The sequence below is a fragment of the Snodgrassella sp. B3800 genome (assembly GCF_026535865.1).
Taxonomy (GTDB): domain Bacteria; phylum Pseudomonadota; class Gammaproteobacteria; order Burkholderiales; family Neisseriaceae; genus Snodgrassella; species Snodgrassella alvi_E.
The window spans coordinates 113121-279238 of record NZ_JAFNPH010000003.1 but is presented as its reverse complement, the minus strand read 5'-3'; the positions used below and the strand labels follow the sequence as shown (position 1 = coordinate 279238).

The 166118-nt window shown below is 44.6% G+C and carries 124 protein-coding genes, 2 tRNA genes, 1 other RNA gene and 1 riboswitch (1 of these 128 only partly in view); of the genes, 53 read left to right on the top strand and 74 right to left on the bottom strand.

The features are described 5' to 3' along the window. Positions 1-329: 329 nt before the first annotated feature. Positions 330-1061 (bottom strand): DUF3472 domain-containing protein, encoded by a 732-nt coding sequence (locus J3U64_RS06815; protein WP_267408713.1) that lies wholly within the window; start codon positions 1059-1061, stop codon positions 330-332. A gap of 329 nt (positions 1062-1390) precedes the next feature. Between J3U64_RS06815 and J3U64_RS06810 the strand changes: the two genes are divergently transcribed. From J3U64_RS06810 to J3U64_RS06800, 3 genes are all read left to right on the top strand, one after another. Continuing rightward, the gene (locus J3U64_RS06810; protein WP_267408712.1) at positions 1391-2158 is read left to right on the top strand and encodes an energy transducer TonB; all 768 of its coding nucleotides are present in this window, start codon (positions 1391-1393) and stop codon (positions 2156-2158) included. 82 nt (positions 2159-2240) lie between these two features. Further along, on the top strand, positions 2241-2906 hold the full coding sequence (locus J3U64_RS06805) for a MotA/TolQ/ExbB proton channel family protein (RefSeq protein WP_267408711.1): 666 nt from the start codon (positions 2241-2243) through the stop codon (positions 2904-2906). A gap of 3 nt (positions 2907-2909) precedes the next feature. Continuing rightward, positions 2910-3323 carry an ExbD/TolR family protein gene (locus J3U64_RS06800; RefSeq protein WP_267408710.1) on the top strand — a complete coding sequence of 138 codons (414 nt, stop codon included), beginning with the start codon at positions 2910-2912 and terminating at the stop codon, positions 3321-3323. 473 nt (positions 3324-3796) lie between these two features. Here J3U64_RS06800 and lpxA read toward each other — a convergent pair whose 3' ends face one another. The 13 genes from lpxA to rpsB form a co-directional block, all read right to left on the bottom strand. Beyond that, positions 3797-4573 (bottom strand): acyl-ACP--UDP-N-acetylglucosamine O-acyltransferase, encoded by a 777-nt coding sequence (gene lpxA, locus J3U64_RS06795; RefSeq protein WP_100151456.1) that lies wholly within the window; start codon positions 4571-4573, stop codon positions 3797-3799. A gap of 107 nt (positions 4574-4680) precedes the next feature. Next, positions 4681-5139, bottom strand: coding sequence for a 3-hydroxyacyl-ACP dehydratase FabZ (gene fabZ / locus J3U64_RS06790; protein ID WP_267391021.1), 459 nt, complete (start codon positions 5137-5139; stop codon positions 4681-4683). A gap of 4 nt (positions 5140-5143) precedes the next feature. Beyond that, positions 5144-6205 carry a UDP-3-O-(3-hydroxymyristoyl)glucosamine N-acyltransferase gene (gene lpxD / locus J3U64_RS06785; RefSeq protein ID WP_267408709.1) on the bottom strand — a complete coding sequence of 354 codons (1062 nt, stop codon included), beginning with the start codon at positions 6203-6205 and terminating at the stop codon, positions 5144-5146. An 8-nt stretch (positions 6206-6213) separates the two neighbouring features. Further along, positions 6214-6714 (bottom strand): OmpH family outer membrane protein, encoded by a 501-nt coding sequence (locus J3U64_RS06780; protein WP_267408708.1) that lies wholly within the window; start codon positions 6712-6714, stop codon positions 6214-6216. Positions 6715-6738: 24 nt separating this feature from the next. Next, positions 6739-9114: an outer membrane protein assembly factor BamA gene (gene bamA, locus J3U64_RS06775; RefSeq protein ID WP_267408721.1), complete on the bottom strand. Its 2376-nt coding sequence runs from the start codon at positions 9112-9114 to the stop codon at positions 6739-6741. Between the two features lie 3 nt (positions 9115-9117). Next, positions 9118-10458, bottom strand: a complete 1341-nt coding sequence (gene rseP, locus J3U64_RS06770; RefSeq protein ID WP_267408707.1) for an RIP metalloprotease RseP — start codon at positions 10456-10458, stop codon at positions 9118-9120. 14 nt (positions 10459-10472) lie between these two features. Continuing rightward, a complete protein-coding gene (ispC, locus tag J3U64_RS06765; protein WP_267408706.1) occupies positions 10473-11675 on the bottom strand; it encodes a 1-deoxy-D-xylulose-5-phosphate reductoisomerase in 1203 nt (400 codons plus the stop codon). Positions 11676-11682: 7 nt separating this feature from the next. Beyond that, positions 11683-12492, bottom strand: coding sequence for a phosphatidate cytidylyltransferase (locus J3U64_RS06760; RefSeq protein ID WP_267408705.1), 810 nt, complete (start codon positions 12490-12492; stop codon positions 11683-11685). Positions 12493-12495: 3 nt separating this feature from the next. Beyond that, complete coding sequence (locus tag J3U64_RS06755) at positions 12496-13245, bottom strand: isoprenyl transferase (protein ID WP_267408704.1); 750 nt, start codon at positions 13243-13245, stop codon at positions 12496-12498. 28 nt (positions 13246-13273) lie between these two features. Then, on the bottom strand, positions 13274-13831 hold the full coding sequence (gene frr, locus J3U64_RS06750; protein ID WP_100141001.1) for a ribosome recycling factor: 558 nt from the start codon (positions 13829-13831) through the stop codon (positions 13274-13276). A 130-nt stretch (positions 13832-13961) separates the two neighbouring features. Then, the gene (gene pyrH, locus J3U64_RS06745; protein WP_100141002.1) at positions 13962-14681 is read right to left on the bottom strand and encodes a UMP kinase; all 720 of its coding nucleotides are present in this window, start codon (positions 14679-14681) and stop codon (positions 13962-13964) included. 171 nt (positions 14682-14852) lie between these two features. After that, a complete protein-coding gene (gene tsf, locus J3U64_RS06740; RefSeq protein ID WP_100141003.1) occupies positions 14853-15725 on the bottom strand; it encodes a translation elongation factor Ts in 873 nt (290 codons plus the stop codon). Positions 15726-15840: 115 nt separating this feature from the next. Then, positions 15841-16590, bottom strand: a complete 750-nt coding sequence (gene rpsB, locus J3U64_RS06735) for a 30S ribosomal protein S2 (RefSeq protein ID WP_100141004.1) — start codon at positions 16588-16590, stop codon at positions 15841-15843. A 200-nt stretch (positions 16591-16790) separates the two neighbouring features. Here rpsB and J3U64_RS06730 point away from each other — a divergent pair, with 200 nt between their 5' ends. Then, a complete protein-coding gene (locus tag J3U64_RS06730) occupies positions 16791-17393 on the top strand; it encodes a 5-formyltetrahydrofolate cyclo-ligase (protein WP_267408703.1) in 603 nt (200 codons plus the stop codon). A gap of 189 nt (positions 17394-17582) precedes the next feature. Here J3U64_RS06730 and nfsB read toward each other — a convergent pair whose 3' ends face one another. The 3 genes from nfsB to J3U64_RS06715 all read right to left on the bottom strand — a co-directional run bounded on the left by nfsB (position 17583) and on the right by J3U64_RS06715 (position 19796). Next, the gene (gene nfsB / locus J3U64_RS06725) at positions 17583-18227 is read right to left on the bottom strand and encodes an oxygen-insensitive NAD(P)H nitroreductase (RefSeq protein WP_100151464.1); all 645 of its coding nucleotides are present in this window, start codon (positions 18225-18227) and stop codon (positions 17583-17585) included. A 270-nt stretch (positions 18228-18497) separates the two neighbouring features. Further along, a complete protein-coding gene (locus tag J3U64_RS06720; RefSeq protein ID WP_267408702.1) occupies positions 18498-19436 on the bottom strand; it encodes a nuclease-related domain-containing protein in 939 nt (312 codons plus the stop codon). A gap of 275 nt (positions 19437-19711) precedes the next feature. Then, positions 19712-19796 (bottom strand) — tRNA-Leu (locus tag J3U64_RS06715). Between the two features lie 205 nt (positions 19797-20001). Here J3U64_RS06715 and J3U64_RS06710 point away from each other — a divergent pair. From J3U64_RS06710 to J3U64_RS06685, 5 genes are all read left to right on the top strand, one after another. Continuing rightward, positions 20002-20652 (top strand): SCO family protein, encoded by a 651-nt coding sequence (locus J3U64_RS06710; protein WP_100151466.1) that lies wholly within the window; start codon positions 20002-20004, stop codon positions 20650-20652. Positions 20653-20751: 99 nt separating this feature from the next. Further along, positions 20752-21405, top strand: a complete 654-nt coding sequence (hisG, locus tag J3U64_RS06705; RefSeq protein ID WP_100141009.1) for an ATP phosphoribosyltransferase — start codon at positions 20752-20754, stop codon at positions 21403-21405. A gap of 30 nt (positions 21406-21435) precedes the next feature. Continuing rightward, positions 21436-22923 (top strand): NYN domain-containing protein, encoded by a 1488-nt coding sequence (locus J3U64_RS09985; RefSeq protein WP_370387669.1) that lies wholly within the window; start codon positions 21436-21438, stop codon positions 22921-22923. Between the two features lie 48 nt (positions 22924-22971). Next, complete coding sequence (hisD, locus tag J3U64_RS06690; RefSeq protein ID WP_267408701.1) at positions 22972-24261, top strand: histidinol dehydrogenase; 1290 nt, start codon at positions 22972-22974, stop codon at positions 24259-24261. A gap of 340 nt (positions 24262-24601) precedes the next feature. Beyond that, a complete protein-coding gene (locus J3U64_RS06685) occupies positions 24602-24991 on the top strand; it encodes a VOC family protein (protein WP_267391000.1) in 390 nt (129 codons plus the stop codon). 148 nt (positions 24992-25139) lie between these two features. Here J3U64_RS06685 and purB read toward each other — a convergent pair whose 3' ends face one another. The 5 genes from purB to queF form a co-directional block, all read right to left on the bottom strand. After that, positions 25140-26510, bottom strand: a complete 1371-nt coding sequence (gene purB, locus J3U64_RS06680; RefSeq protein WP_267408700.1) for an adenylosuccinate lyase — start codon at positions 26508-26510, stop codon at positions 25140-25142. A 69-nt stretch (positions 26511-26579) separates the two neighbouring features. Beyond that, positions 26580-27392: a glycosyltransferase family 2 protein gene (locus J3U64_RS06675; protein ID WP_267408699.1), complete on the bottom strand. Its 813-nt coding sequence runs from the start codon at positions 27390-27392 to the stop codon at positions 26580-26582. A gap of 61 nt (positions 27393-27453) precedes the next feature. Beyond that, positions 27454-28558 (bottom strand): peptide chain release factor 2 gene (prfB, locus tag J3U64_RS06670; protein WP_267408698.1). Its coding sequence is split into 2 segments (ribosomal slippage): positions 27454-28476 and positions 28478-28558, totalling 1104 coding nucleotides; the frame shifts between segments, so codons are not numbered across the junction. A 129-nt stretch (positions 28559-28687) separates the two neighbouring features. Then, positions 28688-29347, bottom strand: coding sequence for a 7-cyano-7-deazaguanine/7-aminomethyl-7-deazaguanine transporter (locus tag J3U64_RS06665; protein WP_267408697.1), 660 nt, complete (start codon positions 29345-29347; stop codon positions 28688-28690). A 93-nt stretch (positions 29348-29440) separates the two neighbouring features. Beyond that, positions 29441-29911, bottom strand: a complete 471-nt coding sequence (gene queF / locus J3U64_RS06660) for a preQ(1) synthase (RefSeq protein ID WP_267390993.1) — start codon at positions 29909-29911, stop codon at positions 29441-29443. 6 nt (positions 29912-29917) lie between these two features. Further along, positions 29918-29962: riboswitch (PreQ1 riboswitch) on the bottom strand. A 269-nt stretch (positions 29963-30231) separates the two neighbouring features. Between queF and aroG the strand changes: the two genes are divergently transcribed. Both aroG and J3U64_RS06650 read left to right on the top strand, forming a co-directional pair. Beyond that, positions 30232-31287, top strand: a complete 1056-nt coding sequence (aroG, locus tag J3U64_RS06655) for a 3-deoxy-7-phosphoheptulonate synthase AroG (RefSeq protein ID WP_267408696.1) — start codon at positions 30232-30234, stop codon at positions 31285-31287. A gap of 148 nt (positions 31288-31435) precedes the next feature. Beyond that, complete coding sequence (locus J3U64_RS06650) at positions 31436-32236, top strand: hypothetical protein (protein ID WP_267408695.1); 801 nt, start codon at positions 31436-31438, stop codon at positions 32234-32236. A gap of 42 nt (positions 32237-32278) precedes the next feature. On the opposite strand, the gene ftsX is transcribed toward J3U64_RS06650, so the two are convergent. Next, complete coding sequence (gene ftsX, locus J3U64_RS06645; RefSeq protein ID WP_267408694.1) at positions 32279-33190, bottom strand: permease-like cell division protein FtsX; 912 nt, start codon at positions 33188-33190, stop codon at positions 32279-32281. Then, complete coding sequence (ftsE, locus tag J3U64_RS06640) at positions 33187-33840, bottom strand: cell division ATP-binding protein FtsE (protein WP_100141019.1); 654 nt, start codon at positions 33838-33840, stop codon at positions 33187-33189. The genes ftsX and ftsE overlap by 4 nt, the downstream gene beginning before the upstream one ends. Positions 33841-33984: 144 nt before the next feature. Between ftsE and grxC the strand changes: the two genes are divergently transcribed. Both grxC and secB read left to right on the top strand, forming a co-directional pair. Beyond that, the gene (grxC, locus tag J3U64_RS06635; RefSeq protein WP_267408693.1) at positions 33985-34242 is read left to right on the top strand and encodes a glutaredoxin 3; all 258 of its coding nucleotides are present in this window, start codon (positions 33985-33987) and stop codon (positions 34240-34242) included. Between the two features lie 85 nt (positions 34243-34327). Further along, positions 34328-34792 (top strand): protein-export chaperone SecB, encoded by a 465-nt coding sequence (gene secB / locus J3U64_RS06630; protein ID WP_267390990.1) that lies wholly within the window; start codon positions 34328-34330, stop codon positions 34790-34792. 90 nt (positions 34793-34882) lie between these two features. Here the strand turns inward: secB and J3U64_RS06625 are convergent, their stop codons facing one another. Beyond that, on the bottom strand, positions 34883-36178 hold the full coding sequence (locus tag J3U64_RS06625; RefSeq protein WP_267390989.1) for an MFS transporter: 1296 nt from the start codon (positions 36176-36178) through the stop codon (positions 34883-34885). 202 nt (positions 36179-36380) lie between these two features. Here J3U64_RS06625 and J3U64_RS06620 point away from each other — a divergent pair, with 202 nt between their 5' ends. Continuing rightward, positions 36381-37400: a sulfate ABC transporter substrate-binding protein gene (locus tag J3U64_RS06620; protein ID WP_267408692.1), complete on the top strand. Its 1020-nt coding sequence runs from the start codon at positions 36381-36383 to the stop codon at positions 37398-37400. Between the two features lie 100 nt (positions 37401-37500). On the opposite strand, the gene cysI is transcribed toward J3U64_RS06620, so the two are convergent. Continuing rightward, complete coding sequence (gene cysI / locus J3U64_RS06615; protein ID WP_267408691.1) at positions 37501-39270, bottom strand: assimilatory sulfite reductase (NADPH) hemoprotein subunit; 1770 nt, start codon at positions 39268-39270, stop codon at positions 37501-37503. A 132-nt stretch (positions 39271-39402) separates the two neighbouring features. On the opposite strand from cysI, the gene J3U64_RS06610 reads away from it, so the two are divergent. Continuing rightward, positions 39403-39612 (top strand): DUF1653 domain-containing protein, encoded by a 210-nt coding sequence (locus J3U64_RS06610; protein ID WP_267390984.1) that lies wholly within the window; start codon positions 39403-39405, stop codon positions 39610-39612. Positions 39613-39684: 72 nt separating this feature from the next. On the opposite strand, the gene mnmE is transcribed toward J3U64_RS06610, so the two are convergent. Continuing rightward, entirely contained in the window at positions 39685-41058 is a 1374-nt protein-coding gene (gene mnmE / locus J3U64_RS06605) for a tRNA uridine-5-carboxymethylaminomethyl(34) synthesis GTPase MnmE (RefSeq protein WP_416384984.1), read from the bottom strand. 78 nt (positions 41059-41136) lie between these two features. Beyond that, positions 41137-41463, bottom strand: coding sequence for an FKBP-type peptidyl-prolyl cis-trans isomerase (locus tag J3U64_RS06600; RefSeq protein ID WP_100151477.1), 327 nt, complete (start codon positions 41461-41463; stop codon positions 41137-41139). A 100-nt stretch (positions 41464-41563) separates the two neighbouring features. Between J3U64_RS06600 and J3U64_RS06595 the strand changes: the two genes are divergently transcribed. Continuing rightward, positions 41564-42496 (top strand): D-2-hydroxyacid dehydrogenase, encoded by a 933-nt coding sequence (locus J3U64_RS06595; RefSeq protein WP_267408689.1) that lies wholly within the window; start codon positions 41564-41566, stop codon positions 42494-42496. 6 nt (positions 42497-42502) lie between these two features. Here J3U64_RS06595 and J3U64_RS06590 read toward each other — a convergent pair whose 3' ends face one another. From J3U64_RS06590 to J3U64_RS06545, 10 genes are all read right to left on the bottom strand, one after another. After that, positions 42503-43690: a DUF2827 domain-containing protein gene (locus J3U64_RS06590; RefSeq protein WP_267390982.1), complete on the bottom strand. Its 1188-nt coding sequence runs from the start codon at positions 43688-43690 to the stop codon at positions 42503-42505. 77 nt (positions 43691-43767) lie between these two features. Continuing rightward, positions 43768-44898, bottom strand: coding sequence for a DUF2827 domain-containing protein (locus tag J3U64_RS06585; protein WP_100141028.1), 1131 nt, complete (start codon positions 44896-44898; stop codon positions 43768-43770). Positions 44899-44901: 3 nt separating this feature from the next. Then, positions 44902-46047 carry a DUF2827 domain-containing protein gene (locus J3U64_RS06580; protein WP_267408688.1) on the bottom strand — a complete coding sequence of 382 codons (1146 nt, stop codon included), beginning with the start codon at positions 46045-46047 and terminating at the stop codon, positions 44902-44904. A 97-nt stretch (positions 46048-46144) separates the two neighbouring features. Next, on the bottom strand, positions 46145-57178 hold the full coding sequence (locus tag J3U64_RS06575; RefSeq protein ID WP_267408687.1) for an ESPR-type extended signal peptide-containing protein: 11034 nt from the start codon (positions 57176-57178) through the stop codon (positions 46145-46147). Between the two features lie 764 nt (positions 57179-57942). Then, positions 57943-58016, bottom strand: a tRNA-Gly gene (locus J3U64_RS06570). A gap of 477 nt (positions 58017-58493) precedes the next feature. Next, a complete protein-coding gene (purD, locus tag J3U64_RS06565; protein ID WP_267408686.1) occupies positions 58494-59771 on the bottom strand; it encodes a phosphoribosylamine--glycine ligase in 1278 nt (425 codons plus the stop codon). 70 nt (positions 59772-59841) lie between these two features. After that, positions 59842-60450 carry an IMPACT family protein gene (locus tag J3U64_RS06560; protein WP_267408685.1) on the bottom strand — a complete coding sequence of 203 codons (609 nt, stop codon included), beginning with the start codon at positions 60448-60450 and terminating at the stop codon, positions 59842-59844. Continuing rightward, positions 60447-61499, bottom strand: coding sequence for a threonine aldolase family protein (locus J3U64_RS06555; protein ID WP_267408684.1), 1053 nt, complete (start codon positions 61497-61499; stop codon positions 60447-60449). The genes J3U64_RS06560 and J3U64_RS06555 overlap by 4 nt, the downstream gene beginning before the upstream one ends. A gap of 193 nt (positions 61500-61692) precedes the next feature. Continuing rightward, entirely contained in the window at positions 61693-62637 is a 945-nt protein-coding gene (locus J3U64_RS06550) for an electron transfer flavoprotein subunit alpha/FixB family protein (RefSeq protein WP_267408683.1), read from the bottom strand. An 11-nt stretch (positions 62638-62648) separates the two neighbouring features. Continuing rightward, a complete protein-coding gene (locus J3U64_RS06545) occupies positions 62649-63398 on the bottom strand; it encodes an electron transfer flavoprotein subunit beta/FixA family protein (protein ID WP_267408682.1) in 750 nt (249 codons plus the stop codon). Positions 63399-64211: 813 nt separating this feature from the next. Between J3U64_RS06545 and tsaA the strand changes: the two genes are divergently transcribed. The 4 genes from tsaA (at position 64212) to J3U64_RS06525 (ending at position 78502) form a co-directional block, all read left to right on the top strand. Further along, the gene (gene tsaA / locus J3U64_RS06540; RefSeq protein WP_267408681.1) at positions 64212-64934 is read left to right on the top strand and encodes a tRNA (N6-threonylcarbamoyladenosine(37)-N6)-methyltransferase TrmO; all 723 of its coding nucleotides are present in this window, start codon (positions 64212-64214) and stop codon (positions 64932-64934) included. A gap of 299 nt (positions 64935-65233) precedes the next feature. Next, positions 65234-66151, top strand: a complete 918-nt coding sequence (gene lpxC, locus J3U64_RS06535) for a UDP-3-O-acyl-N-acetylglucosamine deacetylase (RefSeq protein ID WP_267408680.1) — start codon at positions 65234-65236, stop codon at positions 66149-66151. A gap of 109 nt (positions 66152-66260) precedes the next feature. Further along, positions 66261-66620 carry a hypothetical protein gene (locus J3U64_RS06530; RefSeq protein ID WP_100141037.1) on the top strand — a complete coding sequence of 120 codons (360 nt, stop codon included), beginning with the start codon at positions 66261-66263 and terminating at the stop codon, positions 66618-66620. 818 nt (positions 66621-67438) lie between these two features. Continuing rightward, the gene (locus J3U64_RS06525; protein ID WP_267408679.1) at positions 67439-78502 is read left to right on the top strand and encodes an ESPR-type extended signal peptide-containing protein; all 11064 of its coding nucleotides are present in this window, start codon (positions 67439-67441) and stop codon (positions 78500-78502) included. 1001 nt (positions 78503-79503) lie between these two features. Here J3U64_RS06525 and J3U64_RS06520 read toward each other — a convergent pair. From J3U64_RS06520 to J3U64_RS06510, 3 genes are read right to left on the bottom strand one after another with little or no spacing between them, the layout of a single operon-like run. After that, positions 79504-82749 carry a type I restriction endonuclease subunit R gene (locus tag J3U64_RS06520; protein ID WP_267408678.1) on the bottom strand — a complete coding sequence of 1082 codons (3246 nt, stop codon included), beginning with the start codon at positions 82747-82749 and terminating at the stop codon, positions 79504-79506. Continuing rightward, complete coding sequence (locus J3U64_RS06515) at positions 82746-84116, bottom strand: restriction endonuclease subunit S (protein ID WP_267408677.1); 1371 nt, start codon at positions 84114-84116, stop codon at positions 82746-82748. Before J3U64_RS06515 ends, J3U64_RS06520 begins: the two co-directional genes overlap by 4 nt. Next, positions 84116-86476 (bottom strand): type I restriction-modification system subunit M, encoded by a 2361-nt coding sequence (locus J3U64_RS06510; protein ID WP_267408676.1) that lies wholly within the window; start codon positions 86474-86476, stop codon positions 84116-84118. Before J3U64_RS06510 ends, J3U64_RS06515 begins: the two co-directional genes overlap by 1 nt. A gap of 1137 nt (positions 86477-87613) precedes the next feature. On the opposite strand from J3U64_RS06510, the gene J3U64_RS06505 reads away from it, so the two are divergent. Both J3U64_RS06505 and J3U64_RS06500 read left to right on the top strand, forming a co-directional pair. Then, positions 87614-88513 carry a patatin-like phospholipase family protein gene (locus J3U64_RS06505; protein WP_267408675.1) on the top strand — a complete coding sequence of 300 codons (900 nt, stop codon included), beginning with the start codon at positions 87614-87616 and terminating at the stop codon, positions 88511-88513. Positions 88514-88538: 25 nt separating this feature from the next. Beyond that, the gene (locus J3U64_RS06500) at positions 88539-89741 is read left to right on the top strand and encodes a CynX/NimT family MFS transporter (RefSeq protein WP_267408674.1); all 1203 of its coding nucleotides are present in this window, start codon (positions 88539-88541) and stop codon (positions 89739-89741) included. 49 nt (positions 89742-89790) lie between these two features. Here J3U64_RS06500 and J3U64_RS06495 read toward each other — a convergent pair whose 3' ends face one another. Further along, on the bottom strand, positions 89791-90534 hold the full coding sequence (locus J3U64_RS06495) for a HesA/MoeB/ThiF family protein (RefSeq protein WP_267408673.1): 744 nt from the start codon (positions 90532-90534) through the stop codon (positions 89791-89793). A gap of 103 nt (positions 90535-90637) precedes the next feature. Between J3U64_RS06495 and J3U64_RS06490 the strand changes: the two genes are divergently transcribed. Next, entirely contained in the window at positions 90638-91207 is a 570-nt protein-coding gene (locus J3U64_RS06490; RefSeq protein WP_267408672.1) for an L-threonylcarbamoyladenylate synthase, read from the top strand. A gap of 98 nt (positions 91208-91305) precedes the next feature. Here the strand turns inward: J3U64_RS06490 and J3U64_RS06485 are convergent, their stop codons facing one another. Both J3U64_RS06485 and J3U64_RS06480 read right to left on the bottom strand, forming a co-directional pair. Further along, on the bottom strand, positions 91306-92202 hold the full coding sequence (locus J3U64_RS06485) for a polyprenyl synthetase family protein (protein WP_267408671.1): 897 nt from the start codon (positions 92200-92202) through the stop codon (positions 91306-91308). Then, on the bottom strand, positions 92186-92413 hold the full coding sequence (locus tag J3U64_RS06480) for an exodeoxyribonuclease VII small subunit (protein WP_100141044.1): 228 nt from the start codon (positions 92411-92413) through the stop codon (positions 92186-92188). Before J3U64_RS06480 ends, J3U64_RS06485 begins: the two co-directional genes overlap by 17 nt. Positions 92414-93306: 893 nt before the next feature. Here J3U64_RS06480 and J3U64_RS06475 point away from each other — a divergent pair. Further along, positions 93307-95181, top strand: coding sequence for a ribonuclease catalytic domain-containing protein (locus tag J3U64_RS06475; protein ID WP_267408670.1), 1875 nt, complete (start codon positions 93307-93309; stop codon positions 95179-95181). Positions 95182-95457: 276 nt separating this feature from the next. Further along, positions 95458-96567: a molecular chaperone DnaJ gene (gene dnaJ / locus J3U64_RS06470; RefSeq protein ID WP_100141046.1), complete on the top strand. Its 1110-nt coding sequence runs from the start codon at positions 95458-95460 to the stop codon at positions 96565-96567. Positions 96568-97102: 535 nt separating this feature from the next. Here dnaJ and J3U64_RS06465 read toward each other — a convergent pair. The 3 genes from J3U64_RS06465 to J3U64_RS06455 form a co-directional block, all read right to left on the bottom strand. Then, positions 97103-97522, bottom strand: a complete 420-nt coding sequence (locus tag J3U64_RS06465; protein WP_267408669.1) for an HIT family protein — start codon at positions 97520-97522, stop codon at positions 97103-97105. A gap of 53 nt (positions 97523-97575) precedes the next feature. Next, complete coding sequence (locus J3U64_RS06460) at positions 97576-99795, bottom strand: UvrD-helicase domain-containing protein (protein WP_267408668.1); 2220 nt, start codon at positions 99793-99795, stop codon at positions 97576-97578. 484 nt (positions 99796-100279) lie between these two features. After that, positions 100280-101212: a LysR family transcriptional regulator gene (locus J3U64_RS06455; protein ID WP_267408667.1), complete on the bottom strand. Its 933-nt coding sequence runs from the start codon at positions 101210-101212 to the stop codon at positions 100280-100282. 301 nt (positions 101213-101513) lie between these two features. Here J3U64_RS06455 and metE point away from each other — a divergent pair, with 301 nt between their 5' ends. Further along, positions 101514-103787 carry a 5-methyltetrahydropteroyltriglutamate--homocysteine S-methyltransferase gene (metE, locus tag J3U64_RS06450; protein WP_267408666.1) on the top strand — a complete coding sequence of 758 codons (2274 nt, stop codon included), beginning with the start codon at positions 101514-101516 and terminating at the stop codon, positions 103785-103787. A gap of 679 nt (positions 103788-104466) precedes the next feature. On the opposite strand, the gene J3U64_RS06445 is transcribed toward metE, so the two are convergent. From J3U64_RS06445 to bioH, 3 genes are read right to left on the bottom strand one after another with little or no spacing between them, the layout of a single operon-like run. Beyond that, the gene (locus J3U64_RS06445; protein WP_267408665.1) at positions 104467-105357 is read right to left on the bottom strand and encodes a patatin-like phospholipase family protein; all 891 of its coding nucleotides are present in this window, start codon (positions 105355-105357) and stop codon (positions 104467-104469) included. Between the two features lie 15 nt (positions 105358-105372). After that, positions 105373-106188, bottom strand: coding sequence for a methyltransferase (locus J3U64_RS06440; RefSeq protein ID WP_267408664.1), 816 nt, complete (start codon positions 106186-106188; stop codon positions 105373-105375). Continuing rightward, on the bottom strand, positions 106185-106937 hold the full coding sequence (gene bioH / locus J3U64_RS06435) for a pimeloyl-ACP methyl ester esterase BioH (protein ID WP_267408663.1): 753 nt from the start codon (positions 106935-106937) through the stop codon (positions 106185-106187). The genes J3U64_RS06440 and bioH overlap by 4 nt, the downstream gene beginning before the upstream one ends. Here bioH and J3U64_RS06430 point away from each other — a divergent pair. From J3U64_RS06430 to ftsY, 5 genes are all read left to right on the top strand, one after another. Continuing rightward, complete coding sequence (locus J3U64_RS06430; RefSeq protein ID WP_267408662.1) at positions 106936-107646, top strand: ComF family protein; 711 nt, start codon at positions 106936-106938, stop codon at positions 107644-107646. The two genes, bioH and J3U64_RS06430, sit on opposite strands and share 2 nt — an antisense overlap. Before the next feature lie 360 nt (positions 107647-108006). Continuing rightward, positions 108007-108720, top strand: a complete 714-nt coding sequence (locus J3U64_RS06425; protein WP_100141055.1) for a septal ring lytic transglycosylase RlpA family protein — start codon at positions 108007-108009, stop codon at positions 108718-108720. Between the two features lie 78 nt (positions 108721-108798). Beyond that, entirely contained in the window at positions 108799-109377 is a 579-nt protein-coding gene (ruvA, locus tag J3U64_RS06420; protein WP_267408661.1) for a Holliday junction branch migration protein RuvA, read from the top strand. Between the two features lie 41 nt (positions 109378-109418). After that, positions 109419-109967 carry a 5' nucleotidase, NT5C type gene (locus J3U64_RS06415; RefSeq protein WP_267408660.1) on the top strand — a complete coding sequence of 183 codons (549 nt, stop codon included), beginning with the start codon at positions 109419-109421 and terminating at the stop codon, positions 109965-109967. A gap of 414 nt (positions 109968-110381) precedes the next feature. Further along, complete coding sequence (gene ftsY / locus J3U64_RS06410) at positions 110382-111656, top strand: signal recognition particle-docking protein FtsY (protein WP_267408659.1); 1275 nt, start codon at positions 110382-110384, stop codon at positions 111654-111656. A 520-nt stretch (positions 111657-112176) separates the two neighbouring features. Here ftsY and J3U64_RS06405 read toward each other — a convergent pair. The 3 genes from J3U64_RS06405 to J3U64_RS06395 form a co-directional block, all read right to left on the bottom strand. Next, positions 112177-113307 (bottom strand): 5-methylcytosine restriction system specificity protein McrC, encoded by a 1131-nt coding sequence (locus J3U64_RS06405; protein WP_267408658.1) that lies wholly within the window; start codon positions 113305-113307, stop codon positions 112177-112179. 5 nt (positions 113308-113312) lie between these two features. Then, positions 113313-114992 (bottom strand): McrB family protein, encoded by a 1680-nt coding sequence (locus J3U64_RS06400; protein ID WP_267408657.1) that lies wholly within the window; start codon positions 114990-114992, stop codon positions 113313-113315. 267 nt (positions 114993-115259) lie between these two features. Continuing rightward, the gene (locus tag J3U64_RS06395; protein ID WP_267408656.1) at positions 115260-117359 is read right to left on the bottom strand and encodes a M3 family metallopeptidase; all 2100 of its coding nucleotides are present in this window, start codon (positions 117357-117359) and stop codon (positions 115260-115262) included. A 129-nt stretch (positions 117360-117488) separates the two neighbouring features. Here J3U64_RS06395 and J3U64_RS06390 point away from each other — a divergent pair, with 129 nt between their 5' ends. From J3U64_RS06390 to J3U64_RS06380, 3 genes are all read left to right on the top strand, one after another. Beyond that, a complete protein-coding gene (locus J3U64_RS06390; RefSeq protein WP_267408655.1) occupies positions 117489-118046 on the top strand; it encodes a gamma carbonic anhydrase family protein in 558 nt (185 codons plus the stop codon). Between the two features lie 10 nt (positions 118047-118056). Beyond that, complete coding sequence (locus J3U64_RS06385; protein ID WP_180297426.1) at positions 118057-118197, top strand: hypothetical protein; 141 nt, start codon at positions 118057-118059, stop codon at positions 118195-118197. Between the two features lie 184 nt (positions 118198-118381). Further along, positions 118382-118507 (top strand): hypothetical protein, encoded by a 126-nt coding sequence (locus tag J3U64_RS06380; protein ID WP_257377984.1) that lies wholly within the window; start codon positions 118382-118384, stop codon positions 118505-118507. A 463-nt stretch (positions 118508-118970) separates the two neighbouring features. Here the strand turns inward: J3U64_RS06380 and J3U64_RS06375 are convergent, their stop codons facing one another. Next, positions 118971-119579, bottom strand: coding sequence for a hypothetical protein (locus J3U64_RS06375; protein WP_267408654.1), 609 nt, complete (start codon positions 119577-119579; stop codon positions 118971-118973). Between the two features lie 54 nt (positions 119580-119633). Here J3U64_RS06375 and J3U64_RS06370 point away from each other — a divergent pair, with 54 nt between their 5' ends. Continuing rightward, the gene (locus J3U64_RS06370; protein WP_100156625.1) at positions 119634-120302 is read left to right on the top strand and encodes an IS1595 family transposase; all 669 of its coding nucleotides are present in this window, start codon (positions 119634-119636) and stop codon (positions 120300-120302) included. Between the two features lie 75 nt (positions 120303-120377). On the opposite strand, the gene tldD is transcribed toward J3U64_RS06370, so the two are convergent. The 14 genes from tldD to J3U64_RS06300 form a co-directional block, all read right to left on the bottom strand. Beyond that, complete coding sequence (tldD, locus tag J3U64_RS06365) at positions 120378-121829, bottom strand: metalloprotease TldD (RefSeq protein ID WP_267408653.1); 1452 nt, start codon at positions 121827-121829, stop codon at positions 120378-120380. Between the two features lie 387 nt (positions 121830-122216). Next, the gene (gene galE / locus J3U64_RS06360; RefSeq protein ID WP_267408652.1) at positions 122217-123245 is read right to left on the bottom strand and encodes a UDP-glucose 4-epimerase GalE; all 1029 of its coding nucleotides are present in this window, start codon (positions 123243-123245) and stop codon (positions 122217-122219) included. A gap of 247 nt (positions 123246-123492) precedes the next feature. Beyond that, the gene (locus J3U64_RS06355) at positions 123493-124362 is read right to left on the bottom strand and encodes a permease (RefSeq protein ID WP_267408651.1); all 870 of its coding nucleotides are present in this window, start codon (positions 124360-124362) and stop codon (positions 123493-123495) included. Further along, a complete protein-coding gene (locus J3U64_RS06350; RefSeq protein WP_267408650.1) occupies positions 124359-125948 on the bottom strand; it encodes an FAD/NAD(P)-binding protein in 1590 nt (529 codons plus the stop codon). The genes J3U64_RS06355 and J3U64_RS06350 overlap by 4 nt, the downstream gene beginning before the upstream one ends. Before the next feature lie 486 nt (positions 125949-126434). After that, positions 126435-126815, bottom strand: a complete 381-nt coding sequence (locus tag J3U64_RS06345) for a VOC family protein (protein ID WP_267408649.1) — start codon at positions 126813-126815, stop codon at positions 126435-126437. A gap of 93 nt (positions 126816-126908) precedes the next feature. Next, positions 126909-128147 (bottom strand): exopolysaccharide biosynthesis polyprenyl glycosylphosphotransferase, encoded by a 1239-nt coding sequence (locus J3U64_RS06340; protein WP_100141067.1) that lies wholly within the window; start codon positions 128145-128147, stop codon positions 126909-126911. Between the two features lie 10 nt (positions 128148-128157). Continuing rightward, entirely contained in the window at positions 128158-128979 is an 822-nt protein-coding gene (locus tag J3U64_RS06335; protein WP_267408648.1) for a glycosyltransferase, read from the bottom strand. 152 nt (positions 128980-129131) lie between these two features. Continuing rightward, on the bottom strand, positions 129132-130208 hold the full coding sequence (locus J3U64_RS06330) for a stealth family protein (RefSeq protein ID WP_267408647.1): 1077 nt from the start codon (positions 130206-130208) through the stop codon (positions 129132-129134). Further along, a complete protein-coding gene (locus tag J3U64_RS06325) occupies positions 130205-130960 on the bottom strand; it encodes a glycosyltransferase family 32 protein (RefSeq protein WP_267408646.1) in 756 nt (251 codons plus the stop codon). The genes J3U64_RS06330 and J3U64_RS06325 overlap by 4 nt, the downstream gene beginning before the upstream one ends. Further along, a complete protein-coding gene (locus J3U64_RS06320; protein WP_267408645.1) occupies positions 130957-132432 on the bottom strand; it encodes a lipopolysaccharide biosynthesis protein in 1476 nt (491 codons plus the stop codon). Before J3U64_RS06320 ends, J3U64_RS06325 begins: the two co-directional genes overlap by 4 nt. A gap of 25 nt (positions 132433-132457) precedes the next feature. Next, on the bottom strand, positions 132458-133246 hold the full coding sequence (locus tag J3U64_RS06315) for a hypothetical protein (RefSeq protein ID WP_267408644.1): 789 nt from the start codon (positions 133244-133246) through the stop codon (positions 132458-132460). Beyond that, complete coding sequence (locus J3U64_RS06310) at positions 133243-134970, bottom strand: biotin--[acetyl-CoA-carboxylase] ligase (RefSeq protein ID WP_267408643.1); 1728 nt, start codon at positions 134968-134970, stop codon at positions 133243-133245. Before J3U64_RS06310 ends, J3U64_RS06315 begins: the two co-directional genes overlap by 4 nt. Before the next feature lie 157 nt (positions 134971-135127). Continuing rightward, positions 135128-136207 (bottom strand): iron-sulfur cluster carrier protein ApbC, encoded by a 1080-nt coding sequence (apbC, locus tag J3U64_RS06305; RefSeq protein WP_267390924.1) that lies wholly within the window; start codon positions 136205-136207, stop codon positions 135128-135130. 89 nt (positions 136208-136296) lie between these two features. Beyond that, positions 136297-136821 carry a hypothetical protein gene (locus tag J3U64_RS06300; RefSeq protein ID WP_267390923.1) on the bottom strand — a complete coding sequence of 175 codons (525 nt, stop codon included), beginning with the start codon at positions 136819-136821 and terminating at the stop codon, positions 136297-136299. A 741-nt stretch (positions 136822-137562) separates the two neighbouring features. Here J3U64_RS06300 and J3U64_RS06295 point away from each other — a divergent pair. The 4 genes from J3U64_RS06295 to bfr (J3U64_RS06280) all read left to right on the top strand — a co-directional run bounded on the left by J3U64_RS06295 (position 137563) and on the right by bfr (J3U64_RS06280) (position 142196). After that, complete coding sequence (locus J3U64_RS06295; protein WP_267403977.1) at positions 137563-138963, top strand: OmpP1/FadL family transporter; 1401 nt, start codon at positions 137563-137565, stop codon at positions 138961-138963. A 230-nt stretch (positions 138964-139193) separates the two neighbouring features. Then, complete coding sequence (locus J3U64_RS06290) at positions 139194-140087, top strand: SDR family oxidoreductase (RefSeq protein ID WP_267390921.1); 894 nt, start codon at positions 139194-139196, stop codon at positions 140085-140087. A gap of 1160 nt (positions 140088-141247) precedes the next feature. After that, positions 141248-141712: a bacterioferritin gene (gene bfr, locus J3U64_RS06285; protein WP_100141077.1), complete on the top strand. Its 465-nt coding sequence runs from the start codon at positions 141248-141250 to the stop codon at positions 141710-141712. Positions 141713-141722: 10 nt separating this feature from the next. Next, a complete protein-coding gene (bfr, locus tag J3U64_RS06280; protein ID WP_267408642.1) occupies positions 141723-142196 on the top strand; it encodes a bacterioferritin in 474 nt (157 codons plus the stop codon). Between the two features lie 73 nt (positions 142197-142269). Here the strand turns inward: bfr (J3U64_RS06280) and cysG are convergent, their stop codons facing one another. Then, positions 142270-143676 carry a siroheme synthase CysG gene (gene cysG / locus J3U64_RS06275; RefSeq protein ID WP_267408641.1) on the bottom strand — a complete coding sequence of 469 codons (1407 nt, stop codon included), beginning with the start codon at positions 143674-143676 and terminating at the stop codon, positions 142270-142272. A gap of 259 nt (positions 143677-143935) precedes the next feature. Between cysG and J3U64_RS06270 the strand changes: the two genes are divergently transcribed. The 8 genes from J3U64_RS06270 to J3U64_RS06235 all read left to right on the top strand — a co-directional run bounded on the left by J3U64_RS06270 (position 143936) and on the right by J3U64_RS06235 (position 153511). Further along, complete coding sequence (locus J3U64_RS06270) at positions 143936-144658, top strand: phosphoadenylyl-sulfate reductase (protein WP_267408640.1); 723 nt, start codon at positions 143936-143938, stop codon at positions 144656-144658. Between the two features lie 63 nt (positions 144659-144721). Then, positions 144722-145636: a sulfate adenylyltransferase subunit CysD gene (gene cysD, locus J3U64_RS06265; protein ID WP_100151521.1), complete on the top strand. Its 915-nt coding sequence runs from the start codon at positions 144722-144724 to the stop codon at positions 145634-145636. Beyond that, positions 145636-146238 carry an RBBP9/YdeN family alpha/beta hydrolase gene (locus J3U64_RS06260; protein WP_267403983.1) on the top strand — a complete coding sequence of 201 codons (603 nt, stop codon included), beginning with the start codon at positions 145636-145638 and terminating at the stop codon, positions 146236-146238. The genes cysD and J3U64_RS06260 overlap by 1 nt, the downstream gene beginning before the upstream one ends. An 8-nt stretch (positions 146239-146246) precedes the next feature. Continuing rightward, positions 146247-147542 (top strand): sulfate adenylyltransferase subunit 1, encoded by a 1296-nt coding sequence (locus J3U64_RS06255; RefSeq protein ID WP_267403985.1) that lies wholly within the window; start codon positions 146247-146249, stop codon positions 147540-147542. 487 nt (positions 147543-148029) lie between these two features. Next, positions 148030-148692 (top strand): S24 family peptidase, encoded by a 663-nt coding sequence (locus J3U64_RS06250; protein ID WP_267390913.1) that lies wholly within the window; start codon positions 148030-148032, stop codon positions 148690-148692. 637 nt (positions 148693-149329) lie between these two features. Continuing rightward, on the top strand, positions 149330-150307 hold the full coding sequence (locus tag J3U64_RS06245; RefSeq protein WP_267390912.1) for an L-lactate dehydrogenase: 978 nt from the start codon (positions 149330-149332) through the stop codon (positions 150305-150307). A gap of 192 nt (positions 150308-150499) precedes the next feature. Next, entirely contained in the window at positions 150500-152284 is a 1785-nt protein-coding gene (locus tag J3U64_RS06240; RefSeq protein ID WP_267408639.1) for an assimilatory sulfite reductase (NADPH) flavoprotein subunit, read from the top strand. 90 nt (positions 152285-152374) lie between these two features. Further along, complete coding sequence (locus tag J3U64_RS06235; protein ID WP_267408638.1) at positions 152375-153511, top strand: acyltransferase family protein; 1137 nt, start codon at positions 152375-152377, stop codon at positions 153509-153511. Positions 153512-153600: 89 nt separating this feature from the next. Here J3U64_RS06235 and J3U64_RS06230 read toward each other — a convergent pair whose 3' ends face one another. Then, positions 153601-154908, bottom strand: a complete 1308-nt coding sequence (locus tag J3U64_RS06230) for an MFS transporter (protein ID WP_267408637.1) — start codon at positions 154906-154908, stop codon at positions 153601-153603. Positions 154909-155514: 606 nt separating this feature from the next. Then, positions 155515-155871, bottom strand: an RNA gene (gene rnpB, locus J3U64_RS06225) — RNase P RNA component class A. Between the two features lie 142 nt (positions 155872-156013). On the opposite strand from rnpB, the gene J3U64_RS06220 reads away from it, so the two are divergent. From J3U64_RS06220 to J3U64_RS06210, 3 genes are all read left to right on the top strand, one after another. Beyond that, positions 156014-157855: an ABC transporter ATP-binding protein gene (locus J3U64_RS06220; RefSeq protein ID WP_267408636.1), complete on the top strand. Its 1842-nt coding sequence runs from the start codon at positions 156014-156016 to the stop codon at positions 157853-157855. Positions 157856-157955: 100 nt separating this feature from the next. Next, positions 157956-159653 (top strand): D-lactate dehydrogenase, encoded by a 1698-nt coding sequence (gene dld / locus J3U64_RS06215; RefSeq protein ID WP_100141091.1) that lies wholly within the window; start codon positions 157956-157958, stop codon positions 159651-159653. Between the two features lie 199 nt (positions 159654-159852). Beyond that, a complete protein-coding gene (locus J3U64_RS06210; RefSeq protein WP_267408635.1) occupies positions 159853-160842 on the top strand; it encodes an aldo/keto reductase in 990 nt (329 codons plus the stop codon). 32 nt (positions 160843-160874) lie between these two features. Here J3U64_RS06210 and J3U64_RS06205 read toward each other — a convergent pair whose 3' ends face one another. Next, positions 160875-161774, bottom strand: coding sequence for a LysR family transcriptional regulator (locus J3U64_RS06205; protein ID WP_267408634.1), 900 nt, complete (start codon positions 161772-161774; stop codon positions 160875-160877). A 340-nt stretch (positions 161775-162114) separates the two neighbouring features. Between J3U64_RS06205 and mgtE the strand changes: the two genes are divergently transcribed. Together mgtE and prmC are read left to right on the top strand one after the other, a co-directional pair. Continuing rightward, positions 162115-163548 (top strand): magnesium transporter, encoded by a 1434-nt coding sequence (gene mgtE, locus J3U64_RS06200; protein ID WP_267408633.1) that lies wholly within the window; start codon positions 162115-162117, stop codon positions 163546-163548. A 17-nt stretch (positions 163549-163565) separates the two neighbouring features. Then, positions 163566-164411 (top strand): peptide chain release factor N(5)-glutamine methyltransferase, encoded by an 846-nt coding sequence (prmC, locus tag J3U64_RS06195; protein WP_267408632.1) that lies wholly within the window; start codon positions 163566-163568, stop codon positions 164409-164411. Positions 164412-164499: 88 nt separating this feature from the next. On the opposite strand, the gene J3U64_RS06190 is transcribed toward prmC, so the two are convergent. Both J3U64_RS06190 and J3U64_RS06185 read right to left on the bottom strand, forming a co-directional pair. Beyond that, a complete protein-coding gene (locus J3U64_RS06190; protein ID WP_267408631.1) occupies positions 164500-165150 on the bottom strand; it encodes a site-2 protease family protein in 651 nt (216 codons plus the stop codon). Between the two features lie 65 nt (positions 165151-165215). Beyond that, complete coding sequence (locus J3U64_RS06185; RefSeq protein ID WP_267408630.1) at positions 165216-165836, bottom strand: L-threonylcarbamoyladenylate synthase; 621 nt, start codon at positions 165834-165836, stop codon at positions 165216-165218. A gap of 207 nt (positions 165837-166043) precedes the next feature. On the opposite strand from J3U64_RS06185, the gene J3U64_RS06180 reads away from it, so the two are divergent. Continuing rightward, positions 166044-166118: the 5' end (the start) of a hypothetical protein gene (locus tag J3U64_RS06180; RefSeq protein ID WP_267408629.1), read on the top strand. The gene runs 78 nt beyond the window's last position; the window shows 75 of its 153 coding nt (coding positions 1-75); the start codon lies at positions 166044-166046; the stop codon falls past the right edge of the window.

Sequence of the window (166118 nt, the reverse complement as noted above, 5' to 3'; positions counted from 1 at the left end):
TACTTTAAACTGTTTCGTTCGTTTCGGCTCGCGTCTCAGCGAAGAAGGCGAACTATACGCCCCTACATCCACCCTGTCAACTACTTCCTCCTCTTATTTTTATACAATCCACCAAACCTCTGTTCTAATAAGATTTATTTTTTGTCTTTATGACTGCATTGAAGTTTGTTTTAGCTTGCCAAGAATATGGCCATAAGTTGATTTTTGTTTGAGTGACACGATTCCTTTCACATAACACGGGAATCTTTTGGTTAAATGTTTTATATAAGTAGTATTTTATTAAAGATAAAAGCACGCCGACAGCGTGCTTTTATCTTATGGTTTATAAATTATTTATATCCGCCTTTAACTAAGGTTCCACTTTCGTCATGCTGCCAAGTAATCGCCCCAGGACATGCAGCTGAACCTCTGGACAATGTAGAAATAGAACCTTTAATGGTGTTATTGTTGGCGGTTGGTGGCAAAAATTTAATTTCATAGTAAGGCCAACCTTTTTTATCACACGTCAAATGAAAGGAGGGATTATTCATTTTATAGTTTTCGATCCATGAGATTTGTTTACTGGCCAAATTACCCGCAGATGGACTTACTTCCCACTGTCCTATGATATCTCGGCGTCCTGTAGTTAGATTTGTTACAGTTCCCATCAGCAAATTTCCATTTTTCTGTACTCGGAACGCAAATGTATCTCCTAACTCTCCTGGGATATACATACGACAAGTGGCACCACTTCTAGCGCCATCAGCCCCACCCTTACAATTTGCATGCCTGGCAATGGTGTCTTTACGAAAACTACTAAACAACACCATAAACTGACGAGAACCATCTTTTGCGTTTTTAGTAGGCTGAATACCGGTATACCCAATCCCGCCACCACCTGTGAAACCGAACTGATTTGAAAAATAAAACTCATCAACGGGAGCAGCCTGATTAATGGTAATACCAAAGGTTATATTCTCTATTACTTTATTAGTAGGAATATTCCAGTTTAGTGTAGGCGTAGCGGCTAAAGCATAACCAGTAGTAAATGCCATTGCCATTGCTATAATTCGTTTTTTCATAACTTTCTCCTTAAAATATTTATTAATTATCTGAGTCTGAACAATCTTATGCTTCTATGCTCGCGCATATTGTCTCTTTAATATTTTATCAAAAAATATTAATTATTCAAATGCTTAAAATCTTCATTAGATATATGTAGGTGTTGAGATTAAAATCTTAAAATATTTGTCTTATTAAGAAGATTTTTTGCTTGGTAATGGGGCTTAAAATTTAGCTAGCTTGGCTCTAATCAGCGTAAATTTCTTAGTTTGCACTATCGGAATAGGCATATGTTTTAGTGTTAAGTCATGTTGCAAATAGGAATGGTTTCTATTATCATAATCAAGATATGGAAAACCAACGTAAAGCCAATTTTTTGATTGTTGTTTTTGTTCTCAGCATGCACGTGCTTTTATTCTGGGCAATTGCTATTCATTCTCAAAAAATTGATATTGATACAAAAATACAATCCCTTAGTTTTGTCGATTTAGGTATGAGTGGACATCAGACTACTCCAGATGTTGCACCTAGTTCACCAACTAAACAACCTGTCGTACAGAAACAAATTATGAAGGTTTCGGCAACTAAGAAAGTGGTGTCTGATAAATCGATAATTAAACCTGTGGCTTCGATTAAAAGACAAAGTGAATTTAGCGTTAATCCTTCTAAAGAAGATAAGCCTAAACTAATACCCACAACGGCGAAACCAAGTCTTATAAAATCGACTTCTGAAAGTAATTCATCGGCCTCTATTTCTTCTAGTAATGAAAATAAATCTGACTCAACATCTACAAGTAATAAAAATAACGCTGACCAAGCTGGCGGTAGTTTAGTGGTACCCAAAGACTATCAGGGTGGCTATCTAGCTGCCTTACGGCCTGTTTATCCACCTGAATCGATGAATAATGGTGAAGAAGGAGTTGTTGGAATCACTGTATCAGTATCTGCAGATGGTAAACCCCTAGATGTAGCAATCAGCAAAAGTAGTGGATTTAGCCGCTTGGATCGTTCAGCCAAACAGGCTGTACTGAAATATCGATTTAAACCGGCTACTCGTGGCGGTATACCTATTCCGTATAAATATCATTTTAATGTTGCTTTTAGAATGCCTAATTAAGAGTGGCTAGCGGTAATTTAGTTTTTATATCTATTTAGATGATTTAATTAAATCATTATTAACTTTTAAGGTAATTATTCTTATGGACGGTAATATTGCTTCAATTTATGCTCAGAGTGGCTGGATTTTGCTGACAGTTTTAGCCATTCTTGTCCTGATGAGCATTATGACCTGGATTATTGCATTGATGCGTTGCTGGAGCTTATGGTGTGCCAGGCGGGATAATCGCACTGCTTTAAATTGTTTTGCTTCAGCAGAAAATCTGACACAGTTACAGCATGAGTTGGCTGATAATCACTCTCCGGTAGCAAGTCTTACCCGTGATGCTCTGCGTGCGAGCAAGCTATATCATGATCAGGCTAATCATTCTTTAGCTGCGGCAATGCCTTTTAATCGCTATCTTACCAGCCAGATTCGCAATAGTATGGAGCAGATTTTACGGCGCTATGAAAGCGGATTAACCGTTTTGGCTTCTATTAGTTCGAGTGCGCCCTTTATCGGGCTCTTTGGTACAGTATGGGGTATTTATCATGCTTTAATTAATATCGGACATAGTGGGCAGATGAGTATTGCTGCTGTTGCCGGCCCCATAGGGGAGGCGCTGATTTCTACCGCCATTGGCTTGTTTGCTGCTATTCCGGCTTTGTTGTTTTATAACGGTTTGGTTCGCAGCAAGAAAAATTTAAGTCGTGATCTGGATGGTTTTGCTCATGACCTGCATGCGCAACTATTAAATAATGGGGAATAAGTGATGGCATTTGGTCATTTTAGCGATGATGAGGTACATGAGTCAGCAGATATCAATGTAACACCGCTGGTTGATGTGATGCTGGTACTGTTAATTGTGTTTATGATTACTATGCCGGTACTGACTCACTCTATACCATTAACCTTGCCTACTACAGCAAATTCGCAGCAAAAGGCTGAGCCCAAAGCGCCATTGCGATTATCGATTGGGGCTGATGGAGAATATAAGTTAGGTGACAAGTCTCTTACATTGACACAGCTACAAAATAATTTACATTCAGAAGTGCAGGCTAATCCTGATATGGTATTGGCAATAGCTGCTGATAAGCATGTTGCTTATGATCATGTTGCTCAGGTCTTGGCTGCAGCACGGGATGCAGGTTTGGTGAAGGTTGGCTTTGTTACAGAAGACAAGTAGAGGTTTAATTTGGATTTGTAATACAGACTAATTTTACTGGAAGATTGATGGACTTTCTTATAAAAGAAAGTCCTTTTTTTGTTCAGCTTCATATTTTTAATAAAATTGGTTATCAATTTAAGCCATTTATTTGCTCATGAATATAAAAAATTCCTTAGTGATTTTAAGTATTCTGCACACTTTTGTTGGCAAAGCTAAATATGTATTTACTATAAACAGGATTAAATTTTTTTATTAAAATTTTGTGTAATTGCTATGAAATTATAGAAGCAGGTATCCAATCAGAACTTTTATATAAAAAATAAAATTATTTATTATGCTGGATAATAAAATTGTCGGCTGGACTGGATAAAATTTATATTAAACAATAATAAATCTGAGTTGAGATGTGATAATAACTTTATACAGGCAAAGCTGGATTTAATAAATAAAACTGGTAGATTTTATAATCTACCAGTTTTATTTATGCTGTTTTAGCGAATGACGCCACGGGTTGAATGAGTAAAGAATTCTTTAAAGATATGTAATTCCGCTGCTGTATCTGCTTCTGTAATAATTCTGGACTTAGCCTCGGTATAACTTAATCCTTGCCGGTAAAGAATTTTGTAGATGCGTTTGATGTTGGCAATTTGGTCTGCTGTGAATTTATGTCGCCTCAAGCCTTCGGTATTGAGTCCTGCTGGCTCAGCACGATATCCGGCTGCCATGACATATGGTGGCACATCTTTATGTACACCAGCTGCGAAAGCTGTCATGGCATAATCGCCGATATGACAAAATTGATGTACAAGTGAAAACCCGCCCAGTATTACATAGTCACCTATCACTACGTGACCAGCTAGTGACGCATTGTTGGCAAAGACTGTGTGACTGCCAACGACGCAATCATGCGCAAGATGGACATAGGCCATTATCCAGTTGTCGTCACCAATGCGGGTTTCTCCAATACCGGTAACAGTACCGGTATTGAATGTAGTGAATTCACGAATAGTGTTATGGTTACCGATAATCAGTCGTGTGGGCTCCCCACGGTATTTTTTATCCTGTGGTATTGCTCCGAGCGAAGCAAACTGAAAAATACGGTTCCCTTCTCCAATAGTGGTATGCCCGTCTATGACAACATGCGGTCCAATATCGGTATCAGCACCAATCTGCACATTGGCACCAATTACGGTATAAGCACCCACAGATACGCTACTATCGAGTTCGGCTTTGGGATCAATAATGGCTGTGGGGTGAATCTGCGTCATGTATATTTCCTACATTCGTGATTTACGACCAGTTTAATCATAAGTGATTAATGAAACTATTATAAATTTTATAAAAGTCATGAATATTTGTGGCTGTTGGATAACTTCTATTTATCAACTTTTCGTTTAGCACACATGATATCTGCCTCTGCGGCTATCTGATTATCCACCCAAGCTACTGCCTTGAATTTTCCTATATCCCGTTTGTTAGCCACAAGATTAACTTCAAACCTAAGCTGATCTCCCGGTATGACTTGGCGTTTGAAACGGGCATTATCTATGCCAACAAAAAAATAAATTTCATCATCTTCCCGTCCACCGTGATTCAGGATAGCCAGTGTACCGCAGGCCTGAGCCATAGCTTCGATGATGAGTACACCAGGCATAACTGGGAAATCAGGGAAATGACCTAGAAAAAAGGGTTCGTTAGCGGTAACATTTTTGATTGCACTTAAGGTCATGGCTTCACTGTCGTAAGCTGTGACACGATCAATCAGTAGAAATGGATAGCGGTGAGGCAATAATTTCTGAAGTGTTCGAACGTCTAAAGGTAGAGACCAATCCATTGCGTTAATCCTGTTGGTTTGATGAAGTGCCGTTTAGCTCGGCTAACTGGTGTTCCAAAGCTTTTATTTTCTGGTTCATTTCGTGTAAATGCCGAATGTGTGCGGCATTTTTCACCCAGTCATTGTGTTTTTGTAATGGAAAAATTGAGGCGTAGTAACCGCTTTCTTTAATGCTGTGGCTGACAGCAGTGGCTGCGCCTATAGTCGTTTTGGGCGGTATATTCAAATGACCACCTATCATCGCTGCACCACCGATTACGGAAAAATCACCGACTTCTGTGCTGCCAGCTATGCCGGTACAGGCAACAATAGCAACATGAGCACCAATTTTACCGTTATGGCCTATCATTACCTGATTGTCGATTTTGGCATCTTTTTCAACAATGGTGTTTTCGATGGCACCGCGATCAATGGTGGTATTAGCACCGATATCGACATCATCACCCAAAATCACGCAACCGGTCTGAACGATTTTAAACCATTCATTTTTTTGTTTATCCCAGGCAAAACCAAATCCATCGGCACCGATGACACAACCGGAATGCAGTTCAACACGGTTGCCTAGCTGACAACCATGATAAATGGTAACGTTGGCGTGAATGACGCAATCATTACCTACGATGCAGTCTTCTTCGATGACCGTACCTGCCAGTACGCGTGTGTGTTCACCGATAACGCAACGTTCTCCTATAACAACGTTAGCTCCGATTTCACAACTGTCGGCAATTTGTGCTGATGGTGCGATGATGGCGCTCGGATGAATTCCCGACCTAGCTTGTTGGAATGGATGAAACAGACGCGCTACACGAGCAAAATAGAGATAAGGATCATCAGTAATGATCAGTGTACGTCCCACTAGTGCTGCCGCTGATTTTTCGGTAACAATTAAGACGCCTGCACGGCTGGCTACTGCATCTTCCCGCAAACGGGGGTTGCTCAGGAAGCTGATATCATGCTCCTGTGCCTGTTGCAATGAAGTAATGCGGGTGAGAATGACATCATCGCCACGCAGTTCTCCACCCAGTTGTTTAACCAAAGCTGAGGCAGTTAGGTGATTTTCAGCCATTTTTTACCTTACTGTTTCTGCGCATTAAGTGCTTTGATGACGGCATCAGTGATGTCAAATTTGCTATTAACAAATATGGCATCTTGTATGATTAGATCATAACCTTCTTTTCTTGCCATATCGATGATAACTTTGTTGGCATTTTGCTGAAGTGAAGCAAACTCTTCGTTGCGGCGCAGATTGTAATCTTCTGCTAGTTCTGCTGCTGCTGTTTTATATTGCTCATCCATTTGCAGCATTTGCTTAATTTTGTTTTCTCGTTCAGCGACAGGAATTTTTCCAGATTCAATCGCTTCTTTTAATTTCAGACCTTCAGTCTGCATGGCTTGCAATTTTTTCTGCCTCGGAGCAAATTCTTTATCCAAGTCTTTCTGAATAGATTGAGCCTGAATTGATTGCTGATAGACTCGACCAGTATCAATAAAGCCAAGTTTCTGTATGCTTTCTGCCCACACCAAATTGTATGAAAACAGAGTAACTACTAGTGTTAAAAAAAATTTTTTAAGCATGTGTTAGTCCTTATCTGACTGCGATTAGAACGTGGTTCCTAACTGAAACTGGAAGCGCTGTAACTGGTCTTCCGGTTTTTTGTGTATCGGATAAGCATAACTGAATTTTAATGGCCCCATGGGTGATAACCATGTTACAGCCAGACCAGCTGAATAACGTACTTCGTTGCCAAAGCTGGATTTATGGGTCTTGGAACCACCATAAGGGTTTTTTTCGTCAAAATAGTTATAAGTTTTGTTGTCCCATACGCTACCGGCATCAGCAAACATACTCAAGCGGACTGTATGCTGATCTTTAATACCAGGAAACGGGAATAACAGTTCAGCAGTAGCTGTGGCGATATAATTACCACCATAACTGCTGGAATCACTGCTATAGGAACCATCACTGTAACGATTAAAATATTTCGGACCTAATGTGCCGGACTCATAACCGCGCACAGAACCCAAACCACCGCCATTGAAGGCATACATAAATGGCAGATCTTTGGTTTTACCATAGCCATCGGCATAACCAAGCTGTCCGTACAGCATGACGGTAAAGTTTTTGCTAACTGGGAAATACCAGCGCTGATCATGGCTTAGGCTGTAATATTGTAAATCACCACCTGGTAAACCGCTGTCAATATTAGCATTCATTATGTAGCCACGCGTGGGCCATAATGCGCTGTCTGTGGTATTACGTCCCCAGCCTACGGTACCTTTAAATATCCAGTTATCTTTTCCGTATTTCTGAACAAATTCAGCATAACGTTGAGGGGCATAGTCGCCATACAGGTTAACAGCGAGATGTTCTGCACCCAAGCTGAAGTTTACGCGGTCATATTCAGTAATGGGTACACCCATGGTCATAGCTGCACCAATTGTGGTGGTTTTATAATCCATGGAATTACTGTCAGATTTGCTAGGGTTGTAACCACGATAATAGACGTTGTAACCCAGACTGACGCCGTCGGGGGTGAAGTACGGATCGGTAAAGGACAAGGCAGCAACCTGATTTACCTTGGAACGGGATAATTGCAGACTGGCGGATTTACCGGTACCAAACAGATTGTCCTGAGAAATACCGGCCGACAGGAGCAGGCCGTCATCTTGAGCCCAGCCAGCGCCAACATTGATGGAGCCGGTAGAGCGTTCTTTCACACTCATATCCAGGTCAACTTGGTCGGGTGTGCCGGCCACTGGTTTGACATCTACTTGCGCATTATCAAAATAACCCAGTTGCTGTATACGTTCTTTGGAACGATTGATTTTGGATACGTCATAGGGCGCGCGTTCCATCTGTCTTAACTCACGCCGCAAGACTTCATCACGGGTTTTGTTGTTACCGGTAATGTTGATTTGATTGACGTATACTTTACGGTCTGGCACGACGTTGAGTACGAAATCTACAACGTGTGTTTGTTCATTCGGGATGGGTCGAACATCTACCTGACAGAAAGCATAGCCGGAACTACCCATTTTTTCCTGAATGGCTTTGATGATATCAATCATTTTGGAACGGTTGTACCATTTGCCTTGTTTGATTTTAACCAGCTTCTGCAATGAATCTATGGGTACTTCGCGTGTGTCTCCGCTTATGGTTACCTTGCCCCAACGATAACGAGAACCTTCGTTTACGCTGATATTAATCATTTGCGCCGTTTTATCTTCACTGCTATTAACTTTGACATCGGCAATACGGAAATTCAGATAGCCATGATCTTGATAGAAGTTATTGATTTTATCCAGATCCTGCTGTAGCTGACTGTCAGAGTAGCGGTCATCACGGGTCAACCAGCTGGTCCAGCTTTTCTGGCTTAAAGACATCTGATTGCGCAAGGTATGAGCGGAAAACTGTTGGTTGCCGCTGAAGTTGATAGACTTAATGGTGGTAGTCGGACCTTCATCAATTTTTAGTTCGAGTGCTACACGGTTACGTTCAAGCCGAGTCACTTTGGGAGTGATTTTGACCGCATTTTTACCTCGTTGATGATATGCATCCTGCAGGCCGTGTAGGGCTTGCTCTAGTATGGCTGGATTAAACACACGTGACTGACCCAGACCAAAATTACTAAGATTTTTCTTGATATCGTTATTGTTGATTGATTTACCGCCGGTAACATCAAAGCTACTGATAATCGGGCGTTCAACAACTGTCAGGAGAACCTGATTCCCCATTGTTTCCACTCGAACATCATCAAAAAAACCGGTAGCGTATAATTTTTTAATGATTTCTGCACCTTCGGCATCATTGAATGTATCACCGATTTTAACTGGCAGGTAACTGAAAACGGTTGTCGGTGCGGTACGCTGTAAACCTTCTACCCGAATGTCTTTTATGGTAAACGGTTCTACTGCCAAAGCCAGTGAAGACAGGCCTAAGGCCATTAAACTGACAGTTATCTGTTTTAATTTCATCATTCATCCAAACAAGCGGGTAATATCATTGAAGAAAGCCACCAGCATCAACATCAACATGGCAGCAATACCAAAACGCAGCCCCATTTCCTGAATGCGTAAACTGAGGGGCTTGCCGCGAATCCATTCGATCGCATAATACAATAAATGCCCGCCATCTAACACGGGAACGGGTAATAAATTCAGTACACCCAGACTGACACTGACCAAAGCCAGAAATTCAGTATAGCTTTGCCAGCCCATGGCTGCAGTTTTTCCAGCCACATCAGCTATGGTCAGGGGACCGGATAGATAATGTAAGGATGCCTGACCAGTGAGTAATTTGGCAAACATGGAAAGAGTGAGTGTAATGTAATCCCAGGTGCGCTGCATAGCCAGCTGCACTGATTGAAAAAAACTGGGCTGATAATGTTGGCGTATCTGGCGATCCCATGCTTTATCACGCATGGCTCCAACACCAACCTGGCCGATGATGGTGCCGTTTTCGAGTACAGACTCAGGGCGCAGGCTGGTATGTTGAATTTGGCCATTGCGTTGATAACTAATATCTAGTCGCGCTCCGGCACTGGCGCGGATATTATCCACCCATTCCTGCCAGTTACTAATTTTGCGGCCATTTATTGTTAACAATGTGTCTCCAGCTTGCAGACCTGCTTTGGCAGCTACGCTGTCTGGTACGACCATGCCTATCTGGTTGATTACTTTAAACGGCACGATACCGAGATATCCTGTTTTAGCTACATTAGCCGCTGCATCGGTACCAGCAATGTTGAGCAGACGCTTTCCAGATTGTCCTGCGGCGCTGATGACATCTACCAAAACTTTGCCACCATCCAGATTAAGCATGATTTTGGCTTGAGCATCTGACCAATCAGTAACTGGCTGTCCGTTCACACTTAAGATACGGTCACCAGACCGAAAACCGGCATCTGCTGCTACACTTGCTGGCTCTACCATCCCAACCCACGGCCGCATCTGAGTAATACCGCCGATGCTGAAACTGGCCGCATACAAAATTATCGCTAGAATCAAGTTAGTTAATGGACCGGCAATGACGATAGCGATTCGTTTCAGAGGATGCTGCCGGTCAAAGGCAAAAGGTAAATCAGACTCACTGACCTCCCCTTCCCGAGTGTCTACCATTTTGACATAACCGCCTAGCGGAATGGGAGCCAGACACCATTCAATATTGGCACGTTTGATAGAATAGAAGGGTTTACCAAAACCGATGCTAAATCGCAGCACTTTTACACCACACCAGCGCGCTACCAGCAGATGGCCTAATTCATGCAAACTGACCAGAAGTAAAATGGCTACGATAAAAGCAACTATGGTTAGTAACATGGTTTATCCTGTATTCAGCTGGCAGCCCTACCGGCCACCCATGTTTTAGCAGCACTGCGCACCTGCTCATCCAGAAACAGAAATTCTTCAATGGATGCTGCTGTAGAACCGCTGAATTGCTGCAGGCAGTTTTCAACGACCTGTGCCAATTCAGTAAACCGAATCTGCTCATCCAGAAAAGCGGCCACGGCAATTTCATTAGCTGCATTCAGGACACAAGAGCTGGCGTCATTGCTGCTGTTCAGTACATCATATGCCAATTTCAGGCAGGGAAAGCGTACAAAATCCGGTGCCAAAAAGTTTAAGCCACTTAAACGCGTAAAATCCAGTTGTTTGACGCCTGAAACAATTCTATCTGGCAAACCCAGACAGTGCGCAATCGGTATGCGCATGTCTGGCTTGCCCATTTGTGCCAGTACAGAACCATCAATATAGCGTACCATACTGTGTATCACACTTTGTGGATGGATAACTACTTCCAGCTGTTTAGCTGTTACATTGAATAGCCAGCGAGCTTCTATCAATTCAAGCCCTTTATTCATCATGCTGGCAGAATCCACAGAAATTTTACGCCCCATTTTCCAGTTAGGATGGTTTATAGCAGCTTCTGGAGTAATTGTGGCAAATTCATCTAACGGTGTATGCAGAAAGGGACCACCTGAAGCCGTTAAAATCAGCGATTCTACGCCAGCCAGTTGAGGATTACCCTGATAATCAGCAGGCAAAGACTGAAAGATGGCATTATGTTCGCTATCAACCGGTAATAGACGCGCACCGTACTGCTGTACAGTTTGCATGAATAAGGCACCAGCCACTACTAAAGTCTCTTTATTGGCCAGATATATGATTTTACCGGCTTTTGCTGCAGCAAGAGTCGGTTTAAGTCCGGCCGCGCCAACAATAGCAGCCATTACAGCATCTGTTTCACTGGCCTGTGCCACTTCACACAGCGCCTGCTCACCATACAATACTTCGGTTTTCAGTGCCGCTGTCAGTAATTGTGCCTGCAATACGCAGGCCTGCTGGGCGGTGGCTACCACTGCGTACATCGGTTGGAAACGAAAACACAATTCGGCCAAAAGATCAATTTGCTGGTGCGCTGTCAAAGCAAAGACAACAAAGCGTTCGGGATGGCGGCCTATAACATCTAGCGTGTTCAGGCCTATGCTGCCGGTAGCACCCAGAATGGTAATTGATATCGGTTTACAACCATTCATCAGTAAATCACTTTATATTAAAACAAACCACTAAAGCGGCATAAACGCTGAGTACGGCTATCAGGGAATCTACCCGATCGAATACACCGCCATGTCCAGGCAGAAGCTTGCTACTGTCTTTTACACCACCTGCACGTTTGAGCCAGCTTTCAAGCAAATCGCCACAGATACTCACAGCGGTCAAAATAGCCGCCAGAATCATGGTTTGCCACGACGGCAGGTTAACAGGCAGCCATCCACGCTGCTGCAATATAACTGTATATATTGCAACGCAGAATACGGCACCTATTGCCCCTTCCCAACTTTTATTCGGGCTGATGGTCGGTGCTAGTTTACGTTTACCGAACGTCCGGCCAACAAAATAGGCGGCAATATCAGCAATCCATACTAAAGCCATGATCGAAAGTAGTGCTGTGGCTGATCTGGCATCTGGACGCAGAGAAATTAAAGCTTGCCAGAAAGGCAACATTAATATCCAACCGGTCAATACACCAAGCAAGTTTGCTTTAACTTTCCATTTAAATTTTAACCAGAAGGGTACGAGTATCAGCCAAAACAGCAATACAACTATCTGTAACCATACAGGTGTGTAAGTCTGTTGATGATAAAGATACAGGCAGAAACCACCTGCTGCACTCAGCAGTAAATAGAGTAGGTTTTGTACATGGGTGAAATGGACAATACGGGCATATTCCCATAAAGCCAGCAATGCAATAAGGCCACTGAAAGCAGCCCATAAGCTGTTATTGGCCCCAAACAACATACCTATCATTAAGGGCAACAGGATTAGTGCAGTGAGAATACGTTGTTTGAGCATATGTCAGGGACGCTGTTGAGTAAGAGGCAGCTGCTCCGAAGTTCTACCAAAGCGCCGCTCCCGCACCTGATAGGAGCGGATGGCAGTAGCCAGATGGTCTTCGCCAAAATCCGGCCACAGCACCGGTGTAAAATATAATTCGGTGTAGGCTAGTTGCCACAAGAGAAAATTACTGATACGTGTTTCACCACCGGTGCGGATGAACAGGTCTGGTTCTGGTGCATCGCCAAGTGAAAGATAGGGCAAAATGCTGCTTTCAGTTAGCTCGGTAGCTCCTGCCTGAATGGCCTGATTGGCTGCATGCAGAATATCCCAGCGACCACCGTAATCTGCAGCGATGGTCAGAGTAAGGCCGGTATTGGCTGCAGTTAATGCTTCAGCTTCTTTAATACCTTGTACAATTTCTGCAGCAAACCGGCTACGATCACCGATAACTCGCAGGCGCAGGTTGTTTTTATGCAATTTCTGTACACGTTTCTGTAAGGATTGCAGAAACAGATTCATCAGGAAGTTAACTTCATCTACCGGCCGCCGCCAGTTTTCGGTTGAAAAAGCAAAAACAGTCAGATACTCGACACCCATACGGGCACAGTTTGCTGTCATGTCTTCCAGCATTTCCAGACCTTTTTTATGCCCCATGATACGGGGCATCAACCGTTTTTTGGCCCAGCGCCCGTTTCCATCCATGATAACGGCAATGTGACGAGGTATGTCTGTGTGTTCTGGTACGGTTTGGGTACTACTGGTAGTCAAAATACATCCTTTACGGGGATTTACAAGCTTAGATGGCCATCAGGTCGGCTTCTTTGGTTGCCAGCATTTTATCAATTTCAGCTATGTATTTATCAGTCAGCTTCTGAATGCCTTCTTCACCGCGGCGGGCTTCATCTTCGCTGATTTCTTTGTCTTTGAGTAGACGTTTGAGATCATTATTGGCATCACGACGAACATTACGTACCACAACACGGCCATCTTCTACTTCGCCACGTACTACTTTTATTAGATCCTTTCGGCGCTCTTCAGTAAGCATTGGCATCGGCACGCGTATCAAATCACCCATGGCAGCTGGATTCAGTCCGAGATTGGAATTGCGGATGGCTTTTTCGATAACGGCGGCCATTTTACTTTCAAAGGGTTTAACACCGATGGTACGGGCATCCAGCAGAGTTATACTGGCTACCTGACTTACAGAAACCATGCTGCCGTAGTATTCTACTTCTACCTGATCCAGCAGACCGGTATGTGCACGGCCGGTACGAACTTTTGCCAGATTATCGCGCAATACATCCAAGGATTTCTGCATTTTTGTTTCAGCGGTGTGTTGAATTTCGTTAATCATGAACATTCCTGTCTGAACTGATTGCATTTATTTCAATTTGTTGAAATTTCGGCAACCAGAAAATGGCAAACGCGCATACTAACGCAGTTATACGCATCAACTCAAGTTAAGTTAATCTGTCTGGCGATTTTTAAACATGCACCAGTGTACCTTCATCTTCACCCATGATGACTTTTTTCAATGCACCCGGTTTGAAGATGCCGAACACCACAATATTTAATTTCTGCTCACGACATAAGGCAAAGGCTGTAGCATCCATTACTTTTAAATTCTGGCTGATTGCTTCATCAAAGGTGATTTGCTGATAACGTCTAGCCTCTGGATTGGTTTTGGGGTCGGCCGTATATACACCGTCTACATTGGTTGCTTTTAACATAATATCACAATTCATTTCCACACCACGTAGGCTGGCTGCAGTATCGGTGGTAAAAAATGGATTGCCGGTGCCGGCAGCAAAAATGACTACTTTACCTTCTTCTAAATATTGGATGGCTTTGGGGCGCGCATAAGTTTCGGCAACCTGCTGCATACTCAGGGCAGACTGGACACGCGCCTTTATCTGCTGGGTTTCGAAGGCTTCTTTTAAGGCAAGGGCGTTCATTACTGTGGCCATCATGCCCATGTAATCGGCGGTGGCGCGCTCCATGCCTTTAGCAGACTGAGCCATACCACGAAAGATGTTACCACCACCTATGACGATAGCCACTTCTACCCCCATTTCGACCACTTCTTTAACCTGTGCGGTGATTTGCATGATGGTATCGCGGTTGATACCGAAAGCATCTGGCCCCATCAGGGATTCACCGGATAGCTTCAATAATACACGCTTGTATTTTGCTGGTTTGGTCATGATCATTCTTTCTATCTGTTTGCCATTAGATTTTTAACAGCTATTACCATAATTTTCAAAATATATTGGGAACTTTTATTTCAGCTATCTCAATGCGATGAAAGAGATAACTCAAAAAAAAGCACCCTGATTCAGAAATCTGAATCCAGAGTGCCCTTGGCATTTACTGCCTTATACTTTAGAAGCAGCGGCTACTTCAGCAGCGTAATCTACTTCTTTTTTCTCAATACCTTCACCTACGTGGAAAGCTACAAAACGGCTGATTTCGGCATTCTGTTCTTTAAGAAATTTTTCCACGGTTTGGTCAGGGTTGATGACAAACTGCTGACCTAGAAGAGTTACTTCTGCCAGAAACTTCTGTACACGACCTTCCACCATTTTTTCAATGATGTTTGCCGGTTTGCCGGAAGCAGCAGCTTGTTCTTCATAAATGTGGCGTTCTTTAGCCACAATTTCCGGATTTACTTCAGCAGCAGAGACACACTGTGGCTTGGAAGCTGCGATGTGCATGGCCACCTGGCGAATAGCCTGAGTATCACCACCTTTGTGCTCAACCAATACGCCGATTTTGGTACCGTGCATATAGGTAACCAGACTATTGTCGGTTTCAATGCGTTCAAAGCGGCGCACGGTGATGTTTTCACCCAGTTTGGCAATCACAGCTTTGCGGGCTTCTTCAATAGTTACACCGTCGTCGGTTTTAGCTTCAGCCAAGGCTTCCAGACTAGCTGGATTATGTACGGCAACGGCTTTGGCCACAGCCTGAGCAAACGCCATGAAGCTGGTATCTTTGGCAACAAAGTCCGTTTCACAGTTGATTTCGGCTACGGCACCTACTTTACCATCTACATATTCGGCAATCACGCCTTCTGCAGCTGTACGTCCAGCCAATTTACCAGCTTTGGCACCGGATTTAATGCGCAAAATTTCTTCGGCTTTTTCCATGTTACCTTCGGCTTCCACCAGTGCTTTTTTGCATTCCATCATGCCCAGACCAGTAGCAGCACGCAAATCACCAACCATTTTTGCAGTAATTGCAGCCATGTTTTACTCCTTAAACTTGATTATACTCAGCCTGATGGATATCAGACTGAAAAAATACTTTAAAAAAAGGGGCACTAATGTCCCCCTTCTTTTACGAAAAATACGAAAGAGCTAATTATTCGGCAGTTGCTGCAGCCTGTTTTTCCTCAGCAGCCTGAGCAGCCTGAACCACTTCCTGCAATGATTGGGCTTTGCCTTCCAGAATAGCATCAGCAATACCGCGACAATACAGACGGATGGCTTTAGCTGAGTCATCATTACCGGGAATTACATATTTAACGTCGTCAGGGCTATTGTTGGTGTCGACCACAGCGATAACTGGAATACCCAGTTTAGCGGCTTCTACCAGTGTACCTTTTTGATAGCCGGTATCGATAACGAAAATAGCATCCGGAAGACCTTTCATGTCTTTGATACCGCCCAAAGAACGTTCCAGTTTGGCTACTTCACGCTGCATTTCCAGCACTTCTTTTTTGCCATAGCCAGCTTCTGTAGCATTTTCCAGCGCAGCGGTTTTTTCTTCCAGACGTTTGATAGACTGTTTAACGGTTTTGTAGTTGGTGAGCATACCACCCAACCAGCGATGATCTACGTAAGGTGCACCAGCACGGGTTGCTTCTTCCTTAACAATATCACGAGCCTGACGTTTAGTACCAACAAATAATACGGTGCCTTTGTTGGCAGCCAGACGGCGCACAACATCCTGTGCTTCAATAAACAGCGGCAGGGTTTTTTCCAGATTGATGATATGAATTTTGTTACGCGCACCGAAAATGTATTCAGCCATTTTCGGGTTCCAGTAGCGGGTTTGGTGGCCAAAATGTACGCCTGCTTCCAGCATCTGGCGCATAGTAATTTGTGACATAATATCTATCCTTAAAGGGTTAAAGCCTGACACCGCCACGCATAGAACTCTATAAATTAAAGAGCACCCTTTCGCGTACGGTGCGAGCGTTATTTATTTTTACCGAGGTAAAACGTTCGGATGATACAGAAAAAAAGCTGTTTCGGCAAGTGCACGATACTACCTCTGTTAATCAATTTATTAAGCCGTCTATTTTATTTATGCACCAGCATTACGATAAAACATTACTACGCCGCTATTTGCGACAGCAACGGCAACAAATAAAGCCGGAGCTCCGTAAAGAGGCTACATCGCAAATTAACCGCCTGCTTTATCCCTTGATAAGACGTGGAAAACGGATTGCAGCGTACTGGGCCATTGGTAGCGAATTATCATTGTGGTCTTTTATTGCCACGGCACAGCACCGCGGAGCTGAAGTCTATTTACCCAGTATTGCACCCAAGCAGCGCCAATTATGGTTTACACGTTGCCCGCACCTACCACGACAGCCTGCTACAGCTCGCTATTTGATTTTGCATGGGCTTAAGCGCAGACGGAAGACAATTCCGCAGTTTGGCGGACCACGCCTACGCGCCCGCAGCTTAAACACAGTTATTGTCCCTTTACTTGGCATTGACCAGCAGGGTAACCGGCTTGGTCAGGGTGGAGGTTATTATGATGCTACGCTTGCAGCTTTACCACCATGGCATTTGAGATTGACCGGCGTGGGTTTTAAATGCCAGTTAATTGGTAAAATAGAATCGGAAAAACACGATATCAGAATACCGTTTTTTATCTGTGAACAGGGAATTCGAAATTTTTAATATGATTTTCTGGTCAGAATGAAGATATTTATTTGTGCTTATTATTCTCACTGGCTATTTATCGATTAAATAAATCCACTTTTAAGTAGTCATCGGCAATCCAGCTATAAAAAAATAATTGGGCAGTTACGCAATATAGGCTACATGTAACTGCCCTTGAAGCTGTCTGAAGACAGTCAGATCTGATTATTATAAATGCGTAAAAATCTCTTGTTCCGGTAAGCGGGATTTTGGGCGGCTGGCATTACTGTCATGGGCTGCACGATAGCCTAGACATACCACCAAAACGCTTTTCAGACCTTGCTGCGGTAGACCAAGTATTTCATCCATTTTCTGGTCATCAAATCCTTCAATAGCTGTAGAATCGATGCCGACAGCCGTGGCCGCAAATAATAGTTGCCCTAGCACGATATAAAGTTGTTTACTTTCCCATTCAAGCTGGCTTTGCGGAGTAGAACTGTTTTTATTTACAAAGAAATGGCGACCTTTGTCCATCATTTCTTTTACTTCTCCTTCACCGAAACGGCCATCTTTTTCTTCTTGTGCCAACACCTGCTGTAAATGCTTTTCGTCCAACGGTTTTTTGGCACAAAATATTAATGTATGGGATGCATCAGCGACACGCGGATGATTCAGTTCTAGGATGGCTGGCATGATTTTTTCCCGCGCAGTATCGTTATCTACTACAAAAAAATGCCAAGGTTGTGAATTAACCGATGAGGGACTGTTTCTAATTACTTCAAATAACTGAGCTAATTGTTCAGGTGGTATTGTGCGGGTTTTGTCATAATGTTTCGTGGTATAACGCTGTTTAGAAATATCAGCAATATTCATGGTTGGCTCCTGTTACTTAACTACTATATTTGTATAATAATTCAGATATTTAATTTTATACAGTTTATTATCCTTGGTAGTGTGCTGCTATGACAGCCATGCTGTAAATCATTACCATTTCCTAACCACAGTCTAATTTCTGTATGTAGTTAATGTTATCTGATAATTTAGAAAAAAGTATTGTTGAATATTTTTTTGCAGTTACTAAATTTTTTTAAACAAAATGCTACTGTTTTATGACTGTATACGGAAATTGCAGTGGACAGGATATTATTGATGCTTTTGTCTAATTATTTGCTGGCATTGATAACAATAGGCTTTACCGCCGAATATGTTTTTATGATTCCAGCAATAATTGGCAGCATCTGGGCTAATATTTTTACGACAAGCTACGCAAAAATAGCTGACAGGCTTTTTCACTGGGGTTAGGGTTTCTGTTTGCGGCTGTGAAGACGTAGCAATTTTGGCTGAATGGTTATTTATTTTATTTAATCCAAAACATGCCAACCAGTCATGCTTTTGTGGATGATGTAGTTTGACCAACTGATGAGCAAATTCTTCTAGCCGGCTACGGGAAACAGTGCGAATAATGCTGAATATGCCTAAAGGTTTACTAAACTGCTTTACTTTTTCTTGCAACTGCTCATTCTTTATAATGTTATCCAGTCCGGCTATTGTTTTTTTCGGGCGCCGGATAGAGCTATCGTTTGATATTAAAATTAGACTGTATATCAAAGGCTTAAAATACAATCCGCAAAGACTGGGGCATTGAATCCGCTTTTTCTGTAACAATTGTTTCAGGATACTGATATGGCGTTTGTTTTGTTCCAGTGGTGAAGGCATGCCTTGTCCTTGCCCATTATATCGGCGCGAAAATTCACCAAATTCATTGATTATCAATTCACCTGCTATTCTTTTGCTTTCACAAACAAATATCTGCAAATGGCGATTAATCAGTAAATGGTCTATCTGAGCTACTTTGTTTTGAAATTGCAGCCTTAAATCGTTGATAATTACCCAATCTGGGTGATTTCCAAAATGAAATTGCATTAGATAGGCTGACTCTTCTTCACCTTTGATGCCAGCACACAATAAACGGATGCGTTGCTCAATTTTCCGCTGCGTTTGCGGTGATAAATCAGGCCGCTGCTGCAGCTGTTGCAATATTTCTAAATCCTCTTGTTTACTATCAATTTGCTTAATAATCATTTTGTAGTCAATTTTAATAATTTAGATTGGCATATATTTTAGCTATATCTGCCCTGCTGATTGATGTTTGGGGTTCTTTTAAGATATTTTTCTTTCCACTCAGTTTATTGCTTATATCTGCCAATATTTATTTTAATCACTTTTGTGTAAATGTTTTGTTGAAGTTTATACATGGTAATGATTTGAACGGCAAATAGTTTGTGCTGCTTTTATTTTGTTGTCTTTACAGGCGGCAGACGTAAAAAAAACCGCTGATTTCAGCGGTTTTTTAAATCTGGTGCCCAGAGACGGACTCGAACCGTCACACCTTGCGGCGGGGGATTTTGAGTCCCCTGCGTCTACCAATTTCGCCATCTGGGCTAGCGAAGAATCGGCATTATAACGGATTTTCTATAGTTGTAAAGGTTTTTTTCTTGGTAGGGAATTTTTTTAATTATTTATGAATAAAATATTGATTTTATATTTGGATTTTTTTATATTTTACTTATTAATTTAAAATTAAAAATCTGTATTGTATTTTTTAGCTGAACATTATAAAGTACAATTTTGTAATACAAATCAATTTATGTTTAAAATCCATTTATCTGCGGCGTTAATTGTTTCGGCAATCATGCTATCAGCATGTCAGCCGCAAGTACCGGCTTCTACAGCCAAGCCGGCTGCCAGTGCAGATATGCCGCAGCATCAGCAATATTCTTTTGAAGGAAGCGATGTGCGCGATGCCGGTCTGGGCGGAGATGATTTTTCTTTGCTGGATGGCAAAGGTAAATCAGTACATTTGCGTGATTTTCGCGGTAAAGTGGTTGCACTGGTATTCGGCTACACGCATTGTCCAGATGTATGCCCCACTAATCTGCTAGCTTATGCGGATGCGATAAATCAGCTAGGAGAAAAGGGTAAGCAAGTACAAGTGCTATTTATTACACTTGACCCTCTGCGCGATACACCGCAAGTTATGGCTGAGTATGCACCAGCATTTAATCCGAATTTTATCGGTTTAACGGTAGACAAACCGCGTTTGCAGGCGCTTAATAGTGTGATTACCCAATATAAAATTGCGGTACATAAAGTAGCAGGCAGTAGTGCAAAAGACTATCAGCTGGATCATAGTACTGGGACATATTTGCTGGACAAACAGGGACATACCGTGGTGTATGAACCACACAGCCAGACAGCAACACAATTGGCTCATGACATGAAACAATTGTTAGATTAAAATTATGTAATTAATATTTTTATAATATGCAAATTAATTTTTACGCAATAATAAATTTATAGCTAAAGATTTTTGCAGTGTCTAGATACTGATAAAAAAATGACTGCACAATTAACCATTGCGTTATCTAAAGGTCGTATTTATGAAGAAACGCTGCCTTTGCTGGCAGCAGCGGGGATTAAGGCTATTGAAGACCCGGAGTCATCCCGCAAACTGATTATTAATACGAATCATAACAATATCCGCTTGATTATTGTGCGGGCGACAGATGTGCCTACTTATGTGCAATATGGTGCAGCTGATTTTGGAATTGCGGGAAAAGATGTTTTAATTGAACATGATGGAGATGGGCTATATCAGCCTCTGGATTTGAATATTGCCCGCTGCCGGATGATGGTAGCCGTAAGAAAAGGTTTTGATTATGCGGCAGCTTCGCAGCCCGGCTGCCGTTTGCGGGTAGCTACTAAATATCCGAATATAGCGGCAGAACATTTTGCCGGTAAAGGTGTGCATACTGATTTGATTAAGCTGTATGGATCGATGGAACTGGCACCGCTGGTGGGCTTGGCTGATGCAATTGTTGATCTGGTTTCTACCGGTAATACATTACAGGCAAATAATCTGCAGGCTGTAGAGCATGTGGTAGATATATCCAGCCGGCTGGTGGTGAATAAGGCAGCTTTAAAATTGAAATATTCATGTATACAACCAATTATTGATGTTTTTGCACAGGCAAAAAATCAAAAAATTTAGTTTTATTTATATTGAACAGGAATTATTTAAATGACAACGGAAAATTCGGCCAAACTGGCAGTACTTATAGATGCAGACAACACTTCAGCCAGTACGGTTGAATCTCTACTGGAAGAAATCGCCAAATATGGTATTGCCAGTGTCAAACGTATCTATGGTGACTGGAGCAGTGGCCTATCCAAATGGAAAGATGCATTGCTTCCGCATGCTATTACACCGGTGCAGCAGTTTGCCTACACAAAGGGAAAAAATGCTACCGACATGGCCATGGTTATTGATGCGATGGATTTACTTTACAGCAATACTTTTGATGGTTTTTGTATTGTGTCCAGCGACAGTGATTTTACCCGTTTAGCATCACGCATTCGTGAAAATGGCCTGACTGTTTATGGTTTCGGGCAAAAGAAAACGCCTGAATCTTTTCGTAAAGCCTGTGATAAATTTATTTATACTGAAAATCTGCTTAGCCATACAACAGTAGAACTTGGTGAAGACAAATCCCAGACACCTATATTCCGCAACAAGCGTAAATCTCCGACTGAACTGAAGCAGGACACAGCATTGATGAATCTGTTTCGCAATGCAGTGAAGGAACACGCTGATGATGATGGCTGGACGTCGCTGGGGGTAGTGGGACAATATATCAATAAGGTTAATTCTGATTTTGATGCTCGTAATTACGGCTATACTAAATTGTCCTATCTGATTAATGCTATCGATATTTTTGAAACGCAGATGCATGGAAATCATTTATGGCTGCGTTTGAAAAAACGCAGTAATAATCTGCTGCCGAAAACAGAAAATAAATCTTTTGCTCCAGTTGCTGAACCGGCTGCTTTTCAGCAGAACAATGACGCACCTTTGGTGATTACGATTCCGGCTGTCAGCAAATCATCACCGGCGGAAAAAGTGAGTGTCAAGATTGAGCCGGAAGAAAAAACGAAGAATACTCAACCGGTATTGGTACAAATTGAAACTCAGGCGCCTGAATTCACCAGCTTCGATAAAAGCCGTGATGATCAGACTAAGCGCGGACGTGGCCGTCCTCGCAAAGCTGTATTTGAAACGGCGGTGACGACATCAGAAAATAGTCGCGGCCGCGGCCGGCCAGCTAAAACTGGTTTCAACAGCCGTACTGCTAAATCCAATCGTTCTTCTGGCGAAACTTCCAGCCAGCATTATTGGAACCGTCTGGTACCGATGGTACAGAAAGCGATTGAACGAACCTGTGATATTGAAGGCTGGGCAACAGTAAGCTCGGTCGCACGAGAGCTGGTAACCAGTGATGGTGGGTTCAACGCTAAAGACTATGGCTTTGATAATGCCAATAATGCTATTTCCGCCATCAGCAATGAATGGATCGACAGCCGCAAGGCCGGCCGTGGTCTGAGAGTACGGGTAGTCAAACCGTATGATGTTGAAGTAGATGGCAATACCATTCCAGCACATGAGCTAGCTGCTAAAACAAAGTCTCCGGTTATCGATGTGGATGATGATAATTTCGGTAATAATATTTAATTAAATCTATCAGGATCGGGCAGCATAGGCTGCCCGTTATACAAAGGTATGAAATATATTTCTTCGCAGGATACTGACTTTAAGGCTCAGTTGACTGCCCTTCAGGCATTTGAAACCGCACAGGATCCTCAAGTGGATGCTGCAGTGGCTGCTATCTGTACAGATGTACAGCAACGTGGTGATGCAGCAGTAGTCGAATATACCAACCGCTTTGACCACACACAGGCACAATCCATGGCTGAACTGACTTTAAGTCAGGCCGATTTGGCTGCGGCATTTGCACGGCTGCCTGCAGATGTTCAGTCTGCTTTGCAAACGGCAGCAAAACGGATTGAGAGCTATCACCAGCACCAGAAACAACAATCGTGGCAATATGAAGATGAAAACGGTACTTTACTGGGACAGCAGATTAGTGCGCTGGATCGAGTGGGTATTTATGTTCCTGGCGGCAAGGCAGCTTATCCAAGCTCGGTGATAATGAATGCGATGCCGGCACATGTGGCAGGAGTAAAAGAAATCATTATGGTCGTGCCCATGCCAAACGGGGAACGCAATGATATTGTACTGGGTGCTGCTTATGTAGCTGGAGTCACACAAGTTTTTACCATCGGCGGGGCACAAGCTGTGGCAGCGCTGGCATATGGTACGGAAAGTATTGTGCAAGTCGATAAAATTACCGGCCCAGGCAACGCTTATGTGGCTGCTGCCAAACGGCGGGTGTTTGGTGTGGTGGGTATCGATATGGTTGCAGGCCCGAGCGAGATTTTGGTTATTGCCGATGGCACCACGCCGGCTAAATGGGTGGCGATGGATTTGTTTAGTCAATCAGAACATGATGAAATCGCTCAGGCAATTCTGATTACTACGGATGCAAACTATGCATCTGAAGTAGAAGCACAAATGCAGACGCTCATGAAAGAGATGCCACGTAAAGCCATTATTAAAGCATCGCTGGCTAATCGCGGAGCCATTATTCAAGTGCAGAATCTGGAAGAAGCCTGTGAAATTGCCAATTATTTGGCTCCGGAACATCTGGAGCTTTCAGTAGCCAATCCGCAGGAATGGGCACCGAAAATACGCCATGCCGGTGCTATATTTATGGGTCAGTATACCAGTGAAAGTCTTGGCGATTATTGTGCTGGGCCCAATCATGTTTTACCGACCAGCCGTACTGCTCGTTTTGCATCTCCTCTGGGTGTCTACGATTTTCAGAAACGTAGCAGCCTAATTAAGGTATCTGCGCAGGGAGCGAAGCAATTGGGACAGATTGCCAGTATTCTAGCGCATGGTGAGGGACTGACGGCTCATGCTCGTGCAGCAGAATTACGTATGGAATAAAACACCTGACTTATTTAAGCCAATGCTACAAATGGCATTGGCTTTTTTATTAATTTCTGGTAAATCATTTATTCTTTAAGCATAAAAATATTATTGTTTGTTTTTTTGTTTCTGGATAAAGTCATTTGAATTTTTTAATGCTTGCAGCACTGCCTATAATCATAAAAAAATAGCATTCTAGTTGATAAAAATATTTGCTTACAAATAAGGTATTTTGACCTTATACAATAATTTTTGCTTTATCTGCTGTTTGAGAAAATTTTATTTTTTATAATATAATCAATAATTAAAAGTTATTTTTCGGCAGAAATTTTGTGGAATGCTATTTAAGGAGCCGGTAATGCAGATTAAAACGCTGGATCATCTGGTTTTGACAGTTAAAGATATTCAGGCTTCAACTGCTTTTTATACAAAGATACTGGGCATGCGCGAAAGTAGGTTTGCCGACAATCGTACTGCTCTGCATTTTGGCGAAATGAAAATTAATTTACACCAGCAAGGACATGAGTTTAATCCGAAAGCACTTTATCCTACGCCAGGCTCAGCAGATTTGTGTTTTATTGTGGAACAATCGCTGGATGAAGTGATAGCTATTTTGCAGGAGCATCATATCCCGCTGGAGAAGCAACCCAGTAGCCGACATGGTGCCTGTGGAAAAATGACTTCAATTTATATTCGTGATCCGGATAATAATTTGATTGAACTGGCTAATTATCCACAAAATTCTTAATTCTGAGCTAGTTTTTAATTTATCCGCAATAAGCTGAACAACCGTTGAGCTATGAGATTTGTGCGGAAAGGGTATAGCTGTGGATAAAAATATTTTACGGCCATAAATAAAAAAAGGCGGGCTATGCCCACCTTCTACTTGTATTGTTTTAAATGCGCTCTGCCAGTTCTTGCGCTTTACCAACATATAATGACGGAGTCAGCGCCAGCAATTGTGCTTTGGCGTTGTCCGGAATAGCAAGCTGGCTGATAAATGCCTGTAAACTTTGTGGCGTGATGCCGTGTTTGCCACGGGTAAGCTCTTTGAGCTGCTCGTAGGGATTGGCTACGCCATAGCGACGCATAACCGTCTGAATTGGTTCAGCCAGTAATTCCCATGTTGCCTCTAAATCAGCAGCAAATGCAGCTTCATTGATTTCCAGTTTATGCAATCCACGTAAATGCGAGATTAACCCGAGAATGGTGTAGCCGAAACCAACGCCCATATTTCTCAATACAGTACTGTCGGTTAGATCACGCTGCCAGCGCGATACTGGAAGCTTTTCGGCCAGGAAACCCAGTATGGCATTAGCCATACCCAGATTACCTTCTGAATTTTCAAAATCAATCGGATTGACTTTATGTGGCATGGTAGAGGAACCAACTTCTCCGGCTTTCACTTTCTGCTTAAAGTAGCCAATCGAGATATAACCCCAAATATCGCGGTTAAAATCAATCAGAATGGTATTGATACGACTAATGTTCTGGAAAAATTCGGCCATATAATCATGCGGTTCTATTTGGATGGTATATGGATTAAATGTCAGTCCCAGATTATATTCAACAAAACGGCGGCAATGGCCTTCCCAATCTATATCTGGATAAGCGATCAGATGCGCATTGTAATTACCGACCGCTCCATTAATTTTGCCCAGAAACTGTTGTTGCTGAACAGATTGAATCTGGCGCTGAAGACGCGCCACCACATTGGCAATTTCTTTACCTAGCGTACTAGGTGTAGCAGGCTGCCCATGTGTTCGGCACATCATCGGTAAGGCAGCATGAGTATGTGCCAGCTGACGCAATTCCTCAATCAGCTCGCAAAGTTTCGGCAGCAATACTTCGTCACGAGCCTGTTTCAGCATTAGTGCATGCGATAAATTATTGATGTCTTCACTGGTACAGGAAAAATGAATGAATTCACTCACGGCCAGCACTTCGGGGACATTAGCAAAACGCTGTTTCAGCCAGTATTCGATGGCTTTTACATCATGGTTGGTTGTAGCCTCGATAGCTTTGACTGCCTGCGCATCTTCAACTGAAAAATCCGCAATTACGCCGTCGATTTCAGCAATAGTAGCGGCAGTAAAGGGTGGAACTTCACTAATTGCGGCTTCGGCAGCCAGTGCTTTGAGCCATTCCAGCTCAACTTTTATGCGAGCATGTATCAGACCGTATTCAGAAAAAATTGGCCGTAATTCAGAGACAGCCGAGGCATATCGCCCATCCAGCGGTGACAAGGCAGTTAATGGATTGATCATGTTTCTTCTACTTCCAGAGTAATGATAAGACTAAATTCAGTTAATGCACTGGCATTTTGAGTGCCATGCTTAATCGGTAAACAATTTCAGGGGTTGTTTACCAGGGTGTGGGTAAGCAAGTATCTCATGCAAATCGTGTAACCGCTGCACAATACTTTGTGTTACCGCATCGGCCTGTTGCATCGCTGTATCATCGCATTCCTCCCGCTTTTGCCCATATAGCATAGCATCAAGCAGTTTGCGTACATACATCCCATCGTGGCCATAAAAATCGACACCGATATCAGGCATTCCAGCTTCATCAAACAGCGTGGCCACCATGCAGCTTTCTATTGTGGCCAGCCCCAGCGCCCCATCTTCGCCACCAAGTTGCCGAAACAGAGCATCAACTGGGAAACCGCCACAGGCGAGGAAATAGGCACGGTTGAAAACTGTATTGGTGGCAGTAATCATTTCAAACGTACGCCATGCCACAGCAAATTTTTCATGCTCTCGGTATCGTTCAGGGATATTATGTCCCTTGACCGGTAAACGCAATAAACCGGTTTGCGGCCGGAAACTGAACACGGCGCTGGCTGCCTGTAGTGCATGCGGCTGGTAGGCATCATCTGCATCCAGAAATGCTATGTGGTTACGACTAGACATCAAGGCCGCCCAGTTACGCGCCACAGCCGGACCACGGTTTGTGGGCAGAAACTCACTTCGTATAAGTTGTGGATGGCGCTGCTGCCACTGCCGAATCAAACTGGCTGTTCCATCTGCAGACGCATCATCCACCAGCCACAGACAGCCCAGTTCCGGCTGTACCAATACACTGTCTATTGCTCGTGCCAATGTATTTTCGGCGTTATAGCAGGGAATAATGACATCAATAGATTTCATACAGGCTACCTTAACAATTAAGGCCGCCTAACTGATAGCTGGCAGCCTTATGACATATTTTTTATACACCTTGTTTCAAGCTGGCTTCGATAAAGCCATCAAGGTCGCCATCCATTACGGCCTTGATATTGCCTACTTCATAACCAGTGCGTAAATCCTTGATACGCGATGAATCGAATACATAGGAACGAATCTGATGTCCCCAGCCTACATCATCCTTGCTGGCTTCAAGATTCTGTTTTTCCTCATTGCGGCGACGCATTTCCAGCTCAAACAACTTGGCTTTGAGCATATTCATCGCCTCTTCGCGATTACGGTGCTGGGAACGGTCGTTCTGACACTGTACGACAATACCAGTTGGTTCATGCGTGATGCGAACAGCCGAATCGGTTTTGTTGATGTGTTGGCCGCCGGCACCGGAAGCGCGATAGGTATCGACACGCAAATCTGCGGGATTAATTTCAATTTCAAAGCTGTCATCCACTTCCGGATAAACGAATACGGAAGCAAACGATGTATGTCTTTTGTTATTAGAATCAAACGGTGAGTAACGCACCAGTCGGTGAATACCGGTTTCGGTACGCAGCAATCCGTAGGCGTATTCACCATCTAGCTTGATGGTAGCACGGTTAACCCCTGCAATTTCACCCTCGTCTTCTTCAAGGATTTCTACTTTGAAACCTTTGCGTTCGCCATAGCGTACGTACATGCGCAATAACATACCGGCCCAATCTTCGGCCTCGGTGCCACCTGCGCCAGCCACGATATCTATGAAGCAATTATTCACATCGGCTGGCTGATTGAACATGCGCTTAAATTCTAGCTGCGCCAGCTCTTCTTGCAATGCGGTAATATCAGCCTGCACTGCTGCTAAACCGTCGCTGTCGTTTTCCTCAACAGCCATTTGCAACAGTATGCGGTTGTCTTCAATCCCGCTGTGCAGATGATCCAGCGTCAGCACAATGCCTTCCAGTACTTTACGCTCTTTGCCAACTTCTTGTGCTTTTTTCGGGTCGTTCCAGAGTTCAGGGTCTTCTGACAGACCGATTACTTCTTCCAGACGATCTTTTTTGCCAGCGTAGTCAAAGATACCTCCGTAAATCGTGACTACGGGATGCCATATCATCCAGAATATTGTTTAACTGATTAATCTGCTCCGCTTCCATGATGTTCTCTCAGCCAGGTATTTGAAAATAGGCGCGTATTATAACAGATGCCTTCACGGCAATCAGGCCACTTATCAAGCGGCCTGTTGAAGTTAAGATATTACGCTGTAACAACGTTTTTGATGCGTTTTAACCGTTTACGGTACGCGGCGCTAAGGCGGTCAGCCGATAGAGTAAATAACGCAGTATCACGCCGTACGTGGGCAGGAAAAACAGTGCGGCCACAGTGATTTTAAATGCATAATCTGTAAAGGATATCTGTAACCAGTTGGCCGCCATAAAGGCATCTGGTGAATGATAGAATGCTACTGCGAAAAACAGTAATGTATCGACGGCACTACCCAGCACAGCGGAGGCACTTGGAGCCGGCCACCAGCGCTTGCATTGGCGTAGCCGGTTAAACACCAGAATATCCATCAGCTGTCCGACTACGTAAGCGGTAAAACTAGCAAGAGCAATACGCGCTACAAATAAATCAAAATGGCTTAATGCCACCCAGCCCATCCAGTGTCCGTTTTGAAACAATACGGAGATGGCATAGGAAAACAACAATGAAGGCAACATCACCCAGAAAATAATTTTTCGCGCCAGACCTGAGCCGAATATGCGTACGGTTAAGTCAGTAGTTAGAAAAATAAACGGAAAAGTAAATGCGCCCCAAGTATTGTGTAGCCCCCACAGAGTAAAGGGAAACTGCACCAGATAATTACTGGCCACGATAACCAGCATGTGCCAGAAAGTCAGCCAGCACAACGCCTTAAAACGCTGCGCATCGGAAAATTCATACATAGGTAATCCTGTTTATTTATGCGGCTGCGCAACAGGTAATCATCAGAAAACCCGAGCTAGCCATACAGAAAGTATCTTGCAGCAGTGACAGGTTTATTTCACTTGAAACTGCAGCAGACGCTGAGCAGCCATGTCACTGTAGCGTGTATTGGGTTCGCCGTAATTGGCATACGGATGGATGGCAATGCCGCCCCGCGGCGTAAATTCTCCATATACTTCTATATATTTAGGCTGCATTAATGCAATCAAATCTTTCATGATGATGTTGACACAATCTTCATGAAAATCACCATGATTGCGAAAACTGAAGAGATACAGTTTCAATGATTTACTTTCTACCATGCGCAAGCGGGGTAGGTAATTGATGTAAATGGTGGCAAAGTCTGGCTGACCGGTTTTCGGGCACAGACTGGTGAATTCAGGACAGATGAATTTAACGAAATAATCGTTATCGGGATGTTGATTATCAAAGGCTTCCAGTAGCTCCGGTGCGTAATCGCTGCAATACTGCGTGTGCTGATTACCCAGCAGACTAACTGTGCCCAGATTATTTTGTGCACGCATATAGTTGATTTCCTAGTTTTTTAATGTGGGAGGTTTACGAACCACAGGGGAGGCGATTGTACCCGAAACCCATACGTGCTTAAAACAGCACTTGCAAATTTTTAATCAAGGTGCCAGAACAATATAATGGTTTTTATTAAAATATTCTGCCAATAACCGATATATATTAGATTTGAAATATAATTATATGCTAGATAATTTGATATTTAAGCAATATTGTAGCGATACAAAAGTTTGAATCTTGCTTTTTAAACTTATTCATTATAGCCTGATAGGTAAATCATTAAAATTTAAAATAATAGCATTCGACAGGAAAAATTATGAATCAGGCAGTAACCAGACCAATAGATGATGTCCGGATTAAAGAAATTAAAGAATTGTTGCCACCGATTGCCCATTTATATGAATTGCCGATTACCGATAAAGCTGCTGAAGTAGTCCACGATACTCGTGAGGAAATTGCTGCATTGGTGCATGGACATGATAAACGTTTACTGGTCATTATCGGCCCCTGCTCCATCCATGATCCAGTCGCTGCACTGGAATATGGCCGGCGGCTGAATGTATTACGCGAAAAATATGCAAATCAATTGCTGATTGTGATGCGTGTATACTTTGAAAAACCACGTACCACTGTAGGCTGGAAAGGCTTGATTAACGACCCGCGAATAGATGGTTCCTACGATATTAACTATGGTCTACGTCTGGCTCGCAAACTGCTTTTAGAATTAAACAATATGGGTATGCCTGCTGCAACTGAATTTCTGGACATGATTACTCCACAATATTTTGCCGATCTAATTTCATGGGGTGCCATCGGTGCCCGTACGACGGAAAGTCAGGTACACCGCGAGCTGGCTTCTGGTTTAAGCTGTCCGGTAGGTTTTAAAAACGGCACCGACGGCAATTTGAAAATTGCCATTGATGCCATTGGCGCATCTAGCCATCCACATCATTTCCTTTCGGTAACCAAAGCCGGCCATTCGGCTATTGTGCGTACTAGCGGTAATCCAGATTGCCACATTATTCTGCGCGGTGGTAAAGAACCTAATTACAGCCATGAGCATGTTGAGGCCGCAGTAGATGAGCTAAACAAACATCAGGTTACACCATATTTGATGATTGATTGCAGTCATGCTAACAGCCGCAAAGATTATCGTCGGCAGATGGAAGTGGCTCAGGATATCGCCGCACAGATTCAGGCCGGTGAGCAGCATATAATGGGCGTTATGGTGGAAAGCAATCTGATGGCAGGCAGGCAGGATAATCCAGAAAATTATGGTCAGAGTATTACAGACGCCTGCATTGGCTGGGAAGAAACCGAAACGATGCTCCAACTACTGGCACAGGCAGCTCAGGCTCGTCAGAATCAATAATTTTTCCATAATTTAAAATAGCCCTAAGCGGATGCTGACTCACTGTAGGGATGAATCAGCACCGTAGGCGGATGTGCTTTTTTCAGCAAAAATGCTCAAAGGAATTTTTAAAAATCGCTTGTAATTAAACTTAATTCAATGATTAAAAATGAATGATTACAAAAAAGTTTCAAAAAAAAGGGAAAATTTAAAGCGGTTAAGTCTTAAAAGCCTGATTGGCATAGCTTTACAGGATTACTATGAAGCAGACTGGCTATCCGCTCTTGAAATTCGTTATCGAGGCAATGCTGACACGGTAGCGTGTATGCAAAAACTATTTAAATCGCGTAACTGGAAAAAACGCTATTTAGCCGTGTTTGTTATGGGACAACTGTTTTATTTAAATAAGCATCATTTCAGTAAATTAACTCGTTTTGGTATTGCAGACAGCGAAAAAATGCTTGTTGCGGCACTGGCCGATTCAAATCCTTACGTTAATGCGGTGGCTTTAAGCCAATTATCATTCACTCCTGTCGCCGCAGCATTACCTACCATGTTGAATTTTGTTGATCATCCTAATTCATTTTGCCGCGAAAGTTTAGCTTTTGCCTTAATTCCATTTAATAATGAGGGCACACAAGTCACTGAAGCGTTGTTGCAACTTGCTGATGATGAAGTGTGTTCGGTTAAAGATTGGGCTACTTTTGCTTTGCAGGAAAGTGAGATAGATAATGCGGTTGTTCGGGCATGTTTGTGGAAAAATGCCCATGATCAAGATAAATTGGTGGTAAACGAGGCGATGCAAGGTTTAGCAAAGCGTCAGGATAAACGTGTGGTGGCGCTTATTCTTGAATACCTAAATAATGGTCAGTATTGTAATGAAAGCGCATTACTAGAAGTGGCTGAACTTTATGCAGACCCTGTTTTGATAGAGAAGGTAAAAAATCATATTGAAAAAAATCCTCAGTAAATTTTGGTTTACTGAGGATTTGTTATTGGAAGCACAAGTAGATTAGCGTACGGATTTAAAGCTAAGCAGATGCTGACGCGTAGCCAGCCATGCACCCACAACACCCAGTCCGCAAACCAGCAATAAAATTACCACTATTTCACAGGGGCTGAAAAACCGCCAGGCAATATGCACGCCGTAAGGTTGGAGAATGGCACTGACTATAGGCTGAGTCATATAGCAGAGCCAGTAACACAAGCCGGTACTAATGGCGGCAGCAAGTAGGCTTTGCCAGATGGCCAGATACAGAAAAGGCCTGCGAATAAAAGAAGCTGGTGCACCGAGCAGCTTCGTAATTTCTATTTCTTCACGGTGGCTAAGAATCTGTAAGCGAATGGTGTTATACGCCACCAGCGCAAACGCCAGTCCCAGCGTTATAGCAAGAAACCACAACAATTGATGCACAAAGTGATTAATCTGATACAGGGTTTGCATCCATTCCGCATCCATTTTCACACTTTCCACCATCGGCAGCTGCGCCAGCTGCGTCTGTAATGCCGCCAATTCTTCTGGAGTGTCCACTTGAGGCGTGACGGTAAACGCATCCGGCAGCGGGTTACTATCAAGCATAGAAACCAGATCCTGACTCCCCATACTCTGCTGCAATTCTTCCAGTCCCTGCTGCTTACTCACAAACACTACTTTTTCAAGCTGTTTATTCGCCTGCAAGGCTTTTTCTACAGCCTGATTATCACTGGCTTTCGCTTCCATCTGCATATACAGGGTCATGGTGGGTGCATCGTTAATCTGTCCCAGCACCTGCTGTCCGCTTTGTACACCGAGATACAATGCCAGTGGTAACGTCATGGCGATTGCCAGCATAACTAGAATCAACAGCGTTGCCACCGGCTGGCGCAGTAACTGCCGTAATGCTTTACACGCCGCTTCTGTATGCAGGGAAACAAACTGAATCATGCGTATAACCTGCCTTCCTGCAATCGAATAATGCGATGGCCGTAATCAGCCATCAGAGTTTCATCGTGAGCGGCTACCATTACTGTGGTACCAGCCTCATGAAAGGTCTTGAACAATTCCATAATATCCAGTGCGTACGCCCGATCCAGATTGGCTGAGGGCTCATCAGCTATCAGCAAACCAGGCTGATGCACCACTGCACGAGCAATACACAGGCGCTGCTGCTCTCCGCCAGATAAGGTCACCGGGTCGGCCATTTCTCGCCCCTTCAGGCCAACTTTTTCAATTGCTATACGGGCACGGTGCTCTGCCTGCTTACGTTCATAACCGGTAATTCGCAAAGGTAACATCACATTTTGCAACACATTGCGGTCAAACAGCAGTTTATGGTCCTGAAACACAATACCGATATGCTGACGCAGATAACCAAGTTGATTGTCGTTCAGACGTCCCAAATCCTGATTGTTTAGCCACACTTTTCCCTTGGTAGGCTTCACAATGCCGCTTATCAGTTTCAGAATGGTTGATTTACCAGCTCCGGAATGGCCGGCAATAAAAATCATCTCCCCTTTACTGATAGAAAAGCTAAGGTTTTTCACTGCGGTGAAACCGCCCGGATACGTTTTCGATACCTGCTCAAAACGAATCATCTGTAGGTGTCCGTTTGTGATGTAAATATTCACTAATTATACCGCAGCATACTCGCAAAGAAAGCCTGCACCTGTTCAGTAGCTTCAGTTCGCGGTATGCTAGGCTATTCTAATCAGTATCTGTACGCAGACAAGGAAAATACGATGCAAGCGATTACCATGTATACCACGGGTGTATGCCCGTATTGCCAGATGGCAAAAGCCTTACTGAAACAGAAAGGCGTCACAGCCATCAATGAAATCCGCATTGATATCGATCCTCAGGCGCGCGAGCAGATGATGCAGCGTACCGGTCGCCGTACCGTACCACAGATCTATATCGGAGAAGTACACGTTGGCGGCTTTGATGATTTGAATGCTTTGAACCAAGCAGGTAAACTAGATCCTTTACTGGCAGGCTAAGCGCAGACTATTTCTCTTCTCCGTTATCCGGCTGTGCCGGATAGTTCTGCCACCCTATCCCTTATCCCTTTGTTGAAAGAAAAGCATGAGCAAAAAAGAACAAGCACCAGAAAAAAACGAACAACAGCCGGTATTCAGCATTGAAAAAATCTACCTGAAAGATTTGTCACTGGAAGTGCCCCATGCACCACAAATTTTTCTTGAAGGCGGAGAACCTCAAATCGAAATGCGCGTGACTTCTGCTGCTGAGAAACTAGAGGATGAATTCTATAATGTTACCGTAACAGTGACAGTTACTGCCAAGATGACCGAAGAAAAAGTACTATTTCTGAACGAAGTTGCTCAAAGCGGTATTTTCCGCATTGCTAATATTCCAGAAGATGATGTGGAATTACTGCTGGCGGTAGCAGCACCGAATATTTTGTTCCCGTATGCCCGTGAAACCGTATCCAATACCATCACCCGTTCAGGCTTCCCGCCAGTGATGCTGGCTCCGATTAACTTCGAAGCCATGTATCAGGCCGAACAAGCTAATGCCGGTAACGCCTGATTGTTAATAAAAAAGCTGCTTTATCCTGACATGATGAACACTTATGGATAAAGCAGTTTTTTTGTGTCTAACATTTTTGGCGCGATAGTTTTAGCGCTGATAACGAAATTGGAATGCAAAAGCCGCCAGCAAACCCACCACACACAATGGCAGAATGTAATACATGGCACCAATAGGGCTATAGCTGCTTAACCACTGCACGACAGGCAGAGTCAGGCCACCGACAATCGCATAAGCCACATTGTAGGAAAAAGAAATACCAGTAAAGCGAATAGCAGGTGGAAACATTTTAATCATCGCAGCAGATACAATACCGGCTACCCCGGCAGCCAGTCCCAACAGCATATAGAGAGCAAAAACCATACCTTCACTGCTATTTCCCAGTGCCGGATAGAATAACACTGCCATCACACCAGTCAATACAATCCCACAAATCAGCATGCGTCCACTGCCTACACGGTCGGCTAAAACACCATACAGCACACAGCCGATCATCTGCATCACTATCGCCATACTCTGCATTTCAAAAGCAAGCGCACTGGAAAAACCAAAGCCCGCAGTCAGCAATTGTGGCATGGCCAGCAAAATTACAACGATACATCCGGTCAAAAACCAAGTAAGCAGCATACCAATAATCACGGCAGTCTTATGCTGAGTCACCAGTAATTTTAATGGCATATCCGTAGCCAGCTCCTTACGCTGCTGCATCGCCTTGAAAACCGGTGTTTCTCGCAGATAACTACGCAGATACAAGGTCAGTAGACCAAATAAACCTCCCAGAATAAAAGGAATACGCCATGCACCATCCAGAATAGCTGCGCTGGTAAACTGTCTGGACATCATCAGTGCAATCAACGAGCCCAATAAAATACCCAGCGACAGCCCGCCGGTAAGAAAACCATTGGCCATACCCACATGTTTTTCAGGCACATGCTCAGATACAAACGTCCAAGCCGCCGGAATTTCACCGCCAATAGCCACACCCTGTATCATGCGTAATACCAGCAGCAACACAGGCGCAACATAGCCAATTGTGTCAAATGTAGGCATCAATCCCAGCAGCAGCGTTGGCAAAGCCATCATCATGATAGACAGGGCAAACAAACGTTTACGCCCAAACAAATCGCCAAAATGCGCCATTACAATACCACCCAGTGGTCGGAACAAATAGCCGGCAGCAAAGATACCGTAAGTATTCAGCATCGCCCAAAACGGATTCATACCAGCTGGAAAAAACAGCTCAGACAACACTTTGGCATAAAATACGTAAATTACAAAATCATAAAATTCCAGCGCGCCACCAAAGGATGACAGCATCAACGTACGCACATCTTCCCGTGTCAGCAGCTTTCTGTGTGCTGCAACCTCTGTATTCCCGCTCTTCATCTAACTTTCTCAATCAAACAGATTAAAAATCAAATGCGGTTTATAACAGCCCCAGCCAACTTTTTCAAATTTAGGCCGATTACCGCAGCAACAAACCGTCCAACAACTTGCTTTTAGTTATAAACAAACAAAAAAACAGTATTTCCGTCCCCACAGTTGCATTGCTACATTAAAACTTTGACGGCACAATAAATTTTCAAGTATGAACACATTTTGGCGTTATGGTCTGCTAGCGGCAGTAGCAATGGGTCTGAACGCATGCAACAGCCAGAACAACAGCAACACTACTTTGCTCAATGCTTCATATGATGCCACGCGCGAACTGTATCAGCATTACAATACTGATTTTCAGCATTACTGGTACAGGCAAACTGGGCAAAAAATTCATATTCGTCAGTCAAATGGTGGCTCCGGCAAACAGGCAATAGCTGTACAGAACGGCCTAAAAGCCGATGTCGTGACCTTAGCTCTGGCCGGCGATGTCAACGCTATCAACCGTGGTAAAAAAACGTTACTGCCATCTGATTGGCAACAGCGCTTGCCCCACCACAGCACCCCTTATACTTCAACCATCGTATTTCTAGTACGCAAAGGCAACCCCAAACACATCCGCGATTGGGGTGACTTGATTCAAAACAATGTACAGATTATCACCCCTAATCCGAAAACCTCCGGCGGCGCACGCTGGAATATTCTAGCAGCTTGGGCATGGGCCAAACACCAGCCTGGTGGAAGCGATGCCAGCGCAGAAGCTTATTTACGTGCCCTGCTTCAGCATGTGCCGATGATGGACACCGGAGCACGTGCTGCCACCATTACCTTTACCCATCGACAACTAGGAGACGTCTTGCTTGCGTGGGAAAACGAAGCCCAACTTGCCATGAAACAGGCACCGGATGAATTTGAAATCGTCACACCGTCACTATCTATTCTGTGCGAACCTCCCGTAGCCGTAGTTGACGGCAATATCACCAGTGCCGACAAGCACAGATTGGCTACCGCCTATCTGCAACATCTGTACAGTGACAGCGCCCAGCGCCTAATAGCACAAAGCTATTTCCGGCCGGTTAACCCAAAAATCATGGCCGAATATCGCCACCAGTTCCCCAACCTGCAACTGGTCAGTATCGATCAAGAATTTGGTGGCTGGCGTGCAGCACAACAACGCTTTTTCAGTGATGGCGGCCTGTTTGACCAGCTCTATGCCAAACCAGAGCCCTAAACAAAAGCCCGAATACCTCTAACTAACAAAAATGGTCTGAATCTTTTAGCAGTTCAGACCATAATCAACAACACCACATTGTCCCTATCAGATAGAGTGCCTATACCGCCACCTTATCTGGATCCCAAAAATCTACTGCCGCATCCACCACCGGTTTGACAATACCGGCACGAATTGCAAAATCACCAAAATCCTCAGCATCCAGTCGTTCTTGTGCCCAGCGTGCAATCCATTCTTGCAGAATCAGCATAATTTCGTCTACGTCGATATTCTCACGGAATAAACGCGGAATCCGTGTGCCGGCACGATTACCACCGACATACAGATTATAGCGGCCGATGGCCTTACCAATCAGCCCGATTTCAGCCAGCAATGCACGGCCACAATTATTTGGACAGCCAGTCACACGCAGAATAATATGCTCCTTAGCCAGTCCATTTTTTACCATTAATTCATCAACCTGATCAATAAAGCCCGACAAAAAACGTTCCGACTCAGCCATGGCTAGCGGACAGGTCGGTAAAGCCACACACGCCATACTATTCTTGCGCTGCTCTGTCACCTCATCATCAATCAAACGGTATTCACGTGCGATGTGCTCAATTTTTTCTTTATTCTCAGGCAACACACCGGCTACTATCACATTCTGATTGGCAGTAAGGCGGAAATCACCCTGATGAATTCTGGCCAGCTCACGCATACCTGTTTTCAATGGCCGTCCCGGAAAATCTAGCAAGCGGCCGTTCTCAATAAACAAAGTCAGATGCCAGCGCCCATCTTCCCCTTCTACCCAGCCAATCCTGTCTCCGCGCTCCGTGAGTGTATACGGGCGACTAGGTGCAAAGGCAAACCCTTGCCGCCTTTCAACTTCTTGTTTAAACACATCCACACCCACCCGATGCAAAGTATAACGAGTGCGCGCATTCTTGCGGTCGCTTCGATTACCCCAGTCGCGCTGTGTAGTCACCACCGCTTCTGCACAACGCAATACCTGCTCTACCGGAATAAAACCGAAATCCTTAGCAGTATTTGGAAAAGTACGCTGATTACCATGATCAATAGACAAGCCACCGCCCACCAGCACATTAAATCCCACCAGATGACCGTTTTCACCGATAGCAACAAAATTTAAATCATTGGCATGTAAATCCACATCATTCAATGGCGGAATCACCAGTGCAGTTTTGAATTTACGCGGCAGATAAGTCTTGCCATTAATCGGTTCTACCGCATCCCCGCTCACACCCGCAGACAGCGGCGCATCCAGTTCGCTGCTGAGTACCTTTTCTCCGTCAAGCCAAATATCAGCATACGCATGGGTGCGGGGCAATAAATGCTCAGAAATCCGGCACGCCCATTCATAAGCTTCACGATGCAAACTACTTTCAACCGGATTACTAGTACACAACACATTGCGGTTGATATCGCCGGCAGTTGCAATCGAATCCAGCCCCAGCTGATGCAGCCACTGATGCATCGGCTTGATATCCTGTTTTAACACCCCGTGAAACTGAAATGTTTGCCGTGTCGTCAGCCGGATACTGCCATACAAAGTATGCGCCGTAGCAAACTCATCAATACCCAGCCACTGTTGCGGCGTAATAATGCCACCCGGCAACCGGCAACGCATCATTACATTTTTCAATGGTTCCAGTTTAGCTGCCTGCCGCTGAGCACGCACATCACGGTCGTCCTGCTCATACATACCATGAAAACGAATCAACTGAAAATCATCACCATTAAATCCACCGGTAATACCATCATTCAAATCAGCGGCAATTTCACCATACAAATAATTACTTTCTCCTTTTAGACGCTCATTATCCGACAATGGTGCATCCGGTATTTGGGCACGCTGATCATTATTCATATTCTGTATTCCTTAATATGCATATTGTTATAATTCATTCAAAACATTGTATAATCAATCAGCAAACAGCCAAAAGAATACCGAGTTGTAATCAAAGAGATTTTAGTTATATCAACCATGCAGGACACACACATGCAACGTGGCATCTACCAACATTACAAAGGCAACCTGTATCAGGTAACTGGCACCGCACGCCATAGTGAAACCGAAGAAGAATTGGTTATTTATCAGTGTCTATATGGTGATTATTCGTTCTGGGCACGTCCCAAAAGCATGTTCAACGAAATCATTACCCACAATGGACAGACACAGCCTCGCTTTGCCCTGATCCGACCACTGTAAAAGAAGCAGAAAAAAACACTGACTATTTACGAGCAATAATCAGTGCGATAAAAAACGGATTCAGTCAAATCTTTATTTACCTATACAAAAGCGGCTAAAAATCACCCCTAGCAAATCATCAGCGCTGAATTCACCGGTAATTTCGTTTAAAGCGTTCTGTGCCAACCGCAAATGTTCCGCAAATAATTCAATCTGATTATTCTGACATAAACTTGCATTTGCCAGCTCTTCCCGAGCCATCTCTAGTGCCTGAATATGACGAGTGCGTGCTAAAAATAGCCCTTCGCTTTCACCCTGCCAACCAACCTGTTGCAACAGCGCTTGCCGCAGCAAATTCAGACCAGCACCGGTTTTAGCAGACAAAGCAATTACCTGACTGGCGTCAGTAAAAGCAACTAAATCGCCAGTTTCACGTGAAACACTGAATGCAGCTTCACCAGTTAAATCAATCTTGTTATGTACTTCAATTTTGTGCAAACCGACTGGCAACTGCGCCAGAATCGCCGCCGTAGTGGTATTAATCCCTTCGCGTTGGTCAACCAGCACCAGCGCCACATCAGCCTGCTGTACCGCCTGTTGGCTTCGTTCAATACCAATCCGTTCGACTACATCTTCGGTTTCACGCAATCCGGCCGTATCAATAATATGTACCGGCACCCCCTCAAGCGTAATCTGTTCTCTGACGGTATCGCGCGTGGTACCAGCAATATCAGTCACAATGGCCACCTCATCACCTGCCAGAGCGTTAAGTAAACTGGATTTACCCACATTAGGTGCTCCCACCAGCACCACATTCATACCTTCACGCAAAAGCGCACCCTGTTGCGCCTGCCGCAATACCTTATCCAACTGAATACACAAATGATCTAACTTACCACCAGCGTCCGCAGCCTGAAGAAAATCGATATCCTCTTCCGGAAAATCTAAAGTTGCTTCGACCAACATACGCAACGTAATCAGATCATCCACTAATCGGTGTATTTCCTGTGAAAATACACCCTTTAAGCTCCTTACCGCCATACGTGCTGCCGACTGACTAGAAGCATCAATCAAATCAGCCACACTTTCTGCCTGAGCCAAATCTAGTTTATTATTTAAAAATGCTCGTTTAGTAAATTCCCCCGGTTCGGCCAATCGGGCACCCAGTTGCAGGCAGCATTGCAATAACATCTGCAATACCACAGGGCCTCCATGGCCCTGTAGTTCAATTACATCTTCACCCGTAAAACTGGCCGGAGCTGCAAAATACAGCAGCAAACCATTATCAATAACCGTGCCTTCTACATCAACAAAATCGGTATATAACGCTTTACGTGGTTGCGGCGTTTTGCCTCCACTTAATTTTTGAGCCATAGGAAGCAGATTTTTGCCGGATAACCTCACCACCCCTACACCACCGCGTCCCGGTGCAGTTGCAATAGCAGCAATAGTCGGATTATTGTCCATTATCAAAACTCCAGCTAAATAAAACAGTTCAGGCAGCCGAAAAAAGCTGCCTGAACAAAACCTGCATATCACTGCAAATCAATCATCAACCTTTAACAATTCCACATCAAATATCAGTGTAGCATTAGGTGGAATCACCCCACCAGCTCCACGGCTGCCATACCCCATATGAGGAGGAATAGTCAATTTACGTTTGCCGCCTACTTTCATTCCATTAAAACCCTCATCCCAGCCAGCAATTACCATACCGGCACCCAACGTAAACGACAGCGGCTGTTGGCGGGTAATACTAGAATCAAAAACTGTGCCATCTTCTAACATGCCTGTGTAATGCACCGTAATTTCTTTACCCTTCACAGCCTCAGGACCTGTTCCCTGCTCTAAATCTTCAATTACCAAATCCATACACATTTATCCTTACAAACAAATTAGCGTACACTGTAACACAGACCTTAGACCCATGCATGTGATTGTATATAGCATTTTTTATATATTAGGAGACAACATGAGTACCAGCGAAATTGTTTTTCTTGACCGCGCCACCCTGCCAGACTTTCCATTCAAATTCGATTTTCCTCATCACATCACAACCTACAGCCACAGCAATCCAGATGAGGTAGCAGGCCGTATTGCTCAAGCGAATATTGTCATATCCAATAAAGTTCGTATTAATGCAGAAGCCATCAAAAATAGCCCGCAATTGAAATTGATTGCCGTACCCGCCACCGGACTGGACCACATTGATCAACAGGCTGCTCAACAGCATAACGTTGGTATCCGAAATGTGCGCGGCTACGGTAATGACACCGTAGCCGAACATGCAATGATGCTGATTCTGGCACTAATGCGCCAATTACCGGCTTATCAGCGAGATGTAGCCGCCGGCTTATGGCAAAGCAGTCCCTTTTTTTGCCATTTCGGCGCCCCAATCCGCGACCTGAATGGTAAAACACTGGGTATTTTCGGCAAAGGCGGTATCGGGCAGGCGCTGGCAGCACGAGCTCAAGCTTTCGGCATGCATGTGCTCTGGGGTGAACATAAAAATGCAAAAGATTGTCGTAATGGCTACACACCGTTTACTCAGCTGATACAGCAAGCAGATGTTATTTCTTTACATTGTCCGCTGAATGAGCAAACTCGCAACATGATAGATGAAACAGAATTGAAATCAATGAAACCACAGGCTGTACTGATTAATGTCGGGCGTGGTGGTCTAGTGGCAGAGCAGGCATTGGTAGCAGCGTTGAAATACGGGCAGTTGGGCGGAGCTGGCGTGGATGTACTAAGTGAAGAACCGCCGGTACATGGCAAACCCTTATTGAATGCCCGCCTGCCCAATCTGATTATTACCCCGCATATGGCATGGGGCAGTGAAGAAGCTATACAGCGTATCTGCACCATGCTTGAAAATAATATCAATACATTTATGCGTGAATAAAAACTATTAACGCAATGGTCTGGCCATTACTTCTGTCAGCAATGCAGAATAACTGGCCACCAGATCAGTATTATTTGGTAAAAAGCGAGCAATCTGTTGACGCTGGTCATATACATAATGAGCAGCGTTATAAGCATGATCGCTCATTGCTGCAAATAATTGTTTTGCACCAGCTTCCACATCATTACCAGCATAATAATAACCCAAATCTGAAATCAGCTCAGCATTGTGAATTAACGGATAACCTTGCCAACATACTTCCAAATAGAAATAGTTAAGCGGATTTTCCCATTGATGAGAAATTACTGCATCAGTATTGGTTGCCAGAAAAGTTGGTGTATCATAACGACCCAGAAAAACAGATTTTCGATTTTTCACAATATCCAGCTGATTCATCAAAGCAATGAATTCCATGGATTTTTGAGCCATCGGCAATGTGTTGCATACCTGCAGAATATTAATAGCTTCCGGTTCGGAACGATAAGCCATTTCCGCAATCAAAATCGGATATAAACAGAACTTCACAACATCGATATTCGGTTCCATTACAGACAGGCGCCAGCCCTTACGAGATACCGGCACCTGCCATAAGCCCTGAAATGGCATTGCAGCGGTTTTCTGAATCAGAAATACCGGGCTCCAGACAAATGGCACCACACGCGCATCATGACGTCGGAATACTTCAAAATATGCCTTGCTGCAATTGGCTACCTGCGGAATCATCCAAATATCATCATAACGCTGGTTGATAAATAGATTACCGCCACCCATATTACGAGAGAATAAAACCGACTCCATCATATGGATATATTCAAAGCCACAGCAGTAAGATATTAAACGTACTCCTCTGTCTTTGATATAGGCCGTCTGCTCAGCACCAATTTGCCCACCCAGCTCAATCAAAACATCTATCTGATCTTTGGCCTCTAAGAAGCTCTTAGTTGGCCATATCTCCAAATCCCATGGCAAACTTGATGTAATTGGTACATCAGTTGTGTTTACCAACACCACAGAATCAACATTAGGACAATTTTTCAGTGCGTCAGCAAGAAAAACTGCGTTCTGCTTGATACCATTATTCCACAATGTTTCTTTTGGGTGACTCAGACCAATGGTAATGCCAATACGCAAACGTGCTGGTGCAGCGTCCTGGCCATGGCTGGAAATTAAATTCGGAGTATTAGATAAGTTCATAATTTCATTAGAAATGTTTGATTGCTGGCAGGTTTTATGTATACATTATACTAAAGTGTAAGCAAAATTAGTAAAATCTAGGCTTTAAACAATGACTCAAGAGCATCAGTATAACAGCGGACATTACTTTCTGCCTCAGGATCTAGTGTAGCCAGAAAAACTTTTGCACGCTCGCGGTAAGTACTCAAATTTTCATCATGCATTTTATAGGCTTCTGCCAATACTTTGCCACCCTCTTCACAATCAAAATCGTGATAACGATAGCCACAGTCACCAATCAAATGCGAATTATGAATTAGCGGGTAGCCACCATATAAGGCCTCATAGTAAATATAATTCTGAGCATTTTCCCATTGATGGCAAACAATTGCATCACAATAGATAGATACCACCTGCCAGATCGGGTAGCGACCTTCAAACGAAGTCAAGCCATGGCGGACAATATCCAGACTTTGAGCAAACAGATTAAAAGCTGTCTGATCCTTCAAATTCATAGTATTGCACGCATAGATATGTTCGATGAAATTGGGGTTCAGCCGATGTGCATTTTCACATACCAGCATAGGAATATAACTGGTTTTCACCATACACATATTCGGTTCAAACATACCAATACGCCAGCGATTGCGGCCTGGCTGGTATTCAAACTGCTCGCCTTCCGGCAATTTTTCACAAGCACGATTAAGAATAACCGGACTCCATAAATGCGGCATGATCTTTACCGGCGTGCGAAATGTACTGGCAAAATATGGCTTACAGGTTTTTTCATACTCTGGCAATGTCCATACTTCATCGTAAGGCGCACCGGTAATCAGCAAGGCAGGCGGCTTATCAAACAGCATACGCTCAATATCAATTACATAATCATTACCTACGCGCATACTGACTACTTTTCCACCTTTGGCTTTGAACTCTATCATCCATTCTTTGGAAAGCTGGGCACTCATCTCTATCATGACATCCAACTCATTCAAACCAGTGGCCATATCAATTACCGGTACTGGTGAATCCTGCAGAAAATTCATAGCATCCTGCATATCCCCATCACCTGATCCAGCTACCAGAACCACGTTACTGACAATTGGAGATTTTTTTAACAACATTGCCAGAAACAGACAATTCTGGAAAATTCCATTTTCCCAAAGCGACTGAGCTCCTTTACGTACATAAATCGAAACACCTACACGAAGTGAAGACACGGACGACATGGGTTAACCTCTTAATAATTCTGGACGATCAGCACACAAATTAGATAATAGTTGTACATGGGCTTTAATATTGGCATCTGATAAAGGATCCGTTGCTTTAAAAAGTGCCTGTGAAGCTTGACGCTGACTACTCAAATTTTCTTCATGATGTAGCCAAGCCTGGATTATTTGTCTACCACCTTCAAGTGCATCAAAATCTGGATAATAATATCCAGCACCGAACTCTTTTAACCATGGAGTATTATGAATCAATGGATAATCTCCATACAGTACGTCCATATAAAGATTATTGTGATCATTACACCATTGATGTGAAATCACAGCATTGGCGTGCTGCGCCATAAAACCGACTATATCGTGACGGCCATAAAAACATGCCTTATGATCTTTAACAAGATTCAGAGAATTGGCCAGATGTAGCATGGTTAAATGATCTTTCATGTGCAAAGTGTTAAGCACATGCATCATTTCAATTGATTGCGGTTCGTGACGATAAGCTTCATCACAAGCTAACATGGGAATAGAAGAAGTTTTAACAACTGAAATATTGGGCTCAAATATAGCTACACTCAGAGGTGTTTTTACCTCATCATGCCCATTGCTATGCCAGCCGTAATTAAGACCTTGTTCACTGATTTCCTGTTTGCGTCTGGAAACAAACATTGGATCCCATAAATGAGGCGTAATGTATATCGGGCAACGATACATTGTCCGCAGCATGGGAATATAAGCTTTGTCTTTTGGCAAAAGCCATACTTCATCACAACGATCTACTGGCGGAAAACTAGTTGGTTTTTCAAACACATTATATTCTGATAATCCCACATAAGGCTGGCCAACACAATAAAATACCACCTTTTTACCACGAGCACGCTGCAAGGCTAACCATTGTGGAGATAGCGCACCAGCCAGTTCAATAATGACATCAAAAGCATCTATAGCTTCCTGTTCTGACATCAATCGCAGATCAAACAGATTCAAATCAATTTGTTCAGCCATACGGGGCTGACCACCAACATTAATTAAATCCACTGATTTAACAAAAGGTATAGCCTTCAGGCTTTGAACCAAAAATATAACATTCTGACCCATACCATTTTCCCAGATGTTCTGGTTGGCATGAGTAATAACAGAAATACCGATGCGCATATTATCCCGTATTCTTATTAAAAATACTGTCAATGATGAATAAATAAGACTTCCGGACTTCACACGGAAGTCCAGAAGTCTGTTTAGTCAGGATTAATTACCACTTAAAGCCAAGTACTGAATTGAAAGCAACTTCTTTACCAGTAGTGGAAACACCTGCACCCCACGTAACTTTGCCGTTTTTGCTGGCTGCCTTATAGTTTACACCAACGGCACCATAGCTACGATATGCACCTACCCCAATACCGACAGTCTGCTCACCAGAACTCAGTGAAGGCAAATAAGCCCCAGAGAGCGCCATGGCCATGGCTGTACCTGAATAAGCTCTGCGCTCAACATGATGAATATTATCATTCAACTGATTAACATATTCATTAACTCTGGTAACCTGATTATCTACACCTTTAAGCTGAGCTACATTCACAGCATCAGTGTCAGCAGTACCAGCTGCCACACCGGTCATCTGACGGTATACACCTTTAGATGCATCACCTACAGATACCGCTCCTTCCGTACTTCTTGTGGCACGGATTGCCGCTGCCTGCTGCGACGTTGCGGTTACTGGAATATATCCTTCTTGTCCGGCAGCAACACTTGCAACTGATCCAGCTCCTAGTGCTATACCTCCGGTCTGTTTCACCTGAGCATTGCTACCCAGAGCCACACCATTAGCTGCGGGAGCACTGGCTGAATCACCAATCGCAATCGCTGATGTACCACTGGCCATTGCTGCTCCGCCCACTGCAATTGAATTAGCACCTTGAGCAATTGATCCAGCTTTAGCAGAGTTGATCTTCACATATTTCGTACCATAATTCTCCAGATTTTGCAGTGCATCAGCGACATTATCTGCTGATACATTACCACCTGTAGGTGTGGAAATATCATACTTGGGCGGATTGATACTTCCTGCTGAATTTCGTGAAGTACCAAGAGCCGAAGCTATCGATGCAATCTGGCTAGCAACAATTGTGCTAACTGATGTAGACAGACTATTCAGCGAATCATCAGAAACATTACTGGTTGGCAGGCTATTAACCATTGTAGACAAATTATTATAATCTTGTCTTACAGCCCACAGCTGACCAGCATTAATAGCATCTAAAGACCCTTTGGCCATATTACCGTCAGCCACATTGGTAATATGTTGTGCCGTAGCACTGCCATGACTAGCATCATATGCACTACCATTCCACAGTAAGGCATTTTGAGTCAGGTTGGTAATGTTAGTAATAATATTACCTGTGGATAACTCACTTAAAGCACTGTTTAATGAAGACAAGCTAGTGCTGGTACCTGTAGAAAGGCTGGTCACATCATTTTTCAGTAAGTATAGCTGTCCACCATTAATTGCATCATGTGAGCCCTGATCAACCGAGCCATCAGCTAAATTGATAACCTTGCCATAAGTAGCAGCTCGGGTCAGACTATTTGTCTTTCCAGCATCAAATCCACCTTTATCCTCATCCCATTGCAGGCTCTTATCCTTCAGCTGTTTCACATCTTTCTGAGTCAGATCATAGCTGGTAGACAGACTGCTTAAAGCTGTACTCGTGCTAGAAGTTAGTTTGTTCAGGCTATCGCTTGTTGTACTCATACTGCGTGACAGACTCTCATATCCGGTAGACATAGAGCTACTGATACTATTGATACCTGAAATCACAGTTGATGAAACTACAGTCGACAGACTGCTCAGACCAGTGGAAGTAGAACCAGACAATGCATACAGCTGGCTACCGTTTACCGCATCGGTAGAATCTACTGTCACGCTACCAGCTGCTACATTGGTAATACGCTGAGCTGTACCGCTACCATGACCAGCATCATAAGCACCCAGTGTGCTATTCCACTGCAAGGCATTTTGCTGCAGGGTGGTCAGGTTCTGATTTGTGCTACTCAGACTGGATGCCAGACTAGTCAGACCGGTTGAAGTACTGCTGCTCAGGCTGGTTAAGCCTGTGCTGGCGCTAGCCAGTCCTAATTGAGTGGTGCTGGTCAACGTATCCACGCGATCATTGACCGTAGTCAAAGCTGCTGATGAGGCACTGCTCAAGCTGCTTAGTCCGGTACTAGTACTACTCAGTCCTGCCTGCGTCAGAGTAGACAGGCTGTACATCTGAGTACCGTTGATAGCATCACTTGAAGTAATATTGATGTCTCCAGCTGCAATACCGGTCAGTCTTTGATCCTTACCCTCACGGCTGGCATCGAAATTACCACTTATCCTGTTTCTCAGCAAAGCATTCTGCTGTAATGCAGTCACATTACTATTGGTTTCAATTAAACCAGTTGACAGACTGCTTACATTTTTCGTTACCGTACTGAGACTGTCATTAACAATAGTAGATAGGCTACCCAGCTGATTTTTTGTCACCTCATTCAGATTAGTAGACAGGCTGCTTAGTCCGGTTGAAGTGGAGCTAGACAGACTGAACAACTGACCACCATTAACTACATCAGTAGAATCCACTGAAACACGGCCAGCCGCTACATTTGTAATAAGCTGAGGCGCACCATTTCTACCGGCATCATAAGCACTACCATTCCATTGCAGAGCATTTTGCTGCAGGGTAGTCAGGTTCTGATTTGTGCTACTCAGACTGGATGTCAGACTGGTCAGACCGGATGAAGTACTGCTGCTCAGGCTGGTTAAGCCTGTGCTGGCACTAGCCAGTCCTAATTGAGTGGTGCTGGTCAGCGTATCCACGCGATCGTTGACAGTAGTCAAAGCTGCTGATGAAGCATTACTTAAGCTGCTCAGCCCCGTACTGCTACTGCTCAGTCCTGCCTGTGTCAGAGTAGACAAGCTGTACATCTGGGCGCCATTGATGGCATCAGTTGAAGTGAGGCTTATATCGCCACCAATAATTCCCGTCAGTCTTTGAGCACGATTACTGCGTATTGCATCATATGCGTTACTAGTACTATTCCACTGTAATGCATTTTGCTGCAAGGCTGCTACATTTGTATTGGTTTCTCTCAGACCTGTAGACAGGCTGCTTACATTTTCTGTTACCGTACTGAGACTGTTTGTCACTATAGTAGACAGACTACCCAGCTGATTTTTTGTTACCTCATTCAGATTAGTAGACAAGCTGCTTAGTCCGGTTGAGGTGGAATTAGATAAGGTATACAGCTGGCTGCCATTTACTGCATCGGTAGAGTCTGCAGCAAGACGTCCGGCACTAATATTAGTAATGCGCTGTGCAGAACTGTCACGACCAGCATCATAAAAACTACCATTCCATTGTAAAGCAGTTGTCTGCAGGTTATTCATGCTCTGATTGATACTGCTTAGGCTGCCCGTCAAACCAGCAAGAGCTGATGATGTACTGCTACTCAGCGTGCTCAGATTGCTATTGGTACTGTTCAAGCCTGCCGCAGTTACCGTAGACAGACTATAGAATTGTCCGCCGTTAATAGCTTCGGTAGAGCCAACACTTACTGCACCAGCACCGATGCCACTCAGTACTTTGGCTTCTCCATTTCGACTGGCATCGTACACACCCTTGCCTGTATTCCACAGCAGCGCATTGGCCTGCAGTGAAGATACACTAGCATTAGCTGCCTGTAATCCTTTATCCAAAATCTGTAGATTGGAAGAAGTCGTACTGGTTAGGCTGCTTAGACTGTTGTTGATGCCAGTAATGCTGTTTGTTGTTGTATCAGACAACTGATTCAGCGCATCTTTAGTGCTACTCAGGCCTGTTGTAAGTGTACTCAGGCTAGTGCCATAGGCAGTAGACAGTGTATTTAACGCTACATTAGTAGAGCTCAGACTTTGATTCAAAGTATTGACACTGGCTGTTGTACTGGTGGACAAGTTATACATCTGAGCACCGTTTACAGCATCAGTAGAATCTGCAGCTATGGAACCTGCAGCTACACTGGTAATCAGCTGAGCTGTATTGGTACCGTGATCCGCACTATAAGCTCCTTTAGCGCTGTTCCATTGCAGCGCATCTCTTTGTAATGCAGCAACATTGTTGGTAGTAGAACTCAAGCCAGTAGAAAGACTATCTATATTGTTGGTGATACTACTGAGGCTGTTAGTAACGACGGTAGACAGACTGCCTAGCTGATTCTTGCTCATCTCACTCAGGTTACTTGCAAGACTACTTAAACCAGTTGAAGTAGAACTAGAAAGACTAAACAATTGACCACCATTAATCACATCAGTGGAATTTGCAGCCACACTAGCAGCACCGCTAACATTGGTAATACGCTGTGGAGTGCCATTTTTGCCGGCATCATAAACACTACCATTCCACTGCAAGGTATTAGCCTGCAAGGTAGTTACACGAGCTGTGGCTGTACGCAGATTGGTATCCAATCTGCTCAAATTGCTAGTTGTAGTGTCAGAAAAGCTCTGCAAATTACTATCAACAGTGGAAATACTGCTAACCAGTGCATCTGATAAACCAGTGAACGCTGTATTAGCTGTGTTTTCCATACTGGTAGACAAGCTGTACAACTGGGCACCATTCACAGCATCGTTTGAACCTGATGCTATCAAACCAGTAGACACATTTGTAATTTTTTGAGCAGTACCCGTTCCATGATCAGCATTATACGCAGCTGCATAATCATTCCATTGAAGTGCATTTTGTTTCAATGAGCCTGCATCATGATTAACTGTAGACAGAGAAGTTATCAGAGTGCCTGCTGAAGTTGAAATACTTTGCGACAGGCTACTTATACCAGATTCAGCCACCGTGGATAGACTACTCAGGCTGTTTGCGGCATCAGCAGTCAGGCTATTCAGGCCAGTATTCGTGCTGTTGGATAAACTGGTAATACTATTGGACAGAGTATCAGAAAGAGTTGATAAGCTATTTGCAGATGCTCCTGACAGATTAATAGTACTGCTTAGAATACTGTCTGACAAAGAACTGAGTTGGGTAAAGTATTTATCAGAAATACCCGTTAATGAAGATTGTATTGTACTTAAGCTGGAAGACATTAAATTGGAGGAACTGGTCAGATTTGCATCAGACACCGTGGACAGGCTGTACAGCTGTGCACCAATAACAGCATCTGACGAGCTTTCTCCTACCTGACCGGCGGCAACCTGAGTAATTTTAGCTCTGGCACCAGTTGCAGAACCGGCATCATAAGCACTAATACTCGCATCCCATTGTAACGCATTCTGCTGCAATGTGCTTACTCCGGTATTAATACCCGTTATACCTGCTGACAGACTGCTTATACCAATATCAACAAGGCTGCTTAAAGTCGTTGAAAAACTTTCAAAACGCTTATTAATATCACTGTTCAAAGTGTCAAAACTATTTTCGGTACTATACAGCTGTCCTGCAGTGATGGCATCTGTTGACCCATCATAAATATCAGCTTTAGCAACATTGGTTATACGGCTATTTTTATCATTACGACTTGCATCGTAGGCTCCGTCTTTCCACTGCAAGGCATTCGTTTTGAGAGTACCCAAACTTCCGTCGGCCGTACTTAAAGCTGAAGAAATACTTGAAGACAGGCTAGTTATATTGTTTTCAATAGTACTTCTGCTTTGAGTCAGTTTGGCCAAATTAGAACCGGTTACCTGATCCAAAGAAGTTGATAAACTACTGATACCGGCTTGCATACTGCCCGATACATCGGCTAATTTATTGTTTAAAACAGAAATACTGTTGTTTGTACTATATAGCTGTGCACCGATTATCGCATCAGACGATCCCTCTTTCACATTACCTGAAAATACATGTGTCAGTGTATTTTTAGCATTTGCAATGCCATGGCTGGCATCATATGCTCCTGCACCTGAATCATCTAAACGCTTCCATTGTAAAGCGTCTTTCTGCAAATCAGATACACCATTATTAATCACACCTAATTGTGTTCCTGCTGCTGTGGAAAGACTACTAACTTTGGTATTTGTCTGAGCAAGCAACCCAGTTAAAGTAGAGATATTTTTATCAGATATGGTACTCAGAGCACTGGATAAATTTCCAATGCCACTTTTGACCTCATTAGCCAGATCATTGATGGCAGAATTGGTGTTATACAGCTGATTACCTGTAATCGCATCTTTTGAGCCCTTAACTAAAGATCCATCTGCAGCATTGGTGATCCGGTTTTTACCATTTACTACACCATGACTGGCATCATATGCTCCATTTTTCCATTGCAATGCATTCTGCAGAAGGGCAGGGAGTTTGCCGTTAATTCCTTGAAGGCGTTGCTCTGTTGTAGTAGAAAGGCTTTCTAGTCCAGAAAAAGAAGAATTCTCTAATGCTGTAGATAGACTATTTAGACTACTAGAAGTTGCACTTGTAAAATCCGATACTTTGTTATCAAACGAAGAAGATAATGCACTAATCTGACTGTTAGTGCTAAACAACTGAGCACCAATTACCGCATCACTGGACTTAGCCTGTAAATCAGCTTTATCCACATTTATAATCTTTCGTTTTATACCTTGAGTACCACCGGCATCATAAGCGCTGCCATTCCATTGCAATGCATTCTGTTTAATAGTACTTAGACTAGCATTTACAGGAACCAAACTGGTATCAATGGTTGAGGCAAAAGTATTCAAACCACTAGAAAGTGACCTATCCATGGTGGTTGAAACACTAGCCAGACTTCCAGATAAAGAACCAGACAAACTCTGAAGCTGCGACGTTAAATCTGAAGTCAGCCCAGAGATTTTGGTATTTGTCATTGACAACTGGTCACCAATTACCGCATCGGATGATTTATCATTCACATTGCCTTGTGCAGCGTTAATAATTTTATTTTTACCGCCAACTTGGCCATGGCTGGCATCATAAGAACTACCATTCCATTGCAATACAGTCTGTTTTAGTGCATTAATATTGGAATTGGCTGTGCCAATATCGGTATTAATTTTATCTGACAGGCTGCTGATACTACCTGAAATAGTATTATTCAGACTGGTATTAGTAGCAGCCATAGCAACATCTAATTTTGAGGATAACTCAGCTGGTTTTGTCACCACATCAGTATTCAATGTACTGATACTAGTGCTGGTGGTGTATAACTGCCCCATGGTTACAGCATCAGTTGAATTAGATTGCAAATTGCCATCAGCTACATGTGTAATTTTACCTCTACTGCTGCCATGGCTAGCATCATATGCATCAGCATTCCAGAGCAGAACATTCTGCTTTAACGTTGCAATTTTATTATTAGTTCCAGTGACACCGGCCTGAATAGAACTAGATAATTCTTTGATTTTTTGTACTGATAACCCATTCAATCCAGTGCTTAAAGATTGTATTCCTGTGGAAGCAGATGTAGAAAACGAAAAAATCTGGCCGGCATTGATTGCATCTGTAGAACCAGCTGCTACATAACCATTGGCCACATTAGTAATTTTAGTATTACCGTCAATATCATGAGTAGCACTAAATGCCTTATCAGTTTCATTCCACAGCAGAGCATTATTCTTCAAAGTACTGATACTTGAATTCAGTCCATTAACCAGAACCATGCCACTTTGCAGAGTATTTACTGCTGTCTGATTTATATTACCAGCCAAGGTGGATAAACCGCTGGAAATAGTGGTTGAAACTGTATCCAAGGTTGAATTGGTAGTATATAACTGCTTAGCATTAATAGCATCGGTTGAAGCACTATTTAAAGCAGCATCAGCAACACCTGTAATTTTCTGCTCTTTTTCTACTCTTTTAGCATTATATTTACCATCTGTATACTGGAGCATTTGTTGTTGCAAAGAGGAAATACTGCTATTAATTTCTCCCACAGTACTTAAAGCTGATGTGGTCAGCGTACTTACTCGTGCATCTATTGAAGTATTCAAATCATAATACTGGCTGCCGACAACTGCATCAGTTGAAGTTGCACTGGTAATGTCACCTGCACTGACATGTGTAATTTTTGTATCTGCATCACCATGACTGGCACTATATGCTGCGTCATCATCGTTCCATTGCAAAGCATCTTCTTGCAATGCAGCAACTTTACTGCCAGTTGTAGCCAGGCTCGTAGACAACTTATCAAGACTCTGGCCGACTGACAGAGAAGCCGAAACAGACAAACTACCAAATTGCGTATTTACAGTACTAGATAAATTAGTGATTGCAGTATTGGTACTGAATAACTGGCCACCATTAACCATATCTGTTGAATTAGGACTGCTTATATCACCAGGTGCAACACCGGTGATTTTTTGCGCTGTACCATCATGAGTGGCATGAAAATAGCCGTCTTCACCACGCAATATGGTACTTTCCTGCAAACCGCTGATAGCAGTAGATGCAGAATCTGACAATATTTGTAAATAATTACTTAATGTGCTCAGACTAGAATTAGCCGAAGTTGTTAAACTGTTTAAGTTATTTGTTATTGCAGTTGAAAGATTAGTAAGACTATTGGCAGTGTCTGTTGTCAAGCTGCTGCGTTTACCACTTATATTGAGCCAGCCAGTGGAAGCAGATACAGAAAGACTCGCTAGATTGGAGTTTACAGTGTATAACTGGCCACCTGTAATTGCATCATCAGAATCCGCAATAACATCACCTTCTGCAGCATTTGAGATTTTTTGCGGCGTCTTGTTTTTATCTTCAACAAATGCCCCTGTAGTGGCATCATATAAAAGAGCATTCCGTGTAATCTGGCTTAATCCAGTCGAAATTGAAGTAGACAGACCATCTAATGACTTATTCGAACTTGATAACGCTATATTTGTATCGGTTACAAATTTATCAATTTTAAGATTGTTGTCTGTAAGGCTATCCTGAATATCACTATCCAGCTTATTAAGCTTCATATTGGTGGCACGCAGCTGTGCACCCGTTACAGCATCAGTAGAATCTGCGCTGTCAATACTACCTGCTTCTACATTCGTTATTTTCTTTTCATTACCCGCATCAAATGCATCCGAACCATTCCATTTGAGTATGGCTGCACGTAAATCTTTTATACCTTTATCAGTAGTTGTAGTAAAGCTATTAATATTGCTATCAATTGTTGATACCGATGTATTAACGACAGATACTAAATTAGAAGTACCTTCGTTAAGGTTACTGATATTAGTATAAATAGCAGTAGAGATAGAACTCAGCGAAGAATTGGTACTGAATAACTGGCCACCATTAACCATATCAGTGGAGTCGTCAGTAAGACGAGCATCTGTCAGATTTGTTATTTTTTTAGTTTCTCTGCCATCGTCCGAACCGACATTATAAACACCATTTTTAAATACCAAAGCACTGGTTTGTAATGCACCAATAGAGCTAGATGTAGAGGTACTTAAAGAAGAAATATCGGTATTTATTTGTGCTAATTTATCATCAGCATCGCCAGAAGCCTTTGTAATATTTTGATTAAGATTAGTTATAACATCAGATGTTGAAATAGAAGCACTATTAATCTTAGTTTTTACCACAGATACATTGGCATCTATCGCTGTCGAAAGACTGGATGCACTGCCAGAGATAGATGAATACAAACTCTTTAGCTGCGCCACATTGACAGCATCAGTATCCAGCGTACCAGCAGCCAAATCCGTAATTTGACGGGTAATATTCTTAGCAGAGTTACCTACTGCTACCGCCCCGGTAGTGCTTTTCCATGTGGGCGTACTAAGGGAAGGATCAGTAGCAGCCACATTGGTATCTGGATTATAGCCAGAAACATTACCAGCTGTATTAGCTATTGAATCCGATCCCAAAGCTACGGAACCATCTGCCATAGCTTTGGCATTTGTACCTACAGCAATGGCACCAGTACCATTCACAATAGTATTGTTACCGAGTGCCAAGCCGTTATCTGTGGTAACAGAAGCATTGTTACCGATTATGGTTGCTCCAATACCGCTGCTATCAGTGCTACCAACTGTATTGCCACTACCAATTACATGAACATCATAAATAGCATTGATAATGGTGTTTTGGTTACCAAATATAGCCGTATTGGCTGCAGTAATATCGTTATTTGGGCTTGTACTTTTATTACTATTACCCAAAGATAAAGTATTGTTTGCATTAATAAAGGTATAGCCATCCGGACCAGATGCTTCCGTTCCATCATCTTTTTTGTATGCAGTAGGTGTGGTAGAGCCACCTATGGCAATGGATTGTTCTCCATAAACCACATTACCATTACCAATGCTAATACCTTGTTTACCAGTAGCAATAGTGTCATTACCGATGGCCACTGAAGAGTCGCCACTTGCCTGAGATTTCACCCCAACAGCAACTGCTCCATCTATAGAAGCCTGTGACATCAAACCAAGTGCCACACTTCCTACGCCATCTGAATTAGCAACGGAACCTAAAGCTACGCTAGAAACTCCAGTAGCTTGCGATGAGATACCAATCGCATTGGAAGCTCGTCCACCAGCCAAAGCAAAATTACCTACAGCCTGTGCTCCGCCGCCAGTATTAAACGCACCAGTCCCGAATGATAATGAATGATTACCAGAAGCATAGGAACCACATCCCATAACAAATGAATTTACACCAAAGGCACTCCCTAAACCATTTTGATATCCCCCTGTAGCATATTGATCCATATAACCTGATATAGGAGGTTTGGGAGGATTGTAAGGCAACCCATTTGAACCATTAGTGGGGTCAGTTGTCCATCCTTGGCCACCCCAATTTTCAACATGGTTAGTTGTACCATATGGATTGAGGGTTCTACCATTAACAGCTCCTCTGGTACCGGTTACTGTATAATTTTGAGCAAACCGCAAATATTCTTCCATTGCTGAAATAGCAGGAAGCCCTGAGGGGCCTTGATTACGCTGAGCACCGTTTATATCTCGTCCTGCAACCCTATCATAACCACAAAAATCACTATTATCTCCCATTATCTGAACTGCATTGATGCTTGATGTGTTAAGGTAACTACCTGTTCTATTATCAGAACCTCGACCCGGATCTCCACCTATTATTGCTGCACGACCAGCAGCATATGCAATAGGCATCCCTAAAGTCATATTCACGATTGAAGCAATTAATCCGATTTTAAATACTTTAGAACCAAACTTACTTAGTACTGTAGATACAACAGGCATCTGACAGGAAACTGTATTCGCTTTGGTTTTGCTTTTAGCTAGCTCAGAAGCAGCCACCCAAGTTTGAGTGGATTCGTTCCATATCGCACGATATATTTTATTCAATTGGTTTACTCCTAATTTTTTAAAATCATGCGTTTATCAAAAATATCTTGATAACTTAAAGAAAGGTTAAAATTAAGTTAAATTATTAAGTAATATAACATAAATGTTTGTATAAATGTAGTTAATCAGAGATAGTTCGGAATAGAACCCATATGAAAAAAACGCGTACTTGTTTTATATTAAATTAATAAAATACAATAAGTTATATGATTTTATTGGTTCTGCAATGGTTTTACATAGCTAATACATTGTTTGTTTATCTGTTATTGAATGTCTTATAAAAGCGACAATCTTTAATAAAATTCTTTTTTAGCATTGTTAATTTTTATTGAGTCTTGCCTTAGAATACATATTCTTAACAATTAATTGGTTTATATATATTTATAAGGGTTTTAAAATTTTTTATTTGGTAAGTTATTAATCAGGTAAAAAAGCAATATTCAAAGCAAGTAATCTTTTATGTTTTAGTTAATAAAATTTTACTTTATCCTGCATCCAACTTTTACGCTGCTGTATTTTACTTTTTGTATGCTTTGATTAGCTTATAAAAAATTTCACCTTATCAGACTTCATCCAAACATAACCAATAGTTTATTAAGAATTCAATAAAGGCGACTTTCAGAACAATCAATATCTGCTGAGGTATTTTATTAAGAACAAGCACGTGACCTAGTTTATTTTTTTATCAACTGATGCAAATACTTTAGTTTTTAGATTAGGCAGATACATTTTTAATATTACAAATAAATACTGAATATATTCTTTGGAGCGGATAACGGGACTCGAACCCGTCCGAACTGCTTGGGAAGCAGTTATGCTACCACTACATCATATCCGCAAAAATTTTTTACAGCTTTATTAACTCACATACTTCAGATCAGTGTAATACAATTTATACTCTTTTATCATCAGGAAATCATCAACATTTATATCAGGCTTTATGACTAGTATTTTCTATATATACAAATAAGTCCAGATAAATTCCATTTGTAAATAATTAATCAATTAGGTAAGCATAGTATTTATACTTTTAGTACATATTTATTCGCTGATAGCCAAATACCAAAATTTTATACATTTATGTATCTACTAAAAATTAAAGTTTATTGTAGACCAATTTTATATGTGTAATACATAATAAATTATATACATTCGCTAATTTATAAAAAGCAATAAGCTTAAAATTTAAGCATACTAACTACCTATTATATTTTGTTCATATGAATTTTTTTGTATTCTGAATATAAAATTCAATCGTTTGTAATCCATCCTAACAAGCCTGAAGCAAGGATTAGCTTACTTTTCAACAACTATATTAAATGTCATACTTTATTGCTTTAGATCCAATATCATGTCGATATTGCATTCCATCAAAATGGATAGAGTTTACAGCTGTATAGGCTTGTTTTTGTGCGGTATGAATATCTGATCCCATTCCCACTACACACAATACGCGGCCACCATTAGTAATCGTTTCACCTTGTGCATTCAATTTTGTACCAGCATGAAAAACTTTGCCAAACTGATTAGCTACTTCTATACCTGAAATTACAGCACCTTTAAGTGGCGCTTGTGGATAACCATCAGCAGCCAGCACCACACCCACAGCTGCCTGTTCGCTCCATGATGCAGCAATGTTATTTAGTTTTCCTGCTAAAGCTGCTTGTATTAGTTCTACCAAATCACTCTGCAAACGACACATAATAGGCTGAGTTTCCGGGTCACCAAATCTACAATTGAATTCAATCGTATAGGGCGCACCAGATTGATCAATCATCAGACCAGCATATAAAAAACCACGATACGGATGACCGGCTCTTTGCATAGACCGAACTACCGGCAGAATAATTTCATCCATTACTCGTTGATGCACAGCAGCAGAGACCACAGGAGCCGGAGAATAGGCACCCATCCCGCCAGTGTTGGGCCCGTTATCATGGTCAAGTAAACGTTTGTGATCCTGGCTAGTTGCCATAGGTAAGACATGTTCACCATCTACCATCACAATGAAACTGGCTTCTTCTCCCTGAAGATACTCTTCGATAACAACTCTGGCACCAGCTGTACCCAAAGCATTGTCCAATAGCATATCATCTATTGCCTGATGGGCTTCAGCCAGAGTCATGGCAACTATTACACCTTTACCTGATGCCAGACCATCAGCTTTAATCACAATCGGTGCACCTTTCTGGCTAACATACTGGTGTGCTTGCTTAGCATCAGTGAATGTTTGATATGCTGCGGTGGGAATACCTTCCCTGATCATAAATTCCTTAGCAAAATCCTTGGAACTTTCTAGCTGAGCGCAATAACGGCTTGGACCAAAAACCGCCAGACCAGCAGCAATAAAATCATCCACAATGCCTGCAGCCAAAGGCGCTTCTGGACCAATTACGGTAAACTCAATATGCTGCTGCCGACAAAAATCAATTAGCTGTTGATGATTAGTGAAGTCAATATTTTGCAGTTTTGGTTCGGTAGCTGTACCGGCATTTCCCGGTGCTACATAAACAGTACTGACTTTAGGCGACTGAGCCAGACGCCATGCTAAAGCATGCTCACGTCCTCCACTACCAATAACCAATAATTTCATACTTATTTCTCGCTTAATATCATTACAATTAGTCAGAAAATACTAACTATTATAAGCATCAATATATCATTTAATTCTCCAGTTTAACATCAATTATGCGCATCTTACGCAAAACAGCCAGAGCATTTTCCAGCCGTCTAAGCGGTATACACACCTGTAGCGAGCAATTCTGCTGTAAGTCCTGTTTCAAAACCTGTGCCTGATGCTGCTTACACCAGCGCAGGGCTTCACTTAAATGAGCATATTCACAATGAAGCTGTAATTGCCGGCAGATATCTTGTTGTATTTTTTCTGCAGCCTCAATAGCAGCTGCTGTAACGGTTTTATATGCATGAATTAAACCAGGCACCCCAAGTAAGGTACCACCAAAATAGCGTACAACAGCGACTAAAACATCAGTCACTGCCGCAGAATCAATTTGTCCGAGAATGGGCCTACCAGCACTGCCAGCAGGTTCTCCATCATCATTGGCACGGTATCGGTTGCCATCCACACCTAGACGCCATGCATAACAGCAATGTCGTGCTTTATGGTGCTGCTCTCTTAATATCTGTACATGCTGACGAATTTCTGCTTCATCTTGCACGGGCCAAGCAAACCCCAGAAAGCGACTGCCTTTATCTTTAAATTCTGCCTGAGCCGGTGTGGCCAGCGTTGTATACTGATAAACTTCTTTCATGTCTGTACCAAAGCCTGTTTAATAGCAGCGATAAAGGTATCCACTTGTTTTTCTGTTGTATCAAAACTGGTCATCCACCGTACTTCACCTTTACTTTCATCCCAATCATAAAAATGAAATTGTTGATGTAGCTTGGCACGTGCATGTGCAGGTAACACAGCAAACACAGCATTGGCCTGCGTCTGCTGAGTAACAGTAATTTCCTCAATTTCATCTAGTGCATTCGCTAGACGGGTAGCCATCTGATTACTATTAGCAGCCAGATTCAGCCACAGATCATACTCAAACCATGCCAAAAACTGAGCAGAAATAAACCGCATTTTAGCACCCAGCTGAGCATTAATTTTACGCAGATATGGCATAGATGCATGTGTATCTGGATGCATACTGATAATACACTCTCCCTGTAACAGGCCATTTTTAGTCCCGCCCAGATTAAGCATATCTACACCAGTAGCCGTAATCATGGTTTTAACATCTGTATTTTCTGCAACCAGTGCATTCGCCAGACGCGCACCATCAACATATAATTTCATATTATGCTGATGACAGTAATCAGATAAAGCCCGAATCTCAGCCACACTATAACAAGTCCCCAATTCAGTGGACTGGCTGATGTATACCACTGCTGGTTGCGCTCGATGCTCTACACCAAAACCCCATGCCTGTTTGGATACCAATTGCGGGGTTAATTTACCATCTGCAGTAGGAATTGTTAGCAACTTTACACCGGCCAAATGTTCTGGTGCCACGCCTTCGTCACACTGAATATGTGCACTTTCGGCACATATCACCGCACCCCAGCGAGGCAATAGCGACTGCAATGCAGTTACGTTGGCCCCCGTTCCATTAAAAACGGGGAATGCTTCAGCCGTTTCCCCAAATAACTGTTTTATTTTTTGTTGAAGAGCTAGGGTATAAACATCAGCTCCATATGCTGGCTGATGTCCATCATTAGCCACTAGCAAAGCCTGCATAATTTCTGGGTGTACGCCTGCATAATTATCTGAAGCAAAGGCAAAACTTTGTTTATCATGTAAACAATTCATCGTATATAGCCTATTAATTTCTTTGATATCTCATTAAAATTGCCTGAATAGTTTCTATTCAGGCAATTTTTAGAATCAGACAATCTTATCTATCCTAAAATAGCATTAATTCAAGATAGTTTCCATTAATTCTGCTTTATTCACACAATACAGTAATGTTTCACGTGAAACATTAGCAAATTTTTTTAATGCTTTAATGCAAAATTGATTTTAACTGTGCAATTAATTCTGGAACAGCTGTATTCAAATCAGCAACCAAACCATAATCTGCTACATTAAAAATAGGAGCTTCTGTATCTTTATTAATGGCAACAATAATTTTACTGTCCTTCATACCAGCCAGATGTTGAATAGCACCCGATACGCCGATAGCTATATACAAATCAGGAGCAACTACTTTACCCGTTTGCCCTACCTGATAATCATTTGGCGCATAGCCAGCATCCACAGCAGCACGTGAAGCACCAATAGCTGCATTCAAAATATCTGCTAACGGATTCAAAAGACGAGCAAAATTTTCTTCACTACCTAAGCCTCTCCCGCCACTAACAACTATTTTAGCAGTGGTGAGATCTGGATGTTCAGATTTTGTTAACTTTCGGCCAATAAAACGGCTTAGGTTTGGTACTTCCACCGGTGAGATCTGTTCTTTGAGCGCTTGTCCTCCAGTTGCTTCAGCCAATGGAAAAGCAGTGGTTCGAATGGTGAGGATCTGTTTGAGCTGTTCACTTCGTATGGTCTGATAAGCATTACCGGCGTAAACTGGGTGGACGAAAGTGGAAGAGTCAATGATTTCTGTCACATCAGATATGGGCTCACAATCTAATAATGCAGCCACGCGAGGCAGTAAATTTTTACCAAAACTAGTGGCAGAAGCTATTATATGACTATAAGACTCAGAAAGTTGTACTATTAAAGGAGCTAAAGTTTCTGCCAGTGGATGAGCATAAATACAGGCATCTGCAAATATCACTTTTCGTACACCACAGATTTTCTGTGCCTGAGCCACAACATCTGCTACTTCATATCCCGCAACTAAAATATCCACATCGCCCAATTGCTTTCCTGCTGTTACGGCATGCAACGTAGCTTCATCTATACATGACTGCTGATGTTCAGCAATAATTAATACAGACATTTATATCTCCTTTAAATAACCTTAGCTTCATGATGCAGTTTATCAACTAATTCACTTACATCAGCTACTTTAATACCCGCCTTACGCTCTGGCGGTTCGGTTACTTTCAGCTGAATCAGCCGCGAAGAAATATCCACACCTAGTTCGACTACCGTTTTTTTCTCCAGCGGTTTCTTTTTAGCCTGCATAATGTTAGGTAATTTAATATAGCGAGGTTCATTCAGGCGCAAATCAACGCTAATTACGGCTGGCAATGTAAGTGCCACTTCTTCCTGCCCACCATCAATTTCACGCGTTACCAATACTTCATCAGAATTTAATTCAATTTTACTGGCAAACGTACCCTGAGAAACCTGCATTAAAGCTGATAGCATTTGTGCCGTCTGGTTGGCATCATCATCTATTGCCTGTTTTCCCAGCAAAAACAATTGCGGCTGTTCTTTGTCTGCTACAGCTTTTAACAACTTGGCCACTGCAAGTGGCTGAAGTTTTTCATCGGTTTCAATATGTATGGCACGATCAACGCCCATTGCTAAAGCTGTTCGCAAGGTTTCTTCACATTGCTTTACCCCAATTGATACCGCCACTACTTCAGAGGCTTTTCCTGCTTCTTTTAAACGCACTGCTTCTTCAACAGCAATTTCATCAAAAGGATTCATTGACATTTTAACATTGCCAATATCCACATCTGATTCATCAGCTTTAACGCGTACCTTTACGTTATAGTCAACAACACGCTTTATTGCTACCAATATTTTCATCAGAACTATCCCTAGATTAATCAAAACCAGCAACAATCTTAGGTGTTACCAGCATTCTGATTACAGAATAACCATCTTAAAATGGATAAATCAGTCAAATTAAATAATTATACTGCTATCTTCTTTCCTAATAACTCGACATGGTATCAGAAATATAAACACACTGCCGATAAACCACTATTAACTACCTGTTTGTCTGGCAATGAACAGAATCTAATAGAATTTAATAGAATTTTATTTCTGAGATTTTATTAAATTTTGAGTGTTTATTACTTTAAAAAATTTCCCTTTTAATCACAAATAAAGTGGCATCGTTTAACATTAAATAATAGAAAATTTTTATGTCCAAGTTTGTTACCTACATCCACAAACAAAATCATAATTTGGGAAATAATTTTCTAATATAAATTTAGTATTCAACCTCTACCCTACTCTTTTTATTTATCAACATATAGTATTCAATCATTATCCTTATTTCCCAAAATCAAAGCTTTGATTTTAGAAGGCTGATACTTTTTATTTTATTAATCAGAACTGAATTTAGCTAAGAATCCATCAGTCAGCATAGATAATAAATTATCTATATTACATTGAATTTGTTTAAGTTATATTGGAAAACTTCAGACTTATAGCATAACATTTTATTCAAATAATTTGAATTGGCTATGTACATCGGAAACAGGCTAGCTATTTTCTATTTATTACAAAAATATATAAATAAAACAATTTATTATATCAATATCCACAACTTATATACAGATATATACACTGATTCCCGTACAATATGCTCAAGTGAATAAATATGTATTTAGTATGATTTCTCATTCTTCTGAAGTATCCAAAGGATATTGGTCAATCCAGCCAATTGGATATATTACTTCTCCCTATAAACAGAAATTTGGTGTAGCCAGGCAGCCTGGTCTTGTTCCAGCTGCTTTGGCATATATAGACTTATCCAAAGAATTCACAACTGATTGTGTACGCGGATTAGAAGATTATGAATATATCTGGGTACAGTTTATTTTTCATGCCACCGTAAAAGAAGGTTGGCAGCCATTAATTCGTCCACCTAAATTGGGAGGCAAAGAAAAAAAAGGGATTTTTGCGACTCGTAGCCCACATCGACCAAATCATCTAGGTTTATCATTGGTGAAACTGGAACGAATCGAATGTAATAAACATGTTCGTATACACATCAGTGGTGTGGATTTTTTAGATCAGACACCAGTTATTGATATCAAACCTTATATTCCTTTTGTTGAGGCGAAGCCTCATGCACGTTGTGGTTTTGCTCGTGAACATGAACAGCTGAGAGTGTACTGGTCACCAGAAGCTTTACAACAAGTAAGATTATTTTCTTTAGATACAAAACATTATGATTTAATTAATCAGAGTTTGGCTCATGATCCAAGACCAGCTCATCAATATAAATCTAATAAGATTTTTGTAGTGAATCTTTTTGATTGGGATGTGCTTTTCAGAGTAATCGATAATATTGTAGAAATAACAGGAATACGTGAGCACGTAGAAACTTAATTTATTATTCTAATAAAAATATAAATAATAAAATGATGAAGACAAAGACGAAGCCATACATTCTGTGGATAACTTAAAATATCTATATTTATCATATGTTTAATTGTTGATAAGTTAAAATCTTGATTTGGGAATATTTTGTGGATTATGTGGATAATCTTTGCGAAATTTTTGTTTGCTGTGGAAAACTAATTGGAATGAACCTTGATAGCAATAATTTATCCACTGTTTGGCAGAATTCATTACTGCCATAAGAAAATTTCGTTACCATAAGGTATGCAGATTAGTCAGGAAAAAATATGTTGCAACGGACATTAGCGAAAAGCATTAGTGTAACTGGTGTGGGTTTGCATTCGGGAGAGCGCGTCAGACTCGGATTACATCCGGCTGCTTTTAATACAGGGATACGTTTTCGGCGGATAGATTTGACCGGTGAACAAGGCCGTATTGTGCAACTGACACCAGAACTGATTAACGATACCCGCCTTTCTTCGACTGTTGTGACAGAAGATGGCATTCGTATTGGTACCATTGAGCATATCATGTCCGCATTTGCTGCCTATGGAATTGATAATATTCTGGTAGAGTTGAACGCACCGGAAATTCCCATTATGGATGGGTCTAGTTTACCTTTTATTTATTTATTACAGGATGCAGGCGTAGTTGATCAGCCTGTAGAAAAGCGCTTTTTACGTATTAAAGAGACGGTAACACTTGTAGAAAAGGATAAATGGGTGAAATTTACTCCATATGAAGGATTTCAGGTAACTTTGACCATAGATTTTGATCATCCAGTGTTTAACCGCAGTAATCAGACTTTTAAGATTGATTTTTCGGGGCAATCTTATATCGATGAAATTTCGCGGGCACGAACTTTCGGATTTATGCAGGAAGTAGAACTGATTCGTAGTCACAATCTGGGATTGGGAGGAAATTTAAACAATGCGATAGTGATTGACGATATGGATATTCTTAATCCTGAAGGCTTGCGTTATCCAGATGAATTTGTACGCCATAAGATTCTGGATGCAATTGGTGACTTGTATGTACTGGGCCATCCAATTATCGGAGCTTTTGAGGGCTATAAATCTGGGCATGCTATTAATAATGCACTTTTACGGCAACTACTTAATCAGCCAGAAGCATATGAATGGGTAACTTTTCCACATAATCGGCTACTGCCTTCGGCATTTCATCACTTACCTCAGGTAGCATGAAACTACTGAATTTAAAATCAGCTAAAGAATATGTTGCAATGGGTAAGAAAATTTGAATACAATAACTGATATAATTTGGCCTAATTTCTAATTTTTGCAGGATAAGAGAATGAACTATCAGGCTGTGGTAGCACAATTGTTAAACGTAGAAGGTGCACTAGCAGCTGCAGTGGTTGATTATGATAATGGTATGCTGATGGCTGGCAGTGCCATCAATAAAATAGATTTGGAAATTGCCGCAGCCAGCAGTACAGAAGTTATCCGCTCTAAAATCAAAACCATGCAGATGCTGGAATTGAACGATGAAATTGAGGATATTCTTATTACTGTCGGACATCAATATCATCTTATCCGACCGCTAAAAAAATTAGGTAGCCTGTTTTTATATTCTGTACTGGATAGTAATCGTGCTACTTTGGCTTTGTCACGTCGCGCTTTAATAGATGTTGAAAAAGAAATGGAACATTGATTTTATTTGGTAAATTCATATTAATCCCAATTCGGGTTTTTTTGGAAATTTACATATTTAAATATGATAATTAAATAAATTTATGATGAAACTTTTAAAAATTTCATCAACAGATATTTTTGGTAATAGAGTTCATATTTAGTAAGCTTGAAATGAAATTCACTTTATTTAATATCATAACTATCAAATTATATTATTGAAATTATCATTGTTATTTATATAAAATCAAGATTCTCTGATGTATGTGAAATTACAGATTCATCGCTTAGTTCTTCTCAATCAAAATGACTTTATAATATGAGTAAATCATTTCATCTACAAATAACATTTATGTAATCTAAAAAGATAGCTTATCAAATACATACATGTTTTTAATTGGTTAAATAAAGAAGAATAAATATAAATTACAAAATTAAAAATACAATATCAATATATCATTCTTATTTCATTTGCTTACCCTCATTTAAACATTCATTTCCTAGAATAAATGTTTTTCTAAATTTATGTAATTATTAAGTGTTAACAACAAGGGTACTGTGGTTAGAATAAGACAATAATAACATTTAAACAAAGTATTTCAACAGTCCTTAGTTTGATGAGACTTAGTGATATATATAAAAATATCTTTATTTTCATTATGTTGCATAAAGCGATAAAAATAATTTAATTTATACTGTTAAATACTATTCGGTCTCGTTTACTACATCCAAACAAATATTTATGTTATATTACTTAAAGATTTAACTTGAGTTTTAACTTTATTTTAAGTTATCCAGAATTTTGTTTGACGGCATGATTTCTAATCAGGAGTAAACCAATTGAATAAAATATATCGTGCTATATGGAATGAAACGACCCAGACTTGGGTAGCTGCTTCCGAACTAGCTAAAAGCAAAACCAAGTCTGATACAGTTTCCTTATTACCTGCTGCCAACAAAGGCGGCAGTAAATCTAAACTGAATATCCTTTCCAAACTGGGTGTTATTACTGCGGTTTTAAATTTATCAATATTTGTTCCAAGTGCGTATGCTTCTAATGCAGCAATTGTTGGTGGAACTAATAGAGGTACTGACGGTGCACCCCAAAGCTATCCATACGGCAGTCATGGTTCTATGGTAATTAATGGAGCTAATGACCTTAACGCTACAGGTAGTGCTGCCTATCCTTATACATGTGGTGCAGATGAAGTTGTAGGAAGAGGAGATCCAAACCGCACTATTTCAGGCACAAGTATCAGTGCTCTAGATGAATACCTGCGGTTTGCCCAGAATCAGACTTTTCAAAATAATGGGGTAGGTACCAAGTATACTCCTTATGGTACAACTACCACTTCTGTAGATGCTAGCACAGACGGTATTACAACTACAGGCACCTCCGGTATGCAGGGATTATTAACAGGCGGTGCTAAAAGTAAAATGCCTGTAGCATATGGTGTATATTCTTTTGTTTCTGGTTGTGGTGCCTATGCATCAGGTAATTATTCTGTAGCTTTTGGTACCAATGCTACGGCAACAGCTGGTGGTGCAATGGCTATCGGTACAGCGGCTCTTGCCTCTGGACGCGCGGCAGTTGCCTTCGGTATTGGCGCTCAGGCTACTGGTGTATCTAGTGTGGCTTTAGGCTCTGTGGCTTCGTCTGATGGCGTGGGTAGTGTGGCTGCTGGTTTGATGTCTCAAGCCAGCGCAGATGGTACGGTGGCTTTAGGTGTACAGTCTCAGGCCAAAAAAGATTCTGCTCTTGCCATCGGTAATTCAGCTCAGGCAAATGCGGAGCAGAGTATCAGTATTGGTTCAGCTAATCAGGTGAATGGTAAAGGTTCCGGAGCTATTGGTGGTTCCGGTACTACTACAGGCTTTAACAGTACAGATGGTACCCAGACTACTGCTGCAACCGGTGTAACTATAGTCAACGGTGAAGGAACTTATTCTTTTGGTAATCAGAACGGTACGATTGCCGCTGATAATACTGGTATTTTTGGTAATAAAAATACTATCCAGACTGATCCAGAAGAAATTAGTAAAGCTGATAACATAAGAATTCTGGGTAGCAGTAATACTGTTTCTGCACAAGCCACTGGAGCAATGATTGTTGGTAATACGGCTAATGTAAGTGCAGCCAATGCTTTGGCATTGGGTAATAATACTCAGGTAAGTGGTACCAATGGCGTAGCAATTGGTCAGGGTGCTTCTGCCAAATCTGATGATAGTATTGCTTTAGGTAGTGGTTCTGTCGCTTCTACTTCAAAAGGTGTGGCTGGGTATAATCCATCAACAAGTGTCTCCCGTGATGCTGCAACAGCTTCACCTGTATGGAACAGTACAGCAAATGCTGTAGCAATTGGGGACGTTGCTTCGGGCTTGACTCGACAGATTACTGGACTTGCTGCTGGTACACAAGATACAGATGCAGTGAATGTAGCTCAGCTTAAAAGTCTGGGCACGTCCACATCAACCAGTCTGAGTTCACTTTCTTCGTCTACATCAACCGGATTGTCAACTACAAACAGTAATTTAACTGATTTTCTGGCATCTGCTTCTACATCAATAAGTACAACTACAAGTAATCTAACTGATCTGACAAACAGTATTACCACTCGTTTTAATCAAGCAAATTCTGATATCACTTCCTTGAATACTTCAGCATCTACGGGAATTAAGCACCTTCAGGAAGATGCGTTGCAATGGAATACAAAAGAATTGGCTTATGATGCATCTCATGCAGCCAGTGGAGCAAAAACAGCAAGAATCATTAATGTTAGTGCTGGTGATATTACTGCACCGGGTTCGACAGATGCTGTGAACGGTGGACAATTATACGCTACTAATACAGAGTTAGCTTCATTAAGCACATCTTCATTGGGCAGCATCAGTAGTGCAGTAGCCAATTTTAATTCAACTTCAGTTTCTGTTAGCACAACGCTGTCGTCTTCTGTAAATCAGTTGAATACTCTTGTAACCAGTACGTCCACTAGTCTGAGCCAGCTGAATATTGATGCACTGCAATTGAAAAACGGTATGTATGATGCCAGCCGTAATGGTGAAGCACAAAAAATTACCAATATTGCAGCCGGCGATATTTCTAAAGCTACATCTACAGATGTAGTTAACGGTGGGCAGTTGTTTACAACTAATTCTAGTCTCAGCCGGTTGTCTACTTCAACCAGCCAAAGTATTCAGGACGCAAATACTAAAAGAGACTCATTATCTACATCTGTGGGTACAGTACTGGATACCACTAATAAGACTATTTCTTCATTGTCTGTGGCTACTGGAAACAGTATTGGCCATCTTAGTGATGTGGCTTTGCAGCTTAATGGTGATGTTTATGATGCCAGCTATGGAGGTTCAAATCGTAAGGTAACTAACGTTGCTGCTGGTGACATCAGCAAGGCTACATCATCAGATTTGGTTACTGGCGGACAATTATTTACCACTAATAAAAGTATCAGTACTTTAGCATCAACAACAAGTTCAGACCTACAGTCTGCAAACGCTGATTTGTCTTCTTTATCAACCAGTATTGATACTAATATTACTACCTTATCTACTGCACTATCCAGCCGTGTGGATAATGTAGTATCTAACATCAACACTAATCTGGGTAATGTTAGCACTAGCTTATCAAGCGTGCAGAGTTCTACTTCTACAGGTATTAAAAATCTGAAATCTGATGCTTTACAATGGGATGATAACTTAAAAGCATTTAGTGCCCTGCGTGGCAGCAGCCCTCAAAAAATTACTCAGGTTGCCGCGGGTGATATTACATCTGTCGCTTCTACTGATGCTGTCAATGGTGCTCAGCTATATACGACTAATTCAAATCTGACAGTTTTATCCGGTAGTGTTTCAACTGGATTGTCTCAGCTTTCAGATCAGATAATTTCTTCAACCACTGCAGATATTAATAAAGTTTCTCTGGTAGCTGGTACTATTAGTAATAGTGTTACTGGGCTGCAGAGTAATGCATTGCTGTGGAAAGAAGGTGCGTATGATGCTAGACATGGTGATGTGGATCAGAAGATCACTCATGTTAAAGCAGGTAGTACTGATCAGGCTTCCACTGATGCGATTAATGGTGGTCAGCTGTACAGTCTTTCCACTGTTACGGCTGGTAAATTAGCGAGTACTACTTCAACAGTTAATTCCAGTCTGGCAGATACCAGCACTAAATTAACTGCTGTGAAAGATCAGGCGCTTTTGTGGAATTCAACTAAAACTGCTTATGATGCCAGCCGCAGTGGTAATGCTCAGAAGATTACAGGGGTAGCAGGCGGCGATCTGACAGCAGATTCCAGTGAAGTGGTTATTGGCGCTCAGTTATACACAACTAATACCACTCTAGATACATTGTCTTTATCAACAACGAATAGTTTAAGTAGCCTGAATACTGCATTACAGAATTCTTCTAAGTCTGTAATCAGCAGCTTATCGTCTGCAGTAGGTGATAGCCAGGCAGATATTGCTAATCTGCAGAAAAATGCCTTGCAATGGAGTGTTGCTGATAAAGCATACAGCGCCAGAAATGGAGGCGAAAATCAGCGTATTACCAATGTAATGGATGGCACACTTGCAGCTAATTCAACAGATGTAGCAACAGGTAGACAGTTGTATACGCTTTCTAGCTCTACGGTAGAAAGTCTAAACAGCTTATCTACTTCATTAGAAGGCTTGTCTGCAAAAGGAATACAAAGTCTGTCTACTATTCTCAGTACTGGTCTGCAATCTGCCAATACAAATATTTCAGCTTTGCAAAAAGATGCTTTGCAATGGAATAATGATATTGGTGCTTATGATGCTAGCCATGGTTTGGCCAATACCACACAGAAAATTACTAATGTAGCAGATGGCATACTTAGCGCTGATTCAAGTGATGTGGTTACAGGTAAGCAGCTATTTGCAACCAATACTAGTGTTAGTAGTTTGACTGACAAACTGAATAATGGACTACAAAGCTTATCTGGTTCTGCTTCTACCGGTCTAGATAATATTTCAGCTAATCTGAATAAATCCCTGTCTACAGGTTTGAGTTCTCTCTCTACTGCTGCTGAAAACAGTCTGACTACAACCAATACTAATTTAAATTCATTAAAGCAGAATGCATTGCAGTGGAATAATACTGTAAATGCTTATGATGCCAGTCATGGTGCTACAAATGAAAAACAGAGAATTACCAATGTAGCTGATGGTAGTGCCACAGCAGGCTCCAGCGATGTTGTTACCGGTGGCCAGTTGTATACTACCAATACCGCAGTCAGTGGCTTGTCTACTAGTATGTCTACTGGATTAAATACATTATCTACTGCCACTAGTAATGATTTGATCGGTCTGACTAATACTCTGGATAACTCACTGAAATCTGGACTAAGATCATTATCTACAACTTTGGATAATAATCTGGCTTCTACCAGTGCTAATGTGGCAGCATTACAGAAGAATGCTTTACAATGGAATAGTACTGCCAGTGCTTATGATGCTAGCCACGGTGCGATAGGTGGATCAGAAAAAATCACTAATGTGGCCGATGCCTCTTTAGGAGCTAATTCAAGTGACGTAGTCACTGGTGGCCAGTTGTATACTACTAATAGTACTTTGAGCGATATATCTAGCAGTACTTTTAATACTCTTGGTTCGATTTCATCATCAGCCTCAACCGGTATCAGTAGTATATCCACAGCTTTGAACAATTTTGCTGATAGTAAAATCAGTAGTTTGTCTAGTAGTTTTGACGCTAAGCTGACTGCAACCAATACCAGCCTTTCAACTCTGCAGCAAAATGCATTGCTGTGGAATGGTGATTTGAAAGCCTATGATGCTACTCATAATGGACAGGCTCAGCGGATTACTAATGTTTTGGATGGAAATGCCGTAGCCGGTTCCAGCGATGTGGTTACTGGTGGTCAGCTGTTTACCACTAATAGTAATCTTACATCTTTGTCTGGAAGTGTTAGTACTACATTTGGTGAATTATCTAGTTCGCTTCAGGATATCAGCAACAATAGTCTTGCTGGTTTGAAAGACGAATTAAATAAAACCAATATCAAACTGAATGATCTGACTACCTCAACCTCAACTTCTCTTCAGACTACCAATTCCAATATTGGTGTGCTGCAGCAAAATACCTTATTGTGGAATAAGGATCTGAATGGTGGTCAAGGTGCTTATGATGCAAGTCATAATGGTATCTATCAGCGTATTACTAATGTTAAGGATGGCATTTTAAGTGCAGATTCAAGTGATGTAGTTACTGGTGGCCAGTTGTTTACAACCAATACTAATGTTAGCAAACTGTCTGGTAGCATAAGCTCGATCTCAGACAGTGTGGTAAATGGTTTAAGCAGCTTGTCTTCTTCTCTAACTGAGATGAATACTAATAATCTGGCCAGCCTTTCAACTGGTTTGAACGATACCAATAACAGGCTAACTGAATTATCTACTACTGCTTCCAGCAGCTTGAAATTAACTAACGCTAATGTGAATACATTGCAGCAGAACGCATTGCTGTGGAATGATAGTTTAGGTAATGGTGGTGCCTACGATGCCCGTCATGGTACGGCAGGTGCTTTAGGTAAGATTACCAATGTTGCTGCAGGTACACTTGCGCAGGATTCCAGTGATGTAGCGACTGCTGGCCAGTTGTTTACAACCAATACCAAAATATCTAGCCTTTCAAACAGTGTTAGCACAGGATTTGACAATTTTTCATCTTCTTTAAGCACGATTGTCAAAGCCGGTGGTGTATCTAGTCTTTCAACTGTTACCGAGGTGATTAGTGGCAAAGTAAGCCAGCTGCAGCAGAACGCGTTGCAGTATAATTCTGCTCTGACAGGTTATGATGCTAGCCATGCTACTGGCAAGCCAGCTAAAATTACCCGTGTTGCAGAAGGTGCTGAAACAGTAGATTCAAGTGATGTGATTACTGGCGCACAACTGTATCGTGCTTCCTCAGGATATTCTACCAGCTTGGCAAATGTATCTCGCTCACTATCATCTGGTTTGAATTCAGCCCAACAGACATTAGATAGCCTGTCTACGTCTTGGCCGGAAAAACTAAACAATCTGTCTACTAGTACTTCCACTACTTTCAGTAGCTTGTCTACTACGGTATCGAATGCTTTCAACAGCTTGTCCTCTACGACATCAAACAGTGTAGCTATTCTGTCTTCTAGCTTTTCTACTGGGCTGAGCGGCTTATCTACAAGTGTTTCAAACAATATTGCTAATCTTTCTACTGTTACTCAAAATAGTCTGAGTAGTTTGTACAATAGTTCATCCACTACACTAGGACGCCTGAGCAGCACTGTGAGCTCAACTACTAGTACCGTAGCTGGATTACAGCAGGATGCTCTTCAGTGGAAAAATGGTAGCTATAGTGCAGATCATGGTACAGATAAGCCACAGAAAATCACTAATGTAGCTGCCGGCAACGTAGCTCCTGATTCAACTGATGCAGTTAATGGTACTCAGTTGTACAACCTTTCTACCGGCATCAGAACAACGGTAGATAATCGCTATACAAGTCTTTCTACTATATTAGGTAATAGTGTTAGCACTGTTAGCAGTAAACTGGATACTTTCACTGCTAATACAACGAACAGCCTGAATAAACTAGATACCGATCTTAGCTCCACGACAGCCAAAGTTTCTGCTCTGCAAGATAATGCCCTACTTTGGAACAATTCGCTGTCAGCTTATGATGCCGGACATGGTGGCACAGCGCAGCGTATTACTAATGTAGCTGCGGGCTTGGTAGCTCTGAATTCTACCGATGCAGTAAACGGTGGCCAGTTGTATACATTGTCTAGCTCCACTTCAGCCGGACTAAGCAGTTTGTCTACTAATCTGAATGAAGTGACTAAAAATCAGCTGGGTAGTTTGTCTACCATTGTGATTAACAGCCTCAGTACGGTAACCGATAATATCGGCAGCCTTTCTACCGGCTTAAGTAAGATTAATGGTAATGTCACTTCATTGCAGGCAGATGCGTTGCAGTGGAATAAAACTAAAGGTGCTTACGTAGCTGATCATGGTACAGGTCAGGCACAGAATATTACTCAGGTAGCTGCAGGTTCCATAGCTGCAAATTCTACTGATGCTGTAAACGGTGCTCAGATGTATAACTTGTCCACCAGTACAACAGCCAGTGTCAATACTTTGAATCAAAGTCTGAGCTCTACTAATGTAGCGTTAAATACACTGTCTACTGCCTATGGCACTAGCCTGAGTACACTTACAACAGGCCTGAGTAGCACTAAAGATGCGCTGAATCAGTTGTCTGATACAACGACAAACAGCATTACTGGCATCAACAACAGTCTAAGCAGCCTAACCAGTACGACTTCTTCCAATCTACAGATTTTGGATAAAGGATTACAGGCAGCTAATGCTAGTGTATCTTCATTGCAGGCCAATGCGCTGCTGTGGAATGCAGGCAAGGGTGTGTACGATGCCAGTCGAAATGGAGAAGCCAAAGTACTGAGTGGCATCGGTGCTGGTGCAGTCAATGCAGCTTCAACTGAAGCTATTAACGGCGGTCAATTCTATAGTCTGTCTACGGTAACTGCGGCAGGCTTGAACAGTACCAATAGCAATCTGAGCACGCTGAGTAGCAGTACAGCAACAGGCTTGGCTGGTTTAACTGCTAGCTTAAGCAGCACCAATCAAAATCTGACGACGCTGAAGGCTAATACCTTGCAATGGAATGGTTCACTTTCAGCTTATGATGCTGGTCGTGATGGTACTGCACAGCGCATTACCAATATTAGCGCCGGACGTCTTGCTGCAGACTCTACCGATGCAGTAAATGGAAGCCAGCTGTATACATTATCTAACTCCACCTCAACAGGGCTAAGCAGCTTGTCTACTAATCTGAATGAGGTGACAAAAAATCAGCTGGGTAGTCTGTCTACTATAGTGACAAACAGTCTCAGTACGGTAACGGAAAATGTAAGCAGCCTGTCTACAGGTCTGAGAGAAACCAATACTAATGTAGCAGCCTTGCAGCAAAATGCATTACAGTGGAATAGTGTGAGCGGTGCTTTTGATGCAACCCGTAATGGCCATGCTCAGAAATTGACCGGTATTGCTGGTGGAGATATTAGCGCTGTTTCAAGTGATGCCATCAATGGCGCCCAGATGTACAGCCTGTCTACTCTGACACAGGCAGGACTGAGCAGTAGCAGTACGGGGCTGAGCAGCTTAAGTAGTGTTACATCGGCAGGTTTGTCTACTGTCAATGAACGAGTAGATACGCTGACCAGCACCACTCAATTAGGACTGGCTAGTGCCAGCACAGGCTTAACCAGCCTGAGCAGCAGTACTTCAACCGGTCTGACCAGTCTGACATCCAGTCTGAGTAGCACAAATCAGAACCTGACCACCCTGCAGCAAAATGCCTTACAGTGGAATAGTTCGCTAACAGCTTACGATGCCAGTCATGGCGGTGGTACAGCTCAACGTATTACTAATGTAGCGGCCGGCCGGGTAGCCTTGGATTCTACTGATGCAATTAACGGTAGCCAGTTGTTTAGTTTGTCTGGTTCTACTTCAACCGGACTAAGCAGCCTGTCTACTAATCTGAATGAGGTAACCAAAAATCAGCTGGGTAGTCTGTCTACCATCGTTACTGATAGCCTCAGTACAGTAATTAAGAGTGTAAGCAGTCTGTCAACTGGTTTGAGTGATACCAATACCAATGTAGGTAATCTGCAAAAGGATGCACTGCAATGGAACAATGCAGTGAACGCTTATGATGCAACTCGTGGCGGTCGTGCGCAGAATCTGACCGGTATTGCTGACGGAAATATCAGTGCCGGCTCTAGTGATGCCATTAACGGTGCTCAGATGTACAGCCTGTCTACTTTGACGCAGGCAGGATTGAACAGCAGCAGTACTGGACTAAGCAGCTTGAGCAGTGCCACATCAGCAGGTTTGACTAATGTTAATAACAAAGTGGATACGCTGACCAGCACCACTCAATTAGGACTGGCTAGTGCCAGCACAGGCTTAACCAGCCTGAGCAGCAGTACTTCAACCGGTCTGACTAGCCTGACATCCAGTCTGAGTAGCACAAATCAGAACCTGACCACCCTGCAGCAAAATGCCTTGCAGTGGAATAGCACACTGGGCGCTTATGATGCCAGTCATGGTAGTGGTACAGCTCAGCGTATTACCAATGTAGCTGCAGGCCGCGTGGCAGCGGATTCTACTGATGCGGTAAACGGTAGCCAGCTGTATGCATTGTCTGGTTCTACTTCCACTGGTCTGAATAGTCTGTCAACAGTAGTTTCATCAACTGTGATTTCAGGTATCAACAGCATCAGCAACTCTATGTCTACCGGATATGAGAGTTTGTCACGTAGTTTGAGTACTGCCAGTGACAGTCTGGATAAGCTGGCTACAAACACGAGCACCAGTCTGAGCAGCCTGTCTACCAGCTTTGGCAATACTCAAAAAGATGTGAAAGAGCTGAAGGATAAGAGCCTGCAATGGAGTGATGATAAAAACGGGTTTGATGCTGGAAGACCAAATAAACTTACTCGAGATTTTGATGGAAAATATGGCAAGATCATCAATGTGGCTGATGGTTTAGTCGACCAAGATTCACATGATGCTGTAAATGGCGGCCAGCTGTATACCGAAAGATCAAGACTGACAAGTTTATCAACATCTACTTCGACCGGATTATCTACAATCACCAGTATTTTGCAAGATACTCCGACAGGCGAAATGATCACTAATATTACTAACCTGACGAAGAATGCCTTGCAGTGGAATGGTACGTTGGGAGCTTATGATGCCAGTCATGGCAGCGGTACAGCTCAGCGTATTACCAATGTGGCAGCCGGTAATCTTGCACGTGGTTCTTTAGATGCAGTTAATGCTGGTCAGTTGTGGGATGTGAAAACAGACTTGGATAATCTGAGTACATTGGTACATAGTTTGCCAACAGGTACGGTTTCAGACGCACAATTGAATAGTCTGTCTACCGCGATCAGTCAAGTTGTCGGCAGCCAGATTGCTTCCATAGCATCAGGTCTGGGTACATCTTACACACCGGGTTCGAATGCTATCAATCCGCCTAAATACGATACGTCTACGCCTACTGGTGGCAATGTAACAGCAAATAATGTCGCTGATGCTTTGCAAAATATTCAGAATTATGGCACCAAGTATGCGAAGATCAACTCTGCTAAAGCTGCATCAATTGCTCAAGGTGCAGATTCAATAGCAGTGGGTGGCGCAGCAATGGCTAGTGGTTCTTCAGCGATAGCGATTGGTGATTCAGCCAGTGCTCCTGCTGCCAATGGTGTGGCTTTGGGCAGCAATGCTCAGGTGAAACAGTCCGGTGGTGTGGCTCTGGGCTCCGGATCAGTAGCAAGCACAGCTGCCGGTAAAGTGGGATATATTCCAGTGACTGCAACGTCGCAGCAGGCAGCAGCAATCCGTGCCACAAGAAGTACGGAGGGAGCGGTATCTGTGGGTGATGCATCTAAGGGTGTATACCGTCAGATAACCGGTGTTGCAGCTGGTACTGCTGACACAGATGCTGTGAATGTGGCTCAACTTAAAGGTGTTAATAATCAGATTACGAACATCAATAAGTATGTGAACCAAGTAAATGAGCGTGTTCAGCGTACTGAGCGTCGTGCTTATTCTGGTACTGCTCTGGCCATGGCCTTATCCGGTGCTTATCTGCCTTCTCTGAATGCCGGTGAGCAGGCAGTTGGTGTGGGTGTAGGTACTTATCGTGGCTATACCGCTGTAGGCGCCAACTACAAGGCAATGAGTAATAGCGGTAATATCGGCTGGGGTGCAGGTGTTTCCACTACTGGCAAAGAGGTTGGCTTTAATGCCGGTGTTGGTTTCAAGTGGAGCAACAACTAAACCTTTTAGCTGAATCGTGAATAAAACTTCCGGATTTATTTCGAATCCGGAAGTTTTTTTATTGAGACTTTCATTGATAGATTTATCAGGCAATGCATTTGTTTGACTGCATTTAATGTGAAGTTGATTTGCTCCAGACTGGGTGGATATTTATCCAAACAATAAGTATAGATTTGAGGCTGAAATATTTTCCGCTAGGGATTGTTTGCTGTTTTGTTTTAGCTTGCTAAAACAATAAATTTTGGCTGATTTCATGTTTTTCAGATTTTCATCCGCTCGCTATCTAATTGTTTCCATTTGGCATTAAAACCACGGGCTACCTGTTGGTGAACAGAAAGCCTGATTTAAACATTAATGATTAGTAAGGTAATTTTCGCCGATAGGAGCATGCTCTACGAGGTACTGGCTTTTAGTTTGTTTTATGAGCTGGTAATGGTGATGCAATGTTTCACTAGGCCGTACCCTACTCAGCCTTTATATGGTTTCTATATAGGAAACGATAAAAGATGCCATGATGCGAATCATGTTGAAAATCTAGATTTATCTGTTTAAGAATGGCCAGCACCATGGCGCTTTAGCGCGATAAGGAAATATTTGTTATCGCTTATAGCATCATGAGTTGGATTGTCTGGCCACAGATACGCAATATGGCACGAAACTTATGATTTAAACCGGAGACGATGAATATCACTATTCTTATATCTTTCTTGTAAAGGCGGTAGCTGGTGCTGTTTACTTTTCCCAAAGGCAATGGTGGATGCCTGCAATAAGTTTAATTTCTTTTTTTAAGGCAAGGTTTTTTGCTGCATGAGCGAACGAGATATTATAAACAACACCATTCTGACAACACTTGCTATATAAATACTTTTTATACCGGAGTACATGTGCTGAGGCTTAGTTTGGCTCAAATATTCTCGCCTTAAGCTGAAAACTAAATTCGTTTAACGCGTGGTGTATCACAAGTGGATTTGGGATTTACCCTACTCTTTGATAAAAAAGCGTTAAATCCCTTTCAACATATCAAACACTACGCGAGCGAAGTTCTTTGCCAGTTCAGGATTAGAAAGGTATTGCATCATCATTTCCTTCTGGGCGTCATTGCTCTCCAACACGGCATTATCAATGGCTTTCGGGAAATCACCTAGCATCACCTGTTCTGGTGAGTTGTTCATAATCTGTGCCATTACAGTTTGGTTTTCTGACAGTTTATCGCGCACTGTGAAAGCATAATTAATCAAGTCTTTATCTGTTAGATTATCGGTGATAAAAAGCTCATTCAAACGTTTTAGAATATTTGACAGAAACTCTTCTTTTTTGTGTTTTGGTTTTGCCGTACCAATATCATTACTTGGATTGATTTTGCCATCTTCAGCATTTTTTTGTAGCTGTAAACTTTGCTGATAGAGCTTCGAAATACGATAATGGCTCATTTCAACGTTGCTTAAATCAATTTTATCATCTTCAATGCGCTGTTCACGCAGCAACGGACGCAGATGGCGGGCAAACAGACTCAGCTTTTCTAAGTCTTTATCATCGTAATCGACGATTTGGGACATAAACTCGTAAAAACGGACAAAACTGCCGAGATCTTTCTTTAAAATAAGCAGCTTACTTTTTTCTTGTTCGCATGCTTTGAAGGTGTTTTCTGCATTGGTAATCAGTACAACATCGCCGGTTTGCTTGGTGCGTTCAACATTTTTTTTGGCATCCTCATACGCCTCAACCGCCGAATTGAAGCGTTGCTGCCAGCGTTGCACAGCTGGTTTGCAGATATTGCTTAAGGCCGCAATGGGTAAATGATTGTTGAAAAATACTTTGCAGAATTGCTCTACTTCGCTCCATAGGAAAATGCCGCTGGTACGCAGCTTTGCAAACAAATCAAAGATGAGTTGTGGATTGCTAACATCCGTGAGTGTTGCTGTTTGGTAGTACGGCTGGAAAGCACCCAAAATATCTTCGGGCTGGTTGTAGAAATCAAGTACAAATATGTCTGATTCCGCTTTGCCTGGATAGGTGCGGTTTAACCGCGATAGCGTTTGTACGCATTCGACGCCACCCAGCTTTTTATCCACATACATGGCGCATAGCTTAGGCTGGTCAAAACCAGTTTGAAATTTGTTGGCTACCAGCATGACCTGGTAGTCTTCGGTATCAAACGCTTTGCGCATATCCCGGCCTTTTAAGCCTGGATTCATGCTGATTTCAGTAAACTTTTGATTTAGCGGTGCGAAGCTAATGTGGTCATCTTCGTGGAATTCTACTTCACCGGAAAACGCCACCATGGCTCTGATTTTATCGTATTTTTGCTCGGCAATGTATTTATCGAATGCCAGCTTGTAGCGCACTGCCGCTTTACGCGAACTGGTTACCACCATCGCTTTTGCCTGCCCACCCAGTAATTGCATCACATGTTTGCGGAAATGCTCTACTATCACTTTTACTTTCTGTGATACGTTATGCTCGTGAAGCAAGACCCATTGATTTAGTTTGATTTTGGCTTTTTTGCTGTCGACTTCTTGGTCTTCATCATCCAGCTTTTGCAGCAGCTTGTAGGCCACTTTGTAATTGATGTAGTTTTGCAGTACATCCAGAATAAAGCCTTCTTCGATGGCCTGACGCATGGAGTAAACGTGGAATGCTTGTGGCTTATTGGTTTTTGAAGCTGGTTCTTGCGGATTTGGTCGACGGCCAAACAACTCCAGCGTTTTGGCTTTAGGTGTGGCGGTAAAAGCGTAAAAGTTAAGGTTGTTGCTGCCTTTACGTGCGGCAATGGTGGCATCTAGAATATCTTCTGAAGATATCTCTACATCGTCATCCATTGCGTCGGTTATCAATACTTCTTTTAGCTGACGCGCTGTAGAGCCACTCTGTGATGAGTGTGCTTCATCGGCAATCACAGCATATTTGCGCTGCTTCAGGCTGACGCTGTTTTCAATCGCTTTTAAAACAAATGGAAAGGTTTGAATGGTGACAATAATGATTGGTTGCGAGTTTTCCAGTGCTCTTGCCAGCTTTTCCGATTTTGAACCGTCCCCTTCTTTGTTGTTGATGCGGCCGACCACACCATCCTGATGCTCAAACTGATAGATGGTATCCTGTAGCTGATCGTCAAGCACGGTACGATCCGTTACCACAATTACCGAATTAAACAGCTTTTCGCCATCTTCATCGTACAGGCGCGAAAGCTGATGGGCTGTCCAGGCGATAGAGTTTGATTTGCCCGACCCCGCACTGTGCTGAATCAGGTATTTATTGCCGGTACCTTCCACTGTGGCGGCGGTGATGAGTTTGTTTACGACGTCCCATTGATGATAGCGTGGGAAAATCAGGCTTTCGCTTTTGTATTTCCGGCCAATGGCGTCTTCTTTTTCAACGATTTGCAAATGCATAAAGCTGGCCAGAATTTTCAGCAGGTTGTCTGGCAACAGCACCTCATTCCACAGGTAGCTGGTGGCGTAGTCGTTGGTATTTTGCGGGCTATCGTTCCCCGCCCCGCCATCATGAGTGCCTTTGTTAAATGGCAGAAAGAAAGTTTCATCACCCGCGAGTTTGGTAGTCATAAATACTTCGTACTGGCTAACTGCAAAATGCACCAGTGCGCCGCGTTTGAAGGTGAGCAGTGGTTCAGACTTATTGGTACCAGAGTTGGGCAAACGCGTTTGTTTATACTGTGTAATGGCGTTTTGTACTGCCTGCTTAAATTCAGATTTCAGTTCCAGTGTTGCGATTGGCAAGCCATTAACAAACAATACCAAGTCAATACGCCATTTCTTGGCTTTGCCCTCCGTTTCTGCCAATGCCGCTTTTGACGCATGCGGGCTGTAAATCAGCTCCGGCACGATACGAAAGATATTTTGCTTGTAGCGCGTTAGTGTATCTGGGTTGAGGTTATGTTCTGGTTTAAACTGGCACAGAGAAAAACGCGCACTATGGTTTTTGATACCATGACGCAGCACGCCAAGTGTGCCGTAGGTGCGCGACTGCCTATCGGTAGCGTTGATATCCGCTTTTTTCAGCTGCGCCACCAGCGCATCGAGGAAATGACGTTCGGTATCGGTGGGATAAATGTTGGCAAACTTCTCCCATTCCTGTGGCTGCGTGGTCTGCACAAAGGACAGCGCATCTTGGGTATACAGTGCGCGTTCGCGATCGTAGCCATCCGTTTTGCCGCAAACCCAGCCATTTGCCTTCATTTGTGTAATGATATCTTTTTGAAAAATATGTTCTTTGGTGCAGTCCATGCTCATACAGCAGTCTCCTCTGGTTTCTCTGCTTTCTGTGTGTCTGGCGCAACCCAGTCGCGAACGTCGATTTTTCCGGTGACGGCGGAGGAGATTAGGGCGGTGCGGCGTTCCTGTAGTAACGCAACTTGGTTAACACTCAGTTCTTCAGACTTCTTTAATCTTCCTAGTTGCAGCTTTATAAATTTTAAAATTTCCACCCGTTCTTCAACTGGGGGAATTAGCAATGGAGTTTCTTTGATATTTGTTGATGAAATGGATGCAAGGTTCGTACTTTGCTTCGCTACTCGATAGAAGTGGAATTTTGCATAAGCAGCTCGAGTAAGTATATCTAGCCAATCTGATTCAATGTTTTGAGGGCGAATTGCAAAAACATGATTTTGATAAATACAATTATCAATTGACGCCGTCCAGACCGCACCACGGCCTAATTGGTCATTATCCCCACCCTCATTCATCAATACGTCACCATCGCGAAGCAAATATCGTTCAAGCTGGCTCGGTTCAATATCTATGGTATGTACATCTTCAAGATCGAGATAACCATCTTGGACGTTAGCTACACGAAGCATAGGAACTGAGATACTATTTTTACCTGTTAGATCTTTCCCTTTAGGTATTCCTGACTGCAGGTTTGCCGTATGTTTTAATCTGCGAACAATCCAATGTTCCGGAACTTCCCCCAACCATTCAATACCAGAATCTTTCATCGGCACATCAGGGTTTAGCCCTTTGGTGACAGCATGGCTAATCACTGCCTGACGTTTTTCTTTCAAAAGTTCAATCAGTTGCTGTTGCTTCTCAATGAGGTTATCGATTTTTGCGGTTTCGTGATCGAGGAAACGGTATATTTTTTCCTGTTCAGTCTTGTCCGGAAGCAGCAGCTCAATATTTCTAAACTCATAAGGATCCAGATCCCATTGATTGACTCGTATTCCCTTGGAACATCTCAGGTATTGAGTAACGTAAATCGGGTTGCGAAGTAAATAATGCACATACCTTGGATGTGTCACTTCAAAAAAAACATTGTTGGGTTCGTATACAAAATATGCCGGACTAACGATTCCTTCATACGTTGAAATTGCGATTGATCCTTGCCAAGCTTTCATCTTATTCATAACCATATCATTTGGCTTAACCAATTGATAGGGTGATAAATCCTCCGAAGGCTTATTATTATTATCATCTCTGCTTGATTTTGGTATTACACCATAATCGCGATATACGGAAAGCAATTCTTTCTCAGTATATCCGGTCCGTTTAACTCTAGAAAACAATTTGTGTATGGATATGGTTTTCCAGTGAGATGGTACCATTCCCAGCCACTCAACCCCAGAATCCTTATACTCGGGATACGCCTTATACTTAGCCATCAGGAATGTACCTCCTGCAGCAGCTTCATAATCTCGGCGCTGACCGCATCCAGATCGGCATCAATTTCCTCCAGTGGGCGCGGTGGCTGATAAACATAGAAATGGCGGTTAAACGGAATCTCGTAACCGACAATTCCCACTTCACCATCTTTCGCATCACGTTTATCGGCGTTGATCCACGCGTCATTCACATGCGGCAGCACTTCTGTTTTGAAGTAATTTTCAATCAGGTCGCTAGTGGATAAGGCTGGGTTCAGCGGCACGTTTTCGTTATCGCGCAGCTCGCCATCCTGCTCAAACTCAACAACCTTGTCTTTATATTCAAACGCACCGTACAGCGGCTGAGGGGCTTTTTTCAGCACTTTCTTGACCACTGGTTCGGCATCTGGGTTTTTGGTAGTGAAGGCATCGATAAATTGTTTGTTTTCTTTCGTATCCAGCTTCACGCCAGCGGTTTTGATGGCCTCTTTTAGGCTTAGCTGGAACTGGTTGAAGTCATTGCTCACCAGCGTTTTGCCACCCGATTGCGACCCTAAAGCTTCTTGAATTTTCTGTGCTTTTTTCATCAATGTGCGCTGCACCAGCCACAGTTTGCTGTCGAGCAGGTCTTTAATCTGCTTCTCTTTCAGCTCGGCAAATTCAGCTTTGATGATGGCGCGCGCATCGGCTTCCAGCTCCGAGAAATCGCCGTAGGTGTTGTCCTGCCACTGGGACGCGAACTCTTCATACAGGCGTTCCATCGGCGCGTTAAATGGTTTCGGTGCAAAGCGTAGGGTTGCAATTGCTTCATCCGTCACCTGAGCAGATATCCGCAGCGGGCGCTCAATGGTCAGGCGGCGGTAGCCAAAGTCGGTATTGTTAAAGATTTTACTGGCGAAGGTTTTCGGCGCTTCGGTTTTGGCGGTGGCAGGCTGGCGGCCACGGTTGGATTTTTGCTCCTTAGCTTTTTCCAAACCCAGTTCTTTTAGGGGGGTAGCAGTCACTACTTCAAAATTACCAAAGATTTGCGTAATTAGTTTGATATCATCTTCACGTATTAGGTTACGCTTTGAACCCAATGATTTACGCATTTTGCCGCACAGGTTGCTGCCATCAATTAGCTGTACTTTGCCTTTACGCTCAGGCGCTTTTTTGTTGGAGAGTATCCAGATGTAGGTGGCAATGCCAGTGTTGTAGAACATGTCTGTTGGCAATGCGATGATGCCTTCCAGCAAATCGGCTTCCAAAATGTAGCGACGGATTTCGCTTTCACCACTGCCCGCTCCACCGGTAAACAGTGGAGAGCCGTTAAGAATAATTCCGATACGGCTGCCGTGGCTGACGCTATCATCTACATTTTGGCTGTTGCGCATTTTGCTAATCAGGTGCAGTAGAAACAATAGCGAACCGTCGGAAACCCGCGGCAGGCCAGGGCCAAAGCGGCCGCTAAATCCTTTTTGTATATGCTCATCAATAATCTCGCCCTCTATTTTTTTCCAGTCTACGCCAAATGGCGGGTTAGAAAGCATATAGTCAAATTTATCCAGCAATAGCTGGTCGTTAGAGAGGGTGTTGCCCAGTTTAATTCGGCTGACATCCTGACCTTTAATGAGCATATCGCCTTTACAGATGGCGTAGGATTCTGGGTTTAGCTCTTGGCCAAAAGGACATAGGACAGCTTTAGGATTTAGCTCGTGCACATATTCCATACCGGCAGAGAGAAAACCACCTGTGCCGGCGGTTGGGTCGTAAATGGTGCGGATGATACCGTCCTTGACCAGCACTTCATCATCTTTCATTAATACCAGAGAGGTGGTTAAACGGACGATATCACGTGGGGTGAAGTGCTCACCGGCGGTTTCGTTTGAGCTTTCTGCAAAACGGCGGATCAACTCTTCGAATACTAGCCCCATTTCATAGTTGGATATCGCTTTTGGACTAAGGTCGGTAGTGGCAAATTTTTTCACTACTTTATACAGCAAGTTGGCATCTTCCAGCAGGCCGATAAACTCACTGAATTTAAAGTGATCGAAGATTTCACGCGCATCCGGTGAAAACGCCTGTACGTAGCTTTCTAGGTTGGCTTTGATGTCGTTCTGCCCCAATTTACCTAGATCCATCTTAGACGTATTGTAAAAAGTAAGTCCGCTGGCGTGCTGCAGAAGCATTTTTAAGCTTTCTTCCGGCAGTGTGTTGGTTTGAAATTCATCATATTTTGCCACCACTGCATCTTTCGTTTCTGCCAATACACACTCTAGGCGGCGCAGCAGGGTAAAGGGCAGGATCACGCGCCCGTACTGAGACTGCTTGAAATCTCCACGCAGTAAATCTGCCACCGACCAGATAAACGCAGCCGTTTGGGAAAAATTAGTGTTTGTCATGAATTCCTCGGAAAAGATTGCAGCCAGAGTACAAATGCGCACAGGCAAAAAATTTAATTCAGAATGCTGTAGGCGAGATGATACCTGCTCTGTGTGCCATCGCAAGCGATGCAAAACAAAGAAAGATACAGTAGGGATGGCATATGACAAAGATGTATGTACAAACCCCTTAGGCTGGACAGCAATATATAGTTGAGAAACCATAGCGCTGGTGATGGTTGCTCTGAGCCCAAAGATTAGATATAGATTGAATTTTACACTCGAACCAGAGTATTAAATGAATAAAAATGGTGATATTGTTTTAATGTCATTAATATGTTGGTGAGATGAGTTGGGCTGATTTTAATGAAGATGCATTTGATAAGCGGCTTCTAAGTTTTATTTTAAAATTGGGTGCTCAAATGAAAATAATTGCTTCTGTTTGTGTTGATGTTTGAGCAATAACAAAACGTGGCGTGATTCAAGGATAAACGGGGCAACATATCATTTTAGTAGTAAGTGTAAGGCGCAGTTTTTACAAATAGGATGTTAATCCTTTCGGTATCTGAATATTTTTATCTTTTTGTCATAATTAAGTGCTAGGTGACGCTGTGTAACCCTGTGTCGCATATTTGAACGTGTTTTTTCTTTTGAAAAGCTTCGTGTCCAAGTCACGAACTAATATTTGCTGTTACCACTGTATTCGTTCTGCTACCCAAGGTGATGAGTTGTATCGTATTGGTTCGCCTTTTGATTTCGGTTAACACAAGGCAATATTTTAGAACCGATGCATGATTAAACTAAGCTTCTTTTTCTGAAATTTCATTAAGCAGTTTCAAAGGACGATGACATTTGGTGTAGAACCGCTAATCGTTATTTGTGATTTCAACATTACTGACTCTAATTCAGCAGCCGTTGTCCCTGCAAAGCGGTAATTCGCTGTTTGATACGCCGGTTTGATTTTGTTTTATCTGGTGATAAAACGGAAGTTACTGACGGCGGTACAAATAGTGTGTTGTATAGTTGTTTTCAAAAAGAGCTGGTTAAATGCGGTTGAATAATATGTAGTTGGAATCAGCTTTTATTGTTTTGCGCCTATGTGTATTATGTATTTATTAATATTTATCTATTATTACATAAACATGGACATTATAAACCATGTGTAATGCGCAGCGGGAACCGTCTGGGATGCAGGTTGCTTTGGTTGTGGAGGGCGGCGGTATGCGTGCCGCTTTCAGCAGTGGGGTGACAGATGCTTTTTTGCAGGCAGACTTTAATCCGTTTACTTTGCTGGTTGGTGTATCTTCTGGTGCCAGTACGATTGCCAGCTATCTGTCTGGGCAAACCGGTCGTAATCTGGATGTGCTGATGAATCAGTCGTGCCAGAGGCCGTTTATCAGCTGGTCTCGTTTTATCCGTGGTGGTGATTTATTGGATATAGACTGGTTATGGCGAGTGGTACAGCAGGAAAATCCGCTCGACTGCGAACGTATGTTTGCACAGAAGCGTGATTTCAGAATTGTGCTTAGTAATGCTGTTACAGGGGAGGCACATTATGCTGAGGCTGAACCCAAAAATTTTTTAGATGTGCTGCGTGCTTCTAGCTCTATCCCTTTTATTATTCGTAAACCGGTACCCATCGGTAGTGAAATTTATTTTGACGGTGGTGTGGCTGATGCCTTGCCGGTGCGATGGGCGCTGTCGCAGCCGAATATCGGCGGTGTTGTTGTTATCCGTACACGTGCGCATGCTTATGTTAAGAAAGGTGGATTTGGTGATGCTTTGCTGGCACGGCGCTTGCCTGACAATGGGTTTGCTCGGGCTTTGCGTCAGCGGGTAAAGCATTATAATGCTACGCTGGCATGGATGCGCCGGCCTGAACACTCGCGGTATATTTTTGAAATCAATCCGCCGGAAAATAGCAAAATGGCTGGACGCCTGTGTCAGGATGCTAGCCGTTTGCGTTATAGTTATGCGGCTGGGCTGGAGTGTGGACAAAAATTTCTGCAGCAATGGCCGGTGTTTAAAGATTTCTTCAGCCTTAATGTACAGGATTAAGGGGAATGGGTAATTTGGTGAAGTAATGACAACAGATTCGACTGTATCGAAAACACAGCGTCGTCTTAGTCTTTTTGTGGCTATTCTGGCACTGGCTTTTGTTCTGCGTGGTCCGCTGACGGGTGTCGGACCTTTATTGCAGAATATTCAGGCACAGCTGCACATCAGTAGTACGCTGGCTGGTTTACTAACGACGGTGCCGCTGCTGACCTTTGGTTTGTTTTCTATTTTTATTCCTAGACTGGCAGCTCGGTTTGGTTCGGAGCAGATGGTATTTTTTGCTTTGTGGGTGCTGACGCTGGGGCTGGTGTTGCGTTGTGGCAGCGGGCTATTTTTGCTGCTGGCGGGTACAACTTTGCTTAGCTGTGCTATTGCTGTGGGTAATGTGCTGATTCCCAGTATGGTGAAACAGTATTTCCCGTTTAAGATGGGCTTGGTAACTGCATTATATGCCCTGATTATGAATGTGGGTGGTGCTGCCGGTTCGGCATTGAGTGCACCTTTAGCGCATAGTAACTTGTGGGGCTGGCGTGGCGCTTTGGTGGCGTGGGTATTGCCAGCTCTGGTAGCGATGGTGATCTGGTGGCTGCCTTTTAAAACAGCGAATGCCATTCCCAGAGCGGCTGTGCGTTCGCGGCCGGTAACGGTACATTTGTGGCGTAATCCGCTGGCGTGGCAGGTGACGCTGTTTATGGGATTTCAATCATTTCTGTTTTATTCCACGGTAAGCTGGCTGCCGCAGATTGTAGCTAAAGCCGGTGTGTCTGCTACTGAGGCCGGAGGCTGGCTTGGGCTGATGCAGTTGGTAATGGTGCCAACTAATCTGCTGATACCAATTTATGCGGCTAGATTAAAGCAGCAGAAGTGGATTGGCGCATTATGTGGGGTATCGCTGATACTGTCTGTGTTATTGCTGATGTCGCCATGGCGTAGCTGTTATTTTCCAGCCGTGCTGCTGCTGGGTCTCGGTATCAGTGGTGCTTTCTGTCTGAGTATGATGTTTTTCAGTCTGCGCAGTAGCAGTGTAACTGAGGGCGTATTGTTGTCTGGTATGGCACAGACCTGTGGATATTTGTTTGCTGCTGTAGGGCCGGTTTTGATGGGGGCGTTACACGACATCATGCATTCATGGTTTCCTGCGTTGGTGCTGATGTTTTTTGCTGCGCTGGTGATTACGGTATCCGGCTGGAAAGCTGGTCAGGATCGGAAGCTGGCTGATTTTCAATAATAGATAATTATCCACAAGTTTATCCACAGGAATTTGTGTATAAAGTTGGCTATCCGCATACCGGACAGTCTGGGTTTGGTGCCAGTTGTAAGCGTTGCCATTGAAAGCGTTGTGCATCAAAGCAGTGCAGCCAGCAGCCGGTAGGTTGGATACCGGTGATGAGCTTTAATGCTTCGCCAGCCTGCGCGGCGCCCATGACACCGAGTAAGGGAGCAAATACGCCGTTTTTGGCACAACTGGCACCTTCATCATTCATTTCACCTTCAAACAGGCACTGATAACAGGGGCCATGGCCGTCGCGAAAATCATATACTGCCAGCTGACCGGAAAATATCAGTGCTGAGGCCGAAACCAGTGGTTTATGGGCTGTAAAACAAGCCTGATTAATTAGACGGCGGCTGGCAAAGTTGTCGGTGCAATCAAGCACTATGTCTGTATCCTGTACCAGCCTGTGCAGCAGAGTAGCATCTGCTCTGGCAACAACGGGATGCAGTTGTGTGTGTGAATGATGAGCCTGTAAGCGTTGGCATAAGACGCTGGCTTTATCTGCGCCTATATCGGAATCGTTAAACCAATACTGCCGTTGCAGATTGCTGATATCAATGCTGTCGTTGTCCACTACGGTGATATGCCCTACGCCGCTGGACACCAGATAGGTAAGCGCCGGATGTGCTAAGCCACCTGCTCCGATTATCAGTACGCGTGCACTGAGAATGGCCTTCTGTCCGGCTATGTCCAGTTTATCCAGTAAGATATGGCGGCTGTAACGCAGTAGTTGTTCATCGGTAATCATGGGAGCCTCGTTTGATTGAATGATGGTGGCCGAAGATGCAGTAGTAGTGTGGATGGTTGTGCCCTGCTATTATAAGGGCTTAGCTATATTTCTCTGAATACTTATGCACCATCGTGTCCGGCCGGCCGGTCGATTTTTACATCATCTGCAAGCGTTTCTGCACAAGGGCGGCTTGATTGCCTATCCGGCGGAAGGCAGTTACGGGCTTGGCTGTTTGCCTGATTATGCTCCGGCGTTACGCCGGCTGATTGCGCTAAAAAAAAGGGCTCAGCATAAGGGGCTGATTGTGATTGGTGCTGATTTTGCACAATTGCGGCCTTTGTTGGCACCTGTGTCTGCAGCTGAATCTAAAGCTATTATGCGCGAATGGCCAGCACCTAAAACTTTGTTGTTACCAGCACGGCAGCGAGTTCTGCCTTTGCTGCGGGGGCGTGGTCGACACAATCTGGCGGTACGTATTCCTGATCTGGCTACGGCACGGTTTCTGTGCAAAGCAGCCGGTACGGCACTGGTCTCCACTTCATGCAATCGGGCTGGTAAAAAAGCCTGTAAAACGGAGCGTGAGGTTAGACGTCAGTTTGGGCGTCAGGTGTTGATTCTTGGCGGACGAACCGGTGGTCGCCGGCAACCCAGCCAGATTATTGACTGGGCGTCAGGTAAACGGCTGCGTTGATTGCCGGTCTTTTTGTGAATCGTTGATAGCGTTTACTGGGGCAGAAATTTTAGTATCTGTTATCAAAATTCACGCGGGTTTGTGCGGTGATGATGTTGCTAATGATTGCGGGCAATGACAAATTGAGCCAGCTCGCGCAGATGCTCAGCGCGATGGTCAAAACCAGCCAGTGCTTCCAAAGCCTTTTGTACTAAATTTTCAGCATATCGGCGCGCTGAAGCCAGACCCAGCAGGCTGACATAGGTGGGTTTATTGGCCTGCGCATCCTTTCCGGCTGTTTTTCCCAGAACGCCGCTATCCTGTTCACAATCGAGTACATCATCTATTACTTGAAAAGCCAAACCCAAATGACCAGCATAGGCATCAAGAGCGATAAGTTGGTGCTGTTCTATATCGTTACAGCAGAGTCCGCCAAGGGCTACGGCTGACCGGATTAGTGCACCGGTTTTGAGCTGATGCATATGCTCAAGTTCATTTTGATTCAGGCTTTTACCAACGCAGGCCAGATCAATGGCTTGTCCTCCAGCCATGCCACTACAGCCGGCGGCCTGAGCCAGTGTCTGTACCATTTGCAGCTGACGCTCGGGTGAGAGTGTGGTGGGCCGGCTGAGTAGGCAGAATGCCATGCTTTGCAGCGCGTCGCCAACCAGTAAAGCGGTGGCTGGTGTGTAGCGAATGTGGCAGGCAGCTTTGCCGTGACGCAAGCTGTCGTTGTCCATTTCGGGCATATCGTCGTGTACCAGTGAATAAATGTGGATACATTCGATTGCGGCAATGGCGTTATCCACAGCCTCTGCTATGTTGTTTCCCAGCTCGGCAGCAGCGAAAACCAGCATCGGACGCAAGCGCTTGCCGCCATCCAGCGCAGCATAGCGCATGGCATCAATCAGGGGTGCCGGTAGCTCATCAGATAAGGGCAATAGGCGATTTAGGGTTTGTTCGGTATGGTTTTGTACCTGTTGTTGCCAGTGGGCAAAGTTACTCCCCTGCTTCAAGTTTCAGCTCCTTCAATTCGCCGTTGTCCAATACCTGTAGTTTTTGTTCGACTTCGGCCAGTTTTTGCTGGCAGTATTGCACCAATTCCTGACCATACTCGTAAGCGGTTAACGCTTCTTCTAATGGCAGATCATTGTTTTGCATTGATTCGGTAATTTTTTCCAGTTGCTGGATGGCTTCTTCATAGCTCTTGGGTGTGATTTTCTTCATCATATGGGGTCTTTAGACATTATCGGGAATATTGTAACACTGGCTGTGGTGCTCTTGCTGTGGATATGCTTAGTGGTCGGCTGAATAGCAGTAGGGTTGAAGTTTTGTCGTGTAATGCGACTGCGGGTAGATTATGTTTCTGAGCTGTGAATTGCTGTTAATAATACTGATAATTTTTTGTTAACTTTTTTCTGATTAATAAGTGGTAAGGTGTGGTTGTCTGGCTGTGATTCATGGATGCTTTAAATCATGGATTGAATATACTGAAGAATGTGTTTTGTATGAATTCGAATATTCTGCTCATAAATTTTATTTATATATTCATAAATTCTATCAGCCATAAGCTTTAAAGGTGGTTGAAAATAGGGAAACGAGCTGAATGAAGGAATGGGTGTAAAGTATGGCACGTAGTATTTATTTTAATAGCATAAATATGTCTGGCACACTAAGACTGGGCAGCTCGGATAGAGTATTTCAGCGTTTTTAAAGATGAATATTGTGTAGATTATTTATATGGAATTATATAATTTTTATTTGTTTTGATGAAATTTGTTTGCTGGAATGTGTTTTTTTGCTGTTTATTTTACTGGTTTTAAAGCATAATATTGTTTAAGGCATAATTATGTTGTGCTAACTTGGGGTGATTGTTTTATTTAAAAATTAAAACATGGAACTATTTAATTTGTATGTTTTGATAATTAAATTTATGTATAACAGAAATGCCTGAGGGGGAGTATTGGCGGGCTATTCATGCTGATATGTCTATAGGTTAATACTATGGTGGTTTCTGTGTAAGCTGGATGTCAGTCTATTTGTTTATAATCGAATAAATGCTGTGTTCTGAATCGTTTTTACAGGTTGCTTGGGTAGTTTCTTAGGTTTAAGTAGGCGTTATGGGTAAACATATTTTTTATGAGGAGTCCGGTCAGTTTAAAGTAGCCGAAGTGGTTCAGGAAAATGAGGCTACTTTTCTGGTGAATACACAGCATGGCAAACGGGCAAAAATTAAATCCAGCCATGTTTTTTTGGTGTTTGAGGGTGATGCTGCGCAGTTTTTACAGCAGGCCAGTGCTGCCGCCGCCGGTATTGATATCGGCCTGTTGTGGGAAGCTGTGGGGGTGGAAGCTGAATTTACGGCAGCCGAGGCTGCTTCTGAATATTTCGGTAGTAATAGTGGTCAGGTTGAACTTGCTGCGGTTTTAATGGCGCTCTATGCGGCACCTATGTACTTTTATAAGAAGAATAAAGGGGTGTTTAAGGCTGCACCGGCAGAAACTTTGCAGCAGGCTTTGGTGGCGATTGAACGGCGCAAACAGCAGGAAGAACAAATTAATAGCTGGATTGAAGAGTTGCTTGCTGGACGCCTACCTGCTGCTATTGCTGCTGATGCAAAGATGATTTTGCACGCGCCTGATAAGCAAAGTTTGAGTTATAAGGCGGTGATAAAAGCCGCTGAGCAGAAAAAAATATCTTTGTTTGCGCTGATGCAGAGTGTAGGTGCTGTGCCTGCGCTGCCGGACTACTTTCTGGATGGTTTTCTACTTGCCGAGTTTCCTCATGGGGTGGCATGCGGAGATTATCCGTTGCCGGATATTGGCAATTTACCTGTTGCTGATGAGGCGGTGCGGGCATTTTCGATTGATGATGCGGATACTAGTGAGGTAGATGATGCGTTTAGTGTACGTGATCTACCCAATGGTAATAAGCTGGTGGGTATTCACATTGCTGCACCTTCCTTGGCCATTGATGCTGATTCGGCGCTGGAAAAGCTGATATTTGAACGCCTAAGTACGGTTTATTATCCGGGCGGAAAAATCACGATGCTGCCGGATAACTGGGTAGCTGCTTTTAGTTTGGATGAGGGTGATAGCCGGCCGGCTATCAGTCTATATGCTGAAGTGAATCCTCAGTTTGAGATTGTGCATTGTAAATCGTGTATTGAGTCGGTTTATGTAGATCGTAATTTACGTATTGAACATATTGAGCAGGCCTTTCAGCCGCAACAGATGCGCACAGATGATGAGATTTTTCCGCATCAGCAAGAAATGAACTGGCTGTATGATTTTGCCGTGGCCAGAATGCAGGCACGCGGAAAATATGATCCGGCTCGCCCGTCTCAGTATGATTACGGTATTAAGTTGGAAGCGGGTAATCAGGTGCGTATCTGTGTGCGCGAGCGAGGTGCGCCAATTGATATGCTGGTAAGTGAGCTGATGATTTTTGCCAACAGTACTTGGGCTCAGATGCTGGATGCTGCGGATATGGCGGGTTTGTTTCGTGTTCAGCCTACGGGACGGGTAAGGATGAGTACGCATTCTGAGCCGCATATTGGTCTGGGACTGAAACATTATGCATGGTTTACATCACCGCTGCGTCGCGCTACTGATTATATTAATCAAAAACAGCTGATTAGTTTGCTTGACCCGCATGCTTCTCCCCGCTTTGAGCCGCAGGATGCGATGTTGTTTGCGGTATTGCGGGATTTTGAATCTACTTATGCTACCTATAATGATTTTCAGCGCCATATGGAGGCATACTGGAGTCTGATTTATATTCAGCAGGAGCGTTTGCAGGAATTGAATGCACAGTTAATCCGCGATGATTTGGTGCGGATAGAGGGTTTGCCGCTGGTTAGCAGAGTCAGCGGGATACCTGTTGATGCTTTGCCTAAAAGCAGGATGAAAGTAGCGATAACTGGTGTAGACCTTGTGCAAGTGAGTGTGGGACTAAATTATATCAATGCTTTGTTGCCCCAGAATGGTGTCTGAGGGGGTAAATGAGTTTTGTATCGAGCCGATTCAGCTATTGGATGCGGATACAGATGCCGATTGGTTTAGATTATTCGCAATCGTTGTTATGGTGTTTGTCTGTGCTTGTTGGTGCCGGCGTTAACCGGCCTTTTTGCTTCAGCCGGAATTAACTTTGTTTTAATATCTTGTTTTTATAGATGCAGCCCATATATGGGCTGCATTTCTATTATCCGGTTTTTTTCAGGCAACCTGTTGTACTGGTACAGTCTGCCGGAAAACCTTTGGAATAAAATTATGACTGAAGTAGATTTTTATGAAGTGCTGGGTGTAACCCGTACTGCAGGGGATGAGGAAATCAAAAAGGCTTATCGCAAGCTGGCTATGAAATACCATCCCGACCGTAATCAGGGCGATAAGGGTGCGGAAGAAAAATTCAAGGAAGTACAGCGCGCTTATGAAGTTTTGTCTGATTCACAAAAACGTGCGGCATATGATCAGTTTGGACATGCCGGCGTAGATGGTAATATGGGTGGCGGCGGAGGATTTTCCGGCGGTTTTGATTTTGGTGATATTTTCAGCCAGATGTTTGGTGGCAGTGCCGGTGGTAGGCAGCAGCAGAATCATCAGGGTGCTGATCTGCAATATCATGTGGAAATCACGCTGGAAGAAGCTGCGCGCGGTATTAAGAAAAAAATTACCATACCTACGCATGAGGAATGTGATGTCTGCCATGGCAGTGGAGCTAAGGCGGGTACTTCTGCTACTACTTGCAGTATGTGTGGCGGCAGTGGTGTGGTGCATGTACGGCAGGCAATTTTTCAGCTACAGCAAACCTGTCCAACTTGTCATGGCAGTGGTAAGCAGATTAAAGACCCGTGTGTTAAATGCCATGGTGAAGGTCTGGTTAAAACACGTAAGACGGTGGAGGTATCTATTCCGGCCGGTATTGATGATGGCCAGCGTATTCGTCTGAGTGGTGAGGGTGAGCCGGGTAAGCATGGTGCTGCGGCTGGTGATTTGTATGTGCTGGTGAATGTGCGTCCCCATCCGGTATTTGAACGTGATGGTATGGACTTGCATTGTGAGCTGCCGATTAGCTTTACGATTGCGGCGCTTGGCGGAGAGGTGGAAGTGCCAACGCTGGATGGTAAGGTTAAGCTGAATATTCCAAAAGAAACGCAAACAGGCCGCCGTATGCGTGTACGTGGTAAAGGCATTAAATCTGTACGTTCGGCCGCTGTGGGTGATTTGTATTGTCACATTGTGGTAGAAACGCCGGTAAATCTGACAGATAGGCAGCGTGAATTGCTGGAAGAGTTTGAGAAGATTTCTACTGGTATGGACCGCGCACAGACCCCACGGCAGAAGTCGTTTATGGACAAGCTGCGTGACCTGTTTGAATAAGCTGTGATGAAAGAATGGTTTAGAAAAGTATAGTCCAGAAAGATAAATAATCAACATTGGTTATGCAACGTTAAAGCCCGCTGATGGTATGAAATCAGCGGGCTTTTGTTGTATTTGGTCAAGAATTAGGCTGTTTAAGGCTGAACCGGTAGGCAGTATGCTTTAATTTGAGTGATGTCGTTTTCTTGTTCGGGAAAAAGGTTAGTCGATGTTTGGCCGGTTTAAAGTTTGCTAAATACTCGGATTATGGCTGGTATGAAGAGCCAAAGCTGATTAAGCTGAATCTCAACAGGCAATCTGTTTGATATAGCTCCAAGTAAAAAATCGCTTCTGTATGATTTGCTACAGAAGCGATGTGGAAAGGTGGCAGTCTGGGTAAATATATTGTGGACAAATTCAATGTATTTGTCTGAATAAAATTTAGCTTTTGTTCTGAAATCCTTGTAAATAAAGGATTAATTTCTTTTTTACTTATATTATTAAATTGATTATCTGTGGATAAATCTGTGGATAATTATTGTATCAAACTGAAGTTTCATTCCAGTTCACCGCGTAGCTGCGCGGCCAACTGTGCCAGCTCTGCCTGATCGGCCGGTGTGCTTTCATGCTTGGCAAGTTCATGGATGTGGCCCGGAATTAAATGAATATGATAGTGAAACACAGATTGGCCAGCCTGCTCACCGGACAACTGCAACTGAACAACGCCATCACGGTGTAACACTTTACGTTGGGCACTGATGATTTTTCTGGCTGCATTGAATACTGCTTGTAGATAATCGTTTGGCATGTCGGTTAACTCTACCGCTTCGCATTTCGGAATCACCAGTACATGGCCGCGCGCCTGAGGCATCACATCCATAAAGGCCAGTGTTTGTGGGTCTTCATATACTTTATGACATGGAATTTCGCCACGGATGATTCGGGCGAAGATGTTATTTTGGTCGTACTGCTGCATGATGGGTCTCCTCTCTGGTGTATCGGTTTGTTTGGCGTCACCTGAGCAACGGTTTAAGAAATAATGGTCAGTTTGTCTTTGGCAAATACGGTATCTAGCTCTTTGATTCCCTGTTTGCCGAAGTTTATGGTCAGACGCGCGCCTTCTGCTTTGTGTGTGGCATCTATAATGACGCCGGTACCGAAACGCTCGTGATGCACATTCTGCCCCAGCTGGAAGCCGTCGAAATCTGGGCTGGCTTGTGTTTCAGCCAGTTTGCTGCGGCTATGAAATGGATTGGTGCGCTGTGTGCTCTGCTGTCTGGCTATCAAAGAGTTTTTGTGTGCTGACAGGTATTGCAGTACTGCTTCGGGTATTTCATCCACAAAGCGTGATGGTAAGGCAAAGTGAGTCTGTCCGTGTAGTAGCCGTTGCTCGGCCATGGTTAGATACAAGCGTTTACGTGCTCGGGTAATGGCGACATACATGAGACGCCGCTCTTCTTCCAGGCCGTCGCGCTCAGCCATACTGTATTCGCTCGGAAACAGGCCTTCTTCCAGTCCAGTAAGAAAAACCCCGTCAAATTCGAGACCTTTAGCCGCATGAACTGTCATTAATTGCAAAGCATCCTCGCCCTGCCCAGCCTGATGTTCGCCTGCTTCGAGTGAGGCGGTGCTTAGAAATGACAATACTGCGAATAATGGGTCGTTTGGGTCATAGTCGGATTCAAATTCAAATCCTGATTCTTGTGGCTTGAATGCTACGGCTGCATTGAGAAGTTCTTCTAGATTGTTGATGCGTTCCTGCTGCTCGCCTTTTTGGGTACGGTAATATTCCATCAGCCCGCTGTCGTAGATGGCAGCAGCCATGATTTCCGGCAGGGAAATCTGCGTAGCTTGAAGCTGAAGATTTTCTATCAGACGCACAAAAGCGGCAATTTTGCTGTTTTTGGACGCCAGATTGGTAGCAGCCTGCCATAGTGAGGTATTGGCTTCGTTGGCTGCTGCCTGAATATTTTCAATGCTGCGGGCGCCGATTCCGCGAGTGGGTACATTGATGATGCGCAAAAGTGCGTTATCATCATCGGGATTGACGGCCAGCCGCAGATATGCCAGTGCATTTTTGATTTCCTGCCGTTCATAAAAACGCAAACCGCCATAGATTTTGTAGGGAATACCGGCGCGAAATAAGGCTTGTTCCAGTACACGCGATTGAGCATTGCTGCGATACAGTATTGCCATCTGTATATAATCTAGTCCTTCACGGTGCAAAGCTTTTACTTCATCGACAACAAATTGGGCTTCTTCTATATCATTTATCGCTTGTAAGACACGAATTTTTTCTCCGGTGCCTGCTTCGGTACGCAGATTTTTTCCCAGACGGCTGGCATTATGCGCAATCACGGCGTTGGCTGCGGTAAGAATGTTACCAACGGAGCGGTAATTTTGTTCCAGCCGAATGGGTTCGCTCACGTTAAATTCATGCAGAAAGCGGGTCATATTGGCTACTTCGGCTCCGCGGAAGCGATAAATACTCTGATCATCGTCGCCGACTGCGAAAAACGCTGCTTGTTTTCCGGCAAGCAGTTTTAACCATGCATACTGAAGTTTGTTGGTGTCCTGAAATTCATCAATGAGTACATGGTTAAAGCGGTTTTGATAATGGCTCCGTAGTACATCATTATTTTGCAGAATTTCGTAACTGCGCAGCATCAGCTCGGCAAAATCCACTACACCTTCATTCTGGCACAAGCTGTCATAGGCAGCGTAGCATTCAATCATTTGCCGCTCATGCGGGTCGCGTGCGCTTAGCTGGGAGGCACGCAAACCGTTTTCTTTTTGAGCATTGATGAATCCTTGAAGGCTACGCGGAGCAATGATTTCATCAGAAATATTGAGTTGTTTGAGCAAGCGCTTAATCACAGATAGCTGGTCACCCATGTCCAGAATCTGAAACGTTTTCGGCAGGCCGGCTTCTTGATAATGCAGGCGCAGAAAACGATGGCACAGACCATGGAAGGTACCCAGCCACATGGCGCGTACTGATACTGGTAACAGTGCGCTTAGGCGCAATTGCATTTCTTTGGCTGCTTTATTGGTAAAGGTAACAGCCAGTATGCTGTGGACACTGGCTTGGCCTGTTTGTAATAACCAAGCAATACGGGTGGTAAGTACCCTTGTTTTGCCACTGCCGGCGCCGGCCAGCACCAAAGCAGGCTGCGCCGGCCAAGTGACGGCGGCTAATTGTTCACTATTGAGGCCGGTCGGTAAACCGGAAGAAGATAGAATTTCCATAGCGCTTATTGTAGCCGATTGAGGCTGAAAAATCGCAAGGAAAAATATGTTAATGGATTATTAACAGTTTCTGTGAACAGGAATAATCAGCTTTAATTGAACGATGAAACAGGAAAATTCAATAAAGGGTAATACCGGTAGGCGAAAACCGTGCTTTTTGGAAAAAACACTCTGCTTTTCTGGCATTCAGTGTATATACACAAACAAATTGTGAATATGTCTTCACCTGCAGCTAGAACGGTTTCCTGCCCAGACTGTTTCTATCCTTCTTCAGATAACTTGTAGCGGAGCCACTCCGGTCGCCGTTATTTATTCACTACCAGTTTAGCGTAGATGGAAATCATGAGTGCTTATCTGGTTTTCGCAGAGATGAATATAATTGGTATTGTATCTACTTTGGGATTCACTTCAGATGCGGCAAGCTGCCAACACTTTTTACAACTGTCGGACCACTCCCAATGTAAATTGTCTGTGTCGTTGGAAATTAATCGGGGGTGCTCAGTGGGCTAAGACCAGGTAAATCGGCGAAACTGCGCTCACGCACAATTTGGCAGAAACTATCCAGATAGCTTTTGCTGTGGTCTGATTCACGCATCGCTGCATACAGTTCACTTTGCAATGGAATGTCGCCAATCTGGCGTGCCACCACGTAACCTTTTTCCAGATAGGGCATCACCGTCCAATATGGCAAAGCTGCTATACCACGCCGGCTTGAAACCAGCTGGATGATGGCAATAGTTAATTCGCTGTTGCGGCGTGCGGTCTGTACGCCTGCTGGTTTCAATACTTTGCGGATTAAATCCAGCATATCGTCCGGTACTGGATAGGTAATTAGCGTCTCGTCGGTGAAGTCCTGCGCCTGCCAGACACTTTTGGCGGCCAGTGGATGGTCTTTGGCGCAAATTCCCACCATTTCATAGGCAAATAAAGGCTGAAAAAGAATTCCTGGTTGAGGTGCATATTCAGACACAATGGCCAGATCGGCACGATGGGTCAGCAGTAATCCAACCGGATCGGCCTGAAAACCAGACACGATGTCTAACTCCACTTTCGGCCACAGCGGCCGGAACGCATCCATGGCTGGCATCAGCCAGTCGAAACAGGTGTGGCATTCCACAGCCACGCGCAGCTCCCCTGCTTCGCCTTCAATAATCTGCGCCATATCCAGCTCAGCTACGGTGACCAGAGGCGTGATTTCGCGCGCCAGTTGCAGTAGGCGTTCGCCTACGGGTGTAAAGTGAATGGGGCTGGATTTGCGTTCAAAGAGTGGTGTGCCGTAAAACTGTTCTAGCACCCGTATTTGATGTGATAGCGCAGACTGGGTCAGAAATACTCGCTTGGCTGCCATGGAAACACTTCCGGTTTCTTCGAGAGCTAGCAAAGTGCGTAAATGACGCAGCTCAATAATCGACTCCATATTTTCCGCCTTTAATAATTATTTTAACCACGAATACAAGTTAAAAAATTCATAAACAATCGTTTTGTTTATTAATTAAGAGTGATATGGCTATGCTGATTATTTCTCTTCGAATAGCCATTTATCTGTTTTCGTACTATACACTTACATACCTTATCATATTCTCGTACTGCATAGTGTCAGATTGGTATATTAAAATTTTTCATGTAGAACTGCAAAATTTATCGCTTGTCGTCATGTCTTAACTCCCGCACACTGACTATTATCGAAATTTATCTTTCACAAATAGGGAGAAACACTTATGAATTCATTCCATTTATCCGGTTATCCGCGTGTTGGCGCTAAACGCGAACTCAAATTTGCTGTTGAAGCGTTTTGGAAAGGCAGCAAAAGTGAGGCTGAGCTGCGGCAGACCGCCGCGGATATTCGCCAGAAAAACTGGGCTACTCAGATAGCTGCTGGCGCTGACCTGCTGCCGGTTGGTGATTTTTCTTATTATGACCATGTGCTGGATACTCTGTGTGCGCTTGGCGCTATTCCGGCTCGTTTTGGGTTTGATGCGACCACGCTTACTCTTAGCCAGTATTTCGAGCTTGCTCGCGGTAATGCCACTCAGGTGGCTATGGAAATGACCAAATGGTTTGATACCAACTACCACTATATTGTGCCGGAATGGCATCAGGACACCAGCTTTAAAGCCAATGCCGCCAATCTGATTGCACAGATTGAAGAAGCCAAAGCCACTGGCCACGATATCAAACCGACGCTGGTAGGTCCGCTGACGTTGCTGTGGCTGGGTAAGGAAAAAGATGCCGGCCATAACCGTTTGGAACTGCTACCACGTCTGTTGCCTGAATACCAGAAACTGCTGCGTGAACTGGCCAATGCCGGTGTGGACTGGATACAGATTGATGAACCGATTCTGGCTGTGGACATTGCGCGTGAATGGCTGGATGCGTTTGCACCCACCTATCAGGAGCTGGCTATTACTGGTACCCGCATCATCATCGGTACTTATTTTGGAAGTGTGGCCGAACACCTGAATTTACTCAAAAATTTGCCTGTAAATGGTGTACACATTGATTGTGTCCGTGCACCCGAGCAGCTGGCCGAGTTTGCCAATGTATGGCCAGAAAACAAAGTTCTGTCCGTTGGCCTGATTGATGGCCGCAACGTATGGCGTGCCAATCTGCGCGAAGTAATCGATTTGCTGGCACCGGTAGCCACTCAGCTGGGCAACAATCTGTGGATTGCACCGAGCTGCTCATTGCTGCATAGCCCGCAGGATTTGAATGTAGAAGAGAAACTTAACCCAGAAATCAAAAACTGGCTGGCATTTGCCGCCCAGAAATTACAAGAGCTGGGTATTATCAAACAAGCTCTGGCACATGGTAAGGACACGGTACAGGAAGCTCTGGCTGCTTCTGATGCTGCTGCTGCCGGCCGCAAGACCAGTAAACTGATTCATAACGATCAGGTTGCTGCGCGTGTAGCTAGTTTACGTGCTCATGCCGACCAACGTCATAGTCCGTTTGCAGAGCGGATTGAGAAACAGCAGGCGTGGATGAAGCTGCCGTTGCTGCCCACTACAACTATTGGTTCTTTCCCGCAAACTCAGGAAATCCGGCAGGCACGTGCGGCTTTCAAAAAAGGTGAGCTGAGTGCCGCCGATTATGAAGCTGCAATGAAAAAAGACATCGCCTACTGTGTTGAGCAGCAGGAAAAACTGGATATCGATGTATTGGTGCACGGTGAAGCCGAACGCAACGATATGGTGGAATACTTTGGTGAGCAGCTGGATGGCTACTGCTTTACTCAGTATGGCTGGGTACAAAGCTATGGTTCCCGCTGTGTAAAACCGCCGATTATCTTTGGTGATGTTGCCCGCCCGAAAGCCATGACCGTAGCGTGGTCTGCCTATGCTCAGTCGCTGACCAAACGGCCGATGAAAGGTATGCTGACCGGTCCGGTAACCATGATGAAATGGAGCTTTGTGCGCAATGACGTACCGTTGAGCTTGGTGTGCAAACAGATTGCTATGGCCTTAAACGATGAAGTGCTGGATCTGGAAAAAGCCGGCATCCGCGTCATTCAGATTGATGAACCGGCTATTCGCGAAGCTTTGCCGTTGAAACGTGCGCAATGGGATGAATATCTGGATTGGGCGTGTGAATCTTTCCGCCTGACGTCTACCGATGCTGACGACAGTACGCAGATTCATACCCATATGTGCTATTCAGAATTCAATGATATTCTGCCAGCAATTGCCAGCATGGATGCAGATGTTATTACCATCGAAACCTCGCGTTCTGATATGGAATTGCTCGATGCCTTTGTGAAATTCAGCTATCCAAACGATATCGGCCCCGGCGTATATGATATCCACAGCCCGCGCGTACCTACTGAAGCTGAAGTGGAGCATCTGCTGCGCAAAGCGCTGAAAGTTATCGACCAACGACGCTTGTGGGTAAATCCAGACTGTGGTCTGAAAACCCGCGGCTGGCCGGAAACCACGGCAGCTCTAGAAGTGATGGTAAAAGTGACCAAAAAGCTGCGTGCTGAACTAAAAGCCTAAATTGATTCAGTACCATATTATCCAACCGCCTCGTTTATCGGGGCGGTTTTCTTTTTGGGTTTTCCATGATTATTATCAAAATTGCAGCAAAACAGCTATACATAGATAAGTATAAAAAGGTTCGACAGAGGGGTTCGGTAATGTCTATTGGTATGTATTCAGTTTATTTTATACTGGCTGCGTTACACATAAGCAGGAAATGCATTACCTGAATGACGGTTTTGTTTATGGTGCTTTGGCTGACTGTCTATATGATAAATGGAAGTATTTGGTTGTTGCTGATAACAATTAGATATTCATTTTGTAACAACTAAGCTTGCGTGTATAAAAAAACCAAAAATGAATTGCCAGAAATAGTTTTATTCATATTATTCAACCAGTAGATTCACACAGATGGTTTCCTGCTTATACTAAATACAAACTATGTGAATATTGTTTTTTCTTTTTTTAATCATGAAATACTTGATTGCCTAAAAATCATTCAGTCTATTGTTAACGCTAATATTGTGAATTAGCTCATGTTGTTCATGATATATGAGTAAAACATTATTGATTATTTTAGTTAATAATCATTAAATTGCCACTATCATGGATTGCATTATTTTTAACAAGATTAACCAGAATAAAAACGCAGACTGCCACAGCGGCAGCCTGCACCAATTACACGGGCACAGAGCGCTTAGTTAACCTGATATTTGGCCAGAACCGCGCGAATTTGTGGTAAAGCGGCACGCGCTGCTTGCTCACCCAGCTGAATAGCCTGTGTTTTCTGGTCGAAGCCGCCAACAGTACCCAGCTTCTGTACCTGTGGCCGGATCACCACCTGCGCCTTACTTAGCTCGCTGTTCAGTGCCGAAGCGCTCATGATATTCAGGCTCTGGTCTAAATAAGAAAAAAAGCCTTCACTGGTCAGGCGCGCCGGTTTGGCGGAAATATCCACCGCAATGACCACATTGGCACCAAGTTGTCGGGCGGCGGTGACCGGCACTGGTGCTACCAAACCACCGTCCACAAAACGTTTATTGCCAATAACCGTTGGCTGAAAAATATTTGGAATGCTTGCCGAGGCACGTACAGCCTGTCCGGCATTGCCACTGTTGAACACTGCCATGCGGCCAGTACCGAATTCAGTGGCCACAGCACCAAAGCGGATAGGAAATTGCTGAATCGGTTTATTCCTTACCTTCGCATTGATGTAATCCTGTAGTTTCTGTCCCTTGATAAAGCCGGAAGTAGACAGCACCGGATCCACCAGATCGGTTTTATTTAGAATTTCCGCTTCCAGCTCCAGCCGGTCTGGACTCATACCAGAGGCATACATACTGCCTACCAGCGCGCCAGCACTGGTGCCAGTCACCACCCGTATCGGAATATGGTTTTCCTGTAAAACTTTTATCACCCCGATATGCGCAAACCCTTTGGAAACCCCGCCACCAAGTGCCAGCCCGATAACCGCACGCGGCTTGGTTGCCGCTGTTGGTGTGACAGGAGTAGTGCTTTTACAAGCAGAAAGACTACCGAAAACCGAAATAATCACAGCGCAGGTACGCAGCAATACAGTAAATTTCATATTTATATTTTTATATTAAGGTTGGGAAGAGTGAGTGGAAGACGATGGATAAAACTGTATCGGTGCAACGTTCTCTGGAAGAATCTGTTTTTTCACACCATGTCCGTACACCAGTTCCAGCGTGACATTCTGTATATCTTCATTCTGCCACGCCTGTGCCAGAATACGTACAGCCTCGATTTCGTTGTCAAATTTCAGACTCTGCCACAGACCGGCTGTGCGCATATCTTCGATAAAGCGTTCTGGCTTAGTATATTGCAGCGTAAGCATATTCATATCCATCACCGGATCATAAAAACCGTGCTGATACAGCATGTCGCCAAGGTCGTGCATATCGAGTAGCCTCGGCACACTGACCACTATACCCGCAGCGCGCCACAGTGTCAGGACTTCTTTTAATGTATCCGGCCCAAAGTGGCTAAAAAACAGCAGACCGTCAGGGCGCAAAGCACCAGCCCAGTTTTCAATCACCGCTACTGCATCTGGCTGATGAATCAGACCAAGATTACTCCATACCATATCCGCTGCCTGATTATCCGGCAGCCGGTCGGATGCGATCTGTTCCGGCAGACTGCTATTGAGCTTCTGCCACCAGCTCTGTTTGGCTTTTCGAATCGCCTGTGCTGCCTGAAGATAGCAGCTGCGACTATCATATTCATGGAAACAAGCTTGTGGATAACGCATTTTAAGTAAGCGGTAGCTTTCATTACCATCAGCGGCGGCCAGCAAAATGTGCTGCGGTGGCTGTTTCAGAATACTCAGGCGTTCGTCTAGCGTCGCGGCCAGATGTGCATGCAGAAACCAGTCTGGCTGGTGTGGCAGAGTTGTCATGTGTATTGTTCCCAAAACCGACCCAGTACACGGGCAAATTCATCAGGATGGCTTAAAAACGGTGTATGAGCAGCCTGCGGCAGCAGATGCCATTCACTCTGCGGCAGGTGCTGATGCAGATATTCGCCCATGCGTGGCGGCGTAATGGTATCGCGACCACCGTAAACCAGTAATACCGGACAGTGTAAGCTACTGAGTAGCGGGCGTAAATCTGCTTGTTCTAACGCATGCAAAGCAGCGTTAAGAGCAACCGGTGCTCCATACTGGCAAATGGCCGGCAGCAGATGCTGCATGCCGGTTTGTATCCCCGTATCCGCATACAGCATCTGCAACTGTAGAAACTGTTGCATGTATTTGGGATAATCTATCCTGAATTTGTCTGCCATCTGATGCAGACTAATCTTTTGCAGGCCTTGCGGGTAGTCACTGCTGGCCAGTAATTTAGCCAGACTGGCTGTTAGACACAGCGTGGCAACCCTGTCTGGATAACGTGCGGCCAGACTGATGGCCACCATACCTCCCAGCGACCAACCAAGAACATGAGCCGGTTCAGATAACCGTGCCGCTAGTTGGTCGGCAATAGTATTTATATCAAAAGTACCATCAAACGGCGCACAGCCATGGCCGGGTAGATCCGGCGTAAGCATATGCATTTGATTTGGCAGCGGCAGACTGGCCAGAAAAGGGTCGAAAATATGATGATTGGCACCCCAGCCGTGTATCAGTAAAGTTTGAGAAGGTGTGATCATGGGAATAGTTTCATTACTTACTTCATTCTGGCACGCCTGTATCGGCAAGCCGCACTGTTTATTATGCCACGATTATACTGATGGCTCAGGCTTGTGCCATCCGTGCTGGCAGGACATAAGCAGCCTTCAGCGCCCAGAACGTGATATCTGTTTGCAATGCCATTCCGGCAATCTGACAGCGGGAACTTGTGAGCAATGCGGGCAGCATTGGCCGTTTGTTCGCCTCTATGCCAGTTACCGCTATGCCACTCCACTCCGACAAATACTCAGCGCGTACAAACATCAGAGGCAGCTTGCCCTGCTCGATATTTTGGCCGCATTAATGCTGGCACGGCCGCCACAGTGGCTGGAAACCGCACAAATAGACGCAGTGCTGGCCATGCCCTTAAGCCGTAAGCGGCTGTTTAAGCGCGGCTTTAATCAAAGCCAGCTGCTTGCTGCCAGCATTGCCCGCCATTACGAGTTACCGCTGCTGCCACCGTACTGCATTGATCGCTCCCACCGGCCGCCCCAGTCTACATTGAAAAAATCAGCCCGCCAGCGTAATGTACGCGGTGTATTTCACTTGAAGCAGCCCGTAAAAAAACGTAACCTGTTGTTAATTGACGATGTTGTGACCACCGGCGCAACAATTGCCGAACTAGCGCAAACCCTTAAAAAATCGGGTGCCGCACAGGTTTTTGTTTGGTCGCTGGCTCATCCGGATTGAAAAAATCTTTGACAGACAAAGGCTTGTTTGGCATAGTGTCGCCCTGATAAATTACTGATTCAATTATTAACTGCGTTACCATTTCGGCTTTTTGCCGATTAGTAAGCAACTTTCGGAACCCGCCAATGTGCTGTATTAAACCACAGTCGGTGTCAGTTCCTGCCAATTGAGGTTACTGCCTCTCCTGCCACTTTTTAGTGGCTGCCACTGTTTTTTTGCTGTCTTAGTATAAATACAGTTTTACCAGACTGACTTGTTGTCGTGGACAACAAAATCTGCATGTCTGGTGTTTGCGTCTTTTACTCACAGAAACGGAAATACGGTTTGATCAGGATTAAAGTATTATTTGTTAGCGTTGTCATGATACTGGGGTTAAGCCTGGCCAGTGCCAAGCAGACCGCTCATCTGTCAGCGCCGGTTTATCATGCTAAAAAATCTCTATCTAATCTTACAGTAGCACCAGCAGAGCATCTGCATAAAACAGCTAACCTTAGCTATCAGGTAGCGGGCAAACGATATTACCCGTTACAAAAAGTGGCCAGTTTCAGTCAGGTAGGCCGAGCCTCTTACTATGGTCAGAATTTTCACGGGCGCCGTACCTCATCTGGAGAGCGGTTTGACAGCCAGATGCTGACAGCAGCCCACCCCACTTTGCCTATTCCCAGCTATGCCCGGGTAACCAATCTTTCAAACGGCAAGACTGTCGTCGTGAGAGTAAACGATCGTGGACCCTTCCACGCGAATCGTGTCATGGACTTATCTTACGCTGCGGCGCAGAAACTGGGTTTCGTCCGTGCCGGCACAGCACAGGTACGCGTAGAACAGGTACTGCCCGGCGAAAGCCTGCAACCAGCCGGCAGTGGTGGCAACATTTATGTTGATTTACAGAAATTTGCCAACAAAGAGCTGGCACAGCAGTATCTGAAAGCAACCACACAGCATCTGCAGGCTGCTGGCAGCGCACAGCAGGCCAAACTGGTGAAAGTGAAAAACAGCTACGTTGTCCGTATGGGTCCTTTCCAGCAACAACAACGTGCTGATGAAGCCAGAAAATCCATGCTGACCACACTGTAAACTCAGCTACAAACTCAGACAAAAGCCCGTGGTATTATGCACGGGCTTTTGTTTGTCCCGCGTCAGGAAAGGAACATAATGATTAGTCGTTTACGCGGTATCGTGCTAGAAAAAAATCCACCGATAGTGGTACTGGACGTACATGGCGTGGGTTACGAGGCTCAGGTGTCCATGCAAACCTTTTACAACCTACCCGCAGTCGGAGAAGAAACGGCGCTCTACACCCAGCTGGTGATACGGGAAGACGCCCATCTGCTGTTTGGCTTTGGCTCTCGCGAAGAACGCGAAACGTTTCGTGCACTTATCAAAGTAAGCGGCATCGGAGCCAAAAGCGCGCTGGGCATCCTCTCCAGCCTCAGCAGTGATGAACTGGCGGCCGCTATCGCCAGCGAAGACATCAAACGCCTGACCGCTGCTCCCGGAATTGGTAAAAAAACAGCCGAGCGTCTCGTACTTGAGCTACGTGGCAAATTAGCTGCCAGTGGCGATAGCCTAGGTTTGTATGCTGCCGAAGCTGTCACCGCAAACGAAGACATAATTAATACTTTGCTAGCCTTAGGCTATACCGATAAAGAAGCCCGCAGCGCCTGCAAAGACATACCGGCCGGTACCGACATCAGTGAAGGTGTACGACTTGCGTTAAAAAACATGTTATAAACATCACTCTGATAATCGCAGACCCCACTACAGGAAATCGTATGGCAGCCAAATTGATTTTACTCGATCAGGATGGAGTTCTGGCTGATTTTGAGCAGGGTGTAAGACAGCGCTGGCAACTAACCTACCAGCAGCCCCTACCCCTGCCAGAACGCCGACATTTTTACCTGCGTGAAGACATGGCGCCACAGTATCACCGACAGCTGACACAGATTTACAGCAGTAAGGGTTTTTTTGCCTCCCTGCCACCCATGAATCAGGGGATTCAGGCTGCCAGACGCTTACTAGAAGCAGGGCACGACGTACGCATCTGCACCTCACCTATCGATGACTATCATTACTGCGTATCCGAAAAATTCGACTGGGTCGCCCGCTACTTGGGTGATGAGTGGCTAAACCGCATCATTTTAGCCAAAGACAAAACATGGATTCGCGGCGACATCCTCATTGATGACAAACCCATGATAAGCGGCAGCCTGAAACCACAATGGCAGCACTGGATTTATGATCAGTCCTACAACCGCAACGCAACCAACATCCATCGCGTAAACTGGCAAAAACCGGAAAGCTGGTCAGAATTATTGCAATAACGCGGCAATAACAGCATTCAAAACCGCATCAATACTCGAAACAAAAACAGTAATCCGGAACATCACTACCAATCGCAACTAGTGCACACATGCGAATAAAAACTAACGTCAGCGGCTATTTCAGAAATGCACAGTGCTTTCATTAGCATGGCGGAAAAAATATCCATCCGTTTTCAGAGCGCTTCGGCAATACTGTCTGCTAACATCGTTGAAACTGCCAACAACATAAGTAGAAAAAAACCTTTGAGACTGATAAAACTCAAATACCGGCAAACCAAACCGGCCGTATAAATTGGCCTGAATACCATAACACATTATCAAACCAGCGGCTCTAAGCTACAATAGCACCCATATATTCATTACCAAAGACAAGCTTTTACAGAACTTTGGTTCACCTAGCATCAGGAATAACCCATGTTTGGATTTTTTAAAAGAAAAAAAAATACAGAGCCAGAGCAAGAACAAGCCAGCGTTAACCCCGCGCAGCCGGAATCAGTAGAGCAACCCGATACAGCGGCTGAAACTCATACCCAGCCTGAACCGGCTGCTTCTCACCAGAGCGTAGAAGAGTACACAGCGAATACAGCCGTCTCCGAATCTACGGCTACCGAAACAACAGAAGACATCATCGTACCGGCTGCTGTAGATGAACCGGCCGCCATTGCCACCAGCACGGAATCAGAGGTTGTTCAGGCTCCGGCCAGCGAAAACACCATAGTGATTCCTGTAGAAACCACAGAAACCCCTGGCGAAACAGACAAACCAGCACGACTGGGCTGGGCAGCACGGCTCAAACAGGGCCTAAGCAAATCGCGCAACCAGATGGCCAAATCGCTGGCGTCTGTATTTGGTGGCGGCAAAATCGATGAAGACCTGTACGAAGAGCTGGAAACTGTATTGCTCACCAGTGATATGGGTATCGAAGCCACCGAAAAACTACTGGCACAGGTACGCCAGCGCGTCACCCTGAAAGGATTGAAAAACGGAAACGAACTGCGCAGCGCCCTGAAAGAAGCCTTATATGAATTACTGCAGCCACTTCAGCAGCCCTTGTCCATACCTGCTGATAAAAAACCTTTTGTTATCATGATGGCTGGCGTAAACGGCGCAGGCAAAACCACCAGTATCGGCAAACTGGCTAAATATTTTCAAAGTCAGGGTAAAAGCGTCCTCTTGGCCGCTGGCGACACCTTCCGTGCAGCTGCCCGTGAGCAATTACAGCAATGGGGTGAGCGCAATAACGTAACCGTAATTGCGCAGGAATCCGGTGATTCTGCCGCCGTCTGCTTCGATGCCCTTGAAGCAGCCAAAGCACGTGGTATCGATATCGTACTGGCAGATACCGCTGGCCGCTTGCCAACCCAGCTGCATCTGATGGAAGAAATCAAAAAAGTAAAACGCGTGTTGCAAAAATCATTACCCGAAGCACCACACGAAGTCATGCTGGTACTCGATGCCAACGTCGGCCAGAACGCCATCAATCAAGTAGTCGCTTTCGACGACGCCCTTGGCCTAACCGGCCTGATCGTTTCTAAACTGGATGGCACCGCAAAAGGCGGTATCCTCGCCGCACTGGCCGCCAAACGCCCGATACCAGTACGCTTCATCGGTGTAGGCGAAGGCATCGACGATTTACGCCCGTTTGACGCCAAAGCATTTGTAGATGCATTGATTGAGGATGAAGAATAAGCTTTCTGGCAAGAAAAAAGCTGGCTGTCGAAATTGATAGTCAGCTTTTTATTTGCCAGCACAGACTATCATACGTTTCCCTATATGAAGAAATAAACAGCCTTTTTAAATTAATATAATCAATTTGCCCAATAAAATATATTCAAAGTGGATCAGACAAAAGTAATGAGCATTAAAATCTGTTTCTGCCGGTATTTGGATATATCGACTGATCAGAACTTATTAAAAGGCTACATAAATGTGCCTGAGCTGGTATTGCCACCGATAAATTATATTCCTTAGGTCAATCCACAGAAACCGAAAAAACCATTTATAAACTAGCTTTTATATATGGTAGATGAAAGCTGAAAAAAATTGCTTTGAAAACTGATTTTACTTATTTATTTAGTTTGTATTAAAAAATCATATTGAAAGAAATCAACAAGTTTAAAATCTCAATAGGATAAATTAAATAATTATTGAATAAAAACTGTATGGCGCAGAAAAAAACTTAGTTTATTTTAAATAATAGCCTGCTCCTTCAATCATTTTGCTGAAAGCCGCTACTACTACAACACCACTGACTTAATAAATCCAATAAATTTTTTCTGATCAAACCGGAATCCAGATTAAGATCAATAGTACAGAATCGGTACTGATGATTTTGAATGGTGACAGATTCATTAATCGATTCATTAATAGCAGGATACAATAACATTCCGGCTGCATTGAGTGATGGCGGATCAACAGGATTTTCCTGACTGCGCAGATAAGTATAGAGCTGGTAAATATGAGGACTTTTAAACACCTTGTCTTTATAAAAAGACTGGGTATGGATAGACGTACATTTGGTATCAATAATTAGGCGATGCCGGCACTGGCGGTGTTCAATGACCAAATCAGACTGCATACTGGGTAAAAAATCCTTTATACCTGTACTGGGTTGTAGCTGCTGCCAATATAATCGTTTGCCGGCGCTTATTATCCATTCCTTACTATTCAAATTAGTGCGGCAAAATCCAACTATTGCCTTTTCAAATAAATGCCGCAACCACTGATCTTTTTTATCTGCTTGCTCCAGTAAATAACTACCTGCCTGCTCGGTGGGTATAGCCATATTAAAAATCAGCCGGCAAAGAGTAAGCAGCGTTTTATCTTGTTTGCCAGATTGATCAAAAGATTCAGTTAAATGGTCATACTGAGTCGACTGCCCTATCTTAAGCGCCGTAAACCGACTGATAATGTTCTGGCATTGCCGGATTAATGTTTTATCCTCTAACTGTGCCAGCAATACATGCGCGGCAGCATGAATAAAGCGATTTTTCGGGGTATCAATGGTTAAAGAATCAAACTGGCATCGAATGCGCCCTTTTTCTAATAACTGCTGGCGTGCGGTAGTCAGCAGATCTATTTTTCCCCTGACACGAGTTAGTGATTGCGTATGTTGCTGATATCCGCAGGATAATGCGCGCATCAGCCTTTTGCTAACAGCCTGACAATATAGTTTTGCAACCAGAATAATCAGTTCTTGAGGATTTTGTTCCAGCTTTACTCTTTGCTGCGCACCAAGTGTTTTATACAGATCAGAAGCATACAATAGCAGCAGCCAGATATTTCTGATGGGTATCGTAGCGACGGTATTATTGGTAGTGGATCGTTCAGGCTTTTGCATTACTATCAGCACACATCAGACAATAAGGCTTCAATAGCCTCATCAATTTTATTTGGATCATTAAGCCAGTATTCTGTTAGTAAAGGCCGAATTTCAGTGTCGATAATGTTTTTATACCAAGTATCTGCATCTGGAACAGGTTTATTAGTGGTCAGATAACTGTGGCCAATGGTAAAAGCCTTTCCCAACATCGGATCATCGCTGATCTTCTGGTTCAGTAGCAACATGCGCTGCTGCCAGTCTTCTAATTTCTCATGTGCAATGGCCGTTTTTTCTGCCATATAGGATAGCCACTGCTTACCAAAGTTTGGTTGCAGAGTGAAGAATGCAAAGCGTCGCCGCAATGCTAAATCAAACATGGCCAGTGATCGGTCGGAAATATTCATGGTACCGATTACGTATAGATTATCCGGAATAAAAAAAACGGTTTCATCATTACGCTTATAGGTTAATTCCATAGCTTCATGGTAATTTCGTTTATTTGCCTCCAGTAAGGTCAGCATTTCACCGAAAATCTGTGCCGGATTGCCTCGATTGATTTCTTCAATTACAAGTACATAATTTGTATTAGGATCGTATCTGGCCCGATTGGCCATTTCGATAAAAGGACCATCAATCAATTCAAGCTTGCCATCATATGAGGGTCGATAACCGCGAATAAAATCTTCGTAAGACATATTTGGATGAAACTGTATTACTTTAATATTATCGAAATCTTGGAAACCAACCATCACATTGGCCAGACGTTTGGCTAGCCAAGTTTTACCTGTACCGGGCGGTCCTTGTAAAATCATGTTTTTCTTTTCTTTTAACCTTTCCAGAATAATTTCTAATTGTTGAGGATCAACAAAGCAGCCTTCGTTGATTAAATCCTTGAGAGAATAAAATGGTCTCACTATGTAATCCTGACTGTTTTCCTGTATATCTGCACTGAAGTGTTCAGTAATGTCTAGATCATAATCAGATAATTTGTATTGCCCTCTTGTTACAAACTGTAAAATATTCTGGTCACGTAATTCTTGTAAGGTTCGGCTTACAGATTGTTCGATAGTATTGTTATCAGGAAACAGTTCTTTCAACTTTTGCTGATAATATTCGAGAATTTGTTGCCGGCTAAAAATCTCACTGTTATTTTGATGACACAATTCCTTAATGAATTCTAAAACAGTTTGTTTCCATCTAGATTTGGTTAGTTCTAGCTTATTTATATCGACGTTACAAAAACGTTTCTGCCAGTAGGGTGCATTGCAAAATCTGTTGATATCCTGAAGTTGATTATGAAAAGTAAAATTAATTAACTCTTCAGCTTGCCAGTTGCTCGGGATTACTTTCCAGATGGTTTTTGGATTGGCGTAAAAATACCATTTTTTTTCAGAAAAATTTTTATCCCAATCAACTTTCAGGCTTTTTCCATCCCCTGGATTTTGCAAAACTGTACCGATCGCTTTGATTTTCAATACTGGAATGGGATAACCTTTGTTATCAAAAGGTAATTTATTTTTCTGTACATAAGCAGTCTTGATAGCGATCCGATCTCCGGTCTGGATAGACTGGATCAAATTTATTTCCTTATTATTTTGACCGTAATATAGCCACGTTCCGCTATTGATAAAGTATTCACTTAGGTCATCATTACCATCTCGGCAGGCACCTAAAAACCAGTAGTTTTTGCTGGTATCAACCATTTTCCCCATCTGCATAGGCAATAAAAAAATAATATATTTATCTTAACATGTTAATCTATTTTGTTATTAATGAGTGAAAGAAATTTAATAAACCCAGTCAGACTATGAAATCAGATTTCAAAAAAATATATTAAACGTGTAAATAACAAATTAGCCTACTGATTTAAAATAAAAAAATAACAAAACTGAATAATTTAATTCATCACTCAATCGCAAACCAATAGAAAACGCGGTGCTTGCACCGCGTTTTCTATATTTCAATAAAATTCAAACAGCTTCATCCAAGCCACAATGGCGTAGCAATGCATCAATACTGGGTTCGCGGCCACGGAAAGCTTTAAACGATTCCATGGCAGGGCGTGAGCCGCCTACGGCAAGAATCTCATGCCAGAAGCGTTTGCCTGTAGCAGACGCATCAGCTTCTTCTTCAAAGGCCGCATAGATATCAGCCGATAGAACTTCAGCCCAGCTATAGCTATAGTAACCAGCAGAATAGCCTCCGGCAAAAATATGGCTGAAAGAATGGGCAAAGCGGTTAAAGTCTGGTTGCGGCATCACCGCAACCTTGCGACGTACATCCCGCAATGTTTGCTGCCAGTCACAGTCAGGCTGGCTGTAAATTTCCATATCAAACAGCGCAAACTCCATCTGGCGCAAAATAAACAGTCCAGTTTGGAAATTTTTAGCAGTCAGCATTTTGTCGTACAGTTCTACCGGCAGGATGGTACCAGTGTCCTGATGGCTGCTCATGCCAGCCAGTACATCGTATTCCCACACAAAATTTTCCATAAACTGGCTCGGCATTTCCACCGCATCCCATTCCACACCGTTGATACCGGATACGCCCAACTCATCCACCTGAGTCAGCAAATGGTGTAAACCATGGCCAGTTTCGTGAAACAATGTCAGAATTTCTTCGTGGCTCAGACGGGCAGTATTACCAGCTACAGGCGGAGTAAAATTGCATACCAAGTAAGCGATCGGTGTTTGAAGCTGGCCGGCATAATGACCATCAGTGAATCGGCGGCGGCCGCGATAATCATTCATCCATGCGCCGCCACGTTTGCCGGCACGTGCATACAGATCCATGTATACCCCGCCGATAATGGCGCCACCCTGTTCTAGCTCAAAATAACGAACATCGGGATGCCATACCGGAACCTGTTTTTCAATAAAATGCACCCCATACAGCTTATCAATCTGTGCAAACAGACCAGCCAGTACGCGGTCTGCCGGAAAATATTTTTTCACTTCTGTTTGGCTGAAGGCATATTTGGCCTGCCGCAGCTTTTCGCTGGCGTAGGTTACATCCCATGGTTGTAATTCATCCAATCCCAGATGCTCATGCGCATATGCTTTCACTTCGGCCAGATCTTTCTCAGCAAATGGTCTGGCGCGGCTAGCCAGATCCTGTAAAAAGGCCAGCACCTGTTGTGGCGTATCAGCCATTTTGGTGGCTAAAGACAGCTCAGCATAATTCTGGAAACCCAATAAGTGTGCTTCACGAGTGGCTATTTCAAGGATACGGTTAATATTAGCTGTATTGTCCCATTTAGCCTCACCTAGTTCGCTGGCACGGGTAGAATAAGCATGATAAAGCTGCCGTCGCAGCTCGCGATTATGTGCATATTGCATCACAGCCAGATAGTGCGGCATCTGCAGGCCGATTTTATAGCCAGTTTTACCTTCGGCTTCTGCCGCGGCAGCAAACATGGCCAGCGCTTCTTCCGTCAGACCGCTAATTTCACTGTCGCGAGCAAAATCAGCCTTACTGCTGCAACCGCTGGGAGTATTCTCTTTACCTGCTAGTTCCTCACCATTGGCAAAATACAAAGCAAAAGCATCTGTAGCATCCAGTACATTCTGGCTGAAACTAGCGGAAAGCTGAGCGCCCTCTGCCTGTAAAGCGGCAAATTCAGCTTGTTCCGCTGCCGGCAGTTCCGCACCGCTCAGTACAAAATCCCGTAAATCATGATTCAGCTTGGTTTGCTGAGCGGCACTCAAATGAGCATATTCATCACTGGCCTTAATACTCTTAAAGCGTTCGTATAAATCAATATCCTGACTGATGGCGGTAAAAAACTCACTTACTTTCGGCATCAGGCTATTATAGGCGTCACGTAGCTCAGGTGTATCAGCCACACTGTTTAAATGGGCAATCACTCCCCAGATACGGCCGGCGCGTTCGGTAATATTGGTCAGCGCTTCTACCGTATTATTCCAGTTTACTTCGGGTTGTGCTTTCAGCTTTTTAATGGCTTCATTGGCCTGAAGCATGGCTTCAGTCATAGCCGGTTCGATATCAGCGGCACGAATAGCATCAAATCGCGGTTCGCTGTCCAGATTCAACAAAACATTTTCAGACATAGTATTCTCTTGAGAAAAATACCTGTAAATTTGCGGTTTTTCAGGTAAATCGGGTGGAAAAGGCAGGAGCTGCTGTTTATCTTCTGCTATAAACACTGTTGCATAATGCAACAGGATAAGGTCAAAAACATGAAAAACAATATTCGTTCTTATTTAGATACGCAACCACAAATTGCGCCAGATTGCTTTATCGACGACACAGCAGTGGTTATCGGCGATGTGATTTTGCACGAACAGGTATCCGTGTGGCCGTTTGCGGTGATACGTGCCGACGTAAACAGTATGCAGATAGGTGCTCGGAGCAATATTCAGGATCACTGTATGCTGCATGTAAGCCATAAAAGCGCAGACAAGCCTGAAGGCTCACCGTTACTGATTGGTGAAGATGTCACCATCGGTCATCATGTAAATTTGCATGGCTGCACCATAGGCAACCGCGTGCTAGTAGGAATTAGTTCTATCGTACTAGATGATGCCGTAATCGAAGATGAAGTAATGATTGGCGCTGGCAGTTTAGTGCCACCACGCAAACGTCTGGCCAGTGGCTATCTGTATATGGGTTCTCCCGTACAGCAGATCCGCCCTTTAACTGAAAAAGAACGCGAATTTCTAAAATATTCTGCTGCGCATTATGTCAGATTGATGCAGAATCACCAATCAACCCAGAATATAAAGCATATTGAATAAGGAAGCTAACATGAAAAAAATTCTGTCTTTAAGCCTGTTGTGCTGTACATTTTTACTGGCAGGTTGTGCCGCTGACGGAGGTAATAGCAGCCATACAGAAGTTTACGGCCAACTCAAAGGCGGCGTGGAAACGTCTCATACCAGTCATTAAATTTATAGGTCAAGTAAATTTTGTTGGAATACGAACAATTTAGCAGGATAAGCCAAATAGTGTCGTAAAATGGATATATTATGCAGTTTGAAAGTGCAAAATTTACCTAGAGTAATTGTTATATTAATAAAGTTAAGCTAGATTAATAAAACAGCTTTTCAAACCAACCATAAAGGACACAATGATGAAAAAATTATTGGGATTGAGTGCAGTTTTGGCTGCTCTGTTACTGTCTGCTTGTGCAACCACAGATTCCGGTACCAAAGCCGCTCCTTACAGCGATGTACAGGCTGCAGTAGAATCTAACTAAGCGTTACCGATAAGTAAGTGGTATGCTTGCCTGACCAAAAATCAGGCAGACATACCACTTTTTTATTTCTATATTTGATGGTAGTAAATCTGTCGCAGTGATTGTTATTTTGTCTTGAAGCAAATTCAACTGCCGGAAAAAAATTCTTGCAGTCTGAGCATAATCTTTTCGTGAGAACAGAAAAAACATAGCTGCAAATATTTCTGTTCAGCCAATAAAAAAGAAAAATAACTTAATCCAATCAGGATGCCGGCATAATTCAGCGATATTGGTTAACCCATCCATTAAAAGCAGATATCGTATCTTCTCGTTTAGCCACACTAAAGTAAACGGTTCAACACATTTCAGACATAAAAATACCAGCCGTTTTGTTTTAGCTGATATGTTCATGTTAACGCACAATGTTCCTGCCGGCTGGAATACCAGCAGGATGAAAAACTATTCAGTCAGCACTTGATAAAAATCAATTACCACCAGCCTGTACATTTACCAATGGCGTAGTCGAACCATCTGCATGTACCTCCAACAACGTTACACCACATTGTGCCGAAGCAGAAGATGCAATCGCTTCATAATCATGACCAGGTTTGGCTACAAATGTTAATTTGTCACTCTGGCAGGATGGCTCGTTATAAATAACGGATCCGTTTTGATGGGTATTATTGACGGTGGTCAGACCCATATATGCATTAGATATGGTTATCGGTATATTAGCCGGAATCGTGAATTCGCGATAAAACAGCTTAGACAGATAATGATTATGCTGTTTCATCGTTTCTATCGTAGATGTAGCAGGGATACCAATACTGCTGTTTCGGGCCATGTGCAAAAGAGAGGTAAAAGCTCCGCTCAGATTGCCGCCAGCTGTTTCTTTCACCAAGTGCCCCTCATAGCGGTATCTCATATTGGTGGGTTTTTGGTTTTGCCCGTACAGGCGGATACGTGCCTGCGGTGCCATCTCAGAGGAAGCCTCCTGCGCCATAACATAATTATAGTTTAGGCTTAAAATTGCACACATTATCAATGGTTTAATTAGACTTAGATTCGATTTAATGATACGGTTAACACGCATGTTGTCTCTCACAGGGTAACTTAGGTTAAATAAAGAATATGGTAAAGTAGTGTTATGAAAGTATTTAACAAATATTACTATCATGCTCACATAAATGAGGCAAAATTTCGCCATATTATACGTTTGTTTGTAGAAGATTTACCTGCATCAAAGATTGCTCAGTTAAGTGACGTGAGCCGAATTAGTGTCAATAAACTAATGTATAAACTGCGCAGCCGCATCGTGTTGCTCACTGCTATGGATTCGCCTGTAGATTTTGACATGACTATCACTGACGATTACATTCAACCGTTCAGTGACAACCACGACGGCATCGCGGATAAAAATTTCGTGTGTGGACTATTGTGGCGTAATGACAAAGTCCATGTAGAAATTATCCCCGAACGGTATCGCCTAATGCTACAGGAGGTAATTCGAGGTAAGCGAGATATTCGTACCGTGCAGCCTGCACGCAGTTGGTATCCGTATGATATGCTGATTGACGTCGAAGAAAATAAACGAGCCCGCCTGCATCATAGCGACGAAAGCCTGTTGGCGCATGAAGAAAAAATCCATCAGATTGCTGCCTTCTGGTCTTTTGTGACACGGCGGCTAGCGATGTTCAACGGAATAAATGTAGATAAATATTATTTGCACCTGAAAGAGTGTGAATTCCGATTCAACAACCGCCATGAAAATCTGAGCACTTTGTTGCTAAAAGAATTCACACGTAATCCATTATAAAACTACACTACAGCCTGCTAAAAACAAAAATGGGCACCAAATGGTGCCCGCTATGATTTGCCAGTTTTACTCCGTTCAGGTCTGGCTGCCGCCCACAGTTAGGCCGGCATCAATGCGTAGCGTTGGTTGTCCCACCCCTACCGGCACACTCTGTCCGTCTTTACCGCACACACCTACACCACTGTCCAAACGGCTGTCATTACCAATCATACTCACATGTTTCAAAACTTCAGGTCCACTGCCGATAATGGTGGCACCCTTTACCGGATATTGCAGCTTACCATTTTCAACCCACCAAGCTTCTGAGGCACTGAAAACAAATTTGCCACTGGTAATATCAACTTGCCCGCCGCCAAAATTCACCGCATACAAACCTTTATCCACAGAAGCAAGAATTTCTTCTGGATTAAGCACACCATTTTCCATATAAGTATTGGTCATGCGTGGCATCGGTGCCGAAGCATAGTTTTCACGGCGGCCATTACCGGTAACCGGTACACCCATCAGACGAGCATTGGTTTCATCCTGTAAATAGCCACATAAAACACCATCTTCAATCAGCACTGTGCGCTGGGTGGCATTGCCCTCATCATCCATATTCAGCGAACCACGGCGCTCAGCTATATTACCCTGATCCACCACCGTTACGCCTTTGGCCGCTACCCGCTCACCCAGACGGCCAGCAAAGGCACTGGTGCCCTTGCGGTTAAAATCACCTTCCAGACCATGTCCAACTGCCTCATGCAGCAGCACACCCGGCCAGCCGTTGCCCAGTATCACCGTCATCGAGCCGGCCGGAGCCGGCCGTGCTTCCAGATTGGTCAGCGCCTGTGCCACAGCAATATCAACATACTCTTTAACTTTGGCCTCATCGAAATAGCCCAGATCAAAGCGGCCACCTCCACCGCTACTGCCTTGTTCACGCCGTTCACCCTGCTTCGCAATCACCGTAACCGACAAACGCACCAGTGGACGGACGTCAGTGTGTATCCGTCCATCCAGCCGAGCCAGATAAATCAGCTCATGTTCACATACCAGACCAGCCATTACCTGCACAATGCGCGGATCCGCAGCTTTAGCCAGCGTTTCTACCCGCTGCAATAAAGCCACTTTCGCAGCCGCATCCAAGCTCAGCATCGGATTAGCCATTCCGTACAGCGGCTTGGCCAGATTTCGCGTTTGCAAACCAACTGAGCGTTGCTGGCCAGCCTGACCAATTGCCCGTACCGCCTGCGCCGCATCGGTTAATGCCTGCACGTTTAGATTATCCGCATAAGCAAACGCCGTTTTTTCACCGCTGACTGCACGTACCCCTACACCCTGCTCAATCTGAAAACTGCCCGACTTCACCATGCCTTCCTCCAAATGCCAGCTTTCATAAGTACTGCGTTGACAGTAAATATCGGCATAATCAATATGATGTGCGCTCATCAAAGACAGCGCATGAGTAAAGTCGGCAACAGCCAGCTCGTTATCGGCCAGTAACTGTTGATGTACAAGTTGAGCGGTTGGAGTAGAAATAGGCATGTGTGATAACAGATAGAATTGTGACAAAAAGCACAAACAGAGAAAGGATTTAAACACAAAATAACTGTGGGCAATTATACCGAAAACAAGAAGCGTCTGGGTAAATGCCAGCTACCACCCTCAAACACAAGCAGCATTTTTATGCCCGTGATACAAAAACAATATGTAAAAACAAAAATTGTTATTGATAATAATTCTCATTATATTATAATAAGCATCACCAGTTAGTTAGCAATAGTTAACCGGTAAAGACCTCAAGCATCTTTCAACATTATCTCAGGAGCGGCTTAGCGATTAGCGTTAAATTTTGCATCAAAACTCAAAACCGAAAACACTAGACCCACTGCATAATCAGTGGGTCTGGTGTTTTAAACATAGTTTAGGTATTCAAGCTACAGCATCCGCCCTATAGCCTTGCGGATTTTGCTGTTGCCAGCGCCATGCATCCGCCATCATACAGGCCAGATCACGCTGTGCCTGCCAGCCCAGCTCCTGCGCCGCACGCTCAGGGTTGGCAAAACATACAGCAATATCACCAGCGCGACGTGGCACAATCTGATAAGGAATTTTTTGTCCACTGGCCGCTTCAAAAGCGCGCACAATCTCCAGCACCGAATAGCCCTGACCCGTACCCAGATTGTAAATATGTACACCGGAGCGATTTGCAGTAGCCCGCATAGCAGATAAATGGCCATCAGCCAGATCCATCACATGAATGTAATCGCGCACACCTGTGCCATCCGCTGTCTCATAATCGTCACCAAATACCGACAACTGAGCCAGCTTACCCACCGCTACCTGACAAATATAAGGCAATAGATTATTCGGAATTCCGTTCGGGTCTTCACCCATTAGCCCCGATTCATGCGCACCCACCGGATTAAAATAACGCAGTAGCGTCACACTCCAGCGTGCATCGGCTGCCTGAATATCCATCAGCATCCGTTCCACCATATACTTCGACGTACCATAGGGGTTAGTTGTGCCGCCGGTAGCTGCACACTCATCAATAGGTACCGTAGCCGGCGTACCGTAAACCGTAGCCGAAGAGCTGAATACCAGATTAAATACACCAGCTTTAGCCATTTCTTCTGCCAGAATCAAACTGCCGCTGACATTATTATCATAATATTTCAGAGGCTCGCGCACACTTTCGCCCACCGCTTTCAAACCGGCGAAATGCAGAACATTTTCAATACGGTGCTGAGCAAAAATCTGTTGCAGCAAACCACGATCACGAATATCCCCCTGATAAAACGTGACCTCCTTGCCAGTAATCTCTTTGATACGCTCTAAAACTACACTTGAAGCGTTGCACAAATTATCAATAATAACCACATCGTGGCCGGCATTTAACAACTGAACTGTAGTGTGAGAGCCAATAAAACCAGCCCCACCTGTTACCAAAATGGCCATAAATCATCCGTAATAATGGAAAAAATAATAAAATTAATTAATATTAAAGAGATACAACTTATCTAATAGTGTTTATACATAAATCCTCAATTCATGTATAAGTAACTTTTAATTATAGCCTGATTGTGTTAAAGGGATACGTGAAAGATACAAGAAAATTGAATAAGCAAGTTAATTATTAATATATCATTATTAGGCTTTTAAAGTTCAGATCCAAACGCAGATAGCTGTTGGTTGCTTTAGTTGATTAGGTAATATGTTTAATGATTATTATGCATAAAGAATAAATGCTAATAGCTATGACGCTAATACAGGTTCCACAGGAGATGGGCTTAACTGAGCGGCCGGTACCTAAATAATGAGTTTCTAATACGATGATATTTGCCGCAGGGGGAAGTAAGCAAAACAAATAAAGTGCTAGACTGTTTTGCAAAATAAGATTTTGTTTGAATAGATGTGCAAAGGCCAGCAAGATGGTTATGATTCCACAATAACCGGCGACTTTTTTTAGGAATAAAAAAAGAGTGGTACGCAGATCTTTTAAGGTAATTTTGGCTTTGGCTAACCACATGCCAAGTACAGCCATACCCAAAAAACTCATTAAAAATTTAGCTATGTTATAGATAAACTTGAATTCTAAATCAATCTGTCTGCTATATGGTAAAAGCATTATTCCAATTATTAGCGCAATTACAGGAGGCATTTGAATTAGTTTGCGTATATTAAATCTAATACCTGTAAGTAGCCATGCACCAAGTGAGTTGCCAATAATGGAACTGCCGATATAGGCAGAAATAAAAATAGTGGCGGCCTGATTACCGAAAAGGGAGGCGGCTATGGGTAGACCCAGCCAGCCAATATTTAGGTAAGTGAAGCATAGATTATCAACAGGGTTGATTTTAATTATTTTTCCTAGCAATAGCATCAAAGTCATCACAATGATAGTGGTGACAAGCACGACACTCATACTGCTAAAGTTAGTGGCTATATTATAGATGATGACAATAGGGATAATGAATTTGGTCAGTAGCTTTGAAAGTAGTGGTTTGAAATCAAAGCTTGTTTTCCCTGCGATCAAACCACACAGCAAGTAAATTAGTGGTAGGAAAAAGTTCATATGTTTTCCTTTTGTTCCGCTAATGAAAGCTGTCGAATTATATTTTTCGCTACAATATTCGCACATTGGGTATTAAACCAATAGGCGTTAGTTGAAAACAAACATCCTTTATTTAATGGGCCTAGATTATATAGCCCCTTTACGGCTTGATTGTTAACGATGCATTCCATAGTAGAGACATTTATGTTGATGCCACCACTTTGACAAGGTTCAATAAGATTTTTTTCTTTGAGAGAGCTTAATAAGCTATCTTTCATAAGAGTGAGATTATTTCCGCCACCAGTAGCATCCCAGAATGTTCCTGAGCTGATTGTGCCTTTTTTCGTTGAAATTATATATTTATTTTTTTTAAATGTAGGAGCGGATATCAGTTTATGAAATTTTAATCTGTTATTTATGATAGCTTCATGTATTTCTTCGAATACCTTTTGTGGAACAGGATGGCGCCATGCTGCCCAAATTGATCCTAAAGTGTTTATAAATTTCTGTTTTTGTTTGATATTCATCAAAGCCCAGATTTTATGCATATAGGGTCTTGTGCTAACCAGTATATCCTGACAAGGAAGATTCGCTTCTTGGGCACGTTGCAGTAAAAATTCAAAATAGTCTTGATGTTTCCCCTTTTGTAAAAGATTCATGGCTTGTCTGAATTCTCCTACTACTTTTAATTGACCCATCTCTTTATTCAGTAGATGTATGAATGTGTTCAGTATATCTCCAGATTTTTTACTGTTTATTATGATATTTTGCCAAGTTAAATATACAGGGTGATATTGGTTGCTGCTGCTTATGCAGGTAGGTAAATAACCTTTTCTTGAAAATAAGTTAATATCTTGATTTCCCTTACTATAAGCATATCTAAAAGCATCTATTGCTGTTAGGCTACTGCCAGCAATCAGGATTTTACCGTCAGTATCGTCATATTCTTTAAAATGACGGATAAATCCTTTTTGGGTAGAAAATTGTGGAAAATTATCTGAAGATTTGGCACCTAGGCACATTACGACTGTTTTTGAATGTATAATTTGATGGTTACTATCTTCAATAACAAATTTATCTTTTGCTTTGGCTATGGAGGTAGCTGAGCTATGAAATTCTGTAATGTGAAGTGTATCAGCGGAATTTATTTGATGATAAAGCTGGGATAGAAACCGAGAAAATTGTAGTCTGGCTGGGTAGTTATCTGTAATAATTTTATTTTTTTTCAACCAGTGATAAAAGCTGTCAGGTTCATAGGATGAAACTGGCAATAAATTAGGAATGGTGTTAACTTTATGAATGCTGTCAGCATCACCAAAAGCGTGGCCTGTGGCAAAGCTATTTAAAGGGTTCATTATAGCAATTTTAGGTTTATCTAGATTAAGAGAATATATTTCATCTTGTATCTGCTTGATTAAACTAACTCCAGTCGCCCCAAATCCAACTATAGCTATGTCATACATAATTTCTCCAAAATAAATTTGTTTTAATTTGATTGCAAAATATTTTAATAATTTTTGTATATTATTATTTTTAATAAAAAATTCTATTTTTTCTGGTTCAGTACTCGATATTTGGTATTTTATTTTAAAATTAATACTATACAAGCAATCAAAAATTGATAATTGTGTAATTATATGATTTTATGTATCAATTGATTATACGGATCATTATATAAAAATAGGTTTTAGCTTTATTTTTATGTTTTTTGTATTTAATTTGTTTTTGGTCTGTTGAATTATGCCTGTTTGCAAACAAATTGCACTATTTTACTTCTGTGCTGGAATGCTACCAATTTACTACTTCGATTCTTTTATATAATTTAATGCCTTCTTTTACTTGATACTTCACTAATAACACCCTTCTGACTGAAATGAAATTTGAGGAATATTCTTGTTTTAGTACATCTAAATTATTAATATTTTTTGCAACACCAATTACCAAATCACCTCGAGCCAGAGCAGATTTTGCCAAGCGCAACCCAAGCCACGAGATGCTCCCGTAATCAACTATACTTTTTTAATCAAATGAATTCATCATAAATCATGGCTACATAATGAATCCCCCATTGTTTTAATTTCTTAAGATAATTTTTATTCAAATTTTGAAGTGTCGGTAGCACAAACACGAAGTCGATGACCATCTGGATCATTTCCTACAAATGTGTATCCGAAATCGAGCATTTGTGGTTCAAGTTCAATTTTGACGTTTAATTCCTTCCATGTCGAATAAATTTCATCTACATCATTTTTTGTTACATCATTAAATGACAACTCAAAACCACCGTAATGATTAGGTGCCTTTGGCGTTATTTTATCAGCCTCTTGTAATCCTAAAATAAAATTATCATTCAATAAAAATACAGCGAAGCCAGGATAAGTTTTGATAGGAGGACGCCCTAGTATTTTTGTGTAAAATTCTGTACTAGTATCGACATCTTTGACATAAACAATAACGCTATTAGGTTTAAACATTTTTTGTTTCCTTCTGGTGATAAAAATTAATTTTCTTAATTTTGATTATCTAGATTATAAAGTTGATGGGTAGCATTTTTATTTTTTGTTTGATCAGCGTGCACCGAAGCCGGTGAGCATGGTTTTGAGGGTTTTAAAGAAGATAAGGATGTCGAGGGAAAAGGAAAAGTGCTTGATGTAGTAAAAATCATGCTCGATTTTTATTTGGGTTTGTTCAGTGTCGGCGGCATAGCCCTGTGTGACCTGAGCCCAGCCGGAGATGCCAGGTTTGACGATGTGGCGGTAGTCGTAAAAGGGAATTTCTTGAATAAACCGGTCGACAAATATTTTTTGTTCGGGACGGGGGCCAATGAGGCTCATGTCGCCTTTGAGAATGTTCCAGAACTGGGGTAATTCGTCGATGCGGGTTTTGCGGATGATATGGCCGATGCGCGTAACGCGGCTATCGCCTAGTTGTGCCATCTGGGCACCATTTTTTTCGGAATCGCTGCACATGCTGCGGAATTTGTATATACAGAATTCATGGCCGCCGCGGCCGACACGGTTTTGCCGAAAGAGAACGCTACCGGGGCTTTCAAGTTTGATGGCGATGGCTGTGACAAGCATTACTGGTAAGGTAATGGGACAAGACAAAAGAATAAGTAGGATATCGGCTAAGCGTTTTATCAGTACATAGGTTGGTGAGGGTAGGAGTGAACCTAGATCGTTTTCGTACAGATGATGAATTTTAACGCGGCCGGTAAGGAATTCTTCTACTTGGCGAATATTGTATACGGGCATGCCGGCGAGGGTCTGGCTGGCGAGAAATTTTTGCCAATGGTGGTCAAGCTCGGGTTCGTGCAAGTCGGCTACGATGCCGTTGATATTTGTGGCTACGGGGAGGTCTGGGCTGGTAAGTTTGATCCAATTAACGTTGGGTAGCTGATCTGCGTTAATAGCGCGGCCGTAGGGTAAATAGGCATAGGTGGTGATAAATTTGTTGCGGTAGTAGATGTAGGCGATGCACAGGAAGAGGGATAGGCAGCCGGCCATGAATAGGAACCATACGGTGTAAGGCAGGTTGAAGAATTTGGCTGCCATCCACATGCCGAAAAACCAGAAGAAAGTATGTGGCAGGGCGATAACGGCGGATTTGCGGCCGGGAAAGTTGCTGAATACGGACAGAGATTTTGTGTTGAGTAGGTGGGCGATACCGGCAAGGATGATGCTGGTGATGAAGGCGGCTCGGCCTTGTGAGAAGCCTTTGATGGGCTCCATGATGGCCAGAGGGAGTAGCATGACCAGCAGGGAACCGAAAAAGAGGCGGCTTTTATAGGAAAGTAAACTTCGCATGATAGTGGGTTTATTTATTCAGGCGCAAATGTTGGTAGAGGTGGGTGAGCATGCTGGTGGGCAATAGGCGGCTACTGCCGCGCAGGGCAAAACAGCTGAGTGCTGGCAGCAGGGGCTGGCTGCGGAGGCGGCGTTTAAGACGCAGCAGTTGCCATTCGCTGCTGAGGTAGCTCAATCCGCGCCGGCGTGCATGCATGTTGTGGCCAGCACGGGCGTAAACGAGGGTTTCAGGTAGGTTGGCAGCCTGATAGCCGGCGGCAAGTAAGCGCAGCCACAGGTTGTAGTCTTCCATCCACTGGTGGTGCTGGTAGCCGCCTACGGCAAGTACGGCGCTCTTGCGGTAGGCAACAGCCATGTGGTTAATGGGGTTTCGCCATTGGGCATAGTGTCTGATGGCATTGTTGCTAAGGGGTACCTGCCGCACGGTGCTGGTGTGTTCAGGGGTGGTATTGAATTCTGCTATCTGGCCGCTGAAGAAGGCAATATCGGGGTGCTGTTGTATGTATGCCCACTGGCGGGCAAAGCGCTCGGGTGCACAGATGTCGTCCGTATCCATGCGCATAATCCATTCATGCCGGCAGTGTTCGAGGCCGGCATTGAGGGCATGGCCAAGGCCAACATGCTGAGGCAGCGGGATGATGTGCAGGGGCAGGCGGGTTTGGTATTGGCTAAGTATCTCTTGCAGGTTGCTGCCGATGGAGCCGTCGAGTACGACGATGATTTCTTCTGCCTGTATGCTCTGCGTGCACAGGCTGTCAAAACAGGCACTGAGCCAGTGTGGCTGTTCCTGTGCATACAGTGAGAGCAAAACGGAAAAGGGTTGCGTATTCATTGGCTTGGCAGCAGTGGCAGGTATGCCGGTGGTTTGTCAAGATTTGTTTATTATATCGCAACAATGTTGTCTGGTGACTGCTGCCTGCTGGGTGCTGTGGGGTTGTGCTGAAAAATCAAGGATTGGTATTGATTTTTTTACATTTGTGTCTGTTACAGCTGGGTCTGGCTATTGTTCAGTTCGAATGAGGCTGGGTTGGGGAGGTAGTGCTGGTAGAAGGTGTGCTGCGCGTGGATAAGCTGAGCTACTTCGTTGCTGTTTGGGCTGGTGCAGGTGTCGTTGAGGCAGACGAAGCGGATTTCGGGATGCTGATTCAAGTGGTCGATGGCATGGCTAAGGTCGGCAAGATTGCTGATGTTGCGTACGTAGCCATCGTTATATTTGTGCGGGATGAAAGCACCGCTGGCCAGTTGCCAGTAACGGTTGAGGTAGATAGTGAGGTCGTTGGGAGCACGAAAGCGGTTGGCCGTGCTGGCCAGAATTTCCGGGGCGAAGTGCTGGTAGACTTCTTGCAGGGTATGGCGGGTATAGGGCTGGGGTAGATGCCAGTGAGCAAACCAGAAGTAATGACGGTAAAAATATTTGAGCAGGATGTTGCTAATTTTTTCACGCAGGCTGTAGCTGCTGGCGAAAAGCTGTTGTTTGCTGAGGCTGGCTGGCTGAAATTGACGGTTGATGAGGCGGATGTTGTTGTTGAGGGCATCTACCCAGCTGTTTTGGCCACGCAGACGGCTGAAAAGGGCTCCGCGCTTGAGCCAGCCATGGCAAAGGAAGTCGACGGGCAGGCCGTGCTGAAATAGGCGCTCGCGCGGGGTGGGACGAAGGATGACAGTATCGTCATTGAGGTAGACGAAGTGCTCGCTCAGGCCTTTGAGATTGACCAGATTCATCTCGATGGCAGATGAGTTGAATACGGGCAGGTGCCGGGGTCTGATAAAAAGCTGCTGATGGCTGACGATTTCGATTTTCGGGTGGTTGGTTTGTAGCCAGTGTGGGCGCTGGTTGGCAGTAATCAGATAGATTTTGTGATACCACGGGCAGTTTTGCTCAATGGAACGTAAAACGTAGCGCAAGGTGCCGAAATCTTGATAGCGGTTGCTGCTGATGGCGTCGCGGTGCCCCTGATGCTGTGGCAGCCAGCGGTTTTTTTCGGCCAGCCATGCGGGATCGCCGCCATCTACCCAAGGCAGGACGAAGTCAATTGGGGTATGGTCTGAGCTGGTGTTCATCGAAGTTTCCGTTTGAGCAGGGCGATGAGTTTTTGACTGTTGCTGGCGCCGAGGGTGGTGCGCAGTAGGCTGAGTAGAAGGCGTTTGATCTGGTCGGTGTGTTTGCTGTCGCTGAGCCAGCTGCCATCGTAGTGATGGATACAGACTGTGTTGCTGGTGCGGTTTAGTTCATGGGTATAGGCGTTTTTGGCCATGAAGTAGTCGCTGGGATAGACGCAGACGTAGTCTGGAATTTCCTGCATCTGGTTGTTGAGGATGATGCCGTGCTGCTGGTATAGCTGTTTGAATATTTGGTTGATAGTGATGAGCTGCTGTGGGTTGAATTCGAGCTGCTGGTATTGTTGCCAGATGTCGTGCATCAAGGCGCTGCCGGCTTCACATCCCATTACGCCGGCCTGCGGGTTGCAGGTGAGCTGGCGGGTGTAAGGATTCATGCCTTGTTCGAAGCCGGTGAAGCAGTGGTGATGCAGGAAGGGGTCGAATGAGGCAACCATTTGGACGTCGGTATCCAGATAGATACCACCTTGCTGATACAGTGCCTGAATGCGGCACACGTCGGCGACGAAAGCGTATTTGCCGGCGGCGTAGGCGGCGCGTGCGTAGGGATTGGCCTGATAGTCAAAGTTTTGTTCGTTCCACAGCCGGAGCTCGTAGTCGGGCAGATACTGGCGCCAGCTGTGCAGATAGCGCTGGGTGGTGGTGGGTAATGGCTGTGGACCGAACCAGCAGTAGTGTATGAGTTTGGGTATCATTGGACGGGCCGGCGATAAATGAGCAATAGTAGAAAGCTGAAAGGTAAGGTTGCAATCAGGCCGGTGATGAGGCTCAGTTTAATCCAGTCCAGATAGTTGTGCACGCTGATGCTACTAATGGGCTGCCAGCCGATGCTGATGGCTACGGCGATGGTGATGAATATGACCAGCCATAATATGAGTGGACGGCTGAAGGACAGGGAGAGGATATGGCGGCAGCTGTAATGGAGCATTTCGGTGCTGCGGTACAGAAATGAGATGAGTGCGGCCAGTAAGATGCCGGCGCTGCCCCATATCTGGATAAAACACAGTGAACAGGTGATGTTGATGCCGGCTTCAAGCAGGGCTTGTGGTTTGGTGGCTTTGTAGCGGCCGGCGGCCATGATAATGGTCATGGCTGGAATTCGGCTGTTTTCGATGATGCCGACAAATAGAAATAGGATGGCAAGTACGGGCTGGTGGTAATTGGCATCGGTCATATTGTGGGTGTAAAGCTGGATAAACGGTGCCAGCAGTAGGCCAGTGCAGGTGTAGACCCAGCCGAGAAAGCACATGAAGAGGCGGTTGTAGCGGCAGAAGTTGTGGCGGGTCTGTGCGGGATTGGTGCTGAGGCTATGGCCGAATATGGCCTGCATGCCTTGAGATAGAGATTGCAATGCCATTTTGATGGCGCCGAAAATGAGGGCATAAACGGCGTAAATACTGGCGTCTTTTAGGGACAGGAAAAGTGAAATGAGTACCAGTGGCGAGCTGAAGATAAGCAGGCCGGTGAGCTGATGGGTGAGGGCGTCCCAGGTTTGTTGCAGGTGGTAGGGATGGTGTTTGTCGTAGTGCTGGTTTAGGCCGGAGTAGTGATGGCGGACATAACGGCGGTAGAGGAGAAATTTTGCAGCTTGTATCAGGGTAGATGCTGTCTGTACGCTCAGGATGCTGTAGCCGGCGCGGATGAGCCAGTAGCAGACGGCGATGTTGGCGAGAATGCTGACTGCTTGTATGCCGGAGATGATGTAGGTTTTCTGGTCTGCGGTGAGGAGGGCGCGATAGCTGCCGAAAAAGAAGAAATCAAGGATGTTGACGGCACCCATGACCAGTACGATGCAAAAGGTCAGGTTGGCGCTGATTTCATGGCGGGTGAGCCATGCAAACAGGGTGGCCAGTACGACTAGGGCGACGGCAAACAGGCTACCGGAAATCCGGTAAAAATGATGGGCTGCGGCAAGGATGCGGTTGCGTAGCTGGTTGTCATGGGCAGTAAGCGCCTGATACAGGGCGACGATGGCGGCGGCTCCGATGCCAGCTTCCAGCAAGGTGAGGTAGGCGATGAACTGTTTAACGGATGCGAGCATGCCGTTGGTGGCCGAGCCGTAGGTTACGACAATCAGGGGCGGCAGAATAAAGCCGCCCAGTGCGGTGATCAGTTGCAGCAGTAGGTTGGCAGAGATGTTTTTCAGGATTACGGCACGGGTGCTCATGAAGCCTCTAATGGATAGTGCCGGCTTAGTGACAGTTACCGCTGCGCTGCATGCGGCCGTAGCGGCCGGTAATGGCGTTGATGTCGTTCATGGCTGAGTTGTCGACGCCGCTGAATACAACGCGCATTTTGGCTATGCTTGTGGGGGTGTTGCCTGAATCGCTGTCGCTACTGCCACCCAATGTGGTAATGAAAGCGTCACTGAATCCTTGCATTTTGGCGCGTGCCATCAATCCTTCCGCATCTTCCCTCCGGTTGAATACACCTAAGCTGACTCTGCCCTGATTGATGCCATAGTCGAAGCCCTGCTCCTGAAGACGGGCACGAGTGGTGCTATCGCCACTGGATGAAAGCGCTACCATGTAACGGGTGGGTGCGGGTGTGGTACGGGTTCGAGCCGGTGCATTTACTTGTTCTATGAAGCGGCTGGTGGTAAACGGCCAGTGGTTGAGCAAGCCTTTGATGCGGTGAAAGTCGTCTTCGGGGAGAGTAACGGTGGCGGTACAGGTGCTGGCTGGTGCAGCGGTAGTTTTGTCGGAGTTGTCGGCCGTGTCGATTTTCTGTTTGCCGGCAGTGGTGGTTTCGGTCTTGCTGGCAGCTTTCGCAGCAGGTACAGCGCTACCGGCAGCGGCTGTTGTATCGGTAGCACGGCGCACGCTGATGTCGGGGCTGGCCGGTGCGATGGTATCAGTGGCTGCGCTGGTGGCGCTGGACGCAGCGGGAGAAGCTGAAATACCGTGTACCAGTTTGCCGGCTATCATGCTGCCGAAAACGATGATATTTAATGCTACCAAGATTGCAAACAGCCATTTCATGCGTATTCAACCCAGTTGAGTAAACCGTAAAGCACTAAATTATCCACAATTTCAATGCGGTTGTCTAAGACAAATGTATTGGGTAAGGCCTGTGCTACTTTATTGGCTCCACCGCCGGTGATGATGATGTCAACCGGTTTGCCAGTGCCGATTTTCTGTTGCAGGCGCTCATGCATGAGGACGATGGCGCCGCAGACGGCATCCATGATGCCACTGGCCATAGCATTTGGGGTGGTGGTGGCGAAAGCATAGGCTTTGCCGAGCGGGCGGTTGAGGTTGGCGGTACGTCTGGATAATGCTTCTTTCATCAGATGAAATCCCGGCAGGATGCTGCCGCCGAGGTAATGATTGGTGTCGGTAAGAGCGTCAACTGTGACAGCTGTGCCACAGCTGACCACAACACATGCCTGTTTGGTATATCGCCGGCTGCCGATGAGATTAAACCAACGGTCGGCACCGTGTTCGGCAGGATTGCGGTAATGATTGCAGATACCGAGGGCTTCAGGCATGGAGGGCAGCCACAGTACCGGTTGTGGCAGAATGGCGGCAATTTGCTGCTGGCGAGCTTCTCCACAGACTGCGCAGCCTATGATGCGTTCTGTGCCGCAGCCCTGTCTGGCCCAGTCTTGTATGAGGGGTTGCAGATCATAATAGGCGGCTTTGCCATAGCTGAGTATGCAGCCGTTTTCTACCCATGCCCATTTAAGCTTGCTGTTGCCTGCATCCAGTAGCAGGCAGCGTTTTTGGGTGGCGTTTTGGGTTTCGGTGGCTGCTGCACCTGGGCGCAGGCTGATTTCGCCATTGACAAAACTTTGTTCTCCGTTGGCAGTTTGTAGCAACAGAGCACCGGAAGGAGCGATGCCGCTGACAGTGCCTTCGGCTAGGGTGCGGCCGCCTGTCAGCAGATGTACCAGCCGTCCCTGATCGCGATGTAATTGATTGTAATCAGCCAGAAATGGGCTGAGCCCATGCTGATTGAAGCGGGGCAGGAATTGAGCCAGTTTGGCAAGAATGCCCTGAAAAATTCGGCTGACTTGTGCCTGAGGTAGCAGGGACAGGATGGCGGTGGCGGTGCCAACCTGATCGGGGATGCTGAAGTTGAGGCCAATGCCGATAACAGCGGTGGTTTGTTGCTGATGAGTGACGGTTTCAATTAGGATGCCGCCAAGTTTGCTGTTGTCCAGCATCAGGTCATTGGGCCATTTGATTTGAGCGGGGATGCCGAGTTCGCGCAGGGTCTGGGAGATGGCCACTGCTACGATAAGTGCCAGTCCGCCAAGTTCGGCTTGTGGGCGCTGGAATGTCCAGCTCAGGCTAAACATCAGGCATTCTCCAATACGATTTTGCCATGCTTTGCCCTGACGGCCGCGTCCGGCTGTTTGTTCGTAGGCCAGATAGATTTGTGGTGGGCTGTCTATGGGTGCGTGGCGTACCTGTTCCAGTAGAATGGTGTTGGTGGAGGTGGTCTGAGCCAGCAGATGCGGTTCAAAGCCGTACTGGCGCGCGCAGTGATTGAAGGTGTTTTCGGGTATCAATGCCAGTGTTTTGGTAAGCTGCCAGACGCCATTGCGCTGACGCAGAAGACTTTGGATATGGGCAGGCATTTCCTGCCAGGCTGCGTTGAGCTGGGGTATTTTGCAGTTCAGGGTTTTTGCCAGTGTCTGTACTTCATGCGCCAGACCATCGGCAAGCAGGGCCAGTAAAGGCCAAAACGGTGTGTTCATAAAATGGCATGGCCATTGTTTTGCTGATAACAATGGTTTGGTTTAAGGGGCTGGTCTGCTGCATGGCCGGATGCAAGCAGGATTTATTAGTGGCTGTGTGTTCAAAATCAATGTGAATATTATCGCATGGTTTGGTGAAAGTATCTTTTTCTGCGGTTTATTCGACCACGATTTTTGGAAAACGCTGGCTATAGTCTTTGCCCTGATCGGCCAATGCCTGTACCAGCTGCCATGCTGCCTGCTGGTACAGGGCAGCAATTTGCGGATTTTGCTCTGCTAGTGCGTAGGCTTGACCGTTATCCATGGCTTCGCGGACGGATAAAGTAAGTGGTAATTGGCCGAGCAGGGGAACGCCGAGGTTGTGTGCCAGTTCCTTGCCGCCGTTGTGTCCAAATACGGGTTCGGCATGTCCGCAGTGGGAGCAGATATGAACGGACATGTTTTCGAGTACGCCGAAAATGGGAATGTTAACTTTCTGAAACATGTTGACGGCTTTGCGAGCGTCGATTAAGGCCACATCCTGAGGTGTGGTGACGACGACGGCGCCGGTTACGGGTATTTTCTGTGCCAGTGTTAGCTGGATGTCGCCGGTACCGGGCGGCAGGTCAATAATTAGATAGTCTACATCATCCCATTGGCTTTGAAACAGGAGTTGCTGTAAAGCCTGACTGACCATAGGGCCACGCCAGATGACGGCCTGATCGGTATCGACGAGAAAACCGACGGACATTACCTGAATCTCACCCGTAGCCATGATCGGTATCATTTTACCCTGATGCTGACGCGGTTCTTGTCCGGCAACGCCAAACATGGTTGGCTGGCTGGGACCGTAAATGTCGGCATCAAGCACGCCAACGCGTGCGCCCATGCGGCTTAAAGCTACAGCCAGATTGGCACTGGTGGTGGATTTGCCGACGCCGCCTTTGCCGGAAGCGACGGCAATGATGTTTTTAACGCCGGCGATGGTTTGGACGCCGGGCTGAACTTTATGTGTGCCGATGTCCAGCTGTACCTTTACGAACAGGGGCTTGTCGCCGAATTTGGCGGTGATGGCGTGATCGATGCGCTGTTGCAGCTCGTGAATGAGGTGGGCAACTGGATAGGGAAAGACGAGCTCAAGGTGGATGCCGTCGTTGTCGATGATAATGTTGCGGACAGCTTGTTCACTGCCGAGTGTCCGGTTGCTGTCTGGCAGGGTGATGCTGTTAATCAGGGTGGTAAGGGATTGTGTGTCCATGCAATTTAAATCCGCTGCTGAATTTCTGGCGCATATTTTACCCTATATTGGCCTATGAACTGGTTAATGGGGCGGGCGGAAACCGGAATTTAGGCTGATGGCGGCATTTGATCAGGACTAATGATATGACCAGAATCTGGCTTGCAGGTATGTTGCCGGTTGCGTATCCACATTAAGCGCAGGCAAAGATAGGCAGGATAAAGCAAGAGAATGGAAACGATGAGGTAGCGCAAATTGTGCCATTCTACAACCATTTGCCCGTGTGCCAGTGCCCATCCTGCCCATAGCCATTGCCACCATGCGGGCAGGCTAAACGCGAGCACAATCAGTAAAGCGGCAATGCGGACCGGTGTGAGCGGCCAGAACTGATGCTGCTGCATGGCGCGGTTAAGTTGCAGCAGAACGATGAAGGCGAAGCTAAGAGTCAGTACCATGCCGCCGTTGGCGATGACCTGTAGCCAGCTGAAGGCAATATCCGGTGATAGGGGTAAGCTGTTGCCCGATACAGGTGTTTGTTCTAGTGAGACGCTGGCACCAATATTCAGGATGAAACTGTAAATCAAATCCAGCCAGAGCAGCATTAACGGCCAGGTGCGTTTCAAGCGTTGAAACATTGTTGTCTTACCATGAGAACAGATAATAATGCGACAGTGTAACCATTGCTGTATGGTGCTGTAAATGGCTGTCTGGTAGTTGTTTCTACTGAGAAAACCAGCAGATGTTGTTACAAGCTGGATAAAAAACGAATGCAAAGAGGTAGAAAGTATGGCTGATTGATGCCGCTTATTTGCTGGATGTTATGTATAAAAAATATTTAATGATTGCAAAGTCGGGCAAAAGCAGAAGCGGTGTACGTAGCCGTGGAAGCAGTGCAACCAAAGCAGGTTTTATACGTGAATGCATGACCAGTAAATATTTATTCTGTACGCGGTAAGTGTTGGTTTGCCTACAGCGGCTGCCAGACAGAGCCAGAGGCCGGCGGATGAAGCGGAGCATCTATATTTCAATAGAAGGCTGAATAAAGCAATTATATGGCGTTCTGATATTTTCTATCAATGGAATGGGTGGTGCCTGTTATTTTTTATTCATTTGTGATTGGGATAGAGAGATATTTTAGAATGATGAAAGATATTGATTTTCAGTTGTGTTTCTGAATAAAAGTGGGATTTATTATGCATTTAGGGTAAAAAATAATTATATTCAGATATAAGCAATTTAATTTATCTGAATAATTGTAAGGACGGTAAACGGCAATGAAAGTTTTTTTGGGTTAGAATAAACACTCGAATTTTTATTTTTGATTTTGACCTTTTGAAAAGGTCTTTTTTATTTTCTGCTTTTTGAGAAAAGACATAATGACAAGACGTTTGCCAGTTGTGTTTGAAATGAGCGCTGTTGTGATCAGTGCCGCAGTTTTGAGTTCTCCAGTTTTGGCTTCCGGATATCATTTGGGTTTGCAGTCGGTGACGTCGGTAGCAGCCGGTAATGCGGCAGCGGCTGAAGCTGCCGATGCTACGACGATTGTTAGTAATCCGGCTGGCTTGGTGCATGTGGAGGGTACGCAGATTGATACTAATCTGTTTGTGATTAAACCGGATATTAAATATAAGAATGCGCGAGGAACGTTTTCGGATGGCTCTGCTGTCAGTGGTCCGGCACACGGTAATATTGCCAATACGGCTCAGTTGGTGCCGCAGCTGTATTTTTCTCATCGGCTGAATGAACGATGGGGTGTGGGGCTGGGTGTTTATATACCGTATGCGGCCAGAACCAATGATAGTTCCGCTTCGGTGCTGCGCTATAACGTGAATAAAACCAATGTGAAGGCGCTGGATATCAATCCGGCTGTGGCTTTTAAAATCAATGACCGGCATTCGCTGGGTGTGGGGCTGATCGCGCAGTATCTCCATGCAGAAGTGCAGAAATACGCTGATTTTACGCCGGTAGGCAGTGCGCAGACTAAAATTCCTCCAGCGATGCTGCATCAGCGGGCGCCAGGAGCATTTGATGCACGTGCTACGGTAAAAGGTAATGACTGGGGCTATGGTTTCAATGCGGGCTGGCTATGGGATGTGAATGATGATGTGCGGGTGGGTGTGAGCTATCGTTCTAAGATTAATCAGCATTTGCATGGTACAGCGCGCTGGCAGCCGGTAGGAAAGTATGCAAAACAGTATGCGCCACTGTTTGCGCAGTTTGGTTTTAAAGAGCTGGAAGGGGCGCAGGTACAAATTACCACGCCTGAAGTGGTATCGGTGCACGGGATGTGGAAAGTGAATCCACAATGGAATCTATTTGGTAATGTGAGCTGGACGCGCTCTTCACGCCTGCATGAGCTGGATATCAATTTTGAAAATGATAAGGCGATTGATCCGGTACATGGTGCCACTTCGCATACCACGCATATTGCGACCAACTGGCGTGATACCTATGCAGTTGGTGTAGGGGCTTCCTATCAGCAAACCCCACGCCTGCAATGGCGTTTTGGTGTGAATTATGATCAGTCGCCGGTACGCAGTTCGTCTACACGCCTGTCTACTATTCCAGATGGTAATCGCTGGCTGTTTGGCGCCGGTGCTAAATATGATGTAAATAAAAAGGATACGGTGGCGGTGTCGTATGCCTATCTGCATATCCAGCATACGCGAATGAATCAGCAGGATGATGGGGCACACGTGTCGAGTAATGTGCGTGGAGAGGCGGATTACCGTTCGCATGCACATATCGCTGGTGTTTCGTATACGCATCGCTTCTGATATCAGCCTAGGCAGTATACATGCAGGACAGTATAGGTACTGTCCTGCATTTGTTTTGCCCAGTAGTTTTGCATGATTTGTCTTTTCGTTCTCAAGCCATTGAGATTAATAAATTTTAACTAGAATATTGACATAAATTACAAGTAGTTTTCTTTTCTGTTTCATAATCTGTCGTATGATGGTTTTGCTGTTCCATCTGGATAAAGCATTGTTAAACAAGGAGATGTATTATGAAGCATCAAGAAGGTTTACAAGATCCTAAAACCAAGTACTACCATCAGGATTATGCCAAACAACGTCAGCCAGCGCCCGGCCTGCAAAGCAGAATGGACCCTGTACCTGATTGTGGTGAAAAAAGCTATGAAGGTCATGGCCGTTTGTGTGGACGCAAGATTTTGGTAACGGGTGCCGATTCCGGTATTGGTCGTGCTGCTGCCATTGCGTATGCGCGTGAAGGTGCGGATCTGGCGATTAATTATCTGCCGGAAGAAGAAGAGGATGCTAAACAGGTTGCAGCACTGGTACAGGAAGCCGGCCGTAAGGTTGTGTGCCTGCCGGGTGACTTAAGTGACGAGCATTTCTGCAAACAGTTAGTAGAAAAAACGCATCAGCAGTTAGGCGGTCTGGATGGTCTGACTTTGGTGGCTGGTAAGCAGACGGCTGTTGAGCGGTTTTGTGATATCAGTACGGAACAGTTAAAAAAAACATTCGAAATTAATGTTTTCTCTCTTTTTTGGGTGATTCAGGCTGCAATGCCGCATTTGCCTGCCGGTGCCACTATTGTGACCACCAGCTCTGTACAGGCTTATGAACCCAGCCCGAATCTGATAGATTATGCCTCTACAAAGGCCGCTATTGTAGCGTTTACGCAGGGTCTTGCTAAACAGGTAGCAGCTAAAGGAATTCGCGTGAATTCTGTGGCTCCCGGCCCTATCTGGACTGCTCTGGAAATTACCGGCGGTCAGCCGCCTGAAGCCATTCCAAAATTTGGTCAGAGCGAATCTATTCTTGGCCGTGCCGGCCAACCTGCCGAACTGGCTTCAACTTATGTTTTCCTGATGTCGGATGAATCCAGCTATGTAACCGCTCAGGTGTATGGTGTGACCGGCGGTATTTTGCTGTAAGACATTTTGTTGTTTTTCTAATAAATCCGTACTGAAATTCGGTTTCTGTACCGGTGTAATACCGGCAGTAAAATGAGTTTCAGTACGGATTTTTTATTGTTTTTTCTATGAGCAAAAACCATATTTGTTTTGCTATTGGTGCATATAAATATTTATTTGTAATATTTATATTTCTCATTTTTTGTTTTTTCATACAATAGATAAAAAAATGATATTTTGCATCGCGGAGGACAAATTGGGAGTGAAGAAGCAGTAGTGATATTCCTTTTTTGCCGCAACTCACTTTAGGACTGGATAAAAAAGAAGCATGTGTCAGCAGTACGCGCTGCAAGCTGTGTTCAGGAGAGGGTGCCTAGATTTCCTGCCGAAATAAAAGGCAGGTAGCTGTTTTGGCTGTGATTGCGCTGATTTATAAGCGCTACTGAAAGGTTGTTGCTATAGGCTGGATTAATAATGATGCTAAAGAAATAATTGATCTCGTTGAAAAGGGAATAAAAGGCTGGCTGAGGTATAGAGCTGGACGGCATGAAAATGGTTATGTTTTACGCTAATTGCTTGTTGATCCTATATATTGTGGCCGCTAAGGATGCAGACTAAGCGTGAAATTATGTTAATTTATATAAATTTTATTATAAATTTGCCGTCTGTGATGGTTTAGTTGAATGATTCTAATAAAGTGTGATAACCATTATTGTTTTAATACTATGTTTTTATGGAATTTTTCTGTTAATTTTTGATTTTTTCAATTAATTATTATGAAAATTACTCTTATTTAGATTAAAAATAGTCATGATATTTAATGTTATGATAAGCCCAAACAGTTGTATTGGTTAGGGTAATGTAATTTTAACACCTGATTTAGTGCAACTGTTCAAGGGGGAAAAGGGTTGCAGGTTAATTTTAGCCTGCAACCCCAGACTGCAGAAAATATTGGTGCAGGATATTTATCCTCTACGTATAAGTTACTATCCGAAAGTGGTTTTTTGCTTAAGAAGCAAGACAAATACGCTGCTCACGGGTAGAAAAATAACAGACATAATTTTTCATTAAATGGTTATCTGCGCTTGATGCTTGTCGCGTCAGGCTGGTAGTGGTTTAGTGATTCATCACAACTGCTTGGTAAGTAAAATGCAGCAGTTTTGAGTAAAAAGGATGCAAACATGGAAGGCAAAAAGGTTGTATTGGATTGTTTAAACCGTTTACTGGCAGGAGAGCTGGCCGCACGTGACCAGTATTTTGCCCATTCACGGATGTATGAAGATATGGGCTATATGAAGCTGTTTCAGCGTATAGACCATGAGATGCAGGAAGAAACCGACCATGCGCACCAGTTTATTCATCGTATTCTGATGCTGAACGGCAAACCGGAAATGGTACCGGATGCGATTAATGTGGGCACGGATGTAGTCAGCATGCTGGAAAATGATCTGGCTACAGAGCTAAGCGTGCGCCAGAATTTAAAAGATGCGATTAAGCTATGTGAGCAGGAGCAGGATTATGTGACGCGTCAGTTTCTGGTGGCTCAGCTGAAAGATACGGAAGAAGACCATGCACACTGGCTAGAACAACAGTTACGCCAAATTGAGGTGATGGGCTTGCCCAATTATCTGCAAAGCCAGCTGTAAGGAGAACGATATGCAGGGAGATCGTTTGGCCATTCAGGCATTGAATAAAAATCTGGGTTTGTTGTTGGTTTCCATCAATCAATATTTTTTGCATGCTCGTATTCTGCGCAACTGGGGTTTCAACGAGCTGGGTGAGGCTTTATATAAGCATTCGATTCGCGATATGAAGAGCGCAGACGCGCTGATTGAACGTATCCTGCTTCTGGAAGGTCTGCCGAATCTACAGGAGTACGGCAAAATTCTGGTGGGTGAGAATATTACTGAGATTCTACAGTGTGACCAACGGGCAGAGCAGGCCAAACACATTGCTCTGGCTGATGCCATAGCTGTGTGTGAAAACCAGCTGGATTTTGTGTCACGTGATTTGCTTGAACAGCAAAAAGCGGTGAATGAGGAATATTTGGACTGGCTGGGTACGCAGCTTGATCTGATTGAAGAAGTTGGATTGACTAATTATGCGCAGTCTGCGGCAGTAGCAGATTGAATGGTTCCGGCCAACAGGATAACAGCACTTGCTACACAAGTGCTGTTTTTTGTGCTTGCTGTAGGCGCTGGTACTAAGCCGCTGCTACGCTTTCGTGTGCACTGCTGGGCTGAAACCAAGCCAGCTGTTTGCGCAGACTGACTACTTCACCAATCACAATCAATGCCGGCGTGGCAGCTTGCTGTGCCAGAGAGGCCAGCTGGTGGAGCTGGCCGGTTGATACGGTTTGCTGTGGTAGTGTGCCTTGTGAGATGACTGCTACCGGTGTGGTGGCGGCTCGTCCGTGGGCAATCAGCTGGCGACTGATTTCCGCCGCCGTGAGGGTACCCATATAAATGACCAGTGTCTGATGAGCCTTAGCTAGTGTTTGCCAGCCATGTGACTGTGCAGCCAGCTGCTGATGGCCGGTTATAAACAGCACACTCTGGGCATAATCGCGATGGGTAAGCGGAATGCCTGCGTAGGCTGTGGCGCCCAGACCGGCGCTGATGCCTGGAATCACGCGAAAAGGTATTCCCGCTGCCTTTAATACCGCACATTCTTCACCACCACGGCCGAACACAAAAGGATCACCGCCTTTTAGGCGCGCAACACGTTTACCTTGCTGTGCCCACTTTACCAGCAGCTCATTGGTTTGTTGCTGTTGTACCTTATGGTTGCCACAGCGCTTACCAACGCTGATTTTCAGGGCATCGCGGCGTACCAGCTCAAGTACCTCTGCCGATACCAATGCATCATATAAAACCACATCTGCTGCCTGAAGTGCCTGTAAGGCGTGCAAAGTGAGCAGACCGGCATCACCTGGGCCGGCACCAACCAGCACCACTTCACCCTGTGGTAGTGGCTGGTGGGCATTTAGCTGCTGCTGCAACAGCGATTCTGCTGCCTTTTCATCACCACTGGCCACATACTGGGAAAAGCGGCTGTGCTGAAATAATTGCTCCCAGAAGCGGCGGCGTTCGCTCAAATGCTGCAAGGTTTGTTTTACCTGTGTCCGCCAGCGTCCGGCCAGCGCCGCTGCTTTGCCGATTGAAAACGGCAGTAGCGTTTCTATTTGCTGACGAATCAGCCGCGCCAACACCGGTGCGTGGCCGCCGCTGCTTATGGCCACTTGTATTGGACTGCGGTCAATCAATGCCGGCACGATAAACGAACAACATGCCGGCTGGTCGACACAATTGCAGAATGTTGCCGCTGCTTCGGCTGCCAGAAATATCTGCCGATTTAAGGCTGGGTCGTTAGTAGCGGCCACTACCAGAAACACACCACTTAGCAGCGCAGGACTAAATTCTGTGGCGATGTGTTCGGCTTGCTGTGCGGCAAACCAATCCTGAAAACGGCTGGTGGTTTGCTGTGCCACCACCTTTAGTTGTGCTCCGGCCTGTAGCAGGGCATTAGCCTTGCGTTCGGCCACCTGTCCGCCGCCCACCAGTAACACTTTGCGCTGGTGTAATTGAGTAAATATGGGGTAGTGATTCATGTTGGTTTGTCTTTGTTGTGTGCACGCTATCTTATAAGTGCCACTGTGTGGCTGAAAAAGAAGCTTTTTTTCTAACCAAATCGTTGGCGGTTATATCTGTATGAGCCATGTTCGGGACGGAAGTTTGGTTATAAAGAAAGAAATTTTTATTCTTTCCTTGCCGCAGGCTACGCTTGCTACTATCTGAATCAGACAGACAGTAAGCTGCTTAAACAGTTGCTGGCATTAATAAATTGTGCTTTCAGGAACTTAAAAGAATATGTTGCGCCCCCGCTTGTGGAGCCCACCGCATGATGCGGCCGCCACCCAACGCTTGCCGGTACTTACTGCCGAACTACAAAACCGTTTAGAGCAGATTGTCAGCCAGCATCAGCACGTTAAATTTGCTTCTAGTCTGGCCGTTGAAGACATGGTGATTACCGATGTGATTGTGCGCGCGCAGCTGCCTGTAGAGGTATTTACCCTTAATACTGGTGCGCTCAATAGTGAAACCTGTCAGTTGTTAGACGCCGCCGGCCAGCACTGGGGTATCCAGATTGTTGAATATCGGCCAGATGAGGCGGCTGTTGATGCGTATGTGGCTGCACATGGCAAGCTGGCTTTCTATGACAGTGTTGCTCTGAGGCGCGAATGCTGCCATATCCGCAAAATCGAACCGCTCAACCGTGCACTCAGTGATGCAGATGCATGGATTACCGGACAGCGGCGCGAGCAGTCCAGTACCCGTACCGAGCTGGCATTGGTTGAGCAAGATCAGACTCATGCGATGGCCAAATACAATCCGCTGGCTGATTGGCTGGAAACTGATGTGTGGGCTTATGCCGAAGCGAAGCAACTGCCGGTAAATGCTTTGTATATGCAGGGCTATCCGAGCATCGGCTGTGAGCCGTGTACGCGTCCGGTAAAAGTGGGTGAGGATATTCGGGCTGGCCGCTGGTGGTGGGAGAGCCACGATAGTAAAGAATGTGGTTTGCATAAATAAGCAGAATTTAACTCAGGCTTGCAGGTGCGCTGTCATGCGCTGCAGCCACTACGGAATAAACCAATGAGTATTCAAAACAAACATCTGGATTGGCTGGAAGCGGAATCCATCTACATTATCCGCGAAGTGGTCGCTGAAGCACGCCATCCGGCGCTGCTGTTTTCCGGTGGCAAGGATTCGGTAGTGCTGCTGGCACTGGCAGTAAAAGCGTTTCAGATACCTGGTCACAGTCTGCAATTACCGCTAACACTGGTGCACATCGATACTGGCCACAACTATCCCGAAGTGATTGCGTTTCGTGATGCCACTGTACAGCGGCTGGGTGCGAAACTGGTGGTGGGCAGTGTGGAAGAATCCATTCGCCGAGGCAGTGTTACCTTGCGCCGAGCTACCGATTCGCGCAATGCCGCCCAGGCTGTCACCTTGTTGGAAACCATTGAAGCCAACGGCTTTGATGCATTAATGGGCGGTGCACGTCGCGATGAGGAAAAAGCGCGTGCTAAAGAACGCATATTCTCGTTCCGCGATGAATTTGGTCAGTGGGACCCGAAAAACCAGCGTCCGGAATTATGGGATTTATATAATACTCGTCTCCATCCGGGCGAAAACATGCGTGTTTTTCCAATTTCGAACTGGACCGAACTGGATATCTGGCAATACATTGCGCGTGAACAGCTGGCTTTACCTGACATCTATTATGCTCACCAGCGTGAGGTGGTGGAGCGCGGAAACATGCTGGTGCCGGTAACGCCACTGACACCGAAAAAAGAGGGCGAAGTGAGCGTGGTACGCAGTGTACGTTTCCGTACAGTAGGCGATATTTCCTGTACTTGTCCAGTGGCGAGCGAAGCCGCAACCGCCGCTGAAATAATAGCTGAGACGGCACAAACCACGATTTCCGAGCGCAACGCCACGCGCATGGACGATCAAGTTTCGGAAGCGGCCATGGAAGAGCGTAAGAAAGCAGGTTATTTCTGATGGCTGCCACACTCACCAATTCAGCGCCTCAGGTCTATATTGTGCATGGCTTTCAAAGCAGCCCAGATGATAACTGGTTTGAGTGGCTGGCTCGGCAGGCGCGTTCTGCCGGTGCTGTTGTCACCATACCGGCAATGCCTGCACCCGATTATCCGCAAGCAGCGGTATGGCAGCAGACACTGGATCAGATTATCGGCCAGCCTGAAGCTCAGACCATACTGGTCGGCCACAGCCTCGGCGTTATTACCCTGCTGCGTTTTCTTAGCCGTCACCAGCCTGCAAAGCTGGGCGGATTGATACTGGCCGCTGGTTTTGCCTCGCGCCTGCCTACGCTGCATATACTGGATGAATATATCGATGCCAGCCAGCCTGATTTCAGTGCATTACAGCACATCAGCATGCCGGTGCACAGTATTATTTCCACCAACGATCCCTATGTGCCAGAAGCCGCCAGCCAATCCATTGCAGCATCACTGCACAGCCACATCGATTATGTATCCCATGGTGGCCACCTGATGGCTGAAGACGGCTTCAGCGAATTGACTCCAGCGTGGCAGAGCCTGAAGCAGATGCTGACGCAGGTCGTTACCACCAACCAATGAGACATCGAATGAGTACTGATTCCGTATTGCGATTTATTACAGCCGGCAGCGTGGACGATGGTAAATCCACTCTAATTGGACGTCTGCTGTTTGACAGCCAGTCTTTGCTGGCTGATCAGGTAGCCTCACTGTATCGCGGCAAGCACAAGCGCACTGCCGAGGGCGTTCCTGATTTCGCCCAGCTTACTGACGGGTTGGCGGCCGAGCGGGAGCAGGGCATTACCATTGATGTTGCTTACCGCTATTTTGCAACGCCGGCACGCAAATTCATCATTGCTGATACCCCCGGCCATGAACAATATACCCGCAATATGGTGACTGGAGCCTCTACTGCCGATGCCGCCATCATTCTAATAGATGCCACACGGTTGGATTTCAGCGAACAGACACCGGCCTTACTGCCGCAAACCCGTCGCCACAGCGCCATTCTGAAACTGCTGGGTACACCGCACATCATCGTAGCGGTAAACAAACTTGATTTGCTGGATTACAGCGAAGAAAAATTCAACGCGATTAAACGTGCCTACAGCGAGCTGGCTGCCGCTTTAGATTTGCGCCGCGTCAGCTATGTACCAATATCGGCGCTAAACGGCGACAATATTGTTACTGCTAGCGCACATATGCCTTGGTTTCAAGGGCAACCGCTGCTGCCTTTATTGGAAAGCTTGCCCGCTGCTAATCGTCATAGTCAGTTGCTGAAGGCACCCGCTCTCTATCCAGTACAGCGCGTCGCACGGCTGGATGGCAGCAGTGCTGATGATTTTCGCGGCTATCAGGGTCGGCTAGAACAAGGGTGCCTGAAAATAGGCGAGCCCGTACGTATCGAACCAGCCGGCCAGAGTAGCACCATTGCAGCCATATACAGTCCGGATGGTGCCGTAGATCAGGCTCAGACAGGTGATGTGCTCACTTTAGTGTTGGCTGATGATGTAGATGTATCCCGTGGAGACAGTATTGTCGCTGCCGGCAGTGATTTGCATCCGGTCAGCAACATCAGTGCATCGTTGTGCTGGTTTGACAGTAAACCACTCAACTCAGCCAGACGGTACTGGCTCAAGCATGGTTCGCAAACGGTGTATGCAAAAATCAGAAAGGTTGAATATCTGCTGGATGTGCAAAGTCTCAATCATCAGGAGGACACCGACAGCCTGCAACTAAACGACATTGGACGGGTACAAATCAGCGTGCAAAAACCACTTATTGCCACTACCTACGAGGCCAATCCGGCGGCTGGTGCCTTTATCCTAATCGATGAAGCGACCAATCATACCGTTGCAGCCGGCATGATTGTTGCCTTATCTTAGGCGTCACATGCATAAAAGTTCGCGGTGAAAATATACTGTCTCCGCGCAACACAGTATGCAGAAAACATGAATGCTGTTGTATCTTGTTTATGCTTTGCAGGTATAGGTGCAGCAGTTTAGGTGGCAGGTGTTGATAAAAACACACATATACGACAAACGAGTTAATATTATGTAAAAATATGTTATATGGATAAAATCAATCCAGCTTCATAATTGAATTTGAATAAGAGGTTTGTGTAAAAAACAGATAAAAATGATGTAAAAATTAATTTTTTTGATGTTGGGCTGAGAGAAGAAAGAGAATGTTAACTAAGCCTGCTAGCGAATTATCATCTTAATATTATTATATAAAGTGGATGGTATAATTTTTACAGTGAAATAGGGAATAAACTGACATGTTTTATATATTGAAAATAACTATTGCTATAAACAAAACATAACACAAATTAAGTTAACATCATTATGTCTTTTAATCGGGAGATAACAGATGTTAAGCGATCGCATCAAACAGGCGCGGCAGCGTATCGCCCTGTCACAGCAACAGGTAGCCGATAAAATGGGCGTCTCCAAAACCGCAGTATTCAAATGGGAAAACGGCAATTACGAACCCAAAAATTTGGACATACTGGCCAACATACTGGGTGTAAGTCTTACCTGGCTGCGTGAAGGTCGCGGTAATCCTTTTCCAGCGCAACCAGACGATATTCCTGCTGCTATAGATTCCGGCCCGTATAATCAGGATGAGGTAGCTGTCTGCCTGTACCCCTCCATTGAGCTGGCCGGCTGTGTGCGTTCCAAACAGGCACATAAACAGCATTGCAAAAAATTCAGCCTGAGTACCGAGCTTTTAGAGCGTAAAAAAATCAATGCAGAGATGGTAGTATGTTTTCCAGTGAGCGACAACAGCATGGAACCGATTTTTCCGCACGGAACCATTTTTGCTGTCGACTTAAACCGTACCAACATCATCGATGGCAACCTGTATTTGATAAAGCAAAATCACCGCTATCGCGTCCGGAAACTGTATTCCATGCCAAATGAAGAAGTACGACTGCACGCTTACAATACTGCTGAGTATCAGGATGAATGCGCCCCTGTTAAACAGATCATCATCATTGGTAGAGTATTTTATTATGCCGTAGAGCTGTAAATGCACACTCTACTTGCAGACTGTCATATTCAAGAGATGGTGCAGGATGCACTTTTTTCTGCTCTTACATTGGCCAAACGGGTTGCCTGCCGGGTTTCAAAGAGGCTGATTTTGTTTAATATCTACCAGTTTGGAAAAGCCTAAGCAGAATATAGCCGGCAAATGCATCCCAACCGCTTACCCCATCACCTACTATCTTCTATTCTCTCATTTTTGCAGACAAACTATATCAGCAAATCTTAAATTCGTTAAACCGAATCACACATCTCATTTAACATTATTTCAATCCATCGCCTCTTGTATGTGTTTATTAGAATCTGAACAATTGAATTCAGCTGATTTAAACCTACCGTAATCATAAATAAGAAAAGCGGCTCTAAATCAGTAAAAACAATTATTCAAATGTTAGCTGGCAGACGTTTGCTATTATTCAAAATTAAACATAAATATACAAAATGCCATAAAATTAGCGGAAAACATAAAAAAATCATACAAAAAAATATTTAATGACATATTTCACCAAAAAATGTAATTAATGATGAATATAAATAAAAAATGCATATAGCATGTACAAATTTGCTACAATTTATGCATAAATTCGCATAGATTTGCATTTACGTTAGAAAGAGGTTGAATTATGTTACAGCCCACCAATGCCAAAAATCATCAGAAAATTGTTCTGGTTGGTGCCGGTGCCGTAGGTTCCACATTTGCCTATGCAGCCACGCTGCAAGGTATCGGTCAGGAACTGGTGATTGTCGACGTAGCGCGGGATAAGGCGCATGGAGATGCAAAAGATATTGCAGATGCATTACTCTTTACTTACCCCAAAAACATTTACGCCGGCAATTACAGCGACGCCGCCGATGCTGATATTGTTGTGATTACCGCCGGTGCAGCGCAAAAGCCAGGTGAAAGCCGTCTGGATCTGGTTAACCGTAATTTGCATATTATCAAAAGTATTGTTACACATGTCGTCGAATCCGGTTTTAACGGCATCTTTCTAGTGGCTTCCAATCCCGTGGATATCCTTACCTATGCCACATGGAAACTGTCAGGTTTTCCGGCCGAGCGTGTAATCGGTTCTGGTACCTCACTGGATTCAGCCCGCTTGTGCAAATATGTTGGCTATCTTCTCAATGTTGATCCGCGTACCGTAAGCGGTTACATACTGGGAGAACATGGCGACACCGAATTTCCGGCATGGTCACATCTGAGTGTTGGTGGCCTGACAATGGAAGAGTGGATTAAAGGCGATCCACGCTTTACCGAAGCAGACCTTGATATTATTGCTGACCGCGTGGTCAATGCAGCCTACGACATTATCCGTCTCAAAGGGGCTACTTATTATGGAGTAGGTGCTGCACTGGCGCGCATATGTCGGGCGCTTTTGGATGATGAAAACACCATACTACCGGTTTCCGTCTATCTCAATGGACAGTATGGTGTCAAAGACATGTATATCGGCACCCCTGCAGTGCTTGACCGTCACGGTGTGCGTCAGGTTATAGAAATTCCCCTAAACGAAAAAGAGCAAAGTCTGATGAGTGCCTCCGCCAGCCATCTGGATGAAGTGATGCGCAATGCCTTTCCCGAAATCGGTATTGAGCGTTAAAACAGACAGTCTTAAAACAATCCAGATTCCTCTTCTCAAGGCAGCCTGCGGGCTGCCTTTTTATATATGCTTACCGATTCTAACTAAATAAGCGCCATTTCTTTCTCAAACTTCCCAGTGCTTGCTAGTATGGCCGGATGGAATTCTACCGCCAAATAATGACATTAATCATCACCTTACTGAGCACAAACCATGACCATCCCTCTATCTCCCGAATTGTTGCAATCTTTAAATCAGCTGTCGCCAACGCAGCTGGCGTGGCTCTCTGGCTATACATGGGCACAAAGCCAGCAGACAGTTACCACCTCCTCTGCCACGGCGACCGCAGCCGCCATCAACAGCACAGCACCAATAGCGCGCAACGTACGGGTATTGTCTGCATCACAAACCGGTAATGCTCGCCGCGTGGCTGAAAACCTGCAACTGAAACTAGAAGCAGCCGGTATCAGTGCGACCCTAACTGCTTGCGGCGATTACAAAAACAAACAACTGGTCAGTGAAGACATTCTTCTACTTGTCACCTCCACACAGGGCGAGGGCGAGCCGCCGGAAGAAGCTTTGCCGTTGTATAAATACCTATCTGGTAAAAAAGCACCTGTGCTGAATCAGCTTCACTTTGCCGTGCTAGGCCTAGGTGACAGCAGCTATCCGCAATTTTGCCAGTGTGGCAAGGATTTTGACCAACTACTGGCACAGCTTGGTGGCGAGCGTCTGGCCGAACGGGTAGATTGTGACGTTGACTACCAGAGCAGTGCAGCCGCGTGGCAGGACACAATTGTTGCCATCATCAGTGAGCTGAACACCACTCAGGCTGGCGAAAATACAGAGGTTCAGCAAAGCGTTGTAGCCGCTCAGACCGCGGTATTCACTCGAGCTGCGCCTTTTACTGCCAGCCTGAGCCTGCGTCAACGTATTACTACCCCCAATGCCAATAAAGATGTCGAACACGTCGAAATAGATCTCAGTGGCTCCGGTATCCACTATCAACCTGGGGATGCGCTGGGCGTGTACTATCAGAACGCAGACACACTGGTAGACGAAATTTTGCAACATACACAGGTCGATAAAGCAGCATCAGTACGGCTGAGCGATGGTCGCGAAATACCCGTTGCACAGGCATTACAGCAGGAGCTCGACATTACCCAAAACACACCAGCGCTGGTTCAGGCCTATGCGCAGCAGATACAGAATACAGAGCTTAATGAAATCATTGCTGATGCCGAGGCACTCAGACAGCTGATTGCCACCACCCCGCCGGTGAGTCTGCTGGCTACTTACCCCCATGTACTCAGCGCACAAGCACTGCACGACCTGTTTCGTCCACTGACCCCGCGCCTGTATTCCATTGCTTCCAGTCAGGACGAAGTTGGCGAAGAAGTCCATTTAACGGTCGGCGTGGTACGCTTCAGCCAACGAGGGCAGCAATACACCGGCGGTGCCTCCGGTTTTCTGGGAGAACACTTGCAAGAGGGCGAACCTGTACGCGTATTTATCGAAGAAAACCACCGCTTCCGCTTACCTGAAGATAGCGCTACGCCTATTATCATGATTGCCGCCGGCACCGGTATCGCACCATTCCGTGCATTTATGCAGCAGCGCGACGCTGACGGTGCCAGTGGCGACAACTGGCTGTTTTTTGGGAATCAGAAATTTACCGATGATTTCCTTTATCAGGCTGAATGGCTGCAATACCGCAAAAACGGATTGCTGACACGTTACGATTTCGCATGGAGCCGGCAGGCTAATGAAAAAATCTATGTGCAGCACAAACTGCGTGAACAAGCCGCCGATATCTGGGCATGGCTGCAACGCGGAGCACATATCTATGTGTGTGGCGATGCCACTAAAATGGCGCGAGATGTAGAGCAAGCGCTCTTAGACATTGTGTCAGCACAAGGGCAGCTTAGCACCGAAGACGCCGATGAATACCTGAGTGAACTTAGACAAGAGCAGCGATATCAGCGCGATGTCTATTGAAACTTGCATCATTCTGGTAATAAAAATTCAACTATCCTAATCAAACCCGTTAATATGTCGTGGTAGCCAACCATATTACTGGGCAGTATTATGCTTTATTCATACCAGATGTATGTCTGGATACTGGGATTATTATTACTATCTTGGATACTGTTCGGTTCACGGCTGTTTGCTTTTATGGATGCAGCCGAAGACCGGCGCGTTGAACGGTTGGATGGCCTACGCTTTATACTGGCATTTAGCGTCGCTATGCACCATTTTGTTTATAGTTACCATTATCTACATGGTCAACCATGGACACCCGCGGTATTTAGCTATAATCAGCTCAATCTGCGTATGGGTCCTTTCGGCGTCAGCTTATTTTTTATGCTGTCAGGCTACCTGTTTGCCCGAAGCAGTCCGGCTTCGTGGCTGACGTTTTACCGCAAACGCTTCCTGCGAATCGCCCCGCTGTTTTATCTTTCCTCCGCCTGTTGCGTACTGCTGGCACTGTATCTGCAACGGCACACATTCGTCAGCCGCGATATGCTGCTAAACCTATATTACTGGTTTGATGCCGGCATCAGCGGCATCAAACCCGCCCTGTTTGGCATGCAGGATGCGCGCCTAATAAACGCTGGTGTAGCATGGAGCTTATACTGGGAATGGGCATTCTATTTCTCCCTGCCATTGTGGTGTCTCCTACGCCAGAAAACTGGTCTGTTACCATTGGCATTGGTTGTCTTATTTATCTCAGCTTATGGAATCGCTGCATTCAATGCACAAAAAGCGTATTTTATTGCCTGCTTTGCCGTCGGCGTACTTGCCAGAGCGGTGTCCGACACCGTACAAGCACCCAAAAAAATGTGTGATTACGGGAGCGTGCTTATTCTGCTGCTGATTTTTAGTATCACAAATGGCCGCTACCAAATCAGCTTTCTCCCCTTGTATGGACTACTCTTTATCCTCATCGCGTTGGGTGGTGATCTTTTCGGATTACTGCGATTGAAAGCCTTCGTGCGGCTGGGTGATGCCAGCTACAGCATTTATCTGCTCCACGGAATAGGTTGGTTTTGTCTGAATAAAACCATACAGCTTAATACAATTAACTTGAGTCAGACCGAATACACTTTATTAGCTACCCTAGTATTGGTGAGTGTATTGATTATTTGCACGCTCACGTATCAGTATATCGAAAAACCGTTTATGGCCTCAGGCCGGCGTAAATCGCCGTGGTTAAAACAATAAAGTTCTTACACCAACAAACAAACTGTCCGAAATAGCTTAACTATTTCGGACAGTTTGTTTTGTAAAGTTGCAGGAATTGTCTACACGTATTAATTATCCCCATGCTGACTATCAGAATTTTGTAAAGTATCATGCACATGCTGCTCAGCACTATGTGCATCATATGGCGTGTCTGTAGCTGCATTATTACGCGGGTCGAGCTCAGCGGTCATCGGTCCCACATTACCCGATACCGGTACATAAACACTGCGCTGGGAAACCGGAACAGAGGGCTGCATAAACGCGTAAATTGCCAGCAAAGCAGCCATAATTGCATAAACGCTATAAAAACCGAAATGGTTAAATAGCTGCATCATTGTACCCAGCAGCAATGGTGCCACTAATGAACCCAGACCATATACAAACAGCAGGCAGCGGTTAACTTCCACCGTATTCATATTGGCTGGCAGTACATCATTGGCTCGTGCAAGCCCCAGAGCATACATGGGAAAGCCACTGCAACCGATAGCCAGCGCGATTACACATTGTGCCCAGATATTGCCCGGTAGAATGAGTAACAGCATCATGCCACTGATTGCTGCTGTCGTGGCGACACAGGCGCAGCCGAAAATGGTGCGCGGACGGCCAAATTTATTTGAGAGCCACGCAATAAATAGCTGAATCGTGAAGCCGCCCACCATTGCCGAGCCCAGAAAAAGAGAAACCTTAGGTAAACTGTAGCCCAGTTTCAGCATAAACACCGAGCCCATGGTAAAGAAGCCATTGATGAATATGCCGGCCATAAAGCAGGCTATCCACGCCAGCGGTACGATCGACAGCACATGCGGTAGACTAATCCGCTCTCGCTTTGGAATCTCCGGCTGCTTCATTCTGGTCAGTCCTACCGGCAGTGTCGCTGCTATCACCAATATCGCTGCCAGCGTAAAGATGTTATTACTGGACATATTCAGACTCAGCAGCAAGACACTGGTAGCAGAAGAAATGTAATACACCACTTCATATAAGGCCAGTATCTTAGCGCGTGTCTGTGGCACAGTACGCGCCGTAAACCAGCTTTCCACCACCATCAGCAAACTGTAATGACAAAAACCCAATACAGCACGCAGCACACCCCACATCCACAGCTGTTCCACCATCAGATGGGCGAGGGCGGCAATGGCAAACAGCGCACCAAAAACACTGAAGCTGCGAATATGACCAACACGCGAAATAATACGGTGGGAGACAATGGCGGATATAGTACCACCAATAAAAAAGCCAGCATTCAGCACCCCAATGGTGATATTACTGACTCCCATCTGGGATAGTTTCACCCCAGCCGAATTCAGAAACAGCCCGTAACCGGAAAACAGAAAAAAAATCGAACCGTACAAAGACAGAAACTGACGTGTATGCATGCTGATACCGAAAATTAAACAATTGCCAAGCCTGACATAAAACAGCTGTCAGTGTAAAGCTTGTTGCAAGCAGAATAAACGTTAAATTAACAGACAATGCAATGACCGCTCATACACCAGCCCCTGCTACAGCATGTATTACGCCTGAAGTTTAACCGCGCTTAATAATCGTTAGCATCGGCTGTAAGCAGTCTTAGCATGCAAACAAAAACCTAATTTTTCAAATACAGACAAATAGATACTGCCTGATGGTTATGTATGTTTTATAAATCAGGGCAATCGTGTCTAATACCTAATTTTTTCCGATTTGTGAACACTAGGTTCGCTCCATCAGCGCGAAAGTAAAACCATAATTTTGCGTTTTGTTGTTCTTATTACATATGTCTGACACTGGACAAAGATACAATAATTAATAAAGCAGCAAAGCAGATAATAAAAGGGTAAACGCAGTAGATTGAGTTAGTGAATCTGAAAGCTATCAGCACCCGACCCACACGATTTGCCAATCCGTACTCAACAGTGACAGCATTGGTAATAAATGATTAGCCGGTACATGGCTGCTAGAGAAAAAGTAGCCAGAGCAAAAAATTTAGAAAGATGCAAGGGCACATCAGACAACCGATAAGCCGGGTTCTGTCGTGGACAGTCATTCATCTGGGCGATACATTACTGTGCCGCTCAAGCAACCTACCCGAATGCTCGGCGAGCAGCGTCAGCGCATTCTGTTTGGTCTTGCTCCGAATGGGGTTTGGCCTGCTACACGTTGTTACCAACGGCACGGTGCGCTCTTACCGCACCATTTCACCCTTACCTGTGCTATGAAACATAGCCATCGGCGGTTATGCTTTCTGTTCCACTTTCCGTCGCCTCACGGCGCCCGGCTGTTAGCCGGCATTCTGCTCTGCGGAGCCCGGACTTTCCTCCATGCACTTAAAAGTACACAGCGACTGTCTGGTATGCTGATGTGCCGGCGCGATTTTAACACAAACCCTCAAAGCTGATTTATATTTCAGATTATGTATAATGATTTCATTCATCATTATTCCTGCTGTCCCCGCAGCGAGTACCGCCGATTTGGCACCATTATGCAGAAAGTTTATGCAGTATGTTACTGAACCGATTCTTCAGCTGGTTTGAAAACCGCATTGATGCATACCCTGAAACCTTGCCGCAGCCGCCAAAAAAAGGTGTACTGCCATTTATCTGGAGCTGTCTAGAAGGCGCGCGACTGTGGCTACTGGTGATGGTTATAATGACCATAGGTACCGGGATACTAGAAGCACTGGTGTTTCGCTTTCTCGGCACCGTTATCGATTGGCTTGGGACGTATGCACCGGCCAGATTGTGGCCGGAAAAAGGCCACGAACTGCTGCTAATGGCAGCGGTCATGGTGTTCAGCATATTCTGGTCTTTCCTATCTTCTAATGTACAGTTTCAGACGCTTCAGGGTGCCTTTCCGATGCGCCTGCGCTGGAATTTTCATCGTCTGATGCTTGGCCAAAGCATGGGTTTTTATCAAGACGAATTTGCCGGACGCGTGTCAGCTAAAGTGATGCAAACGGCCTTGGCGGTGCGCGACACTGTGATGTCAGTAGCCAATATGCTGGTGTATGTACTGGTGTATTTCGTCACCAGCGGCATCATACTGGCCGGTATGGACGGTTGGCTGTTGGTACCCTTTATCATGTGGATTGTGATGTTTGTACTGGTATTGCGCTTTCTGATTCCGCGTTTATCCAAAACGGCACAGCAGCAGGCAGATGCACGCAGCCTGATGACCGGACGCATCACCGATGCCTATACAAACATTGCCACTGTGAAACTGTTTTCTCACAGCGCGCGTGAAGCAGCTTATGCCAAAGCTTCCATGCAGGAGTTTCTGGTTACAGTGAATGCTCAGATGAGGCTGGCAACTTTGCTGGACAGCCTGAGTACCGCCATCAATATTTTATTGGTGGTCAGCTCAGCTGGTCTGGGCATCTGGCTATGGATAAACGGGCAAGTGGGAGTCGGTGCCATTGCCACCGCTACGGCTATGGCCTCACGCATCAATGGGCTGTCACGCTGGGTAATGTGGGAAAGTGCGCGCCTGTTTGAAAACATTGGTACCGTTGAAGACGGCATGAACATCTTATCCCGTCCTCATGCCATAGTCGACAAACCTAAAGCCTTGCCATTAAAAGTAAACCACGGCGCCATTGATTTTGAGCATGTCAGCTTTGCCTACAGTGCTGACAAACCCCTATTAAACGATTTTAATCTGCACATCCGCGCCGGCGAAAAAGTCGGTCTGGTCGGACGTAGTGGTGCAGGTAAAACCACACTTACTAACCTGTTACTGCGGTTTTATGATGTGCAGAGTGGGCGCATTTTAATAGACGGGCAGGATATCCGCGATGTCACACAAGATAGTTTGCGTGCTGCACTAGGGCTCGTTACACAGGATACATCGTTGCTGCACCGTTCCGTGCGGGACAATATTATCTATGGCCGCCCTGATGCTTCTGAATCAGCCATGCAGCAGGCGGCACAGCAGGCCGCTGCAGACGGCTTTATTCCGGCTCTGAGCGATGCCCGAGGACGACATGGCTATGATGCACACGTTGGAGAGCGTGGTGTGAAACTGTCCGGTGGCCAACGCCAGCGCATTGCTATTGCGCGGGTGATTTTAAAAGATGCGCCGATTCTGCTGTTAGATGAAGCCACCAGCGCCCTAGATTCAGAAGTAGAAGCCGCGATTCAGGAAAACCTGACCCGTCTGATGCAGGGCAAAACTGTAGTGGCCATTGCACATCGCCTATCAACCATTGCCGCCATGGATCGACTGATTGTCATGGACAAAGGACAGATAGTTGAGCAAGGCACCCATAGCGAGCTGCTGGCTCGAAACGGCGTTTATGCCATGTTGTGGCAGCGCCAGAGCGGCGGTTTTTTGCCTGAGAACTAAATATAACCAGTGCACCACAACTCTTTTCGTTAACATATAACTGTTCTACAATGGCTGCAATTGATTTTGAATAATTAACGCTATAACAAGGAGAAGTCGTATGGATGTCCATACACAGTCACAACTGATTCAAACATTACAGGGGATAGTTGGTAACGAGCACACCCTTACTGATCCTGCGCACACCTTGCCATACCGGCAGGGTATTCGATTTGGTGTGGGCAATGCGTTGGCCGTCGTGCTTCCGGGCACACTGGTTGAACAGTGGCGTGTGTTAAAAGCCTGTGTCGAAGCTGATGTAATTGTCATCACCCAATCTGCCAATACCGGGCTCACCGGGGGGTCCACACCGGATGGCAACGATTACGACCGGCCAATTGTGATAGTCAGCACCCGTCGGCTGGATGGTATTCAGGTGATTGAAAATGGTGAACAAGTCGTGTGTCTGCCTGGCAGTACCCTCTACCGGCTGGAAAAAGAGCTGAAAAAATACCAGCGCGGCCCGCATTCAGTGATTGGTTCATCCTGTATCGGAGCTTCAGTAATGGGTGGCGTCTGCAATAACTCTGGCGGTTCGCTTATTCAGCGTGGCCCCGCTTATACCCAGATGGCGGTTTTCGCCCAGCTAGATGAAAACAGCCAGCTACATCTGGTTAACCACCTTGGCATAGAGCTGGGAGACGATCCCGAAACCATTCTGACTAATCTGCAAAACCGCCATTACACCGAAAAAGATATCAAACGCGATGCAGGTATGGGGCATGACCACGACTACCGCAACCACGTACGCGAAATAGATGCCGACACACCAGCGCGCTTTAACGCCGATCCTGCGCGCCACTATGAAGCTTCCGGCAGTGCCGGTCGACTGATGGTTTTTGCTGTACGTCTGGATACATTCCCACTGGAAAAAACCTCTGCCGTATTCTACATCGGCAGCAATGATACTCATGAGCTAGACGACATCCGTCGCCATATTCTCGGTACCTTTAAAAATCTGCCGGTATCCGGCGAATACATGCACCGCGAAGCTTTTGATATCGCAGCGGTATACGGCAAAGACATATTTGTAGCCATCCAGAAATTCGGTACCGATGCGATGCCGCGTCTGTTTGCGTTCAAGAATTTCGTCGACCGCACCATGGCCAAAATTCCGTTTTTTCCCAAGAATTTCTCTGACCATTTTGCCGTATTCATCTGCAAATTCCTGCCCCAGCACTTACCGCAGTCCATCCGCGATTATCGTGACCGTTATGAGCATCACCTAATATTGAAAATGGCAGATGAAGGCATTGCCGAAGCTGAAGCATTTTTAAAAACCTTTTTTGAGCAGAAAAGCGGCAGCTATTTCCGCTGTAACGAAAAAGAAGCCGAAGCAGCCATGCTACACCGCTTTGCCGCAGCCGGTGCCGCCACTACCTACCGCAATGTGCACAGCGATACCGTAGAAAACATTGTTGCACTGGATGTAGCTTTGCGCCGCAATGATACAGAATGGTTTGAAACCTTACCTGACAGCATCAATCAGCACTTTATCCATAAAATGTATTACGGCCACTTCTTCTGCCATGTATTCCATCAGGATTACATCGCCAAAAAGGGAACTGACTGCAATAAAGTTGAAGACGAAATGCTGGTACTGCTAGATCAGCGTGGTGCACAATATCCGGCGGAACACAATGTCGGACACCTGTATCATGCCAAGCCGGAATTAAAAAAATTCTATCGTCAGCTCGATCCAACCAACAGCTTCAATCCCGGTATCGGCAAAACCTCGAAAAAGAAATACTGGGCGTAAACTTTTCCCCTCTCAGCCACCGGCCGGCATTATCTGACGGTGGTTTTTTTTCGGCCGCGAAAATGGTTGCCATATCCTGCACATATTTATGAATATTATTCATAAGCCTATAAACATCACAATACTTAATCCGCACATACACACAGAGTAAGCTGCGTCAAACAACATCTTTGGTTTAACAGACATAAAGGAAAGAAACATGCAGCAACGTTATCTCGGTAAAAACAGGCTAGCCGTATCTGCTCTGGGGCTAGGGTGTATGGGATTAAGCCATGGCTACGGACCAGCTACCGACATTCCTCAAGCCATCGAGCTGATTCGGGCAGCCGTGGCACAAGGTGTCACTTTCTTCGATACCGCCGAAGTTTACGGACCGTATCTCAACGAAGAGTTAGTGGGGCAAGCATTAAAACCTTATCGTCAGCAAGTGGTGATTGCCACCAAATTCGGTTTCACATATGGAGACGACAACAAACAGCAAATACTAAACAGTCATCCTGAAACCATCCGCAAGACCGTAGAAGGTTCCTTGAGGCGTCTACAGACAGATGTTATCGATCTGCTGTATCAGCATCGCGTTGATCCAGACGTACCGATTGAAGAAGTGGCCGGAACAGTCAAAGATTTGATTGCAGAAGGTAAAGTAAAACATTTCGGCATGTCTGAGGCCGGTGCCGCCACCATTCGCCGTGCTCATGCCGTACAACCGCTTACCGCCTTGCAAAGCGAGTACTCCATGTGGTGGCGGGAGCCGGAAAAAGAAATCATCCCCCTTCTCGAAGAGCTAGGCATAGGTCTGGTGCCATTCAGTCCACTTGGTAAAGGTTTCCTGACCGGTACCATCAATGCTTCCACCGCATTCAGTGCAGATGATTTCCGCCGGCGCGTACCCCGTTTTGCTCCAGAAGCACTGGCCGCTAATGAAAAACTTGCCACTCTGGTACAGAAACTAGCACAGGCTCATCAGGCCACCGCTGCCCAGATTGCACTGGCCTGGCTGCTGGCACAAAAACCATGGATTGTTCCGATACCGGGCACCACCAAACAAGACCGTTTGAAAGAAAATCTGGGTGCTGCTGATATTCAGTTGTCTGCAACAGACATAGCTGATATCAATCAGGCGCTTAATCAAATTGCCGTAGTTGGTGACCGGTATCTTCCCGAGCAACAAGCTCGAGTAGGACGCTGATCCACCAACCAAATAAGGAGCATTGCCGCTCCTTATTTTGTCAGCCGTAAAGCATCAATCATCAGCGCAAAGGCCCGTGGATGCCTCTGCCGGCTCGGATAATACAAGTAATAGCCAGGAAAAACTGGGCAATAGTCTTTCAGTACCTGAATTAGCTCACCATTGGCCACCATCTGCGATACCATATCATCCGGCACATAAGCCACCCCAAATCCGGATAAGGTTGCATCAATGCGTTCCGGTAGCTGATTAAAAGTAAGCTGTCCGTTTACCTTAACCCGCATCGGCCGGCCATCCTGAATAAATTCCCACTGGTATAACTTATTGGCGCTAGGTAAACGCACATTGATACACTGATGGTGCTGCAAATCAGCCGGTGTAGCGGGCATTCCATGTTTCTCAAAATATTCAGCCGTCGCCACCACAGCAAAGCGTATATCTTCACTCAGCCTCACCGCCACCATATCTTTATCAACACTCTCCCCTAAACGCACTCCAGCATCAAAACCATTCTGCACAATATCCACAAACTGATTATCAATAAACAGTTCTACATTAATCTGTGGATACTGCTTCAAAAACGGCTTCAGCTTCGGCCACAGCACACTGTGAGCAGCATGTTCACTGACAGACAGTCGGATACAGCCACTAGGCCTATCATTCTGTTCAACCAGACTTTGCAAAGTCTGCTCCAACTCATCTAAGCGCGGTTGCAGACTGGCTATAATCTGTGCACCCAAAGCAGTAGGTGCCACACTGCGCGTTGTTCGCGTTAAAAGACGAATTTGCAATTTTTGTTCCAGAACTTTAATGGCATGGCTAAGCGCAGACTGCGAAATACCCAGCTTACTTGCCGCGCGGGTAAAACTTCTTTCTTCGGCAATGGTTAATAAATATTGAAATTCATTGAAATGTTCTTTAAGTATTTCCATTTCTCACCCTGCATAGCGCACATTTTATTTTTTAAATATTGATAAACAGAAACCACAAACAGCGCACACGCGCATCTACAGCATTAGTAAATCATCCAGCGGCGATAAAAACCGTTCAAAAATAAAAAGCCTTTGCCGCCTAAAGAAGCTTTGAACCGGCTAAGTTCTGAAACAGCAAGCGCATACACTTAAAATCCGTGTACAATACCCGCAGCCACAGCCTGCCGCAGCAGGCTGTTAATTTATCATATCAGGCCAGCACTGTTGTGACAGGATAAACTACCTGTATGCAGACGTAGTCATCTGCTCTACGGTGCACACCAATTAGGACGACTCAACAATGGAAAGCCAAAGCAACATCAGCGAGCTGGAGCGCCTGCATCTGGATACCGACCACATCTGTGCGCTTGTAGCGACCCTGTTACCGGTTGCTGAGCATATTCATTCTCCCACCCAGTCCTATTTACAGACTCCGGAACAAAAACAGGCTCTGAACGAGCTAATAGACGCCCTGCATGAGCTTCATCCGGCGGACATGGCTACCTTACTCGAATCTCTGCCATTACAAGAACGTATGCTGGTATGGCGGTTGGCTACCCCGACAGAAGACGGCGAAGTATTGCTCGAAGTATCGGATCCAGTACGCGAAACTCTGATTGAAAACATGGCGCAGCAGGAGCTGTTGGCCGCAGTTGGCAATCTGGATGCCGACGAGCTGGCCGAACTGGCACCCGATTTACCCAAAGAAGTTGTTTACGAAGCCTTAAGTAGTCGCGATGAAGAAGAGCGGGCACAAATTACCTCAGCCATGTCGTTCGAAGACAATCAGGTCGGCGCCCTCATGGATTTTGAGCTGGTCAGCATCCGCGCAGATGTGACCTGTGAAGTGGTACTACGCTATCTTCGGCGCTTTGAACGCCTGCCCGACCATACCGACAAAATCTTCGTAGTCGATAACTATGATGTCCTACAAGGCGTCCTGCCCATACGTAGTCTGCTGGTTGCTGACCCTGATTTACTCGTATCCAGCGTCATGGCCGATGATGTGGTAACTTTTCGTCCAGAAGATGATGCCGAAGAAGCCGCTGCCGCGTTTGAACGTTACGATTTGGTTACCGCACCTGTGGTAGACAACAACCTTAAACTTATCGGCCGCATCACCGTAGATGAAATGGTAGACGTTATTCGCGAAGAATCCGAAAACGACATGCTGAACATGGCCGGTTTGCGCGAAGAAGAAGACCTGTTTGCCCCCGTTATCGACTCCGTCAGAAACCGCTGGATATGGCTAGCTGTTAACCTATGTACCGCTTTCATCGCCAGCCGTGTGATTGGCATGTTTGAAAATTCAATTGAAAAAATCGTTGCACTGGCTACCCTCATGCCGATAGTAGCCGGCATAGGCGGCAATTCCGGCAATCAGACCATCACCATGATTGTGCGTGCCATGACTTCCGGCCAGATAAGCAACAGTCAGGCGTGGCGGCTGCTGCGTAAAGAAGAGGGCGTCGCACTGGTAAACGGCCTGATATGGGGTTCAGTAATGGGGCTCGTGTCCTATTTTCTCTATCACAGCGTTGGTATAGGACTGGTGATGGTAGCAGCAATGACGCTGAATTTGTTACTGGCAGCCACCGTTGGAGTACTAATTCCCGTGTGTATGCAGAAATCCGGCCGCGATCCTGCGCTTGGTAGCAGCGTGCTGATTACCGCAGTTACCGATTCCGGCGGGTTTTTTATCTTCTTGGGGCTGGCCACCTTATTCCTGTTGTAAATCGGCTGTAACAGAATATGACCAAAACCAATATCCCAGTTACCCTAGAAAGTTGGTTAAACAACTCCGGTCTGCCGCGGTTGGAAGCACGCATGCTGCTCCAGCACGTACTGACAATAAGCCATAGCCACATAATAGCCCATGGCACACAGCTCCTTAGCAACAGCGAGTTGGCAAGTTTGAATCAACTGTGTCGGCGAAGGCTAGCAGGCGAACCTCTGGCCTATCTACTCGGTTGGCGCGAATTCTATGGCCGGCGTTTTCAGGTTTCAGAAGCAGTGCTGATTCCTCGTCCAGAAACAGAACATCTTGTCGATGCAGTACTGGCGCATTTGCCGGCACAGGGCACCCTTTGGGATTTAGGTACCGGCAGTGGTGCCATCGCCGTAACTATAGCCTGCGAACGACCTGATGCACAAATATGGGCGGCAGACATCAGTGAGGAAGCACTGGCAGTCGCACAAGCCAATGCCAGCGCGCTGCAAGCGCAAGTGCGGTTCGGGCAGGGTTCATGGTATCAGGCACAGCCGCAGCCAGCGCCCCACAGCGTGGATGTCATTGTCTCCAATCCTCCCTATATCGACGCCCAAGACCCGCATTTGCAGCAGGGTGATTTACGTTTTGAACCGCAGCAAGCACTTACAGATAATCACAATGGTCTGAGTGCTTTCGAAACCATTATTGCCGGCGCTCCAGATTTTCTGCGGGCGGATGGATGGTTGCTATTCGAGCACGGATATGATCAAGGGGAGGCAGTGCGAAATATATTATTGCAGTATAAATTCAGAAAAATCCAGACGCTTGCCGATTTGGCCGGTCTGGACAGAGTGACATTGGGACAGATAAAGAGCGATGCGCCATAATCAACTATTCACATATAAAACCATTAGGCCATAGAAAAGATTCTATGGCCTAATAGCTAGTATGATTACCAGTATATAAACAATTTGCTTAGAACAGACTAACAATAAACAGCATTAGTGAAGTAACAAAGTTAATAAATGGCTGCAAAATAAACATCAGCAAACCACTGATAATCAAAAATAAAATTATCCACGTTCCATATGGAGCCAGCTTTCGATACTGCATCGAAGCGCGGGGTGAGAGAAAACTATCAATAAACTGAGCACCCGGTTGAGGGGGAATCGGTAGCAGGCTGAAAAAGCAAAATACCGCATTAAACCGAATACCCATTAACCCCATTAGCGCCATCGGTTTTTGGAAATATTCAGGTACCCACTGACTAATAATCATCACAACTGCCCAGCATAGGCACATCAGAAGATTAGCAAGCGGGCTGGCAATGGCTACCAAACGTTCACCTTTACGTCTGTTTCTAAAATTGCGTGGATCAATCGGCACTGGCTTAGCCCAGCCAACCATCAAATAGCCCTGTAAAACAATCATCGTGAATATTGGAATAATAATGGTGCCAATAATATCAATGTATTTAGCCGGATTCAGGCTTAGCCTACCCATTGTTTCTGCTGTACGGTCACCACAAAAACGTGCCATATATCCACATGCTGCTTCAGAGAGCGTAATGGCCAGTAAAATAGGCAGAATTGCCAGAACAAAATAAGCCCAATCAAAGTTTTGCAAGGTAAAATCCTTCAGATGCTAAAATAAACAACCACTGTGGGTAAAACATAGTACCAGCTTGTCCATTACAAACCAAATACAGCAACATTCCCCTTACCGGCTCGTACCAGATCAATTCCATCGGTCATATCAATTACCGTAGTCGGCTCTGTACCACACCAACCGCCATCAATCACCAGATCAACCTCATGTTCCAGCTGGTCACGAATCTCATAAGGGTCAGTTAAGGGTTCATTTTCATGGGGCAGCATCAGTGTGCACGACAGCATCGGCTCCCCCAGATTCTGCAATAGCGCCAAAGCAATCCGGTTGTCCGGTACCCGCAACCCAATAGTTTTACGTTTCGGATGCAGCGTGCGCGCCGGTACCTCTTTAGTGGCTTGCAAAATAAAAGTATAACTACCCGGAGTAGAAGATTTCAGCAGCCGGAACTGACTGTTATCCACTTTGGCGTAAATACTAAGCTGACTCAGATCATGACACATCAACGTCAGATGGTGTTTCTGGTCAATACCACGGATACGCAGAATCCGTTCCATTGCCTCCTTATTACCTAGCTGACAGCCCAACGCATAACAGGAATCAGTTGGATAAACAACCACACCACCATGGCGTACAATATCCGCTGCCTGTGCAATCAAACGTTCCTGCGGATTGTCAGGATGAATAGCAAAAAACTGAGCCATACTCGTCTTCCTTATTTCACATTTATTACAATAAAGAGCTATTCTAAACATAAGCCTGTCAAACTGACAGGTAAAATATGCCAATTGCTGATAAAGAAACATGACTGACCGTAAAGCGGTACAGCCAGCATAAAATTGCGCTGCAAAATTTACAGCATTTAAAGGGGAAACTCATCATGCAGCTTGAAATTATTCTGGGAAATTTACTTGAACAACCGGTCGAGGTCATCGTCAACACATGGAATCGCAATATTATTCCGTGGTGGTTACTGTTGCCGCAGT

Coding starts and splice junctions, on each gene's coding strand:
- J3U64_RS06815 (WP_267408713.1), bottom strand. CDS start 1,061: ATGAAAAAACGAATTATAGCAATGGCAATGGCATTTACTACTGGTTAT.
- J3U64_RS06810 (WP_267408712.1), top strand. CDS start 1,391: ATGGAAAACCAACGTAAAGCCAATTTTTTGATTGTTGTTTTTGTTCTC.
- J3U64_RS06805 (WP_267408711.1), top strand. CDS start 2,241: ATGGACGGTAATATTGCTTCAATTTATGCTCAGAGTGGCTGGATTTTG.
- J3U64_RS06800 (WP_267408710.1), top strand. CDS start 2,910: ATGGCATTTGGTCATTTTAGCGATGATGAGGTACATGAGTCAGCAGAT.
- lpxA (WP_100151456.1), bottom strand. CDS start 4,573: ATGACGCAGATTCACCCCACAGCCATTATTGATCCCAAAGCCGAACTC.
- fabZ (WP_267391021.1), bottom strand. CDS start 5,139: ATGGATTGGTCTCTACCTTTAGACGTTCGAACACTTCAGAAATTATTG.
- lpxD (WP_267408709.1), bottom strand. CDS start 6,205: ATGGCTGAAAATCACCTAACTGCCTCAGCTTTGGTTAAACAACTGGGT.
- J3U64_RS06780 (WP_267408708.1), bottom strand. CDS start 6,714: ATGCTTAAAAAATTTTTTTTAACACTAGTAGTTACTCTGTTTTCATAC.
- bamA (WP_267408721.1), bottom strand. CDS start 9,114: ATGAAATTAAAACAGATAACTGTCAGTTTAATGGCCTTAGGCCTGTCT.
- rseP (WP_267408707.1), bottom strand. CDS start 10,458: ATGTTACTAACCATAGTTGCTTTTATCGTAGCCATTTTACTTCTGGTC.
- ispC (WP_267408706.1), bottom strand. CDS start 11,675: ATGAATGGTTGTAAACCGATATCAATTACCATTCTGGGTGCTACCGGC.
- J3U64_RS06760 (WP_267408705.1), bottom strand. CDS start 12,492: ATGCTCAAACAACGTATTCTCACTGCACTAATCCTGTTGCCCTTAATG.
- frr (WP_100141001.1), bottom strand. CDS start 13,831: ATGATTAACGAAATTCAACACACCGCTGAAACAAAAATGCAGAAATCC.
- pyrH (WP_100141002.1), bottom strand. CDS start 14,681: ATGACCAAACCAGCAAAATACAAGCGTGTATTATTGAAGCTATCCGGT.
- tsf (WP_100141003.1), bottom strand. CDS start 15,725: ATGGCTGCAATTACTGCAAAAATGGTTGGTGATTTGCGTGCTGCTACT.
- rpsB (WP_100141004.1), bottom strand. CDS start 16,590: ATGTCACAAATTACTATGCGCCAGATGCTGGAAGCAGGCGTACATTTT.
- J3U64_RS06730 (WP_267408703.1), top strand. CDS start 16,791: ATGCACCAGCATTACGATAAAACATTACTACGCCGCTATTTGCGACAG.
- nfsB (WP_100151464.1), bottom strand. CDS start 18,227: ATGAATATTGCTGATATTTCTAAACAGCGTTATACCACGAAACATTAT.
- J3U64_RS06720 (WP_267408702.1), bottom strand. CDS start 19,436: ATGATTATTAAGCAAATTGATAGTAAACAAGAGGATTTAGAAATATTG.
- J3U64_RS06710 (WP_100151466.1), top strand. CDS start 20,002: ATGTTTAAAATCCATTTATCTGCGGCGTTAATTGTTTCGGCAATCATG.
- hisG (WP_100141009.1), top strand. CDS start 20,752: ATGACTGCACAATTAACCATTGCGTTATCTAAAGGTCGTATTTATGAA.
- J3U64_RS09985 (WP_370387669.1), top strand. CDS start 21,436: ATGACAACGGAAAATTCGGCCAAACTGGCAGTACTTATAGATGCAGAC.
- hisD (WP_267408701.1), top strand. CDS start 22,972: ATGAAATATATTTCTTCGCAGGATACTGACTTTAAGGCTCAGTTGACT.
- J3U64_RS06685 (WP_267391000.1), top strand. CDS start 24,602: ATGCAGATTAAAACGCTGGATCATCTGGTTTTGACAGTTAAAGATATT.
- purB (WP_267408700.1), bottom strand. CDS start 26,510: ATGATCAATCCATTAACTGCCTTGTCACCGCTGGATGGGCGATATGCC.
- J3U64_RS06675 (WP_267408699.1), bottom strand. CDS start 27,392: ATGAAATCTATTGATGTCATTATTCCCTGCTATAACGCCGAAAATACA.
- J3U64_RS06665 (WP_267408697.1), bottom strand. CDS start 29,347: ATGTATGAATTTTCCGATGCGCAGCGTTTTAAGGCGTTGTGCTGGCTG.
- queF (WP_267390993.1), bottom strand. CDS start 29,911: ATGCGTGCACAAAATAATCTGGGCACAGTTAGTCTGCTGGGTAATCAG.
- aroG (WP_267408696.1), top strand. CDS start 30,232: ATGAATCAGGCAGTAACCAGACCAATAGATGATGTCCGGATTAAAGAA.
- J3U64_RS06650 (WP_267408695.1), top strand. CDS start 31,436: ATGAATGATTACAAAAAAGTTTCAAAAAAAAGGGAAAATTTAAAGCGG.
- ftsX (WP_267408694.1), bottom strand. CDS start 33,190: ATGATTCAGTTTGTTTCCCTGCATACAGAAGCGGCGTGTAAAGCATTA.
- ftsE (WP_100141019.1), bottom strand. CDS start 33,840: ATGATTCGTTTTGAGCAGGTATCGAAAACGTATCCGGGCGGTTTCACC.
- grxC (WP_267408693.1), top strand. CDS start 33,985: ATGCAAGCGATTACCATGTATACCACGGGTGTATGCCCGTATTGCCAG.
- secB (WP_267390990.1), top strand. CDS start 34,328: ATGAGCAAAAAAGAACAAGCACCAGAAAAAAACGAACAACAGCCGGTA.
- J3U64_RS06625 (WP_267390989.1), bottom strand. CDS start 36,178: ATGAAGAGCGGGAATACAGAGGTTGCAGCACACAGAAAGCTGCTGACA.
- J3U64_RS06620 (WP_267408692.1), top strand. CDS start 36,381: ATGAACACATTTTGGCGTTATGGTCTGCTAGCGGCAGTAGCAATGGGT.
- cysI (WP_267408691.1), bottom strand. CDS start 39,270: ATGAATAATGATCAGCGTGCCCAAATACCGGATGCACCATTGTCGGAT.
- J3U64_RS06610 (WP_267390984.1), top strand. CDS start 39,403: ATGCAACGTGGCATCTACCAACATTACAAAGGCAACCTGTATCAGGTA.
- mnmE (WP_416384984.1), bottom strand. CDS start 41,058: ATGGACAATAATCCGACTATTGCTGCTATTGCAACTGCACCGGGACGC.
- J3U64_RS06600 (WP_100151477.1), bottom strand. CDS start 41,463: ATGGATTTGGTAATTGAAGATTTAGAGCAGGGAACAGGTCCTGAGGCT.
- J3U64_RS06595 (WP_267408689.1), top strand. CDS start 41,564: ATGAGTACCAGCGAAATTGTTTTTCTTGACCGCGCCACCCTGCCAGAC.
- J3U64_RS06590 (WP_267390982.1), bottom strand. CDS start 43,690: ATGAACTTATCTAATACTCCGAATTTAATTTCCAGCCATGGCCAGGAC.
- J3U64_RS06585 (WP_100141028.1), bottom strand. CDS start 44,898: ATGTCGTCCGTGTCTTCACTTCGTGTAGGTGTTTCGATTTATGTACGT.
- J3U64_RS06580 (WP_267408688.1), bottom strand. CDS start 46,047: ATGCGCATCGGTATTTCTGTTATTACTCATGCCAACCAGAACATCTGG.
- purD (WP_267408686.1), bottom strand. CDS start 59,771: ATGAAATTATTGGTTATTGGTAGTGGAGGACGTGAGCATGCTTTAGCA.
- J3U64_RS06560 (WP_267408685.1), bottom strand. CDS start 60,450: ATGAAAGAAGTTTATCAGTATACAACGCTGGCCACACCGGCTCAGGCA.
- J3U64_RS06555 (WP_267408684.1), bottom strand. CDS start 61,499: ATGAATTGTTTACATGATAAACAAAGTTTTGCCTTTGCTTCAGATAAT.
- J3U64_RS06550 (WP_267408683.1), bottom strand. CDS start 62,637: ATGTCTGTATTAATTATTGCTGAACATCAGCAGTCATGTATAGATGAA.
- J3U64_RS06545 (WP_267408682.1), bottom strand. CDS start 63,398: ATGAAAATATTGGTAGCAATAAAGCGTGTTGTTGACTATAACGTAAAG.
- tsaA (WP_267408681.1), top strand. CDS start 64,212: ATGATTTCTCATTCTTCTGAAGTATCCAAAGGATATTGGTCAATCCAG.
- lpxC (WP_267408680.1), top strand. CDS start 65,234: ATGTTGCAACGGACATTAGCGAAAAGCATTAGTGTAACTGGTGTGGGT.
- J3U64_RS06530 (WP_100141037.1), top strand. CDS start 66,261: ATGAACTATCAGGCTGTGGTAGCACAATTGTTAAACGTAGAAGGTGCA.
- J3U64_RS06520 (WP_267408678.1), bottom strand. CDS start 82,749: ATGAGCATGGACTGCACCAAAGAACATATTTTTCAAAAAGATATCATT.
- J3U64_RS06515 (WP_267408677.1), bottom strand. CDS start 84,116: ATGGCTAAGTATAAGGCGTATCCCGAGTATAAGGATTCTGGGGTTGAG.
- J3U64_RS06510 (WP_267408676.1), bottom strand. CDS start 86,476: ATGACAAACACTAATTTTTCCCAAACGGCTGCGTTTATCTGGTCGGTG.
- J3U64_RS06505 (WP_267408675.1), top strand. CDS start 87,614: ATGTGTAATGCGCAGCGGGAACCGTCTGGGATGCAGGTTGCTTTGGTT.
- J3U64_RS06500 (WP_267408674.1), top strand. CDS start 88,539: ATGACAACAGATTCGACTGTATCGAAAACACAGCGTCGTCTTAGTCTT.
- J3U64_RS06495 (WP_267408673.1), bottom strand. CDS start 90,534: ATGATTACCGATGAACAACTACTGCGTTACAGCCGCCATATCTTACTG.
- J3U64_RS06490 (WP_267408672.1), top strand. CDS start 90,638: ATGCACCATCGTGTCCGGCCGGCCGGTCGATTTTTACATCATCTGCAA.
- J3U64_RS06480 (WP_100141044.1), bottom strand. CDS start 92,413: ATGAAGAAAATCACACCCAAGAGCTATGAAGAAGCCATCCAGCAACTG.
- J3U64_RS06475 (WP_267408670.1), top strand. CDS start 93,307: ATGGGTAAACATATTTTTTATGAGGAGTCCGGTCAGTTTAAAGTAGCC.
- dnaJ (WP_100141046.1), top strand. CDS start 95,458: ATGACTGAAGTAGATTTTTATGAAGTGCTGGGTGTAACCCGTACTGCA.
- J3U64_RS06465 (WP_267408669.1), bottom strand. CDS start 97,522: ATGCAGCAGTACGACCAAAATAACATCTTCGCCCGAATCATCCGTGGC.
- J3U64_RS06460 (WP_267408668.1), bottom strand. CDS start 99,795: ATGGAAATTCTATCTTCTTCCGGTTTACCGACCGGCCTCAATAGTGAA.
- J3U64_RS06455 (WP_267408667.1), bottom strand. CDS start 101,212: ATGGAGTCGATTATTGAGCTGCGTCATTTACGCACTTTGCTAGCTCTC.
- metE (WP_267408666.1), top strand. CDS start 101,514: ATGAATTCATTCCATTTATCCGGTTATCCGCGTGTTGGCGCTAAACGC.
- J3U64_RS06445 (WP_267408665.1), bottom strand. CDS start 105,357: ATGAAATTTACTGTATTGCTGCGTACCTGCGCTGTGATTATTTCGGTT.
- J3U64_RS06440 (WP_267408664.1), bottom strand. CDS start 106,188: ATGACAACTCTGCCACACCAGCCAGACTGGTTTCTGCATGCACATCTG.
- J3U64_RS06430 (WP_267408662.1), top strand. CDS start 106,936: ATGGGAATAGTTTCATTACTTACTTCATTCTGGCACGCCTGTATCGGC.
- bioH (WP_267408663.1), bottom strand. CDS start 106,937: ATGATCACACCTTCTCAAACTTTACTGATACACGGCTGGGGTGCCAAT.
- J3U64_RS06425 (WP_100141055.1), top strand. CDS start 108,007: ATGATACTGGGGTTAAGCCTGGCCAGTGCCAAGCAGACCGCTCATCTG.
- ruvA (WP_267408661.1), top strand. CDS start 108,799: ATGATTAGTCGTTTACGCGGTATCGTGCTAGAAAAAAATCCACCGATA.
- J3U64_RS06415 (WP_267408660.1), top strand. CDS start 109,419: ATGGCAGCCAAATTGATTTTACTCGATCAGGATGGAGTTCTGGCTGAT.
- ftsY (WP_267408659.1), top strand. CDS start 110,382: ATGTTTGGATTTTTTAAAAGAAAAAAAAATACAGAGCCAGAGCAAGAA.
- J3U64_RS06405 (WP_267408658.1), bottom strand. CDS start 113,307: ATGCAAAAGCCTGAACGATCCACTACCAATAATACCGTCGCTACGATA.
- J3U64_RS06400 (WP_267408657.1), bottom strand. CDS start 114,992: ATGGTTGATACCAGCAAAAACTACTGGTTTTTAGGTGCCTGCCGAGAT.
- J3U64_RS06395 (WP_267408656.1), bottom strand. CDS start 117,359: ATGTCTGAAAATGTTTTGTTGAATCTGGACAGCGAACCGCGATTTGAT.
- J3U64_RS06390 (WP_267408655.1), top strand. CDS start 117,489: ATGAAAAACAATATTCGTTCTTATTTAGATACGCAACCACAAATTGCG.
- J3U64_RS06385 (WP_180297426.1), top strand. CDS start 118,057: ATGAAAAAAATTCTGTCTTTAAGCCTGTTGTGCTGTACATTTTTACTG.
- J3U64_RS06380 (WP_257377984.1), top strand. CDS start 118,382: ATGAAAAAATTATTGGGATTGAGTGCAGTTTTGGCTGCTCTGTTACTG.
- J3U64_RS06375 (WP_267408654.1), bottom strand. CDS start 119,579: ATGCGTGTTAACCGTATCATTAAATCGAATCTAAGTCTAATTAAACCA.
- J3U64_RS06370 (WP_100156625.1), top strand. CDS start 119,634: ATGAAAGTATTTAACAAATATTACTATCATGCTCACATAAATGAGGCA.
- tldD (WP_267408653.1), bottom strand. CDS start 121,829: ATGCCTATTTCTACTCCAACCGCTCAACTTGTACATCAACAGTTACTG.
- galE (WP_267408652.1), bottom strand. CDS start 123,245: ATGGCCATTTTGGTAACAGGTGGGGCTGGTTTTATTGGCTCTCACACT.
- J3U64_RS06355 (WP_267408651.1), bottom strand. CDS start 124,362: ATGAACTTTTTCCTACCACTAATTTACTTGCTGTGTGGTTTGATCGCA.
- J3U64_RS06345 (WP_267408649.1), bottom strand. CDS start 126,815: ATGTTTAAACCTAATAGCGTTATTGTTTATGTCAAAGATGTCGATACT.
- J3U64_RS06340 (WP_100141067.1), bottom strand. CDS start 128,147: ATGCGAAGTTTACTTTCCTATAAAAGCCGCCTCTTTTTCGGTTCCCTG.
- J3U64_RS06335 (WP_267408648.1), bottom strand. CDS start 128,979: ATGAATACGCAACCCTTTTCCGTTTTGCTCTCACTGTATGCACAGGAA.
- J3U64_RS06330 (WP_267408647.1), bottom strand. CDS start 130,208: ATGAACACCAGCTCAGACCATACCCCAATTGACTTCGTCCTGCCTTGG.
- J3U64_RS06325 (WP_267408646.1), bottom strand. CDS start 130,960: ATGATACCCAAACTCATACACTACTGCTGGTTCGGTCCACAGCCATTA.
- J3U64_RS06320 (WP_267408645.1), bottom strand. CDS start 132,432: ATGAGCACCCGTGCCGTAATCCTGAAAAACATCTCTGCCAACCTACTG.
- J3U64_RS06315 (WP_267408644.1), bottom strand. CDS start 133,246: ATGAAATGGCTGTTTGCAATCTTGGTAGCATTAAATATCATCGTTTTC.
- J3U64_RS06310 (WP_267408643.1), bottom strand. CDS start 134,970: ATGAACACACCGTTTTGGCCTTTACTGGCCCTGCTTGCCGATGGTCTG.
- apbC (WP_267390924.1), bottom strand. CDS start 136,207: ATGGACACACAATCCCTTACCACCCTGATTAACAGCATCACCCTGCCA.
- J3U64_RS06300 (WP_267390923.1), bottom strand. CDS start 136,821: ATGTTTCAACGCTTGAAACGCACCTGGCCGTTAATGCTGCTCTGGCTG.
- J3U64_RS06295 (WP_267403977.1), top strand. CDS start 137,563: ATGACAAGACGTTTGCCAGTTGTGTTTGAAATGAGCGCTGTTGTGATC.
- J3U64_RS06290 (WP_267390921.1), top strand. CDS start 139,194: ATGAAGCATCAAGAAGGTTTACAAGATCCTAAAACCAAGTACTACCAT.
- bfr (WP_100141077.1), top strand. CDS start 141,248: ATGGAAGGCAAAAAGGTTGTATTGGATTGTTTAAACCGTTTACTGGCA.
- bfr (WP_267408642.1), top strand. CDS start 141,723: ATGCAGGGAGATCGTTTGGCCATTCAGGCATTGAATAAAAATCTGGGT.
- cysG (WP_267408641.1), bottom strand. CDS start 143,676: ATGAATCACTACCCCATATTTACTCAATTACACCAGCGCAAAGTGTTA.
- J3U64_RS06270 (WP_267408640.1), top strand. CDS start 143,936: ATGTTGCGCCCCCGCTTGTGGAGCCCACCGCATGATGCGGCCGCCACC.
- cysD (WP_100151521.1), top strand. CDS start 144,722: ATGAGTATTCAAAACAAACATCTGGATTGGCTGGAAGCGGAATCCATC.
- J3U64_RS06260 (WP_267403983.1), top strand. CDS start 145,636: ATGGCTGCCACACTCACCAATTCAGCGCCTCAGGTCTATATTGTGCAT.
- J3U64_RS06255 (WP_267403985.1), top strand. CDS start 146,247: ATGAGTACTGATTCCGTATTGCGATTTATTACAGCCGGCAGCGTGGAC.
- J3U64_RS06250 (WP_267390913.1), top strand. CDS start 148,030: ATGTTAAGCGATCGCATCAAACAGGCGCGGCAGCGTATCGCCCTGTCA.
- J3U64_RS06245 (WP_267390912.1), top strand. CDS start 149,330: ATGTTACAGCCCACCAATGCCAAAAATCATCAGAAAATTGTTCTGGTT.
- J3U64_RS06240 (WP_267408639.1), top strand. CDS start 150,500: ATGACCATCCCTCTATCTCCCGAATTGTTGCAATCTTTAAATCAGCTG.
- J3U64_RS06235 (WP_267408638.1), top strand. CDS start 152,375: ATGCTTTATTCATACCAGATGTATGTCTGGATACTGGGATTATTATTA.
- J3U64_RS06230 (WP_267408637.1), bottom strand. CDS start 154,908: ATGCATACACGTCAGTTTCTGTCTTTGTACGGTTCGATTTTTTTTCTG.
- J3U64_RS06220 (WP_267408636.1), top strand. CDS start 156,014: ATGTTACTGAACCGATTCTTCAGCTGGTTTGAAAACCGCATTGATGCA.
- dld (WP_100141091.1), top strand. CDS start 157,956: ATGGATGTCCATACACAGTCACAACTGATTCAAACATTACAGGGGATA.
- J3U64_RS06210 (WP_267408635.1), top strand. CDS start 159,853: ATGCAGCAACGTTATCTCGGTAAAAACAGGCTAGCCGTATCTGCTCTG.
- J3U64_RS06205 (WP_267408634.1), bottom strand. CDS start 161,774: ATGGAAATACTTAAAGAACATTTCAATGAATTTCAATATTTATTAACC.
- mgtE (WP_267408633.1), top strand. CDS start 162,115: ATGGAAAGCCAAAGCAACATCAGCGAGCTGGAGCGCCTGCATCTGGAT.
- prmC (WP_267408632.1), top strand. CDS start 163,566: ATGACCAAAACCAATATCCCAGTTACCCTAGAAAGTTGGTTAAACAAC.
- J3U64_RS06185 (WP_267408630.1), bottom strand. CDS start 165,836: ATGGCTCAGTTTTTTGCTATTCATCCTGACAATCCGCAGGAACGTTTG.